Here is a 230,686-nt window from a genome sequence, read left to right as displayed (position 1 = left end):
ACCAAAAACTCATGAAAAACACTCTACATTCTAATTTTCCGTACACTTAACTATTCTATTTTCACAATAGTTAAGAACTATTATTACTTTATCGAAAAAATAATTACCAGGCAATAGGGTTCGACCTTTTGGGGCTTTTCTTATTGTTATTAAACATCACTATTTATATGAATAAGATCTCCTATAGGAGGATTTTCATGATGGCTATGCTGTCGTGTTCTTTCTCTGCGTATTCCCAGTTGGTTGGATCTGATGTCCAGCTTTGGGAAAAAACAAATTCCAGCTTGCGGGAGGCAACCCGGTGTCCGGATGAGAGCCTGTTAAATTTCCATTGCGGAATCAAGGACAGGCTTCTCAAAAAATATATTAAATACAGCAAAAACAAAAGCCATACGTTGAGCTTGGTTCATACTTCAAAGGAAGATGAGCTCATCTGGAATAATGCTGATAAAAAAGCCTCTTTAAGCAATAATGCTTATGTTAAAGATAAAAATGCAAAGGAACTTAGAAGACGTCCAAGCATTTTTTCTTTTCTGGGAAATGCAGATCAAAAAGAGAAAGTCGACAGTTTGAAGATCAAATTTGAAGATCAGAATCTTTATGAAATGATTTTTTTTACAAGGAAGGCAAAAGCAATGGATCTTAATAAAATCCATTCCTATTTATCCATCAAATATGGAATCTCTTTAGAAAGAGGAAAATATTACGGAAGTGATGCAAAAGTAATCTGGGATCCTGAAAAGCATAAAGATTATAAATACCGTCCCACAGGTCTTGGAAGAGATGACGGAAATGAACTTTATCAGAAGCAATCGACCAACCAGGCAGATTTGTTTCTAACTATAGGAATGAATACTATTGCGAGAACTAATTTCGAAAATTCTACCCAACTTGACAATAATAATTTTGCAATGTGGTCGGATGATAACAAAGGAATGTCTTTAAAAACAGACAGGGACTTAGACGTTTTGGAAAGAAATTGGGAGATCGATTTCATAGGAAATAAGATTCCGAAAACGGATTACATTGTAAGGATTTTAAAAGATGTCGTGAATCCGAAATCGCTTCCCATTGCTTACTGGATGTTACTTAAAAAAGATAATGGAAAGATCCAGCGAATCCCCGGTGTTGAAAATGAAAAATATGTCATATTCAATAAAGTAGATTTTCTTGACGCCTTTGATTCAGGAGAAAAAGCGTACTTTACTTTTGCGGTAGGTCCTAAAGAGCAGAAAGGTAAAGATCCGGATCCGCGATCCATCTCCAATTCCGGAAGTCCACGTGGAGATAAAGACTTGTCACTAGATTTTAGTACCATCAATCTTTATCCAAATCCGGTTAAAAAAGATCAGAATTTTACCATAGTTTTTCCTAAAATGGACAATTTGATTATTTCAATCTATGATGCAGGAGGCAAATTGATAAAGTTGGAAAAAGTGAGCAATTCTGTGGGATCATACAGCAGTCATCTTCCAGTTCAGAGTTCTTATTTGATCAATCTGACCCAAAACGGAAAAATTATAAAAACTTTTAAACTAATCGTAGACTAAGCCTAACCATGAAAATACATATTAACAAAGAGTCTTTTACTAAAAGATCCGTGCTCTTCGTATGCTTTTTTGCAACTATGTTCATATTTGCGAGCTTTACGAAGGAAGACCGGCAAAAAGTTCGGTCCTTCAAACTTCGGATGATGGATAAATACATCTATCACTCAAAACAGGACGATGCAGATTCAACAGAAAGTTCAGAATATAAAAGTCCTGAACATAAGAATCCTGATATTATAAAAGCAGAAAATATAGAAAATAAAGAAGTTGCCCCCACGGATACTTTTTCCAAAGTTTTATTTTCAGAAAATAAAGATGCAGACCATATTTTTAATTCTGAAGAAAGACAGGGAACTATCGGAGAGTTTTCAGATGAGGAATCTGACAATGCAGCCGACAACTTCTTTACGATCACTATTCCTGAAATAAAGCAACAGAATGCAACAGCGTACCTGGTGTATGATCTTTTCGGATTGGATTCTTACCATTCCGTTTCTAGATCGATCAATAAAAATATTGCCTTTGGAGGAAATGTTATTGTTGCCAGCAGCAAATGGAGTACTCAAAAAGAGGAGATTCCATTACATTCTTTAGAAAAAGGAAAAAATACTATATTATTTACTTCTTCTCTGAATGGAGTAAAATACAAAGTGAAAAATGTTAAAATTGTTTTTGAAGATAATTTTAAACCGGCAGATCATGTTTCATCTTTATTATCAGGAAATAGCCTTTATGTTAAAGGTGTTGAAAACGGGTCTGTGCATATTAATGACAAATCAATATCATCTGTAAAAGGAGAATATGAATCATTAATTGAATTGACAGAAGCAGATAAAGCAAAAGGATCTGTTCAAATTACCACTCCGGGCGGAGTAAGAGAATATAAGATTCCTGAGAGTAAAACTTCGTTCAAAACACTGAGTGAAGAAAAGTATGTTCCTGCTACCATCATGATTTCAAAAGATGCAGAACATATAGAGTCTTATGAAAATTCAACACTTTCTATTGAAAAGAATTCTGTAGAGACTAATGCTGAGGTTAAGATTTTAAAATTGAGAAAGAAAGACTTTCCTTCCATTTCCGGGGAAATTAAAAACATGACGGCCAATTCCGGCGCATACCGTTTGGAAAACCGCGTGGGAGAATTTACAAAAAAGATGGTTTTCTCTTTCCCTTATGATGAAAAGAAATTAGGAGCAAGATCTGCAAAAGAGTTAAAGGCTTTTTATTTTGATTATGCATCGAAAAAATGGAGAGTTGATCCTACCAGTAAAGTAGACAAAGAGAAAAAAGTTGTTACTGTTGAGACAAAAGGAGATACCGATTATATCAATGGGGTTATCTCTGTTCCTGAATCTTCAAAACTGGAAGCATTCGCTCCTACAAGCATAAGCGGCTTAAAAGCAGCCGACCCTACTGCCGGTCTGCAGCTGATGGGAGTTCCTACCGCAACACAGAAAGGTGATGCCAGTGCTAATTATCCGATCCGTGTTCCGGCAGGTATTGGAGGAATGCAGCCTTCGGTATCGATTGGTTATAGCAGTGGAGGAGGAAATGGTTGGATGGGAGACGGTTGGAATATCAATGGCTTGTCTGCTATCACAGTAGATACGAAATGGGGTGCTCCATTATTTGATGGAGGAAAGGAAACGGAGCTGTATTCTTTTGATGGAGAAATGCTTGTATATCCCAACGAATATCTTCCTCATAGACATAATGATATGAGTGAAAACAATGGAGCTATTACTACAGAAAAACAGGAAAGGTCTTCTTATACAAACAATGGCGTAAAACAGTTTTATTTAAGAAAGAATCATGATTTTACCCTTATTGAAAGAATAGGGACAAGCCCGGGTAATTATACATGGAAGATAACCTCAACGGATGGTACCAAAAGATATTACGGCGGTTCATCAGATTCTATGTTGTATGGATCGGGAGGTGTTGCTCATTGGGGGCTTCGGATGGTAGAAGATGCCCACGGTAACACGATGGAGTTCACTTATTATAATGAATCCGGAGGCGGAGGTACATTTTATCAGATTAAAAAGATCGCGTATGGAAGAAATAAGGATTATACAGTCAACTTCAACAAAGAAACGAGTATTACCAGACAGGATATTACGACCAATGCGAAACAAGGATTGGTACGATCAGAGCCTTATTTGTTAAAAAGTGTTGAGGTTAAATATAAAAATGAACTGGTGAGAACCTATAAAATGGATTATATCGCGGGTGAGTTCTTTAAAACCCTTTTAAAGAGAATTTATATCGTTCCGAATAATCCATGTTCAACAACTCTTCCTTTAGCCAAATCAGTTGCCGAAAATAAAGAGCCTACAGGTGAAAAGACCGCAAGCAATGGCTCCACAAGCAGAGACAGGGATATGGATGATGGAACTGGTGGCGGTGGCGGAGGTCCCGGGGGTATTGAGCCTACCTGTAATGAGATTTCAGACAGCTATACTTTTGAATATTATGATGATGTGAAAGATTCGCAGGGGAATGTAAGGATATTTGGTCCTGATACCGGAATCAGTCTTCAGAATGATAAAGAAGCGTATTCCGGATTGGTAAGAGCTTTAGTTACTCCTTCTAAAATTAATGGAAACATCAGTTCTGAAACGGGATTAAATGTTAGAATTGCAGCGGGGTTAAATTTCTATACACCTTCCAGTGATCCTTACGGACATCTGATGTTTGGTTTTCCGTTTGGAAGCTCCAGTGCAAAAGCAAGAAATGCCCAACAATTGGTAGATTTCAATGGTGATGGGATACAGGATATGATTTACAGGGTTCCAGATGAAGGATTATTCCTGAGAACCGGAAAGTTAGATGAGGCAGGTAATCTGACTTTCAATAAATCTGAACGAATCGGGAATTTTCCCGGAGGTGATTTTAATTACACAGAAACCAGTACCAGCAACAGTGGATGGGACATGGGAGCGATGGTTTACAGCAAATCTGAAATTGGTTCTTCTACTCAAGGTACTACAAAAACGTATTTGATTGATGCCAATTCGGATGGCTTGATGGATATTGTCAACAACGGGCAGGTATGGTTCAACAGGTTCAGTTCCGGGAAATCTGAAATGACCCAGCATTCTGAGTATACCGAGAATATGGTTGTAAAAGCGAAAGCAATCCAGAAGCCGGTAAGGGAATGTGGGGATCCGGGACAATACTCATATCCTTGTCCTGAGGAACCGGTAAAAAACTATATTGACATTAATGATGTTGTAAAAGTTTGGGTAGCACCCAGAGACGGATATATCAGATTTAACGATGCTGTTTCAATAGAATCAAGCCCATTTAGTAGGTCAGGTTCAATGTATTATAGTGTCGAGATAAAGAATCCTACTCCTTTGAGTAGTGGGGGAACAGATACTTTTACTAATACCAGAATATATTTAAAGGAAATTCTTGCAACATACGGTATTCAAGATATATTAATAAACAAATACAATGATTTTTATAATGATATGCAGTCAGTTGCTGCAGATCCTAATTTTCCTATTCCAAATGGTATAAATAACCCTAATCAGTTATTTGTAAAAAGTGGTGAGAAGATTTATGTGAGGGTGCATAAAAATATAGTTAAAGATATTCCTGTGTATTCAAATCCTAAAATTACCTATGTGGATCAATATGGTAATGATATTCCCAATACAATTGAATTGTCTCAGGATCAGTTTCAATTAAATAACGAAGATTATAACAGCAATTTTCTTCTTAATAATGTTTCCGCACCTATTCTTCTGGACGCTCCCGGAACTGTTGCTATTACTATACCATCCTTTACGTTTCCTTATTTATCAGATGATATAAAGTTCAGAGTGGTAGCCGAAAAGGTAAATTCAGGAACGATAACTGATTTAATTACTCCGGAGATTTATAATCAATTGAATCTGACAACACAGGCTCATACGTTAAATCTTACTGTAAATGCGGGTGAACCGGTTTATTTGAGATTTATTGTTGAATCTGATTCTTTTACCAATTTTAAAGATGCCAACTGGAATTCTCTAATTTCTGTAAATTATATCGCTTCAGTAAACTATGGTAGTGGCAGTGCAACTGTTATCTCGCAGGGAATTGCAGAATATCCGTCTTTTGTTGTTACTCAATTAGAACCTCAACTGGAGATTCATAATGTTCCACACAGTATTTTATTAGCAGGAAGCCATAATTTTGGAGTGCAGATTAATAAAAATGTTACAAATTTTTCCAGTTTAGGAACGGGATCATTCTATTATATAATAAAGAAAAGTGGCCGGGTTTTAGCTAAAAGAAGGGTTATTGTTTCTCATACAAACAATACTCTTATAGAAGAAGATATGATAGCCGGACAGCCTGTTACAGGAGTTGCTCCCATTAATTTTTATACAGGACTTGTTGATAATCCAACAGGTCGTAGGGAGGTGACCACTGTGGAGGTATATTGTAAAACAGGAGGAGATTATGCGTTATTTAATAAATATTCTGAATACTTTTCAGGAAGACCGTTCAATGTATATTATGATAATGTAAATCTTTACGGTAATACCACTGCAACAGCTGTAAATACTGCAATGTACAATTCAAAATCGTTCTTTTTTAACAATTGGGGACAATTTGTGTACAAAGCAGGAAGCCTTTCAGACTATCTGTATGGGTGGCCTATTAATTATGGAGATTTTGCTACACCAATTGCGAATCAGAATACGTATCCGGCATGCCAAAATCCAAATATTGCCAATAATCATGATGCATTGGTGAATTGTATTTTAAATGAAACACCAAACCCTAATGCCGGTAATAATGCAATATCATCCAATATATTGTTAATGAAGCCGGTGTTTACAAAGGTTGGCAAATTCAAAATGGGAGTTTGGGCAGGTTTAGCACCCAACCAATATTCGTCAGGAGGAGGTTTCAGTACTAACGATAATGTAAGTTATTTTACTGATCCGGTTCCTACTGTACCAGCGCCAATCCCTACAACATATGTTTCAGGTCAGCTTTCTGTAGATACTACCATGAGGGCTATCGACAAAGATCAAAGAAGCAGGGCAAGAAATAAAACCCAGGGTGGAAGTTTAGGCCCTGTAAGTGGAGGGAATTCTATCACAGATCTTGATTACAGTGTGGAAAATCAGACGTTTTCGGATATGAATGGAGATGGGTATCCTGATATAGTATATCCAAGATCCATGCAATTTACCAACGCTACAGGAAGTTTGGAAGATATCAAGGCTAATTCCTATGGAGAGCCGACTCAGTCTCTAAGTTACCAAAAAAATAATTCTGCCGGATTCTCTTATAATGCATTCTCAGTAACGGGAAGAATCGGAGCGCATGGCCGTAATGGAACGTCCACTCAGCCTGATACCGGAATTCCATGGTCCGGAAGTGCATCAGTAAGTGCCAACCTTAATCAGTATTATGACTCATACGATGCCGGAGGAAGTTTCTGGATGGATATTAACGGAGATGGACTTCCCGACAGAGTGACCGGAGGACATACACCTTATATGAGAGTGGCTTTGAATTTAGGTAAAAGCGTAGGTTCAGCTGCAGCTTATGAAAACATACTTACGTATCGCTCTCACCCAAAAGGGAGTACCAGTATCTCTTTAGGTGGAGGGCTTGGTTCTTCGGCCAACCTGGGAGCTCTTTCCAGTTTTGGATTTGGAATCAGTGCTGGAGTAAGCGCTTCTTCTTCAATAGGATCGGCAGATGTAGTATATGAAGATGTAAACGGAGACGGATTAATTGATCTGTTACAAGTTAATGATAATCTGGCAACTACTACAGTAAGATACAATCTTGGAAATAAATTTGACACAGGAGTACCTCTGCTAAAAAGCGGTGGAAATATTGATTTCTCTGACGAAACAAAATCATATAACGGATCATTCTCTTTCGGAGGAAGCTTTATGTTCAATATGGGGCCTATTACGCTGATACCTCCTGTTGTTATATTGATTCTCTGGATTAAAGCTGGGGGCGGAGCCAATGTGAATCTGGGAATGAACGTTAGTGAAACAAGAAAAACATTCAGAGATATGAATGGTGACGGATTTACAGACTTAGTTCAGGATACAAACAGTGGATTTATCGTCAACTATTCACAAATAGGAAGAACAAACAAATTAAAATCAATTACCAATAGTTTCTCAAAAGGAACCTATGTAATGGACTATCAGATCACAAGAGCGAATTATGATAATCCACATGCTAAGTTAATCGTAAAAGATATCAGTGTATGGGATCCGGATGCATTTTCAAAAAGTTATACAGAGGAGAGCGGAACTAAAATGGAAACCAGATATGAGTTCCGAAACAGAAAGTATGACAGAAGGGAGAGAGAAGATTTCGGTTTTGATACTGTTATTAAAAAGGAAATCAATAATGGTTCATCAGAAAGGGTTTCTACCGATTTATATTTTAACAATACGTATTTGTTAAATGGATTAATTAAGCAAAGTACGGTACAAAGCGGGAATGGGAGCTACTTATCTGATGTGAAGTATAATTATAAATTGAGAAAATTTATGTACAATACTACACTGATCAATCTGAATTCCGATTTACCTTTTGACTATGACAGCGGAGGTAGAGAAGGCAGAAAGATGGCGATTGCATTACTGGATGAAAAAGTAAAAACAGCTTATGAATCCGGAGGAAGTATTGTTACCAAAGATAAATTTACATATACCACAAAAGGTCTTGTTGAAAAATATCAGTATACCAGCCCGTCGACATCTTATAATACAAGAATAACATATCAGGCCGCTGACAATAATATTATTGGCATACCTACACTTGTTGAGGTATATGAAGGAACAACCAACTCACAATTGCTGAGAAGAAGAAGTGCAGAAAATATTAATCTGAGCAACGGAGATGTAGGAAGATACAACATGTTTGATGGATCTGTTGATACCCCTACGGATATTCAATACAATACTGCCGGAAACATTATAAAAGTTACTTATCCGGAAAATAGCAATGTAAACGGTCCACAGCGGTATTCAGTTAATTATACCTATGATGATGCGGTAACAGGTAAATATGTTGTGGAAGTAAAAGATGTTTTCACTATTAAATCCTCTGCAACATATAATCCTCTTTTCGATGTAGTAACGAGAAAAGTAGATACAGGAGGAAATGCTATGGTATTTACATATGACGGTTTCGGAAGAACAAGAACAATCATGGGGCCAAATGAAATTGCAAATGGTGCTACTGTTCCTACGGTGAAATACAAATACTGGTTTGATCATGCTGACATTGCGAATAGTGATTCTGCTATAAAACTGTACAGAGCTTCTACTTCCAACTACGACCCTCAATATGCCAGCTCAGGAAATACCATTATGACAGATACCTATTCCGACTTCTTGGGAAGAATTGTACAGACGAAAAAAGATTTTGAATGGTCTGGGTATGAATCAAGAGCAGTATCAGGAAGGATAGTATATGATGATCTTGGAAGAGCGGTTAAACAACACAATCCTGTAATGGAAGGGGTGACAAATCAGGCTTTAAACCCTGCAAGCAACAGTGCCTCTACTTCCAGTGATTATGATAGCCGGGATAGAATTATTTCCTTTACAGATCAAGATGGTGTGACAACAAAAACCAATTACAGTATTGATCATGAACTTTTCAAAACAACACAAGAGATTTCAAATCAAAAATCGGAAACCTATGCCAATGCAGAAGGAAAAGTAGTACAGAAAGATGATTATCTGGATAGTACCCCACTTTCAACATTCTTTGAATACAATACCATTGGTGAGTTGATGTCTGTAAGAGATCCTGAAGGAATTAAAACAAGATATTCTTATGATCTTGCCGGAAGACGGGTAAAACAAATACATCCTGATAAGGGAAGGATGGTGTACGAATATGATCCCTCCGGAAATCTGGTAACCTTAGAAACAGATAATTTGATCAATGATCCTAGTATCAGCACTCATGTTATTCAATATAAATACGATTATAACAGATTGGTAGGGATTGTATTGCCAGATTTGCCATCAGGAGATCCTAATCCAAACAATGTTTCTTACGAATATTATCCTTCAACACCGGGGAATAATGCAGGGAAACTTCGTATAAAAGATGAAGGATCGGGAAGCACAAAATATACCTATGGAAGAATGGGTGAGGTACTTTCAGAAGTAAGAGTAATCAGAGGATATCATATACCTGAAATGTATTTTAAAACCTCGTTTAACTATGACAGTTGGAACCGTATTACGAAAATCAAGTACCCGGATAATGAAGTTGTTTCCTATCACTATGATAAAGGAGGAATGCTTAAATCAGTGGATAATAATAATGGAGAAATCTATATAAACAATGCGAACTACGATTATTTCGATCAGCGTTTAGGAATTACTTACGGTAACGGAACTTCTCAGTCATATGGATACAACTCTACTGATAGAAGACTGGATTATTATAACTTAAACGCTCCATCATCTTCAATGTTGCAGAATAGATACAAATATGATGAGTATTCAAATATCATCAAAGTTACCAATATTGCAAACCCTCAGGGAAATGGAATGGGCGGAGCCTTTGATTTTGAATTCGGGTATGATACGTTGAACAGGTTGGTTGGAACAGGTACGAGGAAAATCATTTTAGATGGTGAAAATCAACCTATACCTACTTCTAATTTTGCCCAGTCAACCTATGAGCTTGAAATGCATTATAATGATGTAGGTGGTATTACAGGAAAAAGACAACACCATGAAAGAGATCAGGTGGTTGTATCGGAAAATACTTATGAAAATCGATATAAATATATTGATGGCACTCATAAGCTTCAGAGTGTAGATGATAGTTCAACCGGGAATAATGAAGTATTTGAATATGATTTCAATGGAAATGTAGTCGCACATAGTGATCAGAATGGAACAAGAAAAATGTTCTGGGATGAGCAGGATCGTATGAAAGCATTCTATAATGATAATACAGGAGTTTTCCAGTATTATACTTACGATGACGCAGGAGAAAGAGCCGTTAAATACGGATTGGAAGTTCCTGCACAACTGTACCAAAACGGATCGCCGGTACTTATTGATGACTTAAGACTGATTGATTATAAGTTGTATCCGAATCCATATATAACTGTGAGTTCTTCAGGTCAGTATACGAAGCATTATTTTGACGGCTCAAAAAGATTTGCAAGCAGATTAATGGATGACACCAGAAGATTTGAAGATCCATCTGTTTTATACACTAGCAGGACAGCTGAAGATAAACCTGAAAAGAAAACGAATGCAGAAGCAGATTTTAAAAAATATCTGGAAAAAACAGATTTAGGAGGAAACGTATCGGTTGAGCTTAGAGAAGTGTATCAACACACAGGTTTATACTATCTGCATGGAGATCATTTGGGAACAGCAAACTTTGTTACTAATTCTAATGGAGAGACAACGCAATTTTTCTTAAATTTACCTTTCGGAGAAACAATGTTAGAGCAGATGGACGGATCATATAACAATCCATACAAATTTAACGGAAAAGAATTAGATGAGGATACAGGACTGTATTATTATGGAGCAAGGTATTATAACCCGAGATTGAGTATTTGGTATGGGGTAGATCCGTTGGGAGAGAAGATGCCGAGTTGGTCACCATATGTTTATACATTTGATAATCCAGTGAAATATGTCGATCCAACTGGTATGATTGCTGAGAACGCCAGTAGACCTCCTGATTGGTACCAAAATAATAGTACGGGTAATTATGAATGGAAGGATACAACAAAGGAAATTAATGGCTACAGACATATAGGCAAAAGTGAAAGTATTGGAGCTCATGGAGATGGATCTGACAGAATGTATTATTTGCATGCGAATGGTTCTGCCACAGAAAGAACAGGAGATGGGAAAATTACACTTGATCATGCAGAAGGAGGAAGATCTATGAGAATGGTTTCGGGTGGTACGATTACAACTTCCCAAACAAGTGTAAGTGGTCTGGCAGCTCAGGTTTCATATACACATCAAATAGCGGGGCCTGTAGGAGTTACGGGAAGTCTTGGTTATGTAGCAGATTCTTATGGTGGAGTTTTTGGAGGAAGTTTCTATTACTCTTATGGCTTTTCTGTGTCAAACGGTAGTGGTCTTTCTGCTGATTTTAATACAATAAAATCTACGAATCCAGAAACTTTATTTAAGGTTAGTGACTTTAAAGGATTTGGAAATAGTTTTACTACTGGTTTTGGAGGTGGCTTTTCATGGGGAGGATCATCGTTGACTCAAAAAGCTAATGGCTTGGACATTTCACGTGGCCAGGAGTGGGGTGCATACCCTGGTGGGTATACTACTTTTGGATTTTCATACGGTTTATCCAAACCAGCATTTGGAGTTTCATTTTCGAGAACTCAGACTAGATTTGTTAAAGATGTTGTTAAAGACGCTAAAAGTATTTTGAAATAATGAGTAGAAACAAGAATTTATTAATAATGCTAATTGTTATTGTGATGGTATTTTTATACAATCTTATATTCCCATCAAAAAACAAAGGTAGTTTTCTAGATGAAGTGAGAGAAAAGGAAATAAAATCAATAGTTAGCAAAAAATACATTAATTATGATAATCACAATATAGCATTCGTAGTGTATGGAAATAAAGATAGTATTGTGGTTTATAGAGATTGGTGGGATAAGATTGTGGTTGGGGACTCAATAATAAAGCCAAAAGGTTCTTTAGAAGTAATTATAAAAAATTCTGATAAATTTGAAAAATTTAATTATGAAGATAAATTTGGTCTCGATAATCAATAGCTTTTGTGTAAATTTTTTTTAAAATTATCCACCTATACCACGCACGATCACATCGTGTGAAAGTAAAAAGCCACTGCAATTGCAGTGGCTTTTATCTTAAATTTACTCATTTTTATAAAAAACGTCTTTAATTTTTTTAGCAGCAAATGGTTTATGGATGATTTTAAAACCGCAAAGTGATCTCTTCAATTACAATCTCTATATATAATTATACAAATACAAAAGCCTACCCTGTGTATACAAGGTAGACAAATATTTTGCTAAACCGATATTCTTATTTTGGATACACTGTCCCGATAAACTGCTTATCTGTAGCCGATAAAACCGTATTATTTCCAACACTGAATCCGTTGGTGGTGAGATCTGAACTTATGCTATAATGCATAATTGACAATTTGTCGTAAGCACTGTACTGAGTTTGTGTTGTTGAGTACTTCGCAAAAAGATTGTTGTCAACCTGAGCCTGAGACCAATAATTAGGATAACCTGCGTAATAGGCATACACTTTTGGTTTATCCCATGGGATCGCAGCTAATGGATGTTGGTGCTCATGGATCATCCCTAGTGCATGCCCGAATTCATGGATCGTGGTTCTGCTGAATTCAGAATCACTGGTGTTGTCATTAAACCAGCCGAAGTTCATAGTTTCTTTATTAGAAGCAATACCAAGAGCATCTTTTCCTATATATGAATAAGAGCCGGCACCGGACGTAAACGTAACACGAATCTGTGCTGTTCCGCTGGTGACAAAATTAAAAGTAATATTGGCATACTGTGACCACTCCTTTGCATATTGCATTACTTTATTGCGCACTTTAGTAGTTCCACCAGAAAGTAGTACTGTAAGAACAGTTCCGTTCGGCCATTTTTTACTGGTAACAACAGCTCCTTTTGAGGCCGTTCCTGGAATATAGGATTCGCCGGGTAGATAAACATCCTTACACATTTGTGTATTTTCGAAACCTTTAGCAATATCTCCTGCTGGTACCGGTTGTAACGATTCGGTTTTTTGCTCCGGAGGGCTGATAGTATCATTGGTAGTATTACAAGATACCATACTGATTGAAATGAATGAGCCAAGTAAGATTTTTTTGTGTAATTCCATAAATTGTGGTGTTTTAATGTTATAATATAAATGTGTAATGTGTCTGAGGTGTTTTGATGCACTTGTTAGTGTTGATAGTTCACATTGCAAAAAATAGCATCAGGTTTTTTTAATATCACAAGATCATAACGAGAACATTTTCTAAACAGCAAGTTGAAAAGAGTAAAAATTAAGATCAGAAAACAAAATCGTTAATTTTTTTCATAATCTTAAAGTATTTCAGTTTAGTAATATTTTATGATCTTGTTAACAATCAAATGTATTATAAAAAGTTATTTTTTACTTTTATTTTTCTTGTAAATTAAATTATACTTGCATCTACTTACATACTACACCTTGTTGTATTTGCTTTATATAGGGCATTCCAAGGTGGTAAGATTTGAACTGTAATATTGATAATATATCAATTAATTGGGATTAACGTTAAATTATACGCGAATAATTTCGGTTAATTTTGTTAAAAATAGTAGTCTTTTTTGTAAAATGAACGAATTATAGTCGATTTGAAAAGTAAAAAAATATTTATAATTCATCATATTTTGATAAATTTTATTTGATTCAAAAAAGTCATTTGATTTGAATACCATTTTATGGGGCGTTTTTTTAAAACATATCATCGGTTTGTACCACAAAAGTTCAAATAATCAAAAGAAAGCCGTTCCGGCATTGGATAATTCAGGATATTAGCCTATTTTTAATCTCAATTGGCGTATAAATTGATATGATAATCTCTTTTGAATTTTGATGACTAATGACTAGATCGATTGCAATTTTAATTTTCATTTTTAGCACGTTTTTCTCTTTGCATGCACAGGAAAAAAAAGACTCGCTGTATTATAAAATAGAAGAATTTTCAGATAAAAGAAAGGTAACCAAATTCATTCATCGCCTCATATTCCGTAGGGAGGCGGATTCTACGTCTGTAAAGTCCAGGACTGAAAAGCTGGCCCAGGAGACCTATAACAAAAAATACATCAGAAAGATAAGGGTTGAAGCCATTGACCCTTTTGGTTATGGTTCCAAAGACAATAAAGAAAGGATTAAATGGTATGACTGGCTGACGGATCATCTTCATTCTACAACAAGAGTTTCTACGGTTGATAATTATTTGCTCTTTAAAGAAGGCGAAGAATATAATGCTCAGAAGCTATACGAATCAGAACGTCTGCTCAGAGCGATGCCATTTGTCAACAGAGTCAATATTGGCGTTGAAGAAAGTAGCTCTGACAAAGATTCTATCGACGTCGTAGTAAGAGTGCTTGATTCCTGGAGTTTAAAACCGAGGGTAAGTTACTCAGGAAGTAAAATTGGTTTGGGAGTTACCGAAGAAAATGTACTGGGGTTAGGTCACACTTTTGATTTCCTGTACCGAAATGACTCCAAAGAGAAGCAAAATTACCTTTTGGGAAGCTATACCGCTTACAATCTTTTTGGTTCTTACATCAATGCTCAGATTCTTGGGGAAAGAGATTTTTTTAGAAATGAAAGAATCAATTTCAATGTCAGAAGAGACTTCTTCTCACCGTTAACAAAATGGGCGGGAGGTTTTACATTTGAATACTTTATGCGGAATGTTTTACTTCCGATAGGAACGGACACCACTTACCCGGAAGTTCAGATTAAAGTGTACAACCAGGATTTGTGGGGTGGTTATCAGATTCCCATTTCATCAGATCCTACTGAAAAGGTCTCCAGCAATATTGCGATCATCGGAAGATTTCAGAATTATCAGTACAAAGACAGTCCAGGTATCGATCAATATCAATATTTTAAATCTTACAACAGTTTTCTGATGTCTGTCGGGTTTATCCGCAGAAACTTCTCGGTTCAGAGAAACATTTTTCAATATGATTTACCTGAAGATATTGCCTATGGTAACTCAGTAAATCTTACTGCCGGAGGCTTGTCCAGAAGCGGTGATGTGAAGCCGTATGTGGGCATTTCTGCATCTTACGGCGATTTTACAAGGCTTGGATATTTTACTGTGAAAGCCCAGTTTGGAAGGTTTTTTAACGAAGACGAACAAAACCGGGAGTCTTTCCGCCTGGATGGAACCTATTTTACCCCACTTATGGATTGGAAATTTGCAAAAGTAAGACACTTCTTTTCACCAACTCTGGCATTGGGAAATCCACAGCATAATTATTCTTATAAAGACAGAATTACGCTTACTTCGCCTGATGAATTTCCTGTATACAATTCAGATTATATCGGAACGAAAAAGCTGGTTTTAAGATACCAGCTCCAGATGTTCATCAATAAAACCTGGAAAAATTTCCATTTTAGCCCCTATTTAACTGCAGCTGTCGGCTGGTTAGGAATGCCGAATGATACCCTTCTGAAAACAAAAGTAAACACAAAAATAGGAATCGGGGTTTTGATTAATAATCCGTTTCTGGTTTTCAACAGAATTCAAATCTCTTTTATGTATTATCCTCGTGTTCCTTTTGATAATAATTCGGTTTTTGATTTCAACAGCAACCGTAATAACCTTTTACCGATAAATAATTTTGGAACCGATATTCCGCATTTTGTGAATTTTGGAAATTGATAGAAATACTCAAAATAAAATACCTCATTTTTTATAACATTGCTTTAAACTCACTGGGCCTCATATTGGTAAGCTGGAAAAAAGTATTGCTAAAGGCTGATATGTTTGAGTATCCCACTTCATAAGCCAGTTCTGTAACCGTAAGATGAGTGTCTTTCATGAGTTCCATGGCCCGGATCACACGAAGCATTTTTATATATTGAACAAAAGAGATATGCAGTTTCGTTTGAAATAGCCTTGTCAGACTCCGAACACTCATACCGAATTTACTGGCCGTATCCTCGAGAGTAAGAGGCTCACTGATTCTTTTTCGTAAATCGGCAGTAATGCTGTTCAGTCTTTCATCCTCTGTGGTGGGAAGCTGAATCGAGAATTTTTTCAGTTTTTCTTTTGATAGGAGCGTTTGTAAGGTGTGTAGAAATTCATATTCCCATTCTCCTTCAAAATAATTACCCTGCCATTTTTCACTGAAAACAAGCATCTCCGAAAGGAGTTTGCTTACCGGATATATTCCCAATTGAGTATAAAATTCGTCTCCGCTACCTTGCGGGAAATAGATATTAATAATGTGTAAATCCTGAGCATTATACAGCAGATTATGAGGATAATTTTGAGGAATCCATATATAATGATTGGAAGGAATGTAATAATCTCTTTCATGAGTTTGCAAGTACGCGATACCTCCAAATACTAAAAGCAGCTGTCCCTTCTTGTGCTGGTGTGCCGGCAGCCGTTGTTCCGTCTGCTGTCGCATTACCAAAATGGAATCATCATACTGATCCACAATCCTGTTAAGCTCCTGTAAGAAATTCATTTGGCTAAAATAGACAAAAATTAGGCTAATTATATAAAATGACACTACTGGCGATGAAATAATTTTGTATCAAAGTTTTATTAATACATCGCTTATGGAAAACAAGATATATAAAGATCCGGCAAACAATAGAACGGTTACCGGAAATTCAACGGAAGACAATATGCAGAAGATTGATTTTTTATTCCATTCTGCGTGTTCATTTCCATTTGTGCCTATGGTGGATTTGTCTTTTGCAGTGGATGAATTGATCACTCTCATAAAGACCTGGAAACAAAGAAAAAAGAATCATGAAAAACAAGAGCTTAGCCAACAGAAAAATGCAGCAGTATAAATTGATTACGTTCATAGGCATTGTCGTTTTTCTAATTTCTCCACAGAATAAAGCTCAAACTTCAGATAGTACTCAGGTATTGACACTGGAAAAAGTATGGAGCATTTCAGAACTTCATAACAGACAGTTAAAGTTGTCGGACTTGCATCGTAAAGAAAGCGAGTTAAGCATTATCGAAGCCAAAGATAAGCTTTTGCCGGACTTATCGGTGGCAGGAGATTTTAAATTCAATTCAAAATTTCTTATTTACAACAACGGATTGTTGGCCTCACCGCAAGATGTACCTGTTTCCAATTATGGATATGGCGTGGGATACAATTTTAACTTGAATCTCTACAGTGGCGGAAAGGAAAAAAGGAATATTAAAATGAAAGAAGAAGAGGAAATAATTCAGCAGTATGAATTTGATCTTCAAAAGAATAATACAAAATACAATGCTGCAGTTGCTTATTGTGATCTCTACAAATTCCTGCAGTTTAGGGAATTTATTTCCACTGAAATTTCTTCGGAGAAAAAACAACTTCAGATGATAGAAAACCTTAATAAAAATGGTGTTGTGATGAAAAGCGATGTCTTAAGAACATCTGTCAAATTATCCCAACTGGAATTAAGTTTATCTGATATTGAAAAGAAAATAGAAGTGACCCGGCAAAAGCTCAATATCTTAATGGGACGTGATGGAAACGAATATTTTGAAATCTCCTATCAGAATAGTTTTGAACCTAATACAATCAGAGAACCGGATTATAATGCTTATCTGGATCAGGCTTTAGACCAATCTCCGCAGTATAAGATAGCCTACAGCTACATCAAATTAAGTGAGATGAATATCCAACAGGTGCAATCCGCTGTACTTCCTAAAGTTTCTTTGTATTCCAACTACAATTATACCTTTCCGCAGGTGTCTTTCTATCCTTATTCCAATGATTTATGGGGTTTTGGGCAGACCGGAATCAGAGTACAGTTTTCTATTGATAATCTTTACAAAAACAGGCATTCTGTTGCACATGCCCGAAATCTATCCGATCAGCAGAAAGAAAAGGCGGGCATAAAAAAAGATGAGATCAGAATGCTGGTTAAGGATGCCTATTTACAACAGCAACAGGCAGTGGAAAGTGTAGAAATGGCAGAGAAAAACATTGCAAAGACCACTGAAACAGTTCGTGTAATCAGAAACAGTTATCTGAATCAGGAATCACTTTTAACGGATTTGCTGGATGCCGAGAATGTACTTCTTGAAGCAAAACTCAATCTGACTACAGCACAGGTTACTTTAAAACTCAGCCATATCAGATTACTGGCAATCATAGGAATACTTTAATGAATATAAAAAATGAATAAAAATAAAACAGACAAAATCATTGTGCTCGTCACTAAATGGTTGGGAATAATAGTATTAATGGCAATCATAATTTGGGGAGGGGTGTACTTCTGGAAAGGCTATCGGTATGAACAAACTAATGATGCACAAATAGATGCGTATTTATCTCCGGTTAATGTAAAAGTAGGAGGGTACATCAGCAAAATATACTTTAAAGACAATCAGCAGGTTAAAAAAGGAGACACTTTGGTCGTTATCGAACTTGATGAATATGGGCTTAAAAAAGATGCTGCGGTGGCTGAATTGATGAGTTCCCGAGCTAAATTGCCTATTCTCTCGGCTAATGAAGAAACACAAGGCAAAAGTATCGAGGTGATCAAAGCACAACTATCAGGCACAAAAGCAAAGCTGGATCAACAACAAAGAGAATATGAACGCTATAAAAATCTGCTGGCCGATGAGTCGACAACCCAACAAAAATTTGATAATGTAAGTACCTCTCTGGCCATCAACCAATCCGATTACGAACAAACGAAAGCTACTTTACGGGTTGCTGAATCCAGGTTGAATGATATTAAAGCACAACGCTTTGCGATAGCTGCAGAAATAAAGATCAAAGAAGCTTTATTGGGCAGACAAGAGCTGGAGATTAAATATACGGTGATCACGGCACCATTTAATGGGCAGATCGGGAAAAAGACCATTCAGGAAGGACAGCTGGTGCAACCCGGCCAGACATTAGCTTTCATGGTGAATGATTCCGAAGAAAAATGGGTAATCGCCAACTTCAAGGAGACGCAGATCAGCCATTTTAAAACAGGCCAGAAAGTGTCGGTAGAAGTGGATGCATTTCCTGACGAAAAGTTTGCCGGATCTATAGAGTCTCTTTCTCCAACGACTGGATCAAGATATTCCTTGCTTCCGCCTGATAATGCGACCGGGAACTTTGTAAAAATTACACAACGCATTCCGGTTCGGATAAAACTGACTGATGGACCCGGGAAACTGGCGCGTCTTTCTGCGGGAATGAATGCCAATGTTTATGTTATAAAATAATAAGGATGCAGGCACATAAAATTCCCGTTTTTAAACCATGGGTATCAGAATGGCTGGCAAGAGCAGTGATATTTTCCATATTGATGACTTGTCTGTATAGTTTTGCTTTATTTACCAGCCCGGTAACGATTATGGGGTTTTACGGAGTGGAGTCAACGGATATTCAATACGCAATGGTTGTTATTTATGGTTCTACAGTGGCTTTTTTGGCATTGGATTTCCGGATGGTTAAATATTTTGCTCCTCGCAAATACCTTTTAACGGCTCTAGCCATCAATGCTGGATGCTCGGTACTTTGTTTCCACACGAGAAACTGGACTCTTTTTATGATGTGTCAGTTTGTTCAGGGAATTACCTGTGCGCTGATGTCAGGAATCGTGTTGAATTTAATATTTCCCCGTTTAGAATCTACACGGGCAAGAGTTATCGGCTACACCATATTGTATGGGGGAATACAGACTTCAGTTCCTTTATATTCAATTTATTACAGCGCGGTACTTTACTTTTTTGATTTCAATTGGCTGTTTTATGGATTAAACATTTTACTGATCGCTCTGACGTGTATCGTTTTAATGACCATGAACGGAAAAGCAAGGTTTTATAAAAAAGTTCCCCTTTATCAGGTAGATTGGATAGGGTATCTGTTCTATATTTCTTTTATACTCATCTTAGGGTACATTCTCGTATATGGCCGGCAGCAAGGTTGGTTCGGTAGCTCCAAAATTGTTTTTTTAAGCATAGGCAATTTATTGATCCTGTTCCTTTTTATAAACAGAGAATTAAGATTAAAGCGTCCTTTGATCAACCTGCATATTTTTAAAACAAAGAATTTTGTTATTGGTCTGTTGCTGCTGTTTACATTTTATATTTTTAAAGGAAGTACGGGGCTTGCATATGGCTATCTGGAGGTCATTCTAGGAAACGATCCGCTGAGCACAATTCCTATATGGATTGCCGTCATTGCGGGAACCGTTCTCGGAATGTTTATTATTTCCAGGTTTGTTTTAATGGGCTATAATCTGATAAGAATAATCATTGCAGGTTTTGGAATCATGGGATTGTACTATGCCTATATGCTGATGTTTGTATCTGTTCAAGGCGAAACGATTGATTTTATTGCGCCTTTATTTATCTATGGTATCGCAACGGGGGTACTCTTTGTTCCTATTGTTTCCTTTACTACTTCTGCAGCACCGCCACAAATTGCCATCAACGCTTCACTGGTAGGAATTCTTGCGAGATTTACAGGATTTACATCAAGTTTAGCACTTAATAATGAACTTCAATTATACACCAAATCGGCAGTTCGGGAAAAAATGAGGGAAACATTGAATGAGACCAATCCACAATTTTCAGCTACCTTAGAAGATGTTTATCAAACCTACATGAATGCCGGCAGTGATTTGTATACTTCAAAAAGTGCTTCGGCAGGATATATAAATAATCTTGTAAAAGAGCAAATATTGGCACGCGCTACCAGAGATTATTATGATTTGATGCTTGTAGGAGTGGTTTGTGTTATAGTAATTCTTCTGTTGTTCCCACAAATTCAGAAGGTTGTGCTGAGATTAAGAAAAGGGCAGATCCCTTATTAAAATATCTGAACTGGATAGAATTGATCATAATTTTTTAATTTTGATAATACACAGAAAAATCTATTTAAAAATAAAATTAAAAACCAAAATCACATGGACTTAAAAATACATTCAATAGTCTGGGGGGTAAAAAACCTCGAAAAAGCAATTGCCTTCTGGTCTGAAGCCTTGAATTACCGGTTAAAAAGAGAACCCGATGTAGATTTTGCCATTTTGATTCCCGTTTCAGGAGAAGGTGTACAGCTATCACTGAAATTAACCTCCTCAGAAGAACCTAAACGACATCATATCGATCTGATTACTCACAATCAAAATCAAGAAGTTGAGCGATTGCTTTCTATCGGTGCCACAAAGATGAAAGGCTGGAATTATGGACCGGATGCTGACTACGTCGTGCTGGTAGATCCGGAAGGAAATTCTTTCTGTATTGTACAAGCCCCATAATAGCCTTATTTAAAGAAATCCGTAATTGCTATTACTCGTTTGTTCCCGTTGAGAAACGAAATCCAATACCGTGTATATTCTCAATCAGGATATGATGCTCATTGGCCAATATTTTTCGTAATCTTGAAATGAATACATCCAGGCTTCGTCCCATAAAATAGTCATCATCACCCCATATTGCTTTTAAAATATCCTGTCTTTTCAGAATGGTGTTTTTATTTCTGATAAAATAAAAAAGCAGCTCAGATTCCCTTTGGGTCAGGGTTAAAGAATGTTCATTATCCTTCAGAGTATAGTTTTTGGGATCGAAATCATATTTTCCAACTTTATATTGTGGAGTAATTGAATTTATCTTTTTGGATCTTTTAAGAAATACTTCGATTTTAAGAATAAGTTCTTCAATACTGAATGGCTTTACCAGATAATCATCTGCTCCGATTTTTAACCCTTTGATCCGATCTTCCTTTAACGCTTTGGCAGAAATAAATATAATCGGAATTTCCAGGTTGCTGGAGCGGATCTCTTGTGCCAGATCAAAACCATTAAGCCCGGGCATCATGATGTCAAGTAAACAGATATCAAAACTCTGACTATTGAACGCATCCAATGCTGATTTTCCATCCGCATAATGGTTGATTTCATAGTAGTTTTCCAAGCTGTCCTGTATCAGAAAGGCGATCGTTTCATCGTCTTCTGCATATAAAATTTTAGATTTATCCATTCCTAACCATTTACAATTTTAAAGAGGAATAAAAATAGTTGTTGTAATTCCCGGGTCTGTATTGTTTTCAACTGAAATTTTCCAGTTATGCTGCTGTACAATCTTTTTTACGTAAAACAATCCTAATCCAAATCCGTTAACTTCGTCACTTTTTTTTGTATTTATCCTATAAAACTTGTCAAATATATGAGGAATATTTTTAGTTGGAATACCCATGCCGCTATCTTTGAAGATGAGGTTGATTCCCTTTGCATTCTTATGCGCTGAAATAAGTATTTCAGGATGGGTTTCGCAGTATTTTATAGAATTATCCAGAAGGTTGTAAATGATATTGCTGAAGTGAAATTCATCTGCCATAATAGAAATGCCATTTTCAATATCCGTTTCAATCTTCACTTTTTCATTTTTCTGCTGTACCGATTCCACAATATTCTGAATAAAAGGCAACAGAACTATTTTTTGTGGTTTTAGAGAAAGTCCGGAAGCATCATTTTTCGCAATATTCAGTATTTTTTCAATATGATTATTAAGCTTAATACTTTGATTGGTGATAATAGAAGTGTAGGTTTTTAATTTGGGATTCTCCAGGATGAGTTCTTGCTTGCTTAATGATTCAGAGGCCAGGAGGATAGAGGATAAAGGGGTTTTGAACTCATGAGTCATATTGTTAATGAAATCCCTTTGCAGCTCTGAGAATTTCTTTTGCTGAATAATGGTATAAATAGAATAAACATACACAAACAAAATAATAATAATGGCGAAAGTAAGCAGATACCAAAAACGTAAAGAGCTTACCAGATAAGTATTTTTATCAGGAAACCGGATTGAAAAATAGTAAACCAGATTTTTATGCTTTGGAAATTTAATTGTTTTATTGTCAGAGTTTTTCTGATTGGAGGAGATGTATTTGCCATAGATCATTTTGTCGTTATGACAATTGTATAAAGCATACACATAATCTGAGTTCACCTGAAAGCGGTTGAATTCTGTCTTCAGATAATATTCAAGAACGGTGGGATGTATTTCTTTGTTAATACTAACGAGATAATAATCATTTGCGATATTCTGAACAGGATTTTCAGTAAAAGAGGTTTTGCCGTCAGATAATTTTTCAACCACTTCCATTAAAGCAATATTCACTTTCTGATCAAACTTTTTATCCTCAAGATTATAGGCCTGTTTTGTCCAGAGGAGTTGTGCTATTAAAATACCGATAATCGCAACAAACCCTAAAGATATAATAATATTGAGCTTTTTAATTTCCATTTTGCAAAAGCAATATTATCCAAAAAAAATAACTAATTCCTGATCATTAACAACTCATTAACAAATGTTAGATAGCGGTTAACAAATTCTGTCATCCATCAGCATTACATTTGTTACCATAAAGATAACACCTGTTACTTACGTTTAACAATTAAAATGTATACAATGAAAAATTTAAAAATCACCGCACTACTTGCCGTATTGGCATTTTCTCCTTTTTATGCTAATGTAATTTCTGATGGAGGTACCGCTGTCATAAACGTACTTGCCGATGCCATCAAATGGAATAAAGAATCTATAGATGTAGGTAATATTCCTCAGGGAAAACCAAAATTAATCAGATTTGAATTTACCAATACCAGTGCAAAACCGGTTATTATACAAAATGTTGCCCCTTCATGCGGATGTACAACTGCTGATTATACAAAAACACCAATTCAACCGGGTAAAAAAGGTTTTATTGAAGCGAGTTTTAATGCTGCCGCTGCCGGACCTTTCATGAAAACAGTGAATGTTACGACAAGTGAGAGTAAAACTCCTAAAACATTATCTTTTAAAGGAGTGGTTATTTAATAGTGAGCGTAATACTATAAAATAAATCAGGCTGTCTTTGTAAAGGCAGCCTGATTTGTTCATAAAGACAGGTCGTTGCATATTTTTAATCCAATTCAGACTTTTTACTTTCTGCTATTTTTTTCCATTTTGTGATCGTATTTCTGCTCATTTTAAAATAATTGGCAGTCTGGGAATTACTCAACCTGTTCTTCTTTTGAAATTCTAAAATTTCAGCCATAGCCGAATGATCATACGAACGTACTTTTTGATTAAAAATATTGGTTTCTTTATCTCTCCGGTTAAAAATAATCTCATCCAGCCTCATAATGTCTAAAACGGAAATATGATCCTGCATCAGAATAGATCGACATTCTTCTTTTTTATGCGGATATTTTTTAGAAAGAAGATCATTATAAATTCGTTTATAATCAGGCTGTGAATGGTCCATTGAATAATGTGTTAATTGGTTGGGTATCAAATGTTCTTTTTGTATTTGCTGATCCATTTGTACAGAGTTGTTTTTGGTATTTTATAGTCATCCATGATTTGTTGCTTTGTTTTCTCACCGGAATCAATCAGTTCCAAAATGAAAATGATAATCTCTCTATTGTAAATGTTTTTCCTGAACTGAGGCAGGGTAGGCGATTCATTTCTAACTTTTTCAAAAGAAGGATTGTGATTACTCCCGGCAGGAGCAAATAATATTAAATGTTGGCTGTAAAATCTGAAAAAATCATATTTCAGTAATTTGGAAAACCTCAACAGGACACCGGTATCAATAGTTTCACTTTCAAAGAACTTTTCAAGATCGTCTTCATCACATTCAACAAAATTGCATATTCTTTGTATTTCTGTGCCTGTTTCATGTACTCTTGTTTTTATTAAAGAGCCTAAATGTATTTTTTTAAAATTATCAAGTGTCATTTTCTGAAGATTTATAATATTATATTCCTTTAATTGGGAAAGTATTATTGGTGATGAACCAGGATAAAAATCTGCCAATAATCAATGATTTTTGAAATTGGCAGATCAATTAAGAAGATGCTTATTGGTTTTCTTCGGTTAGCTTGTTAATAGCCTAAGTATACAAACATGTTGACACTTAAACTTTTTGGGGTTGTATCGAGAGCCTGCTGATTTACACCACCGTTTATACTGTTGGTTGTAAATGAATGGCTGTGGCTTACCTGCGCTAAAACGCCTGTGTTTACCACCGCATTGTTACGTGTACCTGATCCGATAAATCCTGCAAGAAATGTATACGAATTTGTATCTGTTGCTGCCCGCCCTCCGTTATTAATGATATCATAACGGATATTTGGGGCAACACTGCTGGTGGTTCCGTTTAGTGTTGCATCTGGAAGCTGATTTCTGGAGATCGTTTTAGTATTGGCTCCGCTGATACTTCCAAGTGCTGTTCCATTTTGTACTAGATAGCTGTTGCTAGCATTTGGCAGGTTGGTTGAAAAGCCTAAAGAATTAGCCCTTGCCCGTTGAGATGCTGTAAGAGCAGCCACCCCACGTCCATCTAATTTGACCCACCCGTTATGATCCTGAGTTTGCAATCCGGATTTGATATCGCCATAGGTATTCCCACCCGAGGCTTTTTCCCAGACTGGGGCAGAAAAACTTCCGGTATTATAATAAATGCCTTCACCTGACGGAATCTGTGCGGTATTGGTGTTGGTGTTGTATACCATAAGTCCCTTTGTGGGAGAGGTAATAGTAGTTCCGTCATTTAATGAATTTAATGAAACTCTAGGAGGTAAAAACCCTTTATCTGTTGTCTGTAGGTCAAGAATTGCAGAGGCATTAGAGTAGGTTGTCCCTAAAGATACACGCCCTGCATCATCGATGATCATTTGGTTGCTGTCACTTGTACGAAAAACCATACTAGATGAATTGGTGGTTCCTGTTCCTCTGTAATAAGAAACGATTCCCGCTACGGGAAAGGATGCTCCTGCAATTTTAGCATTGAAAACAAAACGTCCCAGTTCATCATCTTTTGATAGATTGCCGGAAGCGTTGAGTCGGTCCACTACGATTCGGGGTGCAGTGTTGGCAGAAGACACTCTCAATTCATTACTTCCTGCCAATTTATTTTCCGAAATTTGAAGCGCACTCACCGGATTGGCAGTGCCAATTCCGACACGTCCATTATCTTGTACAACAAATTCTGATCCTGCATTTCTTGCTGCTCCTGTGGAAGTAGTTCCAAGTTGCACCCTTGAATTGGTGGGATCATCAATAAAAGCATCCGGAGTAGGATCACCTGTTGTTGAAGTGCTGCTTAAGGTGACCCATTTATTTAATGTTCCGTCAAAATAATAATACCCTGAGGAGGTTACATCCACTGTTTGTCCTGATGGTGAAGCATCTGCTGCTGTCACGTAAACAAATGCTCCCGTTTGAGCTGTCGTGTAGGTTTTGGCCTTAAGCTGAGTGCCTGTAATCCTTGGGGGGATTATTCCGTCCATTGCGGTAGTTGTAGAAGGTTTTCCTACAACATCCAAAGTAGCATTAGGAGTAGGAGTATTGATTCCTATTTGGGAAAAGGCAAATCCGAAATGAGCAACTAATCCCAGAAGTAAGATTTTTTTCATTGTGTTTGTATTTAATTTAATCGAAAAGAATTTTTTTTTAAAGAATTGAAGGCACCAACAATGCTTCATAGGTTTTTTAAAATCTTATGAGACAAGTTTTTGCCATAAAAAGCCAATGAATTGTCTGCTGTTAATTTTAAAAATGAAAAGCTAAATGACTGTTACTTGATTTGTTTTTCTCTCTGCTTTTATATCTTATCATTGTGTTTTTATGAACAGAACGATGAAAACGGGTAAATGCCGGTACAAATAGCTTTTCTTTAGACAGTGTTTTTTCATATTGTATCCATAAAGAATCTTTTTCTCAGATTTTACTTTTTCACAAATATGGTAACCGCCATATTGGCTCTTCCCCAGTTAAGATTGCTGCCGCTGGTTTGCCACATATTAAATCGGGTATTCTGATTGGTGCCTTCTGTGTAACCGTTCAAAGTGTAGGTTACCGTAACATCAGATGCCGTACTGTTTACGATTTGCTCTGTAAACTTACCTGATACACTTACCATATTAGATCCAGCGCCGGTATTAGGAACAGTGAATTTCCTTGATCCCGCCGGTTGTTCTGTTCCGTCTTTTAAAAACCGTACTCCAAAATACCCTGCTGGTGTTGCTGTTCCGGTAGTTCCCATAGGAACACTATAATCCACAATTATTTTTGCCGTTGAATTAGCTGGGATTACAACAGGCTGGGAAAGTCCCAAGTCGGTGTTATTGACTGTTCCTGCCGCCGGTTGATCTACAGGAGATGTAGCCACTACGGACAGTATATCACTGAGGACAAAGCTGCTTCTCTGAGGAGAGAGCTTGTCCCAGACCGGAGATGAAGAAGTTCCTGAATTATTATAAAGGCCTTCTCCATACTGCATTTGAGCCGTATTCGTATTGGTGTTATAAACAATTAAACCTTTCGCAGGAGAAGAGATCGTTGTCCCGTCATTCACAGACTGTAGACTGATTCTTGGCGGAAGAAATCCTTTATCTGTTGCCTGCAAATCAAGAATTGCAGAAGAGTTAGAATAAGTCGATCCCAAAGATACGCGTCCTGCGTCATCTATAATCATTTTGTTGCTGTCACTTGTACGAAAGACCATACTTGATGAATTGGTGGTTCCGGTTCCTCTGTAATAAGCAACTATTCCGGCTACGGGAAAAGATCCTCCGGCAATTTTAGCGTTAAAAACAAAACGTCCCAACTCATCATTACTCGAAAGGTTACCGGACGGATTCAGTCTGTCTACGACAATTCTGGAGGCATTATTGGCAGAAGAAACTCTTAATTCATTACTTCCGGCCAATGTATTTTCAGTAATCTGAAGTGCGCTTACCGGATTGGTGCTGCCAATTCCCACCCGTCCGTTGTCATAGATCACAAATTCAGATCCTGCTGCTCTGGTAGTCGTTCCGTTTGAATTAGTTCCCAGTTCTAATCTTGAATTGGTAGGATTGTTAATGAAAGCATCATCTGTTGAATCAAAGGATGTTATTCCTGAGGCAATCCTGACCCATACAGTTCCGTCAAAAAAATAATAGCCGGAAGAGCTAACGTTAATGGTTTGTCCTGAAGGAGAGGTATCTGCCGCTGTGACAAATATCAAGGTTCCTTTTTGAGCATTTGTATAATTTTTAGCCCGCAACTGTACACCTGTTAGTCTGGGTGCCAGGATGCCGTCTAATTTGGCCGTGTCATCCGGTACTCCGGTAACATCCAATGTAGTCTGCGGTGTTGATGTATTAATTCCAACTTGCGATGATACTGCGGTGGAAAAAAGAATAAATCCAGGTAATAAATAATTGATCATAAATTTTAGTTTCTCCAAAGCTATATCTATAGCGGTTAAAGTATGCAAATACGACCTACTAAACAGATACTAAACTTTTAAAAAATCCCTGTTAATAAGGTGTTTGAAGAGTGTTTAAAATGCCGGATATAAAAATTTCAATAAAAGAAATAGTAAAAATATGAAGGCGACAAGCCACGGAAATAAGCTAAATTCTCTTTTGTTTTGTTGAATGAATTGAATACATTGAAATCATAAAGAAGATTATCAATCATAAATCCTTTTATATACAATCGTCTTACTTTATGTTAGTTACATGACATCAGTACCTTTTTAGTATCTTGTTTTTAGATTATTTCTCAGACTTTTATTTTATTTGCCGACCATTTAGTAGGTAATCAGCCCTGAAAATGGATGTACTCAATAAGTCCTGTCTATATAAAAAACATAAAAGCAATTGAAATGAAAAAGCACAGCTCATCGTCCTGGTTACCGATAGTATTAAAAATAATACTGATACAATTTCCAATTTTTTATATCGTAAGAAATCATCGTTAGCTTAAAACGATGTTGGTATCCGGAATATCCAGGAAAAGGCACTTTAAAATTAAGTATAAGCCTTGATAATCCAATATTTTGCGAAATTCAAAATCAATTGTATGTTCAGTTGAATGCCATTGGTCCTAACGCTGATGATGTGAGCTATATCATTAATTTATTTTGAAGCAGTGAAAAAAATTAATCTTTTTCTTTGATTTACTTAATATGTATATTTACTATAACATTACCCATCTTGTCATGAGGCAGAAAATTGCATTTGTTCAACTTATTTTCTCGCTATTATTTGGTGTTAAAACATTTTCCCAGGAACTCTCTGTAAACAGTGTTTCTGATAAGCTTACGATCAATGAAATTGATAGACTTCTTTATCAGACGAGTGGAGCGGTAACCATAAAATTATCAAACGAAGAGGTCATTCGGTTGAATCAAAAAATAATACAAGTCGCTGAAAAAAAAGGATATTCTAAAGGAGAGGCATTAGGATATGTAAATATCGGCAATCACTTGTGGTTGATGGGGCAATATGAAAATGCTATAAAAGCTTTATCAAATGCAGAAAAAAAAGCAAAGGGACTTGATGATCCATTTCTTTTTGCAAAGATCAATCAGGAATATGCGCAGGTCTATTACAGAATAAAACTCTTTGATATCGCTTTGCAACGCAATGCAACAGCCATCAGCTATGCCAGACAAAATGGAGATAAAGGGTTTTTGAATTACGTATACGCTTCACGGGCAATATATTTTGAGAGTCTCGATAAAAAAGACTCGGTATTGGCTTACTATTATAAAGCCAACAATGCAGATCCAACACCTCTGGGATATACCAATATTGCAGAATATTATATCAATAACGGGAAAAATACCGATTCTGCAGAAGTCAACTTTCAGAAAGCTTTCAGGTTGCTGGAAACGAATAAATTTAAAGATAATATCTACGAAAAAGCGGCTACCTTTGATAATTATGCAGGGTTACTCACTTTAAAAAAAGATTATCAAAATGCTTTATTAAAGTATGACGCAGCTGAAAAACTGGCCAGACAGGCAGAAAAGCCCTTTATACTTTTGAATATTTACAGGTCAAAGGCCAATGTTTACCACAAATTAAACGATACCAAAGCCGAACAGGCCTACCTTTTGAGGTATACGGTGTTAAAAGACAGCATCGACAAAGAAACGGACAGAGGAGTTAACAGATCGGTTACCAACATAATTGAACAAAATGAAAAAGAAATATCCAATTCTAACCGAAAAGAATGGATTTTAATTGTTTCTCTCACTTTAGCAGGTGTCATTTTATCTCTTTTTATATTTTTTCATCAAAAAAGAAAGCAGCGAAGAAAGGAAATAGATATTGAAAAGAAGATTATCGAAAAGGATCATATTATTCATAAAAAAGATCTTGAAACGAATGAACTTAAGCTAAAGATCAATGAATCATTTGAACATGTCGTTCATTTGGCAAAAACCAATAGTCCCGAGTTTATCAAAAGATTTGAAGAAGTGTACCCTGAACATTACCATAAATTACAGAATATAGAACCCAAACTGCTGAATACCGAAATTAAATTCTGCGCGATGCTTTATCTCAATTTCTCTACCAAAGATATCGCCGAATATACCTATGTCACTATAAAAACGGTGCAACATAGAAAATTCAGGCTGCGAAAAAAACTGAGTATTCCTTCAGAAGCCGATATCAATGACTGGATTTTGAATTTACCTTGATAATTAAGTCGTTAAGGTGGGTTTAACAACCAAAAACAGCCGGTATTTTTAGTGATATAATCCGAATTTCTTACAATATAGCTCCACGTTGTGTACGGCAATAATTTAGATTTGCAGACATAATGATGGAGTTTTCTGTATTTAGAATCTTCTGATGATGAGTAAAATATATTTGATTAAAAACTAAAAGTATTCAAAAAACAAAAACACAAGTGATGAAAAAAATAACTGCAAAATATACTACCGAATGATGCTCGACCTTAAAAATATTCACGTGGGTTCGCTCGTGAAATTGTGTATCGAAGAGCGTAAAATAAATGAAGTACGTATCTGTAAGTTTTTAAAATGTTCTGGAAAAGAATTGGAATCTATATTCTTGCAAAAGTCTTTGGAAGCTGAGGTTCTATTAAAACTAAGCATACTTCTGGAATATGATTTTTTTAGAATTTATTCGCAATATTTAATTCTGTATGCTCCTCAGAAAGGTATGAAATATAATCATTCCGGAAATGAAAAAACGATTCTTCCTAAATACAGAAAAAATATCTATACAAAAGAAGTTGTTGATTTTATCCTGGAACAAATTGAAAGCGGCAAAAAAACAAAAGCTGAGGTTATAAAAGAGTATAGGATCCCTAAAACGACTTTGTATAAATGGCAAAACAAGTATGTACAATTAAAAAACTCCATGAAATAATTATTAAAAGACCAGAATATATTGTTATCGAATTATATCTATGCCATCTGCATGTTGTACAGTTTGAAAATATAGTACTTTTGAAACACAAAAAATGATTAAAAAAATTATGAAAAACGCACCTGATTATAAAAAAATATATAGCGATTTAATCAGTGTAAAATATCCTGAGAAAAAAGAAGTATGTACTCATCTACTATCTAAAAAAGATCTGTCAGTCCTTGATGTTATAGATATTAACCGGATTCTTTTCAGCAAAGACTCTAAAGAAAATACAGAATTTAACCAAAAACATCCGTCCTATAATAAACCCGCCATTGATCAGATATTAGAATATCAGAAAAAAAATCAACTGAATAACTCCCAACTTGCCCAGCATTTTAAATTAAGCAGAAATACCATTGCAAAATGGAAAAATCAGTTTTCAGTCGAATAAAAAGACTTTCAAAAAAACTTCCTTATCACTGTAATAACTCAATTTTTTACTAAAAATAAAACACATGAAAAAAAGAATACGTTTGATAATCCTTATAATAGGGATCCTATATTCTTGTGTCGATCTCATGAATGCACAAACTGGGATTGGCACTGCAAATCCACAGGGAATTTTGCACGTAGACGGGGCTAAAGACAATGCCACTACCGGAGTACCAACTGCCGCACAGGTAGCCAACGACGTTATTGTCAACAAAACTACAGGCTTTATCGGAGTCGGAGTTCTTAATCCACAGGTAAAGCTTGATATGAGATCCTCAGGTCCGGAAAATGCTCTGGGCTTAAGCACCACCACAATGACTGCTGCTGCTGCCGGTGCCGGTGCCGTGAGGTATGACGTGATCAATACACCTGTAGGTGCAAAAATTGAAGTATCGGATGGTTCTGTTTGGCATAAAGCATATATCGCCCCTCAAAAAGCTGTGGTGGTAGCACGTAAAATTACAAGTCAGTCTATTACACAAAGTTCTGCCACAAACATTACCAACTGGAATCTGGTTCGTGATATGAGCAATAGCTTTGATGCTTCGCTCGGTATTTTTACTGCTCCCCGTGATGGCACCTATACATTTTTATTGACATTTAATTTTAACGGAGCTGTTATTAATGATGGTTCAAGAGTAGAATCACAATTTTATGACACCACCGCCAATACGGTACTGGCAAGTGTTTATAAAACTTTCGGACAATCGATGACGGGAACTCCGGACGATGCAAATGCTACCCGTTCCACGCAAGCAGGAGGATCAAGTACGGTTACTCTTACCTTAACCGCCGGTACAAAGGTGGTGACCAGACTTTGGCACAACCTTATTTCAAGCGGATCTGTTGCTCTTAGGGTAACCACTAACTCCTCAGATCCTACGAATCCGGACGATGGATTTAATAATTTAACCATTATAGAACATTAAAAAATAGAGTATTATGAAAATAAAAATTAATATCACCTATACATTATTGGCTTGTATTCTATTTTTTTCTTCAGGTAAAATAAATGCTCAGGTAGGCTTTTTTACGGATAGTCCCGCTCAACCTTTGCAAATTGATGCAGCAAAAGATAATGGTAAATCACCGGATGCTTCAAAGTTGTCCAATGATGTAGTGGTAAGTTCAACAGGTAATCTTGGCCTGGGTCTTTTAAATCCAATAACTAAAGTAGATCTTCGTTCCCCGGATAATAAAGGTTTGATCGGGTTGGGTATTGGTACTCAAACCCCGGCCCAGGCTGGCCCTGGCGCAATACGATACAATGCAGGCGGCTTTATGGAATATTCCGATGGTGAACAATGGATTGCTTTACCGCTTACAGCTCCAACGAAAGCGCTTGTTAATGCAAGTAAAAGCTCTGCCCAAAGTATTGGCAGCAATACAACGACCTATATCTCCGGCTGGACCGAAACAGTAGACTTGGGTACAACGCCTAATGGTGATTTTGATCCTTCCAGCGGAACTTTTACTGCTCCCCGTGATGGATTTTATCTGGTGTCCTTCAACATTACTTTAGCGAATGGGAATATTCCCAAAAATACCTTTATAGAAACCGCAATAGAAAGTGACCGTAGTATTGAGAATATTCAGATATTCAAGACTGTGAATTCTTATCCGGCTTTTCAGGCTGGTGCAGTAAGCAATTACATCAGTGGAAATTGTAATGCTATTTTTAACCTTAAAACAGGCAATACCATTAAATTTAGTGTGAAGCATAATATAGGTTCTTCAAGAAATACCTTGAATGACGGGAAGTTAAATAATTTGAGTATTAGCGAGTTATAAAAAATAAAATAATGAGACAACAGCATATAGTAAAGAATCTAATAATTGCCTGTATTCCTCTGTTTTTTGGGGCAATTCAAATAAATGCCCAGATAGGATTGGGTGTTGATAATCCGGTAAACCCGGTTGAAATTAAAACTGATGCGGGTAAAGTTATTATAGACAATACCGGTAAGCTCGGAGTATTGGTTGCCAGTCCAAAGGTAGCAATCGATCTTCGCAGTGGAGCCAGTGGCGCGGTAGCTGTAGGAAATACAGATAAAACTGCTGTTCAGGCTGGCGCCGGAGCTTTGCGCTATGTCGCGAGTCCTGCTATCGGAGTAAAAGGATATCTGGAATTTTCTGACGGAACAACCTGGGTGAGCTTTTTTCCTAAAGGTAAGCCCCGGATTGTAGTTATGGCCAGTAAAACTACACAAGATACTTACGTATTTGAAAGTGCAACACCCTCAGAAATTGGTACGAAATCCGGAATAGTACAGCGCAGATCTTCTTATTTAACCAACTGGGAAGAAAAACTGGATTCGGATTCGGGAGTTCCTACCAGTAATTTCAATCCTGCGACGGGAGAATTTATTGCTCCACGAACAGGAGTGTATTTTGCTACTTTTACTTTTGCATTACAGTCCAGCCAGGTAAATACGGGCGAAAATAACCAGACCGAAGCCATTTGGGAAGTTAGAAATCCTGCCGGTACCATCACTCAGAGAGTTAAGACAAACAACGGCTATGCTTCTGACACCGGAGCCAGTCCCAATGCGGTTCCTGTAGGTTCGGCATGTACGGTGAGTGTTTACTTAAACAAAGGAGACAAATTAAGACCTTTTACCTGGATTACTGTAGGATTTGATGGTACAATCAGTCAATTTGATATTTCCGGAAGTGGAGTATATAACTCGTTGACCATCGTAGAACAATAAAGTCCTGATACAACTTTACTTAATATTGTAAAAATAAAGAAATAACAATACCTATTCATACACAAATGTCTTAATATATTGGTGCTGGGGAATACTTCTCAGCACCCTTCGATGAAGGGTATTTGAATGGAATGAAAGAAAGAGTTGTATAAAAAATAGTAAATGTCAAATAATTTAATATTCAAGAACAATTATTTTATCATTCAATTGGTAGATCAGAATATTGAAATCTATAAAGAAGCTTGATTTAAAATCACGGTTTAACGTATCAATTGTTTTACCATTATTCAAATCAAAAATGATGATATCTGAATTTCTTACAATACATAGAATAGAATCCGTCAAATAGTGCGTATGAAGTCGATGAAAGTTTAAAAAGCCATGATTTGTTTTATGAATTTTTAACGGGCTTATATTATTGTGAACAGAATATTCAAAAATGGAAAATGAATCATTTAAGTCATCATCATTTTCATAGAGTAGCACCGTAAACTTTTCTCCTGTGGCGTTAAAAGCCAGATTGTGAAAGGCTCCGTCATAATCCAGATCATCCATATCATACACCATATCCAGTTGCTGCGAATCGTTGATCCCGAAAACTTTTACACCCTGAACTCCATAGGTGGCATGCGTTGCAATAAAAGCTAATTGACCGGGTTGATTGGTACTTTTAAGGCATTCCATATATTCATAGCCAACCCAGTCTTTTTCTTCATTTTCGCATTGATCCAGCAAATTGACCTGTAAGATCTCTTGATGATTTTTAAAGATTTTGCAATTGGAATGGTAACTCGAGTGCTGATCAAAAAATAGTTGTTCTATTTTGTTTTGATCATTGAGTCTTAAAAGAATATCTTTTTTATCCTGAGAGAGGAGTTCCTGAGAAACCAGATTACCACTCCCATCAAATTTGAAATAATAGATATTCTCAGAATCGCAACCTGCCATTTCAAAAGAATGAACCTTCTCTAAGTACTTAAAAAAGGTTGTTTTCTCAATAAAATGAGCATTAAAATCTAGTTTGATTTCATCCGTTAATTTTATATCCTTATCAAAAACCGATATTGTCCGGTCTTCAAGAACATAAATTCTTTTGGATTCGTTGCTATAATCTATAAATGCCATTATGGTGTTCTAATTTCTTAGTGGTACAAAGTGCAATATATAGATTATATCTGAATATTAGTTAAGATCATAATTAGCAATGACCAAACTCAAAACGAAGTGAACATAATTTTGTTCAACATCTTTTCTGTTGATCAGTCTGTTTTTATATTCGTAAGAACTTAAATCTCTTATCAGTCTCTGATACGTTTCAAATTCATCACCTTTTATTTTTACTCTTGTATTCCCGTCTCTTCTTGCAACAAGCACATCATCTAAAGTTCTCACCTTAAATAAAGCTTCACATAATGTCGGGCGAGACCTCATTGATCCAATGTATCTTTCAACTATATTAATCTTGAACGAGTCAAATAAAATGGTATTAAAAACAATTTTAGAATTAGGCTCCTGAGTATTGAGCTCAAGCTTGTAGTTCATTAATTTAAATTTTGGTAAAGATAAGTTTAATTATCCCAAAAACCAGTACCATTTTAATAGATCGTTCACATTATAATAATTGAATTTTATAAGACTTATTAAAAATTAGATATTATGAATTACATTTTTACAGATAAAACATTGATATTTAAATAAGTTCTGTTGGTGCAGAACGAGAATAGCGAAAATTTATTTTTTTTAAATAAAAAAAGAATAATACTCCCAAATAATATAAATATCAGCTTATAAATGAACAGGAAGGGAAAAACAAGACATTTTTTCTCTTCTTTTATTTTTTTCCTCATGAGCATTTACGTAATTTTATTGTCTGTATAACAGAATTTATATTAATACAATGGAGAGATATAGTTACGGAATGGTTGGCCTTGGAGTAATGGGGCGGAATCTTCTTTATAATATTGCTGATAACGGCTTTTCAATCGCAGGCTTTGACCTTGACGAGCAGAAAATAAAAGAATTACAGGAAGGGGCAACTTCAGAAATGAAAGTAAAGGGAATCGGCTCTTTGGAGGATTTTGTATCAGCACTGGAAAGTCCCAGAAAAATTATTCTTATGGTTCCGGCCGGAAAACCCGTAGATGCTGTTCTGGAAAGTATTACCCCACTTTTAAGCAAAGGTGATATCGTAATTGATGCCGGTAATTCCTATTTTGAGGATACAAACAGACGCATTGCTGATCTGGCTTCAAAAGACCTTCACTTTATGGGAATGGGAGTTTCCGGAGGTGAAAAAGGTGCCAGAACAGGTCCGAGTATCATGCCCGGAGGAGACTTGGAAGCATTTCACCAGCTTAAACCTATGTTGGAGGCGATTGCTGCCAAGGTAGATAACGAAGCTTGTACCGCTTATATGGGGAAAGGCTCGGCCGGAAACTACGTAAAAATGGTACATAACGGAATAGAATATGCCATTATGCAGCTTATCAGTGAAGCGTACGACCTGCTGAAAAGAGGTACTAATCTTAATAACGATCAGCTATACGAAGTTTTCAAAGAATGGAATAATGGTGAAATGAATTCATTCCTGATTGAGATTACCAGAGATATTTTCCAGCAGAAAGATTCATTAACCGATCAATACCTTTTAGATCAGATTTTAGATAAAGCAGGTGCTAAAGGAACCGGAAAATGGACTTCAGAACAAGCTATGGAAATCGGGGTTTCTATCCCAACCATTGATATTGCGGTAACTTCAAGAATTTTATCCGCTTATAAGGACGAAAGGGTAAAGGCCTCTCAATTATATCCTAAAAAAGAAATTTCAAATCCTGAAAATATAGATTTATTCATCAAAGAAGTTGGAGACGCTCTGTTTTTAGCTAGTTTAATCAGCTATGCCCAAGGATTGGCCTTACTGGTAAAGGCATCTGAAGAATATCACTTTGAAATTCCGTTAAAAGATGTAGTTAAAATCTGGAGAGGCGGATGTATTATCCGCTCGGTTTTATTGGAGAAATTTTATACTGCGTATACCAAAGATCCTAATTTGTCTAATATTTTGCTCGATCAGGAAATTGCAGCTATCGTTAAAGAAAAAATGGATTCATTGAGAAAAACGGCCGCTTTTGCAGTTTCAAACGGAATTTCAAGCTTGGGACTTCAAACGGCGTTAGGCTATTTTGATGCGTATACTACAGAATATCTGCCTATCAATTTAATCCAGGCACAACGTGATTACTTTGGAGCACATACTTATCAGAGAATCGATAGAGAAGGAGTATTTCATACTTCATGGCAAAGTGCAAATAGTTAAAATTCGGAAAAATGAATGAAAATAGAAGTTTGCAGCCCACAACTATAATTATTTTTGGGGCTACAGGAGATTTGGCAAAAAGAAAACTTTTTCCGGCCTTTTACAATTTATATATCGATGGCAGAATGCCCAAAGGCTTTAATATTGTTGCCTTAGGAAGAGCAGAGAATACCAGCGAAAATTTTAGAAATTATATCAAAGAAAATCTGGAGAGCTTTTCCAGGAAAAAAGTAACATCTGAAGATTGGGCAGGCTTTCAGGCACATATCACTTACTTCCAACACCAATTGGATGAGGAAAGTTCCTATAAAGATCTCTATCAGAAATTACAGGATTTCGATGGTGTCTATGGGATGAGAGCGAACAGGTTGTTTTACCTATCCATTAGTCCCAACTTCATTACCACGATTTCCAATCATATCAAAAACACGTCATTAGCTTCTGATGCTAAAAAAGACCGTATCATTATTGAGAAACCTTTTGGACACAATAAACAATCTGCCATAGAACTGAACAGTCTTCTGGCACAAACCTTTGAAGAAGAGCAGATCTACCGTATCGACCATTATTTAGGAAAAGAAACCGTACAGAATATACTTGCATTCAGATTTGGAAATTCAATTTTTGAACCTTTATGGGACCATAAATATATAGAATCGGTACAGATTACGGTAGCTGAGGAAGTAGGAGTGGAAACCAGAGGTGCTTTCTATGAGCAGACAGGAGCATTAAAGGATATGATTCAAAATCACTTGTTGCAGATTCTGTGTATGGTAGCTATGGAACCACCTGCTTCATTGAAATCAGGAGAAATCAGAGATCGTAAAGTAGATGTTTTAAAGGCGATCCGCAGGATTTCCCCGGACCAGGTGGATCATTATGCTGTAAGAGGTCAGTATGGAAGAAGTATTGTTGCCGGAGTTGAAGTAAAAGGGTACCGCCAGGAGAGTGGTATTGCCCCTGATTCGAATACAGAAACATTTGCCGCGATAAAATTTTATCTGGACAATGAAAGATGGCAGGATGTACCGTTCTACGTTCGCACAGGGAAGAAAATGAAAGAAAAACATTCTTATATAACCATTCAGTTTAAGCCGCTTCCTCATTCAACATTTTCAGATACACCCTATCTGTTGTCTGCCAACAGGCTGATCATTAATATCCAGCCTATGATGGACATCAGACTTTTGTTTATGGCCAAAAAGCCAGGACTTAGCATGGATCTGAAACCGGTAGAAATGATCTTTGACAATTTTGCCTGCCAGGAAGATACACCGGAAGCTTATGAAACCCTGTTACAGGATGCTCTTTTAGGAGATCTTACCCTATTTATGCGTTCGGACCAGGTAGAAGAGGCCTGGGACGTAGTTACCACCATCCAGGAAGCTTGGGAAAATAGTAAAGATTCTTCATTTCCCAATTATAAGGCAGGAAGCTGGGGCCCGGAAGACAGCAATGCATTAGTTGAAAGACAAGGGCACAGCTGGGTATAACACAATAAAAATTTAAAAAGAAAAAAATGAATATTACAGTATTTGATGATTTAGAAAAACTGTATATAAAAGCAGCGGATACTTTTGTTGATCTTTCAAAACAATCGATTCAGAAGCATAACAGATTTGCAGTAGCTTTAAGCGGAGGTTCTTCTCCCAAAGCTATTTTTAAATTGCTTGCCACTGAAGAATATGCCGCTCAAATTGAATGGAATAAACTCTATTTCTTTTGGGTAGACGAAAGATGGGTGCCTTTGAATGATGATAAAAGCAATGCCAAAATGACCTTTGAAACATTATTGGATCAGGTTCCTGTTAACAAGGATCAGGTTTTTCCGATGTATCAGGACGGAATACTTCCGGAAGAGTATGCAAAAGAATATGAACAAAAGATTAAAAATGTCCTTGGAGACGAAGGTGTTTTTGATTTCATTCTTTTGGGAATGGGAGATGATGGGCATACTGCATCTTTATTTCCGGGTGAAGAGGTCTTGAATGAAAAGGAAAAGTGGGTTTCTGCCTACTATCTGAAGCCGCAGGAAATGTTCAGAATCACTTTAACGGCACCATTAATTAATAAGGCTGAAAATATACTGGCAGTAGCATTTGGAGAATCTAAAAAACATGCTTTGAATGAAGTTCTGAATGGAGCTTACAATCCTGAGCTGTATCCGATGCAACTTATTGAGAAAAAAGAAGGCTTCCGTTTTTTTACAGATGAAAAAGCGAGAGGATAAAATAGAATAAAAAATGAGGGTGTTTTCCCTTAAAATAAAGGCTTTCAAATTATTTTGAAAGCCTTTTCTCTTTATTTTTATTCTAAAACTGAACCATCAGAATACACAATTTTCTTCACATCAAAATCAAATAGTAAGTCTTCAAATTTGGCAGAAGCTATTTTCTTATCATCATTGGAAAACTGATTGTAGTCAAATGCTGCGTCCCCTTTAAAGGTTGAGTTACCTGCAATTCTGTCATCTGTAAAGTCCATGCTGTAGGAATCTCCGATTTGTTCGCCTAAAGAATTAAATATTTTAAAACTGATTTTTGCCGCTTTTATTTCCTTTGCCGACTTATTCTGTATCGCATATTTGAATAAGTTATAATCTTCAAGTCTTCCGGCATCAAAATTACTTGGAACATATTCTTTAGCAAAAATAGTGACGGTAAGCGCTTCCTTCATTTTCTGTTTTCTTGCTTCCATTTCTTTTTTGGCCTTTTCAGCCAATGCATCCTCTTCGGCTTTAAACTTTTTAGCATCATCCAAAATACTTTGATAGGTTTTACTTTCCAGCGATTCACCTTTTAATTTTGCCCGGATGACCCAACCGGCAAATAAACCGGCATCCTGTTCGTTCCATTTTTTACTTTCCGCTATTTCTTTCAGATCCTGAGGCATCGTGGCTTCATTGTATTTTTTGCCCGTAGGATTTGAACAGGCGGTTAAAAATACTAAACCACAGAGTATCAAAATTTTTTTCATGGTTTTGATTAGTTTAAAATTATTAGTTTTTACAATAATAACTAAAAATAATGAAACGACAGAATATATAATTACCTGCAATTCCCTCATAGAAAACTATAATGGCTGAAGCCAAAACAGCATCGCTAGATTTCTAACGATGCTGTAAACAAGTAGTGTTTTTTACCTTAATCACTTAACTGAATGTTCGAACCAACTGTCATTAAATAAGGGACATAACTCAATTGAATTATGTGTTTTTCTACTTATTAATAGTGTTTTAATATAAAAAGCGGTTATTAGTTTTTACAAATATATGAAATAAGACACTATAAAGTGTGCAAAATATTGAAAATTTTCTTAAACTTGTATCCTTGAACGTTTTACCATGGAAAGAAAATCAGCAGGAGGGAGCATTCGCAATAAGGAGCGAAGTAAGAAAAAATTTTTGGATGCAGTTGGAAAAATTCTGAAAACCAAAGGTTATCAAGCTTTAAAAGTTAATACGATAGCCGCTACCGCTGGTGTAGACAAAAAAATGATTTACACCTATTTTGGTGGGATTGATGGGCTTATAAATGCCTATATCCGCTCCAAGGATTACTGGAGCATGATCACGATTGAAGAAATTGAAAGAATAAAACCTAAAATAGATGATGGTGGAAAATCTTTTATGGAAGAGATGCTGTTATCTCAATTTGATTATGTTTATACCAACAAAGAGGCACAAAAATTATTATTGTGGCGTATATCTGAGCCCCGGAAATCGTTAAAAAAACTTACCGACACTCAGGAAGAAAATGGAGAGCATATTTTTAAATTGATGATGGATCCCCATTTTGGAGTACGTTCCAGAGATTTTCGGGCAATATTAGCCATTATCGTTTCAGGGTTATATTACCTTAATCTGTATGCTGCTGTTAACGGCAGTATTTTTTGTGGAATAGATATTCATACTCCTAAAGATCGAGAGAACATCAAAAAGGCAATATCTTATTTGTTGGAACAAAGCTATAAGCATCTTAAAAATTCTGATAAATAAAACCTATTTTCATGCCTATTGCATTGTAATAAGTTGTAAAATACAAAACAGCATCCTGAAGATGCTGTTTTGCGTGTCGTGTTTTTACCTTAGTGTTCGAAATTGTCTTAAACAGAGGGAACTTAATAATAACTGCTTTTGTTTTCGACCCGTGTTTTTATATATAGAAGGTTTTAGTTTGTACAAATATATAAAATAAGACACTATGAAGTGTCTAAACTGAATTATTTTTTTTGAAAATATTTGTAATTTACTGTTATTCAGGTGTTAATTTTTATTCTAAGTGATGAAAATCCTTTGAAATATATTACGACAAGTGTTTTCTGTAATATAAAAAAACAGCATCATTTAGATGATAAATGATGCTGCTTTCAGTAGTTTATTTTACCTTAATTATTAAATCTTCGAAACTAATTATCTTAATCAAGGGAAACGTAATGCTATCGAAATTGTTTAGTTTTCAATCTAAATAGTGTTTTAATATAAAAATGGTTATTAGTTTTGTGCAAATATATAAAATAAGACACTTCGAAGTGTCTAAATTAAATTAAATTTTATTAATATTTTGTAACGTGTTGATTTTAAGTATGTTTTTTTTATTTAAATATGAAAATCTCTTTTATTATCAAGATGAAAAATCTTATTTAAATAAAAAAAACAGCACCATTAAAAAACTCAACGATGCTGACAATGAGTAGTGTTCTACCTCAATTGCTTAGTCTTCAAAATTGGCTTAAACTAAGAGGATATTCGACAATCAAGGTTGTTTTTTATTGTAATCAGATTGTTCTTTTTAATTACAACTGATTTTTATTTTATGCAAATATACAAATTTAGACACTTTGTAGTGTCTAAAATAATAAAAAAATCCTTAAACTTGTATATTGAATTTTACCATGGAAAGAAAATCAGCAGCAGGCAGCATTAGAAATAAAGAACGCAGTAAAAAGAAATTTTTGGATGCAGTTGGAAAAATTCTGAAAACAAAAGGATATACAGGATTAAAGGTGAACGATATTGCTGCTACAGCCGGAGTAGATAAAAAAATGATCTATACTTATTTTGGAGGTATAGATGGTTTGATGGATGAGTATATCCGATCACAGGACTACTGGAGCAAGACGACCAGTGAAGAAATTGGAAAGATGAATCCGAGAACAGATGATGGAGGAAGATCATTTGCGGAAGAACTTTTGCTGGCTCAATACGAATACGTATATAATAATAAAGAAACCCAAAAGCTGTTATTATGGAGGTTGTCCGAATCGCGGAAAGAACTGAAAAAAATGACGGATACGCAGGAAGAAAACGGTAAGTTTCTTTTTGATACGATGGGTTCACAGTTTAAAGAAAATTCTGAGGTTTTTCGTTCTGTCATGGCCATCATGGTTTCGGGGTTGTATTACCTGAATATGTTTTCTTCTATGAATGGCAGTATTTTTTGTGGTATAGATGTTAATACTCCTGGAGGACGTACCCAAATTAAAGAGGCTCTTTCTTTTTTATTAGATCATACTTTTGAAGATCTGAAAGATGAGAATAAAGAATAGGCTCAGAAAGGCCAGTTCAACAATAAAAATGCCCCGTTAGATTTCTAATGGGGCTTTTTACAATAGTGTTTTTACCTTAATTACTTATTAACCAATTTTAATCAAGGAAGATCACATCATCGAAATTGTTTAGTTTTTCAACCTGAATAGTGCTTTTGTGTATATAGATGGTTTTAGTTTGTACAAATATACAAATAAGACACTATTAAGTGTCTAAAATAATTAAAAATTTTAATATTTTAATTTAAATAGCTGTAAATCAGTTTAATAATTTTCATTTTAAAATGATCTATATTTTGCTTGCTATCTGAAATCGTGATGTATTGTAGATAGATTCCTTTTATTTTGTTTTTTTTCAAATGGAAAAACAAGTATTCCCTGAGGTATTTTTAGCTTTTAATTTAGATCTTTTTATCCGTACAGACCGGTTTGTTTTAGATGTAAATATTAATTAAGACACTTTTGGGTGTTTAAAAATAGCAAAAAATTCCTTAAACTTGTACTGTTGAATGTTTAGTCATGGAAAGAAAATCAGCAGCAGGTAGTATCAGAAACAAAGAACGCAGCAAAAAGAAATTTTTGGATGCGGTTGGAAAAATTCTCACCACGAAGGGATATGCAGCATTAAAAATCAATGATATTGCTGCTATTGCAGGAGTAGATAAGAAAATGATCTACACTTATTTTGGCGGAATGGATGGTTTGATGGACGAATATCTTCGGACACAGGATTATTGGGTACGTGTCAACAGTAAGGAAGTTGAAAAAATACAGCCTAACTTAGAGGATGGGGGAAGGTCATTTATTGAAGCAATGTTGATTTCTCAATTTGACTATGTCTATAACAATAAGGAAGCCCAAAAATTACTATTGTGGAGTATTTCTGAACCCCGGAAATCATTGAAAAAAATGATTGATGAGCAGGAAGAAAACGGAGAATATATTTTTAAACTCATGATGACTCCGCATTTTAAAGAAAAAATGGGTGTTTATCGTTCAATTATGGCGATCATGGTGGCGGGTCTTTATTATATGAATATGTATTCTGCTTTAAACGGAAGTGTTTTTTGTGGGGTAGATATTAATAGTCCCGACGGACGTGAGCATGTGAAGAAAGCCATTTCTTTTTTAATAGATTCTACTTATAAACATCTGAAATCTGAACAGGATGAATAAGAAGATATAAATAATATTTTTACTAAAAATATATGAGAGGCTGCTTCTATAAAACGAAAGCAGTCTCTTTGCTTTTATTATTTTTAATAAGAACCTGTACAAAAAATATTCACTTGGTATGGAATTAATTTAATAAAAGCAGAATCTCGTTTTTGTCTTTTTCATGGTTTTATCGTAGGTATATTGGCTTTCTCGAAGAAAAAAGGTTGCATATACTCTTTAAAACAAAATCATATATTTGCAACCTCAAAAACTGGTAAAGAAATAACTATGAAAAAAATTTATAAATTATTGATTGGATCTACGATTGCTGTCGCATCATTCAATACTTTACAAGCCACAGTGCGGTATGTTAACCTATCAAATATTACAGGATCTGCACCCTATACATCATGGGCGACTGCCGGAAATGACCTCCAGACTGTCATTAACGAAAGTGTTGCAGGAGATGAAATCTGGATTGCTTCAGGTACTTATATACCGAATTCACTTCCTTTAGGGGCAATAGGAACAACTTTGGGTGGAGCTACAGTTTTAAACTCAAGAGATTATACTTTTTTTGTAAAAGATGGAGTTAAAATTTTTGGTGGATTTTCAGGAACTGAAACGCTGTTCAATCAACGTAATCCTATTGTTAACAAAACGATTCTCAGTGGTGATTTAGGGGCAATTGGCTCCAAAGATGATAACTGCTACCACGTTGTTATTGCTTCAGACGGTACTTTAGGGGTTACTATTGATGGCTTTTCAATCACAGGAGGGAATGCTGATAGTTCCTCAGGCGGTATGGAAGTAAATGGTAAGAGTATTTTTCGATGGTACGGAGGAGGAGTATATGCCTGCTATGGAAAAAGTATGATCAGTAATAATATTTTTTATGATAATACAGCAGGAAATAATGGTGGTGCAATTAATTCTTTAAATAACAGTAATATTGTAATTTCCTCAAATACATTTTACAATAACAATGCTATCGATGGTGGTGCTATTTATTCTTACACCAATACTTCCATCACGGTTTCAGATAACATTATTCGTAATAATACGGCAAGTACCGGAGGAGGATTTGCAACATATTACAGTACCAATACCATTAGCGGAAACAAGATTTATGAAAATATAGTCTGGGGTGAAGGTGGAGGAATATATGTGACAAGTGGTACAAGTATTATCAATAATAACATTATCAATAATAATAAAACGGACCATAACGGTGGCGGTGGGCTCTATCTTAATTACGGAAACAATACCATATTTAATAATGCTATTTATGAAAATACAGCGTTGGGTGTTGGTGGAGGAGTATTGTTAACCGGTAATAATACATTGACGAATAATATTATTTTTAAAAATAGATCGAGTAATTATGGAGGAGGAATCTACATGGGAACTGGAACTCATACCATAATTAATAATACAATATACAGTAACTCTATCAATACAAACAGAGAAGGAGGCGGGATTTTCACTACTGCAGGTTCCGGGACGTTTAAAAACAATATTTTTTGGGATAATAAAAAAGGGATATCAAATAATACTGTAAGCTCAGATTTTTATAATATAAATAACTCTGCGCAAGTCAGTTTTACAAATAACCTGTTACAGCTTCAAAGTTCCATGTATATGATTGCTAATTTTAATTTTTTAGGATCTAATGCTCAGGGAAATATATTTGGGCAAAACCCAGGTTTTGGTAATCCTGCCAATCCACTAGGAGCAGATGGAGTTCCACTTACTGACGATGATGGTCTCGCGTTAGTAAGCAACAGTATTTGCAGATCTTCAGGAACTACTTCCGGTGCACCTGCTACCGATTGTACAGGAGCAACCCGCACGGGAATTCCTAACCTTGGTGCCTATGAAGTGATTTTTCCTCTCGTACTTGGAGTAAGTGATGTTGCCAGAAAAAATAATACTGTGAAAATTTATCCGAATCCGGCAAAGGATTATATTTACTTTTCAGAAACAGTATCCGATATTATGATATATACCATGGATGGTCAATATACAGGAGTCTCTTCAACTCATGAAAAAGCGAACATTTCTCATTTACCTAAAGGATTGTATATGATTACAGGAAAGGATAGTAAAGGGAATATAATATCTCAAAGACTCATTAAAGAATAAAATAGAAAATTAGTTGGTATAGATTGATTTTTTATCTAAAAATAAAACCCTTGCTAAAACAGTAAGGGTTTGTTTTTTTTGTGTAGAATAAAATGTTTTCTAATTCAATAATTTTCTTCTTCAGACTAAAGTAAATTCCTACATTTGCTATTCATCTCAGATATTTCCCCAATACTTTAAAAACTAATAAAAAATTGAAGAAAATAGTAAGTGTGATGCTTATACTTTTATCAGGAATAAATGTATATGCACAGAATACATATGTCTTTTTCGGTTCATTTAACCGCGACAAAAATACAGAAGGAATTTATGTATATGAATTGGATATCATCAAAGGTAACTTATCAAAAGTAACATCAGTTAAGGGAATTTTAAACCCATCATTTCTAACGCTGGCTCCCAACGGTCAATATCTTTTTGCCTGTACGGAAAGCAAAACGAAAGACGCAGGAAGTGTAAGCAGCTTTAAATTTAATCCCGAAAAAAAATCTCTGACCTTTATCAACAGCCAAAGAACAGGAGGCGAGAATCCTGTTTATATTACCGCTCACAAAAACGGCAAATGGCTGATTAATGGTAATTATACCGAAGGAAGCGTTTCTGTGTATCCGGTTTCAGAGAACGGGCTTATAGAGCCAAGGGTACAAAATTTTCAGTATTCGGAGGGAAGTACAGATCCGGACAGACAAGAACGTTCTCATATTCATTCCACCGTTTTTTCTCCTGATTTTAACTATGTTTTTGCCCCCGATCTTGGAGCAGATAAAATCAGAGCATATCAATTTGAGAATAATAAAACGGAACCATTGACGGAAATCCCTTTTAAACAAGCACCTTTAGGAAGTGGGCCCAGGCATTTTACTTTTCATCCCAATGGTAAATTTGCTTATTGTGTAGAAGAAATGGGAGGAGCTGTAAGTGCCTATTCTTATGATAGCGGAAAACTGGAAAGTATTCAAAGAATCAATACCCATCCGGATCAGCTTAAAGATAATTTTGAAAACTCAGACATCCATATTTCTCCTGATGGACGTTATTTATATGCATCAAACAGAGGCTCTGAAAATAATATTGCCATCTTTTCAATCCAAAATGACGGTACCTTGAAAACAATAGGGTATCAGAAAACGGGAGGGAAGCATCCTAGAGTATTCACCCTTGACGAGACCGGAAAATTTTTAATAGCTACCAATTCCGTAAGCGGGGATGCATTTGTCTTTAAACGAAATGAAGAAACAGGACTTCTCAAAAAAGTAGGAAAGAAGATCAAAATATTTGGTGTTTCTTCAGTACAGATCAGGAAATATTAATCGGGCAGAATTAAGATTTAAAACAACAAGTAAAGAGAATATATAAAACCACGAATTTTTAATTAAGTCCGTGGTTTTATATAAATGTTTCAAAGGAGAAGTTTACTTGATTTTTACTGCAATCGCATCTATTTCAAATAGCATATCGGGTAATGCCAGTTGACTTACCGGAATGAGAGTACTCGTAGGTAAATCGGTTGTATCCCATACTTTCTTTGCCTCTTCAGTCCATATTTCAAGCTTTTCCTGGTTGTGGTCAACAATCAACAGAGTGATTTTAACAACATGATCAAATGTCATAGAATGGCTTTTTAATACTATTTTTAAATTTTTCAAAGCATCCTGAACCTGAGTTTTAAAGTCAGGGGCTAATGTATGATTTTCCCCAACACCACCGCTTTGGCCAGAGATAAAACACATCTGAAAAGGAGAATCTACTGAAATACTATGCGAAAAACCATAAGGAGTGGGGTTGAACAGTTCCGCAGGATTGATGAGTTGGGGTTGCTTATTATTTTCCATGATCTTCTTTTTTAATGGTATAAAAATATAGGATAATAACGGAGAAAACATATACATATGTTGAGAAGAAAGTTGTTTTAATGATGTATGATCCGAATCGTTAATATATATTCATGGAAAAAACGAATGCTGCTCCTGACGAACAGCATTTTTGAGTTATTTATTCAACAACAATACTCTCAATCCCTTTTTGCAATGCCGTTTCCTGAATGACTGGAACAGACATGCCCTCTGCACGTACCACAGAAATATCTGTCATGCCCATAAAGCCCAGGGTCTTTTTAAGATAAGGAACTACAAAGTCATAAGCCTGCTTTTCACCTTCGGAATAAATTCCGCCACTTGAAAAAGCGAGATATACTTTCTTATTTGTAATCAATCCTTCGGGGCCGTTTTCTGTATAACGGAAAGTGGAACCTGCTCTCGCAATGTGATCCAGCCAGGATTTCAGGGTTGAAGTGATGCTGAAATTATACAAAGGAGCTTCTATGACAATAATATCAGCTTCTTTCAGTTCGGCAATTACGGTATCAGAAAGAGCTACTGTTTCTAGTTGTTCCGTGGTGCGGCTCTCAGCTGGGGTAAAAAAGGCACTGATGTGTTTTTCTTCCAGATGTGGGAAAAGAGGATGGGTCAGGTCACGTTTTTTTAAAATGCTGTCGGGATATTTAGCAATGATTTTTTCAATAACTGCGCTACCCAGTTTTTTACTGATTGAAGATTCACGTCTTGGACTTGAAACGATATGAAGTACTTGTTTCATTTTTTAATTTTTTTAAAATTTTACATTTCAAAATTATTTATATTTACTAATAAAAAGATAGTAGTTACTCAAAGGTTAGTAGTAACATTTAGGTTAGTTACAAGAAAAATAAAGAGAATGGAAGAAGAAAAAATACTGTATTCACAACCTCAGTGCAGCACTCATCTGTCTGCTACGGAAGATGCATTATATGTTCTTGGAGGGCGATGGACCTTGCGGGTAATGATTGCTATTTTAGGAGGTCATAACCGTTTTAATGAGTTACAACGAACGGTAGAAGGTATTTCAGCAAGAGTATTGTCCAATGAATTAAAAAAGCTGGAAATGAATCATTTGTTGGAAAGAAGAGTTCTTGCAGATCAGACGCCTGTGTTGGTGGAGTACATTCCTACAGAATATAGTCAGTCATTGAGAGATGTTATTGCTGCCTTAGCAGATTGGGGGAGAAAACATAAAAAGAAAATTACAGCCTGAGATGGTGGAATAAGTACCAATTCAACTGGAATTTGATGAGTATGATCCTGAAAGGCTGTGATTTATAATAATATTTTTTTGAAATTAAAAAATCAATAAAAATGTATTATTTATAAATTAACATAACTTTAAGTTTTTTATGGATTAATAAGTTGCATCATTTCTACTACTTTAGTTATTTTTACTCAAATTAATAATGACAAGATGATTATATGCGAAGACTTACTTTTTTCTCATGGGGCTCAATTGGTAAAATATAATGCTTCGGATTATATTTTTCAGGAGGGAACGTCTGCTAAATTTTATTTGCAGATCAGAACCGGAACCGTAAAGTTGAATACGTTCCTGGAAGATGGAAAAGAGTTTGTTCACGGACTTCCTTTTGATGGGCATTGTGTGGGTGAAAGCTACCTGTTTACAGGGCATAACTACGCTGTTAATGCAATTGCCGTTACTGATTGTGAAGTGATTAAGATTCCAAAGACTAAATTTCTGCCTCTCCTGCTGGAGAATCCCGCATTAATGCTCAAACTGAATAATTATACAGCCGACAGATTGCATTTCAGGTACATGATTTCCAGTTTCCTGGCTATTTCTGACCCGATTGTAAAACTTAGAAAATTATTTGATCATCTTAAAAATTACTTTGGTTTTAATGAAATGTATTCATTTCCTGTTCCTTATACCAGACAACAAATTGCGACTTTAACCGGCCTCCGGGTAGAAACCGTCATCAGGTATGTGAAAAAAATGGAGGAGCAAAGATTAGTTAAGCTGGATAGTACTAAAATCTATTATTAGTCGAAAAGAATAATCAATGCTCCATGATAGGCGGAGATTATTTTAAGATCAGAACAGGCTGATTGGTATTTTGATAAATTCCTTCAGAAATACTTCTGCTGGCTAGATAATACAGGAAGCTATGTCTTCCCGGTAAAGCAATAATCAGATCTGTATCGTTGGAAGAAGCAAAATTCAAAATGCCGTTGATGATATTTTCGTCATAAGAATAATGAATACTGCTTGGGATGTCCGTCAGATGTTGTTGAATATAGGTTTCTAATTCTCTCTTTTTTTCCGGGCTGATATCAGTATCTTCTTTGGTATTGATATTCAAAAACAATAAATGCACATCTTTTTTCTGGATAACAGACTTGTGATGAAAGAGTCTTTCCAGCTTTTTAATCCCATTCAGATCGCAGGGAATAAAAATATTTTTGATGGTACTGTATCTATAGCTATTGGGAACGATCAGTGTTTTAACGGGGCTTGTTCTTGCAATGCTCACGATATTATCAGAAACAAAGCTTTCATTAGAAGACGTAGAATCATCACTTCCCAAGATAATCAGTTCAATTGAAGGCTGATTTTTCAATACCTCATTAATACTTCTTGTAAGTGCCCAATCACTTAATAGCCTTGAAACTTTTATTTCAGGAGATATTTCCGTTACGATAGTACTTAGCTGATCAAATAATAATTCAGTTCTTTCCAATAAATTGTTGATGCTTTCTTCATTGACAAAGGAATGTCCTTCAGCAATATGCAAGTAATCAAATTCAGATTCTCCGGCAATTTTCAATAGAATAATATGTTGGTATTCGTAGTGTTTTGCCCATTCTGCAGCAACTCTTACTGCATTTTCTGTCGTTGATGTAAAATCAATAGGTACAAGGATTGTTCTCATTTTATCGGTATTTTAAATCCTGATTATTCAAGGTTTGCGGTCATTTTCTTTACTAACAGAAGTGCTTTATTGATTTCATCTTCATCAAAATCACCTGCAGCTTTTCTATAAAGCTCCAATGCCCAGGGATAAACAATTTCTATTATTTTTTTCCCTTTTGAAGTCAGGAAAATCTGTTTATTTCTTCTGTCATTTTTATCAGCAACCCGTTCTACCAAATCCCGTTTGACAAGGCTATTGATAAGATAGGTAATGCTTGATTTATCTTTACTCACTTTATTGCCGATTTCCTGTTGATTAATCCCGTCATTGCGTGATAAAAGTCCAAGGATTTCAACCAGCTCAACAGAAAGATCCGGTTCATACTCATTAATACAAGCCTGAATCTTTTGACGTAAGCTGCTTTTCATTTCACTCATCGCCCAGCCCAGTTCTAAGGCCAGTTCTGAGATGTTATTTTGGTTTCCTGACATGCTTAATGGTATAATAATTCAACTCAAAGCGATAGACTTAATGAAATCTAATGGCATTGCTCTTCCTAACAAATGTACGTAAAATTAGTTTTAATTAAAACTAATTAATCATAAATTATTTAGGATGTCCACTCTCATAGCACTTCAAAAGATGACCGAGGCAAAGCAAAGAATAGAGGTTACATAAAATTCAAAAATAGATAACGTTAGATTCATTTTGGTGAAATGTCTAATTCATAGTTTAGTGAAAAATTTTTAAACTAAAAAGCACTTATGAATTACATGTATCGCTTCTTATCCCGGTTCTTACCGGTGTTTTGCCTTGCTCTTGTATCATGCACATCAGATCAGGATCTTTCCTCTGCCAATGAAAAAGAAAGTTATCCTCAACAAATGGCGAAAATAGCTCCTGGTGCGGGTATAAAAGTACTTACCTATAATACATTTTTATTAAGGGATATCAGTGTTTCTTCTACTACTCAATGGTCGCAGCAGGCCAGGGCAGAGAAGTTGGGAGAGGCCTCTTTTTTGAAGAATTATGATGTTCTTCTGCTTCAGGAATGTTTCGATAATGCTGCAGCCAATAAGCTTCGTCAAAAGCTTCTTCCTACTTTTCCGTATCAGACTCCGGTGTTGGGACAAACGAAAAATGGCTGGAATAATACTTTTGGAGACTGGCGTGAAATAAGTTCCGGTGGACTGGAAAATGGAGGCGTTATGATTGCGAGTAAATATCCCATAGAAAGAACGGATCAATATATATTTCCGGCTGGATGTGATTTTGATGCGCTTTCTTTAAAAGGTTTCGCCTATGTCAGAATCATTAAAGATGGAAAACGAATCCATTTGATCTCAGTTCACACACAGTCTACGCAGCCCGGATGTAAAGGAAAAGAAGTAGAAATCCGTGCGCAACAATTGGGTATTATGAAATCTTATATTGACAAACTTAATATTCCGGCTGATGAAATGGTGGTGTATGGAGGAGATTTCAACATTATCAAAGATAGCCCGGAATATCCTAAAATGCTGCAAACGCTTAATGTAAATGCTCCTGTTTACAAGGGTTTATCATCAACATGGGACACAAAAACGAATACAATGGCTTCTTACCATTATCCTTACCCGGCTAATCAACGAGAATATCTTGATTATATTTTTGTTTCCAAGGCTCATCTTGTGCCTGCTTTGTGGCAGAATGTAGCATTTGATCCTGTATCTTCAACGTTGATGAATTATACCAATTTGACCGGTGATCCCTATTATTGGGCAGATTATTCCGATCATTATCCGGTGGAAGGAAATATATATCCGGATCAGAACACTCCCACAAAAAGTTTAAAATTCAGAAAGCATGACCGTATTTCATTGAAATCTGTATCTACCGGAAAATACATCAATATGAACCTTTCTAAAACTGATGACTGGTTAACTGTTTCTTCCACTCAGCCGGATGAAAAAACCTGGTTTAATATCATCAATACGGGAGCTTCTGATAATTATTTTGATTTAAAAGAAGGCTTGGTAAGAGTGGAAAGCAGTGAACGGATTAATAATTTCTGGTACTGGGAATCTGTGAGCAGCGGAAGTTATTATTTCTTCCCAAAACAGGGTAAATCTTTAAAAACTCTTACTCTTCAAATAGTAAAGAAAAAAGCAGGAAATCAGTCTGCGAGTGTGGAGGATGGAGATATTGTTGCTTTCAAGGATAAAACGGCAGTGGGCAATACGTACTATCTTCAGGTATATAATAAATCAGGAACAGACTGGGTGTATCTTAATGGAACCAGCGTGAGCTCTGACGTACAATTTGAAGTAAAAATGAATAATACAAGTCCACAACCGTTCTAGAAGTAATACAAAATGGAATAATATACAAATGGCAGCTTATAAGAGTTGCCATTTTTTTAGACACTTTAATCTTGTAACAGGAACAAATTTTGCTTTGTATTAGTGTATTAAAAGTCTTCACAATGTCTGAAATTGCGTTAAAAAGAGTGTATGAAACTCCTTCTCCAAAAGATGGATGCCGTATTTTGGTAGACCGTTTATGGCCTCAGGGGCTGTCTAAAGAAGAGGCTCATCTCGATGAATGGAATAAAGATCTGGCACCCTCTTCAGATCTTAGAAAATGGTTTCATCACGAGCCTGAATTGTGGAAAGATTTCTCTGAAAAATATGTACAGGAACTTCATGAAAGTAACCTGGGAAAAGACTTTTTAGAACAACATAAAGATCAGGAAAAAATTACACTGCTGTATGCGGCAAAAGATGAAGAGCATTGCCATCCTATCATTTTGAAAAGATATCTGGAAAGTCTTTGATGATGTTGTAAGAGTCGTTTTGTTTCAATAAAGTGTTGTTTGTAGTATTGATTATTAAAAATTTTCAATGGGCATTTCTTCAAACACTTTATTAAGCCATGAAGAAATATTTTCAAAAAATTGTTTGTTGATGGTCTTATTCGGGACTTTATCCTGAATATCAGAATGTACGGCCAATTCTACATTTTTAAATCCATCATTTTTTAAAAATTCAACCGTAGATTGTAGTCTTTTATTAAGATTTTCGGCAGGATTGGTGTTGATAAAAAGAAAGGGAAATTGTCTGGAAATACTTCTTGTCCAACGCTTTTCAGTAGCAGTTTCTATCAATGAAAAAAGAGTGTAAAATACGTTGTTGGTAAAGGATGAATCACGTAATCTATTTCGTAAAGATACTTTCTGATCAGGTTGGTTGAAAGGATGATTTCCTGATTTATTTTTAAAATAACCATTGTTCAGCTTCCTGAATAGATTGTTGATCAATTGACTTCTGTGACGGGGAGCAATTACATCAAGAAAATAAAGAATGCCAGTGATAACGCTGGTACCTGCAGGTTTATTTTCTGTTCCTATAATAACCGCACCATTAAAATGGATGGATGATTGCCGGAGCAGGCATCTGGTAATAAAGGATCCCATAGAATGACCTATGATAAAGATAGGCGCATCGGGAAAAGAATTGTCCATCAATTCAGCCATTAATTTGGCATCATAAATCAGTTGTTCTTTTGCATTTTTTAGCATAAAAAAGCCTAGTTGTTCTTTGCTTTTTGCTGTTTTTCCATGCCCTAAATGATCATAGGTAAGCACTGCAAAACCTTGAGAAGCAAGATGTCTGGCAAATCCTGTGTAACGTCCGCTATGTTCCTGCAAGCCGTGAAGAATGATGATGCTTGCTTTTATAGGCATTTCAGGTTGAAATACAGTATAATATATTTCATGGGTGATGATATTCTCGATACTGTTGCTTTGTAGGTAAGCTGAATTTTCTTTAATCATATTTTAGTTTTTATCAATGCTTATTAATTAGCCGTCAATGAGAATAACCTTGAAATATTTGGATATTCTCATCGACAGACTAATGTCATAACAGTTTGAAAATCGTATGGTTATGAAGAATCTAAAAATTTGTAATCATTAAATAATTTGAATAAATAATATTCCATTATTTAAAGCAGAAGGTTCAATAGCTATGATTTCTGGGATTCTGAATTACCCAGTATGAGATCAAGCCATATTAAAATATCATCATAGACCTGATCTTTGATATTCTCATTTAAAATTTCATGCCGCATTCCCTGATAAAGGTTTATTTGTATATTCTTAAAGCCGTCGGTTTGTAATTTTTCAACAGTATCTTGTACCCCTTTACCAAAATCACCCACAGGATCATCCGCACCACTCACAAACATCAATGGAAAGTCTATGGAAATCGATTTTGACCAGTCTTTTGCCGTAGCAATTTCCATGAGTGAAAAAAGAGTATAGAATCCGTTGTTGGTAAAAGGAACTCCACACAGCTCGTCATTCATAAAGGTTTTTCTGTTTTGTTTATCCACACTTAGCCAGTTGATACCATCATAATCTTCACTTTTGAAACGGCTGTTGCTTACTTTACCGAATATGTCGGTGATAAGCTCACTTCGCGTATACGGGGATATTGAAGTGAGAAAAGACATTAATCCTTTTGCGGGTCTGATAAACTGATTTTGACCTCCGGTTCCTATAAGTACAGCACCTCTGAAACGGGATGACTGCTTTTTTAATAAGGCTCTGGTAATGAAGGATCCCATAGAATGGCCTATGATAAAATGAGGAACTTCCGGGTAGTTTTTTTCTAAAAGGGAAGCCATATTTTTAGCGGTGGTAATCAATTGTTTTTCCGGATTATTCAATGCGAAGAATCCCATTTCTTCTTTGGTTTTTGCTGTTTTTCCGTGTCCCAAATGGTCATAGGTAAGCACGGCGAAACCCTGATGAGCCAGATATTTTGCGAAATCTGCATAACGACCACTGTGCTCCTGCATCCCATGAAGAATGAGTATGGTTGCTTTTACAGTTGCTGTTTCAGGTTGATAGAGGGTGTAGTACAATTCATGAGGTTTGCTGTCTACACTTTTCTGTAAGTAATTTGAAGTTTCTTTCATCTTTTTAAATTTTATTTTTTTATGATATTTTAAAACCAAAATCCCGCTCCGGCGGAGAATCGGCCTCCTTCACTTCCGGTGAAATAAGTAGCTCTTATTGAAAGGGTTTCTAAAGCACTCATCCAGATTCCTCCTCCAACAGACTGATGCCATTTTCTTGAATCATCACCATCCATCCAGACACGTCCGTAATCATATCCGCCCAGTATTCCGAAGTCCACCGGAGCAACTCCATTCTTTATCCTTCCGAAATTCCAGCGGACTTCACTATTTTGAAATAATGACGAGCGCCCCAGAAACCTGTAATCTCTAAAAGATCTTAGCCCATTATTCCCTCCCAATTCGGCTCCCTGAAAAAATTCATAATGTTGATTGTTGATATACCTTCCCTGTACTTTTGTGGCAAATACAAAATGTCCCTTATTATCGATACGATGAGCCATATTCAGCAACCCTTCATAGGTCATGAAATTACGTTTGGTATCTTCCAGATTGGTTTTCCAGGCAGCAGAGAGAGAAAATCCAAATCCCATAGTAGGAAAAGAAGGAGAATCACTGTGGTCATAACTGAATGTATATTTGGCTCCCAAAAATTTCTGGCTATCAAATGTGCGGGAATCGATCTGGCCGGATTGTGTAATAAAACGTTCCGGAGTATACTTCGGTTTATAATCTTCATACTTCAGCTGTATCGATTGTACAAAACCCAAAAAGCTTTTTCTGGATAGAGAGGGGGTAAATTGAATCTGCTGCATTTTTACCCTGTTATAATCTTTGCCAAATTGATCCTGGTTGTTCACGGTTTCATTTCCAAAGCCAAAATAATTCTGTGCAAAATTGGAAGTGGTAAAACGTGCATTTAGATTAAATGCCCATTTGCCGATTGCATTGGGGAAGCTGCCATCATAGATGAATTCTGCTCCGCCTGTTGCAGTCAGGTAATTGGCTTGTAAAGTATGTCTGGCAGAGTAGGGATTTCTTTCGAAGCCGTTTTGAGTATATCCTACGTGAGCTCCGATTTTGGCTCCTTCATCCGGGTTGTAGCTTATACTGGGATATCCTGCAAAAAAATCATAGGTTGGCTTTGCATAATTATAGGTGTTGATTTCATAATCATCACTTATCTTTTTTGTGGTATGTCCTGCCAATTGATAAGTGTTCTTTTGGGATTTAAAATCATAAAGCTTAATATTTCTTCCATTGGCAATATTGTAAACATCATTATTTTCACCACCGATAATTCTTACTTTTATCCCTGAATTTTCCGTTCCTGATACATCAAAAGTATCATTGTCATCTAATCCGTACACCCAGATTTCTTTTGTCATATCTTTGGGATATTCCCGTTGAAAAACAAGCTCGTTACCCTCTTTTTTTACCCGGTATTGTGTGATGTTAATCTTATTTTTTTCTTTTTTAATCACAAACTGATCCTGATGATTGGTTCCGGTAAGGACGACTGTTTTTTGTAATGCTTTGTAATATTCTGTGGCATACTGCACCATTTTATCGCGTCTTATTTTAAGATTTTTCTGAATAAGCCTGATGGTTTCATCCTGTACCTCAGGAGGTAAATTGCGAAAACCTTCATCAATCACCTTGTCCGATAAATTTTGCTGAATATAGGCTGCTTCTCTTTTCCAGTCCTGCTCAGTAGCGTTCTTTAAAAATGCAAGATCCAGTGGATAAGGCTCTCTGTTCATCCATTTTACATTTCGTATATCCTGTTTGAATGTTTGCATATGGCGTAATGCCGGAGCCATCATAATAAACTTAAACACAACCCCATCATATTTGCTGAAGGCCTGATCACGGTCTTTGGGAATCGGTTTATAGACATAACGATCGTTTTCTTTATATTCAACCCAACGCCACTGTCCTTCATGTCTGTCCCAATCTCCCAAAAGCATATCGAAAATACGGGCGCGGATATAACTTTGCTGATCAACGGAATATTTTTCGGATTTATGCAGGTTTTCCATCATATCCATTGTGTTCATCGTTGCTTTGGCTCCGTTTAGCTGCTTCAGATCTTCCTTACTTCCTGATAATTTTCCTTCAATCTGATAAAGTTCATTGCCATATTCGGAGTTGAAACCACCAAGCTTATTTTGTTTAGGAATGTAATAGAGTTGAGAATTGGTGTGAAGAACGTTTATTTTTTCCGCCATATTTTCAATGGCAAAAGGAGTGTAGGGATGCCCTGTTGTATAAAAATCCAATAGAAATCTTTCTGCAGCTGTCCCTTCAAAATCTGCCCCCAGACTTGAATTTTTAAATGCAACAGCATTAAAGAATCGTATAGCACTTTTTTTTACTCCTCTCATTGCATATTCCTGTCCATTTTTGGCAACCAGTTGCAATGAGTTGGATTGATGTCCACCTCCGGCACGAACGGGAGTAACTCCGCCTTTTAAAGTGTCTAATGTTGCTACTTTAGCCTCTATGGGAATGCTGTAATATTTTCTATAATGTTCTCCCCACAGCCACGTGTAGAACCTGGATTTTTTTGTTAAAGATTCAGGATATACCGAAGTCATGATGGTTTTTGAAAATTTTTCGGAAGTGTTGTTTGTTGGAGTGGGGTGTTGAACTTTTTTTAATACCTGAATAGTCGTCAAAAGTCTTTCAGAATTATTTTGGGTACTGTAATAGGCTACATTAGCACTTCCGTCCTGATTGATATTTAAAACTGCATAACCGTTTCCACCATAGGAAAAGCCCTGAGAGTGGGCTATTTTGGCAGCTCCGTTTTCAGAGCCGGCACCACTGATGATTTGCCGTACATTTTTTTCTTCCAGATACTGAAGATTATGATCATGCCCGGATACAAAAATGACGTTGTCGTTATTTTGTACAATTGATTTCAGGCGGCTTGTCAGCGCAATGTAATGAGCATTATTCATATCTTGTGGACTGATTCCTGATGTAGAACGGAAGGCGTTGATCAACGTACCGATTCCTGGCAGAGGAACCTGATTTCCAAGAGGAAAAAGCTGGTCTTTCCAAGAAAAATAACCTGCATGGATTCCCTTGCTGATAAGTGGATGATGTAATGCGACTACGATAAGATTGTTCTGATTTTTATTAATCAAACCTTCAAATTCTTTGAAAAAATCTTCGCGGGACTTAATATCGCAATCAGCATTGATTTTTGAATCGTTTTCCCAATTTTCCAGAAACCATTGACTGTCAACAGTGATCAGGGTTATATTATTTTCGAGTTTTAATTTATCGATAGGGCAGCCATTTTTAGGGAGGAATGCTTTTTTTGTATTCAGGTATTGAGAAACTGCTTTTTCCTGATTTTTCATCCCTTTAAGTCCATACTGCCAGTCATGATTACCGGGAATAACAACGGTATTCCCTTTATAGTTTTTAGTGATTTTCAATTTATTTTCAACAATTGATTGCGCTTGTTTACTTTCTTTGTTGTTTTCCCCGGACATGCCTTGTGAATAGAGATTGTCACCCAGGAAAAGGAGAGTAGATTTAGCTGAAGCATTGTTTAATCTGTTTTGTAGTTTTTGTAACGTTTTTTGACTGCTATGACGGTCTGCGCCTCCTAAATTGCCAATAAGCAGGAATTGGTGCGCAATGTTAGCAGAGTCCTGAAGCGGAAGTTCGGCCAGCGATTTACTTTTTTGTACATCATAGGTTGCACAGGATTGAAGAATGATTCCAAGAAGAGAAATTTTAATGGAAACGGGGACTGTATTTTTAATATTGAACTGCATAATTTTACTTGTTTAAAGAGGTTGTGGTCTTCTTTTCGGACAGAATTATCTGTCTGACTGGCTGTAATTAACCTAAAAGAACAGTGGCAATAACGAAACTGAGGGCGGATATAACAATTCCAAACATGAACACGCTGTAAGAAATCCGCAAAAGTTTGTACTTCTTGCTTAAAACTATTCCCTGTGCATAAACATCTTTAGTTAATGTTTGATATAAATAATCATGATCTCCCATTACGATTTTCATTCCCTGGTAATAATTGTCAAAAGGCATCCGGTAATAGTTTCCAAAAAATATAAGATTTACCTTTTTTTCTTCCAGGTCTTTTTGACTGAACTTTCCCGGAGAAAGGTTGGGACGGGTGGCCAGAAGCGAAAAAAACATTGAAATAAGATTTATAGATAACAGGATGTAAATCGGGATATTTAAATAGGAGTGAACTTCCAGTTTTTTTAATAGCTGACTGAAAACAATGGACATAATAATAGAATTGACTGTGATCAAAATATGGGCTTTTTTATCTGCCATATCTGCCATTCTCTGATTGTTTCCCGAAGCGATCCGGAACATGGTTTCAATGCCTTTACTAGGCTTTTCAACCTTTTCTTTTTTTAAGGCTAAAGGATTTTCCTGTTTATTTTTATTTAATATCTCTTTGATAATGTTAATGTTGCTTTGTTTTCCATTGGTGTAGTTAGAATCTGCATAGGTTGTAAAATAAGAATGGGAGGACATAAAACTCAGGGTATCGGTCATCCATTCTTCCTGAGGAATATTTTTTTCCAATATTTTTTCTCTTTCCTTCCAAAGTCTGTTATTATATTCGAGAAAATCAGATAAGGAAAAGTGAGATAAATCGGCATCGCATACTATTTTTTCTTCCTCAGATTGTGGGTTTTGTGGAATTTTTGTGGACAGGATGCATCTTTTCACGTACTGTATATCATCATCGGGAGCATCATTCTTCTTTAAAAACTCCTCAGCGATTTCTGCGCTTATTATTTCATGGTTTTCACCTTTTGTTTTTAAATAACCTATATCATGAAACCAGGCTGCTGTCAACAGAAGCGCCTTTGATCTTTCTTCATATTGGTAATGAGTCGCCATTATTTCCGCAGCGGTTACCACAGAAATAGTATGCTGAAGATTATGATAGATAAGCTCAGGATGCAGATTGGATTCGAAAATTGTTATTACTTCAGTTTCGGCGAGAGTAGTAAGTTCTTTATAGTCTATCATTTTTTTGTTTTTATGCTGTTCACAGATGCATTTTGAATAGTTATCCTTATGGCCTTAAGCCCGGATACTCCCTGCATATCTTCGAGATCCAGATCCTCTATTGCCGGTTCCAGGATGTTGTTTTTCTGCAGGTATTCAATATGTTTCAGGTAATCTTCAATATCCTTTTTATTGTAGTACACAATGGCTATTTTTCGGGGTTGTGTAAGCCTTTCATTTGTGTTTTTGATGAGTGCCTTGTCAATTCTTTTTTTGATAATCTCATATCGTATATTATAAGCTCCTTCAACATCAAATCTTTTTTCATCATTACGAAAACTAATGGTAATGGTATTGGGCTGTACAAAAATCAGCTGGGTAGTCTGGATTTTTTTAGGAAGAAGGTTTTGACAGGATTCTGTGATAATAGCAGTATTAACCATTGATATCAACTGGCGTAATCTGACATTTCTAAGATACACTTCGTTAAAAGGTTTTTCAGGATCAATAGACTGCCCGATGTATATATTAAATTCTACACCATCCGTCCTGTAGCGGTCAAAATAGTAAGGGTAGGAGTTCTGAAGTTCTTCGTTCATTTTATCCAGCACTGAAATGATATGCGTATTCAGTATTAGGAATGTTTCTTCCAACGCGGCACTTTCTTTGTGAAAAACTCCGTCCTCAGGAAGTTCTTTCAGGTAAGGTGATGTGATACTCTGAACCTCATCATCATTAATACACATCTGTAAAATGAGTTCCAGGGATTCTACTGTCAGAAAGTAGGTGACCTCAGCGTCGTCATTAATGCTTAAACGATTGCTTTGTATTCTTTTAATAAAAACTTCAGCCTGATAAATGAGTTCTCCTAAAAGATCTACATTTCTTATTTGCTTAAGAGTCTGTAAAGTCTGTATTAAGGCATTCAGCTGAACAGTATAGTCCTCTGTTAAAGCTTTATTACGTTCAATAGTAGAATTCCGGAAATCGATGGCTCCATAGATCGGATATATATCATCAAACTGAATAGGAATAGGTTGAAGCTGTTCATTATCTTTTTTATTTTTTAAATAGGCAATTCCGGCATCATTAAATTTCCACTCCACAGCAGGCTGAATGGCTGTAAAATGATTTTTAATGGTTTTGCTGAGTTCTCCTAAATACCTGTTAATGCTGGAAATAAACAGATTCTGAAGAGGAAATGTAAATTCTTTAAAACTGGAAATAACAAGATCTGTTTGCAGTCCTGCATTTTCATACAAGATGATGGAAACACCCACGATTTTTTCCTGATAAAAAATTGGCAGCACAAAAAGTCCTGAAATAGAAGTGTTTTCAAAAGAATACCAGGTCTCTTCTTCACTTTTTTGGTATCTGATTTCAGGATTTTTTATATAATTTTCTAAAAAAGTAGTGAAGTCAGAAAATGAAGCTTTGTATTTGATAAGAATCCCCGAAAGTACAGGGCTAAAATCCTTCCATATTTCTGTATTCAGTTTCCCGTCTATTTCCAGAATAGGAAGAAACAGAAGATCCATATCACTTGAACCGATCAGGCTCTTCATTGTTTCCGTGGTCTGAAGTAGAAAATCACTTTTAATATCTTGTGAAATGAAAAGTTTACGAAGTTTGTCTTTCGTTACTTTATAGGTTACATCTTCAATTCTGATGATAGAAAATCCTTTAAAATTTACTTTTTCAAGAGGAAGATTTTTTTTCAGAAACTCCAGCACCGACTGTTTTGAAACCATCTCAGACTTTATCTTTTTAATGTCCGGAAAAACGCCGTCTATTTCAATGAAGTCATTATTGATATTAAACTGAAGATATCGTTCAGAACCATTTTCATTGATGCAGATGACCAGTTCCATTTCATCAAAAGGATTGATATCATATACATGCTTGACGATAAAATTGTAAGCCAGTGTTTCAAAAACTTCCTTTTCATCAAGTATTTTCTGCTCTTCCCAATGAATGATATTGGCTTTTTTTGTAGCCTGAAGTGATTTTAGCTGTTTTGCAATCGCCGGTGTTCCAAAGATGAAATCATGTGAGAAAGGCGCAGAAACTCCCCATGAAAACTCATTTTCATCCACAAGAGTTGAATTCATCAATTGATACACAAGAAAATAAAGATCTTCATATTGAGGAATATCCTCATAAGTAATAGCATACTGTAATTCCGGGAATTGCTTGTTGATTTTGTCTATTGAGCTTTTAATTACTTTTTTAAGGATGCTGTCCCGGTTGGCGCAATCCTTTAAATAATTTAAAAAAGGAGCAAAAGAAAATTCAACAGTATTTCCTTGAAGGCTATTATATGTAGACTTATTTAAAATCATTTCAGGTTAGGTATTGTATGCGGTTTGTTTGTATAGGTATTTTAGCAGAAAGACTTAATTACTCGGTAAAGTTGCGGCTGATATGATTATAGATGTCATATTGTGAACGAATACCGAGGCCATTAGACTGAACCGGTTTATTATCCAGTTTTATATTGATTTCTGTTGCTTTCACATTGTCACTCATTTGAATTTTTATGATTTCCAGTATTTCATATTTTAATTGGGGAGAGTACACAGGGCATAGTACCTCAATCCGATCATACATGCTGCGGTTCATGATATCTGATGATCCGATGAGGATATCATTTTTTCCTTCATTTTTAAAAATGAAAATCCGGCCATGTTCCAGATAACGATCTATAATTCTGGTTACTTTTATATTTTTACTTTGTCCCGGCATTTCAGGAATGAGGCAGCAAATGCTTCTTACGATAAGTTCAACCTTTACGCCTGCTTGTGATGCTTCATACAACTTGCTGATGATGATGATTTCCTCAAGATTATTTACTTTTATAATGATTCCTGCAGGTTTTCCCATTTTATGGTTCTGTATTTCCCGATCAATCATTTCCAAAAGAAAGGTCATCAGGTTAAATTGTCCTACCGCTAGGTGGTTAAAAGTCAATTCATCTGAACTTAAAGGTTTTCTCTTTTTTAATAAAAAACTTTAAAAATTGCTAAAGTAGCTTATAGTGTGTAGTTTATAAGAGTGGCAATCGCTGTAGGTAACGATTTAGTAATGGTGCTTATTACACTCCTTTTGATTAAATTTCCATTGTAATACTACAATGACAAAGATAATAAAATTAGTCAGATAGCAATGAAATCCATTGTTCAAAATCAATTATCACCCAAGGTATATCGTTGATTTAGCTAATAATGACGTTCATAAAACAAAAAATAACTTATGCAATTCTATTGCACGAATTTTTTTATTATCTTTGTCAGCAAATATGAAATGGAAGGCAACAATATTTTTGGTTTACATCATGGCACTTTTTCTAGTACCATGTAGTGATGCGAATAATAGTTGCGAAAGTTCTGTCGGAGTTACGAAAGTAACATCTCACGATCATGACCAGGACAAAGATGATTCCTGCACACCTTTTTGTCAGTGTGCCTGCTGTAGTGTTTCAGTAGCATCTTTCAATTTTGAACTGCCAGAATTTGGTATTCTTACACACATATTTACTTCTAAAAAAGTTGTTATCAGGGATTCTAGCTTTATATCCCACTACTCTGGTACAATCTGGCAACCGCCGAAATTTAACGTTTAATTTTATTGGGAATATTATGTCTATTGGCGTAATGTATATTCATATACATTGCCTCTAATGTTGTATTGATACTTAGCACTTCTAATTAGTGTAAATGTTTCTAGTTATCAATATTTCAACCTGATATTAATTTCCATTTTTTCCGCCTTTTCAGTTACAGGTGGATTTCACCTCTATTTCTATTAAATGTTAAATTAATAAAATACATTGTGTTAGACAATATCATAAAATTCAGTATTAAGAACAAGATCATTATTGGCTTAATGACGTTGTTACTTATCATCTGGGGAGCATGGAGTGCAACCAAACTGCCCATAGATGCCGTACCTGATATTACCAACAATCAGGTTCAAATATTCACTTCCTGCCCTACATTGGCTGGACAGGAGGTTGAACAGCTCGTTACATTCCCCATTGAACAGAGTATCGCAAATGTTCCCAAGATCGAAGAAATTCGAAGCATTTCCCGTTTCGGTTTATCGGTGATTACGGTCGTTTTTGATGAAGATGTAGACATCTACTTTGCGCGGCAGCTCATTAATGAAAGATTAAAGGAAGCTGTTGACCAAATCCCACAAGGGATAGGTACCCCCGAAATGGCACCGGTAAGTACGGGACTTGGAGAAGTTTATCAGTACATTATCCATCCCAAAAAAGGTAGTGAAGACAAATACAACGCAAAAGACCTGCGTACAATGCAGGATTGGATTGTGGCAAGGCAATTATACGGAACTCCCGGGATTGCTGAAGTAAACAGTTTTGGTGGCCAATTGAAACAATATGAGGTCGCGGTAAATCCAGATAAATTAAGAGCAATGGGAGTCAGCATTCCGGAAATTTTCACTGCTCTTGAAAAAAACAATCAGAATACGGGCGGAGCGTATATCGATAAAAAGCCCAATGCCTATTTCATTAGGGGTATAGGATTGGCAACCTCTATTATTTAAAAACAGAAAAATGATTATTGTTTCCAAACAACCTCCAATGTTTAGTTATGTTATTAAATCGAAAAATATCAATTTGGTACTTTGTAAATGAAATCAAGGCACAGATTATTCTGATCTGTGTCTTTGCTATATCCATTGGTTTACTGGATATGCTACCGACTTTCAAAAAAGTATCCCTGCCATTGAGTATCCCTGCATTGGTAGGAACTGCGGTTTCCGTACTCCTCGCTTTTAGAACAGCACAGTCCTATGAACGCTGGTGGGAAGCAAGAACTGTCTGGGGTGGCATTGTAAATGATTCAAGAAGCTTGCTGAGGCAGTTCATTCAGTTTGCACCCGAAAATCCAAAATACGAAATTAGGGAGTTTGCTGACAGACAGATCGTCTGGACCTACGCATTGGGCGAATCCCTACGAAATCAGCAATTTTCGCCCAATGTTCAGGCTTACCTGAACATCCATCAAATAAAAGCGCTAAATATACCGAACGCAATCCTGGATAAACACTCTGAGACTATCAAGCAGCTTGCTACTACAGGGGCAATTTCAGATATTCAACAGGTTCAGCTAAATGAAACAATCGCCAGGTTATGTGATAGCATGGGTAAGTGCGAACGTATTAAGAACACCGTTTTTCCAAGATCATACAGTCTGCTGGTGCATACGTTGATTTATGTTTTTGCTGCCATTTTACCCTTCGGGCTCGAAGATTCTCAGCTAACTGTCGAGATAGTAATGACTATCCTCATTCCTACGCTCTTTATTGCCATCGAAAAAACAGCCATCATTATGCAAGATCCTTTTGAGGATACGCCTGTGGATATACCAATGACTTCACTGGCGCAGACGATTGAGATAAACTTATTGGAGATGATCGGAGAAAAAGATATTCCGGCAAAGCCTAAAAGCGATTCTTATTATGCAATGTAGCGTATTTGTAAATAATATAAACCAAAAATATTATGGATATCAATTTTGAACTCTTACTCTCGGCCAAACTTTTGTTGGCTCTTCTGTTAGGAAGCATTGTAGGTATTGAACGGGAAAAAGAACAACAGAATATGGGCATCAGGACTTTTGCCTGTATCTGTGTTGCTTCATGCCTCTTTGTATCTGTTGCTGCCCATCTAACGGAAGACAGATCCGCAACCGCCAGAATGCTGGCAGCGATTGCTACCGGACTGGGCTTCATAGGTGCAGGCATAGGTTTTCGTAGCGAGAAAGGTATGCCAACAGGCTTAACTACGGCAGCTGGCCTATGGACAATTGCTGCCGTCGGAATAGCAATCGCACTGAATATGTTTGTACTGGCTGTATCAGCAACAGCTATTACCCTGCTGATTTTTGGCATGAATCAATTTGCATGGTACAAGAGATTTATTAAAAAATTATCTAACAACAAGAACAGCGATCATGAAACAGAATAATATTCAATTCAATCTGCATCTGCAAAAAATATCCACTTTATTAAAAGAGGCGCAAAAAGAAGAAAACCCTGGCCGTTATCTTTTTCAGAACGATCTGAGAACACCGTTATTCCAAGTTGAAGCATTGGCAAGGATATACCGTGTTACCGGTCCCAAAAAGAAACGGTTCGGTAAGATAGGGGAAAAATTCAAGCAGTTGGAAGACATGCTCGGGAGTATAGATTATTTTGAGGCCATTAGTAAAGAATACTCGGACAATAAGAAAATTCCCGAAGACGTCAGGTCTTACTTTTCCGGTCAAGAAGAAAAGGTTTTAAGAAAGTTCAATAAATTACTCAAAACCAAGAACTGGTTAGACGGGAAGCAATTAAAAAAGATCAGCCGTGACCTTGAAAAAATAAATTGGAAAGGAAAGGACGAGCAGCACAGCCGTCTTGTTAAATTCTACCGGTCGGAAATTGAAAAGATAATGGATTTTGCGAAGAATGGCAAGCAGGCTTTTAAAGATGTGGAGTCGGGAATCCATGAGTTTCGGAGAAAATTACGCTGGCTGAGCATTTACGCGCAGGCGCTACAGGGATGTATTGAACTTGTCGATATCGAACAAGAAAGGTTAGACCTGGAGAACTATCTTACTGACTCTGTTCTGAGTTCTCCTTACAATAAGCTGCCACTTGTGGAAGATAAAAAAATGCATCCCCTGGCCCTTTCTAAATTTTGCTTTTATGCAATCAGCTGGATGATCGAACAGTTGGGCATCCTGAAAGATCAGGGGCTTGGATTGCTCGCTCTAGCGGAAGCGGTGAAAGAAACTGAAGGTATAAAGATCGACAAGGCTATAATTCGGGCAAGTGAATATTTGGATAAGAATGAACCATCAATTGCAGACATATTAAGTGAAGCAAATGGGATTACTAAACAGTTTTTTAAAGATAAAATATTGATAAATCTTTTAAAATAGAATATATGAAATTCTACCATCAACATAGTGCACGTGTTAGAGACTTATGCTTACCGCAGATAAGAAAAGAACTTGAAGAGGCTGGTGAGAAAATATTGACATACAAGATAATGTTATTGACAATACTTCTTATGGCATTTTTGAATCCCGCGAAGGCTGAATCTCAAACAAGAGCTTCGAAATACTGTATGGATAATGTAAAACTCTATAGATCCTATTCGGAGTATAGTGAAGGAAAATTTATTGACAGCATCTGCCTTTCAGGTAAAAAGCACAAATTCAGTGTTTATTATAATAAGCTTACTTTAAAACATGGCCAACAGAAGCAAAAATACCCACACGGTAGTTTATGGGGATACGAAAGAGGTAAAGATGTATTCCGCTATTTTAATAAAGGAACAACCTTTGGCACCTATGGGTATCATAAAATTATTGTGAGTAGTGGATTGATTATCTATTCTAAATACGAACGAGGAGGCTACAGGTACGCAAGTCGCACCTATTATTTTTACAGCAAGGATATAAACGCTCCCCTTGAGAGGCTCAGTGTTAAAAACCTTGAAAAGGATTTTTCCAATCCGTGGTTCATAAAGGAAGTAAAAGCTTTGAAAAGTCTGACCGAATCAGATAACGACGGTAATTTATTAATTAGTGCCATTTACAATAAATACTATCAATAAGAGTAAATGATTGGTAAGCAATTTAATGAACAATAATGAAGTTTATGAATATAGATTAAAAAACGTCTCAAAAACAAAATATTATGGAACACAAGCACAAATACGACGCCCGGGGCAAACAGATTTGTTGTACACAGACCGAAAAGGTCTATACCAAAGCGGGCGCAAAAGAATTGGTGAAAGAAGAACACCAAAAAAATGACGGACACGATCATGGTCATAGCGATGATGATGGTCACGACCACAGTAGTGCCAGCGGGAGTCCATTTAAAATGTTTCTTCCATCCATCCTTTCCCTGTTACTCTTACTTATTGCCATAGCATTCGATAACTGGATGCCTCAGGAATGGTTTAAAGGAACAGTGAGGTTTGTTTGGTATCTGGTAGCCTATGGAATCGTAGGTTTCCCTGTTATTAAAGATGCTGTTAAAAGTATTTCGAAAGGTGAAGTATTCTCGGAGTTTTTTCTGATGAGCATTGCAACAATAGGTGCTTTTTTTATAGGGGAATATCCTGAAGGAGTAGCAGTAATGTTGTTCTATGCAGTTGGTGAAGTCTTTCAAACACTGGCGGTTTCAAGAGCACAAAGCAATATAAAAGCCTTACTGGATCAACGCCCGGATGAAGTAACCATTCTTGAAAACAATCAGACTAAAGTTATTAAAGCTGAAGAAGCACAGATCGGCATGACAATTCAATTAAGACCGGGAGAAAAGCTTGGACTTGATGGGGAACTACTCACGGATACTGCTTCTTTTAATACTGCCGCACTGACAGGTGAAAGTAAACCGGATACAAAAAATAAAGGGGAAACAGTACTTGCAGGCATGATCAACCTGAATACCGTTGCCCAGGTTAAAGTAACTACCGCTTATACGGATAGCAAGCTGAGTAAGATTTTGGAACTGGTCCAGAATGCAACGTCTCAGAAAGCACCTACAGAACTTTTTATCAGGAAGTTTGCGAAAGTATATACACCTATCGTTGTTTTTCTGGCAATAGGCATCTGTTTGCTTCCTTATTTCTTCGTAGACACCTATGTGTTCAATGACTGGCTGTACAGGGCTTTAGTCTTCCTTGTAATTTCATGCCCTTGCGCACTGGTAATTTCTATTCCTTTAGGCTATTTCGGTGGTATTGGTGCTGCCAGCCGTAATGGTATTTTATTTAAAGGCAGTAACTTCCTTGACGCCATGGCGGCCATACAGAATGTGGTGATGGATAAGACCGGGACGATGACCGAAGGCGTGTTTAAAGTACAGGAAGTAATCTTTAATCCTGAATTCGATAAAGATGAAATTCTAAAACTCGTAAATGCCATCGAAAGCCTTAGTACCCACCCTGTGGCAACAGCCATACACGAGTATGTGGGAGATATTGACAATTCCATAAAATTGGAAAATACGGAAGAGATTGCCGGTCACGGGTTGAAAGCCCGGATTAATGGAAAAGAGTTACTGGTCGGGAATTTTAAACTGATGGACAAGTTCAATATCAAATACGATGTGGACCCCTCATCAATCGTCTACACAACTATCGCAGTAGCCAACGATGGTAAATTTGTTGGCTACATTACCATTGCTGACAGTATAAAAGAAGACTCGCAACAGACGATTGATTTGCTGCATAAGCTCAATATCAAAGTAACAATGTTGAGCGGAGATAAAACTACGGTTGTCAAATTTGTTGCCGATAAGCTGGGAATCGATAATGCATTCGGGGACCTGTTACCTGAAGACAAAGTGAACCGGGTAAAAGAAATCAAAACTAAGAACGAAACGGTAGCATTTGTTGGAGATGGCGTAAATGACGCACCTGTAGTAGCCCTAAGTGATGTAGGTATTGCTATGGGGGGGCTAGGAAGCGATGCAACGATTGAAACCGCTGATGTAGTTATTCAAGATGACAGACCATCTAAAATTCCTATTGCAATCAATATCGGAAAGAAAACCAAGAAAATAGTGTGGCAGAATATAACACTGGCATTTGTAGTAAAAGGCATCGTTCTGGTCTTGGGTGCGGGCGGTCTGGCTACAATGTGGGAAGCTGTCTTTGCTGACGTGGGCGTATCATTGATTGCCATATTAAATGCCATCAGGATACAGCGAATGAAGTTTTAGCTTTCAATTCAACAATTGTCCTTCAGCATGGAAACGTGTGTTAAGGTTTAAAGATAAGAGGTTATGCAAAAAGACAAAGATATTTACATCTTAAAAGCTTCCGGTCAGCGCGTGGCTTTTGACAGTAATAAATTAAGACAGTCACTGTCCCGGTCTGGAGCGCCTCCGCAGCAGGTTGAGCTTGTTCTGCAAAAAGTGCAGGACAAGCTTATCGATGGAATGGCGACCCGAGATATCTACAAGACGGCTTTCAAATGGCTAAGAAAAATAGCAAAACCTGCTTCGGCCAGATATAACCTGAAAAAGGCGATCATGGCGCTGGGCCCTACTGGTTTTCCATTTGAAAAACTTACCTCAGCGATATTAGAATCTATGGGATATAGCACACGAACAGGAGTAATTGTTCCGGGGCATTGTGTAAAACACGAAATAGATGTGATAGCGACTAAAGATGATCATCATATTATGATAGAATGCAAGTTCCATAATCGGCAAGGATTTGTTAGTGATGTCAAAATTCCGTTGTACATCCAGTCAAGATTTCTCGATGTGGAAAAACAGTGGCAAGATAGCGGTTGTCACGGTCCCCAGTTTCATCAAAGCTGGATAGTGACCAATGGCCGCTTTTCTGAAGATGCAATTCAGTACGGTACATGTATGAAAATGTCTTTGGTCGGATGGGATTATCCAAGAGATAAAGGGCTGAAGGACCTCATAGACCGTTCCGGGCTGTATCCGGTAACCTGCCTGATCTCCTTAACAGAGAGGGATAAAAAGGTTCTGTTGGCTAATGATATAATTGTGTGCAGCACTTTATTACAACAACAGGAAATGTTAATCCAGATAGGTCTGACACCGGCAAAGATCCGGGAAGTGGTTAATGAGTGCCGTATGCTTTGTGAACAAACAAAATAGATAATAATGGACACCATCAACCATAAAGAAATCAAGACAAATTGGTACGTAATTACCGGGGGACCGTGTACAGGTAAAACCACTGTAATAGAACTGCTGGCAGAACGGGGATATGCGACTATTGCCGAACAGGCAAGACATTATATTGACACCCAAAAGATAAAGGGCCGTACGATAGAAGAAATAAAAAGCAACAAGGAGCAATTTCAAATGGATATTCTGAACATGCAGATTAGTGAGGAATCAACGCTGGACGTAAACCAAGTGGCTTTTTTGGATAGGGCGTTGCCGGACGCGATGGCATACTATGAATTTCTTGGTATTGAATATGACGCAAGACTTGTGACAATGTGTAAGAAGTTCTGTTATCAGAAAGTATTTATCCTTGACAGACTTCCGTTGATCAATGATTACGCTAGACTGGAAGATGAGGATGAGCAGATTCGAATTCATAACCTGATCATCGATGTTTATAACCGCTCCCCATGCCCAGTGATCCAGGTTCCGGTATTGCCACCCGATGAACGTGTTGATTTCATCCTTCGTAATCTTTAAAATTTTTATTAGTGACTATTATCAAATGATTTCAAGAATAATTTTAATTTTTTTTTTACTTACCACATCTAAACTAACCATAGCTCAGGATAATGTGATGACGACCGAACAGCCGGATTCGATTGTTAACGATTCGAATAATTATAAGTTAGGTTATCGTAAACTCATTCTTCCGGTGTCGTTAATCTCGGCTGGCGCAATCAGTTTCGCCATTCCGCCAATGAAAGAACTGGATCTCTCTGCCAAGATAGAGGTTGCCCATGACAGGCCTGGAAAGACAACGTTAGACAATTATACCCAATATTTTCCAGCGGTAATGGTGTATGGATTGAATTTGGCCGGGATAAAGGGTAAGCACGGTTTTAAAGACCGTACAATTATCTATGCAACTTCCCAACTGATATCGGCCGCTATCGTTACACCCGCGAAAAACCTAATTGCAGAAGAAAGACCAGATGGTTCCAATAGAAAATCATTTCCGTCTGGTCATGCAGCCACAGCGTTCTCAACTGCGCATTTTATGTACAGGGAATATAGGGATAACAATTTGCTGTTGAGTTTGTCGGGTTATCCGTTTGCTGCGTTTACGGGTGTATACAGAGTCTTGAACAACAAACATTGGATGACAGATGTGGTTGCGGGAGCTGGAGTCGGAATTCTTTCAACCGAACTCGCTTATTGGCTATATCCAAAGATGAATACCCTGATAAGCGGAAAGAAAAAGAATAACAAAAGTGTGGTCGTTCCATATTATCAGTCGAAAGGGCTTGGAATGTCTTATCTGTTGGTTTTTTAAAGGATTTAGAATGAAAAAAAACAAAAAAATACATAGAAGACGATCACCCGTCAAAAAGCGGAGGACTAATTCATACCAGAGTTCACAGAACCAAAAGTATAGAAAGAAGAAAAAATCCCCGTTTATGATTTTTTTGATCGTGATCATGTCCATCATCCTGATAATTGCAATAATTGTGCAGGGAAAGCATGTTTATCTTCACCTTTCAGGAAAGGGGCATCCAAAAGCTACTGTTCGGTAGGAGCTTTTTGAGTGCAACTTTAGAAATAATGTATTTTACTAAAATTGCACGCTTTTGATTATAATTTAATTCACCGATTTTCAAACAATAAATAATAAACTTAGTGATTGAATATTGCCAAAAACTTATTACCGAACTCGATGAAGAAACCAATTTTTATTCTTCTGAAATTGGAGACACCCTCCAATTGTCGGAAAAGCTCATAGAACTGACTTTAAAGAAGATTTCATTGTTAAAAAGGTTTATCGATGATAAAGGTTTTGAAAAAACTGAAGATGAAATCTACTTCTTTAAAGAATTGAAGCCTAAGATTGTTTCTAAGCTGATATATTACAATGCCATTTATAAGATTGAATCTAAGCGTCCTTACGGAGGAGAACGAAATATTAAAAAATACTTGAATAATGAGCTTTCCAAACTGAAAAGATTTTTTGATAATAATCTTGAATTTTATAAATATTACCGCACTAACAGTAATTATCTTGATCACAAATATTTTGTACGGGGGAATTTCGATATCAAACTTAATCTGGATACTTTCTTTTTCGAGTCAGATCATTCTTTTTCGACATCCCATGACTATAAAGTTTCAAAGATCATAGCTAATGACCTTATACAGGTTTATCTGGAGGACAAACTAATAAATACTCTAGGTCTACCACTAGTGAAAGAAAACAAGGAGCAGAAAATTAAATGGACGGCAAGTAAATCTGCACTGGTAGAACTTATATATGCACTAAATGCCTACGGAGCATTCAATGAAGGACGGTCAGACATTAAAGAGATATCCAGGACATTTGAAACTATGTTTGATGTTGAATTGGGGGATATCTACCATATCTATCTGGAACTGAGAAATAGGAAAATTAACAGAGTGAAATTCCTTGACAATTTAAAAACTGAATTGTTAAAACGAATGGAAGAATTGGATTAACAAAATTGTAAATAAAAACAGGAAACTATATGGCATCTTATTTGTTCTTTTTATATCCAGAAGGACGTAAACATATAGTATTCACTTTTAAATTAAATTGTTATGAACAACGAAGAGCAAAAAAAGGAATCACACAAACATCCTGAGCACCACGAACATCAGGAACACCATCCGCACAAGGAGCATCATGAGGGTAAGGAACACGCTGATGAGATGGAGCATCATAAAGAAAAAGAGCACCATCCAGAGGATGAGCATCATGATGAAAAAGAGCATCACGATAAGAATAAAGAAAAGTAGCACAACATAAAATTAGACTGAACCAAAAGATTCAGTCTAATTTTTTTATATATCTTAACCCCTTTTCCAATAGTAATAATTAAGGGGGTAGCACTAACGCTCTTTACCTGCAGAGAAAAATAGATTTAGAAGTTCCATATCAGATTTATAAAAAAGTTTCTGCCAATTCTAGGAATTCTGTTCCAATCCGCAAAAGTCGTATAGTTACGATCGAATAGGTTCTCCACCCCTGTTTTCAAAGTAAGTGCTTGTGGGCCATTGAATTTAAAGCGATTGGCGAGAGAAAGATTAAAGACAGCGTACGCAGGCAAACCTTTTTCACCAAACTCAGGGTTGTAACGTGTATGGCTGGAAGAGCCGTTGATTGACGCATCAGCGGAGAAGGATTTTCTGAAAAATGTTACACCCGAATTATAGGTAAATGGTTGCATCAATGGCAATAACAGGCCATTTTCGCCCGTACCTCTCCGATATCCCAATTGGCCGGTCCATAGAAATTCCTTTGTAACCTGGTACCCTAAGTCAATGGAAGTATTGAGGATGGTAGCGTATTTTAGCTGTTCGTATACTTTTATCCCATAGGCACCAATTGTCATTACGCTCAGGCCGTTTCTTGGTCTGCCTAAAATGTAATCATCTATATAGAAGTACGAACCACTAATTTTGGCCGTAAAGGCTGCTTTCTGATAGGCTAGACTTGCATTTACACTTGTGGATTTTTCATTACGCATATTAGGGTTGCCGATATAATCAAATCGGTCAAAACTGTTGAAAAGATAGAAGCCATAACCTTCTGAGACACTTGGAGCACGCTCTCCATAAGCCGCACCAAAAGTATAGCTCCAATTAGCGGCATCATGTCTAACGGAAGCTGAAAGCCTTTTCAGTAACCGGATTTTGCTGCCGGGCATCTCAGGATAAAATATCCTTAAGCTTTCCAGTCCAAATTGATTATCGATGTTATTATGATGTACCGCCAGTCCCGCACTAAATGTTGCATTCCATCTATCAGATAGCGCATACTTGTCTTCAATGAACAGGTCTCCGTAATAGGTCTGTACTCCCGGCCACGTCAGCATGAACATGTCTTTTTCGTTTGGCGTATTCGAAAACATGGTCATCTCAGCCAATGATTTGTTATAATGACCACTGAGGTTAGCTTTCCAGTCATGCCGGTTGGAAGTGCCCTGCAACATCGAATAAAAGCCAGCAGTCTTACTCCATCCTGGCATATCCATTCTAATGGGTACATTGGGCCGTTTAGTATCGTCCATGACATGTGTAACATCATTGTAATAAACCTTGGTCTGCCATTGATATATCAGCGGCGATATGTGATGACGGGTGTAGGAGACTGAACCAATAAGTGCTTTGGCAAGGGAAACATCCATGGGCAATGCGGGGTAACCTACATCTAATGCCTTGTCATAGATTAATGACGCCTCTATTTGTTGGTGTTCTTTTATTTTATAACCAGCCTGTGCTGAGATATTGTATTTGGTAAACTGTGAGTACTGTATCTCCTGACCGCCCCCTGCACGATAATTAACTGCGTCCCGAATGGTGAAGTCTACATCTGAGAAGAATTTAGGATGTGAGTAATTCAGAGATCCTCCTACTATTTTTTGTTTATTGTTAGTCTCAAATCCGGTAAAAGCCATGCCGTTCAATGCGCTCTGACCAAATGAACCCTTTTTTCTGACAAGATCCAGGGTCCCGGCGATGGTTGATCCACCCGTTGAACTGGCAGATCCGCTGTGGATGGTCGCTCTTGCCAGATTGGTAACCTCAACATAAGATGTAATAGGGTCCATCTTGTCAGTGCAAGCAGCGTAGATCCTCATACCATCAATGGTGATGACACTGCGTTCTGTAGCCATACCGTTCAGAAAAGGTTCCCAGGCATAGCTGCCCCGTCTGATCATATTGACCATACCAGACTTTTCAAGGTAATGGTCCAGTGTTGCCAGAGGCTTGGTTGTGTTATCTTTCAGGTTGCGTTGGGATATAACGATAACCTCCTGTAACTGTTCAGATCGGAGTGAATCTTGTCTCCGTGTTGTATCTGTCTGGGAAAAACCTTTCCCTGACCACAACACCATAGTTATAATAATTATGAATGATCGATACATGATAAAAAAATTAGGTACGATACCGGCAGAAAGCGAAGTCTCTGCCCGGATCGTTACGCACTTTTAGAGAATGTTAGAATTCCAACTCAAAATAAATACTGCTACCTTCGTTTGTTTCCGTTACTTTCTCCCCCTTTATCACTGTACCAATCGAATCAAGTAGCTGTAAATTGATTTTCCAGTACCCGGTCATTGTGAGGCTTAATTTGCCCTGATACATTTTGTCTGTCCCCTGTACCAGGTCTGTATTATTAGGCGAACTATGGTTGGCCATACCGGGCATTCTCGGGTCTATTACAATTTTGTAGTTGTCCACTACAGGAAAATTCATCATCCCATCCATACGGTACAACACGGCTTTCATATCATTAATGGCAACCTTAGGAGCCGTTGGCTCTACCATGGCCAATATATACCGTTTGCTGTCACTGCCCTGAAAAGATTCAACTACCCGTCTGTTTGCTTCAACTACCGATATTCTGTCTTTAATCGTATAATCCTTACCATTTATAGAATAGTTCAGGTTCAGGTCCCAATATTCGCTTTCACTTCCCGCCATCTGGAAGACAATAAAGCCCATGTAGGTAGATGTTGAATTTTTGGCTTTGCTTATCTCTGAATATGGACAGGAATGTTTCATGCTCATCATATTCATTTCCGGAATCCAGGATGCCGTGGCATTATCGATTGTCGTACCATCTGTATTTTTGATCTGAAAAAAGATATTATTGAAGCCTGTTTGTAATTTTCCATTGAGGGTATACAATTCCACCTTATGTGTTGTATTGGATAACGTTGTTACCAATTTCAGGCCATTAAGTTCATTCTCAATAATGGGATTATCATCTTTAGAACAGGAAATAAGGAAGCTGCCCGCAATTATAATAAGAAAGTATTTTAATATTTTTAGAGTATTCATTTTCTGAAAATTTTTATAGTTAACTACGTTTAGCTGGAATCGGATGTATTCCAACTGAAATTTATTTTACCGGGCATATCAAATCTAATAACCGCAAAAAGTTATCAGCTATCTGCACGCCGAAAAAGACAAGTCTGACTGCTGTTTAATCGTAATGCCGCATACCATTAGCATTCAGAACAAAGAAAGTTCTGGTATCTAAACAGCAACCACACCTAATACTATAGAATTATATGGATGTAAAATATTCCGGAGGTTTGTCATTCCTCATAGTGAACAGGAATGAATACAAACTTTGATTGCTCAAAGGATGTTTCCTTTTTACCTCTTCAAACTTTTCCGGTCTGGAAGGATAGGTAAATACAGGTTGGGGATAGTATAACACCTCTGTTTGCAGCTGTTTCAATACTTTTGCTGCCTCTTCTTCTTTCTGCTCTTTAAGCATTTTGGCAAGCTTACACTTCCCATTACACTTGAGTTGAGGTTTATTTTGGTTTTCACAAAACAGGCTGATGAAAAGAGCCGTATCGTACTCATAAATAACATACAACAGATTGTTCCTCATAATTCCAAAAAGCATTATGAAAGCCAAAAAGGGAGTTGCTATTTTAGAGAATTTTCTCAAATCTATCGCCGCATATTTATGGCCCAAAGGTAGCTTTTTTTAATCAATGGATGAAGTTAATAGCGACATTTCACGCCGCATCAAAGTATTCAAGAATAAGATCAACCGAGCATAAAATCCTAATGTCAGCTGCAAATATGTGCAGCAATTTTTCACAACTTGGGTTAAACTTGGGGAAATTGAAAATTAACCATTCAGTAGCAGTTCTATATGATTTAATTCAGCCGACCATTTTTACTACTTGTAAAAAAAAGATAGTAAGAACGGTTCATCGTAAATTAAGAGACAATGACTTTATGTTTGATAAAATCTTACACAAGTTGGGTTGAACTTGTGTGACGTTTGTATATGGAATACTCATCTTTGTAATTGGTAAATAACGCAATTGAGAATCAACTTAAATAAATTAATAGCTATGAAATACATTCTACAAAACGTTATTTTAGAGATTCACAAGAAAGAAGACCTGATTTCTTCGCAAAGTAAAAGATTGATTGATGAAGCTTATGAAATGACAATTTATCTCCAGGATCTGCTATTTTCAATCAAAAAATTTATAGTGGAAGAAGGATTTAAAGACGAAACAGAAGAGATGCATTTCTTCCGTACGATAAAGCCTCAGGTACTCGGTAAATTGATTTATTACAATAAGATTTATCGCATAGAAACGACCTGTCCTGTCAATAATGGAAAAATGGGGATGAGTTATTTTTCGATACAGTTGGCTAATCTTAAACGGGAATATATCGAACATGTCTGCAATTCGGATTTTTATCGGTATTATCGTTCAGGTCGCACAGACAGGGACGAAACTTATTTTAAGCGTGGACAGATCAACTATCACGATGGGTTGAACAGTATTGTGTTTGAGATAGATCCTTCTTTTTCTACTTTTTACGACTACAAGGTAGCTAGAATTATTTCCAACGAATTGTTATATACCTATCTCCTGACGAAAATAAGTCCCGATGAAAATCCAGATTCAATTTTGCAAAATTCGGAAAGTTCAAAAGATGTTTTCTGGACGGACAGTAAAAATGCCCTTATAGAGTTAGTCTATGCGCTTTATGCTTCAGGGGCAATATCGCACGGTAAAATTGGCATCAGAAAAATAAGCCTGATGTTCCAAATTATCTTCCGTATTCCGCTCGGCGATCTACACCATGCTTTTCACCGGATGAAAACAAGAGCAGGCTCACGAACTGCATTTTTAGACCAACTTAAAACCTCATTGGAAGAATATATGGATAGAGACCTTTAGCTAAAGGTTAAACAGTAAATCCAAAGCAGTACACAAAATGTACTGCTTTTTCTTTGCCCATACCTGCCAATTGGCAAGTGTTGGTAAAACTCCTTTGCAAAATATCTTAAATGCTCCAAAACCCTTATTAAACAAGGGTTTTCCCTATTTGTAAAAATTTTTAAAAACCCGCCAAACCAATGGGTAAGGCTTGGCAGACAAACACTGCCACCTTTAGGAATTTTGCATAGTGAATATTTAAAAACTATGCAATGAAAATAATAACTATCGAAGAAGATGCGTGGCAACAGCTCAACAGCCGCATAAACGCGATTGCCGATTACCTGAAAAGATTGGACAATACAAGTTATGATGACTTGTGGCTCAACAACCACGAGGTATGCCAATACCTGCACATCAGCGAAAAGACCTTATGGCGCATGCGGACCAAAGGCGAGATTACTTATTCAAAAATCTATGGGCAGTATTTCTATACCATTGGAGCAATAAAGGATATGCTTAAAGCCAATGCCATACAGAGCAGTGACGATTATGTGCAGCAGCTTATGGCAAAAGGCAAAAGTTATATCGAAAAAGGCAGAAAGCTAAAGACAGACAGAAAATAAGCATGAACCTTTAAAATTATATTCCTATGAATATTGACAGAATGGAATTTTTGGCGTGGATGGAACGCCTGATGGGTCGCCTGGATATGTTGGGCGATAATATAGATGAGCTGCAAAGGAAACGCAACAGTATAGACGGTGAGGAACTGCTGGACAATCAGGATTTGCTTCAGATGCTCAAAATTAGTAACCGCTCGCTGCAACGTTACCGATCCATCGGCAAGCTGCCGTATTATACCATAAGCGGAAAACTGTATTATAAACTATCTGACGTACATCAATTTATACGGGAAAGTTTTAATCCGCCGGCAACTAAGTTGAACGCCATTAAGTGACAAACACTGCCTTTGAGTGCCATATAACAAAATGCGCTCACGGCTTTATATAAATTCGGCTATGAACTTTAAAATTTTCGGAACATGAGCGAGGAAACCACACATAGGCAAGAAATGCCAGAACAATTCTCAGATATATTGTTGGTGCTGGATAAAGAGAAAAAGAAAATCCAGGCTGTAAAAAGCATTGACGAGAACGGCAATATGGAAACCGTTGATCCCACGAAGAAAAACAAAAATCAGTTTATGCGTGTGGATAAGCATGGAGATTTCTTTTCCAATTTCTTCTCCAATTTCTTCAGCCAGTTGAAGAACCCGACCAATTTCTCTTTTTTCAAGGTACCTGCACCTGTAGCTATTGATACTGCAGATGCAATGCAAAAGCAGGTTGATAAGCCTACTCCTGAAGGTGAGCAACTGATGAAGCAGCATGAAGTGAAGGCTGAAACGCAACAGGATAAAAAACAAGAAAATAAAAATGATATGGAAACAACACAAACAACAACGGACACAAGCGAATATCGCTTTAAGCCGGAACAGATTGATTGGGAAACAATGAACAATCTTGGATTGGGTAAAGATCGCCTTGAAAAACTGAATTTGTTAGACCCTTTGTTGAAAGGCTATAAAACCAATGAGCTTGTGCCCGTAAGTGTAAACCTCGGTGGTGCGATTGTACGCACCGATGCCCGTTTGTCTTTACAGTCTACAGAAGATGGACAAGTGGTGGCAGCAATACACGGTATCCGAAAAGAACCCAATCTGAATTTTGAGTTTTTTGGGCACAAATTCACGGATGAGGATAAAAAAAATCTACTCGAAACCGGCAATATGGGCAGAGTGGTTGATTTGAAAAACACTAAGACGGGAGAAATGATGCCCTCCATTGTCAGCGTGGATAGACTGACCAATGAACTTATTGCTCTTCGGACAGATTTCATAAAAATCCCCGATGAGATAAAAGGGGTAAAATTGGACGACGCACAAAAGCAAACCTTAATGGAGGGCAAACCGCTTCAGCTGGATGGTATGCTTTCCAAAAAAGGAACTGAATTTTCTGCAACGGTACAGTTCAATGCAGACAAACGTTATGTAGAATTTCTGTTTGACCGCAACAACACCAACAGACAAACGCAAAACAACGGACAGAATACGCAACAAAGCAATCAGAACGATCAACCGCAGGAAGCCCCGAAAACATTCAGGGGAAAAGAACTGACAGACGAACAATACAAGGATTTCAAAGCTGGGCAAACCGTTTACATTGATGGGTTGAAGGATAAGAAAGGACAACCGTACCAAGGTTATATTACTTTCAATGCCGAAACCGGAAAAACGAACTTCCAGTTTCCAAGCCAGGTTAAGGCACAGGCAAAACCTGTTGAAACCCATAAAACCCAAACAGCGGTTAATTCGGAAGGTAAAACTAATGAAGCGACCAAGAACATCAAAGAGCCTTTGAAGTCAGGACAGCAAGCCCCAAAAGACAAAAAGCAGCAGGAACAACAGGAAAAACCTCAAACACCCGCAAAATCTAAAGGCAGAAAAATGTAGTATAATATGAAAACAATCATCGCAGAAAAACCAAGCGTAGCAAGGGAAATAGCCGGACTAGTTGGGGCATCCGATAAACAGGATGGCTACCTGACAGGTAACGGCTATTTTGTTACGTGGGCATTCGGTCATTTAATTGGATTGGGAATGCCCGAAGATTACGGTATATCGGGATTTGACAAATCAGCTTTGCCCATAATCCCCAACCCTTTTTTACTGACTGTCCGGAAAATCAAAAAGGACAAAGGTTATACCGCAGATCCTGGAGCTTTAAAGCAGCTCAAAGTCATAGAACGGCTTTTTAACCAAAGCAACAGCATCATTGTGGCTACCGATGCAGGTCGTGAGGGCGAATTGATATTCCGCTATATTTACGAATACCTGAAATGCAACAAGCCCTTTGAACGCCTTTGGATTAGTTCGCTTACCGAAAAGGCCATTAAGCAAGGGTTTGATAACCTGAAAGACGGTGCTGCATTTGACGGACTGTACCAGGCGGCACGAGGCAGAAGCCGTGCCGATTGGCTTGTGGGTATCAATGCCACACAGGCCTTAAGTATTGCCGCGGGAAACGGCATTTATTCGCTTGGAAGGGTACAGACACCTACATTGGCTTTAATATGCAAACGCTATTTAGACAACAAGCATTTCTCGGTAACGAAATATTGGCAGATCCAGTTATTGCACAACAAAGAACTGATAGATTTTAAAAGCATTTCCAAAACAAAATGGGAGGATCAAAAACTTGCCGATGATACACTGAAGGCCATTCAGCGAAATGAAACGGCAACAGTTATATCGGTAGAAACCAAAAGCGTTACAGAGCAACCGCCTTTATTGTTCGACCTTACCGGATTACAAAAAGAAGCCAATAAAAAGTTGAACCTCTCAGCCGAAGAAACCCTCAACATTGCGCAAAGTCTGTATGAAAAAAAGTTCATTACGTATCCTCGTACGGGAAGTAAATACATTCCTGAAGATGTATGGGCAGAAATTCCCAATCTGGTGAGGGCTTTGCAAGATAGGGAAACCTGCAAGCAGGCCGTATCAAAAGTAAAATGGGGGCGTTTCAATAAACGGATCGTGAACGATCTGCGTGTTACCGACCACCACGGATTACTGATTACGGATAAAATCCCGTCAGCCCTGAACGCAAAAGAAAATGAGGTATATGATATGATTGCATTTCGATTGCTCGAAGCGCTTTCGCAAGCCTGTATCAAAGAAATAACCGATGTGGGTTTACAGGTGTTGCATTACGATTTTTCAGCAAAAGGCTGTAAGATTATGGAACCTGGCTGGCGTTCTATTAAAGGAAGTTTTACGGACGATGATACGGAACCTGTACAGGATTTGCCTGAACTGAAAAAAGGCAATGAACTCAAAATAAAAGAAGCCTCCGTTCTCGAAAAGAAAACCAAACCGCCTGTACTTTATACCGAGGCGGGGCTATTGTCGGCAATGGAAACCGCAGGAAAAGAAATCGAGAATGAAGACGAACGTAAAGCCCTTCAAAATATCGGTATAGGTACTCCGGCAACAAGGGCGGCAATCATCGAAACCCTGTTTGCACGCAATTACATCCAAAGGGAAAAGAAGTCCCTGATCCCTACAGAAAAGGGATTGCAAGTGTATGATTTGGTTAAGGATCGCAAAATTGCGGATGTGTCAATGACGGCCGAGTGGGAATTGGCTTTACAGAAAATAGAAAATAACGATGCGGATGTCGGGGCATTCCAAAAGGAAATGGAAACTTATGCGTCTACTATTACCAATGAATTGCTGCAAACTTCCATTGCCCATAACAACCTGCCTCAACTGGTTTGCCCTAAATGCAAAAGTCAGCAACTCATCATTCGTGATAAGATTGTCAAATGTCCTGATGAGGGTTGTAGCTGGGTGCAGTTCCGCAATGTGTGTGGCGTACAAATTTGCATAGCCGATATTGAAAGCCTTGTCAATAAAAAGAGTACTTCGCTTATCAAAGGAATGAAAAGCAAGGCAGGAAAGAAATTCGATGCGTATATCGTATTGGATGATTATTGCAAAACTACCTTTGAGTTTGAAAAGAAGAAAAAGAAATAGTTTATATAAGTTTATTATAACGGCGTTAATCGCCGTTATTTTTTATGGGAGCAATAAAAATATTTATGTAAATTTGTTTTCACGGCGATAATCACCGTCTAAATTAAAATTTATAAATATGGCGCTTAACACTGAACGACGTAAACTATTGGAGCGAATAATGCCTGAAAGTATGATTGTTACGCGAAAGTGGCTGACGGACCAGGCTGCTTTAGATACACATGCTATAGATAACCTGGTTAAGAGTGAACAACTGAAGCTGTTGTGGAAAGGACTTTATATACGGGGGAAGGTTCAGCTTTCGTGGCAAAGTATGCTGTACACGCTACAAACCGTGATGAAAACAGATCTTGTTGCAGGAGGAATGTCAGCACTGGAATTAAAAGGTTTTTCCCATTATCTGCCTACTTCGAAAAAAGAAACAATACAGCTTTATGGCAATGATAAATTACCTGTATGGGCCAATGAACTATCGGAAACGATAACATTTGTTCGCCATACCCGGAATAAACTGTTTTCCGGTATGGAAAGGCAAGTATCCGACAGCTACACTTCTACTGTTTTCTGGAAAGAGGGTTTGGACGAACTTAAAATATCCTGTCCGGAAAGAGCCTGCCTCGAAATGCTGGACGAAGTACCGGATAAAATCTCGTTAGAACACGCTGATCAGCTTATACAGGGTATGACCTCCTTATCGCCCCGCACTTTGCAAAAATTACTGGAAGCCTGTACCAATGTAAAGGTTAAACGGCTTTTCCTTTGGTTCGGTTCACGACACAACTATACCTGGTTTTCAAAATTGAATACCGATAGCATAGACCTCGGTTCCGGAAACCGGGTAATCGTCAAAGGCGGCGATCTCGATAAAACCTACAAAATAACCGTTCCTAAAAATTTCCAATCCTAAGATGAAAAAGGACAGCATATATTACAAACAGGTGCAGTTGTTGGTGCGTATCCTACCGCTACTGGATAGTGAAAAATGTTTTGCACTAAAAGGCGGCACGGCTATCAATCTTTTTTACAGGGAGCTGCCACGGCTTTCTGTAGATATAGATTTATTGTACCTGCCCTCCGAAGGCCGTGAGGAAGCATTGGTCAACATTCGTGCTGCATTAACCCGATTAAGTGAGTTGATTAAGAAAACCATTCCTGGCATTCACATACAAAACGCACACGAACAGGGCAATGCGCTTCGCTTACTTCTGCAAGTGGAAGATGTAAGGATTAAGGTGGAATTGTCGCCGGTGATCCGTGGAACGGTATTCTCCGAAGTACGAATGGAGGTAAGTGAACCAGTGGAGAGGGAGTTCGGATATGCCGAAATACAGGTAGCTTCGTTGCCCGATCTGTATGCCGGAAAGATTGCAGCCGCCCTGGACCGGCAACATCCCCGTGATTTATTTGACGTGAAATTCCTCCTCGAAAACGAAGGCTTTACTGAAGACCTGCGCAAAACGTTCCTTGTATTCCTAATCAGCCATCAACGGCCAATGGCAGAACTTTTGGCTCCTCACCGTAAAAATATAAGAGAAATATATGAAGCAGAATTTGCACAAATGGCCGAAGTGGATATTCCCGTTGAAGCACTGGAAGCCACAAGGGAACAACTCATTGAAATTATCAATACGGATATGACCACTAATGAGCGGAAATTTTTGTTATCGTTCAAAGAGCGAAACCCACAATGGGAACTACTGGGGTTGCCTAATATGGCAGAGGTTGCCCAACTACCATCCGTTCAATGGAAATTGTTCAATCTCTCAAAAATGGAAGAAAAAAAACATAGCCAGGCAGTAGAGAAACTGAAAGAAGTACTGAAGTTATAGAATTGGTTTGCCTTTTCGAAAGTATATACTGAATTGATCATCAATAACAACAAAGTTTACGATCAGAAAATTTTACCCAAGTTAAACCCAACTTTAGTTTTTTATTCAATTATATATTTGAAATTTGTATTTCTCATAATAAGCTCCAATGCTATTGTAAATGATTTCCAGTGAATTGGGAAAACCATTGGCCTATGAAGATACCATATACGTTGTATTCTAAAAATGAGCACGTAAAATCCAAGAATGAGCCTCATAACCTCTCCGAACCGAGCAGGTACCTACTGACCTTTGCCCAGAAAACACATCATTTCCAAATACCTGAAATGGATCTTTTCAGCCAACAACTGAATTACAAGCCTTTTTTTGTCGATCTGGTAGAGATTAATGTTAAAGAGCCAACCCATATTCCCTTTGATATCCATGACAGGCAACTGTTCATGTTCTTTATGCTCAAAGGCAGCCTGCTCTATACCACATCTTCAAAAATTCCTATAATTAAGATACAAGCCAATACATTCCTGATGTCGTACTATGACGAGGGATCATATTTAGCATACGCTGAAAGAGGACAACACATTGCCCTAGTGCTGAGCATACATCCCGATTGGATTGAAAGTATAGATCAGGAGTATTACAATGTGCAACAAATTCTGCAAAGGTTCTTGGATGGTAAAAAATCTTATGAAACAATGGGGCAATGCCGTATGGATAGGAAAATACATCGTTGGCTGTATAAGATTTATAGTTATTCGCAAAATAACAAAGGGGCACTTGATGGCAATCTGCGCAAATACGTAAGTTTGCTGCTGGAGTATTACGATAGCTTGTTGGAAGACCAGGATAAGGATGCGGCTTATCGGATCAAGGGGTTTATAGAAGAGCATTATTGTGATGTCTCCTTAAACGTAAGGCAGTTGGCAGCGCAATTCTTTGTTACCGAGAGAACTTTGCTGAATATATTTAAGCGTACCTATCATGTAAGCGTTCAGCAATTTATCACCGATCTGCGTATTGGCCATGCTTTACTTTTATTGGATCAGGGGATCGGGATCAAGGATGTGTATATGGAAGTGGGTTATGCTGATGAACGGTCCTTTCGCTCTGCCTTGGAGCGTTATCAGAAACGCAAAAAATAGGGATATTCCAAGATATTGTCAAAATCGGAAAATTCTCGACACAAACCTGCTCAATTTTTACCGATTTTGTCTTTCCCACGCTTAACGCTTTAGTGAACTTTGTATCAAAGGATGGTGAGAACCCTCACTAAGATACAAAGGCAATGGAAACAACGGCTATATATCCAAACCAACTCAAAAGAAAACGGATAACACTCAATATCGTTATTATTCTTTTGCTGCTTCTTTGGATACCTGTAAGCATTGACAAAATAACAAACTTTGCAGCATTTAAAAGCGGTATCCTCCGTCAACCCATTTCAGATAGTTTAGGGTACATCCTTATTTACATGCTCCCGGCATTGGAATTAATAACAGTACTGGCATTGATAATGGAAAAATATCGTAAAGCGGGTTTAATCCTCTCAACTGGATTAATGACTGCTTTTACGGCTTATATCGTTGTGGCTCTTATGGGCGCATGGGAAAAGCTACCATGCGAGTGCGGATCGGTGATAAGCGGCATGACTTGGTTGCAACATTTTTTCTTCAATCTCTTGTTCCTTTTTTTAAGCGGTTGGGGGCTTTACTTATGGTACAAATTACGAGGTAGCAACGCTGGAGGCGAAACTACTGAGGGCGGGTCGGCCAAAAGACAAATAAAAAAGTATTCTTTAACATCAAAATTTTAAAGCAATGAAAAAATTAAAAATGAACCTCTTTGCTGTAGTGGCATTAGCAATTGCAGCGGTTACTATGTCATTTAAAATGGCAAGTACAGCAAGCACCTATCATTATACAGATGCAGTAAATCCCGGTGTATTTGCTGACCCTGCCAATTGGCAACCCGGAACTTCAGAGGAATGTGGTTCAGGTGAAGAGTTACCTTGCCAAATAACGGCAGAAAATGAATTGGATTTACAAAGCAAACTGTCGGGGAAAACCAATCCCCAAGTTATGGCTATCGTTGACAGTAAGCGAGAATGATTTCTCAAAAACATTTTAAAAAGCAAAAAAGGGGCATCACAAGCCCCTTTTTATGTTTACTATAATTTATCTCGGATTTTGCTGGATGCCGCCTATTTCTATCACCGTTTCAGGAATAGCAATAGCGTAACGCAAGTCATTGGGTGGCAATGTTATGGTTTGACCGTTTACGGTTCGTGTCAATGTTATATTATATCCGTCCCTGTTCAATCTTTTGATATCTGACCATCTAAGCCCACGATATACCAATTCTTTTCTTCTTTCTATTAAAATCGTATTCAGTGCAGCATCTTTATTAGTAAATGAGTATGGTATAAATTGATTGACATCCCATCTCTTAATCAGTAATTTATTAAGAGTGTTTGCAGCTTCACTAATGTTATCTAATCGGGCATTACATTCTGCAATAATGAGAAGCAATTCACTTGTTGTAATTCCAGTGATTAATCCTGTATTGCCCGTATGTGTACCTTTAAATCTATACTCCCCAACAGCTACTCCACGAAAATAAATACTCTTTCGCAAATCCCCGGCATCATAAAGGTTATAGAGTGATGGTGAAATTCTTGCTACATTAAAGTTGTTAATGGCAGATGAAAACATCCGTGTTTGAAATACGATTTCTTTACTTATTTGATTTACTGACGGTATTGGATAATTTGCGTTTGGGTTCAATCCATTAAAATCAATCAACTCATTACTAATTTCAAATGCCCTTTCTGCATTTTCCAGTGCTTCGACATAATTTCCGATTATCAAATGTGTTCTTGCTAATAGTCCGTAAACTGCCGCCTTAGTGGGCAATGTAGGAGAAGTAATTGTTGCTGGTAACAATGGAAGTGCATCATTAAGGTCTTTTAATATCAAGTCATAGGTTTCCTGTACGGATGACCTAACAGAGGGAATATTTATATCAGGTTCTAACCTTAGCACCATACCCAAGTCCGTATTTGCTGTTGCTCTATTATAAACGGGCGACCATACCTGTACACCGTCCAAATAACGTGCTGCTCTGAAAACCAAAGCCTGCCCTTTGATATAACCTGCTTCTTGTCCAGTCAGGTTGTTCTCCTCAAGTCCTTGTAAAACAGAATTACAGATATATATTACCTTGTAACAATTATACCATTCATCACCATTTGAAGATAGTGGACGGGTTACATAATCCGCTTGCCATGTATATTGACGTTTATCACTTTCGTAATTTAATCCATTGTAATCTGCATCTTTCAAAAAGTGGTCATCACTGCTTGCTTCACCCATTGAGCAAAATACGTGATTAACATCAGAGGCATTATTCAGCAATGATTGCAGGTCACGCAGCGTTGTAGGGATGGCTAAACTTTTATCTGATTTTTCTTCAAGAAACTTTTCGCATCCCGAAATAAGCAATGTCAGGAATAATAGAAACGTTATTATTTGAGTGTTTTTTTTCATTGTAATAGCTTTTATAATTTGGCTTTAAGACCAAGTGAATAATTTGCAGGAGTTTTTAGATTGAAATAGCCTAAGCCAAAGTCAGGGTCAATGCCTGCTTTATTAGCTTTCCATAATAACCCAAGATTACTTGCGTTGAAAAACACCTGTAATCCTTTGATACCTTTTGTCTTGTTTGCTGGCATTATGAAGTCGTAAGCAAGATTGATATATTGGAGCCTGATATGGTCGCCTTTTTCTACCAAAACGCTTGAGCCGTTATAAAAAGCATCCCGGTTGGTATTTGTGGTATATAGATTTACAGGTACGTTGGTATTTACTTCATCACCCGGTTTTTGCCAGCGTAGTGCATAATCGGAATGTCCCCGCCAGTTATAAAACAGGTTGGTATAGTTAATAGAGTTACGTCTGAACCAATATCCAAATTTGAATGAAACGCCAACTTGTAAGCTGATATTCTTGTACGATACCGCATTGATTAACGAACCGAATTTAGTCGGAATAGAAGAACCAAAGTATTCAAGGTCTTCTACGTTAGTGCCTGTGCCTACAATACTGCTATAATCTTTACTTACTTCTCCATTGAGGTATCCCAGTGCTTCACCTGTATTGGGGTCAAGTCCCGCCCATTTATAAGCATAAATGGCATATACAGGATTTCCCTCAATCCCGGATATGGGCGGTGAGGAAACATTGACATATTCCTGTGCCAATGTCCTTTCTACTTGATAGCTAACAATTTTATCCTTGTATAAACTAAAATTCAGTATGGTACTCCACTTAAATGTACGGTCTACGTTTATACTTTTTAGCTGAATATCCCAACCATCCCCTTTCATACTGGCTACATTCCGTAACATATAGGGGTCAACTCCAGTTGTGTAATCCATTGGAGCCATCCCAAAGAGATTAATACCTTTTTTGTGATAATACTCTATTGAACCTGTTAAACGGTCGTTCCGCAGACGAAAATCTACCGCAAGGTTGAGCATTTTTGAGGTTTCCCATTTTAGTAGTGGATTGTAGTAATTATTAAACTGTGCGTATGCTGCACCTGTAAAAATATTCACATTGTTGGGATACCAAATTGTGTTGACTGCAACCATTGCGGGGTCAATATTGCCACTAAAGCCATACGTTGCCCGGAGATTGAGGTAAGGCAAGAAATCAACTTTATAAAAATTCTCGTTCGATAGTTTCCATGCAAACCCTGCCGACCAAAAGGGGTTCCATTGGTCATTCGTTTTTAGACCAAAAAGATTACTTGCATCCCGGCGGGCGCTTGCCGATACGACATACCTATTATCAAACGTGTAAGCAGCATTAGCGAAGTAAGATATAAACCTCGTGGTCGTTTCCCGCAGGTATTGACCTCTTTGAATTAAAGAGGCGCCCCCGCTAATAATTGTTGGATATGTTTTTGTATAATCCACGTTGCCCGTGGTTAAAGTGTTAGGGTCATAACCGTAGAAACGTGCCTGATTTGATTGCATGTTAGCGGAACGTGCTTCCCCACCAATCAGAGCTGTTATATTGTGCTTGCCGTAAGTGTTGTCAAAGTTTAGCTGACCTCGTACATTATTTGCATTTAATAAGTTATTTGATTTATCTAATATGCTACCATTGGGTACGATGTAAACTACATTTCCGTTCACAATTTGGGAAAAGAGATTGATGTAGTCCCTTGCCATATAACTGTTTTCATCGGCAAGGTTGGTATTTAATCCAATTTGTCTTTCGTACTGGTAATTTACGGTTGCATTCAACCCCTTTATGATTTGGTAATCGAGCGTAGCAGTTGCCAGTATATCGGAAACAGTGCCATTAGATGTTTGGTGTTGCCAATCTGTAAGCGGATAATAATTCCAGTCAAGCAATTTTCCATCACCGAGATTTTGGATATAGCTTTGATTGTAGTCCCTTGCAACGGGTAGCGCATTTCCATTCGCATCAGCCATTTGCATATACGGTGCAAAAGTCCCGCCTCTCATTGTTACATTATTATAACCTAAGCGACCCGATTTATTTCTGTTTTGCGTATAATAAAGCCCGGTTGAAAGTGAAAGCTGTCTTATTGGACGATAAGTGTTTTGGAAACGAAGGTTCATGCGCTGGTAAGTGCTTCCCAAATTATCCTTATTGTGGTCGTAACCCACCGAAGATGTCCAAGAAAACTTATCTGCCCCGCCCTGCGCACTTAAAAAATATTGCTGATTGACCAATGGTTTGTACATATATTGATTGAATTGCTTCCTTGCATCTATGGTTCTCAAAGCGGTTATTTGCTGCTGTGCCTGTTCTTGGGTTAATGCTCCACTACGAGCTTTTTCCAAAAGGTCAACTACCGGACTGATTATCGGGTGGCTTGTTGAATTAATATCGCTATTGTAGTAGCCTCTGTTGAACAATTCTTGCTCCACGTCAATATAATCACTGGACGACATCTGACGGATGTAGTCTAAATCGGGTTTTGCCCCGATAGTAAGATTGGAATTGAACGATAAAGTAATCGGTTGATTGAAACGTCCGTTCTTGGTGGTGATAACGATAACACCATTTGCCGCCCTTGCTCCCCAAATGCTGGAAGCCGATGCATCTTTGAGGATGGTTATATTTTCTACAATGTTGGGATTGATATTGGTAATATCACCGTCATAAGGAAAATTATCGACAACAATTAGCGGGTCTTTTTGTCCGCTTATTGTACTCAAACCCCGTATCATCATTTGTGGTGTGCCTTGCTTTCCGGCATCCATTACCATGCTATTAGCAATAGCTGGTAGCCTCGAAAGGATGTCTGTACCCACCTGTTGGTTAAACAGTTCATTGCTTACAGTGGCAAATGAACCTGTTGCCCGTTCTTTGGGTATTTTCTGATACCCTGTTGATACTACTTCTACTTCCTCCAACAAGCGAGTTGATGCTTGTAGAATGATGTTTAAAGTATCTTTATATGGCAGATTTACTGTTATTGTTGTTGGTTCAAAACCCACATGATTAACGACCAAAATAGCGGTACTTGCATTTGTCGCAGTTTGGATGGTAAAGTGTCCTTTACCATTGGTGCTTACTGTTCTGTTGGCTCCTTGCAGGGATACGCTGGCTCCCTCAATAGGTAAACTATCGTTGTGAGAAACAACTGTGCCTGTGATGGTTTGTTGTGCAAACATGCTAAAGGAAGCAATAAGCAATGTAATAATGAGTATAAAAGATTTCATTCATTAATTGAGTTAGATTGTAAAAAAATAGAAGCAGCTACTTGTCTTTTAAGACGAACATATTAAGGCTTCTTTTTGCGGGTACGAGGTCAAGGTTATACCTGTTGAGTTCTTTTTTTAAGCTGGTTAAGTCCTTAATACCTGAAACTTCTATATCAACATTATCTGTATAGCCAGTTTCATCTACTATCGGTAGCGTAATGACTTTTTCCTCACTAAGCATGTTAATCATCGAACCAAGTTTTTGATTAGTCAGGATAGATGGCGAAGCTGGAAAAGTGTTTTTAGGCTTTCCTCCTTTGCTTTTAATTTTGTCTATGGTAGAGGTTCTAATCAAAACAAGACAATCCACCATACGCTTTTCGATTGAGCCTATATAATCCGAATAACGGTTAAGGTCTGCCAACATATAATAGTACAAGCTGTCAGCCTTTTCTTCAGGAACTATAAGTTCGTAGTTGTATAGGTTATATCTTTCGCTTTTACCATCTTCGTTTTTTATAACGTCTAACAATGCTGGCTCTTTTACCTCTATTATCATACGCTTTGAACTAAATTGGTCGCCTTTCTTATCGAATAATTCATATAGTATCGGGTTGTAAATTCGCATCATGGTGGTATTGGTCATTTGCCTGCCATAAATTTCACCATCTTCGGTTTTCTTGAAATTATTTCCTGACGGTAGCCCCGGATAATACCCTTTAACAAAAATAGAATAGGATTTTAATTGCAAGTCGTTACTAAAATGTTCGGAAAGAAACAGGGGTCTATTTTTGTCAATATCGACTTTGGCAACCATCTGTGTTTTTTGATTATCCAAAATGGCTTGTATGTTGGCGGTGGTGATGTCCTCCGCTTGGGTGGTGTTCAGCACTTTACCGTTGGGATTAATCCATGCGATATGGGGTACACTTCGGTAAGGAAAGTATTTTGAAAGAACGCTGTCATTAATTACTGAATTGACGTAAGTGTGTTCTTTCCCTACGCCTGTTTTAAAAAACTTGGCTATTTTATCCGTGTCTTCTTTGGTTATTGCCAACACCTTTATTTTGTCGCCAAATTCATTCTGCAAAGCGTGAAGTTTAGGGAAGTTTTTGATACAATTGCCGCACCATGTAGCCCAAAAATCCAGTATTATCAGCTTGCTTTTATAGTCGGCAAGCGTAGCGGTCTGTTTACCCTGTGGATGGTTCACCACCTGCAAAGGAGTGTTCCAAAGTGCTTCGGGGATTTGGTCGCCGATGTTTAAAGCGGTGATGTTTTGGTTGTTTGCAGTCCCGGGTTCTCGGGACTGCGGACGGGCTACCTCGACACCAAACAACATGAAACAAATTATGGATAGAAAATACCTGCCGCCCGTTACCAGTTCCGGGTGATGGCAGGTTGTGAAAATAGAAATCTTGTTACGTATAGTTTTGCTCATCATCAATCGTAGTTAGGTTACACAATAGAATACTGCTCCGTTAGGAGGTTTTACATGTGCTAATCCGGGCGTTTAATAATAGAGCGAAGACTGAATTTGAGGCAGAAGAACAAAACAATGGCTTTTGCTTGTCCATTAGTGGACAAGCAACAATATTGCTTATACTTGTAGGTCAATCTTCCCATGTTTGTTCTTGTCAATACAAAGGAAATTGTTCAGTCAATTTTTTAGAAGAAAACAGCTTCCCGCATTGGACGAATTTGTACGAACTTGGAAGAATTTGTTCCATATTGGAAGTTTTACTATATTTGGAGAAACAATAAGCATTGAATATGAAAATTGGAAGTAACATCGGTCAGATAAGAACTGCTCAAAAGATTGAAAAAAGTTTTATTGCGCAAGAGCTTAATATCAGTGTGGAAGAATATGAAGCAATTGAAAGTGATGAGCGAGACATAACGCTTTCTATGCTTGACGCAATTGCACGCTTATTATCCCTCGATGTTGCCGATTTGATTACGCTCAATAAACCCGTTACAGGAATTAGGAATTTCTTTTTTAATCATAATGGAAATTCCGGTATCAATATTCATGTACAGGGAATTGACCAAGAAAAAATCCGGATGGCGTACAAAGAACTTTACCAAGAGGAATTGAACAGAATACCAAGATTGGAAAAACTTTTAAGGGATAATAATATCGAATTTAATTTTTGACAACCGGTTATGTGATATTGCAAGCACATCTTTAACGAACATTTTTTATGTAGTTATGAGAGTTGGAGATAACATAAGGGAAATACGGGAAGTTGAAAAAAACTTTAAGAGAAGCCATGTTGCTGAAAGGCTGGAAATTTCTACCCGTGCTTATGCGAACATAGAAAATAATGTTACGGATATTTCTGTGGATAGATTAGAGCAAATTGCAGAAATTTTTGGATGTAGCCCTGAGTATATCCTCCATTACAAAAGTTCAAAAAAGGAGTTCTTCAATTATTTTCATAATAACAATGGAAACAAAGGTGTAAATATCATGTATCAGGGCGGAGAACCAAATCTCGCTAATCAAGAATATCTAAGAACTAAAGAAGAACTTAGAAATAAGGAGAAGTTATACAAATTGCAGCAAGAGTTATTGGAAAGTGAACGTAAAAGAATTTCATTATTAGAGGCTTTGCTCAAAAATAATAGTATTGATTTTTAAACACATAATCAGCATATGAAAATCGGAGATAATATTCGTGAAATACGAGAAAAGGAAAAAAAGCTATCTAAAGAAAATGTAGCAAAAGCGTTAGGCATCACTCCCAAAGCGTATAGCAATATAGAGAACAATATTGCAGACGTTAGCGTTTCAAGACTATACGAATTGGCTGATATTTTTGGTGTTGCTCCGGAGTACATTCTCAATTATCAGGAGAAATCCTCCTTTACTAATCATTTCAACAATTACGAGGGTAATCAGGGCGTAAATATTATGTATCAGGGATGCTCAAATGACCAAATTAAGAATATAGAGGAACAAATTAGAAAGAGCAAACAGGAAGCCAGTCGTCTGCAGGCAAAGACAAGGAATAACTAAATTTCAATAGTCAGATTAAATGACAAACAAAGAGTTAAGCGTATCACAAGTTGCACAATTTGGTCCTCCGTTAAGTTAAGTTTACCCGTTATATCAAATTCATATTTACAACATGTGATTTACATCTTTTAATGTCGCACCTAATTTTGATTGAGCAACTGAACGAACTGATCAAAATTACCATTCATCTTCGGCGTCATCCAATTCATGAGCGTTTTAGCCTGATCTTCGTAAAAATGTTCCTTGGGATCATTTTCCAATGCCAAATACTCCTTAACGCTGATATGCAATATCTCAGCAACTTCTTCTGGTTCTATACCTAATGCTAAGCGTAATTTCAATAAAAAGGGTGCTGCCATAAAGTAAAGTTAAAATTTAAGTTATCTTAATACAAAATGTTCATCAAAATTATTACCACGTTGTGATCGCCTTAATGCCCAATGTTATAATCGCAATTGTGCGGTAATGCTCTTATAATAAACTTTCAGCGCATCACGCTCATCTTTGCCAACATAACTATTATGAGCAACTAAACATCGTATCTTGTACAGTTCATCCACCATGACATTCAACCAGTGTTCATTCTGTTTCGGGAAATACTTTCCGAAAATTGTCCAATTCCCAACAATTATTTTTCCCAACTCTATAAAATCGCAGTAAAAGAGATCACTGTTTCCACGTATGGGCAAATATTTACTTTCCTGCTCACTTTTCTTCAATTTGTCTACAGTATCCTGCACCTTTCTCGGTATGGTTACCGCTTCCGTCTTCATTATTTCCTCGATAAATATTCGCAGCGAATTTTCAATACAATACAGATAAAGGTAAACTTCCGACATTTCCCGTCCTTTTTGTTGTATATCTTGGGGCAAAAGGTTCAGATGACCAAAGTTTATATTTTGCTGTATTTCCTCTATACTGTCCAACAGGGAATTCTCATCAGAGATCAGCGGGTAGAAGAGTTGATTGATATATTTTCTCCTTTCGGCATAGCCTCCTTTGGCCTGCATCTCTCTCCTAAATTCCTGGAGAGTAACACATATTTTAAATTCTTTTGGCTCGTTGGCCTTAAACTTAGCAGATTGTTTCAGTTCGTTTTTTAGCCTTTTATATTCTGCTTCATTTTCACTGGTTATCGTAACATCTGTGGAGGCTCCTGTAAGCAGTATTTTTAAACGTTCAATGTTTTCTGTATAATTCATTTAGATTAATATTTTTGTAGGTTATTCTTCAGTCGTATGTATTTCCTCTTCTTCCTCTTCGAGCATAAATTCAAGGAACAGTAGTTCAGCCTTTGCAGCTTCATTTTCAAATTGCAGATCCCAACGTTCTTCCATAAATTCCAGCAGTTTGTTGCCTCTATCAAGGATAGCATCAGCATTCCAAACAGCATAGCCTGAAACTTCAATTTCAGAATGTGAACCATCAGCATAACCTTGTCTTATTTTCTCTTTCTTCTCGTTATACTTAGCGCTTTTCTTGTCATCAAAGCAATCATTTTGCAAACTAGAATTAATACTCTGTGAGAGTGGCAAGAGATTTCCTAATGTTCCTTGAAAAAAGGGTAGCTGTGATTTTTTATAGCCCTTAAAATTGGATTTCCAACCCGTATGTGTTGGCGTTTGAGGATAAATGTGCTCAATGGAAACTTTGTCTTTTTCGCTCCTTACAAAAAGCTTCCAATCTATTTTTTGACTTCCTCTTCGTCTTACCTTTTCCATTTCATATTCATACAAGAAGTAGCGAAGTCCATTCCAATAATAAAAGCCACCGCCGCTTTTAAATTTCTTGTCGATGAATTTTTGGAAGTAAGTATAGTCGAAATAAGTTTCACTGGAATTTTCTGGCGTATAAAAACAGTAATTCATTCTATCATTCAAACGCTGGATAATTTGCTCAATTGTCAATTCGCTATTTCGCAATTGTCTGGCCGCCCGATAAAACTCACTGTTTCTATACGTAGAGAAAGCCCGGCTAAGCCGGAATGTGATAAATATAAAGCGCTCGATTGCTTTAAATAATTGAACTCGCTTATCCGAATTAACATCCTTGTTCAAGAAAGCCACCGTTACAAGCGGGCGGAAATAGATAATGCCTATTCTGTTCAATCGGTCTATCCACAAGCTTTCCTGTGCAGTCAAGTCTGGATTGTTGACCGGATTATGGGTGTTGTACCAGTGAACGGCAGCAGCTTTTAAACTGTTTACATAGTCTTCAATTTCTTTAGGAGAGAGTTGCGAACGCAATACTGTTGTTTCTTCTTCTCCATTTGTCTCAACTTCTTCCTGATCGTTATCTTCATCTTCCCTGACTTCTTCAAAATCCTGTAAAGAACTAACCTTCACTTCTGTTTTTGCATAAATACTTTGCGGTGTAAATTTCTGCTCCAACAAAAACCTGATATAATCATCGCCTTTTTCTCTTGTGTATTGAAAATACATTATCCAATGGGCAACTAAAAAATCATCATCGTTGAGTGGATTTTGTTTATTCCGTCCCAGTTGATAATAGACTTCCTTCCAGGCATCATTAATTTTCTCACGCAAAGAAATCCGCTCATCATTTTTAAGTTCCTTCTCATCGTATAAGGTCGTTAAATAGATTAGGCGATTTTTAAGAAGCTCTAAATTTGATAGTTTTTTCCCGCGGTTATTCATGGTCTCAAATGCAACGAATACATCAAAGTCATCACTTATTTCATAGACGTTGAACATCAGGTTCTGCGTGACTTTCTTGAATAAGATCTCGATTTCACTTAACCCGTATTTGTCAAGGAAATTTTGCAGATTTTCTTTGAAAAAGCGTTTCGCATTTTCAAGGTTGAGCGTATAGAAGGTTTCTTGGATTGTTCCACTATTGGGTTCCAGAAAAATCCTGTGCCTTAGAAATTTGAAGCTTGGGTTATCAACCTCATAACCAAACTTGTAGGTTGTAATGATCAACTGCGGCGGTCTTTCTATGACCAAATACTCTTCCTTAATCGCCTTCAGGCTAAAAGAGCCCAGATAAATATCTTCATCTTTCTTATCCTTATTTTCCGGAACAAGTCTCAATTGTTCCGAAATAGCCTGAATAAATATGACAAACGTAGTTAGTCTTTGTTGTCCATCAACAATATGAAAAGGCTTGAAGGCTCTGTCTTCAATGAGCCACCGTTCATCATTCCAGTTAGACCAGGTATTCTTGTCCACTTTTTTTAATGAGAGTAGTCCTGTGTAGTGAAACCTATCGGCTGGGAGATTGACCAAATCCTCCCAAAAATCTTTGAGTTGGCGTGTAGTCCAGGCGTACCCACGCTGGTAATCGGGAATTTTAAATAATCTGTCTTTAAAAATGCTCTTCAGAGGTTCTAATTCATTCATTATCTAATATCTGTCGCTTAAAAATGTTTGGTTTGATAACTAACAAAAATACAAATTAAATCCCTCACTACTAAGTTTATTGCGTCAAATCCTGCCTCTAAACGCCAAACACTACCACCTCTTAGATGCCGGGGTCTTCCTGCTTTAATTTTAGACTTCAAGTAGCATTCTAAAATCAAATAATTGTATGGATACACAGCAAAAAGACCTTTCTTATTTCAGGATACGACTGAAGGAATTACTAAACAGTAGCTTTCCCGAAAAGGCAAACGATGAAAAGTTTATAACGCAACGATCATCGTGGGCTGCCAACGCGTATGACGGAGCTTTCCGTTCGGGAAACGCTATAGCGCAATGCGATGAAATTGCCAATTATATCCTTTTTGAAGGCTTATACTTCTCCAAATTCGATACGGTTTTTCAGATCGTATGCAATGAATTTGATACCATCATGGCCGATGAAGAGCTGCGGCCCTTCGCCCTGAAAATGCTTCCTGTTTGCGAGGCTGTTTTTGCAAGATATGAGCTAACCGATGATTTCGCTTATGGCCCGGAGTACGAGCTGCTCTATACCGAAATAACAGGGACCATCGCAATATGGATAGAGGAAAATGGGCTTCAGTAAAAAGCTACATCTCCAACAGAATATCTATGCCCTGCGAATTGCTTTTAAACTGGAAAAGGAGAAACGGCAAGCCTCCGTAGGGGAAAGACTGCCAATGATGCAATACAGCGGATTTGGCGGTCTTAAATTCGTACTGAACCCTATAGCCAGCGCATTAGACATTAATAATTGGAGAAAGACCGAACACGAGCTTTTCCCTGTTACGCAGGAACTTCTCCAGCTGCTCAAAGAAAATTCCGAAGACGACAAGCAATACCGCAGGTATGTGGATAGTATGAAAAGTTCTGTGCTCACGGCTTTTTATACACCTCCTGAGGTAATAGATGCAATTTCTGCCGCTTTTAGAGACAGCGGCCTGCACATCCGCAAATTCCTCGAACCTTCGGCGGGTATCGGTTCATTTATACAATCTTTTTCAGCGAATACAAAAGCAGATGTTACTGCTTACGAAAAGGATCTGCTCACCGGCAAGATTTTAAAGCAGCTATATCCCGAAAGCAATATTCGTATAGGAGGCTTTGAGGAAATTTCCGAAAGGGAACAAAACAACTATGATGTTATAGCCAGCAATATTCCTTTTGGCGACACCTCGGTATTCGACCTTACCTATTCCAGAAGCAAGGACAGTGCGAAGGTACAGGCAGCCCGAAGCATACACAATTACTTTTTTCTGAAAGGCGCTGATATGCTCCGTGAGGGCGGTTTGTTAGCTTACATCACTTCACAGGGTATTCTGAACAGCCCGAAGAACGAACCGATACGCAGGGCTTTGATGCAACAAAACAACCTGGTTTCAGTTGTTCGATTACCTAATAATCTGTTTACTGATTATGCCGGGACAGAGGTTGGCAGTGACCTGATTGTCCTGCAAAAGAATACGGCTAAACAAGGCCTTAACGAAAGGGAAGAACTATTTTGCCAAAGTAAGCAGACCGAATACAATACGCCTGGCAATGCACTGTTTTCAGACAATACACGGATTGTACATACAGACCGCAAACTGGATACAGACCCTTATGGACAGCCAGCGCTCATCTATTTCCATAGAGATGGCACCAGCGGAATTGCCAAGGACCTCAAACAGATGCTTAATGAAGATTTTGGAAAGCACCTTAACTTGAATTTGTACCTAGGCGAACGGAACGAAGAGCCGGTGATACAAATTCCTATTGAACCAAAGGTTACACCGCCGGTTATTGAACCCGTAATCATCCAAAAGGGAATACCATCTCTGTCTGCACAGGTAGCTCATCGTGAAAGTCCACCGGAACTTAAACAACTGAGCATTTTCGACCTTTTTGACACTACGGACGAACCGGTAGCAGTTCTTGCTCCGCCCAAACGGACCACATCAATCAAAAGGCAAAGCACCAACAAAAGAAGAGGTGCAATAGGTCGCCAGCCTGACCTTTTCAGTAGTGCAATGCAGCAACCATACACAACTTCCATTACCAATAAAGCAGTTAATGGAACGCCATCTAACGATGGCAAAAAGCAGGAAACTATCGGAGATTTGTTTTCAGGTGTAAACGGAAGCAGCCAGCCTGTTAAAGCAGCTATTCCCGAAGTTGCCCCGTATAGTGGCGAACTGCAATCGTTCCACCGTAATGATTGCCTTGCCATGGATAAAGGTTGGGTCGGTCACTTGCAAGAAGTGGATACCGCAGAAGGAAACGCCATATTTCATCCCTTGCAACTACCCAGCTTGCAAAGAGCAAGAGCTGAAGCATATATCGAAGTCCGTGATGTGTACCAGCACCTTTACACTAACGAGGCACAGTATCAGGTCGAACAAAAGGAAGAAAGGGAAAACCTGAACCGCCTTTATGATGCTTTTGTCAAAAGGTATGGCAACCTTAACAATGCAGATAATATTAAGCTCATTAAAACAGATAGTTCGGGTAAGGAAATGCCTTACCTGGAACGTGTAATCGGTGGCGTTGTACACAAAGCGGATATCTTTAGCCGACCTGTAAGCTTTTCGACAGTAACCATAGCAATTGACAATCCTGAAGAAGCCTTAGCAGCCACGCTCAATAAATATGGAAGTGTGGATTTGGCGTATATGTCCGAAATCAGCGGTATGAACGCTGACGCCCTGAAAGAAGCCTTACATGGCCGCATTTATTACAATCCTTTGCAAAAGGGATACGAAATAGCCGAACGCTGGACTGCGGGGAACGTTGTAGAGAAAGCTGAAGAGGTACGCAGCTATATCGAAAATAATCCGGAGGATACCGAAGCCAAAACAAGCCTCAACGTTCTGGAAGAGGCCCGACCAAGGCGGATCGAATTTGAAGAACTGGATTTTAACCTTGGCGAACGCTGGATACCCACAGGTATTTATGCCCGTTTTGCTTCCCACCTGTTCGATGCAGATGTTAACGTTTATTACTCGGAAAGCTCCGACGATTTTTCCGTAAAGTGTCACCAGGGCAATATGCACATTTGGGAAAAATATGCCGTTAAGTCCGAAAGCCGGACGTTTGACGGGATAGCCCTGCTCAAACATGCTTTGGTCAATACCACGCCAGACATTACCAAGAAAATGAGGGTTGGCGATCAGGAAGTAAAAGTGAGAGATATGGAAGCCATACAAATGGCTAACACGAAGATAGACGAAATACGCACCGCCTTTACCGATTGGCTACATGCGCAAAACGACCAATTTAAAAACAGGCTGACCGATCAATACAACGACACGTTCAACTGCTTCGTTCGGCCGAACTACGATGGCAACCATCAGGACTTTCCAGGCTTAGATCGTAAGGCTTTGGGTATTGAAGACCTGTATTCAAGCCAAAAGGATACGGTTTGGATGATAAAGCTGAACAACGGTGCTATCTGCGACCACGAAGTAGGTGCAGGCAAGACATTGGTGATGTGCACTGCCGCACAGGAAATGAAACGTTTGGGACTTGCCCACAAGCCAATGATTATTGGACTGAAAAGCAACGTTCACGAAATTGCCGAAGCCTATCGTACCGCTTATCCACACGCCAAGATCCTGTTTCCGGGCAAAGAAGATTTTACGCCCCAAAAGCGCCTGAGGATTTTTGGGGACATTAAAAACAATGATTGGGACTGTGTGATATTGACACACGACCAATTCGGGATGATACCGCAATCGCCCGAAATACAAAAGGAAATCCTTGAAATAGAGCTGGACAGCGTAGAGCGCAATTTAGATGCCTTGCAATCCCAAGGAAAGGAAGTGACCAGGGGAATGCTAGCAGGCGTAATCAAACGGAAAGAAAACCTGGAGGTGAAACTTAAAACCCTTGAACACGATATTGAAAACCGAAAAGATGACGTCGTAGATTTTAAAATGATGGGTATAGACCACTTGTTTGTGGATGAGAGCCACCAATTTAAAAACCTGATGTTCAATACCCGTCACACACGGGTAGCAGGATTGGGCAACATAGACGGCAGTCTAAAAGCCATGAACCTGCTCTTCGCCATCCGTACCATTCAGGACCGTACCAATGCGGACATGGGCGCAACCTTTCTTTCGGGTACTACCATTAGCAACTCCCTGACCGAACTATACTTGCTGTTCAAATACCTGCGGCCAAGGGCAATGGAAAAACAGGGTATCCATTCTTTTGATGCATGGGCGGCTATCTATGCTCGGAAAACTACCGATTATGAGTTTTCGGTGGCTAATAACATTGTGGCGAAAGAGCGTTTTCGCTATTTTATCAAAGTGCCGGAATTAGCCCAATTCTACTCAGAAATCACGGACTACCGCACAGCAAAAGATATTGGCATCGATCGCCCGGTTAAGAACGAAGTGCTGTATAACATACCGCCTACACCAGATCAGGAAGTCTTTATCAAAAAACTGATGGACTTTGCTAAAACAGGTAATGCGGAACTTCTTGGGAGAGCACCTCTATCACAAAGCGAAGAAAAAGCAAAGATGCTTATAGCTACGGATTATGCCCGCAAGATGTCGCTCGATATGCGGATGGTAAGCGGTAGGTATGACGACCATCCCGATAATAAGGCATCGCACTGTGCGGCAAACATCGCTAAATATTATAACCAGTATAATACCCAAAAAGGAACACAGTTCGTTTTCTCTGATCTCGGTACTTACAAGCCTGGCGAATGGAACGTGTATTCGGAAATCAAACGCAAGCTGGTAGAGGATCATGGCATACCTGCACATGAAGTCCGGTTTATACAGGAAGCTAAAAGTGATAAGCAGCGCAAAGAACTGATTAAAGGAATGAATGAGGGAAAGATCCGTGTGTTGTTCGGTTCTACAAGTATGTTGGGTACGGGCGTTAATGCCCAGAAAAGAGCCGTTGCCATACATCATCTCGATACACCGTGGCGACCGAGCGATCTTGCACAACGTGATGGGCGAGCCATCCGTAAAGGCAATGAAATAGCTAAATTCTTTGCCGATAACCAGGTAGATGTGATTATCTACGCTGTCGAAAAGTCTTTGGATAGCTACAAATTCAACCTGCTGTACAACAAGCAGCTTTTTATCGATCAGTTAAAGACCAACAATCTCGGCAAGCGAACTATTGATGAAGGCAGTATGGACGAAAAATCAGGAATGAACTTTTCTGAATATGTGGCTATCCTGTCGGGAAATACAGACCTGCTGGATAAAGCCAAACTGGAAAAACAGATTGCCGGACTGGAAAGTGAAAAACAGGCATTTAACCGTTCCAAATTCAGTGCGAAATATAAACTGCAGGACTATACGGAAATGCTGGAAAGTACGCAATCCCGACTGCATCGAATGAGCCTTGATTGGGATAATTTACAAGGGCGCTTACAAAAACGTGAGGATGGCACTGTTGCAAACCCTGTTTTACTGGAAGGACTACCGCCGAATGCCGATATGAAGCAAATCGGCACCAAGCTTAATCAACTTGCAGACAATGCCCGCACCGGAGGGCAGTATGAAGAAATCGGTACGTTGTACGGATTTACACTATTGGTCAAAACTGAAATGTCTGAAAAGGAGGGCGTGGACATTCGGGTAAACCGATTTTTGGTACAGGGCGAGGGCAATATCAAATATACTTACAACAACGGCATAATGGCCAAAGAACCGGAAACTGCATCCATGAATTTTTTAAGGGCACTGGAAAAACTACCAGGCTATGTAAAGCAGGAACAGGAGAAAATTGCCGAAATAAAAAAGGATTTGCCTATTCTTCAGGAAGTAGTAGATGGTACATGGTCCAAGGAAAACAGATTAGGCGAACTTAAAACGGAACTGGCTGCTGTGGAAAGAAAAATCCAGCTATCTATCATGCCTGAGCCTAAGGAAGAACCCGTGGAAGCGCAAGAGGAAAAGCAAAAGGAAGCTTCATCTGTTTCAGAGGATATTTTAAGAACAAAAGGTGTCCATTTGCCAAAAGGTGTACTATAAGATAGATTGTTAAATTCTTTCCTAATAATCTTTAAAAAAAATAACCGTTAACATAAAATGTCACAGTAATTTTTTATTAAATAATTTAAATGCTTATGTTTGATAATGAGAGCGTTAATGAACGGGGATTAAATCAGGTTTGATTTTTCCCCGTTATTTTCACTCGGATATGTAAATGTCTCCAGCAAAATGGTATATGTCAATAGCAACAATGTATAACTATTGTTTAACCCAGTCTAACTGCAAATGCTTAATATCGAAAGTCTTTCCCAATTTAAAACTATCCCCATAGAGGAAATTAAAACCGGTGATTTTGTTATCAATTTAGGTGAAGTTGTAGAAATTGATAAATTTCCTAATCATATTGATCTCATAATTCTTAGGTTAAATGAGAAATACGTTATAAAATTCAGCCTTGAAACATTAATTGTAATAAAATGATTTTTAATGGCGATAGTCAAACTAACTAGCTTGAGTTTTAGCAATGAACAAAATGAACAGATGATGCTACAAAAATTATCCCTCCTGTACCAAATGCTGCAAATCAGGATCATTCTTTATCCGTTCTATTTCACTCACAACAATATGCAGGATGTCTGACTTTATACGTTTGTAATTGCTTTCAATTTCCTCTTTCATTTGATCTTTTCCCTGCTCATTTACAAAAGAAAGGATTTGTGGTATCTGCTGGTAAGCTTTGGTTTCAGCGGCTACCCTTTCATTGTCCACTACAATTTCTGCATGAAAAATCTTTTGCTCGATACGTTCATCAAAGTTGTCTGATACAGAACCCACAAACATACCTTGTGTCAAGGTTGATATTTTGGATGCAGGTATCAGGCTATCTAATTGTGTGGAGATAGATGTTGATTTATCATTTCTATTGATGGTCATACTCTGACGTTTCTGTAATACTTTTCCAAAGCGTTCCGAAAGGCTCTTTGCGGTCTCTCCTACAACCTGACCACTGAATACATTACCAACGGTATTCTGAATTACCTTACTTTCCTTGTCGCCGTAGTCCCTTGTTAATTGCGAAAAATCTTGAAATCCTAAACATACTGCTACTTTGTTTGATCTGGCAGTTGCGATCAGGTTGTCCAGTCCTCTGAAATAAATCGTAGGCAGCTCATCTATGATAACAGAACTCTTTAGCTGTCCTTTTTTGTTAATCAGTTTGACGATCCGTGAATTGTACAAACCTAATGCGGCAGAGTAAATATTTTGACGGTCAGGATTATTGCCAACGCATAAAATTTTTGGTTCTTTGGGGTTATTAATGTCCAGCGTAAAATCATCACCTGTCATCACCCAATAGAGTTGCGGACTGATCATTCTCGATAAAGGAATTTTTGCCGATGCAATCTGACCTTGCAGTTGATCTTGTGCACCACCTTGCCACGCGTCCATAAATGGCGATAGGTAGTTTTCCAAATCGGGGTACGAGGTAAGAATCGTGAATACATCCGAATACTTTTTATTCAGTAATTCGATGGCGTGTGGGAATGTACAGTACTTTCCATTCTCATAAATTTTCAAATACCAGATTATCGCAGCCAAAAGAATAATTGGGCTTTCCACGAAAAAATCGCCCTGCTTCTGTATCCACGACCTGTTTAGGTTCAGCATTATCGTGTAGGCCGCTTCGTAAGCATCTGAAATGTCCGTCATAAAGTCGGGATTGAGTGGGTTGCACCGATGGCTTCTGCGAGGGTCGTCGAAATTGATGACGTAGAATTTGGGCTGCACTTTGTACTTGTCCCGGTGTTTCAGTAAGTGATTGTAGGCGATGGTAGAAAGGTCGTCGAATTTGAAATCGTATATATACATACTAAAGCCCTTTTCTATCTGTTGCTTGATGTAATTATTTACGATAGCATATGATTTTCCGGAACCTGGAGTACCGAGTACAATAGATGCCCTGAAAGGATTTACAATGTTTATCCAACCGTTGTTCCATTTGCCTTTGTAGTAAAACTTGGTGGGCAGATTGACGGAATACTCGTTTTCCATCAGCTTGGTTTCCTGTTGAAAGCTTTCGTTTTCATTATTGAAAACATCGTCCATAAGATTGGTGCGGAGCAAGCGGCTCATCCATACCCCAGCCATAAGCAAGGCGATATAACCTAACGAAATAGTAAGGATATACAGAAATGTACCTGTTGCGGGAGATAGTATTAACAATGGTGTGTTCAGGAAAAACAGCACAAAACCAACGCCTAAAGCCGCGTAAATTTTTGACCATGTTATTTTTTCATTCTTTACGCCCTTTGTACCTAAACAACTCAAAGCTAACAACACCAGAGCAAATGCTTTGGTATAAAGGGTATGTGAAAACAAACCAGCAGTTCTGTCAAAATTCCCTAATATTTTGTTGATTACTTCCAACGTCCAGCCACGCTCTAAAAAGAAACCGTAGCAGAACCAATAAAGGTGCATCAGTACCAAAAGAATACTCACTGCCCGCATAAAAGCCATTATCTTGGCTAACCCTCTTAAATCATCTTCCCCTTGCATTATTTTAGTTTTAATGTTCGGGCGTGAATTTAAACGCTATAAGGGGTGGCTATAGGAATGTGGCAGCCAGTGGCATCGAGTGGCAGTATTTGGCGGGAAGACTATAATTTTCAGATTGATTTTAGGAATTACCTTCAGCTCCTCTCACCAGAAGTTTGTCGCAGACTTTGCTGCTCAGCATCTCATTTTGTCTTTTATCATAGGAAACCGACATTGTTCCATCGAATGGTTCTATGGACTCAATAAACAAAACAGTACCCAGTACAAGTTCCTTGCTGTTCAGGAATTTCAGCAAATCTTCGGAAGAATGGGAAACTGCCATAAATTCGACCTTATCTCCTTTCTTATGGTCGCTTAACCTCAGATAGTGTTCGGTTGTGATCTTTCCGTTTATGTCCGGTATCGGTGATCCGTGAGGGTCAACATTCGGATGCCCAAGTAATTCATCCATTTTCTCGAAAAATGCCGTTGACCGGATATGTTCGATCTGTTCGGCAATAAGATGAACCTCTTCCCATCCAAAGCCCATCTTTTCCACTAGGAACATTTCGGTAAGCCGGTGCTTCCTGATTATCAGGGCGGCTTCCTTTTTTCCTTTCGCAGAAAGCTTGACTGGCTTGTAGCTTTCATAAATGACCAGCTCTTTCTCGGCAAGGCGTTTCATCATGCTATTAGCTGTAGGTATCTTAACTTCCAATTGCTTACTCAGCTCCGATATATTCACTTCACCTTTGTCAATGGATAAGACAAATAAAGCTTTCAAGTAGTTTTCTTCAGTTTCCGAAATCATATAACAAATCTACAAATTATTAGACCGCTCTAACATTTTAAACAAACTTTATTTGTTAGTATAGTCTAGCTTATTATTTTTGTAAGACTAATTTATATTTTAAATTAGTCTGTGAATATTTTTTAGTATTATCTTATAGAGTATTCCTGTTATTTAATGAGCCAAATTGAAAAGTAATGAATAAAAAAAGTAGCAAATGAGAAAATCACAAATTATCATCGGGGGAATTATAGCCCTGATAGTCGGGATACAGGCCTGCGAAAAGTTTGAGCCCGGATTGCCCTTGGAAGACAGCTTGCTGGACGGTCCGATTGAGGGGCTTAGTCTTTCGGAAATGCAACGCTTCAATGATGGCGACAGAACCTTTAATGATGAAGTATTTACCGTTGAAAAGGGGCTAGGTCCTTTGTTTGTTTCCAACAGTTGCGTGAGCTGCCATGCAGGAGACGGTAAGGGAAATCCGTTCAGCACATTGACACGTTTTGGCCAGGTAGACGAAACGGGTAACCAGTTTTTGCATCTGGGCGGTCCACAGTTACAGAACAGAGCTATCCCAGGCTATCAACCGGAAGTTTTACCTCCGGGAGCGGCCTTTTCAAGGTTTACGCCCCCCGCAGTTACAGGACTGGGGCTTCTTGAATTTGTTCCTGATGATGTACTGCTCCAAATGGCTGATCCAAATGATCTGGATGGGGACGGCATCTCCGGCAGGGTAAACTGGATAAATATCCCATCCTATATCAATCCCCGTAGCGGAAGCGTTTCTCACAATGGCAGGTATATCGGGCGGTTCGGTAAGAAGGCTAGTGTTTATGATCTTCTTCAGCAGACGGTAGACGCACTCGCACAGGATATGGGGATATCTACGCTCTACCATCCCATAGATGTGTATTCCGGGCAGAAAGTAGATCCAGAAATTTCCACCCAGCGAGTGAACAACCTAGGTTTTTATTTACAAACCTTGAAGGCACCCATCCCCCGTAATCAGACCGATGCGGATGTAATAAAGGGGAAAGCCCTTTTTACGCAAGTGAATTGCAGCAGTTGCCACAAACCCAAACTAACTACAGGCAATGCCCCGATTTCGGCACTTGCATTCAAGGATTTTTATCCATACACCGATCTGTTGCTACATGATATGGGTTCGGGCCTGGATGATGGATACACCGAAGGTACTGCAAAGACCAATGAATGGAGGACACCGCCATTATGGGGGCTGGGTCTTTCACCTAATTCACAGGGCGGAAAGTATTTCCTGATGCACGATGGCATGGCAACCAGCATTGAACAGGCAATAGAACTGCACGGAGGAGAAGCGGTAGCTTCCCGTCAGCAGTACAACAACCTGTCTCCAACAGATAAAGCCGCGATTATCAAATTCCTCAAATCATTATAATATGGACAGAAAGCAATTTATCAAACAATGTGGCTTTGCCTGCCTCGGTACAGGTCTGGCACCTGTACTGTTGGAAGGATGTGCTACGGGGAAGTCCATATCAGGTAAGATTATGGGCTCCGATCTTTCCGTTCCGTTGAGCAGTTTCCTTTCTGGTAAGGGCGGAAAGGAAATCTATAGAAAATACATTATTGTGGAACACGGCCAACTGAGGTACCCCATATATGTATTCCGTTTTTCAGAAAGCGAATACAGTGCGGTGCTTATGCAATGCACTCATCAGGGCGCTGAATTACAGGCTTTCGGCGATATACTGCAATGTCCTGCACATGGCAGTGAGTTCAACAACAAAGGGCAGGTACAAAATGGGCCAGCCCGGGAGAGCTTGCGCTCTTTTTCTGTAAATATCGTTAACGACCAACTCAACATATCACTTAAACATGCATAAAAAATACTACGTCACACTTTTAATCAGTGTTAGTCTGTTTGTACCGGCGCTGGTTCATGCTCAGATTGATTCTACCCTGTTCAGGAGAGCGGAAAACAGGGATTCACTGAACAATACAATGAATATGGATGCGATATATAATAGACCAATGCTTTCAGCAGGCAAACTGCCCATATCTGTGGGTGGATATATGGAGGCCAACTGGCAACATATTGGCCAGGACGGGGTAAGCCAAGGAAACCAGTTCCAATTCAGGAGGTTCACCATTTTTATGGCATCCACGATCAGCAAGCGCATCAAGTTCATGAGCGAGCTTGAATTTGAGAATGGTACCAAGGAGATCAACATCGAATTTGCGGCATTGGACATGGAGTTTCATCCTTTGCTGAACTTGCGTGGGGGGATTATCCTTAGTCCGATCGGTGCATTCAATCAAAACCATGACGGGCCTAAGTGGGAGTTTACAGACCGTCCAATTTCAGCGACACAGCTTTTGCCTTCCACCTGGAGCAACGCCGGATTCGGATTGTATGGTAAACATTACGATGACGACTGGATGTTCGGTTATGAAGCTTATGTTTCGGGAGGATTTGATCAATCCATCATTAACAATGAACAGGGCAAAACGTACCTGGCTGCGACAAAATCCAACACCGACCGTTTCGAGTTAAGTCTCACCGGGCAACCACTCTTTTCAGGAAAACTGGCAGCAAGAAATAACAGGATAGGTGAAATTGGCATTTCTTACATGGGTGGTATTTACAACAGGTACGTTGACAATGGCAACGTTATCGACGAAAAACGGACATTGAGTGTATATGCAGTTGATTTTAACACGAAGATTCCGCACATAAAGACTTTTATTACCGGTGAATGGGCATGGATTAAACTAATGGTTCCGGAAAGTTATACTCAACAATATGGTGAGCGGCAACAAGGCGGATTTGTCGATATCGTCCAACCTGTTTTACAACGAAAAATATTGGGATGGCCAAAAGCATCCCTAAGCCTTGCCTGCCGTTTGGAATATGTGGATTGGAATGTGGGGAAGCTTAGGGAAACTGGCGATAATATTGGTGAAGATCTGTGGAGTGTGGTGGGAGGATTGAGCTTCCGTCCAAATTCTGAAACCGTATTGCGATTGAACTACAGGCACCAGCGTAGCCGTGACTTCTTTGCGAATCCGCCTGTATTGCTCGGTGGTTTTAGTTTTGGTATCTCAACCTATTTTTAATTCAGCATCCGTCTTAATATACCAGTGTATTTAATTTGCTTATCCAGAATTTCTGCGGTGTTTTCTTTTCTTTTTCATTTGGTTAGCAAAATCCTGTTCCTCGTAATCTTCGCCTTGAGCTTCGGGAAGCAATCCGCCCAACGCTTCGATCAAACCATCTTCATGTTTGTCAGTATTTAAGAAATTGAACAGATGGTGTGGGGCTTCCTCGGGAAGATCTGCATCATCTGATGTGGGTGTTTTTGACTGTCGTATGCCTGATTCTTTTTTCTCCGATTGACGACTACTATTCCAATAATCGTTAAAAGCGTTGGCAGAAAGTTCTGTTGCCAAACGTGAACCATTCCATACAGCTTTTGAGTTGTGGTCTATAAATGTCATTCCGTATATTCGGCCCGTATCATTTCTTCTTACCACGACATTAATACCTTGTTCTGCCAAATGCTTTTTAAAGCTCAATTCATCAGTTGTAGATTGCAGGGCAATGCTAACGGCGGATTTTAAGGTCTGTTTGGTGGGGCTGGTTTTCAAAGCCGTTTTGCATTTCGCAAAATGCAGTTCCAAAGCCGAAAGCCCTGCGCTCTTCCCGAATAATGAAGCCTTAAACGGATGCCCGGCTCTATCACCATTTTCATTCAATGGAATGTACAATAAGCCCTGCTGCATTTTCCCTTGCAATTCGCCCTCTATTTTCTCGGCGGTAATATTGAACAGGGAAAGCAGGGCATTATATTCTCCCAATGTTTGATATTGGTAATAGTTTGGCAGGTGACGAACGACTGAAGCGATTTGGCTCTTAACATCGCCTGCCCGATAATCAACCGGACGGAAAACCTTATCAGTCTGATTACGCTCTTTGTCGGTGGCGGGTATCAACCCGTGTTGTTTTTCCAGTTCACGGCATACATTCATCGACCGCATTTTCTCGAATTTGTCCGAGATCTTTTTTCCCTGCTCATTCACGCAAACTGATACAATGTGTATATGGCTGCGGCTGGTATCGGTATGTTTGAACACCACAAAAGGCTGTTCGCCGTAACCCATTTCCCGCATATACTGTTCTGCCATTTCCCGATATTTTTCATTGCTTACCTTATCATTCGGGTCGGGATTGAGCGAAATATGCAGCGTATGTTTCTCGGTATTGCGGTTGGCTATTAGGTAAGGCGCAAAAGATTGGGCTAATTGTGCTACGGAATAATGCCCGTTAGCGGTTTCAATCATCTTACTGGCAAACAAAATTTGTCCGTTTTCATGCTCCACTTTGAGTTGATTGTATGCCAATGCCCCATATAAATTTCCGCTTCTACCGATTTTTGCTATCATTTCTAAGCTTGTTTTTTCAGGTGTTTTGCTTCAAATTCTTCGGTAAGTTGAATGATTTTTTGGCATAGCATCGCCATTTCAACCGTCTGTTTTTCCAGTTTGTACAGGAATGCAGCCGCTTTTTTCTCGGTAAAATGCTTATACAGCAGCTTTACAATCTGGTTATAGTTCACACCAACGGAGCGAAATTGGCTATGAAACGAAGTCAATCGCATATAAAAATCAACCGTTCCTTTGTCAATTTTTACTGATTTCATTTCCTTACCGAACAACAAGCCGATGATAAATTTTGCTTTATTGGTCATTCCCGATGCATCAAAAAGCGATAAAAGTTTCGTGTTTTCTTCGTCTGTAAGACGGAAAACGTGGCGGTGGATGCTTGGGTCTGTTTTGGGTGTCCGTCCACCCTTATTCTGTTTTTTGTTTCTGTTCTCGTTCATCACAAATCCATTTTAAAATTCATACAAAACCCTGACTTCGGAAGGTGTTTTCTGCCCCCTGCAAAGGGCAAGTTGTTTTGAGGCACTAACTCGGTTTCGAGTGCCTCAAAACACAACTTGCCGTGTTCCGGTGAACACAAAAATCCGCCCTGCGGGACGGATTGAATGTAACAGGGAAAAACGGCTCGATGCCGTTGCTGTTACCCTCCGATTTGTCAAAAGTCTTTTGCATAAATCCGTTAATAAAAATCATTTTACAAAGTAAGCAACTGTATGTAAGAGTATTGCAATGCAATACCCGGACAAACACTGCCTTTGAACGCCAAACACTGCCATATATCGTACAGCAGGTAAATTATCCGTTTTATTTGCCTTACAGTTTTAATGCAGGCAGTAAAAAATGTATTTAAACAGGAAAGAAAATCGGGTTTGCAAACAGGCAGTTTGCCATAAAAGCATAAGGTTTTAAAAGCATAAAACTATAAAAACGTAAAAGCATAAAAGCGGTAAAGCATTTTGTTTTCTGCAAGGTTTACAACCTGCCAAATCATACTCCTTACAAGGTTGTAGGGAAAGCGTAAAACGGCACAGGAACATTCCAAAATGCCAATGCAGGAATACAGTGAAAAAGGAATATTCCAATAGACAAATATTTAAACCTGTAAAACAAGCAAGGCGTGTAACAATAAATTTTTAAATAATGGAAACAAAGAAGAAAACCTTAAAAATCAGCTTTTCTACCCAAAAAGGCGGCGTGGGAAAATCAACAATGACCACCTTGCTAGCAAGTGTGCTTCATTACCGTTTAGGATATAATGTGTTAGTAATGGACTGCGACTTTCCACAGCACAGCCTGACCAATATGCGTGAACGGGATAAGAAAACCTTGATGCAGAATGACTACCACAAAAAAGCGGCAATGAAGCAATTCCAGACCATCAACAAGAAGGCATATCCGATTATCAAAAGCAAGGCTGAAAATGCTTTGGACAAAGCGTCGGAATATGTAAGCCAGTCGGCAGTTGCGCCCGATGTTATTTTCTTCGACTTGCCTGGAACTGCCAATACTAAAGGTGTATTGACAACCTTAAAAATAATGGACTTTATCTTTTCACCCATTACAGCCGACCGCTTAGTAGTGGAAAGCACATTGGGCTTTACCAAAGCCTTTCTTGAACTGCCCAAAACTATTGAGGGCAATGAGCAACAAGAGCTGTGGCTGTTCTGGAACCAAGTGGACGGTAGGGAAAAAACAGGTTTGTACGAGGCATATCAAAGTGTCATTAAAACACTCAACCTGCCCATAATGGAAACAAGGATAATGGACAGTAAGCGTTTCCGAAAGGAAACGGACGATACCGAAAATTATGTGTTCCGTTCAAGCCTGCTACCCGCAGAACCTCAATTGATGAAGGCAACCAAAATGGATTTGTTTGTCGAAGAATTTTTAAAAATCATACATCTATAAAGTCATTCAGCTATGAGTTCAGATAACAAAAACGAAGATTTTAAAAAGCCAAATGTTGATGAAGATTATTTGATGAACATCATCAGCGGTGATGAGCCAGTTGCTCCACCTCAAAATAATCAGCAACAGGAAGAACCAAACGAAATCAAGCCCAAAACCAGGGAAAAATCCCGAAGCAATTCGTCAAAGAAAGCGGACTATGACGAAACATTTTTGGTCAACCGCTTTCCGTCAGGTCGAAGCGGCAAAGTGGTTTACATACGTCCTGAATATCACGAAAGGCTGCTCCGCATTGTGCAGTTAACGAGGGAAGAAAAAACAACACTCTACTCATACATTGACAATATCCTTGAACACCACTTTAGGGAGTTCGGGGACGATATTACAGATTATTTCAACGAACGCTTTAAACCCATTTTATAATGAAGAATGCAAATAAAAAGAGGAACGCTATTGTTGCAGACAATACTTCCGCCATCACAAAAAACGAAGTACAAACAAGCTATGAGCAAACATTTCTGCAAATGGATACAGTGCAGGCACGAGGTAACAAGAGCATCTACCTAAGCCCGGAGCATCACGAACGATTGACTCGTATTGTACAAATAATTGGCGATGACAAAATACCGTTGTTCGCCTATCTGAACAATATACTTGACCATCACTTTGAAGCGTTTGAAGATGCAATTTCAAAGGAGTATAAAGAAAAATACAAAGCGCTGTTTTAAAATTCTCGATTTATGGAAATAGTAATTGTGATATGCCTGCTAATCGTGATTGTACTGCTTTTGCAGGATAAGATTGTCATTCATAAGAGGTTGGAGCAAAAGCCCAAACAGGAAAAAGTTAACCTGAACCTGCCCGGTATTATGGGACAACCCAAGCCAATAAGAAGCCTTTCACTGCCAAACACTGCCGATGAAAGCCAAATAGCAGAACCGGAAATAAACCCAGCTAATTTAGACATTGATTACGACGAGAACGAAGATGTAAGTATTCAGGTTCCGCAGGAAGAGCTGGACGATGTTTTCAGAAATATGCCTGATTTGGAGGAAGAGGAAGAAGAATGGAACAGGTATGGAGTATCCGGTGGCGATAGCAGTCTTGCCCAAGGGGTTACCTATGAAGAACTAAGCTCCGTAGGTGCATTGCTCCAAAAAGAAAGTTTGGAACAAGCTCAAAAGGAAACAGCGGTAGCCATAGTTCAAAGATTACAAGGGACTGAATTATTCGCCCTGCTGGAAAATTCCATTGAGGGTGCATCCCGAAAGATTGCCGAACTTTTGGACAGCACAATCACTTCTGAAACGGAAGTCCGCTCTTCCTTAATGCGGAAAAATAATCTCGAGGATTTTGATATCGGGGAGTTTGTCTGAAAGGCAATTCCCCTTTATTGTTTATGAACAAATAACAACATACGATCATGAAAAGAGAATTGCCAATCATCAATATTCATGGTACTGATTTCTTTATTGATGTAGAAAGTCTAAGCTTGAAAGAAAGAGCAAATGAAAACAACTTTATTCCTTTTGGTTATATGGCCGATGTACCTGGGGGATATGAATTTGAGTATGGGCTGGATAGCAGGAACATCCATACCATCTGGACAGACGAACAAAGTGTAAGGATAAAAATACCTGAGTTGGTAGAACTTGATCCCTTTGGTATGTCGCAAAGGTATCAAGTACCAATGGAACAGCTAAAAGGGAAAACGGATTTTGAAATTATGGTAGACCAACAGGCCTTTGATCTCAGAGTAAATAAAGGTGTTCTTCCGACCATAGATATTGCAGGAGATTTATTTTATGTGGTGCTCGACAAAGATCGGCTTATTCCGAAGGACGATCCACAGTCCGTGGGAATACCTATACCGTCTTTCACACAGTATGACCAGGTACTCGGAGAGAATGTATTTGCCTACGACCCCAAAAAACGGGAAATAAAAGAACTCGATTATTTGAAGATAACGGAAATTCCAAAAAACCTTATAGCAGTCAGACTACCGTACAGTTTCTCGCTAGATCCTGTAGGCTGGAATTGGCAGAATAATCGGGACGCAAAAACTGCTTTGAAAACATCAAACCTCAGGATGCACTTCAGCTCCCCCAAAATACCCTGGGAAAAAACAGATCTGCCCGATATTATCAAAGAAAATCTGGAAGAATTGAGACAAAGAAAAGTAGAAAAGATAAAATCTGGTCTAACGAAACCTTTAGTCAATAAGCGTAATCGTGGTCGCAGAATGTAATCATTGCAATAATTTAAGTATAGAATTATGATTAAAAAAGATGATCCCGATTATATTCTGGAAGAATATAGAGGGCATATAATAGCAAGTCACAAGAACAATGTACCGGAAAAGTCTACAGACAATCTTATCATCACCTACCGAAAAGAGGACTTTCCTGAATATGGGTATATCGTTGGACTGGACGACAGCAAAATGTCAGGAAGTAGGAAGACATTTCCTCATAATATTGACGACGCAAAGGGCTATATTGATTGGCTGGAAGGGAAGCCGGAAATCGAAATTGACGGAACTAAATATCTTTTCGATATAAACCAACTAGCATTAGTCGAGAAATACCGACCTGAAGAAAGGAAACTGTTTTTTGACGAGATGAAAGACTATGGTACACATTATGAGTTTGTGTACAACAGAAACTCCAAACGCCTTGATGCAGACAGAACAGAAAATGGAATAGATGCCTACATTACCGGAAAACACAGCTTTGCTATTATTACCGTACCAAGAATGGGCGATATTGACCCGACGGGTATGAGCAGTAAGTACAATTGCTCCCTTGACTATATTCGTCAAAATAGCGATTTGGATATAATGATTAAGGAAGCTTATGACATGCGGGTAAACAAGGGGATGTTACCTACGATTGAAATTGAGGAGCACACATTCTATGTGGATTTGCGAATGGATAAACTTAGGCCCAAAGATGATTTTTTATCCAATGGTATTGGGTTCTCCCAAATTGAAGACTATTTCAATGATACAACTGAAAAATATGTCATACCCTATAATCGTCAAAAAAAAGAATTGGGTGAGATAGACTATGAAACCATTACCAAAATTCCTAAAGATCTGGTAGTAGTGGAAATACCAAGCGAGATTAAAATGGACCCGATAGGTTGGAACAGACTGCACGGATTCGATCTTAAAGACGGGTTGAGGGAAACAGGATTACAAATGAATTTTACCGCGAAACAAGCCAAATGGGAAGACATCTATGTTCCTCAAAAAATCAAAGAAAATTTAGCGCAACTAAAAAGAGAAAAGCAGCAGAACAAACCCATTAAAACCTCACAGAACCAACAAAGTAAAAAAGGGCGGAAAATGTAGAATACCTCCCTGGTCAACCAACGTCAAACCGTAAAAAGTTTGGCGTTTTTTTATGGCTAAGCATCTGCTGTAATGCCACTCGCGGCCAAATACTTCCTCTGACTGCCACTTTAGGGCAATGCCTCTTTTTCCATTAGACATTTGTTCCGAAAGCTCGCAAGGTGCGGGATAAACAGTAACAAATTAATGTGTTTCAATTATGGAAAAACAGAGAAAAAAAGTTTTGCTGGCAGCAGTGGCAACGTTGTCAGCAATGGGTGCTCTTGCACAGGGAAATGGTTCTGCAGGTATCAACGAAGCTACCCAAATGGTAACAAGCTATTTCGACCCCGCAACCAAATTAATATACGCCATCGGCGCGGTGGTTGGGCTCATCGGAGGCGTTAAGGTGTACAACAAGTTTAGCTCCGGCGACCCCGACACTTCTAAAACTGCCGCAAGCTGGTTTGGTGCGTGTATCTTCTTGATTGTTGCAGCTACTATCCTGCGCTCATTCTTCCTTTAATCCTGTGCCTTATGAATTATCATATCAATAAAGGCATCGGAAGAACGGTGGAATTTAGGGGCCTCAAAGCGCAATACCTTTTCATTTTCGCCGGCGGACTGCTCGGTACGCTGATCTTCGTGATGGTACTGTATATGGCGGGTGTAAATTCCTACATCTGCTTGTTCCTTGGCGCAGGTGGAGCTTCGCTCATTGTATGGCAGACTTTTTCGCTAAACAGGAAGTACGGCGAACACGGCTTGATGAAAATTGCAGCAAACAAAAGGCACCCCCGCTATATCATTTGCCGCAAGCCTGTACACCGCTATTTAAAATTCACACCTAAACAGAACACCGTATGAGAAACGTAGCAAAAACCACTACACTGGAAAACAAATTTCCTTTGTTGGCAGTAGAGAACAATTGCATTCTTTCCAAAGATGCAGACATTACCACTTGTTTTGAAGTGCGTTTGCCGGAACTGTTCACAGTAGCTTCTGTTGAGTATGAAGTGATACATTCCGCCTGGCACAAGGCGATTAAAACCTTGCCTGATTTTACGGTCATTCACAAACAGGATTGGTACATCAAAGAAAGCTATTCGCCGGATTTGGCAATGGAAGACCAGAGTTTTTTATCAAAATCCTACCAACGCCATTTCAATGAGCGGCCGTTTCTAAACCATTACTGCTACCTATTCCTGACCAAGACTACTAAGGATAGGATGCGGATGCAAAGTAACTTCAGTTCGCTTTGTAAAGGCACACTGATACCAAAGGAAATCAGGAACAAGGAAACGATACACCACTTCATGGAGGCGGTGGCCCAGTTTGAGCGTATCGTGAACGATAGCGGGTTTATAACCCTGAAACGCCTTACAGAAGAGGAGATTATCGGAACGGAGGACACACAGGGATTGTTAGAGCAGTATCTCACTTTATCAAGGGAAGCAGGAACACCGATGCAGGACATCGCGCTCGGTACAGAAGAAGTACGCATCGGAAACAAGAGGCTAAGCCTGCACACGCTTTCTGACACAGACGATCTACCCGGAACTGTATCGGCAGATACCCGTTTTGAAAAGCTCTCTACCGACCGGAGTGATTGCCGTTTGTCATTCGCCGCACCTGTAGGTCTGCTCCTTAGCTGTAACCATATCTATAACCAGTATTTATTTTTAGATAACAGCGAAGACAATTTACAAAAGTTTGAAAAGTCCGCAAGGAATATGCACTCACTGGCAAGGTACAGCCGTGCCAACCAGATCAACAAAGAGTGGATAGAGAAGTACCTGAACGAAGCCCACAGCTTCGGGCTGTCTTCTATCCGTGCGCACTTTAACATTATGGCTTGGTCAGAAGACCCTTCGGAACTGAAACAGCTAAAGAACGATTGCGGTAGTGCGTTGGCGCTGATGGAATGTAAGCCACGCCACAATACCACGGATGTAGCCACTTTGTACTGGGCAGGTATGCCCGGCAATGCAGGCGACTTTCCGAGTGAAGAAAGTTTTTACACATTTATTGAGCCTGCACTGTGTTTCTTTACGGAAGAAACCAACTACCACAATTCGCCCTCGCCGTTCGGTATCAAGATGGCCGACAGGCTTACTGGAAAACCTATCCATTTGGATATTTCTGACCTGCCAATGAAGCGGGGTATCATCACCAACCGGAATAAGTTTATACTTGGTCCGTCTGGTTCGGGTAAATCATTTTTCACAAACCATATGGTACGGCAGTATTACGAACAGGGCGCACACGTACTGTTGGTAGATACGGGTAACTCTTATCAGGGCTTATGCGAACTCATTAAAGGGAAGACCAAAGGCGAAGACGGTGTTTACTTCACTTATACCGAAGATAATCCCATTGCCTTTAACCCATTCTATACCGATGATGGCGTGTTCGACATTGAGAAGCGGGAAAGTATCAAGACTTTGATACTGACCTTATGGAAACGTGACGATGAGCCGCCAACCCGTTCAGAAGAAGTTGCGCTTTCCAATGCAGTAAGCGGGTATATCGAACGCATCAGAGCGGAGAATGTGTATCCGTCCTTCAATGGCTTTTATGAATATGTAAAAGGTGATTACCGCAAGGTATTGGAGGAAAAACAGGTAAGGGAAAAAGACTTTGACATTGCCAATTTCCTGAATGTACTCGAACCTTACTACAAAGGTGGTGAATATGATTACCTGTTAAACTCCAATAAGCAATTAGACTTACTTTCCAAACGCTTCATCGTGTTTGAAATTGATGCCATCAAGGATCACAAAATTTTATTCCCGATAGTGACCATCATTATCATGGAGGTCTTCATCAACAAAATGAGAAGGCTAAAAGGTATCCGTAAGCTCATCTTAATCGAAGAAGCCTGGAAGGCGATTGCGAAGGAAGGAATGGCGGAATATATAAAATATCTCTTCAAAACGGTTAGGAAGTTTTTCGGTGAAGCAATTGTCGTAACGCAAGAGGTCGATGACATTATCCAGTCGCCTATTGTGAAAGAAAGTATCATCAACAATTCCGACTGCAAGATACTCCTAGACCAACGCAAGTATATGAACAAGTTCGATGATATACAGGCAATGCTAGGACTTACCGATAAGGAGAAAGGTCAGGTGCTTTCCATTAATATGAACAACGATGCCAGCCGACTGTACAAGGAGGTTTGGATTGGCTTAGGTGGTACGCACTCGGCAGTCTATGCCACCGAAGTTAGTTTGGAGGAATACCTCGTGCGCCCATAAGGGCATATAGTGAATGTGGTTTGGCAACCACTGGGCAAGTGTTTATAACGCCCATCAACAGCCGACTTATCCGAACGGGAAACCCGACGGGGAGTGTAGCATGTCGGAAAAGCCATAAGTCAACTAATTGTCGTGTTGCGACTGAATGGCGAGTTGAAAAGTTAGATATAAGGATGAAGTCTTGATTGATTGAACGACAGTCCGAACGGTCAGTTCTTAGGCAGTGACGGAAGACAGTTACCAACGTCACTTTGTGGTAATATCCTAATGACAGGTAGTAGTGATAGCATAAACAGACCACAACGTAACTGCAATAAGCAGAAAAGGGCGAACATCGCATCCGACAATCTAACGTGCCAATAGTTGCTGTATGTCTAAATGGGGATTGCCTAAGTCGGAATGCCACAGGCGTGGCTATGGAAAAAGCTCCTGAATATCCGATACGGCAACGGAGTCTCCGTAGTAGTCCGAGCAGGGGAAAGCCCTGTACATGGCGAAGGGAGACAGTCAATTTAGTTTAATACGATTAACGGAAAATGTGAGAGACATTATGAGAAATCCAGAAAAAGTATTGAACAGTCTAATAAGGCACAGCGGAAACACGGACTATAAGTTCGAAAGGCTGTACAAGGTTCTGTTCAATGAAGAGATGTACTTTATCGCCTATCAGAAAATCTACAGTAAAGTAGGCAATATGACGGCAGGAGTTGATGGAAAGACCATCGACGGAATGAGTATATCCCGCATTGAAAGGCTGATTGCATCGTTGCGAAACGAGACCTATCAGCCAAACCCATCCAAGAGGACATACATTCCGAAAAAGAACGGGAAGAAACGTCCGCTTGGTATACCATCTTTTGATGACAAATTAGTGCAGGAGGTTATCAGAATGATATTGGAAGCAATTTATGAGGGTAGCTTTGAGCATACTTCACATGGGTTCCGACCCAATAGAAGCTGTCACACAGCCCTATTAAGCGTCCAACAGTCATTCACTGCTGTACGGTGGTTCATCGAGGGCGATATAAAAGGCTTCTTCGACAATATCAATCACGAAATATTGATTGGTATCCTAAAGGAGCGTATCGTTGACGGCAGGTTCATTCGGTTGATACGAAAGTTCCTCAATGCAGGGTATATTGAAGATTGGGTGTACCACAAAACATACAGTGGCACACCGCAAGGTGGGATTGTAAGCCCCATCCTTGCCAACATTTACCTTGATAAACTCGATAAATATGTCAAGGATTATATCAAGGACTTCGATAAGGGTAAAAGAACTACGGCAACACGCCAGTACAGGCTACACGAACAGAGACGATACCGCTTGGCCAAGGAACTCAAATGTGAGACAGACGAAACTGTCAGAGAGCAGATGATTAAGTACATCAAAGAGTCGAGACAGGAAAGAGACAAATATCCAGCTTATGACAAGATGGATGGCAGTTTCAGAAAGTTAAAATACGTTAGGTATGCGGACGATTTTCTTATCGGGGTCATAGGTAGCAAAGAAGACTGCAAAAAGATAAAGGAAGACATCAAGGTTTACCTTGATGAAAAACTGAAACTTGAACTGTCTGATGAAAAAACTTTGGTGACTAATGCTAAGAAACCAGCCAAATTCTTAGGCTTTGATGTCTCCGTGCGAAACTCCGATGAATCCAAGAGAGATAAGCACGGTAGAACCGTAAGATGTTTCGGAGATAAGGTTGTACTCCGTGTCACAGCAGACGTGATGAAGAAAAAGCTACTGAGATATAATGCCATGAAACTGGTAAATGAAAAAGGCACAGAAGTTTGGAAACCACGCTCACGCTATTACATGAAAGACTTGGATGACTTAGAAATCATCAGTCAGTACAACGCTGAAATACGGGGCTTTTACAATTATTACTCAATTGCCAACAACAGCTCGTTTGTCCAGTCATTATCTTACATCTTGGAGTACAGTATGTACAAAACGTATGCACTTAAATACCAAACTTCAATCAGTCAGGAAAAGACTAAAAGATGTATCAACGGAGTGTTTTCCATTCCCTACAAAGACAGGAAAGGAGATATAATGTACAGACGCTTTTACAAAGAGGGTTTCAAACGCCAAAAAGCTGCCCGTGGTGCTTACGTGGATAGTTTACCCGTCACGGTTACCATTACAGGGGGAAGAAACAGCCTTATAACAAGGTCGCAAAACCAGAAATGCGAATTATGCGGTGCCAACGAGAAATTGGAAATGCACCATATACGCAAATTGAAAGACCTGAAAGGTAAGCAAGACTGGGAAAAACGAATGAGTGCAAGGAGAAGAAAAACCTTGGCAGTATGCTCAAAATGCCACGATAAGATACACGCAGGCAAGTTAGACTGAATAAATTGATGGAGAGCCGTATACCTGGAGACAGGTACGTACGGTTCGGGGGAGAGTTCTTGGAAACCTACCATAGTCAATATGGCAAGGCGCCGGGTCCTTATCCTACGCCTACACGACTGAAGAAACCGAAAAAATAGAAGTGATGCAGCTTGCTGCTGAACTCGACGGCAATGTAGAACTCGCCATTAAGCATATCGCAATGCAAAGGCGTGACAAAGCAAATCAATAGTCATTAACATTTAAAATTTCAAGAACAATGAAAAAAGTATTGTATCTGGTGTGTACGGCCTTAATGCTTGCCGCAGCACCGTCAGCAAATGCCCAATGGGTCGTAACAGATCCGGCTAATCTGGCTTCGGGTATCATCAACTCTGCAAACGAAATCATACAGACTTCTTCGACTGTGAGCAATGTTGTAAAAAACTTCAACGAAGTGAAGAGAGTGTATGAACAGGGCAAGGAGTATTACGACAAGTTGAAAGCCATCAACAACCTGGTGAAAGATGCACGCAAAGTGCAACAAACGGTATTGTTGGTAGGTGATGTGTCGGAAATGTATGTGAACAACTTCGGGAAAATGATGAACGATCCAAATTTCAAACCGCAGGAATTGGTAGCTATCGGCAATGGCTATTCGGCACTGCTCAATGAAAGTGCCGAACTACTAAAAGAGTTAAAGCAGATTGTAACCTCTTCAAGCCTTTCGCTGAACGACAAAGAACGTATGGATATCATAGACAGGGTTTACAAAGAAGTAAAGGAATATCACAGTTTGGTACGCTACTACACCAATAAGAACATTTCTGTGAGCTACTTGAGAGCGAAAAAGAAAAACGATGCCAAAAGAGTGCTTGAACTCTACGGAACTGCTAACCAAAAATACTGGTAAAAATGGAATGGGATAATCTTCACGAACTCCTGCGGTCGCTTTATGACGATATGATGCCGCTTGCAGGCGATATGGCGGCTGTTGCTAAGGGTTTGGCAGGATTGGGTGCGTTGTTTTATGTGGCATTAAAGGTTTGGCAGGCCTTAAGCCGTGCCGAACCTATCGATATGTTTCCATTATTACGCCCGTTCGCTTTAGGATTGTGTATTATGTTTTTCCCGACCATCGTATTGGGAACCATTAATGCGGTGCTAAGACCGGTTGTAACCGGAACCCATGCCATACTGCAAGACCAGGTACTTGACCTGAATAAACTTCAACAGCAAAAAGACCAATTGGAATACGAAGCAATGGTCAGAAACCCCGAAACTGCCTATATGGTATCAGACGAAGAGTTTGATAAAAAACTGGATGAATTGGGTTGGTCGCCATCCGATATTGGTACAATGGCGGGTATGTATATGGACAGGCAAGCCTACAAGATAGAGAAAGCTATAAAAGATTGGTTTCGTAATCTACTGGAAATACTCTTTCAGGCGGCGGCTTTGGTCATTGATACCATACGAACGTTTTTCCTGATAGTCCTCTCCATACTTGGACCAATAGCCTTTGCTATTTCCGTATGGGACGGCTTTCAGTCCACGCTTACGCAATGGCTCACCAGGTACGTCAGCGTTTACCTGTGGCTTCCTGTTTCGGATTTGTTCAGCTCAATGCTCGCAAGAATACAATCCCTCATTTTAGAAAGGGATATAGCGATGCTTGCCGACCCAACCTATATACCTGATACGAGCAATACCGTGTACATCATTTTTATGATAATCGGCATCATCGGGTACTTCACTATACCGACAGTAACAGGTTGGGTAATCCAAGCCGGAGGCGCAGGAAACTTTACCCGCAATGTAAATACAACTGCAATGAAAGCCGGAAACATCGCCGGAGCAGGCGCAGGCTCAACAGTTGGAAACATCGGCGGTAAACTGATGAATAAATAATCATTAATCATTCTAAAAAATGGAATTTAAAACGTTAAGAAATATCGAAAACAGCTTTAGGCAGATAAGATTATATGCCATTGTGTTTGCTGTTCTCTGTACCAGTGTGGTAGGATACGCCGTATGGCGTTCCTATCGCTTTGCAGAAGAACAACGTCAAAAAATATATGTACTGGATAATGGTAAATCCATGATGCTTGCCTTGTCGCAGGATGCGGCCATCAACCGGCCCGTTGAAGCAAGAGAACACGTCAGGAGATTTCACGAACTTTTCTTTACGCTTGCCCCCGATAAGAACGCTATTGAAAGCAATATGAAACGGGCATTTAACCTTGCCGATAAAAGTGCTTTCGATTACTACAAAGACTTGTCGGAAAAAGGCTATTACAGCCGCATCATTTCGGGGAACGTGCAGCAGCGTATAGAGGTAGATAGTGTGGTGTGCAATTTCGACAACTACCCGTATGCAGTGCGTACCTATGCCAAACAGTTCATCATCCGGTCAAGCAATGTAACCAGGCGAAACCTGATTACTTCCTGCTATCTCGTCAACTCCGTTCGTTCCGACAATAATCCGCAGGGCTTCAATATTGAAAAATTTGCAGTCGTGGAAAATAAGGATATAGAGGTTATCGAACGCTAAAAAACAATCTTATGGAAGCATTATCAGATTTAAGCACGTTCGCAAAAATCCTTAGCAACAAAGGATACAACGGGTATTTCCATACGCAGGGTGCGTATGCCGGAAAGCTGAAAGACAGCATCCGCGACTACCTCGAAAGCTGCCAAAAAGGTGCAGACAGTTTGCCTAAACAGGACTTGTTGCTGACAGGCTACCTGCAATGGTCGGGCGATGACAAACCCCATGTAGAGTGTAATATGTGGATAAAGTACCTGAATGGCAAATTCTCACTGAGCCGAATGGAAATAGCCAAGAAGGACGGCTTTGGGCAACTGCTCAAAAAAGCGGAACTGGCAAACCTGTCCGTAATATCTGCACCTAAATTAACGGAAGCGGTCGCATTGGTCAACGATGCGCCGAAGCAACAGGCCGGGAAAAGTCCTAAACGTTTCAAGCTCTAACATAGAAATAGTAAAGCTATGAAAAAATTAAGAGCAAATATGGACAGGTACTTTGACAAGTTGGATGACCGTTGGCGGGCATTGCCAGTACGCAAACAGCACCAATATACGCTGTACTTCTTTGTGGGTTATCTGCTGCTTACCGTAGCGGTCATCGGCAAAGTGATGTACGATACCTCAAAGTCTGGCAACGATATGGTCATAGAGCATATCGAAAACCCTGTCCTAAAAAGTAAAAATCCTGCAAGGTTGCAGGATAGTGTATCAACAATTTTAAAAAATAGGATTTATGAAAGAAAATGAGAACAAAAAATCGGTTGTTCGGGTAACCGAGGGAAATCCGGCTGCAACTGCTGATGTGCTACAAAATGGCGCACAGAATAACAAGGAAAAGCTGAAAAAGCCTTTAATCTTTGGCTTAATGGCGATTGTCTTCGTGGGTTGTATGTACCTCATATTTAAGCCCTCCGAAGATAATAAGACCACTGAGAATATCGGACTGAACGATGCCGTTCCACAGGCAACGGGAGCAGGAATGCCTGACGATAAAGGCAAGGCTTATGAACAGGAAATGTTGGAACGTAAAGACCAGGAAAAACGTAATGCTCTGGCAACGCTATCAGACTACTGGAATTCGGAAGAAAAAGAAGAGCCTACAGAGGAGCTATTTACTAATGAGGAGGAGAATTCTGGCTTTGGCAGTAATAGCAGAAAACCTGGAAGAAACGGAAATCCCACATTGAACAGCTACCGCAATATGCAAAGTACATTGGGTTCATTCTATCAGGACGATAATTCGGAAACAATGCAACTCCGAAGACAAGTAGATGAACTGAAAGAAAAATTATCAGAAAGAGATGTGCCGCCTGTAGCAACAGTAGATGATCAATTAAAATTAATGGAGAAGTCCTACGAAATGGCCGCAAAGTATTTGCCACAAAATGCCAATACCGGGAGCGCTGCCCCCACTGGCGGTACAACTCCCGCTGCTGCGGGTATAAACCAAAAAGAGCATTTTGTAGCGTTTACACCGGCACGGAAAAATACTGTTTCAGCCCTTTATCGAGAACCGACGGACAGTGCTTTCTTAGAAGACTGGAGCCAATCCAAAAATCGGGGTTTCTACAGCGCAGGTGCTACCGGACAGGTAGTACAGCCCAAAAATAGTATTAGAGCCTCCGTACACGAAGCGCAAACGGTTATAGGCGAAACTGGAGTGCGTTTGCGTTTATTGGAGCCAGCCCAAACGCCACAACGTACCATCCCTAAAGGAACAATTGTGACCGCAAATGCCAAATTTCAGGGCGGGCGTTTACAGTTAAAAGTAATGTCTGTAGAACTGGAAGGTAATATCATTCCGGTAGATATTACGATTTACGACATAGATGGACAACAGGGCTTATACGTTCCGTACTCGCCGGAAATGAACGCGCTGACAGAAATGGCGGGCAATATGAGCCAAACTTCGGGGACTAGCCTCATGTTAAGCCGCTCGGCAGGGCAACAGATCGCTGCTGACATGAGCCGTGGCGTAATACAGGGAATTTCTGGCTACTTCTCCAAAAAAGTAAGAACACCGAAAGTTACACTCAAAGCTGGTCATCAAGTCTTCCTTGTATCAAAAAAATAATGTTCAACTCAACTAAATAAGAAATTGAAACCTGCTCCGCACAACGGAATATGCTTCATTACCATTAAAAATTAAATATTAACGACAATGAAAAATCATTTAAAAACCTTTTGGGCTTTTGCCCTTATACTCGGCTTTGCCGTACAGTCTTATGCTCAGGATAGTACCAGAACGCCACTTGCATTAGGTAAGATAGAACCCTACCGTTTGGAAGTCACTTACGACAAAACTTCTCACCTGATTTTTCCGACCGCTATCCGTTATGTGGATTTAGGCAGCGAATACCTGATTGCAGGTAAAGCAGAAGATGCCGAAAATGTTTTGCGTGTAAAAGCATCGGTAAGGGATTTTGAGCCGGAAACCAATTTTTCTGTGATTACCAATGACGGACGTTTTTATAGCTTCAATGTGCATTACAGTTCCTACCCGGAGGCAATGAGCTATGACCTGCTCACGATGCAAAAGGCAGTGGATAAAGCTAACGGTAATGATGTGCTTTTTGAGGAACTGGGTAACAATTCCCCCTCATTGGCCGGATTACTACTGGAAACCATTTACAAGAAAGACAAGCGCATTGTAAAGCATATCGGGGCTAAGAGTTTCGGCATTCTGTTTATTCTCAAAGGCATTTACATCCACAACGGCAAATACTATTTCCACACGGAATTGAGAAACCGTACCAATGTGCCTTACGAGATTGATTTTATCAATTTCAAAGTGGTGGATAAAAAGGTAGCTAAACGCACCGTAGTTCAGGAACGCCCACTAACTCCTTTGAGAACTTACACGCCATTGAATGGCATTGCCGGAAAATCGACCGAGCAAAACGTGTTCCTGTTAGACCAGTTTACCATTGCCGATGACAAGGCGCTGCTGATTGAGATTTTCGAGAAAAACGGCGGCAGGCATCAAACATTGCAGGTCGAAAATTCGGATCTGATCAAAGCCCGTTTGATAAACGACATGTACCTGAAATTTTAATAACCCTTTAAAACAAGAATATGAAAAAGTATATCTATAGTGTGCTGCTTGTTATGATAGGCATCACGGCTGCACAGGCGCAAAGGATGCTGCCAAAGCAGAAAGGATTGGAAATAAGTGCAGGCGTATTATCCAATGATAAAATCGGCAATGATTATTACATCAGTGCTGCAATGACCGTAAACGGAAAGAACGGTAACTACCAGCTCTGGGCGTTTGAATATTCCCATCAATACCACAATTATAAAGATGTGCGTATACCACAAGAAACGTACTCCGCTGAAGGCGGCTATAGTTTCTTTTTGTTGGGCGATGCCCGAAAGAACATCACGCTGAATTTAGGGATAACGGGCGTGGTCGGTTACGAAACCATTAACCGGGGAAAAGCAATGTTGTATGATGGTGCGAAAATATTGAGCGAGGACAATTTCATTTATGGTGCAGGTGGTCGTCTCACCTTTGAAACGTACCTGTCAGACCGTTTTGTATTAGTCCTGCAAGGACGCACAAAAGTCTTATGGGGTACGGATTTACAGCAGTTTCGCCCCTCTGCAGGTGTGGGATTAAGGTTTAACTTTTAAAACGTGAAACAATGATAGCAATATTCAATAAATTCAGAACAGGGCTAATGCCATTATATATACTGTTGGCAATCCTCACAGCCTCGGTAACATTGGTATCTTGCAGCAAAGATGACGAACTCGAAATACAGAACGATTTCCCTTTTGAGGTAAATGTGATGCCTGTGCCAAAAGACGTTCCCAATGGACAGACGGTAGAAATACGTATGACCATAAAACGTACTGGCAATTATAGCAACACGCAATATTACCTACGTTATTTCCAGTTTGATGGTCAGGGAATGTTACAATACTACGATGAACCGCCTTATCTGCCCAATGACCTTTACCAATTACCAAAGGAGCAGTTTCGGTTATATTACACTTCAACATCTGCCGTATCACAGTCCTTTGATGTTTGGATTTCAGACAGTTTTGGGAATGAAAAACAGATAAATTTTCAGTTTAATAGTAGTGATTGACAACCAAACAAATGAAGATGAAAACCGGCTTTTAAAGTCGGTTTTTGCTTTTTAGTTTTCGGCGGGAAAAACTTTCAATTTTGCAACGCGCCCTCTAAACAATACTGTGTTAGCCGTTTGTTATTACTTACATTATGCCAGCGTTTGCTCCTGACATAGTCGCTATAAAATAGTTTACAGAATATATGCCAAGCATTACGAGTAGCATTTCCTCTGGTTTATTTTGATATTCAACGTTATACGAGATGTCATGAGTGTATTGAAACGCTCTCCAATTGAATTTTGACTTAATTTCAATGAGCTTTTCTTTGTCTTTGTTTTCAATGGTGTATTTGTCGGAAAAAATATCGTTCAGTTTTAAGACAAATTCTTGTCCGTCTTGAAATGTAATGATAATCTTCCCATTCCAGCTTAATGACAAACTTGCAATCGGTGTTTCGTTTTGGGTTACAGAAATACTTGTTCCAAAAAATCCAACAGGTGCTACTTTATATTTTTCGGTATTTACAAGATTGATTTCTGCTTTAAGAAAGAATAGATTTTCGTAACTTATTTCTCCTAAACGCTGACCGTTTTCAGTCAGTTGAAAGGTTTTTTTGTCAGTTGAATGTGCATTCATAGCTATATTATGTTGAGTTATTTGAAATCGGTATCTTCTAATTGAAAAATTTCTTCTACCGGTGTCCCAAATGCATGGGCCAATTTTAAAGCTAAAAGAGTGGAGGGAACGAACTTGCTGGTTTCAATCGAGTTCATCGCTTGTCTTGATATGCCAATTTTTTCTGCTAAATCTGCTTGTGTCCAATTTTTCTTTGCTCGCTCAACTTTTATCGTATTTTTCATCTGTATTTGCGTTTTGAAATGAAAAAGCCAATGAAATAGAAAAAGAAGAACAAAGGAAATATGTACAAGTAACTTATGTTATCTAATCCCAAGTTTTTAACTAATCCTACCATTCCTAAAATCATTACCAAAAGCAACGACATAAAAAATGCAACAGATACGGCTTCCAATTGAATTCTGATTTGTACTTCATCCAAAGAGCTTATGCTTCGTATACTTTTGAAGGTATATACCCCGAACAAAAGCGAATTAAACACAATAATTAGCAGTGCTAGCGGTATTGGTAACGAATATTTGGACAGGCAATACACACCAACTGCGAAGCTAACAGAAAAAATCAAGGCCCAAAATATACTTTTAATATGCATTCCATTTTTCATACTAGGTCTTATAAAATTATCATAAAGATAATAAATCGTTACTAAATGTAAACTATATACGACATTTTTTTTTAATTTTCCTATTTTCAGTTATAGGTAAATCGATATGTAACCAATCGTACGATTTGTACCTATTACAAAAGGATTAGCCATCTCTAGCACACTTAAACGACTGCTGTGACAAACATTGAGATTTAGATTTCAGACAGCTTTGGGAATGAAAAACATATGAATTTTCAGTTTAATAGTAATGATTAGTGAATAGAAGAAGTCCTGCCCAAAAGCAGGATTTCTTTTTTAAGGCACCTCGAAGCTATAATTTTTGTAAATTTAAAAGATAGATTTAAAGTGTTTTTGTTATGGTCGCATCATTGGTTATTGGTATCATATTTTTGGTTGCAGGCTTGGGACTTCGCTATTGGATTAACCGGAGAAAATTTTACAGGCGTGGGCCGATGGGCGCAGAAGGCTTTTCCTCTTACGAAAGTTCGGTTTTCATTAAATTGATTGAACGGGTTGGTAAATGGGTAGCTTATGCTTTGATTGTCTTTGGATTATTGTCGTTATGGGTTTATTCTCGTGAGAAAAAAGATAAGGAAAAACAGCAGCCGCAAGTGAAAACGGAACAATTACGATAAGCAATCCAGTAGCTTTAAAAACTACCAACCACAGGATAATGAAATATAGAGAATTAAAACCTACCATAGCATTAGAACCGTATATCCATTCTTTTTGGGAATTAAAGGGCGACGAAACCGATAGCCAATGGGAACGGAATTTCCCCGACGGATGTCCGGGGTTGGTCATCAATTTAGGAAATGAATGTATCACCGACAACGGGGTGCTTCGTATGGATTTCGGTAAAACGTATGCTGTGGGAACGATGACTTCCTTCAAAGACAGTTTTATTGAAGAAGGTACCCATTTGTTTGGGGTATGCCTTAAACCTGCGTCTTTCTCAAATTTCTACAGCTTTGCGGCACTAAACGAACTGACTGGCAAGACGGTTCAGTTTGAAAAGTCAAATTCATTTAGCATTGAAAAACTTATTAGAAATCCAGCCGATTATCTTAACAGTTTTTTTGTCAACAGGCTACAAACCACCCATAATGGCTTACTTCAGTCGGTGATTGCGGATATTCATAGATCAAACGGTCAATTGAGTATAGACCATCTTGCTAAAAGAAACTTCGTAACGGTAAGATGGTTAGAACGGAATTTTAAAACATATATTGGAATTACCCCGAAAGCGTATTCAAATATCGTACGTTTTCAAAATGCCTTTGCCCTGATTAAAAGTTCTTCCAATGAGCAAAGTTTATTGGATATTGCCTTTGAGTGTGGCTTTTATGACCATTCGCACCTTGCCAATGAAATAAAAAGAAACACCGGTGTTTTCCCTTCCCAACTTTAATTTTGTCGCATTTTTCCAAAGTATGAGTATAGACCAATTTCTAATTTTGCTAAAAATAGTTTGATATGAAAAAAGTGATCTTAAATTTAGCAGTTAGCTTAGATGGGTTTATAGAAGGAGCAAACGGCGAAATTGATTGGTGCATTATGGATGATGACATGAATTTTAATGCCTTTATAGAAAGCATAGACACGATGTTTTATGGCAGGGTTAGTTATGATGCCTGGGGCAATTATCAGCCTGATGAAAGTATAAGTCCAGCGGAAAAAACAATGTGGAATGGAATACATTCAAAAAATAAATTTGTTTTCTCGCACCACGATAGAAGAGATCAGAATGCTACTTTCGTCACTTCAGGCATAGCAGATAAAGTAGCTGAGCTTAAACAGCAGGGCGGTAAAGATATTTGGCTTTACGAAGGAGCAAATCTCATAAAGACGTTTATTAATCTGGGACTTATTGATATCTACAAAATATCGGTACATCCGGTTGTTTTGGGAAGTGGGAAACCATTGTTTGAAGATTTGAAAGGCCGCATCGGATTGAAACTAATCAATACCAACATTTTTAAATCGGGAGTTGTTGAACTTACTTACGAACCTGAATAAACAAGGAGCCATTAATAGTCATTTTTGAAATAATAAACACAGCCCTGATTTTTGGGGCTTTTTCGTCTCAATAGTACCAACAGTTCAACTATTGTTCGAGTTTACAGGTTCATTAAAATAGAAAGGAGTGTTTCGATTTTTTTAACTTTGTCAATCTCTGTTAGTGGCGTTCCAGTTGAACCCTGGCTAGAATTGTTAAGCGCAACGGGGCAAAATACTTTTTTATTTCAGAACTTGGACTTTAAATGATTAAAAGAGAAACGCTTGAAGAAAAACAAATCGGCATATATTTTATCACGCTAATAATTAGTGTTTTTGTCGGGCTATATTGGAAGGAGACTAACATACTTGAAAAAGCCATTGAACCAGTAATTGGGATTTTGCTATACAGTATGTTTTGCCAAATTCCGTTTTTACAGTTGAAGCAAGCGCTAAAAGACCGTTCTTTTTTTAAGGCTATATTGTTTGGAAACTTCTTGCTGATCCCTTTATTGGTTTGGATTTTAATAAGGATTTTTCCAACAACGTCAATAATAACGCTTGGAATACTCTTAGTGCTGCTAACTCCCTGCATCGATTATGTCATTGTCTTTTCGCATTTGGGAAAAGGAAATTCTAAAGCTGTTTTGGCTTCCACTCCGTTGCTGTTTATTCTTCAAATGTTATTATTACCTCTTTACTTATGGATATTTCTTGGTAAAGAGACAATAGGGATCATTGAAATAACCCCGTTTGTAAAAGCATTTCTTCACTTAATTGTCATTCCATTTCTGCTTTCTATCATAACACAAGTATTATCGAAGTCAAACAGCAAATCCGGAAAAGCAATTTTGGATTTTTCAGGCTGGTTGCCTGTTCCTTTGATGGCTTTGACCTTTTTTGTGGTTATTGCTTCTCAAATCGGCGTATTGTATAACAACCCCGAACCAATTTTAAAAGTTGTTCCGATTTATGTAGCATTTGCGATAATTGCCCCATTTATCGGGAAATTATCAGCCAAAATATTCAGGGTTAATTTTTATGGATCTAGAGCTATTTCATTTTCAACAAGTACACGAAATTCATTGGTAGTATTGCCGTTGGCACTAGCTTTACCTGCTCCCGAAAATCAATTGGTTGCCGTGGTTATTGTAACGCAGACAATTGTTGAAATTTTCTTTGAACTGCTTTATATAAAAGCAATTCCTCTCTTAACAAAAGCAAAAGACAATTAGCTTTTAAAACGTACTAAATAACAATTCCGTAAGTGGGCCCTCGGTGGAACCTAATCTGATTATCAAACGCCAAACACTGCCTCTCAACGCCAAACCCTGCAACATTCCCCAATGCAGCACTAAGCCTTTATAAATTCGACTTCCACAGCAAAAATGAGCAAACTATGGAAGTTATCGCAATACAAAAATCCACACTGGAGGGAATGAAAAATGAGCTGAAGGCACTTTTGGAACTGACCAAAAATGCCACGAAAAGATACACACCAATTTTCGCAGAAGAACAATGGCTCGATCACCAGGAAGTATGCCTGATGATGAACATTACCAAACGGACTTTGCAGACGTATAAAAACAAGGGCTTATTGCCTTATTCCAGACTGAACCGTAAGAATTATTATAAACGCTCGGATGTGCAGGCTTTGCTTGAAGCCGGGCAGCCGTACAATACCGCCGATAATGGATTTATTGACGAATGACAAAGAAGAAATCGTTGCCTATCAGGAAATGATAATACAGCTAAAAAACCATATCGAAAGTATATTGAAAAATTACCGTCCGGTAATGAACGGGGAAATATACCTTTCGGGCGAAGACATGTGCAAGCTGTTACATATTAGCAAACGTACGTTACAGCAGTATCGTGATGATAATATCCTACCATTTATACAGATTGGAGGCAAGATTATCTATAAGGAAACCGATATTCTACACATACTGGAGCAAAATTATATTTCCACTAAAACCGATCGACAATAACCATTATTGTCCCAAATAACCTTCCATTTAGGAACGATTTTTGTATCTTTGCGGCAACATTTAGAAAAATCTTAAAGTGTTTTTGCTTTAAGTCCCACATTGAAAACTGGTAATTTTTAGACAACGGGACGATAAGGAAGAACGCTCATGCTATAGGCGTGGGCGCTCGCTTATTCGTTGTCGGGTATACCAGTACCTCAATGTGCGTTAAGTGTGGTTGCCTGCGCCTCTTTTTGTGCCATGCTCTACACACAAAACATTGAGATTATGGACAAAAAGGATATTTTTTACCCCGATTTTAATTATGCTGCCCCACAGTTATCAGCATTTAGCCTCTGCATCGATATTTTTATCATTTCTCTCCAAAATGGCGACATTATCCGCTTTAAGCCTCCTGATATTACCAATTTTGGTGATTGGTTAATAGCTAACGGTGTAAGAGATATCGCAGTTGATGACGGGATTACCAGCAAACAACAACCTGAACCACATGTATCTTTAAAATCCAAAAGGAAGACAAAATGAGTATAGTACAAATCATCAGGGTCGCTCTAATCGACGATCATGATCTGCTTAGGGGTGAACTTTGTAAGTGTCTTGAAAGCTTTGGTTTCCAGACCATATTTGAAGCCGAAAATGGAAAAGTAGCTTTAGCAAAAATGGAAAAATGTGATATAATGCCGGATGTATGTATCCTTGATGTGAATATGCCGGTGATGAATGGTATCGAAACCGCTAAGTTTATCAAGGAAAAGTATCCAATGATAAAAATATTAGGTTTTAGTATTAATGATGATGAGAGTGATGTTTCAAGGATGTTGCAATCAGGTATTGATGGATATATTTTAAAAGGTGCAGATCCTGATGAATTGAGAGCAGCTCTTCAAGTACTTTATAGTGGTGGTAGATACTTTAGTCCGGGAGTAAAGGAAATGGCAGAGCAGTATTTTAGGGATGTTCATTGAAGTGATCAGGCAGTAGTGATTTAGGTATTTCCGATATATTTATTGTAAATATTATTAGCTCTTAAGGCAGCCACTCGTTGTATCATCAGGTACACTAGTTTTTGAAGCCTTATCCAATTACATCCATCAATACCACCAAAGGAACCTCTAATTGCACCGATGGAATATCATTTTAGATGTTTTCGATCTTTCTTACTACTCGCATAACGACAGAAATGTGACACCTTTTTGTCTACTTTAATTGTTTCAAAAGCTCACAAAATTTCAAATCCTCGTAATTTGATGGAACAGGAATATTGAATTGATGAAGTCTTGCAATTAAGTTTCGCTTCAGTGAAAAGCTAAAAGCCTTTTGAATTCTTTGAAGCTTATAGCTAGGTTTGTAATAAATAAAACTACTTGATTTGCAGTAACAAATATCAACATCCTCACTACATAAAATGTAAAATTCTTCCCTTTCTTCCAGTATTTTAAAAGCCCTTATAACACTTTTTTTAGATTTTTGAACTAAGAGAAATTGTTTTTTTTCCCATTCTATAATCTTATTAGGAAAGGCATCTTTTGGTAAAACACCTTGTCTGTATAGATTATTTGTAAGAGATTTATTTTTATGCGGTATATGGTACTTATAAACTCCTGGTATTTGAGCTTGCAAAAACATTGGAGAAATAAACAAGATTATAAGTGCCAAAATATATTTAACCATCTTTTTTTGATATGTGAAATTCATTTTTTTGGAAAGTGCGTTCTGTATTTTGTGTTGAATTCACTAATTGCAGTTTGTTTTATCGAGCTACTTTTGTTTTTTGATAAATCCTCAACAGTTGCTTTAACATCAGCAATAAAATCTGCATTCTGTATATCCTTTGCAAGATTACTAATGGTTAGCTCTTTTATTGGAGATTCTAAGTCTTTACTATATTGGTAGTGAATTTTGTATGTTCCCCTAATGCCATAGTTATAACCTTCCCGAAAGATATAAATGAACAATCCATCTGAATCAACTAATTCGGAGTAACCATATACAATTTTAAAAGTTTTGCCGTCGTCAGAATATCTATATAAAGTCTCTCCTATTTGATATCCCCATAAACTGCCATGGCTATATTTTTTCTTTTCTTTTTCTTTTTTGAGTACTATTCTCCCCCAATATTTTTCAAGTTCATTTCCTTGTTTTGATAGACACGCACTATCAAGAACTTTTCCTTTTGAATAGTCTTCATACGATTTGTAAAGCTTAATATTATTTACACAATCAATTTCTTTTACATGTCCTTGAGCAAAAATAAATGCAGGACTCAGTACTAATAAAAATCTAAATAATAATGACATAAAATATTTATTTATAAAAGCATAAGTCAATTAATCGAATTGACATGTGCAAATAATTAACACTTTTTTCTCTGGAAAATACCGCTGCTATTTAACTGACCAATGCTTTACCAACAGCTCCTAGCAAGTTCTAATAATATTAAGGGAGTCACCTAGTTATACTAAGCTCAAGCAAGATGCATGAAATTAATGTTTGTAAAATTTGTTGTAGATATCGTTAATCTTCAGGTTAGAGTCGGCCTGTGTAACCGAAAGCTTTTTCAATTTTTTCAATTCGGCAATAAACTCAGGATTAGGAAAGTCGGCTTCCAAATTCTTTATCGTTAACTTTTTTAAAGGCGAATTCAAATCCTTACTGTAGAAATACAGTTTATACGTTGAAGACATCCGGTAACCACCTGATTCCTTTTTGGAATATATGATGAGCCCTGCTGTATCTATAATTTTGTGATACCCGTACGTACCAAAAGTGGTAGTTTTGTCGAAATAACGAAATAAATCATTGCCTTTTTGATATCCCCATAAACTTCCATGTGCATATTTACGTTTATTTTGTCCATCTTTCAATACCAATTTATTATAGAAAATGCTGAACTTTTTAGATTTACCCGAAAGACAGATGCTATCGTTAGCTTGGTTATTTTCATAGTTCTTAAAGCTTGTGTAAAGCTTGATACTCTCAATGCAATTTCCACCAGCCTTTGTTTGAGAGAATAATAGCAAAGGGTTTAACAGAAGCACAAACAAAATTCTCGATAACATATTTTCAATATATTTGAACAGTAAGGCAATTTTTAACAACTGCCTTACTTAAGTTAGCTTTTTAAGATTTAAATTCAACAGTTATTATTTGATAAAAATCGCTGCTATTGAAGATCCGAGCCCACCACCGATAGCTCCCAGTAATGCCCCTATGCCTACACCAGCCAAGCCGCCACCTATTCCGCCGATAGCACCACCAATTGCTCCGCTTATTGCTCCTTCAGCATCTTTTTTCCAGGGCCAGCTAAACTTTCTTGCAGTTTTGATCTCTTTCCATTTTGAGTTAGAACTCGTTTCCTGTAGTTCACCATATTGGGCACTGTATTTTGCAACAGCTGCATAAAGAAGAGGATAGGATTGTTGTTCGACACTCATCTTACTCGATAGAATATCATTTTCAATGCTGTCGATCTTACTTACTACTTCGCTTAACGATAGATCGTCTGATAAATCATTAATGGAGTTTATAAAATCTATCCCTTCTTTTGTAATTAAATCTTTTTGCTGTAACCAGTCGATCATACCGGACAACTGCAATTTTTCAGTTCTGTTAATTGATTCCGAGATGAATGCGTTCCAATTTACGTATGCCTCAGAACTGGAATTGTCTGACAATTTTTGAACATACGATGCGCAAGACTGAACAATCTGTTCTATGGTGGAAGACGGATTAATATTGCCGATAACAAATTGCATTCCGTCGTTGTGCATTTGCCCAACTTGATTGTAGGGATTGCTTAAAATTGAGGTTGTAGCCATAATACTTAAATTTTAGAAATTAAATAATCATAATTATTCATCATTGTAGCTACCGAATGATCTATTTCAAAATTAGCGCACCCTGAAATCCTGTACAATAGGTAAAATAACTATTTATTCGAGGCAATTGATTTTAAATCAATGATGTTATGGTGGACGCAGTATAATATGGCAGACATGATATTTTCGAAATTGTATTTATGCTGAATGTTTTGTTTGTGTGCGTTTACCGTCTTAGTACTAATGAATAAAGTTTCAGCAATTTCCTTAGCTTTCATTCCCTGAGCAGTTAATAAGATAATTTCAAGTTCACGATCAGTGAATTGAACATTTTGTTCATAGATCTTACTATCGGGATTTGCAAGTATTTCATTTATTACCGAAGTGAGGCTCTTTTCAAAATAGAATCCATTGTCTTCCAATTTCCAAATAACATCTTCCAGCTCTTTGGGCGGGGTATTTTTTGTAAAATATCCTTGTACTCCCATGTTTACAACGTTTCGAATAGTATCGATCTCATTCATAAGAGTAAGTACCAAAATTTTGATGCTGGGATACAATTGCTTCACTTTTCTACACGTTTCAAAACCATCCATTTCTGGCATTTGCAGATCCAGGAGTATGATATCGACAGGCTTACTGTTAAGTTTATCGAGTAGCTCTACGCCGTTCGAAGCTTCGATAACCACAACCATTTCAGAAAAACTATTAATTAAGAGAGCCAAACTTTTCCTAAAAAGTGTATGATCATCCACTATTGCAATTTGTAGCATTATTTTTCGTTTTCTATATGAATTTGTAATTTGTTGCCTGTATCTGTATCCAGCTGAGTCAGATTTGCACCGATATGCCTCATCCTTGAAGTTATGTTTTTAAGACCCATTCCATTTGGTTCTTTTACACTTTTATAAAAATCAAAAGCAGTACCATTATCGGAAATTTCAAAAACGATCCATTTATCAGCCCTATTGACGGTAAAATCAATTCTGCTGGACTTCCCATGCCTGATCATATTATTAATGAGTTCTTGAATTATACGATATAGTTCATAGGCTTTCGAAGAAGGGACGTACACATTTTCTACAACACATTCTTCATAAATTGTTACATTATTCCATTTTCTTATTCTTGAAAAGTAGCTTCTTAGTGTAGAAATAAGGCCTAAAGATTCCAACATCGGAGGCATTAGGTTATAGCTTATATCCTGAACATTTTCTAATACATTTCCTAAGGCTGTCTCAATCTCCAGGAATATTGATTTTTTAAAAGTGTCCTTTTCCTTATTATGAAGTATGGTTATGTAATTCTGGATCGCACTTAGATCCCCACTGATACTGTCGTGCAGATCTGAAGCAATTCGTTTTCGTTCTCTTTTTTCCGACTCCAGAGAGCTGCGCAACAGGCTTTCGGATTCTCTACGATTCACATAATTGATCTTGCTTCTGTATGCAACGATAAGGAGTATAACAGCTAATACAGATAGTGCCATTACTGCGGTTCCTATATAAAAAAGTATTTTCAATTCGGTTTCATTTTCCATACACCAACAGTTAAACAGATTCTTAAAATTATCGTTGCTATAATATTGATCACCCAAAAATCATAGAAGTAATCACTGCTATTTGCTATATAGTAGCCAAACAGGAAAAGTAAAAATGTTATTGAGTAGTACATTGATAGCCCTGTTATAAAATAAAAAGTAGAGGAGTTTTGAGGCGCATCAATAGCCATTTCCCCAAAAAGATCCTTCACCCACATAAATGAAAAGCCAAGTACGAATACTGTAATCGGTAGTTTATTGATAGCCTTTGCCAGCAGACTATTGGTCGAAGTCCAAAAAAAGGCAGAGACGCAGTAAGTAACAACCAAAACGACAAAAGAAAGAATGAAGAGGCTTTTATATTTTCTTTGGAATGTCTTATTATAGAAATAATAAATTGTACACAATTCGAAAAGAGAATAAGCTTGTGACCAATACGAACTATTTACATTCAATAAAAGTGAGCAGAAAAACTCATAAGCCGTTGCAGTAGCTGTGAGGTAGATAAATGGCATAATATGCCCTTTTACTAAAACGGACTTGTATCTAATGACAAGTATTGATAACGGCAATACTCCAGATAATAGCGCTATGTATGTAAGAGCATCATACAAAATCAGGATCAATTAACGGGCTTAGTTTTGAGCAATGGGGAGGACAGGGAAACAAATCTTCCAAAATAATTCCTTCCGAAATATCTTCCCCTTTTTTATCGACACCAACTAAAACAAGATTATTTTTGTCTAACGTTTCATTGTACCCGTTGTATACCCGTATGCCAATACAGTTTTCTTGTTGCAGGATCATGTTAACTTTTTCTGATCCAATAAAGAATGCTTTAATGGAATCTGGGTTGTTTTTTTGAAATGTTGCCGTGTATGACATTGCTTCTTCTAAAGAAATTACCCTACCTGTATTTTCATTTATCGTCATTTTCCTATATTTTAAATAACAAAGTTCTTTTTAAGTAGAGTAAAAAACAATAGGTAAATTACCTATATTATCCAAGCTTTTAGAATCCTGTATGTTCGCTTTTTTAGCTGTAGAAGGTCGCTGTATTTGATAATTTGCAGTCCTTATATATTTTTATGGGAGTCGGTTAACTCATTTTACTTGCGGCATTTTATCATATAAAATGGGTATTTTTCGTTTACTTCCGCTATTTCAAATAGACCGAAATTCCCGAATTCTTCTTCTACAGTTTCTCGATCGTAAAAAAACATTTTAAGATCACCAAACATTTCGAAGCGATCTTTACCAATTTCCTTTCCTTGTCCGTAAGTTATTGCCTCCTTTGTGATGGCTGTAAAAACCATATAGCCGTTTTTAGCTAATTGTTTATAGCAATCAGCAATAAGCTTTGATCTTTCCTTACCATCAAGCAAATGAATTAAGGCATAGCAAAATATTCCGTCATATTCGTTGGTATCAAAAGGCATATCTGTTACAGAGCCATGATGAATGGTCATTTTCGTCCCATAATGTTTTCTCGCAAGTTCAATGGCCGCTTTAGAGATTTCGATGCCTGTTACATCCATTCCGCTGCTTACGAATACCTGTGCGTTTCTTCCGTAACCAATGCCAGGAATAAGAATATTCCTCAAGCCATTTGCTAGAAAGAAGTCTTTTGAGCGTATAGCTGAGTCAGCAGGCTGAAAGCCCCATATAGCCTGTTTTTCGATGAAATTTTCTTCCCAAAATTCTTTCATATTGTTGCCTTATAAAAATCATAATAACAAAGTGTAAACTTGTATCTTTAAGAAACATGTTTCTAAAGTTTCAGCCATATTACTGCCTACATTTTTGCATCTGATATAAGCAGGAAGTAGTCAAGCAATTTAGCGTTGTGGATTTTTGCCAAAATGATATTGCTTCGAAAACTCTATTTTAGGTAAATGTAAGAAAGATTTCAATTGTTGCGACACCATTGCAATAATTTAATGCGATTTATTTGCATTAAATTTGCTATTGAAAATATCAGAAATGAATCGTAGAAATACACCCTCAAAACATGCCGTACTTGATTTATTGGTTAGTGCCGGAAAAGCCCTGAGTCGTGAAGCAATTGAGCAGAAAATAGATGTCGAAATAGACCGGGCTACAATTTACAGGGTCCTTAACCGCTTTTGCGAAGACGGCTTAGCACACAGAATTGTAGCCGAAGACGGAAAGCAATATTTTGCTGCACGTATGAAATTCGATGAGAATAAGTTTACAGATAATCATTTTCATTTCCAATGCTCAAAATGCCAGACTATAGAGTGCCTGGCTATGCCAGTCAATCTACCTTTAGATGCTGGCTACCGTATAGAAAGTGTGAACTGCATACTTATGGGAACATGTAAAGATTGTTCTTTGTAGCAAAGCGTTAATAAAGTTGCTTTCATTGAAGATTGATGTCTTACTGCTTCTGTATGTTTATAAACCAGTACATTTTATAATTAAGCCCATCGTTACACAGATAGTATGGCAAAAATGACCCCTAATCAGGCGGCGTTCTTTTGCTTCTTTTCTTTGGTCGCCGTGTAGAAAGAAAAGAAGTCTGCTAAAACAATGAAGGGATAATAAATATCCCATTAAAGACGTAACAACCTATTTGCTAAAATGCAAAGAAAGGAATATGCGGAGTGGTACATTTTGGCAAAGTGGTTGCACCGCTTAGATGCAAAAAGGCTGCCCCGACCATCGGGAGGGAGTGTCTTTTTGCCGCCCGACTTTTCGGGTCAGGCGACTTTTAGGGGTTGGGTATGAAAATTCTTCAGATTAAGAAAGAACCCCCTGTTTTCGGTCATTCCATAACGGAACATAGACCAAAGTAATGAGCAACCCATTTGAGCCAATGTCGCATTGATATACAAATCCTGCTTTTCTAATGCTTCTGCTAAACTGCAACTTGGCGTATCGTCCGACTGTTCGGATGTCTTGAGCAACTCGCCAAATTCATCCGTAACCATTGGCAGGCTTGCCACGGTTTCGTATTTCTCGGAGTTGGGTTGTTTAATCTCTCCGATAGTGGATAGGATGACTTGTCCTGTCTGTTGGCTGTTACCAAAGTCTAACCAATACTTAGGCTCATCACGGTTGGTTCTGCGTTTGCTCATAGCTTTGAGCATTTCGGCAATGTCAAATCTTGCCTGTACATTATCTACACAAGTAATGTATATCGTTGCCTTTGCATTTTCGGGCAATCTACCCAACACATTATGTTCAAACTTTTGGGTTTCGGCTTTCCAATTTGTTCCCATAAACCGATTGACACGGTTTATCAAGGCTACTGATTTGTACAATCCTGTTTCACTTGGGGCAAATCGCTGTCTTCCCAAATTGGCTTCCGTAATAATATCATCGTCCCATAAACGCACCTGTAAACCTGCGTGTCCCAATTCCGTTAGGCTATGGCCCATTTCCATTAAGGCGGTCAGCACCTTTGAGCCTGTGCCACCTGCACCAATCAAATTGACTTCTATCGGGTTGGTAGGACTTATCAAATAGTTGTCCGTAAAATGGACTGCTGTTTTTACTGTTTCCATTATAATAGATTTTTGAGGGTTTTGTTATTTGTTTTCAATACTTCTTTTGGAAAATTTTTATCTGTGTTAATAAGGTCTTTCCAAAGGTCTACGCAATTTCCTTTTATCGGATTGTGGTTACCTAATAAATGGCTGAAATAGGAATTGAAAAAATAGTATTCCCAAGCCTGTATAAATTCTTCCACCGAAGCGGATTTTTTAATATCTACACTTACCGTTCCCATACAGACTTTACCGTCTTCGTATATATTGAAATATGGTGTATGATACAGCGTTGTTTTTTCTGTTGGTCTTCGATCGCTTGCAAGGGCAAACACACTCAAACTGTTTTTACTCGCTTTCCAAAGCATTGGCGGTACTTGTGCTTTTCCGCTTGGAATGTGCAGACTATCCACAAAATACAATTGCCGTTGCTGTGCTTTGCTGTACCAAATTACCGCTCCCTTATTTGCATTGGGATTGATGTGCAGAATGTTGGTAGGCAATATTCCGTTTGATTTCAGAAAGGCTCTGTTCTTTTCCTGTTCGGTGTTGAGTGCCTTTGCCAATACACTAGCTTCCCTTACTGTCAATGGGTGGGCGTTGATAGGATTGCCGTTTTTATCCATATCAAAATGCTCTACATATACATCGGTATTGTTTCCTTTGGTTTCGTAGAATACCAAAGCGGATTTTGGATGGTACAATGTGCCAAAATCCTTTGTTATATCATTTACCGTTTCCATAATTCCAATTTTAAAAGGTGTGTAAAATATCACTTAGCTTGTGCAGTAGTTCAAACAATCGGTTTTCAAAACAAAGGTTATTGGTAGTTATATCCCTGCCGTCAAACTGTTTTTGGATAATGGGTTCTTCCATTTGTCCATATTCCTGTATTTCGTTGTTAACCGATTCTATGAGCGTTTCATTTAGCCAACCTTTGTGGTCTGCGTAGAAGGATATGTATTTTTCCATTCCGATAATGTTTTCCATATCTTCCTCTGATGCTTCTCCGTTAGGTTTGGCATTGCGGAATACGTTTTCATTCGGGTAGGTCTGATAGAGGGCAAAGGCTTCTTTTGCTACGCTCAAACATTCTCCGTCAATATCATCTTTAACTTTAAACCCATTTATACGCTGTTCAAATACGGTCAGATTAATGCGGTTATAAATCCGCTGTTCCATATAATCCCCGATGTATTCGGCTTGTTTGATTTCCGAAAGATAAACCTCCGTTTCGTCAGTATAGTCGTCCTGTTCAACCCAATCGTTCATCATTTCATACATCCAATACAGATAGCTTGCTTCCTGTCTATAATAAGGAATATCGGCTATATGATAGAGATAGGCACAAACGGACAATAGTAAGTGAGCGTTTGTTTTTCGTTTGGGATTGTGCAACATTCGGTATAGGGAAGCAACGGGAATATAAAATAGTGTTGCTCCCGTATTGTAGCGTTCTTCACTTACAAAATAGGTTTTCTTACTGTCCTGTACTAAACGGATTTCTTCCCAATCCAATACCTTTTGTTTTAGTTTTTCTTCCATATCCGACATTGCCAATGCCATATTGTAGGGATATGAAAATTGTTTACTGTGCATAGGTTCAATTTGGTAATGCTCGGCAAGTTTGGAAAGGGACTGAAAAAAATCCCTTTCCGTTTTATCCGATTTCCTGCAAGCCTGTACGGTTTTTGTTTCTTTCAGTTTAGGTAGAAACGTGCAGTTTAGAAAACCATTGGCAACATTGCTGTCGGTACTGATTTGCGTTTGTCTTTCCGTACTTCGCTTGCATCTTTTGGCTTTTGCATCCAATTGGCGAACTCGTTTAACTGACGGTGCAATTGCCGTTGTCGTTGCTGTTCGGGTATTGTGATAGTTCCCGATAGGATATGTTTGTGCATAGTTCATTGCTTTAAATATTTGGTTCAACCTTTCGTTCCCATTACGCTCTCAAATTTGTATTCTACCGCATCATCTTTTATCTGTGGTGCAGATGCTTTTGCGGTTGTGAGTATCGGGTACATATTGGCGTAAAAATTCATTACGGCTTCCACGCTCCAACGTGGTTCGGGGTCGGTCAGTCTGATGTCCTGTCCTTTATCTTTGAGTATAAAAACTCGTTCTAATTGCGTTGCTAATAACATGACTTTTCGATTTTGGGATTTACACTTTATTCTTCGTCTGTTTCATCTATAGGATAATCGGCTATAACTTCTGCCACCTGTGGCGGTTCGGGTGTTGCTTCTTCCATTGCTCCGAAAAGGTTTGGTGTGGCAAACTTGTCGGACAATGATGTTTTACGTTTGCGTATCTCGTCTGCTTTTTCGGGAAACTCCGCTATATCGGGAACTTTCATCCACGCTTCACGGAATTTGCCCTCTTTCTCCAATTCGTCAGCCTTTGCCATTCCGTCTTTAAACTTCTTGTCTTTGGCTTCCTTTTCCTTTTTCGCCTTCTCGGTTTTTTCTTTTTCCATTGCCGATTGCTGCTTTACTATTTCCATTTGTTTAAGGAATTTATCCATATCGACCATTACACCCGAAATGGTTTGGATAGGTGCTGATATCTGCTGAAAAAATCCCTCGTCAAACTCCTGGGGCGTGGCGTTAAATGTCAATGGGGGAATTAGGTTTTTGGCGTTATCTCCGCACTGCTCGTTGTTGAGCAGAACCGATACGATAAGGTTGTTTTCTGCTCCTTTGGAAATGTTCAGTTGCAATACTCCTGTAAAGTCCAACTGCTGTATCTGATTGAAAAAATTGCTGTTCATCGTTCTGAAATTTTAATTGTTTGCTATTCGTTTTTTTATTGCTGTCAATTTCTCGTGTATGTCCGTCCAATAGGCTTTTTGCCTTTTATCGAACTCTGAGAAACTTTTGTCCACGTGACTGTAGCCTGTGTTCCTTTTAGCTGTCTTGATAGCTTCCCTTAGGTCGGTTACTTCAATTTCGCAACCGTGTAAATCTGTTATTTTCATTACTGGTCTGATTGTTATTTACTGATTTCTGCTATCTGGTCAATCCTGCCGTAAACAATGCTTCTAAGGCTCGTTTTATCGGGAGCATTGTATTCTGCCCAATTGCCGAACTGTTTTACCACATAGGTTTTTAGCACATCTTCAAACCCGAACCGATAACCTTGCAAGGGAATGGCTCTTTTAAAAAAAGCATTTCTGTTTACGGCTTCGGCAAGCCAATTCTTTTCGGCTCTGTTCATCTTTTCGCCTTTATTTAATTTTTCCCTCAATAGATAGACTTTTGCATTTTGCAGGGATTTCAATTCGGGAACATCGTGGCGAACAAACTTTGTAGCTATTACTTTAGTTTCCATTGCATTTGCTTTAAGGTTATGACTGTGATTTCTCAGCGGTATAAGTTCCATTTTCATAGTAACCTATCAGCTGTTCCCATAGCCGTATAAGGCTGTCGGTATCTATATAGAAATACTTGGTTCTGTTGCAATAGATGATGTATATCGCTTCAGCTTTGTATTGCTTTTCAAGGCTCTTGCCTTTGGCCAAACTTTTGGCTTCCTCTATCGTCTTTGCTTTCATTTCATCCTGTATTGTATTTTTATCAATCTGCACTATATCTGCAATGGCACATTCGGGGCAACCCTCTGCGGTTTTTATCTGCTGTATAGCTCCCTGTTTTCCACTTAGTGATACCACTGTCAGCGTTACCGTGCCTGTGTCGTGTTTCAGCGTTGCTTTATAGGTTTCCTTTGTCATAGCTGTTGTTTATAGTAGGCTACCACCGATTAAGGCGGTAGCCTGTGGTTACTTAGTTAAGATTTAGGATTTCCGCACCGTTCAAAGCAAATGCGGTGCACAATTCAAATGCTTTCTGTGATTTGAGTTGAGCAGTACCACCCAATACAATACTCTGTAGCTTGGCTTCATCGTTCTTGTAGTTTCTTACGTTCTGATAGTAGCCTGTCACAGCGTTGTACGCTCCGAACAATGTACCTTTGGTCGTGTCCATTTGTTGTGTGTCGCTTATCATCGCATAGCTAAAAGCATCATCAACCACATTTTTAAATACGGTCGATACTTCATCCTCTGCACCTTTTTTGAGTAGGTCAAGTGTTTCCTTGTTGGGGCAAAGTGCCAATTGGATTAGCTTTTTTACTTCTCGGTCTGATACTTTTACTTTTGTCCACTCGTTGAAAATGCCCTCTAATTGGTTGCTCAACGTGTTGGCAAGTCCCATAATCTTGTGAGCGTTCTCAATACGTTGTTTTGCTCCCGAAGTATGTTTTATACGGACTACGTTGGTCATACTACGTAAGGAGGCATTCAGCGTATTTTGGCATACAATCCTGATAGGAGTAAATGCGGCTGTAATACTTCCGCTACCATCGTGCGAAGTGGTTAGGAAAATGTACTTTTCCGTTACATCATCGCCATTGCCTACACGGATATAGTCGGGCAGTTTGGCTGTGATAAAAATGCGTTCTCCGTTGCCTAACGCTCCTGCGGTTTCGTATAAAATTCCCTCGCCACCGCCTACAATGGCATCAAAGAAATTAAAGGCTTCACGGTTCTGTACGATATGGTAATCTTTACCCACTACGCCCAATACTGCATTGTTATCTGCGCGTATGTTGGCGAAATAGTTAGGTACTTCCAATTCGCTACTGCCTATCTCGATACCGCCCGAAGTTTCGATAATACCCGAACCTTTGGTAAACAGTGGGGATTTTACGACTTCATAATCTAACCCTGCATACTTGATAGCTTCCTCGCTTGTTGGGTATTGTTCTACAATTTGCCCCAAACCGTGCCACGCTTTTTGTTGTACGCTAAAGAATGAATAACGTCCTGTTCTCTCGTTGAAATTGATATTATGTGCCATGATGCTTAAAATTTTGATGTTAAAAAATGATTGAATACTTGTTGTTAAAATGGGAGATCATCCTCTGTGCCTTGTCCCGCTGTACTGTTACCTGCCGTTTGTGCAGTAGCTTGTACGGTTTCTGATTTCTTGCTACCTCCGTGCAGTTTGATGTTTGAGGTATGGAAATTCAGTCCTGCGTGTGCTTCGCCGTCATTGCCTGTCCACGCTCTTGCACTTACCCTGCCTGTGAGTTCCACCAAAGTGCCTTTGGTTAGTATCTTGGCTACTTTCGGGCTTATCCAATAGGAGCAGTCGAAATAGGTCGTTTGCTCTATGCGCTCGCCCTGTTTGTTTCGGTAGCTGTCGTTTGTCGCTATCGAAAAGTTTACTACTTGTCTGTCCTGTGACGTTGTGCGTACATCCGCATCCTTTGTCAGTCTTCCTGTGATGTTCATGATTTCTACTTTTTTGCGTTATGAAATTTGTTCTGATTTGTTTTTTTTAGATTTATTCGGTAATGAGAGGAGGTGCTGAAGTTTCGTTTCACTCTGTTACCATTTCCAATGCTGTATTTTTCCATTACTGACATTTTTTTTATTCGTCTAAAGAGCCGGAGTATGCTTTGTTTCGTTTCACGAGCATAAAAGGTTAGTGTTTAGCAGAAACAAGGTTTTGTCAAACAAATACAACCCGCATGGGTGGAGATTTTTTGTCAAACCCAAGGGCCATGACCTTGTTTCTGGGTTAAGAACACGATCATACCTTTGCTCTTGAAATGGGACAAAACCAGCATACCGGTTCTTGAATAAAAAGCACTGTGGAAGCCTATGGAAAAGGCATTGGGAAATGGTCTAAGTGATTACAAAATCTGCATTTTTAGGTAACAGAATTTTTTAAAGACCTTTTGCTGTTTAGAAGTATTTTGGTCTAGGAAGCTACCTAAACGGTAATGGAAAATGTTGTTGGGGATAGAAGTAAAGATTTTTTTGATTGATCGATACGTTCTTTCAAAGCTTCTTCATGGCAATAGGAGTGTTCCGTAGAAGTGAATGTGCTTTAAGTAATAAGTATGTTCATAAAAAAAGACGGATCAGAACTGTCCGCCTTTAAATGTTATGATTGTGCTACTTAGGCTAACCGAAACAAGTAGCGGGATATTATTTCTACCTGCCCATTAGCTTGAAGCTGGGAATAAGCATCTATAATCTGCTTAAGATACTCTATATCATTACTTACGACATATTTTTTAGCCTGATGGAACATTGCTAAATCCTTATTAAGATAGAATGCAATATTCTGAACACGTTTTGTCTGCGAATCATTGCAAATAAATGTTTCGCTGCTACTAAGTGGTAATATGAAATTGCCAAAATCTTCAAGATTATTAGTGTCGCTTTCTATCAATGGGGCATCGCCAAGAATTGATTTGATGTTGGGATTGGTATTTACATAACTATTGCGGTGTACCTGCAGTAATTTTTCTTTACTGATGTTAAGGTTGTCATAGAAAGGAAGAAAGGGAAAGATCAATTTTTTTGTTTGTTTAAATAATTCTGAGTTCATTAGATATTCCAATGCTTCCTTGTGGTCGGAACCATCCTCCCTTTTGATTACAATGTTGATAGGGAGTTTATCATAAGGGTATTCTTTATGTTTGGCATCAAAGAGATCATCATTTGATGGTAATCGCCATTTCATGGATGATGCCATGACCAATATGGATGTTAACGCCTCTTCAGTAATAATGCCTGTACGTGATATTTCTACTATATCTTTTGAAAATTTCTCATCAAGTTCGGCATAGAGTTTTTCCATGTTGTCATTAGGCGTTCCTTCAAAGTACCAGGTATTTCTGTTCATTTCGAAAAAGACAGATTTGGGACTTCTTTTTTCTTTTGCAAAAGCCTGTTTCTCCTTGTCGTAGAGATAAAGCATATTGTCTTTGTCAGCAAATCGCTTTATGAGGAATTGCGGGATATAGTGATGTCTCTTGGAAATACCCATACTAGCTATTAGTCTGTTTTAGATTTTCCAACTCCTGAAGATACAGGCCATACAGGTTCAGCTCATTAAGAGCCAGCCTGAATGCTATACCATTAATTGGCGGCGGCGTGAACTTTTCAAAATTATCACAATCAGGATCTCTATCAGGAAAGGTGTACTTAGCCTTTTGGTATGCCGGTCTTGATGCAATACGGTTTGTTCGCAGGCTTTCAAAAATTTCGTAAGTAGCCAATATCAACACAGTTGCTTCACCAAAGGTCGTAAGCTTATCGATGAAAAAAAACTGCTTGTCTTTAAGTATAAGAGGCGGCGTAAAGAGGTTTATTATCCTCGAAAGTTCCAGAAGGAATTTCTGTTTGTATTTGATCGTGTTTTCGTCCGAAACAAAGAATGGTCTGACAAAGAAAAAGAAATCATTTTCCTTTACTTTCTGCGCCACGTAAAATTTATCGTAATAATATTTTAATGCCTGTGATATATGGATGCGTCCTTGCTGGGATGTTAGGTCAGCAAAATACTTTATGTTATTGAGTACGTCGTTGTACTGCAGTGTTTCCGAGAAATTAGATAGTAAATATGTCTCTGGGTTTTCCTGAAATGGCTCATAACCACCATCTCTTAATTTTTCCAATATTTCGATAAGGACTACCGGGGGATTTGATGAGTTCAGGGCAAAGTATGCAATAAGAATTTTTTCAAATGCTGAAGGTCTTTTCATTCCATAAAATGAAAGGATTTCGTTAAAAAAGCAATATGGATAAAAAGGCCTTTGACTGAGCATACTCGGATTTATATCCGATAGGTCATTTTCAAAAAGGTATTCATCGATTGCGGAACTTAAAAATTCGTCAATAGCACCAAATGTCAGGTTAAAGCTATGTATATTGATAAGACCTGTAGTATGTATGGTAATAAAGTGTCTTTCCCCCGTATGTTGCACTCCACCTACAATAACTTCCATTGACCGGTGAGTCTTTTCTATGGATGCAATCCCGAATTTTTTATTCGTTGCGTTATTTGTATCCTCTACAACTTTATAATCAATATCATCTTCGGAAAATGTTGCAACTGCATCGTTCCAATAATCTACCATGTTCTTACAGCTTTGAAAAGTGTTTGTGTTGATGGGATACGCATTGATTCCTTCGGTGGCCGTTAAAATGGTTGATGCACGAAACCTGTCGCAAAAATTCAGGCAAAACTGACGAATGCCAGGCAATGTAGCTATGTTGGTAAGGTAATGATAATATTCGTGAATGAATATGGATTGATGTTGACCAATTTGCAGGTCGGTTAGGAAATCCGTTAGATTTTCAATATCAAAACCGTCTAAACAGATATAAAATCTATCAGGATAATATTTGATTTTTGTGAGGTCGATTTCTTCCATTATCTCGTTGTTTTATATCTTCTTTAGAAGCTGGTTTATATTTGCTTTAGCTATGTAAATTTAAAAATATCAGTCGAACTTAATGCAGTATTACATCATGAAATGGCAAATAAAAAAGCAGGACTTAATCCTGCTTCAATTTATACCAAAACAATGGCTCTAAACAAGAACATCACTTTCCATGTCAATAAAGGCAGCTTCCATTCCAGCAAATTTATGAGATACCAAATCCATATCCTTACTGATTTTCTGGCTTGTAATCTTTGCATAGATTTGTGTGGTCGAAATATTTTTATGACCCATCATTTTGCTAAGGCTTTCAAGGGGTACACCTTCAGTTAGAAACATTGTAGCGAATGTATGACGTGCGGTATGGAAGGTAACTTTCTGCTCAGTAACAATCTCAGCCTCCTTAATAAGTTTAGCAACATGGCTATTGCAGGTTGCGTTTGAGGGCATAGGAAATACATAATCATTCCTGGTTAACCCCCGGTATTTTTCTATAATACGTTTGGGGATTTCCAGAAGTCTGACATTTGAAGAAACGTCAGATTTCTTCCTCCTGCTAATGATCCATTGATGGCCATCAAAGAAAGATTGGATGTTACTCCATTTCAGCTTCTTAATGTCAATGTATGAAAGGCCAGTAAAACAACTGAAAATAAAAAGGTCTTTTACAAGTTCGTATTTAGGTTTAGAAAGCTTCAATAACATGAGCTTTTCTACATTTTCCTTTAGGAGATAGCTACGATCAATTTCTTGCATACTGATTTCATAATCTTCAAAAGGATTTTGTTTTATTAGGCCTTTTTTAATTGCTAGATCAGCCAAGGCAATAACAGGCATCGTATAAACCCAAACCGTATTGTGTGTACATTCCTTATCAATGCGAAGAAAAAAATCAAATTCACGAATAAAATCACCTGTTAACTCCCTAAAGGCCATATCATCTCTATGGTATCGCTCTTTGATAAATTCGGAAAGGTGATTGAATACTGTCTTGTATTTATTGTAAGTGTTCTGTGATCGCTTTCCTTTTGAAACCATTTTTTCAAAATCTTCATTTTGCTCTTTAAATACCCTTAAGATAGCGTCTTCCATAACACCCACACCAAGGAAAGACAGCTTTACTTTTTGTGAGGTCGCAAAGCCATCATCTTTCATCATGTCTTCATAGATTTTGTTGATGCGAACGCGTATTTTATCGAGTTTCTGGTTGATGTCGGTTGCCAGATTGCTCTTTCCCAAAACACGACCGTGTTTTAAGTCCCACGTCTCAGGATTGATTTCTAATTTGGTTCCAAATGTTTTCGGAGTTCCATCAATGGTAATACGGCCCATAACAGGGACATTTCCGTTTTTCTTAGGTTCGTTCTTTTTCAAGTAGAACAATAACTTGAAAGTGGATCTTTTCTCACGCTCCATAACTCAAAGATTTAATGTTTAAAATTAATTTTTTATGAGTTACAAGGGAATATGAAAAGAGGTGCAAAAGACTGAAATATAATCACTTATATTTACGTCTATTAATTTAAAACAGGTAATGATTTAGTAACCTAACCCTGCCTATTTAAGCCCCAAACCTATCAGACACCGACTTCCAAACAAAGACTGCTATTTTATAAACTACTGTTTAGTAACAGTTTTAACCGTTTTGCTTACTTTTACTTTTATCTAAAGTTTTTTATTAAAAAATTAAAAAAAGTATCCACTTCATCGGAAATTCCAGGATGAGCTGTGAACAGAACATGATCCGTATAACAGCTGGCTGTAGATTCATTGAAATTTCCAGTTGAAATGAGAGCATATTTTTTTTGGTTGCATTTAATCAAAGCCAGTTTGGCATGTACTTTAAGTTTGGGGATGCTGGTGATAACATGTACCCCGGCATTTTTCATTTTTCTGAGCCATTTAAGATTATTTTCTTCATCAAATCTGGCTTTAAGTTCCACAAAGACAGTTACCTTTTTACCCAGTTTTGCAGCAATCATCAGAGCTTCAATGATCGCAGAATTTTTAGCTGTCCTATAGATTGTAATATAGATTTCCGTTACTTTTTCATCCGTTGCAGCCTCCATAAAAAAATCAATGACTTTATCATAAGATTCATAAGGAGTATGGATCATAAAGTCTTCTTTATCAATCAGATTAAATACAGAAGTCTCATTCTGATGCCTTTCAATTGTGATCATAGGAGGGTAAACAGCCTCATTATTGTCTGTAGAAATCATATTCAGATCTTTGAGATGGTGATAGGCACTGCCGGCCACTGCATCCCGGGATGGAATATTTAATAAACTCAGTAGTTTCTGAAGCTTTTTAACTGGCATATCTTTCTCATACAGAAATCTCGTCGTTTTTCCCTTTTCCCTGTTTTCAAGGTATGTTTCCAAATTTTCAAGAAGGTTGTCCTCTTTTTCAAAATTGATATTGGCATCACGGGTGACTTTAAAATTCCATATGCTCACTGCTGTGTTTGAAAAATAAATTTCGGGTAAAAATTTCTTTAAAATATCATCAATAAAAACCAGGTACCTGCAATTTCGCCGCTCTGCTTCATAGAATCTGGAGAATTTGTTATTTGGGATTTTAAGAATAAAAACATCTTCGTTACCCATTCCGGAATCCATAAAAACCGCTTGATATAAAGAGTTACTTTTTATAAGGAAATCATCCTTAAGAGGCAGCTGATACAATTCTATGGCCGGAGCCAGCATATTGGTGAAATATTGAATTAATCTTCCCTCCATAAATGTGGGAATTGGTTGATTATAAATAAGTTCAATATTATTCTTTTGCAATTGCGGAAGGATTTTAGTAATTAAGATCTTTCCAAAAAACTCTTGCTGTCTCAGGATCTCCTTATGAATGTCTTTTAACAGTGTTTTGTTTTTTCTTACCAAAAGTTTCGGTATTCTGACCTTATAAAATTCATCCAGATTGGAGGAGAAAATAGAAAGAAAATTAAGCCGTTCCATCACGGGAACTGTATCGTCGTCTGCTTCAGAAAGTACTCTGGCATTAAAAGATAACCAGCTAAGGTCTCTATCTATGAATAAAGGCGTAATAGTTTTCATGTATCCGGTATTTAATCAGATATTAATACAAAGTGGAGATTAGCGTAAAATTGATATTCTTAGATATTTTGTAAAAGTGACCATCAGGGATAAAAATTCCCTCATCACTTTAAATCTGTTTCTGGTATTGAACGTATTCAAATAGCTGTAATTGGGTGTCATAGGATTAATTATTTGGATTTGGATTAATTTTTAGAATGTATAGTAACAGAACCTGTTGTACATCTTCCAGGTGAAAAAGGAACGGATATTTATATGGGTGTCAGATGCAAAAATTCCGTTATTAAGATGAGCCGGATAGAGTTATGAAATATTGCTAAACTTAAATGGAAGATGCACAACGGGCTTATATTGACGCTTTACCAAAACCATCTGTCAATATAGGGTTCTGTAGTATTTTCAGGTTACTGAATTATTGATATTGTAGAAAAAGATAAAGGTTTTTACATTAATTATTTTTGATTTTAAATATTACAGAGCCGGTTGCACATTTTTATAAATTATGAAAAAAAAGCACGGGTATTTTTTTATTATGTCCATATGTATAAATTCCCGGTGTCTAAATAGAGATGAGTTTGGATTGATATCTATTATTACTAAACTGAAAGAAAATGTACAACAAGTTATCTATTGATACGGCTCTGCAATATTTTTTTGAATTAAGCCTTACGGGGCAATTTCAAAAGGTTATTTATAGTGAATACAAGATTTAGTTAGCTATTCCCAGATGGGTTGAGACGATTTTAACGGCTCTAATACATATTTGTATTTTCCAGGTGTTCTGGTCATTTCAACCTGTTCTGAAACTCCTTTATAGAATCCCATCGGTGTTTGTTCTTCTATAAAATCGGGTAGGATATATGCATGTTCATTATCTGAATTGGCTTTGTCATAAGCATATTTCTGATCGAAAATACCTAAAGCCAATTGCCAGGCAACCGTTCTGCTCAGAGAAACGCTTACTTTATAAGAACCACCTTCTGTAGCACGACGCTTCAATGCCTGTAAAACACCTACTTCGCCCAACCATGCTGCTATATAATCATTAATAACACCAATTTGTGGAGTAGGGTGAGGCACATCGGTTTTCTTATAAGTCCCTCCCAGACTTTCTAGCCAGTAAGAACCTCCGAAAGTTCCGGCAGAAACATCAAACCCGGTTCTATCGCTCCATGCACCGTCCTCAGCTCCAAAATAGACTGTTGCTGTAATAAGACCAGGATGTTTTTTACATAATTCATCTACATTTAATCCTTTATTGTTTAAGAAACCATTTCTTCTGTTAGAGAAAAAGACATCCGCTGTAGATAGAAGCTCCATAAATTTCTTCTCATCATCTTCGTTTTTATCAAAATCAAGGCAGGTTGACCGCATTCCGACATTGGATGTAAAATGGAAAATAGAGTGCTCATAGTCGCCGCTTCGCCAAACATTCAGAACATCTGCGCCGTGTAGGGCCAAAGCTCTGCCTATACCGCTTCCCGCGATGACATGTCCCATTCCTAATGCTTTGATTCCGCTTAAAACATCTCCTCCTGCAGCAAATGGAACAGGGGCGGAATCTGCAATTTTTTCAATCTTGATCAGCGGTAGATTTTCAAGAACATCCTTAAACAGTTCAGTTTGCATAAACTCAATCGGCGACCTCATCATATAGATCGGAAGATGTGCTTTTGCCCCTGCGTTTTCAAGATCAATGGCGTTCCATTCTTTGGTTGCTTTTGCCACACTTTCCTGATCAGGAGGGCAATTTAATATGCTTAAAGCTTTACCTCTGATAACCGGATAAGGACAGCTAAATTGTACCCACTTTCCATCTTTTGTTTCATAAAAATGATCCGGTGTTACTCCTGAACCTGCTTCAGAACTGATATTTCCCGGTTTGCCGTTAACCTGTTCAAGTGTTCCTTCAAAAAAGCTGGCAAATCTTCTTAATGACTTTCTAAGGTCAATATGAATATCCTGAATTTCACCGGTTTTAAGTCTCCATATATCGGCAATTTGAGCTGATTTTGCTGCCAGTGCAATGGCAGATTGGGCACCATAGCGAATTACACTTGGCACAATAGGATCTTTACCATAAAAGGTAAGTTTTCCTCCAAAATCCTTTAATGAAGCGCCAACAAGATTTAAAATACTTTCGGTTTCTGCATGAAGATCAAAATCATCCGTTTTTAATCTATTATCGTAATTGTGCTGAATTGTTTTTTGTAAATCCATCTTATTTTTAGTTTAAATATTAATTATTGTATTGGTGAAACGAAAGGATCTTATTTCATTTTGGAGAATGTATTCATCAAGGCAATTTGATACTCATCACGTTCTTCGGACAATTGGGCAATGGTTTTATTACCGTAATGTTCTTTTACCTGTTGATCTAAAAGCTGAGTTGTTTTTTCATCATAAGAAACCGGTTTGGAAATTTCATCTTTCCAGATACCTTCCATACCAGGACCTAAATGATGCAGGAAGAATGGGAAACCACCATCACCGCCACCCAAATGGAATGATACGAATGGTCCTCCAACTGCCCATCGAATTCCTAATGATGCCGTCATAATATCATCCAGTTCTTTTACATTCACAACACCAGCTGAAACTAAGGATACACATTCTCTGAAAATCGCGGCCTGTAATCTGTTGGCTACAAAACCGGGAGTTTCTTTATGCAGTAAAACAGGAACTTTGCCCAAAGAATGATAGAAATCCATAGCAGCATCAATAAGTTTCTGTGAATCTGCTGTTTCCTTGCCAATTAATATTTCAACCAGAGGAATCAAATGAGGAGGGTTGAATGGGTGTCCGATCAATAAACGGGAAGGGTTCTTCATTTTTGTGGCCTGTTGAGAAACCGTTATTCCTGAACTGGAAGATAAGAATAGTGCATGTTCCGGGGCATTGGCTTCAATCAGTTGCCATAAGTCTTGTTTGAAGGCTGCGTTTTCCGGCCCGTTTTCCTGGATATAATCAGCTCCTTTTACAGCTGTTGCGGTATCAGTTTCAAAACTTAAATGACTTTTATAATTCGGATCAATTTTATATCCAAGCTTTTTCAGATCTGCAATATTGCTATCGAGTTTACCATAAAAATATTCCTGAATATCCGGTTTTGGGTCGCTAATTGCAACGTTCATTCCTTGTGTTAGAAATAGCGAAGCCCATGAAGCCCCGATTAAGCCACCTCCGATTACGGTGATTTTTTTACCTTTTAAATTCAATTTTTGAGGTTGTTTTTTCATTTTTTTGTATTTAGATTGTTAATGAAATAGTATCTGTTATTTAGAAGATGATCTCAATGATGATCACCTGAAATACTGAGAGAGAAAAATGATATAATGCTTTGTTTATCAGTGTTTATACAAATTTATGTTGGATTGGAAAATTTCTTATTATCTTAATTTCTCATTTTATTGTTCCATCTTCTCTTTTTGGTGAATTAATGATTGTTTTTTAATTGAAATTAGTCCAGAATATTTTTGAGACCTAGTTTGTACCTGTATTGTAACGGAGAAATCCCTACCTGTCTTTTAAAAAACTTACTAAAAGATTGCAAATCGGCGAAAGGGAAGGAGTTTGCGATTTCACTGATAGACAATTTATTCTTTTTGAGCTGTACTTTTGCAATAGAAGCAATGGCATCATTGATAAAGTGGCCTGGAGCTTTTCCTGTTGTTGTTTTAATAATTTTGATAAGATGTTTCGGGGAAACAAAAAGAGAATCCGCATAAAACTGGAGATTTTTCTCTCTCAGACAATTTTCGAAAACCATTTTTTTGAAGTTTTCTGTAAAAACGACACTGCGTGTATGAACCTGAAGCGCGTCAATCCTTAATTCTTTATAAAAAATAATGGCAGATTCAAAAACATAAGAAATAATCAGGTTTCTGATGACTTCAATATGCAAATTAGAATTTACTCTATCCCGTCTGGTTAAAAGTGAAGTATAGAGATCCATGATTTTATCCATATCTTCCTCATTCAGGGTAACATAATTTTGGAAATGAATGGAAAAGTGATTGAATGATTCTAAAAAAAAATAATTATTTGAGCTGTTGACCAAAAAGTCTTTAGTAAATAAAATTGTTCTTGTTTTACAATCCTCACTTTGTGCTACTCTTTGAAGAACATGATCAGGCCCTACGGCCAGAAAGATATTTTTATCAATTCTGACGATTTCATCATTTACCCTGATATCCATCCATCCGTCAGTTCCTAAAATCAATGCATAAAAGTCTGGTCTGAATATGGTTTTATCTATGGGATCATATGTTACATTGTCAGAAGAAATATAATAGTCTTCAAAACTCCAGTTATAATCATCAATATCTTTTACCATCTCAGATAATTTAAATATCGGAATTTGTTTGTTTCGTTCCATGTATTTGGAAATATTGATCATACGTGTTGAATTTGTTTCGTGGTCAGTTTTAACCTGATTGATATCGGGTATATGAAATAGTATCGTTATAAAAAGAAGCAGTATTTCAAAATCTGACTACTGTATTTTTGAGAGTATCTGAGGAATGATGATTAAAAAAATAGCTGTATTGTATTCATTGACAGTTTTTTATAACTTAAACTGTATTATCAATGAAATCAGATTATTAATTGAAAGCTCATTCCTGATTGCTTAATTCTTTTCCTACCTTTAGTCAATTGAATTGCTGATTAGGTAGGGATTGAAATATATAAAACATTATATTTCAACCTGAGTTATTATCTCCCGGAAAATCGAATGATTAAAATCTAATCATGCAGACATAAAATATTCAACATATTGAAATAGGTATATTGATGGCAGAGGCTTTTAATAAGCTTCGTTTTGTGATTGTAGGCCGTCAAAAAATAGAGGTAGGATGTATGTCATACCTCCTTTATTCCGATAGGTGCAAAAGTAAAGAGTATTCTATAATCTTTAGGTTCTTAGAGGTAATAATATTAGGATAAAAAAGCATGTAGTATATGTGTAGGGGTATTTTGGCATTCATTTGTATAGAATGTGAAGTCCACTAAAGAATAAAGTTGTTATATTTTATACTCATTCAGACTTAAATATTAGTAATTTTTTTTACCAAAATTTCTTTTTACTGAATCCATATACTAAATAAATAAAAGAAGGCATTATAAAAATACTCCCTAAAAGAAGTGCTGCCCCCAGATAATTTACAGATTGATCATTATTATTTGTTAACAATGATAATCCTTTACTTCCTTTGATTCTTACTAAGGTCGGATACAAGCTGTATGTAATTGCGGTAAATAATAATGTGATTTGGCTGCCTGCAATAATTCTTAAAAAATAAGTGTCTTTTTTCAACAGCAGATACCACATCCAGATGAAAGATAATGAACAGAGCATAATACATGTTAAGCTTACAGGGTTACCCAAAAGCCATTCCGCAAGTGGAATGTTATTTCTGTAAGCTGCAATGTACGTACAGACAGCCAATACCACACATACAATACTCATTTGTTTTGCTTTAAAGATTGCATAGTTTTTCTCTTCTTTATTATTTCCTGTCTCTTTTATAATAAAAATTGAAGCAATAAACCCAAATATAGCAATGGTATAAACACCCGTTAGAATAGGAAAGAGCCCTAACCATGAATATACATAGGCGTCCATAAAATTATTGGTTTGGGTATCAATCTTTCCTGATACAATAGATCCGGCAATGATTCCTAAAAATAAAGGAGCTATAAGACAGGAATATACATACACTTTCGTATATAATTTTTGCATATTATCCTGTATGGCATCATAATGTCTGAAACCAAACGCAGTACCTCTTGCAACGATTCCCAATAACAAAATAATTAATGGGATGTAGAGATAAGTAGCAGCAGTGGTGTATATATCCGGAAACCCTACAAATAAGATCACTATAATAAGGATCAGCCACATATGATTGGCCTCCCAGATGGGTCCCATTGCATGATACATAATTTTGCCGACGCGGCCTTTAGCTCTTTTTCTGGAGAAAAACTCCACGATTCCCGCGCCGAAGTCTGCTCCTCCCATAATTACGTATAAAAGGGTGCTAATCCATAGAAATGCTAATACTATATAGAACATGTGTTTTTTAGTTTAAAAGTTTAATAAATGAATTTTTGTCAGTGGGCGTCTACTTCTGCACTCCCAATATCATAAAGCTTGTCTACCATTTTTACCTGACGATACAGTAAATAGGCCACGGTAATTCCTAAGAGAATATAGATCCCGGAAAATAGGTAGAAGGAATAAACGAGTCCCGGAATAGGATTCACGGCGTCTTTTGTTTTCATAATTCCGTACATAATCCATGGTTGTCTCCCAACTTCTGTGACTGTCCAGCCCGCTTCCAAAGCGATAAATCCTGCAGGGATTGCAATGACAAATAGGCGTAACAGCCATTTTTTTGTTAACCATATCTTTTTCCACCAATTGGCAAATAAATAGAGAACTGCAATAAACATCATAAATGTTCCTAACCCCACCATGATCTGAAATGCAAAATGGGTCACTATAACCGGAGGGCGTTCATCTTTGGGAAAAGCGTCTAAGCCTGTCACTTTAGCATTAAAATCTGAAAAGGCAAGAAAGCTGAGTCCGTTAGGAATTTTAATCGCATATTTTACGGTTTCAGTTTTTTCATCCGGAATCCCCCCAACAATTAAAGGGACATTAGTTTCTGTTTTAAAATGAGCTTCCATTGCAGCTAGTTTAGCAGGTTGTCGTCTGGCAACATCTTTTGCAGACAAATCACCACTTAAAGGTTGTAATAATGCGGCAATTGAAGCAAAGATGGCTGCAATACGGAATGCTTTTGTATGAAATTCTATGTTTTTCCTTTTTAAAATCATCAAGGCATGTACTCCTGCTACGGCAAACCCGGTGGAACAAACGGCAGCAAGTACCATATGTAAAGCTTGAAGAGGCCATGCTTTGTTGAACATTGCAGCTACAGGATCTATATTCAGATATTGACCATTGATATAATCAAAACCTTCAGGACTATTCATCCAGGCATTGGCGGCGACTACAAGAACTCCCGAGGCCACGCCACTTACCCCAACGACTACACCTGTGAACCAATGGAACCATTTATTGAAAACTTTTTCTCCATATAAATAAAACCCGAGAGCAATAGCTTCTATAAAGAAAAAGGTACCTTCCATCGAAAACGGCATTCCGAAAATAGGACCGGCGTGCTTCATGAACTTTGGCCACAACAATCCTAATTCAAAAGACAGCACGGTCCCGGATACAGCACCGGTGATGAACAAAATGGCAACGCCTCTTGCCCACGCCCGTGTAATATTTTTATAAATGACATTTCCTGTTTTTAAATATCTGAAATGAGATATTGCCATAAAGAAAGGCATTACCATTGCGATACAAGAAAAAATTATATGAAATCCCAGCGTAAATGCCATCTGCGAGCGGGCAGCCATTAAATCATCCATAAGCCTTAGAAGTATTTAGTGATTAATAAATCGGGTGTTATTTTTTACGTTTTCCAAAAACATATCCTACATTCGCATAGGTCATTATTGGATTCAGGGTTACATCAATCTTATATCTATCGTCCTGGTTGGTGCTTTGATTCTGGGTGACAAGAGTAGCTTTAACTTTTAACGGTATTACTGAAAAATTTCCTCCCACAAACCAATGATTGGTGATAGCATAGGTCACTCCGCCGGTAAATACTGGTCTGAAAGCTCCATTGATTTTTAAACTCGTAGGACCTCCCAACATTTGATTGAGTTGATCGTTCGTAATCTTGCTATCTGTAAACCAGCAGTAGGTGGCACCGGCAGAAAGTGAAGCATTTAATTTGGGGAGAATAGGTTGGCGATACTTTACCTGTAATATGGGAGTCCATGCTGTAGTTCTGGCAATGTTTCCCAGAGGTGCAAGAACATCCCATCCTTTTATATCGAATTTTGGCGGGATCCCGGCCGTAAATTCTACAGCCCAATGATCGGTGAAAAAATAACCTCCGGAAAATCCTACTGTATTGGATTTACCAAGCCTGACTGCAGTATGTGGAACTTCAGCATCCATGGGAGTTGACCCCATTTCTACCATACGCAATGTTGAACTTTTAGATTGAGGCGCGAGGTACAACCATCCGGTAGTGACATAAAATTCTTTTGCCTTTTGTGCATGGATGTTGAAAGCCCATAAAGTAATTAATGATAATATTAATCTCCTTATGAAACGATAATCTTTCATATTGGTGTTTTTTTATTGTGTTTAAAATGATCAAAGGTTATTAAAGTACGGCTCTGTTTACCTGTAGTAATTTTTTTGGATATATTATATATTTGAAGTGTGTTTTTAAGGTGTAAAATGAAAATGTAAAAAGAAGCCGTACTATAAGTATTGATCTATTGATTTTTTACGAGAGTAATACCTGTCAGCAACAGTTCTTTACCTCCTTCAAAAATCATTTTCTGTTTTCCTGTTTTAACATCGAATTGTCTTATGTGACCTCCTAAGTCACCGGTAAATACGGACTGATGATCTGGTGCCAAAGCTAATCCAATGGCTTCCTGGTGGCCTGCACCAATAATTTCGATTTTACTTTTACCGATATTTTCCAGTTTTGCACGGTTTAAAGTGTTTCCTCCTAAAGATTCCAATCCTCTGTCTGTCCAGTATAAATATCCGTTTACCTGGTCCAGCTCCAGATCGATACACTCAGGAAGATGTTCGTAAAGTAATTCGATATCACTGCGGTTATCAGCAGATTCACCGGCAGGCATTTCGATTTTTGCTCTGTAGATACGTCCGTTTCCTCCTTTTGCAGGTCCTTTTTGTGTCCAGTAAAAATATCCGGCATCAGGATCAACTGCTATTCCTACGCAATGCCTGTTTTCATCTTTCATTTGTTCTTCTCCTTTTCCTCTTTCTACAAGAGTTTTGATATCACTGCCATCTAATTTGGCACTCATCACCCGCATACCTTCACGGTCACACCAGTAAATGCGGTCATTTTTACGGTCAAGCGTAAGTTGTTTAGGTGTAACGGTACTTCCAACAGGGATGATTATAGTATGATTAGAACCGTCCAGATCTATCCGCTCAATTGAGCCGTCATTATTGCGAAGAGTTTCTCCTCCTGTAGGAATTCCCATATTGGTAACATAAATATGTCCACGGACATTGTCAACAACGATACCATCAGGAGATTTTCCAGGAGTTTTAATAAGTAATTCTGAAGAACCGGTTTCCGGATTAATTGTTAGAATTTTCTGACCCATTGCAGCTAAAGCGAGGATCGAATAATTAGTGTTTTTCATTGTGTATTTTTTATGATAAGTATTAAAAAGTAAGGTTGGGTTATGATGGGTTAGCATCTTTTTTTTCGGTACCCAAAATAAGTCTTAACGTAGGATCGTTGGTCATAAAACTTACGATCCAGTTGCTGGCCAGTTTAAATTTATTACGTGATCCTGAAATGGGGATGAGGTGAATAAAAAGCCAGGTAAGCCATGCCATAAATCCTTTCATAAATCCTCCTTTGGGAAAGTCTACCACAGATTTGAATTTGGCGATAGCTGCCATACTTCCTTTGTTATGATAGGAGAAAGGTTTAAGTGGTTTTTGCTCTTCCAGTCTGACGAGATTACCAGCCAGCAATACACCTTGTTGTATGGCAATCTGAGCCAGCTGAGGATGTCCGTTAGGATAGTTTTTGTCGGATATTTGGAGGCATTGGTCACCAATAGCAAAAATATTGTCTGTATCAAGAACTTTATTAAATTCATCCACCATAATGCGGCGTCCTCTGGTAATTGAAGATTCCGGAAGGCCCGGTGCTTGTCTTGCGATAACCCCGGATGCCCAAACTAAAGTAGCGGTAGGTATTTTTTGATTATCTCCCAACGTAACAACCTCATCGTTGTAATCACTTACCAGAGTATTTAAAATAATATGTACACCTCTGGCTTTTAAAACCTTAAGGGCCTCTTGTTGAGATTTCTGACTCATAGGACCCAGCAAAGCATTAGAACCGTCTATAAGATATATTTTACCGACTCCTTCTACAAGGTTGGGATAGTCTTTTGAAATAATATTACGGGACATATCTGAAAGCATTCCTGCTACTTCCACTCCTGTAGCCCCTCCACCGGCGATGACGATATTTCTTAATTTTTTTTCTTCTTCTGCATCGTTGGTGGTGGTTGCTTTTTCCATACTCAGCAAGATATGATTACGTAATGCTATGGCGTCATTGATGTTTTTCATGGGAAAAGCTTTCTCTTCGATATTTTTGTTTCCAAAAAAATTGGTTTCTGTTCCCATGGCTAATACCAGGTAATCATATTTTAAATATCCTTTATCTGTTTCAACGATATTTGCCTGTTGATGAATCATGACAAGGGAACCTAAGTGGAACTCAACGTTTTCTTTTCCCTGAAACATCTTGCGGAAAGGATAGCTGATGTTCGATGGTTCTATGAATGCCGTAGCTACCTGATAAATCAATGGAGGAAAGAAATTATAATTGTTAATATCTACCAGAATAATATCAAAATCCGGATTTTTTGCTAATTTATTGGCAAGATTAGTACCTGCGAATCCACCTCCTATGATGATAATTTTTTTCATATTTCATGTGTTAATTTAATGTTAGAGTTTATTCATTTAATTTGTGTGTAGACCTTAGAATTGTCCTTCAATTCAACAAATTTATTTGGGAATTAATGATAGTCTGTTATCTGGAATTCTCTTTTAGTGGTCAGGCTTTCTCTGTATAATATGCAGAACGGATTGTAGCGTTGAAATAAAAATCCCCGTGATATACTATTGCTGAATCTACTACCAAATGAAACGGACAAAATATTCACGGGTGATATAAGCACTACAAAAATTATTTGAAAACTTGTGTTTATTTATGAGAACACTTTTTTTATTTAAATAATTAATTTATCCTTTCAATAAAACAAAGTTATTAATGAATAATCTATAATGTATTATCTAAAATTCTCATTTAGTAGTTTCTAATTCTCTTTTAAATGAATTATTTTTTAATTGTTTCGTTTATGAAGCAAAACGAAAGTCTTTATATTCAGAAAGAAAAACCGTGATTTATTGCTGAATGAACAGGCAATATAATCACGGGCGCTATAAGTTTCACAAAACCATAAAAATGAGCTTCGAAACTTATAAAATATATAAAACTACTTCTGTTCTTTTTTGTACAGTCTTCATTTGTTGTGATAAGATTTTACCTTGAAATTTTTAGTCGGTAATTAACAAGGACGGCAATAATAAAATAAAAAATGGCTGTTATCCACATCTGCCCCCAAAGTGTTTTAATGTCTCCGAGCTGAGACTGAAACTGGCTGATGGCTAAAAATCCTCTGGCTCCCAACGTAGAAGGGAAAGCATAGGATAATACATTTACCCAGGCCGGAAAAGCAACGGATGGCCATGAAATCCCACTCAGAAAAACTGCAGGGGTAGATAAAAAGGTGATTGACATCGCTGCATCTTCTCTTCTTTTAAAAATTCCCATCAGGGAAAATCCCAGAAATATAACGGCTAAAAAAAAGGGAATTAAAAATACTATGACATCCCAATATGAAGCTCTGAATGGCAATTTGAAGATTAAAAAAGCTGTTCCGCATATAGCTGAAAATAAGAGGATGGATAATAATAAATAGGCCAATGCCCGCCCTAATAATATGGGAATTATTTTAATTGGAACTGATTCATAAAATTTGTAACGGGTGAAATATTTCCCCTGTTCCCTGAAAGTTCCTCCTAAAACCCCTATGGAAGTAAGAAGCAGTGCTTGTAATACAACCAGCAAAACGACTGGTATTAAAAAAGTGGCATAACCTCCGTAAGGATTGAAAATCATTCTGCTGACCGGAATAACCGCCCTGCGGGAATGGGTACTGTTGTCATAATTTAATCCGCTGTGCAGGGTTTTATTTATTTCTAATTGGGCATTGAATGCTCCCGTTACAGACGAAGCAGCTCCTGAGATTGCTTTATTATGCAACATGTTGGAGGCATCGCTGTACAGTGATAAAGAAGATTGCTGCCCGATTGATATTTTTTGTTCAAAATCCTCAGGAATAACCAAAATTCCGAAGACTTTACCTTGTTTAAACTGTTTTTTCGCCTCACTCATATCATTAGATACAGCTAATACATCGACTTGTTGGGTAGCGTCCAGCATTCTGATAAGGTTTCTACTCATACTACCTTTACTGAGATCTACAATGGTAATAGGAACATCTTCAATAATTTCATGGCTGTATACAGTGCTATTTAAAAAAATAACGATAAAACCAGAGGTCAGAAGAGTTCCCCGCAAGGCATCATCTCTGAAAAAGTGAAGCAGTTCCACCTGACAGGCATGGAATATTATTTTAATAAACTTGTATAATAAATTATCATTCATACGATCCTTTTTGCAATTGGTAACTGAATTTTTTTAACGAAAGAAGGCCAATTAAAGCAAATAGAGCAAAGCCTATCATATAAGGCAGAGATTCAATAAGCGGCATGCCTTTAATAGCAGTATTGGTAAGCATTCTTACATATGAACTGAACGGAAATATGGAATCAAGAATTTTAATAGGTACCGGCATTCCTTCCTGTGGATATGAATAGCCGCTAAAGGTATATGCTAAAGAAGAATATCCTCCACCTGTAGCACATAATGACCTGAAATCTTTACAGATTGTTACAAAAAAGACTGCCATCAACTGGTATATCACGATTAAAACAATTGTTAAAAGATAAATATTGAGCACAGGGGTATTGGTTGGAATACCGAGATAGCTAAAAAGGAAAGTCACCATTAAAACCGACAACAAAGAAAAAATAAAAGTGTACGGCAATATTTTACCGAAAAAAGCAAACACTACATTTTCCCCACTCAGCTGATATAAACCTTTACCTTCATTATATTTCAAAATACTACCCAGCAGATAGAGTGTGGTCATCATGACGGTTAGCTGCAATGCCATCGGAAAAAGAGAGAGACAAAGGTAATAGGCATAATTGGAAAAGGGGTTAAATAAAGTGTGATTTCTCATGACAACCGGCTGTACGGCTTCCTTAGCCTGCAATGCTGAATTATTTTTTTTCATCAGAACATTAACCTTTGCCGAAGTTGAAAAGTTGCCGACAACAGCATTAAATCCTTTATTGATGACTCCTGCTGGAGTTAAAAAGTTATTGTTGACATATAAAACAACGTGAGAAGGTTTTCCTTTGCTGATATCTCTTTCAAAATTACCGGGAATAATAACCATACCGTATACTTTACTGGTACGGATAAGTTTAATTCCTTCATTCTCATTATTTACCTTTTGAGCAAGATTCAGTGTAGAATTGGTTTCCAGCTGCCTGGTTAATTCTCGGGACACTAAGGTCTTATCTTCATCTAAAATAGCCAAAGGAAGTTTCCGGAGTACTCCATCTCTGAAAATGGAAGCATAAAGAATAAAGATCATCAGAGGAATACCCAATGTCCAGATAGCGATGGAGGGTTTGTTTATAATTGTTTTACATTCATTGAGAAACACTTTCCAAAAGCCATTTTCCATTGTATTCATGGTGATAGATTTATAAAGTTACAGAAGGAACCAGTACGCTCATTCCGGGACGGAATCCTTCAATTTTTTGAGCAGAGTAGGCTTTGATTTTGAATGTTCTCATATCAAATCCGCCTTTCGTTTTAGTGGCAGTCCAGGTGGCAAAGTCTCCAAGAGGAGCAATGTATTTTACCTGAAGCTGAATTTTTTTATTGTTTAAAGCAGGTACAACTCCTTCAAATTTGTCGTTCATTTTAAACTTTCCCATCTGATCTTCTTTGATATTAAAAACTACCCAGATGTCATTCAAATCGATAAGGTTAATGATCGGATATCCTGCATTCACAAGCTCTCCTAAGTTGGGAAAATACTGGTTGACTTCTCCATCTGCCGGAGCTATAATATTGATCTCACCCCTGTAAGAGGAAACTTCCTGCACAGCACCTTCTGCCTGTCTCATGGTTGCCGCAGAAGCATCTTTATCTTCTGTTCTGGCTCCATTTTTTGCCATGAGATAATTGCTGTATGCTGCCTTTTCCTGCTCTCTTGAGGCATTTCTCTGAGCTTTTGCTTCATCTCTTTTTTGCGCAGGGATTACTTTTTCATTATATAGGTTTTCCATCCGTTTATAGGTAGTTTCTGACAGATCGGCGGACGCTTTTGCCTGCTGCCACGTATTGTATGTTCCCTGGATCTGCTCATAACGACTTCCGTTTAAGGCTTTGTTATATTGAGCTGTAGCTGCATCTTTTGCGGATTGTGCCTGGATAAGTTTGGCATCAAGTTCAGGGCTTGAAAGAGTGGCTAGTAGTTGTCCTTTTTTCACAGTTTGACCTTCTATCACCAATTTACTTTCCAACCTTCCGGTCACTTTAGGAGCTACATGAATTTCAGTAGCTTCCACCTGCCCCTGAAGATAATCATGGGTGGGACTGGTAAGAAAATAAATGGATACGGCAGCTATAGCTCCTAATATCAGGATATTGATAAGTATATTGATGAACGTAACTGTTTTTTTCTGGTTCGTGGCCATTGTCATAAATTTTAATTAGAAAATTCTTAAATCTTATTTTGCATTTTGAACATAATCATCGCTCATGTCACATACCTCAAAAAGTTTGGCAAGGTTTGTATCGTAGCTGGCATAGGCTTTTAGCTGTTCAATTTTTTTTCCTGAGAGATCCAGCTCTGCATCGATAACATCCGTAGATGTAGACATGCCTTCTGCATAGGAAGCTTTTCGTATTCTTACAAGTTCTTCTGCAAGTTTTATAGAAGCGCTTAAGGAAACAATTTGTTCACTTGATTTCTTAAGTTCATTGTACAACTTTTCAACATAGGTTCTGATATCGATCTGCAGTTTTTCTCTGGACAATTCAATGCTTTCTTTTTCGCTTTTTGCCGCAAGAATTTTATTTTTTCTAGCAAATCCATTGAAAATATCATAGGTCACTGCAATACCGACAGTCAAGGGGTTTTTAACCATAGGATAATTGTGGGAAGCAATGATTTTTTGACCTGTTATCATAACATTAGGAAGATGATTGGCCTTTTCAGCATTGATATTTTCCTCTGCCATTTTTTCAAAGAGCTTTAATTTCTGGATCTGAGAATAATTTGCGACCGCCCTTTCCTTATATTGCTGTAGTGAATCTATATCCTCTTTCAGAAAGAAGGATGAGGTAAGTGAAAACTCTTCTTCTTGTTCTAATGTAGCTGATAAAGCTGTTCTGGCGAGCTGTAGATCTTTTTTGGATGCAAGCAGTTGTCTTTCGGCTTCTACAACGGCGACTTTAGCCTGTAAAACTTCTACACCGGCAATAATACCGTTCCTTTCAAGTTTTAAAGAATTGGCTAAATGGATATTCATAACCGTTACAACATCCTCTTTCACTCCGAGGGCTTCTTCAGCCAGTTTTGTATTAAAATAACGCTCTGCCAGCTCTGAAATTAAACTTTGTTCGGAATCGCTTTTATCTGCTTTTGCCAGTTCTGCTTTTATTTTTTCAATTTTGATTGCCGATTTTATTTTCCCTCCTGTATACACTGGCCAGTTCATTGAAAATCCACCAAATTCCATATCTTTTTTTTGAAGGGTAAAATCCCAATTTCCCAGTATAGTAGGGGAAGGTAGGTTTAATAATGTAGCAAGACCGTCTCTTTTGTCATTCAGATTTACCTTTGAATCTTTATCGGAATACGTAGCATTACCAAAAGCTTTAAATTGAGGATACATCATCCCTTCTGCAGATTTGATTTTATACTGGGAAGTTTCTATCTTTTTGTCATTTATTTTTACCTGGATATTCCTGTTCATCATCATATCCCGGGCTTCAGAAAAACTGAGAGCTGTTTGCGCCCTCAAACCATTTATCCCTGAGAATATTATGATAAGCCTGATCAATAGTTTCATTAGATTTATTTTATAATTAATCAATAATTCAATTTTTTTGATATTGATACCTATAAAAACCAGATCGTATATTTGAATCTCAATCACGAAAATAGATTGTACAGCAACTTATAATTCTCTGATAAGGGATATTAAAAAAGTGCTTATTTCTGCAAAATCAGTGTTTTGATAGTGCAAAGAGATTACCTATGAAGTTGAAAATATATAAGTTGCCGTCTGCTGATTTCTTTTTTTAACTCTTGGAAATCGTTGTATATAAAATCTGTGTTTTTACAGTCATCATTGTACAATGAATCATTGATGCTAAATTATCATTGATTTAGCGACAGAGGCTTATTTGAAAGTAGTTAAATGTAGTTCGAAAGTATCATCCTGATCAGAAACCTTTCATTGATGATAAAAAAGAAGAGAAGACATTCCTTTTTGGAATAAAAAAAAGCAGAGATTAATTCTCTGCTTTTTCTTTTTTTACGGCCTGATGCATAATGAGTATAATCCCGAGAAGGATGATGGCTATCATTAAATACCGCCATGCCAGTCCTTTTTGTTCCGTCACCGTTCCTGTTACAGAAATAATGAAACTTGTTACAGAAGTGATAACATATACCAATCCACCCATTAATCCGCCGGCTGTACCTGCATTTTTAGGAAAATACAACATACTTGTGGTGAAAAATGAGGTAAATAAAATCCCTGAACAGATGTGGATGAAAAAGGCAAAAGGAATCATAATGAAAAGATCTTCAGCAAAGAAACTGGTAGTAATCAGGCCTGCAATCAGGATCAGCTGTAGTAAAATAGGCTGTAAAATCCTTGGCCCGAAGTCTAACGAAAGTCTTCGCTTCCCTATAAAACCACCTATCATCCAGGAAAAACCTAAAATCAGAGTACAATAACCAATGACTACAGGAGTAAAGTGAAAAGTATTTTCAATAATAAACGGTCCTGTAATATTGAATAGCATGACAATAGAATAGCTTAAGCCTAAAATAAAGATTCCCAGCATGAAAATTTTATTTTTAAGCATCATTTTGTACAAGCTGATATTTTCTGAAAGGTCAAGTTTCTTTTTCTGTGGAAGACTTTCTTCACTGAAAAACCATTCGAACAAAAATAGAAATCCTGCATAAAAAGCCAGAAAATAGAAATTGGCATGCCAGTTAAATAATTTCTCCAGATAACCTCCAAGGAAAGGAGCTAGAATAGGCCCGCAGGACCAGACAATGGTAAAATAGCTCAGATAATGTTTTACCCGTTCAGAATCATAAATGTCAACAAAAATAGCTCGCGTAGCCACTACAAGCACTGAAACCGCCGCTCCCTGAAGAATACGAAGCAGGCAGATCAGCAGAATGCTATTGGTCATGGTAATCAGAATACTACTGATGATCAATAGAAATAAAGCGACTAACTTGGGACGATAACGTCCGATACTATCCAGAATTCCGCCTACAAATAACTGTGAAATTCCATAGCTTAAAAGATAAGACGTTAAAGTAATCTGAATATCCTTTTCAGAAACCGACAACTCTCTGGCCATAGATGGAAACGAAGGCAAATAAATATCTGTGACAAACCCGGAAAGTGGGATAGACACAAATGCCATAATGGTTATTAATCTGATGCGCTGCTCAGATGCTTCTCTCAACATATTCATTCATTTTTTTACCTTACAAAAGTACTTCAAGAATATCCAAAACGGATTTTAAAAGACAAAGTAAAAATTACAAAATTCAAAGATTTATAAGGCGTTTTTAAATTTCAAAGGGGATACATCAGCATGTTTTTTAAAGAAGTTATTGAAGTGGGAAGGCTGATCAAATCCCAGTGTATATCCAATTTCAGCAATATCCCAGTTGGTATATTTCAGTAGGTTTTTAGACTCTTCAAACATTCTTTCTTTAATGATTTGTGTTGTCGTCAGATTCGTAACGGATTTTACCGATGAATTCAAATGATTAACATGTACACTGAGGTGTTCTGCGAAATCAGCCGGAGTTTTTAAAGCTAAAGGATACGCCGGTGAATCAAGAGGGAATTGCTTATTGAGAAGCTCGTCAAATAGCCTATATAAACGGATGTTGGCAGGGAGTTCGTTGGGGTTGATGTCGTCTACGCGGTTTTCCAGCGCGAGATGAAACACCGATGCAAGATGACTTTTAATACTGCTGCAACGGAAGGGATACGTTGAATTATTCATTTTGTACATCTGTTCAAAATACAGGGTTGCCAGTTGGGTTTGTTCTTCCGTTAAAAAAACGATGGGTTTACTCCATTCTTTAAATAGGGAAGTTTTTTTAAACAAATTAAATTCAGAATTTCCATAAAAAAACTCCTGATTGAAAAGACAAAAATATCCTTCCTGAAAATCACCGTCACACTCCCATGAATAGGGAATACTTGGTGAGGGGAAAAATAAGGCCGGCCGGTCAATGTACAGTTCATGAGATCCATACTGAATGGTGCCTTTTCCTATGATAAAGCTGATTTTATAATAATCCCGTCGATTGTAAGGACTCTTAAAGCTGCAATATTTCCGCATTGAAATGTTGAAATGGGATTTTCCTGTTTCAAAATCATCAGAATCAAACATTTTAATCTGATCCTGACGAATGCGTTTATAATAATCCTGTATCGTTTCCAGTTGATCACTCATGATGCAAAGTTATAAAAATCAAAGATAATGAAATAACTTTATTCTGAATTGATCATGCAACTGTTGTTAACTTTTATTAATCTCCAATGTTAAAATATGCGATGGAAGTTGAAAAGGTCCGGCCTGACTATCAATAGCCACTGTAAAACCGGATTCTTTAAAAAAGTCAAAAAGTGGGTCATGGGCTAGCATATTAATCCAGATTATATCGGTAAAACTCGCGGCGGATCTGGATTTTTTCCAAAGGGACTGTCTGATTTCCTGGGTATCGAATTCGGGAAGAATAACAAAACTTATTTCTGTTGCTCTTTTTCCATCAGGTAGTCCGGAATAAATGGATCCACTTCTTAAAATGCTGTACCCTACAGGACGTTGATCTGCATAGGTCATAATAAGTTGGTTAGAAAGATCATTCAGATCATTGATCATCTTTCTGGGGTCTATTTCGTTTTTAATATAATTTTGAATCTTGTCTTCAGAAACAAAATCCTTGTGAAGGCTATACGTTGAAGAATCAATAATGGTTATAAGATCAGAAATTCCCTCTTCAGAACCTACTGTAAACTTTGAAATGATATCCATGAGTCTTTTTTTATTCAAAATTATAAGATTAATCCATTCAGAAGGGGTACAGTTTGTAAAAAATTGATCGGTACAGTTCTGTATTTTGTAAATTTGTTCGGTACAGTTTATTGTGTTACCATGAAATCATATAAATACGAAGTCTTTACGACGGTTATTGAAGAGCAAATCTGTAAAGGTATTTTACAGGCTAAAGATCGATTGCCATCAGTGAGAGAAATTAAAAAAAGATACCAGCTGAGCACAAGCTCTGTGCAGAGCGGTTTTGAATATCTGATGATTAAGGGATTGATTGAAAGCAGCCCGCGTTCCGGTTATTTTGTACTTGAAAGAGAAGACGAGAGTATTCCTGAGACGAAGACTCTACTTCCGGCCGTAATGAGAGATGAGGTATTTATAAACAATATTAAGCTGACTTCCAAAAGATCTTCGGAACCCAGTTCTTTTAATACAGCAATACCAGGTGACTTACTGATGCCTCAAAAGCTGATACTCCGGACTATGCAGGAGGTTATTCGTGAGAAAGGAGCTTCGCTTCTCCGGTATTATCCTTCTAATGGCCTGGAACCATTGAGAAAGCTTATTGCAAAACAGATGAGAATGAATGGTTGTGCTTTCAATCCTGATGAGCTGATTATTACAGATGGTGCTTTGCAGGCATTGACCATTGCATTGCAGTCTGTAACGAAAGCAGGAGATGTGGTCGCTGTAGAAAGCCCATGTGTATTTTCAGTGTTGGAAGTTCTTGTCAATCTGAATCTCAGAGTAGTTGAAATTCCTGTGCATTACCGAAGTGGTTTTGATCTTGAATATTTTCGTGAAGTATGTGCTGAAAATGGTATCCGGGCACTTGTGGTTACTCCAAATTTTCATAATCCTACCGGCATTGTGATGAGCGATGAAGTCAAAAAAGAATTATTGAAGATTGCCGGGATGTATCAATTGTGTATTATCGAGAATGATATGTATTCTGATCTTTATTTTAATGAGAAAAGACCGCGTTGTATCAAAAGTTTTGATAAAAAAGGATTGGTGATCACCTACTCGTCATTTTCGAAGACACTAGCACCTGGTATTCGTTTAGGATGGTTGCATGCAGGTAATTTTTATTCCAAGGCGGAAAAGTCGAAATTTATTTTAGGGCGATCCGTTTCACCCATCTACCAGGAACTTATCCTTAAGCTGTTAGAAGGAAACAGTTATGAAAGACATCTTCGTTCCTTCCGGAAAAAATTGAATCAACAGGCCTTTCAACTTTTAGATCACTTAAGGAAATGCTTCCCGGAAGGGGCTTATTTTCATAGGCCGCAAGGTGGATACAGCATCTGGGGACAACTTCCGGAAAATATCGATATGAAAGAATTTTATGAGTATTGCGAAAATAGGGGAGTTCTATTTACTCCGGGAGATACATTTTCATTCACAAACCGATATAATCATCATTTCCGGATTGTTTTTGCTGAAAGAATTACTCCTGAAAGTTTACGCTTATTGGAAAAAGCCGGAAGAAAAGCTTATGAACTTCTGCTTTAACGATGATGAATCTTCATTTTAATCCGTTTTACCCAAGATTTTGATGTTAAAACTCGTTTTAGGCTATTTTATTTTGGGAATAGATGTAGAGTAGAAAAATAATCATGGAAATAAGAAAATGTCTGAACATTTGTCATACGAATTTGGCCTGAAGTTAAGTGGAAATAAAATCTATAGTTCTAATATACTTGTTGTTACGTATTTTTTGTTGCTGGAATGTTGATCTATGCAGGGTTTATGGTATAATCTCAATTTTATTTTTCATTTTAAATTAAATCCATTATTTGTGAGTTATTTTCAATTAATTATCATTTTTTTTCTGGCACAATTAGGCTGGAATCGCCATAAAACCTATATTTGCAGCCTAAATTTTTAAATAAATGAAAGAACTAATTGAAAAAATCAACGCAGAATTCGAAGCGTTCACAACTGAGGCAAACCAACAAGCGGAAAAAGGGAACAAAGCAGCTGGTACAAGAGCTCGTAAATCAGCTTTAGAACTTAGCAAACTGTTCAAAGAATTCAGAAAAGTTTCTGTAGAAGAAGCTAAAAAATAATTCACCTTTAACCGGCTTTTGAAGCCGGTTTTTTTATCCCTGTGTTTTCGTTACGATTCTTCTTACAGGTACTGATCTTCCATTTATCAATTCCGGGTTATATTGGTATTACTCACTTTATAGTCTTTTGCCTTTTATCTATATATTAAATTTTTCTTTCCGAATAGCAGTAATAATCTGTATAATGTGTATTTTAGAAATATAAATGATATACAGGATGATGAAATATTATTATTTGTTATTAGTCTTACTTTTTGATTTTTTTTCGGCTCAAAAAATTAGAGTTGTGGATTCAGAAAATGGGAACCCGATTTTCAATGCACGAATTCTTTTGATGAATAAGATCGTCTATACCAACGAAGATGGATGGGCGCCATTAGATCAAAATGCTATTAATTTTAAAGTTTCAGCATCAGGTTTTCAACAATCAAAAATTGATGAATTTCATTCTGCTGTAAAATTAAAAAGGATCTATAAAAGCATTGATGAAGTAAAATTAACCAAAGTAAATATTAGCGATATTTTTGAGGATGTAAGCAAAAACTATAGAAAAAGGTATTATGCTGAACCTTCTCTTTATGATGTTATTTATAAAGAAAAAAGAAGTGATAACAATAAACTTTATTTCCTGGTTATTGCAGAAACTAAATTATGGAGCAAAAGCAATTATTACAACCACAACAAAAGCTATGATAAGAATCTTCAGATGCAGCTTAATACTTTAAAGTACTTGAAAAATAAAAAATCAGACAGTATTTTTACTGCAGGAACAAAAGAATTTTCTGATGAATCTATGGGAAATTATTTTTTCAATTTTGAATTGGAGCGGGTACTAAGCCACGTGAGAAATAAAGAATCAAAGAATTCAGGATGGATGATTTTTGAAGAAGGAAATGAGCAATTGGTTACGTTTACAATTAAATCCGGATTGGGAATTGAAATGGAAGGTGAATTTAAATACAATAAAGTAGATAAAGTTATTACCTACTTTGAAGTCCATTATTTACAGGATCAATATCCATTAATGAAAAGAAAAACCGGAGAAGGTGAAGAATATGACTATCAACTTGGAAATGCTATACTTGTTTTTGATTTTTACAAAAATGGAGAGGTGTATGTTCCGGCATTAAGCAGACTTGAAGGAAATAAATATATCGCTTATTACAAAGGGGTAAAGCATGAGCGTAAAATCAGCCGGGAGCTTATCTATAATACCTTTAAAAAATCAGATGAAAAAGGACTCAATCCCAAAGTTGATTTTACTAAAAATATCTGGGATAATATTCCGGTTAATGAAAGTAAAAATACAACTATTTTACTTTCCGCGGAAGAGCAAACCTTTATCAACAGGAGATTACCGGATTTCGGATCCAAATAAAATGCAGTTTTTTATAATCTGTGTTGTAAATAATGAGGTTCTCGGTTGGTAATGCATTAATGTTTTAATAAAATACGTTCATTATTTGAATTAAAAGTCTTAAAATACCAGTGTTTAAAGACTTTTTTACCTTTATTCCTTTACCATCTCCACAATTTCCTTTATCTTTAAACCAATCAATATATACTATGAAGATAAATAGATTTTTTGCAGTACCGGCTGTAGTGTTGGCCGCCCAGTTTTCATGGGCTCAGGTAAAAGTGGATCAAACAGAAAAACTGGATCCTATCGTAAAAAGTTTTGTAGATGAAATCAACAGCAATTCCCAACTTGAAAACATGGCTTACGAGTTATTGGATGGGATAGGGCCACGTTTGGTGGGAACTCCGGAAATGTTGGCTGCCAACGAATGGAGTGCCGGCAAACTTCGCTCATGGGGTGTAGATGCCAACCTTCAGCAATTCGGAACCTGGAAAGGATGGCAAAGAGGAACAACCCATGTAGATATGGTATCTCCTCGTACAAAATCATTATCAGCAACACAGCTGGCATGGAGCCCTACTACCAAAAAAGCAATTGAGGCAGAGGTAATTATTCTTCCTAAAGTGGCAACAAAAGCCGAATTTGAGGCCTGGCTTCCTTCTGTAAAAGGAAAAATAGTGTTGATGGCACAATATCAAAAGATTGGCCGTTCGGATGAGCAGATCAAAGAATTCGCAACTCCTGAATTATATGAGAAGCTTAAATCCGAAAAAGAGCAGGCTACCAAAGACTTTGCTGCTTATATAAAGAATATCGGTTATGACAACAATACCCTTCCGGAAGCTTTAGAAAAAGCAGGAGCGGCAGGAATTGCCATCTCAAACTGGACAGGAATAATGGGAGCCAACAGAATATTTGGAGCGAAAACATCAAAAATTCCAATGATTGATATTGATGTTGAAGATTATGGAATGCTATACAGAATGGCAGAAAAAGGAGCTCATCCTAAAATTAAAATTGACGCCCAATCTAAAATACTTCCGGAAGCGAAAAACTTTAACACGATCGGAATGATCAAAGGAAAAGAAAAACCTGATGAATATGTGATTCTTTCTGCTCACCTTGATTCATGGGACGGAGCTCAGGGAGCTACGGATAACGGAACAGGAACTTTAACTATGCTTGAAGCGATGAGGCTTCTGAAAAAATATTATCCTAATAACAAAAGAACAATCGTTATCGGACTTTGGGGAAGTGAAGAGCAAGGCTTGAATGGTTCCCGAGGTTTTGTGGCAGACAATCCCCAAATTATTAAAGGAGTGCAGGCTGCTTTTAACCAGGATAATGGAACAGGACGTGTTGTGAATATCAGCGGACAAGGTTTTGTGAAAGCCTATGATTATGTCGGAAGATGGTTGGAAGGTGTTCCGAAAAACGTACGAGGACACATTAAAACCGATTTCCCGGGAATGCCCGGTGGAGGAGGATCTGACCATGCTTCGTTTGTAGCAGCAGGAGTTCCCGGAATTTCTTTAGGCTCTTTGAACTGGGGATATTTTGGTTATACATGGCACACGACCAAGGATACTTATGATAAAATCGTTTTTGATGAGGTAAAAAATAATGTGGTTTTAACAGCAGCATTGGCTTACATGGCATCGGAAGATCCTGAGTTTGTAAGCAGAGAAAAACGCGTAATGCCAAAAGATGAAAAAGGAGCCACGGTACAATGGCCGGAAGCAAAAGAGCCGAGAAGAAGCTCGAAAGATTATAAATAAAAGATTAAACTTAATAATAAAACTATAGTAAAGGTTGCCGGATAGGGCGACCTTTTTTAATTTATTAAAAAAAATACGTCAAGTTCTGGCGTTATCAGCCAGTACATTTGTTTTAAGAAATTCTTGCAAGAATATATATAACCTTTAATTTTTTAAAACGATGAGCAATACACTTAATTTGTTGGAAACAGGTGATTTTCCAACCTCTAATATTAATGTTAATCAAGTAGAAATGGTAACTCTGATTGACAAGTACACCAAAGAAATAGTTAATTTTAAAAAAGCTTCTTCAGGACCTTCGGTTATAGATGGAATTATGTATCTCAAGAAAGATGGGGTATTGTTTGAAAGAATATATAACGGAGTAATCAATGCTGAATGGTTTGGTCCCGGAAAAACAAATATTGAACTTCAGGCTGCTATTAATGCTGCTATTAAGAGCGATACGATTCTTATAAAAGGAAAATACAGATGTTCTGATCAAATTAAAATTAATAAAGATATAATGCTTTTAGGGCAGAATTATATCAACGGAAATGATGTTGGAGATAATGAGGGATCACGAATTATTTTTAACGATTTTACCAATCAGATTGCCAATTCCTGTATCGAAGCGGTAGCGAGCTTGTGTATCAAGAACCTTGCTGTTGTTGGAAGTGAGATCCCGGGAAAGATAGGGATCAACTTGATTGGAGTGCCGAATGGCACCACTGATCCAATTGGCAGTCTTACATTAGATTCTGCTATAGTACAAGATTTTGAGGTTGGAGTAAAGGTTACAGAAGGGTATTATAACAGGTTTGTTAATTCTTATATCGGATACTGTACGACCTGTCTGGTATTGGATAAATGTTATAATTCATTTGCAAGTTCATTATCAATAAGAGCAGGGTATTATAGTAAAAAAAATATAGATAATGGCGACCTGAATGATGGAATTGTTTTATATAATAAAGCCAATCTGACAATGTTTGGGGGAAGTGTGGAAAGCTTTTCTAATGCCGGTATTACTTTATATTCATCCAGAGTTTCGTGTTTTGGTGTTTATTTTGAAGGTGAGAAAGCAAATGATAAAACCTCATGTATCAGAATGATGAATAATAATTGTAGATCAACTACTATCGGCTGTCATACTTATTTGGTGTTGAAACGTACAAGTTCATTTATTCATGTTTTACCCACGGTAACCTCTGCACATGTCTATTCTAAAAATAATCATTTTGATTATGAGAATAATTGGTATACTTCGGTATACAAATTTGAAGCAACCGATTTTGAAGGATATAATATCGATATTTCTGGGGATAATTATCAAAATGGTCTTAATGCAGGGTCTTCTTATATCTCAATTACTTCTTCCTTACTTAAGAAAGGAAAAGGAATGATTCAAATTATTTATCCTTCAGGACATGAACTGGCCGGACTTAAGTTAACCAATTTGAATACAACATCTCCGTATCAGTACAATACTGTTACGGGTCAAGAAAACGGTATGATTACAACATTTGCTAATTCCGGCTATCCAGGTGATGATCCGGCAGGGCTTTATGGACAAATTGGCTACACGCCTTATACGGCTGTCTTTGAAAATGGCTCGTGGAAAAAAATTCCTAAATTATAAATTGATAAAACTTATAAGTTTAATAAATAAAAGGGTTGTCTCAACAGACAACCCTTCTATATTTTATTTTCGAAATTAAATGTAAAATTTTATATCCGGAAATGTTGAAACCGAAGGTTCATATTGACTTTCACTTAATTTTCCAAAACCGTATTGACAGAAAATAAAAGCTAGCTCATTCGTGCTGGCAGAGTCATGATCTGTCTGTGTGTCGCCAATGTACACAGATTCTTCCACGGATAGGTGATTCCTTTCCATGACTAGCTGTATATTTTCGGACTTTGCTTTTCTTGTACGGCCATGGGATTCAAAATCTTTGAAAAGATGATTGAACTGGTAGTATTCTAAAAAAGATTCAATATATCCGTCCTGGCAGTTGCTTACAATAAAGAGATTGTGAGTACTGGCAAGACTTTTTAGTGTTTCTTCTACACCATCATATAAAATACCACCCTGAATGCGCAATACCTTATTTTCCTGTGCTACAATTTCAGAAAGAATTTCCTCAACTTCCAGGTCCGTAATTCCGGGTACAATAGCCGGTACAATATCTTTAGCTAATAAACCCATATACTGATCCATGTCTTCGGGTTTCAAGTCTTTTTGAATCAGTTGATGTCTTTGCAAAACATCATTCCATATTTTAATAATGGTTAATCTGGGATCCCATAAGGTTCCATCCAGATCGAAAATTAAATTCTTATACTTCAAAGTCTTTCTTGTCTAATTTTGTGAATAATAACTTTTTTGATTTTTAACAAGCAATTATTTAACTATTAAGATACGTTCAGAGATTAAGGCTAATTATGGTAAAATCAAAGATTTATAATAAAGTAAAGCTTGACTTACTATTCTAAAAACCTTAGGATATCTTAATGATTAAATAAAGTATACTTATAAAATCATACTCAATTGCACTCTTTTTCTCGCCTCATCAACTTCCGTTACCTTTACTCTTACATGTTGATGAAGTTTTACCACTTCATTCACATCAGAGACAAAGCCTTCTTTCAATTGAGAAATATGAACCAACCCGCTTTCTTTGATTCCGAGATCTACAAAACATCCGAAGGCGGTAATATTGTTGACAATTCCCGGGAGAATCATTCCGGTTTTAAGATCTTTGATGCTTTTCACATGAGGGTCAAACTCAAATACTTTAGCTGCTTTTCTCGGATCTAATCCCGGTTTTTCAAGTTCTTTTAAAATATCCTTGATTCCCAGTATTCCGATTTCTCCGGTTATGTAGTTTTCCGGTTTTACTAAAGCTATTTTTTCTTTATTGGCTATTAGTTCATCGGTTTTAATTCCAAGATCTTTGGCCATCTTTTCTACAATTCCGTACGCTTCCGGATGTACGGCAGAATTATCAAGCGGGTTTTTTGCATTTGAAATCCTTACAAAAGCAGCCGCTTGTTGGAACGCCTTATCACCAAGCCTTGGAACCTTCTTCAATTGTTTTCTGTCCTCAAAACCTCCGTTTTCAGCGCGGTAATTGACAATATTTTCTGCCATTTTCTCACCGATTCCCGATACATAACTTAAAAGAGATTTGCTTGCGGTATTTAAATTAATTCCCACTGAATTTACACATTTCATCACAGTAGAATCCAGTTCATTTTTTAATTGACTTTGGTCTACGTCATGCTGATATTGTCCGACACCGATAGACTTCGGATCTATTTTTACCAATTCCGCCAGAGGATCAGAAAGCCTTCTTCCGATAGAAACAGCCCCACGAACGGTAACATCATAGCTAGGGAATTCATCTCTTGCGATTTTGCTGGCAGAGTAAACCGATGCTCCGGCTTCCGATACTACAAAAACCTGTAAAGGCTTGTCAAATGCGATTTTTTTAATGAAAAACTCCGTTTCACGGCTTGCAGTACCATTTCCGATAGAAATAGCTTCAATATTATAAGCATTTACCATGGATCTGATTTTCTTCATTGCCATTCCGGTCTCATTTTGCGGAGCGTGAGGGTAGAGGGTTTCATTATGAAGCAAATCTCCTTTTTCGTCAAGGCAAACGACCTTGCATCCGCTTTTGTAACCAGGATCAATCGCCAGAATTCTTTTTTCTCCCAAAGGCGGAGCCAATAATAACTGACTCAGATTTTCAGAAAATATCTGAATCGCTTTTTGATCTGCTTTTTCTTTGGCTTCCTGAAGGGCTTCATTTGAAATAGCAGGCTCTAAAAGTCTTTTGTAGCTATCCTTGATTGCCAGAGAAATTTGTTCAGAACTTTCATTATTAGATTTGATAATTGCTTTCTCGATGAAATCGATCGCTTCTTCCTTGTCAATTCCTACATTGGTTTTCACAAAACCTTCAGATTCTGCCCTTAACATTGCGAGAAGCCTGTGAGAAGGAGTTCTGCTAAGATTTTCTTCCCACTCAAAATATTGCGAGAATTTCTGGGCATCTTCCTCATCTTTTTTAGCCTTTACCACTTTAGAAGTAACCATGGCCTTACGTTGAAAAATCCGGCGAAGGTTTTTACGGACATACATATTTTCATTGATCCATTCCGCCATAATATCTCTTGCGCCCTGAAGAGCTTCTTCTTCAGAGGAAACGTCCTTATTAAGGTATTTTGAAGCCAGAAATAATACCTCATTATTCTTTTGGCTCATAATAATTTTGGCTAAAGGTTCCAGTCCTTTTTCCTTGGCCGCATCAGCTTTGGTTTTTTTACGTTTTTTGAAAGGCAGATATAAATCTTCTATTTCCTGTATATCAAAGCTTTCTTCAATTCTTTGTTGAAGCTCAGGCGTTAAAGCATTTTGCTCTTCTATTGATTTTAAAATGGATTCTTTCCTTTTAACAATTTCTTCGAACTGTTTGCTGATCTTTGAAATCTGCTCAATCTGTATCTCGTCCAGGTTACCGGTTCTGTCTTTTCGGTAACGCGAAATAAAAGGAATCGTGCAGTCTTCTGCCAGTAATTGTAAAGTATTGTTGATGCTCTTCTCAGAAATATTGAGTTGCTTCTGTATAAATTCTACGGTCGTCATTGTTCTGTTTTCGGAAAGCTAAAATAAGGTTTTGGAATGAGAAAAATGAAAAGAAACTACTTTCCTTCAAATAAAAAATCCCTGTAATAATACAGGGAATGCAATTCACAACTTATATAATAATTATTATAAAAAGTTTTAATAAAGAAAGCTAAACCTTTAGAAAAGGTCAGGAATAACTTTTGGACGGTGATTCCAGTTTACTTCCGGAAGTAAATTTTGCTTTCCATTGTAAATTTAATTTTATTTATTATATAAACAACCATTTTTATTCATATTTTTGAAAAACAGTATTTTAAATGTGAAAATTATGAAATAATAGTAAAAAAAATCCCACGGAGTACGCAGGACTAAAGATATTCTTCGGCTTATAGCCTTATTGTGAATTGCTTTGTTCAAAGATAAAAAATAATTTCATTGGAAGAATATGGGAACCCGTAATTGCTAAAAAATATTTATTCTTATTTTTAGAATTTGATAACCAATAGATACAAGATGAAAACATTAGGAATCGACCTTGGAACCAACAGTGTAGGTTGGGCCATTAGAAATACGGAATTACAGGATAATCAAATCGAAGATTGTGGCGTGATTACTTTTGAAAAAGGAGTAGCTTCAGAAAAAGGTATAGAATTTCCAAAGGTTCAGAAACGGACAGAGAGCAGGGGCAAAAGAAGAAATTATCAAGCTGAAAAATATAGAAAATATGCTCTGTTAGATTTTTTAATAGAGAAAAAAATGTGTCCTTTAACAATAGCAGAGCTTGATCGCTGGAGAAAGTATGAAAAAGGAAAACATAGAGAATATCCACAGTCTAAAGAGTTTATTGACTGGTTGAGATTTGATTTTGATGGAGATGGAAAGCCTGATTTTCATTTGTTTGATAAAGATAAAAATGAAAGTTATTATGTTTTCCGGGCGTTTTCTATTGAAGAAAATTATATACATGTTTTCAAAAGTAATCCTCAAATCTTAGGACGTGTCTTATATCAATTGGTTCAAAGGAGAGGATTTAAGGGAAGGGATGAAGAGGAGGCTAAAATAATACTTAACGGAAGTGAGAAAAGTGGTACAAAAGGAAGAGATGAAATAGAAAGTTTTATTGATTCTTATAGTACGTTGGGGGCCGCATTGTACTATTATCAAAAAGAAAATGGAGGAAGGATCAGGCAGCGTTATAATCTTAGGAAAGATTATGAAGCAGAGCTGAGACAAATTTGTAAAGTTCAGAGTATTTCTACTTCAGATTATGAGAAACTTTGGAAAGCTATTGTCTGGCAAAGACCTTTAAGAACTCAAAAAGGATTAGTAGGTAACTGTATTTATGAGAAAAATAAGAGAAGAGTAGCAGTAAGTCATCCACTGTATGAAGAATACAGAACATGGGTGTTCATCAATAATCTAAATATTGTACCCCCTCCGGATACAGAATTGTCAGATTATCTTCATGAAAGAATTTATCCATTGTTTTATAAATCAACGCCAGATTTTGAACTTAACGTGATTGATAAACAACTTGCAAAAGATGAGGCTAAAAGATTATCCGGGCATGTAGGTAAAACAAAAGTTATATCCGTAAAACTATTGAAGAGTTTTCATGATGTTTTCGGTGAAGGTTGGAGGGGGAAATTAAAATGGGATATTAATGGAGATAGAGCTGTACAACCCCTAAAAAAGGATCATAAAGATTACACTTTCGACGATTTATGGCATATACTTTTAACTTTTGATGGGCAGGAAAATCTTAAAAAGCTGGCTGTAGAGAAGTTGAAATTAGACGAAGAGAAAGCTATAAAATTTTCCAAAATAAAATTACAGCAAGGGTATGCAACATTAAGCTTATCTGCTGTGAAGAAAATTTTACCATATCTTCAGAAAGGGTTTCTGTATAGTCATGCTGTCTATCTGGCGAATTTGTATAAGGTTTTGGGTGAAAATGTGATATCAGGAACTTTAATTAATCATTTTGCAGAAGAAGTGAGCCTATTTTTACAAAAAGATTCTTTGAACAGAAAAGTTGCAGCTATTGTTAACGGTCTTATTTCTGAGATGCTCAATAGTAACGAAAGATACTATATTTCTGATAATAGAGATCTGGATAAGGATGAAAAAGAAGCAATATTGAATAAGATTATAGATAACTACGGTTTATTAAGTTGGGAAAGAATGAATGAAACAGAAAAATCAGAGGTAATTGAGAAGGTTTCAGTTCAGTATCTGGATTTTTTAAAAAAGCCAATAACATTAAAAAGTAATCTATTCATAAAACCAATAAGAATTCATGATCAGATTTTAAAATTCTTACAAGATACCTATCATGTGTCTGAGGATAGGAAGAAATATCTTTGGCATCCTTCAGAGCAGGAAAATTATTCTGAAGCTGAGGATTATTTTGAGTATTCTATTGGTAAGAAAATGTATTATTTAAGAGAAAATGAAGTTCCTAAATTTCTTTATAAAAATCCTGATGCTGAATTTGAAGGCAGGCAGATTAAGCTCTTGGGGAATCTAGAACCTTTAAGCAGAGGTTTTAAAAATCCAATGGCATTAAAATCATTATATAAACTTAAAAGCCTTATTAATTATTTTTTACAGCAAGATAAAATTGATGAAGAAACCAGAGTAGTAATAGAAATAGCCAGAGAACTGAATGATAAAAATAAAAGAAAGGCTATTGAAATCTGGCAGAAAGAAAGGGAAAGAGAAAATGAATCATATAGAAAAGAAATTCAAGAATATAGAGAGCAGTTTCCTCATATTGCTTTAATAGATGAAAGTACCATTATACGTAAATTAAGACTATGGCATGAGCAGAATAAGATCTGTGTTTATACCGGAAAGCTTATTTCTATAACAGATTTACTATCTAACAATAAATTTGATTTTGAACATACTATTCCGGCAAGTATAAGCTTTGATAACGAACTTAAAAATCTGACCATCACAGACGCAACTTATAACCGATTGTATAAAAGTAACAAATTTCCTACACAATTGTTGAATTATGAATCTGAGTCGGCTATCAATGGAGAGACTGTTAGCCCTATTATCAGAAATATTGAATTCCTTTTTGGAGAAAGGACTATTGAGCATAAAGAGATAAAAGGAAAGACCGAGACAATTATAAAATGGAAAAAAATAACTGAGCTTGAAAAGCAATATGATGATTGGAAGAAAAAAGCATCTTATGCAAGCTCAAAGGAAATAAAAGATAACTGCATTATTAAGTATCATACCATTAAGATGGATTTAGATTATTGGAGGGCTAAACTAACATCCTTTACCATTACTGAATATAAAGCGGGTTGGAGAAATAATCAACTTAGAGATGCTCAGATTATTACTAAATATGCTCTTCCATACTTTAAGACCATATTTAAAAACGTTTCAGTAGAAAAAGGAAGTATAACTGATATTTTTAAAAAAGTTTATAAAGTACAATCAACTAAAGACAAAAAAGATAGAAGCAAGCATAGTCATCATGCTCAAGATGCAGCTATTCTTACTTTAATTCCGAATGTTTTTCATAGAGAAAGAATTATTAAGCTGTATGAGGCAGAAATTGATAAGAGAACAGGTAATATTTATCACGAAAAACCTTTGGGTTGGGAAAGTTTCTCTGAAAAATATATACAGGAAATTCAAAATAAAATTCTAATTAATAACCTTGTGGATAATAGGACTGTGACTCAAACTTATAAAGTTCCAAGAAGAAGGGGTAAAATAGATCATATCAAGGCTCAAGATGAACAAGGGAATTATAATTATAAACTTGATAGCGAAGGACAAAAGATACCTAAAGTAGCAAAAGGCGATACGATCAGAGGGCAGTTACATGGCGAAACTTTCTATGGAGCAATAAAACAACCTGTAAGAAATGATGAAGATCAGATTCTGTTTGATGAAAATAAAAAAATGATCTTAAAGGATGATATTTTTGTTGTAGTGAGAAAGCCGTTGCTGTATAAAAATGATGCTAATTCTCCAGGTTTCAAAACAATAGAGGAAATAGAGAAGATCATTGTAGATAAAGCCTTATTTAAAATGATAAAGAAGCAAGTTGATAACTCGGATCTTAAAACAGCTCTTACAGATGGGGTTTATATGTTAAATGCTGAAGGAAATGAAACTGGCCAAAAGATAAGAAGGATCCGATGCTTTGAAAAACAATTGAAATATAAAACTGCAGTAAAAATCCATAAACATCAGTTTGAGTCTAAAAAAGATTATAAAAAGGCAACCCTGGCTGTTAACGGAGAAAATCCATACTGTCTTTTCTACAAAAGTGATGAGGGGAGAGCAATGAAAGTATTGTCAATTATTGAACTCTCAGAATTAAAACTTAAAAATCTGAAAGATCTCTATAATGAGCCTGAATTTTTATCATCTGAAACTGGAAAAGGGAAAAATAAATCTGCTATTCCGTTATATTCAATTTTGAAAAAAGAAGATAAGGTCATTTTTTATAAAAATTCTATTAATGAATTAAAAGATTTGGATACTGAAGAATTATCCCGAAGAATGTTTAAAGTTTACCAATTTGAAGGAGACTCAAATAGAATGAAATTTAGACATCATTTAGCTGCAGGGATAGACACCGAATTAAAAAAAGAAAATAAAGAATATTCAGCGGTTGATTTTGAAGAAAAGCAGATGTTTTTAAGATTGAGCCAAGGACAATGGAATTTTGCCATTGAACACAAAGATTTTGAACTGACACTCAGCGGAAAAATAAAATGGAATTTATAAAATGATCACTCGTTCTATATATATTGGCAATCCTGCTTATCTCAAACTTAAAGATGAGCAAATGTATATTCTGGATCCTTCTACTAAGGATTTGAAAGGTAAAGTTCCGGTAGAAGATTTAGGAGTGCTGATGCTGGATCATTTTCAGATCACAATTTCACATCAGTTGATTCAGAAAATGATGGGAAATAATGTAGTTGTCATAAGTTGTGATGCTCATCATTTACCTCATGGAATAATGCTGCCAATGTATGGACATACAGAGCATTCAGATAGGGTGAAAGATCAACTGGAAGCCAGTGAACCACTGAAAAAGCAGCTTTGGAAGCAAACTGTTGAATGTAAAATTGAGAATCAAAAAGAAGTGCTCAGAAGATTAGGGAATTATTATGGACCTATGGTTGAGTACCAGAGAAATGTAAAAAGTGGTGATATTACTAATATGGAGGGAATTGCCGCACAACATTACTGGAAACATCTGATTAGTCTTGATTTTTTGAGAGCCCGTTTTGGAGATTCACCCAATCAGTTTTTCAATTTTGGGTATTCAGTTCTTAGAAGTATTGTAGCAAGAGCCATTATTGAAACAGGATTATTACCGGTTCTCGGAATCTTTCATAAAAATAAATACAATCCTTATTGCCTTGCAGATGATTTGATGGAGCCATTTCGCCCATTTATAGATCTTTTAGTAATGCAATGGCTTGAAAAGTGGCCGGAAACAGAAGAGCTCGATAAAGAATTTAAGGCCCATATTCTTAAAGTAGCAACTGTAGATGTTGGAATTGATGGAAAAACCAGACCATTGCTGATTGCTGTAAAAATAACGGCTTTTTCACTTTATAAATGCTACACAGGGGAAAAACGTTTGATCTCTTATCCTGAACTATTATGAACGCCGAAAGGTTTAACGCCTATCGTATTATGTGGGTATTGGTTTTATATGATTTACCGACTGAGACCAAAGCAAATATGCGGGATGCAAATTTGTTCAGAAAACACTTACTGGATGATGGGTTTACCCTGTTTCAGTTTTCAATGTATGTAAGACATTGCCCAAGTCGTGAAAATGCTGAAGTTCATATTAAAAGAGTAAAAGGCATGCTTCCTAAAGCTGGAAAAGTGGCCATTATGTGTATTACGGATAAGCAGTTCAGTGATATTGAGATCTTTTTTGCCAGAAATAAAGAAGAACCACCACCAACCTTCCAGCAACTAGAATTATTCTAATTTTTAAATCCTAAATAAACAATAAATCCGTTGAATTTCAACGGATTATATTTTGAGGTTGTTGTTAATCACAAAGTTAGTGATTTATGAAAGCAATTCACAACTACGTTGCCCCGTTTGATAAAATTCCAGTTGTTGTTAATCACAAAGTTAGTGATTTATGAAAGCAATTCACAACCAGCTCACGAATGTACCATTTCAAAAATAAGTTGTTGTTAATCAGAAAGTTAGTTGTTTGTGAAAGCAATTCACAACTAATCTTCATAAGAGGTACTATAAGTCATAGTTGTTGTTAATCAAAAAGTTAGTGATTTATGAAAGTAATTCACTTGTGGATTTTGTGAAATTTTAGTTTTTCTGGTTATTATTTTATATACAAAATATAAAAAGTTTTTGAGCAAAAAATAACCCCTGTTAATGCAGGGGTTTTATTTTGATAAAATAATTAAAGCATTGTTTAAGCAATGAATATGATATTCTTTGCTCATAGGATGAGTAAACTCACTTCATACCCGTATGTTATTAAATGCCTCAAACGTTACTCTGTTCGAGCCTCTTTTTTTTAAATTGAACTCTTATAATCTTTGGTATCTCTCTTTCTATTTCTTCCATGCTTTTCACGGAGAAAGATGAGATTAAATTGGTTATTCTTCATTTTTTGGTTTAAAATTTTTCCCTGCTCCTTGTCGGAGAAAGGTAACTTTGCCTTGCACTTTCTTTGCTTTTTCAAGAATTTCTAAGGCCTTTGTTCGCTCGCTAACCTTACCTGCGTGTGTTATATTGTCCTGAAGATCACTTTTTTTCATATGTTAATATAGTGATTTTATTTGACAAAAACAAATCATTTTAAAGTAATATCAAATTGTACTTTGAAAATGTTCTTCATGTTCTGACTTACTTTTATATTTTTTCGTGGGTTTTCGTATCTGCTTTATGATAAAGTTTTTTTTGTATTTCTAAAAATCTTTCAGCTATTCTCTATTCTTAACCAGTACCCAGCCATTATATCTGACTGAAGTTTTACTTTTATTATTTTCATCCCATGAGATGGTGTACCAGTACGTGGCGGTAGGTAGTTTTTTTCCGAAGGCGGTGCCGTCCCATTTGAAGTTTCGTACTTTATCTGCACTGTAGAGTTTGTTTCCGTATCGGTCATATACTTCAAATACCAGATTTTTTTTGTAGGCTAAGGCAGAATAATCAATACTGTCGTTTTTACCATCATCATTTGGAGTGATAATATTGATTAAATTAGAAACCGTCACTTCTACAGATACCGGAATACAATTGTATTTATCTTTTACATAGAAAGTATGCTGTCCTCTTTTAAGATTATTAAAAATATTAGAATCCTGCCAGTTACCCGTTTGATCAACAGCATATTGATAGGGCGGAGTACCTCCTGTAACATTGATGGTAGCAGTGTTGTTGGTAATATCGATAGATTTGATAACTGGGTTAGGTGATGGGTATACTTTTACAATTTGTTTCGTAACACATTCTCCGTTTTTTAAATTAACCCAATAAGTTCCAACGCTTACATTGGTAATTTGCTGGGTGGTTGCTCCGGTGCTCCATTCATATGAAGTAAATCCCGGGCCGGCATCAAGCGTTGTTTTATCCTCGATACATATAACCTTATCGACCAGTACAGAAGAGATCTTAGGAGGAATCACTTCCAGAGTAATTTTTGCTACTGCAAAACAACCGTTGCTATTAGTAACTCTTACGTAAGTTACCCCATTGGGAGCAATGTAGGTTGCGGGATTGCTGATCTCATTAGTCGCATTGGTAGCATCAGTTAAAGAGGGATAATACTTCTTAGTCATCCCTGTTTGAGTAGTAACATTGGCATTGGTAAGATTAAAAGAAGCAGTAGAAGGATTGGACAAAATATAACACGATTTAATATTGGTGTCATTAACAATAGGAATACTGCCGATAGTGACCACTGCATTCTGACTTACCGCATTACATTGGGAATTGAGAGAAGAGCCTTGTGGTCCCACTTTAAATCTTACCCAATAATTTCCCGGTGGCTTACCATTAGAATTAAAAGTGTAATTAGGATTAGTGGTAGGTGTTCCCTGATCAATCCATGTAGCTCCGGAATCTGAACTGTATTGCCACAAGTATTCAGCAGGGTTGTATGAGCTTCCGGTTAATGTGGCTGTAAAATTAACGGTAGAATTCTGATTTGGGCACAAAGTTGTGCTTGCTCCGGGTAAAGCCTGAATCGTTGATGGAATACAAGGAGAAACGGTGATATCATCAATAGCCAGATCATTACCGCAACCATTACCTACTGAATTGTTTATAAATTGAAGTTTTACAGAAGAACTTGAACCATTATTAAATACAATAGAGTATTCTGTCCACGTTGAGCCTACGGGAACATTTCCTGTAGCTGATGTGCCGAGTACAACGCCAGTGACAGGATCAACAGCTTTTAGTGTCATATTAGGAAATTGATAATTAGGAGCGCAATCGCTTGGAGTATTGGAATTGTTTACATTAAGGATCCAAAGCGATAGTTTTAATGTAGTATTTGAACAGAGATTGTTCATAACATATTCGAGAAAAATAGTAGAAGCGGTTGATGGAGCATTAATCAATAACATGAGCCCGTTGGGATTTCCTGTATGATCCGGAACATCTATAAATCCATTTCCTCCGGTAGTAGGAGTTTTTACCAATCCAGAGTAATCATCAGATAAAGCACCTCCTCCAGGTGGGCCGGCTGTTCCTACAAATTTTGTTGAAGTAGTAGCGCCTGGAGCGTAAGTAGCCAAAGGCCCATACCATTTATCTGTAGCATTTCCCTGTCCGAAAGTTTGATTAACAATTGGTGGTCCCCAGGTTCCTGCACATGTTTGAGCAGTATATAAAGAAAAATTAAAAATCGAAAATAAGCAAACCAATACAGAAAAGGCTTTCTTGTGTAGAAGTAGTGTTTTTTTCATATCGAAAAAGTGTTTTTTTAATGGATGATTTTATATCCGGGCTGTGTTTTAAAATTTTTTAGTCTTATTTAAAATTGTAATTTTCAGGCTTAATTAAAAGTTATAGTAAATTTTAAGAAAAGCTGTGGATTTTGATTTAAAATTTATATTAATTGTGTTAAAATTGATTAATTATTTATGTTTTTAATTGTATTTTACTATTTTTATTGTTTAATTTATACAAAATTAGCAATAGTTTTCAATTGTAGTTATTTTTATATATAAATTTTTGAATTTTTACAATGTCATGGTAATAATCGTCCTAAATAAAGATGTTTAGGACGATAGTCTGAAGATAAATTTATGATTGGAAAAGATGAAAGACACGAGAAATGTTCATTTCTTGATATATGATAAGATGGTGGCAAAAATGTTTTTATATTTTTGAAACCTCAAAAGACATAAACTTTTTAAACAGTTCAATAATATGAAAAAACTTAGTGTAATCGCATTAGTAGGAGTAGGATTGCTTGTAGCATCATGTAATAGTAAAGAAAAAACAGATACAGCATTAGCTACTGAGCAAGCCGTTGCAGAAAGCAAAGGAGAAATATTGGCAGTAGATACTACAACTTCTGTGGTGAATTGGAAAGCTTTCCATAAAGGTGGCTTTGCTCCGCGTTGGGGAACATTGAATGTAAAATCAGGAGACTTAAGCATTGAAGCAGGACAGGTTGTAGCTGGAAACTTCAATATTGATATGACTTCCATTAAAGTTGACCCGGCTTCAGTTACTGAAAAAGATAAAAAACCAGCTGACTTAGAAGCTCACCTGAAAAACCCTGACTTCTTTAATGTAGAAAAAAATCCTGTTTCAGACTTTAAAATTACAAGCGTAACAGATTTAAAAGAAGCACCTAAAGATGCTGTTGCAGGAGCAAACAAAACCGTAAGCGGAAACCTTACTTTATTAGGAAAAACAATGAACGTTACGTTCCCTGCTAAAGTAGATGTAGTAGATAACTCAGCGACTGTTCAGGCTAAATTTACAGTAAACAGAACCGATTGGGGAATCAAATTCGGTACTTCAGAAGCAGATCCTGCAGAATGGATGATCAGCAAAGACATCGAAATTGCTATCGACGTTAAAGCAAAAAAATAATTGAATACAATTTCAATAATCATTAAGCTGCCTTTTTTAAGGCAGCTTTTTTGTGGTATATATTTAACTTTTTTTAATATTCTGTAACCCACAGTCGGCATTATATTTTCTCTTATTCTGATTAAACACCTAAAATCATAATATCATGTCAAAAAAAATTGCAATTCTGGCCACCCACGGTTTTGAAGAAAGTGAACTCCAATCTCCAAAAGAATATCTTGAACAGCAGGGCTGGACAACAAATATCATAAGCCCCGAACCGGGAACCATTAAAGCCTGGGCTGAAAAGGACTGGGGAAAGGATTATTCCGTAGATAAAACCTTGGATGAAGTGACAGCTTCCGACTATGATGCATTGGTTCTGCCGGGTGGGGTGATTAATCCCGATCAGTTAAGAACAAATGAAAAGGCATTATCTTTTGTGAAAGATTTCTTTATTCAGAATAAGCCTGTTGCTGCTATTTGCCATGGGCCACAAATTCTGATCAATGCTGAGGCAGTTAATGGTAAGAACATGACGTCAGTACATTCTATCAGCAAAGACCTCATGAATGCCGGAGCTCATTGGGAAGATCAGGAAGTTGTTGTAGATAATGGGCTGGTAACAAGCAGAACCCCTAAAGATTTACCTGCCTTTAATGCTAAAATGGTTGAGGAAATTAGAGAAGGAAAACATGTAGAGCAAGGGTTATAACTTTTGGTACAGGTTTAATTAAGGCCCGCAATTTGAAATTGCGGGCCTTAATTATTTCATAGTGATAACATATGTTTTGTCAGTTGCTGAAAAGTGAAATCAATTCAAAATCCATGAATTCTGAATACGTGTACAGTATTCACTCCCAAGATATAAAGGATTACCATGTTTTTCAGACCAAAATCCATCCAGAATATCCTTGCTCAGACAACGATATACAGCAACTCCTTTATAAATTTGATGATCATCGCCTTCATAGTTGAAGTTGAGAACTAAAATCCGGTCTTTATAAAATCCCGTACCATTTTGAAGATGATCGCCAATAATCCATTGGGCGATAATACGGCTGTTTTCGTCAATAGATAATAGTAATGTACCCTGATAAGAAGCCTCGTCTGATTCTTCCTGATTGCTTCCTTTAATAGAATAGGTTCCTGCCAGATCGTGAACTGTCATAGATTTGTTTTTATGGATTGCAAATTTAAAAAATACCTGCCATGATACCGTTAGAAATATTTGGAGGATTTCCCATGTATAAATTAAACATTATTTTTGTGACAAAATTAATTTAGAATGATTCCTTTTCTGCTGATCGCTAACGTGATTACTTTCGGAGTTTTTGGATTTGATAAACTGCAGGCCAAAAAACATCAATGGCGAATTTCTGAGAACGTTCTTTTAGGACTTTCACTGGTAGGCATTGTAGGTGCAGCTTCGGGAATGCTTATCTTTAATCATAAAGTTTCCAAAAAATCTTTTCTGGTGAAATTTTTCCTGATCGTTTTAATCGATGTTGTATTGTTATATCGGTTCATCAGACATTGATTAAAAAATCATCATATTTCTTTTAATTCATTATTAATGAGGTTTTGGTTAAAAAAAACGCCAGTTTTTAGTGTGCTTTTAAGATATTTATTCTGCTATTTTTAAATTAATATTTAAAATTTTCTTTAAAAGCTTAAATATTGGTAAAATAATAATAATTGTTATTACTTTTTTACTATTTTTATAACTGAGAATCAAAACAATAACAACATGAAAAAACTCAAAAAAGTTTCCCGAGCTGAAATGAAGTCAGTTCAGGGAGGAATTGCTAAAGGAATGGTACGATGTAAAGATGCAGATACGTGTGTCGTAAGATGGGGATGGGGTACCGGATTTTCCAGTAACTGCGGTGAATTTGACATTATTTGTGGTGAACCGCCTGCAGTAGATCCGTGTGAAATATCATTATGTCTATAACGATCAGAGAGTGTTTTTAGAGCACTCTTTTTTTATTCGTCTATAAACGAGTATTTTAAACAGAATGTTAATTATTGACATAACGAAATTGTTTTTCATTTAAAATCACTATTTTTGCACCCGTAAAAATCTTTTATGCAAAACATTAGAAATATTGCGATTATCGCACACGTTGACCACGGGAAGACTACTTTGGTTGACAAAATCATTCACGCTACCAACATTTTCAGAGAAAATCAGGAAAGTGGAGAGTTAATTATGGATAACAATGATCTTGAAAGAGAAAGAGGGATCACCATCTTATCCAAGAATATTTCTGTTACTTATAAAGACACAAAAATTAACGTAATTGATACTCCTGGTCACGCCGATTTTGGTGGAGAAGTAGAAAGAGTATTGAAAATGGCTGATGGGGTTATTTTGTTGGTGGATGCGTTCGAAGGGCCAATGCCACAAACAAGATTCGTACTTCAGAAAGCGTTGGAACTAGGATTGAGACCATTAGTTGTTATCAATAAAGTTGATAAACCAAACTGTCGTCCGGACGAAGTTCACGATCAGGTATTTGATTTATTCTTCAACCTTGAAGCTACTGAAGAACAATTAGATTTCCCAACATTCTACGGATCTTCTAAACAAGGTTGGTTCAACACTTCGTTGGAGCAAACTGAAGATATTTTACCATTATTAGATGGAATTTTACAATATGTTCCAGAACCGAAAGTAACTGAGGGGAACCTTCAGATGCAGATTACTTCTTTAGATTTCTCTTCTTTCCTAGGAAGAATTGCGATCGGAAAAGTAACAAGAGGTGAAATTAAAGAATCTCAATGGATCGGTCTTGCTCAGGCAGATGGTAAAGTGGTAAAAGGAAAAGTAAAAGAACTTTATGTTTTCGAAGGACTAGGAAAGAAAAAAGTAACTGAAGTACAAGCTGGAGATATCTGTGCTGTAGTAGGTTTTGATGCATTCCAGATCGGAGATTCATTCGTAGATCTTGAAAATCCTGAACCATTGGAAAGAACTGCAATTGATGAGCCTACGTTGAACATGACGTTCTCTATCAACAATTCACCTTTCTTCGGTAAAGATGGTAAATATGTAACATCTAACCACTTGAAAGAGAGATTGACAAAAGAATTAGAGAAAAACTTAGCATTAAGAGTTCAGCAGACTGATGATGCGAACACTTTCTTGGTATTCGGTAGAGGTATTCTTCACTTATCTGTTTTGATCGAAACAATGAGAAGAGAAGGATATGAAATGACAATTGGTCAGCCGCAGGTTATCTTAAGAGAAATCGACGGGGTAAACTGTGAGCCTTATGAATCATTAGTTGTTGACGTTCCTGAAGAATTTGCTTCAAGAGTTATCGACCTTGCGACTCAGAGAAAAGGTGACCTTCACATTATGGAAACTAAAGGTGAAATGCAGCACATGGAATTCGAAATTCCTTCAAGAGGCTTGATCGGATTACGTTCTCAAATGTTGACAGCTACTGCAGGGGAAGCTATTATGGCACACCGTTTCACAGAATACAAGCCTTTCAAAGGTGCTATTCCTGGAAGAAACAATGGGGTGTTAATCAGCAAAACTACAGGTCCGGCTACAGAATATTCTATCGCTAAACTACAGGACAGAGGTAAGTTCTTTGTTGATCCGGGTGAGGAAATCTACACAGGAATGATTATCGGTGAGCAAAACAAGCCGGGAGATTTGGTTGTAAACATCGTAGAAGCAAAACAGTTGAACAACATGAGAGCTTCAGGAAAAGATAAAGATACAGGTGTTGCTCCAAAAATCTTATTCTCATTAGAAGAATGTATGGAATACATCCAAAGTGATGAAGCGATTGAGGTAACTCCAAACTTCATCAGAATGAGAAAGAAAATCCTTTCTGAAGAAGAAAGAAAAAGAGTAGAAAGATCTGCGAAAGCATAATTGAAACTCTTATATATAAAATCAAAGCCTCGATTTTTCGAGGCTTTTTTCTTTTACTTCAGAAAAATTGTTTATTTTTTCAATGAAATAATACAAATTGTAAAATATAATTTAAAGTAGTTTTGCAGCTATGAGAATGAATAAATTAAAACTTATCGTTTTATTAGGAGTTTTTGCGTCTTACAGTACTTCATGTTCCGTTCAGAACAATGCAACAAAGACTTCTCCCGTTAAAAATACAACAAAGCCCAACAATACAACACAACCGCAGCCTCCTGTGGCTACAACAAAGCCGAATCCCGGCACTCCTCCAAAAGCAGCAGACGAGGCCTTCAGAACTAATCTTCCAGAGATTAAAAGAGAATTCCGTGGCGCATGGATTGCCAGTGTAGCCAATATCAACTGGCCGTCAAGAAATGACCTTACTGTAGAACAACAAAAAGCAGAAGCTATCAATATGCTTGATATGCTGAAAAATAATAATTTCAACGCTGCTATTTTTCAGATCAGACCTTCTGCAGATGCTTTATATACAAGTAACATCGAACCGTGGTCTTACTTTTTAACAGGAGAAACGGGAACTCCACCTTATCCCAACTATGACCCGCTTCAGTTTTGGATCGATGAAGCCCATAAAAGAGGTTTGGAATTGCATGTATGGCTAAACCCTTACCGCGCTCACCATACCAACGGAGGGACGGTCAATAAGCTTTCAATGGCTAATAAACTTTCCGATATTGTCGTACGATTAAAAAACGGAATGTACTGGTTTGATCCGGCAGATCCGAGAACACAGGGACATGTTTCCAATGTGGTAAAAGATATTGTACAGAGATATGATATTGATGCTATCCATTTTGACGATTATTTCTATCCTTATGCAACCTATAACAAAGGAGCCGACTTTCCTGATAATGCTACCTGGAGTGCCTACGTAAGCAGCGGAGGAACCTTATCAAGGGCAGATTGGAGAAGAGATAACGTGAATAAATTTGTTGAACGTATCTACAAAGAAATTCATGCTGAAAAAAGCTATGTGAAATTCGGGATCAGCCCGTTTGGAATCTGGAAACCCGGATATCCGGCAGGAATTGTAGGGTCTTCACAATTTGATGAGCTGTATGCAGATGCTAAATTATGGTTAAACAAAGGTTGGGTAGATTATTTTTCGCCCCAATTATACTGGCCGATTGATTCAAAAGGACAAGGTTTTGAAGCATTGTTAAGCTGGTGGCAGTCTGAAAATACAATGAACCGTCACCTGTGGCCTGGGTTGAATACCGTTGAGATCAGAGTTTCTGACCGCCCGACGGAAATCAAAAACCAGATTGAAATTTCAAGAAATATTCTGAAGAAAGATGCCGGAGAAATTCACTGGAGTATTGCCGGACTGACGAAAAATGCAAGCATGCTTCCAACGTTGAAAAACGGACCATACAGTGAAAAAGCATTAATCCCGAAGACGCCTTGGATCAAAGCTGTTCCATTGCAAACTCCTACATTATTTATTGCAGATAACGGAAGTTTTGCACAAACAAGCTGGAGTTCTAAAAATATAGGTAATGTTTTCCAATGGGTTCTTTTCAAGCAATACAATGATAGCTGGGAAACCGAAATTTTGACTCTGGATACCCTTTCAAAGGATATTCCAAAGTTTAAAGACGGGAAAAAGCTCAACGCAGTAGCCATTAAAGCTGTTGACAGACTGGGAAATGAAAGCGATTATATGGCAAAGAAAGTGAAATAGCAGAATGTCATTGCGAACCGTAAGGTGAAGCAATCTCAAGTCTATGGGCTGTTTTTAACTACAACAAATAGGGTACCCGGTTCTCAAAAAGAGCCGGGTATTATTTTAGAATAACTATAAATTATCAATTTAAAATAATGATAATCAGTTTTATATAAACCTTAATCCTGTATTTTTGTTTAAAATAAAAACTTTATCGGAACCATTTTTGTATTATCAGTGGCATAATCACCAAAATGTAAAATTATGAATACTAAAAGACTTTCCGCCAATATGGAAAAAGCACTTAGTGACCAAATGAATAAGGAGATTCATGCGTCACACGTTTTTTTATCTTATGGAATTTGGGCTGATGACAAAGGATATCAGGGTATTGCCAACTTTTTGTACAGACATGCTCAGGAAGAAAGAAATCATTCGATCAAATTCATGGAATATGTTTTAAACAGAGGCGGAAAACCAAAAGTCAATGCTATTCCGGCCCCCCCGGCAGATCCAAAAAATCTTACTGCCTGCTTTGACGGCGTTTTTAAACATGAAGTAGACAACACTACAGCTATTTACAAAATCGTAGATCTTTCTATGGAGGAAAAAGACTGGGCAACCTGGAATTTTATGCAGTGGTTTGTGCAGGAGCAGATTGAAGAAGAAACACTGGCTCAGAATTTAATTGATAAATTGAAAATTGCCGGTGGTGACCGTGCAACCGACGAATCTTTATTTACTTTAGATAAAACTTTACAAGAAGCACCGGGCGACGTACCGTTGGCGCAAAATGCTACAGGAAATAATCCGTAGAGCTAATAAGCCAAGCATAAACTATTTGAAATCTGTCAGAATGCTGGCAGATTTTTTTTGTGATTTACTTTTGGTATTTTTGGAAAAAAACTATAATGAAATATAATATAATTTTTAATGAACCAACAAATTTTGCAGCTTATAATAATGAAAGTAATATATTAAATAAACTTGAGAATGCTTCGAAAATTAACATTTTTATAGGCGCAAATAATAGTGGGAAAAGTAGGTTTATTAGATTGCTTTTAGAAAATGATTTCATTTTTTATAAAATAGAGGAAATATCAATTTTTATTGATCAATTTTACTCTATTACAAAAGATGAATATATTTATAATAGAGCGAATTATAGTAGCGTAAATAACTTTGATTTAACTCAATTCGAAGATTATGAAAAAAATATCATTTTTAAACAATTTAGTAAAATTGATTCTCCAAATGATATTTTGAATAAAATTCACTACAATAAAAAAATAATAGAATTATTTCAAATATTAAATGAAGATCAAAATTCATATAATAGCTATTTTAAATTTACTTTTATAGATAATCAAAAGTTGTTGTTCTTAGGAGAAATTTTAGAAAAGATTAGTATGACATTATATCATAAGTTTTCTTCAAAAATCTTTATTCCAACATTAAGAACAGCACATTCCATTTTTCAAAAGAAGGAAAATGAAATATACTCGAAGATTTCAAATGATATTTTTAAAGAAACAATAGTTAAAAGTTACCAGCTAAATAATAAGAAAAATGAAGTTTTTACTGGAATGGACTTATATTATCAAATTGTAAATATTAGAAATGATGTAAAAGAAAAAAGGGAATCTTTTGAAAAATTTGAAGAATTTCTTTCAAGTAATTTTTTCCAAAGAAAAAAATTAGAAATTGTCGCTAAATTCAATATTTATGATAAGCATAAAGGTAAAGACGACACTGAAGTAATCGATGTTTATATTGATGGTGAAAGCAGGGATTTACATGAGCTAGGAGATGGAATTCAAGCTTTATTTATTTTAATGTATAAAATTTATACTTGTGAAAATGATAGTGCTATTTTTATCGATGAGCCAGAAATTAATTTGCATCCCGGAATGCAAAGATTATTTTTAGAACAGATTACAACTAATGAATTTCTTAAAGAAAAAAGACTGATCTATTTTATTTCGACACATTCAAATCATTTCTTAGACTTAACAATTGAAAAAGAGGATATTTCTATTTTCTTATTTAATAAAGTAAATAAAGACAAATTTATTCTAAAAAATGTTAACCATGGGGATAATTCTGCTCTTCAATATCTTGGTGTAACAAATTCTTCTGTATTTTTAGCTAATTGTTCTATTTGGGTAGAAGGAATCTCAGACAGGAATTATTTAAAGGCATTCCTAAAGGCTTATTGTAGAGATGTTCAAAATAAAACATATCCTAAGGAAGATATTGAATTTGCCTTTATTGAGTATGCTGGAAGTAATATCAATCATTATAATTTTGATGAAGCTGAGGTAAAAGAAAAGATAAATGCGTTTTCAGTTAATAATAGAATATTTTTGATTTCGGATTATGATGGACCATATAAAGATGAAAAACATGCTGTCTATGAAGAAATAACAAAGGAAAATCATAATTTTAAATATCAAACAACTAAAGATTATAGAGAAATTGAAAACTTATTACCCTTCAATGTGTGGGATAAAATTTTAATAAATTATTGTGATAAAAGAACTGTGAAAACTGAAGAAGATATTAATCGAGTTCAAAACAATATTTCAAACTCTTTAAGAAGGAAAAATGAAGATACCTATAAAAAAGACTATATCGGAAAGCTATTGAAAAATATTAGAGACAACGTTCCAGAATTGAATAAAATTTGGGATAAGACAGCAGGAACTTTAATAAATAAAGCTGAAGTTAGTTACAAAGTTTTAGAACTAACAGAAAAAGAAATAATAACTTGGAATGACTTTAAAGCTAATTCAAAGATTATCTCTATAGTAGAAAGCTTATACAATTTTATCCAAAAATCTAATTATAGATAAATCATTTTTAAATACCATTAAACTTCACTATCTTTGCACGCTGAAAGTTAAAGTCTCGATCATTTTAGATAAAAAGGAATTAAAAACTTTGGATTCTAAACATTGAACTTTACACCTCTAAACCTTAAACTTTGAATTTTACAATATGAAATGTGGAATCGTAGGCCTGCCGAATGTAGGTAAATCAACACTTTTTAACTGTTTGAGCAATGCAAAAGCTCAATCAGCAAACTATCCTTTCTGTACAATTGAACCTAATCTTGGAACAGTTTCTGTGCCGGATCAAAGATTGTTTGAACTGGAAAAAATCGTAAAACCTGAAAGAGTTTTACCCGCTGTAGTTGAAATCGTTGATATTGCAGGTCTTGTAAAAGGAGCCAGCAAAGGAGAAGGGCTTGGGAACCAGTTCCTGGCAAATATCCGTGAGTGTGAGGCGATCATCCACGTTTTAAGATGTTTTGATAATGGAAATATCATTCACGTTGAAGGTTCTGTAGATCCGTTAAGAGATAAAGAAATTATTGATATCGAGCTGCAACTGAAAGACCTTGAAACCGTAGGAAAGGCAGTTGAAAAAGCTAAAAAATTCATTAAGTCAGGGAAAAAAGAAGATATTCTTACTTATGAGACTCTTCAAAACCTGCAAAAATTCCTTGAAGACGGGAAAAATGCAAGAGAGTTTGCAACAGATGACTTTGCGAAATCTATTATCGGAGAAGTACAGTTGTTGACCAATAAGCCGGTGCTTTACGTTTGTAATGTAGATGAAAATTCTATTAAAAACGGGAATGATTGGATCGCTAAGATCGAGGAAATGGCTAAAAATGAAGGTGCTGAAGTGGTTGTTTTAGCAGCTCAGATTGAAGCGGATATCAACGAACTTGAAACTTTTGAAGAAAGAGAAATTTTCCTTGATGAGCTTGGTCTTACTGAGCCTGGCGTAAACCGTTTGATCAGAAAAGCTTATGATTTGCTAAAACTTCAGACGTATTTTACAGCAGGAGTTAAAGAAGTAAGAGCCTGGACTATCGGTCAGGGATGGACAGCTCCGCAGGCTGCAGGAGTTATTCACACAGACTTTGAAAAAGGATTTATCCGTGCTGAAGTAATCAAATATGATGATTATATGACGTACGGATCTGAAGTAAAAATAAAAGAAGCCGGAAAACTATCTGTTGAAGGTAAAGAATATATCGTTCAGGATGGTGACATCATGCACTTTAGATTCAACGTATAAAGAAAAAATATTAAAGTTAGTTATCGTTAAAAAACGTTTCCATGAATTTGGGAGCGTTTTTTGCATTCTAGTGCAAAACTGTAACCTAATGAAATTCTTTTATTTTACCCTTTTTATTTCTTTATTGTCCTGTTCAAAATCTGTTGAAGACAAATGTTTCGTTGAGAAAATGAATAATACGGATGTCATCTTTGTTGATGATTTAAAAGAGAAACCCTATACAGTCAAACAGATTCTTGATCAAAAACCAAAGTATCTTGATATTATAAACCTCAAAAAATTTAGAACCTTCAAGAAAGATAGCGCCGATTCTCATTTTTATACCAGTTCTGATTCTGAAAATATGATAAGGAAACAGTATGTTGAGTTTAAAGAATTTAAAAGTAAATTTTCAGATCAATTTGTATTTTATGCCAAAGAACAGGTAGGAAATGTGCAGTATGGTTTGGGAAAGAATAATCTTGGGTATTGGTTGTTGAAAATTGAAAATAATAAGGCAGATGCTTACTTTTTAGGATTAAGTTTTAGTCATTATTACATAAATAAGATCCAGGAAAACCCTTTCATAGAAAATGGGTTTCTTCAATTACAAGGAAGCTTAGTGAAAATTATAAAGGTTGCTGGGCTGCCAGGTTATGATGATTACTCCGCTATGGAAGATGGGAAATTATTTAAAATAAAGATTAATGATTTGACTAAAGATTCTGATAATGATGGTTACAATGATATTTTTGAGAATAGCTTTGGCTTAAATCCCAATAATAAGGATACTGACGGAGATGGAGTTAATGATTTTGAAGACATGAACCCGATGTTCAAATCCGGAAAGAATAAGTTTACGGAACTCTATGAATTGCTGCTCCCTAACTATGGGACAACAGATATGAAAAAAATGTATTATGTTTTTCAGGTATATGAAAGTGATTGTGATTATTTTCATCAGATCCGCCCTGATGTTAGAGTGTTATTTATTCCTGAAAATAAAGATAAACAAACGTATTACACAAAAATAACTGATATTACAGATGAATATATTTCAAAAATAAAGAAAGATAAAGAAGATCCGAATAGATTTTATATTCAAAAATTTGGAAACAGTTATGGTAACAATTACTCAGCAGATTACGAAAAAGGAAAATGGATTCTCAAGCTTGGGGGAGGTTATATTATTTAAAGAGTTCATATCAACTTAGATCTATCCAAATAACAAATCGCTTCCCATGAGGAAGCGATTGTATTTATTGGATTGGAGGTTCCAAATCTGGCCAGCATGGCGGCTCTACGCAACTAAAGGATTTCTTTGTACATGTATTGGAGGTAGGCATACATACTTCACTTGCTCCCGGGCGACATTGTTTTTCATAGCATGTGGGATGAATTTGGGCACATCGACCACTGTGAGTGCATATCATTACTCCACCTGATATGGTTTTCAACTGCTTTTTAGTCAGTTTTTTCCCCTGATTTAAATTTTGTTTTTTCATTGTTTATTGATTTTAATGGTTTAGTTTTTACCGTTGATTCAAAAAAGTTTTGAGTTTCTATTACAAAAAAAAGTACTCCCAAATGAATGGAAGTACTCTGTTTATTTCATATTGACATTATTCAATCTCAATGGTAGGCTGACATTGCGGCTCTGCGCAACTAATTGAAAACTTACTGCATCCCAGTCCATGAACCCAGCACATTTCTTTTCCACCGGTAATGACTCTTAACTCTTTTTTATTTAACTTTTTTCCGTTGTTTACATTCTGTTTTTTCATAAGATTTGATATTTTTAAGTTAGTCTTTTGATCAATTTAGAAGTATTAATGGATAGTTATAGCTCCAATATGGGTCTGCACTGTGGTTCAGCGCATCCAAGTCCAAAGACACGACATTGATTGGTCGCAGGATCAATGCACTGTCTTAGGCCGCCGGTAATACTTCTTAACTCTTTTTTGTTAAGCTTTTTCCCTTTTTCTAAATTCTGGTTTTGCATGATATAGCGCTTTATTTATTACAGTTGTGGTCTGCATTCTTTTTGTGCACAGGCCTTAGAGATGATTGTGCATCCATTTGGATCAGACGATGGCTCACATGGCTGATCTGGGCATAGTACAGGTTGAACACAATTTAGTAACCCCCCTGTGATTGATTTTAATTCTTTTTTGTTAAGTTTTTTCCCGTTGTTTAAATTCTGATTTTTCATAGTACTTGATTTTACTTTGTTAGTATATTAGTTTAGATAATAATTAAGGTCTGCAGATTTTTTGTCCGCAGAATGGAGAAATCATGGTGCATCCATTAGCATCAGCATGTGATTCACAAGATCCCGGATAAGGTTCACATGGTTCAGCAGCCATACAATCATACATCCCTCCCGTAATAACTTTGAGTTCTTTTTTGTTAAGCTTTTTGCCGATTTGTGAAATTTGATTTTTCATAGTTTTGATTTTTAACGAGTTAGTTGTGACGAATGTAAGAAAAATAATTAATTGTATATCACTTTTTGTAGAAAAAAATAAAATAAATAATTGATTTTAATTTATTTTCAACGTTGTATATTTGAATTTTACAAATGATCCATTATGGAAAAAATAGCCCATACTTCATTGGAAGATTTTTACAGAGAAATGGCTGCCAAGCTCGGGAAGGATCCTGAAAGTATTTTTCCTAAAGGTCTTCATAAGGATATAGGCCATTTCAATGTTTTCGACATTGCCCAGACTATAGAAAGAGCAAAAGCAACTTCTGAAATGCCCTATAACAGGAGAAAATATTATAAAATAAGCTTTATCAAAGGAAAAAACAGGGCCGAATATGCAGATAAAATAATTTCTATCAAAAAAAACGCGTTATTGTTTGCTACGCCAAAGGTTCCGTATCACTGGATTCCGGAAGATCCTTTGCAACAGGGAAGTTTCTGTGTTTTTACAGAAGATTTTTTTATTAAAGATAAATCATACAATACCCTGGAAGATCTTCCTATTTTTCAGCCCGGCGGAGTACCTGTATTTGAAATTGATGATGAACTGGCCGATGAAATTGAAGCCTTGTTTAAAAAGATAAAAAAAGAGATTGATTCTGATTATATTTTTAAATATGATCTGATCAGGAACTATGTGCTGGAACTCATTCATTATGGGCAGAAATTACAGCCCGCAACGAAAATTTCTACCTCAAATGATGCTTCCATGCGGGTAGTTTCTCTCTTTATAGAATTGCTGGAAAGGCAATTTCCCATTGAATCTTCAGAACAAAGACTGGAGTTGAAAACAGCAAAAGATTTTGCAGAAAGACTGGCCGTTCATGTTAATTATTTAAATAAAAGATTAAAAGAAAATACAGGAAGGACGACTACTGAAATTATTGCCGACCGTGTTATTCAGGAAGCTAAAATCCTTTTAAAACAAACCCGCTGGAACGTGTCTGAAATTTCTTATGCCCTGGGATTTGAAGAAATAGCCCATTTTTCTAATTTCTTTAAAAGGAAAACTTCATTTACTCCTTTAGAATTTCGTTCATGATTTGAATTTTGCAAATTTCAGATTGATTTAGGCAAACAATTCATCCCGAAAATCCCTCAACTTTGTATCATCAAAATAATCATACAAATGGAAACAAAAACAAAAATTGCACTGGTAACCGGAGGAAGCCGCGGATTGGGGAAAAATGCAGCACTTAAAATCGCTCAAAAAGGCCTGGACGTTATCATTACCTACAGAAGTAATAAAGACGAGGCTGAAGCTGTAATCAGTGAAATCAATGCAATGGGTAGAAAAGCAGCTGCCTTTCAGTTGGATACAAAAGATACCAAAAGCTTCGATGCCTTTGTACAGGAAGTTACAAGCCATCTAAAGGAAAATACAGGAAGTCCCGCTATTGATTACCTGATCAACAATGCAGGAACCGCATTATATTCACCCATTACTGAAGTGACAGAAGAACAGCTGGATGATGTGGTGGATATTCACTTTAAAGGAGTATTCTTTCTGACTCAAAAGTTACTGCCGTTTATCAATGATGGAGGCGGAATTATTAATATTTCTTCAGGATTGGCAAGATTTGCAACACCGGGTTCATCAGTATACGGATCCATAAAGGCAGGAGTGGAGATGTTGACCAAATACATGGCTAAAGAATTAGGCCCGAGAAAAATCAAAGCGAATGTGATTGCTCCGGGAGCTATTGAAACAGACTTTGGAGGAGGAAGAGTAAGGGATAATCAGGAAATTAATTCCGTAGTAGCCGGTGCTACAGCTTTAGGAAGAGTAGGGCTTCCGGATGATATTGGTGGAGTGGTAGCTTTCTTATGTACCGAAGATGCAAGATGGATCAACGGACAAAGAATTGAAGCTTCAGGAGGAATGTTTTTATAGTAGACACCATTTCAAGTAGTACACAGCTTAGTCTTTTTTAAATAAAAAACCAACCGCACGCGGTTGGTTTTTCGTATGTTATACTTGTTGTTATTCAACAATTTCAGAGGGATCTACAGGTATGGGAAGTTGACACTCGGGTTCTGCACATCCGGGTCCAATGTATTGACAATGTCCGGGAGAATCATGCATCTTACTTTCCTAAAGCCACCGTTAATCAATATGAGCTCTTTTTTGGTGAGTTGTATCCCCTTTTTTATTTTTAGATTTCTCATAACCTCGTTTGTAATTGGTGAATTTGAAAAATTATGGTCTGCAGGCAACTTGTCCGCAACGTGGGGAGATAATTGTACAATAAGCTCTTGGGTCGTCTGATACAATTGGCGGATCACAAAGAGGGCCTTCACAAGGAACTCCAGGTCCCATACAATTCAACATACCTCCGGCGATTGTTTTTAATTCTTTTTTGCTTAGTTTTTTTCCTTTTGAGAAGAGTTTCTTTTCCATGGTTTTAATTTTATAAGTTTAGTTTTCACTAAGATATATAAAAAAAATTAAATTATCTACTTCTGTATATAAAATTAGAAAAGAGGGTTTTTTAATGTTTCAAAAAAACAAAGAGCCAACCGATCGGATGGCTCTTGAATAATATTTTTTTAAACAAATTAAATTCTTGATAAGTTTTCAATTGCTCTCTCCAATGTTTCCTGTTTCTTGGCAAAACATAATCTTATGATATTTTCGTTGAGTTTATTTTTATAGAATGATGAGAAGGGTACGGTGGCCACCTTATGATTGATCGTAAGTTCAGTAGCAAAATCAAAGTCATTTTTGTCTGAAATCTGATCGTATTTTACAGCCTGGAAGTAGGTTCCTTCACAGTCCAGCAGTTCAAATGATGTACCGGCAAGTCCTTTCCTTAAAAAATCTCTTTTTTCCTGAAAGAACTGATTAAGGTGGGTGTAATGTTCTTCATTTTTCATAAACGCTGCCAAAGCAAGCTGAATAGGAGTGTTTACACAAAAGACATTGAATTGATGAACTTTCCTGAATTCATCGGTTAAATTTTTAGGAGCGGCACAATATCCTACTTTCCAACCGGTCACATGGAAAAGCTTTCCAAAAGAGGCTACCAGAAGGCTTCTTTCTTTTAGTTCCGGGTATTTGCAAATGCTTAAGTGTTGCTTTCCGTCAAAAACAATATTTTCATACACTTCATCACTTAAAATAAGAATGGAAGTGCCTTCCACCAGCTGAATCAATTCCCTGATATCTTCCTCATTCAATATCTTTCCCGAAGGATTGTTTGGATTGTTGAGGATGATCATTTTCGTTTTTTCATTGACAAGATTTTTTACTGCGCTCCAATCAATTTTATAATCGGGAGCTTTCATTTCAAACCGCTTGACAATGCCTCCGAAAAGCTCTACAGTAGGTTCATAACAATCGTATGCCGGTTCAAAAATAATGACTTCATCATCTTTCTTTATAAAAGCGGCAATGGCTGTAAATATAGCCTGAGTACCACCTGCCGTCACTGTTATTTCGGAATCCGGATGGTAGGTAGCTTGGTGGCTGTTCTCGATTTTTCGTGCAATTTCTTCCTTTAAACCAATCATTCCACCAAGAGGAGCATATTGATTGAATCCTTTTTTAATAAAATAATCCACCTGGTCCAGTAACCCGGAATCCGGCATGAAATCAGGAAATCCCTGAGATAGATTGATCGCCTCATTTTCATTGGCCAGTTGAGTCATTTGACTGAAAATAGTGGTTCCCACATTAGAAAGTTTTGACAAAGGAAGTTGTATCATAAAATCAGATTTAATGGAATCGAATTTAATGAATTATTTAAAACAGTTTGAGTGTAAAAGTGAAAAAATAAAAACTTTGGTAGGGAAGCTGAAACAGAAACTTTGTTTAAGTATATATTGAATTGATTTTGAAACAAAACACTTCAGGAAGCTCAGAGATAGGGTAGTTGTTCTTCAATACTTCTCTTGTGTTCGTTTTGAGATAAATGTTGATAAAAAATGAATTCGAAAATTCGGATAATTTTAGACAATTTCGTACTTTTGTATGTTTGCTGAAATCATATATGTCACAAGAAATAAATCCAACCTACTCAGAAGATAATATCAGAACCCTCGATTGGCAGGAACATATCCGTCTGCGCCCCGGTATGTACATCGGAAAGCTTGGTGACGGTTCCTCCGCTGATGACGGTATTTATATTTTATTGAAAGAAATCCTGGATAACTCTATCGATGAGTTCAGGATGAAATCAGGTAAAAGAATCGAAATAAAAGTGGACGACGGTAAAGTTACCATCCGTGACTTCGGTCGTGGAATTCCTTTAGGAAAGGTAGTAGATGCCGTTTCCAAAATGAATACCGGAGGAAAGTACGATAGTAAAGCGTTCAAAAAATCCGTGGGATTGAACGGGGTCGGTACCAAAGCTGTTAATGCACTTTCCGATTACTTCAGAGTACGTTCTTTCCGTGACGGAAAAATGAAAGTAGCGGAGTTCTCCCGTGGAATCATCACAGAAAGTTTTGATGAAAAAGAAACCTCAGACAGAAACGGAACTGAAATTTCTTTTATTCCTGACGGTGATATTTTCCTGCACTTTAAGTATAGAAAAGAGTATATCGAAAGAATGCTCCGCAATTACGCGTATCTGAATCCGGGATTGAAAATTCTTTTTAACGGAGAAACCTATTTTTCGGAAAACGGGTTGAAAGATCTCCTGGAAGAAGAGCTGGAAAGCGATATTCTTTATCCGATTGTCCACTTGAAAGAGGAAGATATTGAAGTGGCTATTACCCATTCTGATAAGTCTCAGACGGAAACTTATTTCTCATTCGTAAACGGACAGAATACGACTCAGGGAGGTACTCACCTTAATGCTTTTCGTGAAGCTTATGTAAAGACCATCCGTGAGTTTTTCAATAAAAATTTTGATGCTTCTGACATCCGAAAATCGATTATCGCCGCGATTTCCATCAATGTGGAAGAACCGGTTTTTGAATCTCAGACCAAAACAAAACTGGGATCTAACGATATGGGACCAAACGGCCCAACGGTGAGAACTTTTATTATAGATTTCCTTAAGAGTAAGCTTGATAATTTCTTGCATAAAAATCCGGAAATTGCAGAGGCGATCCAAAGAAAGATTCTAATTTCAGAAAGAGAAAGAAAGGAGCTTTCGGGAATCCAGAAACTGGCAAGAGAAAGAGCTAAAAAAGTATCTCTTCACAATAAAAAGCTTCGTGACTGCAGACAGCATTATAATGACCAGAAAGCGGAAAGAAAAGGGGAAACTCAGATCTTTATTACCGAGGGAGATTCTGCATCAGGATCGATCACCAAATCAAGAGATGTGGAAACACAAGCCGTATTCTCGTTGAAAGGGAAGCCTCTGAATTGCTACGGTCTTACGAAGAAAGTAGTCTATGAAAATGAAGAATTTAACCTTCTTCAGGCAGCCTTGAATATTGAAGAAAGTCTGGAAGATCTAAGATATAACCAGGTAGTTATTGCTACTGATGCCGATGTCGACGGAATGCACATTCGTCTGTTGATGATTACATTCTTCCTGCAGTTTTTCCCTGATCTGATAAAAAATGGCCACCTTTATATTCTTCAGACTCCGTTATTCAGAGTTAGAAATAAAAAGGAAACCAGATATTGCTATAGTGAAGCAGAAAGGGTAAAGGCGTTAAATGATTTAGGTAAAAACCCTGAAATTACCCGATTTAAAGGTCTTGGAGAGATTTCTCCTGATGAATTCAAGCACTTTATCGGTAAGGATATACGATTAGAACCTGTTGTGGTAGGAAAAGATCAGACCATTGAGCAGCTTCTTGAGTTTTATATGGGAAAAAATACACCGGACAGACAGGTATTTATTCTTGAAAACCTTGTTGTAGAAGATGATACCAGTATTGATAAAAAAGAAATACTCAATGAAGTAGAAAATTAGAGGACTGAGAAACCTCGTCGTTGAATACGACTCAAATATTGATAAAAACACATTTTGGATGAAAGTAGGATTTAGAAAACTTACAACCCAAAAAAATGAGACTTAGTAACCGTAATAAAGCATCTGTTTACAATTCTGTAAGTACATTGCTTTTGATGACAGTAATGTTTGGAATAGTTGGATTTTTGGCCAACCAATACAGATTCAATGCATTAGGAAAAGAAAGCTACTTATTGATTATCATCCCCGTTCTCTTGTTGATAATCTTTCATGTTAGCGGACGACAGATTTTCGAATATGACAGTGATGGAGAAGCATTAAATTTTAAAAACAGAAATATCATTCCTTTTTTAAGCAAGCCTCTTCATGATGAATTTCCAAAATATAAACTGATCAAATATGATGTGGTCAATATTTTCTTTATCAAAAGATTATATGTCACTGTTTCAAGTAAGAATAATGGATCTACCATGTTGAAGTACCAGATTTCTTATTTAACCCAAAAAGAAGTAAACGATTTAAAACTCTCTCTGAACAAAGTAGTGAAAGCTAATGCAGAGAAAAAAGATAAAAAAACAAATGACGACAGAAGAACATTCGCATGAAGGTGAAAGCCTGAAGAAAGTTTCAGGTCTCTATAAAGACTGGTTTCTGGATTATGCTTCCTATGTAATTTTGGATAGAGCAATTCCTTCGGTGTTTGACGGATTAAAGCCGGTACAGCGAAGAATCATGCACTCCATGAGGGAACTGGAAGACGGCCGTTATAATAAGGTCGCCAATATCGTAGGAAATACAATGAAATATCACCCTCACGGTGATGCTTCCATTACGGATGCCATGGTGCAGATCGGGCAGAAAGAATTATTGATAGATACTCAGGGAAACTGGGGAAATATCTATACAGGAGATTCGGCGGCGGCTGCAAGGTATATTGAAGCGAGACTGACTCCTTTCGCTTTGGAAGTAGTCTTTAACCCAAAAACTACGGAGTGGACAAAATCCTATGATGGAAGAAATAATGAACCGGTTGACCTTCCGGTAAAGTTTCCGCTGCTTCTTGCTCAGGGCGTTGAAGGAATTGGAGTAGGACTTTCTACAAAAATCCTTCCGCACAACTTTAATGAACTGATCAATGCTTCCGTAGCCCATTTAAAAGGGAAAAAATTCGAGTTGTATCCGGATTTCTTAACGGCAGGTTATCTCGACGTTTCAGAATATAATGATGGCCACAGAGGTGGAAAAGTAAGAGCCAGAGCCAAAATTACCCAAACGGATAAACATACGTTGGTTATTTCCGAGCTTCCTTACTCCAAGACGACAAGTGATTTGATCGATTCTATCCTGAAAGCTAATGAGAAAGGAAAGATCAAGATCAAAAAGATTGAAGATAATACTTCAGATAAAGTAGAAATCCTGATTCATATTCACAATGACGTATCTCCGGATAAGACTATTGACGCTTTGTATGCATTTACAGACTGCCAGGTAACTATTTCCCCGAATGCATGCGTAATCGTTGGAGATAAGCCGATGTTTATGAATGTGTCTGATATTCTGAAAATGAATACAGACCACACGGTTTCTCTTCTTAAAAAAGAACTTGAAATTGAGCTTCATGAACTTCAGGAAAGCTGGCATTTTTCTTCATTGGAAAGAATCTTTATTGAAAACAGGATCTACCACGATATTGAAGAGGTGAAAACCTGGGATGATGTCCTGAAAACTATTGATAAAGGATTAAAACCCCACACCAAACACTTGCTGAGAGCGGTAACTGAAGAAGATATTCTGAAACTTACTGAAATCAGAATTAAAAGGATTTCAAGATTTGATTTAGATAAATTTAAAGAAAATATTGCGGCGCTGGAAGGCAAAATAGAGCAGGTAAAATATCACCTTGCTAATCTGATCGCTTATGCAATCGATTATTATTTAAATATCCAGAAGAAATACGGAAAAGACAAGCAAAGAAAAACAGAACTTCGTATTTTCGATACTATTGATGCTACAAAAGTAGCAGTTGCCAATGAAAAATTCTATGCAAATTTTGAAGAAGGTTTCATCGGAACTTCTTTGAGAAAAGATCAGTATCTGTTTGACTGTTCTGATATAGACGATATCATCATTTTCCGAAAGGATGGAAGCATGAAAGTCGTAAAAGTAGAAGCGAAAACGTTTGTCGGGAAAGATATTCTTCATGTTGCCATTTGGAAGAAAAACGATAAGAGAACAGTCTACAACATGATTTATCGTGAAGGCAGAGAAGGTCCTTATTATATGAAGCGATTCTCTGTAACAGGGGTAACAAGAAATACGGATTATCCGTTGGCATCAGACAAAAAAGGATCAGAAACACTTTATTTTTCGGCAAATCCAAACGGAGAAGCAGAAACGGTGTCTGTACTTTTAAAACCGAATCCAAGAATCAGAAAGAATAAAATGGAAATTAATTTCTCTGATCTTGCCATTAAAGGACGTGATTCCAAAGGAAATCTGGTGACCAAGTATGCGGTGAAGAAAGTAGACATGAAAGAAGAAGGCGTTTCTACACTGGCTCCAAGAAAAATCTGGTTTGATGATACCGTAAGAAGACTGAATGCAGATGCAAGAGGTACGTTACTGGGAAGTTTTAAAGGAGATGATAAAATCCTTACCATCAATACCAACGGAGAGGTGAAGTTGGTTTCTTTTGATCTTGGTAACCGTTTTGATGACGAATACTTAGTGCTTGAAAAATGGAGACCTGCACAACCGATTACCTGTATTTATTACGATGGTGAAAAAGATATCTATTTTATCAAAAGATTCTTACTTGAAAATACAATTAATGTTCAGACTTTCATGCCATCGGAGCATCCAAAGTCATTTATTGAAAACATTATTGTAGCCAATGAGGTAACGGCAGAAATTATTTTTGCTAAAGATAAAGGCAAAGAACGTGAGTCTGAAGTTATAAATATTGATGAATTTATTACAGTAAAAGGAATAAAAGCCATCGGTAATCAGTTTACGAAATTCAAGGTAAAATCGATTAATATAACAATTCCTGAACCTGTAGAGGAAGAGCCTGAAGTATATGAAGATCCTGAACCAACCGGAGATATAGATGAAGAAGGAGGAATGATTGGAGACCTTTTCCAGAGTGATGAACCTGAAAATTAAAAAATATGAATATTATAATATTATGTATCGCAATAACATCTATTATCAGCTTCATCGCTTTTAATAATTTTGCTATTACCGAAAAATATAAATTCAATGTAGGAGCTATTATCTATAAGAAAGAATATATCCGTCTGCTTTCATCTGGCTTTCTGCATGCTGATATCATGCACCTTGTGTTTAATATGCTGACCTTGTATTTCTTTGCACCCATAGTGATGCAGGGCTTTGGAAACATAGGTTTTATTATTGTTTATTTGGGAGCAATATTGTTGGGGAATTTTCTGTCATTGTATATTTACCAAAAGCAGTCGTGGTATTCCGCAGTTGGAGCGAGTGGAGGAGTTTCGGGAGTTCTTTTTGCATCCATCGCATTAATGCCTGATATCGGAATTTATATGTTTTTCATTCCGATTGCGATCCCTGGATATATTTTTGGGTTGGGATATTTCGGATATTCTGTGTATATGATGCTTAATCCAAAACCTCATGATAATATAGGACACGCTGCTCATTTGGGAGGTGCTTTTCTGGGGTTGGTATACGCTGTAGCCAATGCACCGGAACAAGCAATGCACAATGGAATTTATATCGGAATCATGTCACTTCCTTTAATTTATTTAGCATATGAAATATTTGTAAGGAAACGAATAGGATAAAAGATTATTTTTACTTAAAATATCAAAACCAATGAACACATCAGAATTAAACAGTTTCATCGTGATACTTATCTATGGTTCATTGGTTTTCTTGTCTCTATTGACATTGGCCAATCCTTTAAAAGTAAACAAAAAAGCCAATTTCTGGTTTGGGCTGTTTCTCTTTTTATGGTCCAGTTTCTGGCTGGATGAGGTTTTGTTCTTAATCACTGGATCACCTGTGGAAGTTCATTCTATCCTGTTGGTTAAGTTTATCCAATATCTGACTCCGATCTTTTTTTATTTCAGTGTATTATTCTTTACCAATCCATCCTTTACTTTCAAAATCACGGATGTCAAATTTCTACTGTTTCCCGCAGCATTTCTGGGTTGTCTTTGGGGAGTCGCCTTAGGTTACAACAACCCATTTGAATATTTGAGTATTAGCCTTATTCTTTTTCAGGCAGTATTTTATACATTGCTTTCCTATATCACGATCAGGAAACATCAGAAAAAAATTCAACAGTTTTCTTCCAATACGGAAGGAATTAATTTGAATTGGCTGGAATACATTATCCTGGTCCTTCTTATTGTAAACATCATCTATGTCATTTACAACCTGTTTTATGATCCCAAAGCTTTAAATTTCTTTATTAATGCCGTTTTTCTGCTGGTTATTTATTGTGTAGGATACTATTCATTAAAGCAAAAAGAAATTTATCCTTTAGAAGAAAAACAACGTAATGAATTGATTTCCATTAATGAAGATGTTGATTCAGACGAGGTGAAAAGAAAACTGATCTCTGATGATGAACTTACAAGAATCAAAACACAGCTTGACGAGGTGATGGAGCTTCAGAAACCATATCTTGACAGCGAATTAAATCTGATCAAACTTGCAGAAATGCTGTCTGTTTCCACCCATCATTTGTCTTATGTGATCAATACTGGCTTTGGGAAGAACTTTTTCCAATATGTGAATGAATTCAGGGTAAACTATGCAAAAAGATTACTAAAGCAAACTGACAGTAAACTTTCCATTCTCGGAATAGCTTATGAGTCCGGCTTCAATTCCAAGACTTCCTTTAATACTACTTTTAAAAAAGTGACCGGACAAACTCCTTCTGAGTTTAAAAAATAAGTTCCGATTTATAAAGTATTACTTTTATTTGTTTTTAAAATATTGATAATCAGAATTTTGATTTGATGTTACGTTTTTCTGAAAATGAGTTCACTCTGATAATCCAGAACATTAAAAGGCCTTCCGAATGATAGCTTTGTATCGTAAAATTTAATCTTATGGATACCAAAGAATCATATGCAGTCGTTACAGGAGCCAGTCAGGGGTTGGGAAAAGCATTTGCAGAAAACCTGGCAAAGAAACATATCAATGTAATCCTGGTAAGCCTTCCGGATCAGAACCTGGAAGAGCTTTCAAAAGAACTTGAAGACACCTATGCCATCAAGTCTCATTATTATGAAGTCGACCTGTCTGTTAAGGAGAATGTAATGAAGCTTACAGAATGGATCAATGCTTCTTTCAATATTCACATGTTAATCAATAATGCAGGTATTGGTGGAACAAAGAAGTTTACAGAGGCGACGCCGGACTATATTAATACCATATTGCAGGTAAATGTAACAGCAACGTCACTTATTACTCATCAACTGCTCCCGAATCTTTTAAGGCAGCCCAAAGCGTTTATTTTAAATGTTTCAAGCATGGCGGCTTTTTCTCCGATTGGCTTTAAAACGGTCTATCCGGCATCCAAAACTTTTATCCATTCATTTTCGAGAGGCTTACATGAAGAATTAAAAGATACCAACGTTTTTGTAAGTGTTGTGAATCCTGGTGCGATGAAAACCAATACCGATGTCTGCAAACGGATTGAAAAGCAGGGATTCATGGGAAGACTGACACTTTTAGATCCCGATAATGTGGCATCCTATTGTATTCGTCAGTTATTTAAAAAAGATTCCGTAATTATGGTGAATCCAATAAGCTGGCTGGTGATGAAAATTTTACCGATCTGGATAAAACTTCCATTAATGACCCAGGCCATCAAAAGAGAGATTGAAGCATAAAACCATACTATGAATTATAAGTGGTTTTAGAAAAAAGAAGTATATGAAAAAAGTTTTTGTTACCGGAGCCAGTGGGCTTCTGGGAGCTAATGTTATTATTAAATTATTAAAAGATGGTTATTCTGTTATTGCTCTGGTGCGCAAGAAAAGCAGCTATTTGGGTAAAAAGGACGAGAATTTAGAACTGGTTGAAGGAGATTTGTCTGCTGATATCTCCTTATTTTTATATCAGGTCGATTGTTTCATTCATATTGCTGCAGAAACTCGTCAGGACCTGCTAAGTTATAAGGAGTATCAGAAAGTGAATTGTGATAGTGTGGCTGATTTGTTTACTCAGGCAGAAGCTTGCGGGGTAAGAAAATTTCTTTTCATCAGTTCAGCCAATACGATGGGCTATGGAAGTGATGATAAACCCGGAAATGAAAGGAAGCCTCAGGCCTATCCTTTCACCCGATCGTTGTATGCCCAAAGTAAACTGGAGGCTGAAAATTATCTTTTGAAACAACATAAAAATACAGAAGTAGTTATTCTCAATCCAACCTTTATGATCGGTCCTTACGACAACAAGCCCAGTTCGGGAAAGCTCATCTTCTGGGCATGGAAAAAGAGGGTTGTATTTTATCCGAAGGGTGGGAAAAATTTTGTTCATGTTGAAGATGCTGCAGATGGAGTCGTAAAAGCCATTGAAAAAGGGAAAAATGGTGAAAAATACCTTTTGGCGGGTGAGAATCTCAGTTTTAAAGATTTTTTCAAAAAAATAAATATAATCACCAATCAAACTCCTGTTATGATCCCGATTCCTGATTCCATCCTGAATTTCTTTGGCCGGATAGGAGATGGCTTAAGAATGCTGAATATAAAGACGAACCTGTGTACTTCCAATATGAAAGCACTCCAGGTTCGTAATTATTACTCCAATCAGAAGTCGGTAGAAGAATTGAATATGCATTATCAATCTACTGATCGAGCCATTGAAGATGCTATTGATTATTTTAAAAGTAAAAAACCATTAATATAATTTAAAACTATCTGGGAAATAGCTTTTGAGTTACATTCTTATTAGAAATAACACAAGCCTTACTACAATTATTTGCACTTGAAATATTGACCTGTATTAATGCCGGTAATGATCTGTAACTCTCACTATTGTAAGGAGCTTCAGTACCATTTCTTCCGCCACCTTTAATGTCATACATTATTTGGGCGGTTCCAATAAATCCATTGGCAGGTTTGAAAGACAATTTTCCCGTCGATGGAGAATAAGTCCATGTTCCTTCATTATTGGTATACACTCCACCTACGATATTTGGAATGACATTTCCGTTGATATCCAGAAACCGGAACGAATTGAAATCAATATTATCATAGGAAGCAGTCGGTGGATTTTGACCGTTTATTGAAGAGTAGGCTGCATCATTTAATAAAGGAGAATACGTAGATTTTATATTCGGACATCCTGCAAATAAATCGTCGGTTACTTCAGCTGCATAAGGTCTGGTAACCCCTAAATTTTTTAAAAGGTGAATGTTTTTGGCATCGCCTGTTGACGCTGCAAATCCAATTCTGAAAGTAGCAGGAGGTGATGTATCCAATGTTCTTACCTGATTATTTTGTACCGCATTTTCCGTATATTTTAAAGAAGTAGGATAATAATAATTATCAACGATTTTCTCTTTTACATTGCCATGCTGAATCTCCAGCGTGATATTATAACCACCTGCTGGATTAGGAACCAATGTGACATAGGCTTTACGGAATCTTGCATCAGTTTCATTTTGAGGAATTGAGTTTCCGCCACTTTCCATGTTGAATTGGCTAAAGTTGGGGCTTTTAATACCAACATGCTTCCCGGTCTGAACATCCAGGTACACAGAACGGTTGTTGCTTGAAGGCGCCGTATTGGTTGCCGTGCTGTAAAGTAACGGATAACCATTGTAGCCGGCAGGTTCAGAAGATGAAAGATATTGGTTTCCACGCTTACCTCTCAAGGTGATGTTACTTCGCCAACCGGCTATTGATACATCAGTAAGCCCGTTTCTTGTTCTGTCACCCTGACGGAATCTGGTTTTAAAATTTCCAAACTCATCCAGTCCGATACCTAAATAAGCACCTCTTAATCCTTCTAAATTTCCTCCTTGTCTTGGGTTTCTCAGGACAAAGGTATAGCCAAGTCCTCCTCCGAAATATCCGATATTGAGCTGTTGCTTAGGAATTGATCCGTCTACAAGAAATATAGAAATTCCGTCTCCACCATTGGAGTTTCCTCCGTAGATTACATATTCAAATTCAAATTTAATCCCCTGATCACTTTTAAATATCCTGTCAGCCAATATAACCCCTCCGGATGTATTGTTCACATTTCTGGTTAATCGTAAGCCTTCTGTAGTAAATGTGGCATCGTTCTGAACACCGGTTGTCGTTACTTTGTAAGCCTCCTGAGGTTGTAATCCCTCTGTAAAACTTACAAAATAGGGATAACCCGTTCCTTGTTCATTCTGAGCTAAAAGATGTTGAGAAAAGATGAACAGTAAGCTTGCAAACAAGAACTTTTTCCGATATAATATGAGATTGTTCTTTATCATAGCAAAGTTATTTAACAACGAAAACAATATTGATGAATGAACAATCCGTCGCAGCTGCTTTTACATTATAAGTCATCACTCCCGAATCAGAAATTGAAATATTGCTGAAGACATTAGGATCAGCATCCGTTACATAATAGTATAAATCTTTACTGGAAGGGAAAAAAGGGATTGAAGCCGGTGCACTTGTACTTTTAGCCTTAGGCGAGCCAAACTGATTTTTATAAAGAGTATATAAATCTTTGGTCTGTCCGGTGGCATTTTGTGAAGTATCAAAGGAAACACTTGGCATATAAAACATTCTGACAGCGCTTCCACTGATGCATAACCAATCGGGAGTGGTTGGAGTACCTATATTCTGGCTCAGGCACTTTTTGTCTGTATCATAGATGATAAGAGAAGTCGCCGGATTAGGAATAGCATCCCTTTTGGCAGTGGTAAGACGGGGTACCAGCATTCCTTTGTTTTGACTGTAGATGTCAAGTGCTGCACTTCCGTCTGGTGTAGGGGTATTAATCCCAACTTGGGCATACGAAAACGCACTTACCAATAAAAATGCGGTTTTTAGAAAGATGTTTTTCATCGTAGTGTAGTGTATTTATTGTTAATAATAGTTGCCTATATTACTTATTAAAAGCATAATCATACTTTTAATTTTTTAAAAGATGCTCTCATTGGATTTCCGGATTATGTAGTTTTTTGAAAACAGATATCCAAAGCAATCAACCGGGTTGAATGCAGGGTATCGGTATAGTATACCTATTTTTCAAAATAAGGCTGAGACCAGGTAATATACATGGTTTCAAAATTTGAAAAATAATATTGTCCTTTGTGGATTGTGCTATCAGAGTTGAAAAATAGCAGGCAATTTTACTACTTTGGAGTAGTAGTATTATCAGTAATATTCATAAAGTGTGTTTTTTTTAATTTTTTCAAAAGTACAAATAATTTATTTTATTTCTCCATTTTATTGTAATAAAATTTTGTTTTATTTGATTTGTTAATATTATTTTATTTTAATGTGTCTAATATTAGTTATTTTGTATATTAAATAGTTTAAATTTAATAAGCTATGCATATTAAAATTTTTTAATTAATAATATATACAAAGAATAAAAGCCTTTCTCTCCCTTATTCATCTCTTTTCTATTGCTTTACAGGTATTATTTTGAGAAGTTTTCCAGAGCTTCTTCCAGCATCGCAACGAAATTGATATGTTTTGTTTTATTGCTTTCAAAGATAAAATCCTTCAGACTTTTACTTTCATATTTGCTAAAATCTCCGACAATAGCCAGCGCAATGCGATAATTTGAAAACTTCTGTAGAATGTCACCGGCCATCTTTGTTTTCAGATCAAAAAAATCCGGAGTAATATTTTTTTCATAAATAATTACTTTATCAAACCCTTGATAATAGACGTCTCCCATAAGATCCAGTCCGTCCTGTGCAGAATGAATCAATAGACCTTCAGAGATAACTTCTGCAATTTTGATATCGTTGATATGATGTGATTTGATGAGCATGGTGATTGAGTTTAATAGTATTTTAGAAAAAATTCTGTATAGCAATTTGAAAATATCAATTTACTTATTTTCTTCCATAAATGAATCTGTCGTTTTCCGATAAGTCCTTCAATAGTTGAGCGTCAGTCAGAGAATGGTATAATTCCAGTGTTTCAGGTCCTAATTTCTGATTGATTTCTAAAAATAAAAGACCTTCCTCATTGAGATACTTTTGAGCATCTTCTGCAATTTTCCGATAAAAGATCAATGCATCTGAGGTAGGAGAGAAGAGTGCCATTGTAGGTTCAAAACCTTTCACTGAATTTTCAATTTCAACTTCTTCCTCAATGCCGATGTATGGAGGATTTGAAATAATAATGTCATAGCTTTCAGTCAGTTCAAAATTCAGGTAATCCGCATGAATAAACTGAACGTCAAGATTATGATATTCAGCATTGCGTTGAGCAGTTTGTAACGCTTTCCCGGAAAAATCAATAGAAAAAACTTTGGCTTCAGGAAAATGCTTTTTTAACACCAAAGGAATTACGCCGCTTCCGGTTCCGATATCCAGAATTCTCAATCCTTGTTCTTTATTCTTTAAATTTCGGATTTCCCGAATAGCTATCTCAAGCAGTTCTTCAGTTTCAGGGCGCGGAATTAATACATTTTCATCTACAAAGAATTTCATCCCGTAAAATTCAGTCTCACCCAAAATCTGCTGATAAGGCCTTCCTGTTTTTAATGCTGAAACCAGACCAATAAGCTGCTTTTCATCATCAATCAAAATGTCCTGCTCAGAAAATCTTCTTTGCTCGAAGTTATCAAAACCAACAATTTTATGTAAGAATGTGGAAGATAAAAAAGTACTTTCCGACTCAGTATAAAGGTCGGAAAGCTCACTTTTGAAATATTTTTTAAATGCTGAAATCGTCATCTATCTTGTAAAAACCAGTTTTGTATCTGTTGACTTTTCTTCATCAATTCTGTATCCTTCATAGTTGAATGCTTTTACATCTTCCAATGTTTTAGCCTGAGTTTCCGCACAGAATCGTACCATAAGTCCTCTCGCATGTTTGGTGTATACTACGATGGTTTTCAGTTTCCCTTCTTTTAATTCATAAAAATCAAAATCAACAACAGGATGATTTAATTTTTTTCTGTCGATTACTTTTCCATATTCGTTGCTGGCTAGGTGAAGAAGAATTTCTCCTTTTTTCATTTCAGAATTCAGTTGCTCTGTGATTTTTTCTCTCCAGAACTCGTACAGGTTTTTATACTGGTCAAATACAAAAGGACGGCCCATTTCAAGCCTGTAAAGCATTACTTTATCAGATGGTTTCAACAAGCCATATAGCCCGGAAAGCATCCGGTAATTCTTTTGCAGGTAATCTACGGCATCTTTCTCCAGTGTTTTGGCATCCAAACCTCTGTAAACCTCTCCTGTAAAGGCATACATAGCAGGAGCAGACTCCTTTGCGGTAGGTTTTGATTTCCATTTTTGATTTCTTTCCCAGTTTTCATCCGCCAGTTTGGGGGATATTTCCATCAATTCTGACAGATATTTGGGTGATTTTTCTTTTAAATAAGATTGTATAAATGCTGCATCTTCAATGAATTTAGGAGTAGAAGATTTCAACAGATCGGTTGAGTTTTCTACGTTCATTAATTTTGCAGGTGATGTTACAATTTTCATAATGTTAAAATACAGATAAGTGTTTAAAATCAATAAAGTTCATGATCATCAGCGAGACAAAGTCAATCATAAAATGACAGATGATCAGAATTTTAATATTTGAATATTTTTTATAAAACAGGGCGAAAACAATTCCAATAAAGGAGGTGATTACCACCTGTCCGATAGTTCCATAGGTACTGTGAAGGATTCCGAATAAAACAGCTGAAATAACGATGCCTGCAATAGAACTGTTATATATTTTCTCTATTCTGGGCTGCATATATCCTCTCATCAGCAATTCTTCCATAACGCCAGCCGTAAGGCATGTAAAAATAATTAAAAAATAATCATTTTTAAAAAGATAGGAGATCGCAACCAGTTTGTCGCTGGTGTTTTCATGCGTTACCAGGTGAACTAATATATTGAGAAAAGCACTGCCAAAAACGGAAGCCAGATATAATCCAATGACAGCTTTAGCATAAAATGAGACAGCATATTTTTTCTCTTCCTGGAGTAAAAAGGATCCTCTTTCAACAAAAAGAGTGTAGAGAAATATAATGATTAAGACTACCCACAATACAATTCTGCTGATATAAAAGCTGCCTGCCGTATTACTTTTTATTCCTGTAAAAAAACTAATAGCAGGAAAAGCGTATAGCATCACTGAGGCTAAAAGCACAAAAGTGAGCAGAATTCCCACAGAATATTTTCTGTTAAGACTTAAATCCTTCAAAATATATCCCTTACCTTAAATAATTCCTTTCCCCTGACGGATAACTTCCGGTTCTCCCGAAGTAAGGTCTACAATAGTTGAGGCTACATTATCTCCATATCCTGAATCGATGACAATATCCACGAGGTGATCATATTTTTCAGCAATAAGCTCAGGATCTGTAGAGTATTCAATAATTTCATCGTCATCATGGATAGACGTTGACGCAATAGGATGACCTAATTTCTCAACGATAAGCTGTGGAATCGGGTGGGCCGGAACACGGATACCAATTGTTTTATGTCCTTTATAAGCCAGCGGCAAACTTTTGTTGGCATCCAGAATAAAGGTAAAAGGCCCCGGAAGATGATTTTTCAGAAACCTGAAAACTGACGTATCAATAGGCCTTGTAAAGTCAGAAAGATGGCTCAGATCATTACATATAATCGAGAATTTTGACTTTTCAAGCTTCATTTTTTTCAATTGAGCCAGTTTTTCCATGGCTTTAATGTCAAAAATGTTGCAGCCCAGGGCATAGATTGTATCAGAAGGATAGATAATTAATCCACCATTTTTTAACGTTTTAATAACCTCATTCACAAGATTTTCCTGTGGGTTATCGGGGTAAATTTTCAAGATTTTTGCCATAAAACAAAGATACAAATAATAAAATAGTTTTCATAAAAGTCCTTTATTTAAAAGAAAAATTAGGATTTTTAAAAAAAAGTCGTACATTTGCAATCCAATATCGCGGGATGGAGCAGTAGGTAGCTCGTCGGGCTCATAACCCGAAGGTCATCGGTTCGAGTCCGGTTCCCGCTACTAAGTAAGTGTTTTCGGTAAACACTCTAAAAATACACCGCGGGATGGAGCAGTAGGTAGCTCGTCGGGCTCATAACCCGAAGGTCATCGGTTCGAGTCCGGTTCCCGCTACTAAGTTAAGTGCTTTCGGTAAGCACTCTAAAAATACACCGCGGGATGGAGCAGTAGGTAGCTCGTCGGGCTCATAACCCGAAGGTCATCGGTTCGAGTCCGGTTCCCGCTACTAAGCAAGTGTTTTCGGTAAACACTCTAAAAATACACCGCGGGATGGAGCAGTAGGTAGCTCGTCGGGCTCATAACCCGAAGGTCATCGGTTCGAGTCCGGTTCCCGCTACTAAGCAAGTGCTTTCGGTAAGCACTCTAAAAATACACCGCGGGATGGAGCAGTAGGTAGCTCGTCGGGCTCATAACCCGAAGGTCATCGGTTCGAGTCCGGTTCCCGCTACTAAAGAAGAGAAGCATTAATTGCTTCTCTTTTTTTTATTCCTGAAATGGAGTGTCAAAATTGGGGGTCAGGCAAAAGTTTGGTTATTTTGAAGATAAAGTGTTTTGTTTTTAGTTGAATTCTTTATGTAAGATTTAAGAATTACACAGGCTTACATACTCTGGTTGTCTTTTCACTTTTCATATTGTTCCCGTCTTTTTCCATTTTGTATATTCTTCTCTTATACAGTGACCACAAGGACGATAACCATTTTGTGTGGCTTCTTTTTCGTTTTTAAAGAAAGCTCTGTTTTCTCTTTTCATCCTTTTTCCGGATGTACAGCGAAGTAATCCGTAAATCTTTAATTTTCTGTTTCCACCAAAACGAATTTCCCGGCTATGGATTTTTTTCCATACTTCAGAGTCTGAGAGTTGTAAGTGCAATAACATATTCTAATTTAAAATATTCAAAATTGATGCGTATAAACATAAAGTCAGTTCTAATAGTAGGATAAAAAACACCCATCTAGCTTGTAGCATCATGAAAAATAATTCCCAAAGCGTATCGACTTCCTTCTTTTACTTCACTTACCCCGTGCTTCATATTGACCCTGTAATATCCTTTGTTTCCTTTTTCGGGTTTAAAATTGGTTGTGAAAATAAGAATATCTCCTTTCTTAGGCTGTAAAACAATCGCCTTTGACTGAGCCCTTGGAACCTGCTGGGTAAGCACAAACTCACCACCTGTAAAATCTTTTTCAGGGTCACTTAACATCAATACGATTTGGATTGGAAAATAAATATCTCCGTATAAATCCTGATGTAAAGTATTGAAACCTCCCTTTTCATATTTTAGAATCAAAGGAGTTGCCTTTTGCTGCTGATTGGAATGGCATTGTTTTAAAAATTCTTCATGCTGTAACGGATACTGAATATTAATATGCAAAGCCTTGAACCAGGAATTAGCAATGGGAGCGAGATAAGGATATATTTGAGTTCGTACGGTCTGAATGAGATCAGGAAGTGGATAATTGAAATATTTGTATTCTCCTAATCCGAAACGATGTCTTGCCATCACGACCGTTTTACGATATAGATCCGGCTGATTATAGGCTGATCGTAATGAATCACAATCTTCCTCAGATAATAGATTGGAAATGACGGAATATCCTTTTTGATGCATTTCTTCAGTAATAAGAGGCCAATCGGTATTTTTAATTTTCTGTATAATATTGATCATTTCTTTTGTTTTATCCATACAAAGTTCTGAAGTTCAACTCACGTATAAAATCCGAAACATGCGATATTGACGGAGGTAGATTTAAAAAAATGCTGGACTATTGATATAGCTTCAATCTGGATCATAAAAGCAGTCCTCATTACAGATATTTTTGTGCTGTTAATTAAAAATAAAAATAACGATGAATTACAGCATTAAAAAAGCAAGTCTTGAAGATCTTGATGAGACGGCAGAATTATTCAATCTTTACAGAGTTTTTTACAGACAGGAATCGGATTTGGAAAAAGGAAAGGCTTTTCTTAAAGAAAGATTTTTAAACAGTGAGTCTGATATTTTTTTGGCCATAGCCGATGGAAAGGCTGTAGGCTTTGTTCAGCTCTACAAGCTGTTTCATTATACAAAACTACAGAAGCAATGGCTGCTGAGTGACTTGTTTGTACATCCTGATTACAGAGGAAAGGGGCTTTCTGTTGCTCTGATTGATCGTAGTAAGCAATGGTGCGAAGAGACAGGAGCCTGTGGTCTTATGCTTGAAACGGAAAAAGCCAACGATATCGGAAATACATTATATCCACGTTGTGGGTTCGAATATGATGGCCTGCACAATTATTATCATTGGTGGAAATAAATAGAAATGCTAAAAATTGAATGAAGTAGGATAAGCTATTCCTTTTTCAGGTCTCAGCTTTCTTATATTAGTTTAGGTAGTATTACTTCTACAGTTTCTGTTATTTAATTCTACAGGTATTCCTTTTAAAGGTATACCGCATAATTCTATTTTTGTACCGCTCTACAGGTCATGGGTAGGACAGTTGATCTGTAGAGTGTATGCAAAAAAATCTCCGCCACATTTTCTACTTTTTCCCCAAAGTTTTATGATTAGTACCACAAAACTGCTTTTTCTGGTGGAGATTTTTTGCTCTAATAAAAAAGAGAACTGCATCTGCAGTTCTCTTTTTGTATTTTAAACAGGTGGTTATTTTATTGAGCCAACTGAGCGTAAGGAGTCAGTTTATTGTCATCAGACATCGTTTGTCCCAAGAACTCTCTTTTCTGATCTGCCTTCATTCTTCCTGCAGCATCACTGGCATTGGAATAAGCTTCACTTAGCTTTGTAGTGATATCAGCAGGCTTAAACTCAAATTTTGTATCACCTTCTACTCCTAAATAGCCGTTCTTTCTTGTAAGGTTTGAAATATAATTGTTGTAATTGATGAATGTATTTCTTAAATACTGAGTATGGTAGTCCATACATTTTTTAGCTTTTTTCGAAGAATTATTTAAGATACAGTTCTTCATATTATTTCTGTATAAATACCATTCTGATTCCAGAACACCATATTCTTTACCCACAGCGATTTTCCCGTTCGTCACAATGTTGTTGTCGCCCTCTTTAGTGGCGATGGCCTGAAGATGCTTAATAACTAATGGAACGGTAGCTTCGATTTTTGATTTTGTATCCTTTAATATGCTAAGATCTGCAGCCGGAGAATTCTTCTTTTGCGCTGTAGTAACGTTGAAAATAAGCAGTAATAGTACAATCAATAAATTATATCTTTTCATGAGAAATTTTTAAAGCACTAAAATAAATATAATTTCCCGGTTAAAACAAATTCAATTTAATTTTATTTAATAAAAATTAACAAGTTTTAAGAATTTAAAGCAGAAACTATTATTTTCCTGCCAAATAGCTAGGTGATGATTTCACTCTATTACTAATTTAATATATTTTAAATAAATTTATTTAATTGATAATCAGTCGATTATATTTAAATCAGGTTTTATCACTAAAAAAATAGTTGTTGGATTCGATTTTATTTCTACATTTGTATAACTAATTTCTTAGTGATATGAAATTTTGATCGTTTTGTATCATCATAATAAATGAAAGAATATGAAAATTCAGACTTTGACAAAAGCAGAAGAGCAGGTGATGCAGTATTTATGGAAAATTGAAAAAGGATTTCTTAAAGATGTTCTTGATCTTTTTCCGGAACCGAAACCGCATACCAATACTGTTTCTACCATTTTAAAAGTATTGAAAGATAAAGAATTCGTAGACTTCAATGTGTATGGAAGACAACATGAGTATTTCCCATTGGTTTCAAAAGAACAATATTCCGGGAAGACAATGAAAAGTCTAGTGAAAAATTATTTTAAAGGTTCTTATAAAAGTGCTGTTTCTTTCCTTGTAGAAAAGAATGAAATGACCGTAGAAGATCTTGAGATGCTATTGGACGAACTCAAAAAGAAAAACTAATGACTATGGAAGCAATACTTCTGTACTTTGTAAAAGTAACTATATGTTCTGGTGTAACGTTTTTGTATTATCAGTTGTCTTTAAAAGACAAGACGTTCCATCATTATAACAGATTTTATCTGTTGTCTGCTATGCTGATATCGCTGCTATTGCCGCTTATCAAGGTAGATGATTTTACCATAGAGGTGAATCATGAGATGTATATGCTTCTTGATAAAATTCAAAACTTTAATACCGAAAAAAACGTAAACAATGGTAACCTTTATTTTAACCTTATTTTTTCAGCTCTGGGACTGGTTTCTCTCTATCTTTTAGG

At 37.2% G+C, this 230,686-nt stretch carries 207 protein-coding genes, 5 tRNA genes and 1 pseudogene (1 of these 213 only partly in view); 121 read left to right on the top strand and 92 right to left on the bottom strand.

The window, feature by feature from the left end; all coding sequences use genetic code 11:
• Positions 1 to 167: 167 nt before the first annotated feature.
• The 3 genes from EG342_RS20580 to EG342_RS20570 all read left to right on the top strand — a co-directional run bounded on the left by EG342_RS20580 (position 168) and on the right by EG342_RS20570 (position 12,342).
• Positions 168 to 1,550 (top strand): T9SS type A sorting domain-containing protein, encoded by a 1,383-nt coding sequence (locus tag EG342_RS20580; protein ID WP_103292830.1) that lies wholly within the window; start codon positions 168 to 170, stop codon positions 1,548 to 1,550.
• Positions 1,551 to 1,693: 143 nt separating this feature from the next.
• Entirely contained in the window at positions 1,694 to 11,995 is a 10,302-nt protein-coding gene (locus tag EG342_RS20575; RefSeq protein WP_164465210.1) for an RHS repeat-associated core domain-containing protein, read from the top strand.
• On the top strand, positions 11,995 to 12,342 hold the full coding sequence (locus EG342_RS20570; protein WP_103292828.1) for a hypothetical protein: 348 nt from the start codon (positions 11,995 to 11,997) through the stop codon (positions 12,340 to 12,342). The genes EG342_RS20575 and EG342_RS20570 overlap by 1 nt, the downstream gene beginning before the upstream one ends.
• Before the next feature lie 274 nt (positions 12,343 to 12,616).
• Here the strand turns inward: EG342_RS20570 and EG342_RS20565 are convergent, their stop codons facing one another.
• A complete protein-coding gene (locus EG342_RS20565) occupies positions 12,617 to 13,447 on the bottom strand; it encodes a M12 family metallopeptidase (protein WP_103292827.1) in 831 nt (276 codons plus the stop codon).
• 751 nt (positions 13,448 to 14,198) lie between these two features.
• Here EG342_RS20565 and EG342_RS20560 point away from each other — a divergent pair.
• Entirely contained in the window at positions 14,199 to 15,998 is a 1,800-nt protein-coding gene (locus tag EG342_RS20560; protein WP_103292825.1) for a BamA/TamA family outer membrane protein, read from the top strand.
• A gap of 31 nt (positions 15,999 to 16,029) precedes the next feature.
• Here EG342_RS20560 and EG342_RS20555 read toward each other — a convergent pair whose 3' ends face one another.
• Positions 16,030 to 16,812: a helix-turn-helix transcriptional regulator gene (locus tag EG342_RS20555; RefSeq protein WP_103292824.1), complete on the bottom strand. Its 783-nt coding sequence runs from the start codon at positions 16,810 to 16,812 to the stop codon at positions 16,030 to 16,032.
• A 94-nt stretch (positions 16,813 to 16,906) separates the two neighbouring features.
• Here EG342_RS20555 and EG342_RS20550 point away from each other — a divergent pair, with 94 nt between their 5' ends.
• From EG342_RS20550 to EG342_RS20530, 5 genes are all read left to right on the top strand, one after another.
• Positions 16,907 to 17,146 carry a hypothetical protein gene (locus tag EG342_RS20550; protein WP_103292823.1) on the top strand — a complete coding sequence of 80 codons (240 nt, stop codon included), beginning with the start codon at positions 16,907 to 16,909 and terminating at the stop codon, positions 17,144 to 17,146.
• Positions 17,103 to 18,467, top strand: coding sequence for a TolC family protein (locus EG342_RS20545; protein ID WP_246008669.1), 1,365 nt, complete (start codon positions 17,103 to 17,105; stop codon positions 18,465 to 18,467). Before EG342_RS20550 ends, EG342_RS20545 begins: the two co-directional genes overlap by 44 nt.
• A 78-nt stretch (positions 18,468 to 18,545) precedes the next feature.
• The gene (locus EG342_RS20540) at positions 18,546 to 19,523 is read left to right on the top strand and encodes an HlyD family secretion protein (RefSeq protein WP_246008668.1); all 978 of its coding nucleotides are present in this window, start codon (positions 18,546 to 18,548) and stop codon (positions 19,521 to 19,523) included.
• Between the two features lie 5 nt (positions 19,524 to 19,528).
• The gene (locus tag EG342_RS20535; RefSeq protein WP_103292820.1) at positions 19,529 to 21,118 is read left to right on the top strand and encodes an MFS transporter; all 1,590 of its coding nucleotides are present in this window, start codon (positions 19,529 to 19,531) and stop codon (positions 21,116 to 21,118) included.
• A gap of 93 nt (positions 21,119 to 21,211) precedes the next feature.
• A complete protein-coding gene (locus EG342_RS20530) occupies positions 21,212 to 21,562 on the top strand; it encodes a VOC family protein (protein WP_103292819.1) in 351 nt (116 codons plus the stop codon).
• A 31-nt stretch (positions 21,563 to 21,593) separates the two neighbouring features.
• On the opposite strand, the gene EG342_RS20525 is transcribed toward EG342_RS20530, so the two are convergent.
• Both EG342_RS20525 and EG342_RS20520 read right to left on the bottom strand, forming a co-directional pair.
• Positions 21,594 to 22,283, bottom strand: coding sequence for a response regulator transcription factor (locus EG342_RS20525; RefSeq protein ID WP_103292818.1), 690 nt, complete (start codon positions 22,281 to 22,283; stop codon positions 21,594 to 21,596).
• Positions 22,284 to 22,301: 18 nt separating this feature from the next.
• On the bottom strand, positions 22,302 to 23,549 hold the full coding sequence (locus tag EG342_RS20520; RefSeq protein ID WP_103292817.1) for a sensor histidine kinase: 1,248 nt from the start codon (positions 23,547 to 23,549) through the stop codon (positions 22,302 to 22,304).
• Positions 23,550 to 23,714: 165 nt separating this feature from the next.
• Here EG342_RS20520 and EG342_RS20515 point away from each other — a divergent pair, with 165 nt between their 5' ends.
• Entirely contained in the window at positions 23,715 to 24,122 is a 408-nt protein-coding gene (locus EG342_RS20515) for a DUF1573 domain-containing protein (protein ID WP_103292816.1), read from the top strand.
• 85 nt (positions 24,123 to 24,207) lie between these two features.
• Here EG342_RS20515 and EG342_RS20510 read toward each other — a convergent pair whose 3' ends face one another.
• The 4 genes from EG342_RS20510 to EG342_RS20495 all read right to left on the bottom strand — a co-directional run bounded on the left by EG342_RS20510 (position 24,208) and on the right by EG342_RS20495 (position 28,506).
• Positions 24,208 to 24,552: a transposase gene (locus EG342_RS20510; RefSeq protein ID WP_103292815.1), complete on the bottom strand. Its 345-nt coding sequence runs from the start codon at positions 24,550 to 24,552 to the stop codon at positions 24,208 to 24,210.
• Between the two features lie 26 nt (positions 24,553 to 24,578).
• On the bottom strand, positions 24,579 to 25,028 hold the full coding sequence (locus EG342_RS20505; protein ID WP_103292862.1) for a transposase: 450 nt from the start codon (positions 25,026 to 25,028) through the stop codon (positions 24,579 to 24,581).
• Between the two features lie 146 nt (positions 25,029 to 25,174).
• The gene (locus EG342_RS20500; RefSeq protein ID WP_103292814.1) at positions 25,175 to 26,707 is read right to left on the bottom strand and encodes a hypothetical protein; all 1,533 of its coding nucleotides are present in this window, start codon (positions 26,705 to 26,707) and stop codon (positions 25,175 to 25,177) included.
• Between the two features lie 311 nt (positions 26,708 to 27,018).
• Positions 27,019 to 28,506 (bottom strand): hypothetical protein, encoded by a 1,488-nt coding sequence (locus EG342_RS20495; RefSeq protein ID WP_103292813.1) that lies wholly within the window; start codon positions 28,504 to 28,506, stop codon positions 27,019 to 27,021.
• 777 nt (positions 28,507 to 29,283) lie between these two features.
• On the opposite strand from EG342_RS20495, the gene EG342_RS20490 reads away from it, so the two are divergent.
• From EG342_RS20490 to EG342_RS20465, 6 genes are all read left to right on the top strand, one after another.
• Positions 29,284 to 30,774 carry a hypothetical protein gene (locus EG342_RS20490; RefSeq protein WP_123868145.1) on the top strand — a complete coding sequence of 497 codons (1,491 nt, stop codon included), beginning with the start codon at positions 29,284 to 29,286 and terminating at the stop codon, positions 30,772 to 30,774.
• Between the two features lie 247 nt (positions 30,775 to 31,021).
• A complete protein-coding gene (locus EG342_RS20485) occupies positions 31,022 to 31,471 on the top strand; it encodes a S1 domain-containing protein (RefSeq protein WP_317126831.1) in 450 nt (149 codons plus the stop codon).
• A gap of 109 nt (positions 31,472 to 31,580) precedes the next feature.
• A complete protein-coding gene (locus tag EG342_RS20480) occupies positions 31,581 to 31,907 on the top strand; it encodes a helix-turn-helix domain-containing protein (protein WP_164465209.1) in 327 nt (108 codons plus the stop codon).
• A gap of 64 nt (positions 31,908 to 31,971) precedes the next feature.
• Entirely contained in the window at positions 31,972 to 32,877 is a 906-nt protein-coding gene (locus tag EG342_RS20475) for a hypothetical protein (RefSeq protein WP_103292809.1), read from the top strand.
• Between the two features lie 13 nt (positions 32,878 to 32,890).
• Entirely contained in the window at positions 32,891 to 33,739 is an 849-nt protein-coding gene (locus EG342_RS20470) for a complement C1q domain-containing protein (protein WP_103292808.1), read from the top strand.
• 11 nt (positions 33,740 to 33,750) lie between these two features.
• Positions 33,751 to 34,659 carry a hypothetical protein gene (locus tag EG342_RS20465; RefSeq protein WP_246008667.1) on the top strand — a complete coding sequence of 303 codons (909 nt, stop codon included), beginning with the start codon at positions 33,751 to 33,753 and terminating at the stop codon, positions 34,657 to 34,659.
• A gap of 174 nt (positions 34,660 to 34,833) precedes the next feature.
• Here the strand turns inward: EG342_RS20465 and EG342_RS20460 are convergent, their stop codons facing one another.
• Together EG342_RS20460 and EG342_RS20455 are read right to left on the bottom strand one after the other, a co-directional pair.
• Positions 34,834 to 35,784 (bottom strand): hypothetical protein, encoded by a 951-nt coding sequence (locus EG342_RS20460; RefSeq protein WP_103292806.1) that lies wholly within the window; start codon positions 35,782 to 35,784, stop codon positions 34,834 to 34,836.
• Positions 35,785 to 35,841: 57 nt separating this feature from the next.
• Entirely contained in the window at positions 35,842 to 36,201 is a 360-nt protein-coding gene (locus EG342_RS20455; RefSeq protein WP_103292805.1) for a prevent-host-death protein, read from the bottom strand.
• A 355-nt stretch (positions 36,202 to 36,556) separates the two neighbouring features.
• Between EG342_RS20455 and gndA the strand changes: the two genes are divergently transcribed.
• The 3 genes from gndA to pgl are packed head-to-tail and all read left to right on the top strand — an operon-like array spanning position 36,557 to position 40,205.
• Complete coding sequence (gndA, locus tag EG342_RS20450) at positions 36,557 to 37,975, top strand: NADP-dependent phosphogluconate dehydrogenase (RefSeq protein ID WP_103292804.1); 1,419 nt, start codon at positions 36,557 to 36,559, stop codon at positions 37,973 to 37,975.
• Positions 37,976 to 37,986: 11 nt separating this feature from the next.
• On the top strand, positions 37,987 to 39,468 hold the full coding sequence (gene zwf / locus EG342_RS20445) for a glucose-6-phosphate dehydrogenase (protein WP_103292803.1): 1,482 nt from the start codon (positions 37,987 to 37,989) through the stop codon (positions 39,466 to 39,468).
• Between the two features lie 26 nt (positions 39,469 to 39,494).
• On the top strand, positions 39,495 to 40,205 hold the full coding sequence (gene pgl / locus EG342_RS20440; RefSeq protein ID WP_103292802.1) for a 6-phosphogluconolactonase: 711 nt from the start codon (positions 39,495 to 39,497) through the stop codon (positions 40,203 to 40,205).
• 77 nt (positions 40,206 to 40,282) lie between these two features.
• Here the strand turns inward: pgl and EG342_RS20435 are convergent, their stop codons facing one another.
• Entirely contained in the window at positions 40,283 to 40,951 is a 669-nt protein-coding gene (locus tag EG342_RS20435) for a hypothetical protein (RefSeq protein WP_123868144.1), read from the bottom strand.
• A 367-nt stretch (positions 40,952 to 41,318) separates the two neighbouring features.
• Between EG342_RS20435 and EG342_RS20430 the strand changes: the two genes are divergently transcribed.
• The 5 genes from EG342_RS20430 (at position 41,319) to EG342_RS20410 (ending at position 48,135) form a co-directional block, all read left to right on the top strand.
• On the top strand, positions 41,319 to 41,972 hold the full coding sequence (locus EG342_RS20430) for a TetR/AcrR family transcriptional regulator (RefSeq protein WP_103292800.1): 654 nt from the start codon (positions 41,319 to 41,321) through the stop codon (positions 41,970 to 41,972).
• An 896-nt stretch (positions 41,973 to 42,868) separates the two neighbouring features.
• A complete protein-coding gene (locus tag EG342_RS20425; RefSeq protein WP_103292799.1) occupies positions 42,869 to 43,522 on the top strand; it encodes a TetR/AcrR family transcriptional regulator in 654 nt (217 codons plus the stop codon).
• Positions 43,523 to 44,041: 519 nt separating this feature from the next.
• Entirely contained in the window at positions 44,042 to 44,698 is a 657-nt protein-coding gene (locus EG342_RS20420; RefSeq protein WP_103292798.1) for a TetR/AcrR family transcriptional regulator, read from the top strand.
• Between the two features lie 270 nt (positions 44,699 to 44,968).
• Complete coding sequence (locus EG342_RS20415; RefSeq protein ID WP_103292797.1) at positions 44,969 to 46,825, top strand: right-handed parallel beta-helix repeat-containing protein; 1,857 nt, start codon at positions 44,969 to 44,971, stop codon at positions 46,823 to 46,825.
• Positions 46,826 to 47,019: 194 nt separating this feature from the next.
• Entirely contained in the window at positions 47,020 to 48,135 is a 1,116-nt protein-coding gene (locus tag EG342_RS20410) for a lactonase family protein (RefSeq protein ID WP_317126829.1), read from the top strand.
• A gap of 102 nt (positions 48,136 to 48,237) precedes the next feature.
• On the opposite strand, the gene EG342_RS20405 is transcribed toward EG342_RS20410, so the two are convergent.
• Positions 48,238 to 48,657 (bottom strand): RidA family protein, encoded by a 420-nt coding sequence (locus tag EG342_RS20405; protein ID WP_103292795.1) that lies wholly within the window; start codon positions 48,655 to 48,657, stop codon positions 48,238 to 48,240.
• A gap of 160 nt (positions 48,658 to 48,817) precedes the next feature.
• Positions 48,818 to 49,420 carry an FMN-dependent NADH-azoreductase gene (locus EG342_RS20400; protein ID WP_103292794.1) on the bottom strand — a complete coding sequence of 201 codons (603 nt, stop codon included), beginning with the start codon at positions 49,418 to 49,420 and terminating at the stop codon, positions 48,818 to 48,820.
• A 117-nt stretch (positions 49,421 to 49,537) separates the two neighbouring features.
• Here EG342_RS20400 and EG342_RS20395 point away from each other — a divergent pair, with 117 nt between their 5' ends.
• Both EG342_RS20395 and EG342_RS20390 read left to right on the top strand, forming a co-directional pair.
• Entirely contained in the window at positions 49,538 to 49,894 is a 357-nt protein-coding gene (locus EG342_RS20395) for a winged helix-turn-helix transcriptional regulator (RefSeq protein ID WP_103292793.1), read from the top strand.
• Between the two features lie 204 nt (positions 49,895 to 50,098).
• Positions 50,099 to 50,695 carry a Crp/Fnr family transcriptional regulator gene (locus EG342_RS20390; protein WP_103292792.1) on the top strand — a complete coding sequence of 199 codons (597 nt, stop codon included), beginning with the start codon at positions 50,099 to 50,101 and terminating at the stop codon, positions 50,693 to 50,695.
• Positions 50,696 to 50,732: 37 nt separating this feature from the next.
• On the opposite strand, the gene EG342_RS20385 is transcribed toward EG342_RS20390, so the two are convergent.
• Both EG342_RS20385 and EG342_RS20380 read right to left on the bottom strand, forming a co-directional pair.
• Positions 50,733 to 51,581, bottom strand: coding sequence for a universal stress protein (locus EG342_RS20385; protein ID WP_103292791.1), 849 nt, complete (start codon positions 51,579 to 51,581; stop codon positions 50,733 to 50,735).
• Between the two features lie 23 nt (positions 51,582 to 51,604).
• The gene (locus EG342_RS20380) at positions 51,605 to 52,054 is read right to left on the bottom strand and encodes a MarR family winged helix-turn-helix transcriptional regulator (protein ID WP_103292790.1); all 450 of its coding nucleotides are present in this window, start codon (positions 52,052 to 52,054) and stop codon (positions 51,605 to 51,607) included.
• Positions 52,055 to 52,327: 273 nt separating this feature from the next.
• Here EG342_RS20380 and sph point away from each other — a divergent pair, with 273 nt between their 5' ends.
• Positions 52,328 to 53,905, top strand: a complete 1,578-nt coding sequence (gene sph, locus EG342_RS20375) for a sphingomyelin phosphodiesterase (protein ID WP_103292789.1) — start codon at positions 52,328 to 52,330, stop codon at positions 53,903 to 53,905.
• Between the two features lie 122 nt (positions 53,906 to 54,027).
• Positions 54,028 to 54,378: a DUF488 domain-containing protein gene (locus tag EG342_RS20370; protein ID WP_103292788.1), complete on the top strand. Its 351-nt coding sequence runs from the start codon at positions 54,028 to 54,030 to the stop codon at positions 54,376 to 54,378.
• Positions 54,379 to 54,432: 54 nt separating this feature from the next.
• Here EG342_RS20370 and EG342_RS20365 read toward each other — a convergent pair whose 3' ends face one another.
• The 6 genes from EG342_RS20365 to EG342_RS20340 all read right to left on the bottom strand — a co-directional run bounded on the left by EG342_RS20365 (position 54,433) and on the right by EG342_RS20340 (position 64,451).
• Positions 54,433 to 55,377 carry an alpha/beta hydrolase gene (locus EG342_RS20365; RefSeq protein WP_103292787.1) on the bottom strand — a complete coding sequence of 315 codons (945 nt, stop codon included), beginning with the start codon at positions 55,375 to 55,377 and terminating at the stop codon, positions 54,433 to 54,435.
• A gap of 191 nt (positions 55,378 to 55,568) precedes the next feature.
• Entirely contained in the window at positions 55,569 to 56,525 is a 957-nt protein-coding gene (locus EG342_RS20360) for an alpha/beta fold hydrolase (protein ID WP_103292786.1), read from the bottom strand.
• A 29-nt stretch (positions 56,526 to 56,554) separates the two neighbouring features.
• The gene (locus EG342_RS20355) at positions 56,555 to 60,262 is read right to left on the bottom strand and encodes a metallophosphoesterase (protein ID WP_103292785.1); all 3,708 of its coding nucleotides are present in this window, start codon (positions 60,260 to 60,262) and stop codon (positions 56,555 to 56,557) included.
• A gap of 67 nt (positions 60,263 to 60,329) precedes the next feature.
• Positions 60,330 to 61,502 carry a Pycsar system effector family protein gene (locus tag EG342_RS20350; protein ID WP_103292784.1) on the bottom strand — a complete coding sequence of 391 codons (1,173 nt, stop codon included), beginning with the start codon at positions 61,500 to 61,502 and terminating at the stop codon, positions 60,330 to 60,332.
• The gene (locus EG342_RS20345) at positions 61,499 to 63,823 is read right to left on the bottom strand and encodes a hypothetical protein (protein WP_103292783.1); all 2,325 of its coding nucleotides are present in this window, start codon (positions 63,821 to 63,823) and stop codon (positions 61,499 to 61,501) included. Before EG342_RS20345 ends, EG342_RS20350 begins: the two co-directional genes overlap by 4 nt.
• 58 nt (positions 63,824 to 63,881) lie before the next feature.
• Positions 63,882 to 64,451 (bottom strand): polyphosphate kinase, encoded by a 570-nt coding sequence (locus tag EG342_RS20340; RefSeq protein ID WP_123868143.1) that lies wholly within the window; start codon positions 64,449 to 64,451, stop codon positions 63,882 to 63,884.
• A gap of 328 nt (positions 64,452 to 64,779) precedes the next feature.
• Here EG342_RS20340 and EG342_RS25755 point away from each other — a divergent pair, with 328 nt between their 5' ends.
• From EG342_RS25755 to EG342_RS20285, 12 genes and pseudogenes are all read left to right on the top strand, one after another.
• Positions 64,780 to 65,103: a DUF6660 family protein gene (locus EG342_RS25755; RefSeq protein ID WP_103292781.1), complete on the top strand. Its 324-nt coding sequence runs from the start codon at positions 64,780 to 64,782 to the stop codon at positions 65,101 to 65,103.
• 209 nt (positions 65,104 to 65,312) lie between these two features.
• A pseudogene (locus tag EG342_RS20335) lies at positions 65,313 to 66,044 on the top strand (efflux RND transporter permease subunit); the annotation flags it as partial.
• 53 nt (positions 66,045 to 66,097) lie between these two features.
• Complete coding sequence (locus EG342_RS20330) at positions 66,098 to 66,979, top strand: bestrophin family protein (RefSeq protein WP_028068961.1); 882 nt, start codon at positions 66,098 to 66,100, stop codon at positions 66,977 to 66,979.
• A gap of 32 nt (positions 66,980 to 67,011) precedes the next feature.
• Positions 67,012 to 67,476: an MgtC/SapB family protein gene (locus EG342_RS20325; RefSeq protein WP_028068962.1), complete on the top strand. Its 465-nt coding sequence runs from the start codon at positions 67,012 to 67,014 to the stop codon at positions 67,474 to 67,476.
• The gene (locus EG342_RS20320; RefSeq protein ID WP_028068963.1) at positions 67,463 to 68,437 is read left to right on the top strand and encodes a hypothetical protein; all 975 of its coding nucleotides are present in this window, start codon (positions 67,463 to 67,465) and stop codon (positions 68,435 to 68,437) included. Before EG342_RS20325 ends, EG342_RS20320 begins: the two co-directional genes overlap by 14 nt.
• Before the next feature lie 5 nt (positions 68,438 to 68,442).
• On the top strand, positions 68,443 to 69,117 hold the full coding sequence (locus EG342_RS20315; protein WP_103292780.1) for a hypothetical protein: 675 nt from the start codon (positions 68,443 to 68,445) through the stop codon (positions 69,115 to 69,117).
• Positions 69,118 to 69,200: 83 nt separating this feature from the next.
• On the top strand, positions 69,201 to 71,237 hold the full coding sequence (locus EG342_RS20310; RefSeq protein ID WP_028068965.1) for a heavy metal translocating P-type ATPase: 2,037 nt from the start codon (positions 69,201 to 69,203) through the stop codon (positions 71,235 to 71,237).
• Positions 71,238 to 71,300: 63 nt separating this feature from the next.
• Positions 71,301 to 72,152, top strand: coding sequence for a restriction endonuclease (locus tag EG342_RS20305; RefSeq protein ID WP_028068966.1), 852 nt, complete (start codon positions 71,301 to 71,303; stop codon positions 72,150 to 72,152).
• Between the two features lie 6 nt (positions 72,153 to 72,158).
• Positions 72,159 to 72,707 carry an AAA family ATPase gene (locus EG342_RS20300; protein WP_037532479.1) on the top strand — a complete coding sequence of 183 codons (549 nt, stop codon included), beginning with the start codon at positions 72,159 to 72,161 and terminating at the stop codon, positions 72,705 to 72,707.
• 25 nt (positions 72,708 to 72,732) lie between these two features.
• Complete coding sequence (locus tag EG342_RS20295; RefSeq protein WP_028068968.1) at positions 72,733 to 73,503, top strand: phosphatase PAP2 family protein; 771 nt, start codon at positions 72,733 to 72,735, stop codon at positions 73,501 to 73,503.
• Positions 73,504 to 73,847: 344 nt separating this feature from the next.
• The gene (locus EG342_RS20290) at positions 73,848 to 74,678 is read left to right on the top strand and encodes an RteC domain-containing protein (protein WP_028068970.1); all 831 of its coding nucleotides are present in this window, start codon (positions 73,848 to 73,850) and stop codon (positions 74,676 to 74,678) included.
• 102 nt (positions 74,679 to 74,780) lie between these two features.
• Positions 74,781 to 74,978 carry a hypothetical protein gene (locus EG342_RS20285; protein WP_028068971.1) on the top strand — a complete coding sequence of 66 codons (198 nt, stop codon included), beginning with the start codon at positions 74,781 to 74,783 and terminating at the stop codon, positions 74,976 to 74,978.
• A 125-nt stretch (positions 74,979 to 75,103) separates the two neighbouring features.
• On the opposite strand, the gene EG342_RS25750 is transcribed toward EG342_RS20285, so the two are convergent.
• From EG342_RS25750 to EG342_RS20270, 3 genes are all read right to left on the bottom strand, one after another.
• The gene (locus tag EG342_RS25750) at positions 75,104 to 77,080 is read right to left on the bottom strand and encodes a TonB-dependent receptor plug domain-containing protein (protein WP_103292779.1); all 1,977 of its coding nucleotides are present in this window, start codon (positions 77,078 to 77,080) and stop codon (positions 75,104 to 75,106) included.
• A gap of 103 nt (positions 77,081 to 77,183) precedes the next feature.
• Complete coding sequence (locus EG342_RS20275; protein ID WP_037532483.1) at positions 77,184 to 78,029, bottom strand: hypothetical protein; 846 nt, start codon at positions 78,027 to 78,029, stop codon at positions 77,184 to 77,186.
• Between the two features lie 229 nt (positions 78,030 to 78,258).
• Positions 78,259 to 78,681, bottom strand: coding sequence for a hypothetical protein (locus EG342_RS20270; protein ID WP_123868141.1), 423 nt, complete (start codon positions 78,679 to 78,681; stop codon positions 78,259 to 78,261).
• A gap of 388 nt (positions 78,682 to 79,069) precedes the next feature.
• On the opposite strand from EG342_RS20270, the gene EG342_RS20265 reads away from it, so the two are divergent.
• From EG342_RS20265 to EG342_RS25395, 10 genes are all read left to right on the top strand, one after another.
• The gene (locus EG342_RS20265; RefSeq protein ID WP_028068975.1) at positions 79,070 to 79,915 is read left to right on the top strand and encodes an RteC domain-containing protein; all 846 of its coding nucleotides are present in this window, start codon (positions 79,070 to 79,072) and stop codon (positions 79,913 to 79,915) included.
• A 251-nt stretch (positions 79,916 to 80,166) separates the two neighbouring features.
• Entirely contained in the window at positions 80,167 to 80,520 is a 354-nt protein-coding gene (locus EG342_RS20260; RefSeq protein ID WP_028068976.1) for a helix-turn-helix domain-containing protein, read from the top strand.
• Between the two features lie 26 nt (positions 80,521 to 80,546).
• A complete protein-coding gene (locus EG342_RS20255) occupies positions 80,547 to 80,855 on the top strand; it encodes a helix-turn-helix domain-containing protein (RefSeq protein WP_028068977.1) in 309 nt (102 codons plus the stop codon).
• Positions 80,856 to 80,939: 84 nt separating this feature from the next.
• The gene (locus EG342_RS20250) at positions 80,940 to 82,409 is read left to right on the top strand and encodes a DUF3945 domain-containing protein (RefSeq protein WP_103292778.1); all 1,470 of its coding nucleotides are present in this window, start codon (positions 80,940 to 80,942) and stop codon (positions 82,407 to 82,409) included.
• 6 nt (positions 82,410 to 82,415) lie between these two features.
• Positions 82,416 to 84,494, top strand: a complete 2,079-nt coding sequence (locus tag EG342_RS20245; RefSeq protein ID WP_028068979.1) for a type IA DNA topoisomerase — start codon at positions 82,416 to 82,418, stop codon at positions 84,492 to 84,494.
• Positions 84,495 to 84,612: 118 nt separating this feature from the next.
• A complete protein-coding gene (locus EG342_RS20240) occupies positions 84,613 to 85,401 on the top strand; it encodes a type IV toxin-antitoxin system AbiEi family antitoxin (protein WP_028068980.1) in 789 nt (262 codons plus the stop codon).
• A gap of 1 nt (position 85,402) precedes the next feature.
• Positions 85,403 to 86,323 carry a nucleotidyl transferase AbiEii/AbiGii toxin family protein gene (locus tag EG342_RS20235; RefSeq protein ID WP_028068981.1) on the top strand — a complete coding sequence of 307 codons (921 nt, stop codon included), beginning with the start codon at positions 85,403 to 85,405 and terminating at the stop codon, positions 86,321 to 86,323.
• Positions 86,324 to 86,517: 194 nt separating this feature from the next.
• Positions 86,518 to 87,462, top strand: coding sequence for a helix-turn-helix domain-containing protein (locus tag EG342_RS20230; RefSeq protein WP_028068982.1), 945 nt, complete (start codon positions 86,518 to 86,520; stop codon positions 87,460 to 87,462).
• 143 nt (positions 87,463 to 87,605) lie between these two features.
• On the top strand, positions 87,606 to 88,133 hold the full coding sequence (locus EG342_RS20225) for a MauE/DoxX family redox-associated membrane protein (protein ID WP_028068983.1): 528 nt from the start codon (positions 87,606 to 87,608) through the stop codon (positions 88,131 to 88,133).
• Between the two features lie 4 nt (positions 88,134 to 88,137).
• Entirely contained in the window at positions 88,138 to 88,428 is a 291-nt protein-coding gene (locus EG342_RS25395) for a hypothetical protein (protein WP_028068984.1), read from the top strand.
• Between the two features lie 66 nt (positions 88,429 to 88,494).
• Here the strand turns inward: EG342_RS25395 and EG342_RS20215 are convergent, their stop codons facing one another.
• The 3 genes from EG342_RS20215 to EG342_RS20205 are packed head-to-tail and all read right to left on the bottom strand — an operon-like array spanning position 88,495 to position 94,509.
• Positions 88,495 to 89,865 (bottom strand): RagB/SusD family nutrient uptake outer membrane protein, encoded by a 1,371-nt coding sequence (locus tag EG342_RS20215; RefSeq protein ID WP_028068985.1) that lies wholly within the window; start codon positions 89,863 to 89,865, stop codon positions 88,495 to 88,497.
• An 11-nt stretch (positions 89,866 to 89,876) separates the two neighbouring features.
• Positions 89,877 to 93,083, bottom strand: a complete 3,207-nt coding sequence (locus tag EG342_RS20210; protein ID WP_037532488.1) for a SusC/RagA family TonB-linked outer membrane protein — start codon at positions 93,081 to 93,083, stop codon at positions 89,877 to 89,879.
• A 37-nt stretch (positions 93,084 to 93,120) separates the two neighbouring features.
• Positions 93,121 to 94,509, bottom strand: a complete 1,389-nt coding sequence (locus tag EG342_RS20205; RefSeq protein WP_081817804.1) for a TlpA family protein disulfide reductase — start codon at positions 94,507 to 94,509, stop codon at positions 93,121 to 93,123.
• Between the two features lie 329 nt (positions 94,510 to 94,838).
• Between EG342_RS20205 and EG342_RS20200 the strand changes: the two genes are divergently transcribed.
• From EG342_RS20200 to EG342_RS20190, 3 genes are read left to right on the top strand one after another with little or no spacing between them, the layout of a single operon-like run.
• Positions 94,839 to 95,222, top strand: coding sequence for a helix-turn-helix domain-containing protein (locus EG342_RS20200; RefSeq protein WP_028068986.1), 384 nt, complete (start codon positions 94,839 to 94,841; stop codon positions 95,220 to 95,222).
• A 55-nt stretch (positions 95,223 to 95,277) separates the two neighbouring features.
• Positions 95,278 to 95,709, top strand: coding sequence for a helix-turn-helix domain-containing protein (locus EG342_RS20195; RefSeq protein WP_037532491.1), 432 nt, complete (start codon positions 95,278 to 95,280; stop codon positions 95,707 to 95,709).
• 15 nt (positions 95,710 to 95,724) lie between these two features.
• A complete protein-coding gene (locus EG342_RS20190; RefSeq protein WP_051606599.1) occupies positions 95,725 to 96,087 on the top strand; it encodes a helix-turn-helix domain-containing protein in 363 nt (120 codons plus the stop codon).
• A gap of 140 nt (positions 96,088 to 96,227) precedes the next feature.
• Here the strand turns inward: EG342_RS20190 and EG342_RS20185 are convergent, their stop codons facing one another.
• The 3 genes from EG342_RS20185 to EG342_RS20175 all read right to left on the bottom strand — a co-directional run bounded on the left by EG342_RS20185 (position 96,228) and on the right by EG342_RS20175 (position 99,449).
• Positions 96,228 to 96,446 (bottom strand): helix-turn-helix domain-containing protein, encoded by a 219-nt coding sequence (locus EG342_RS20185; RefSeq protein ID WP_028068987.1) that lies wholly within the window; start codon positions 96,444 to 96,446, stop codon positions 96,228 to 96,230.
• A gap of 84 nt (positions 96,447 to 96,530) precedes the next feature.
• Positions 96,531 to 97,289, bottom strand: coding sequence for a Swt1 family HEPN domain-containing protein (locus EG342_RS20180; RefSeq protein WP_037532493.1), 759 nt, complete (start codon positions 97,287 to 97,289; stop codon positions 96,531 to 96,533).
• 21 nt (positions 97,290 to 97,310) lie between these two features.
• Positions 97,311 to 99,449: a DUF262 domain-containing protein gene (locus EG342_RS20175; protein ID WP_028068988.1), complete on the bottom strand. Its 2,139-nt coding sequence runs from the start codon at positions 99,447 to 99,449 to the stop codon at positions 97,311 to 97,313.
• A 187-nt stretch (positions 99,450 to 99,636) separates the two neighbouring features.
• Here EG342_RS20175 and EG342_RS20170 point away from each other — a divergent pair, with 187 nt between their 5' ends.
• Together EG342_RS20170 and EG342_RS20165 are read left to right on the top strand one after the other, a co-directional pair.
• The gene (locus tag EG342_RS20170; RefSeq protein WP_028068989.1) at positions 99,637 to 100,074 is read left to right on the top strand and encodes a DUF1896 domain-containing protein; all 438 of its coding nucleotides are present in this window, start codon (positions 99,637 to 99,639) and stop codon (positions 100,072 to 100,074) included.
• Positions 100,061 to 105,478, top strand: coding sequence for an N-6 DNA methylase (locus EG342_RS20165; protein ID WP_028068990.1), 5,418 nt, complete (start codon positions 100,061 to 100,063; stop codon positions 105,476 to 105,478). Before EG342_RS20170 ends, EG342_RS20165 begins: the two co-directional genes overlap by 14 nt.
• 516 nt (positions 105,479 to 105,994) lie before the next feature.
• Here the strand turns inward: EG342_RS20165 and mobC are convergent.
• Together mobC and EG342_RS20155 are read right to left on the bottom strand one after the other, a co-directional pair.
• The gene (gene mobC, locus EG342_RS20160) at positions 105,995 to 107,995 is read right to left on the bottom strand and encodes a conjugal transfer protein MobC (RefSeq protein WP_028068992.1); all 2,001 of its coding nucleotides are present in this window, start codon (positions 107,993 to 107,995) and stop codon (positions 105,995 to 105,997) included.
• Between the two features lie 121 nt (positions 107,996 to 108,116).
• Positions 108,117 to 108,785, bottom strand: a complete 669-nt coding sequence (locus tag EG342_RS20155; protein WP_028068993.1) for a metal-dependent transcriptional regulator — start codon at positions 108,783 to 108,785, stop codon at positions 108,117 to 108,119.
• 196 nt (positions 108,786 to 108,981) lie between these two features.
• Between EG342_RS20155 and EG342_RS20150 the strand changes: the two genes are divergently transcribed.
• Genes EG342_RS20150 through EG342_RS20140 form a run of 3 tightly spaced genes read left to right on the top strand, consistent with a single transcriptional unit; the run spans position 108,982 to position 111,863 of the window.
• Entirely contained in the window at positions 108,982 to 110,181 is a 1,200-nt protein-coding gene (locus tag EG342_RS20150; protein ID WP_028068994.1) for a di-heme oxidoredictase family protein, read from the top strand.
• Position 110,182: 1 nt separating this feature from the next.
• Positions 110,183 to 110,629 carry a QcrA and Rieske domain-containing protein gene (locus EG342_RS20145; protein WP_028068995.1) on the top strand — a complete coding sequence of 149 codons (447 nt, stop codon included), beginning with the start codon at positions 110,183 to 110,185 and terminating at the stop codon, positions 110,627 to 110,629.
• Complete coding sequence (locus tag EG342_RS20140; protein ID WP_028068996.1) at positions 110,622 to 111,863, top strand: hypothetical protein; 1,242 nt, start codon at positions 110,622 to 110,624, stop codon at positions 111,861 to 111,863. Before EG342_RS20145 ends, EG342_RS20140 begins: the two co-directional genes overlap by 8 nt.
• Positions 111,864 to 111,902: 39 nt before the next feature.
• Here the strand turns inward: EG342_RS20140 and mobB are convergent, their stop codons facing one another.
• Both mobB and mobA read right to left on the bottom strand, forming a co-directional pair.
• The gene (gene mobB, locus EG342_RS20135) at positions 111,903 to 113,189 is read right to left on the bottom strand and encodes a conjugal transfer protein MobB (RefSeq protein WP_028068997.1); all 1,287 of its coding nucleotides are present in this window, start codon (positions 113,187 to 113,189) and stop codon (positions 111,903 to 111,905) included.
• Between the two features lie 2 nt (positions 113,190 to 113,191).
• The gene (gene mobA, locus EG342_RS20130; RefSeq protein ID WP_028068998.1) at positions 113,192 to 113,629 is read right to left on the bottom strand and encodes a conjugal transfer protein MobA; all 438 of its coding nucleotides are present in this window, start codon (positions 113,627 to 113,629) and stop codon (positions 113,192 to 113,194) included.
• A 700-nt stretch (positions 113,630 to 114,329) separates the two neighbouring features.
• Here mobA and EG342_RS20125 point away from each other — a divergent pair.
• From EG342_RS20125 to EG342_RS20025, 19 genes are all read left to right on the top strand, one after another.
• Positions 114,330 to 115,097 (top strand): ParA family protein, encoded by a 768-nt coding sequence (locus EG342_RS20125; protein ID WP_028069000.1) that lies wholly within the window; start codon positions 114,330 to 114,332, stop codon positions 115,095 to 115,097.
• Positions 115,098 to 115,109: 12 nt separating this feature from the next.
• Positions 115,110 to 115,520, top strand: a complete 411-nt coding sequence (locus EG342_RS20120; protein ID WP_103292777.1) for a DUF3408 domain-containing protein — start codon at positions 115,110 to 115,112, stop codon at positions 115,518 to 115,520.
• Positions 115,520 to 115,825 (top strand): DUF3408 domain-containing protein, encoded by a 306-nt coding sequence (locus tag EG342_RS20115; protein ID WP_028069002.1) that lies wholly within the window; start codon positions 115,520 to 115,522, stop codon positions 115,823 to 115,825. Before EG342_RS20120 ends, EG342_RS20115 begins: the two co-directional genes overlap by 1 nt.
• Before the next feature lie 12 nt (positions 115,826 to 115,837).
• A complete protein-coding gene (locus EG342_RS20110; protein ID WP_028069003.1) occupies positions 115,838 to 116,473 on the top strand; it encodes a hypothetical protein in 636 nt (211 codons plus the stop codon).
• 47 nt (positions 116,474 to 116,520) lie between these two features.
• Positions 116,521 to 117,345: a hypothetical protein gene (locus EG342_RS20105; RefSeq protein ID WP_028069004.1), complete on the top strand. Its 825-nt coding sequence runs from the start codon at positions 116,521 to 116,523 to the stop codon at positions 117,343 to 117,345.
• Positions 117,346 to 117,372: 27 nt separating this feature from the next.
• The gene (locus EG342_RS20100; protein WP_051606601.1) at positions 117,373 to 118,452 is read left to right on the top strand and encodes a hypothetical protein; all 1,080 of its coding nucleotides are present in this window, start codon (positions 117,373 to 117,375) and stop codon (positions 118,450 to 118,452) included.
• A 199-nt stretch (positions 118,453 to 118,651) separates the two neighbouring features.
• A complete protein-coding gene (locus tag EG342_RS20095; RefSeq protein ID WP_028069006.1) occupies positions 118,652 to 118,957 on the top strand; it encodes a DUF4134 domain-containing protein in 306 nt (101 codons plus the stop codon).
• Between the two features lie 11 nt (positions 118,958 to 118,968).
• Positions 118,969 to 119,298 (top strand): DUF4133 domain-containing protein, encoded by a 330-nt coding sequence (locus EG342_RS20090; RefSeq protein WP_028069007.1) that lies wholly within the window; start codon positions 118,969 to 118,971, stop codon positions 119,296 to 119,298.
• Positions 119,295 to 121,688 carry a TraG family conjugative transposon ATPase gene (locus EG342_RS20085; protein WP_028069008.1) on the top strand — a complete coding sequence of 798 codons (2,394 nt, stop codon included), beginning with the start codon at positions 119,295 to 119,297 and terminating at the stop codon, positions 121,686 to 121,688. The genes EG342_RS20090 and EG342_RS20085 overlap by 4 nt, the downstream gene beginning before the upstream one ends.
• A gap of 550 nt (positions 121,689 to 122,238) precedes the next feature.
• Complete coding sequence (locus EG342_RS20075) at positions 122,239 to 124,053, top strand: reverse transcriptase domain-containing protein (protein WP_028069009.1); 1,815 nt, start codon at positions 122,239 to 122,241, stop codon at positions 124,051 to 124,053.
• Positions 124,054 to 124,312: 259 nt separating this feature from the next.
• Entirely contained in the window at positions 124,313 to 124,945 is a 633-nt protein-coding gene (locus tag EG342_RS20065; protein WP_028069010.1) for a DUF4141 domain-containing protein, read from the top strand.
• Positions 124,946 to 124,947: 2 nt separating this feature from the next.
• Positions 124,948 to 125,943 (top strand): conjugative transposon protein TraJ, encoded by a 996-nt coding sequence (gene traJ, locus EG342_RS20060; protein ID WP_028069011.1) that lies wholly within the window; start codon positions 124,948 to 124,950, stop codon positions 125,941 to 125,943.
• Between the two features lie 19 nt (positions 125,944 to 125,962).
• Positions 125,963 to 126,586 carry a conjugative transposon protein TraK gene (gene traK / locus EG342_RS20055; protein ID WP_028069012.1) on the top strand — a complete coding sequence of 208 codons (624 nt, stop codon included), beginning with the start codon at positions 125,963 to 125,965 and terminating at the stop codon, positions 126,584 to 126,586.
• An 11-nt stretch (positions 126,587 to 126,597) separates the two neighbouring features.
• Positions 126,598 to 127,026 (top strand): hypothetical protein, encoded by a 429-nt coding sequence (locus tag EG342_RS20050; protein ID WP_028069013.1) that lies wholly within the window; start codon positions 126,598 to 126,600, stop codon positions 127,024 to 127,026.
• An 18-nt stretch (positions 127,027 to 127,044) separates the two neighbouring features.
• Positions 127,045 to 127,329 (top strand): nitrogen regulatory IIA protein, encoded by a 285-nt coding sequence (locus EG342_RS20045; RefSeq protein ID WP_028069014.1) that lies wholly within the window; start codon positions 127,045 to 127,047, stop codon positions 127,327 to 127,329.
• A complete protein-coding gene (traM, locus tag EG342_RS20040; RefSeq protein ID WP_028069015.1) occupies positions 127,316 to 128,656 on the top strand; it encodes a conjugative transposon protein TraM in 1,341 nt (446 codons plus the stop codon). The genes EG342_RS20045 and traM overlap by 14 nt, the downstream gene beginning before the upstream one ends.
• Before the next feature lie 87 nt (positions 128,657 to 128,743).
• Positions 128,744 to 129,637, top strand: coding sequence for a conjugative transposon protein TraN (traN, locus tag EG342_RS20035; RefSeq protein ID WP_028069016.1), 894 nt, complete (start codon positions 128,744 to 128,746; stop codon positions 129,635 to 129,637).
• A 20-nt stretch (positions 129,638 to 129,657) separates the two neighbouring features.
• Positions 129,658 to 130,218, top strand: coding sequence for a conjugal transfer protein TraO (locus EG342_RS20030; RefSeq protein WP_028069017.1), 561 nt, complete (start codon positions 129,658 to 129,660; stop codon positions 130,216 to 130,218).
• An 11-nt stretch (positions 130,219 to 130,229) separates the two neighbouring features.
• Entirely contained in the window at positions 130,230 to 130,679 is a 450-nt protein-coding gene (locus tag EG342_RS20025; protein WP_103292775.1) for a DUF3872 domain-containing protein, read from the top strand.
• 127 nt (positions 130,680 to 130,806) lie between these two features.
• On the opposite strand, the gene EG342_RS20020 is transcribed toward EG342_RS20025, so the two are convergent.
• Together EG342_RS20020 and EG342_RS20015 are read right to left on the bottom strand one after the other, a co-directional pair.
• Positions 130,807 to 131,298, bottom strand: coding sequence for a hypothetical protein (locus EG342_RS20020; protein ID WP_028069019.1), 492 nt, complete (start codon positions 131,296 to 131,298; stop codon positions 130,807 to 130,809).
• Positions 131,299 to 131,315: 17 nt separating this feature from the next.
• Positions 131,316 to 131,522: a helix-turn-helix transcriptional regulator gene (locus EG342_RS20015; RefSeq protein ID WP_028069020.1), complete on the bottom strand. Its 207-nt coding sequence runs from the start codon at positions 131,520 to 131,522 to the stop codon at positions 131,316 to 131,318.
• A gap of 739 nt (positions 131,523 to 132,261) precedes the next feature.
• On the opposite strand from EG342_RS20015, the gene EG342_RS20010 reads away from it, so the two are divergent.
• The 8 genes from EG342_RS20010 (at position 132,262) to EG342_RS19975 (ending at position 136,859) form a co-directional block, all read left to right on the top strand.
• Entirely contained in the window at positions 132,262 to 132,540 is a 279-nt protein-coding gene (locus tag EG342_RS20010) for a hypothetical protein (RefSeq protein WP_028069022.1), read from the top strand.
• Positions 132,541 to 132,578: 38 nt separating this feature from the next.
• Positions 132,579 to 133,316 carry a helix-turn-helix transcriptional regulator gene (locus EG342_RS20005; RefSeq protein ID WP_028069023.1) on the top strand — a complete coding sequence of 246 codons (738 nt, stop codon included), beginning with the start codon at positions 132,579 to 132,581 and terminating at the stop codon, positions 133,314 to 133,316.
• Between the two features lie 65 nt (positions 133,317 to 133,381).
• Entirely contained in the window at positions 133,382 to 133,924 is a 543-nt protein-coding gene (locus tag EG342_RS20000) for a dihydrofolate reductase family protein (RefSeq protein WP_103292774.1), read from the top strand.
• A 245-nt stretch (positions 133,925 to 134,169) separates the two neighbouring features.
• Positions 134,170 to 135,138 carry an arsenic resistance protein gene (locus EG342_RS19995; protein ID WP_028069025.1) on the top strand — a complete coding sequence of 323 codons (969 nt, stop codon included), beginning with the start codon at positions 134,170 to 134,172 and terminating at the stop codon, positions 135,136 to 135,138.
• Positions 135,139 to 135,302: 164 nt separating this feature from the next.
• On the top strand, positions 135,303 to 135,614 hold the full coding sequence (locus tag EG342_RS19990; protein ID WP_028069026.1) for a helix-turn-helix domain-containing protein: 312 nt from the start codon (positions 135,303 to 135,305) through the stop codon (positions 135,612 to 135,614).
• The gene (locus tag EG342_RS19985; protein WP_028069027.1) at positions 135,595 to 135,894 is read left to right on the top strand and encodes a helix-turn-helix domain-containing protein; all 300 of its coding nucleotides are present in this window, start codon (positions 135,595 to 135,597) and stop codon (positions 135,892 to 135,894) included. The genes EG342_RS19990 and EG342_RS19985 overlap by 20 nt, the downstream gene beginning before the upstream one ends.
• A 267-nt stretch (positions 135,895 to 136,161) precedes the next feature.
• Positions 136,162 to 136,419 (top strand): hypothetical protein, encoded by a 258-nt coding sequence (locus tag EG342_RS19980; RefSeq protein WP_103292773.1) that lies wholly within the window; start codon positions 136,162 to 136,164, stop codon positions 136,417 to 136,419.
• A complete protein-coding gene (locus EG342_RS19975; RefSeq protein WP_051606603.1) occupies positions 136,416 to 136,859 on the top strand; it encodes a response regulator in 444 nt (147 codons plus the stop codon). Before EG342_RS19980 ends, EG342_RS19975 begins: the two co-directional genes overlap by 4 nt.
• 232 nt (positions 136,860 to 137,091) lie before the next feature.
• Here the strand turns inward: EG342_RS19975 and EG342_RS19970 are convergent, their stop codons facing one another.
• The 9 genes from EG342_RS19970 to EG342_RS19930 form a co-directional block, all read right to left on the bottom strand.
• A complete protein-coding gene (locus EG342_RS19970) occupies positions 137,092 to 137,589 on the bottom strand; it encodes a hypothetical protein (protein WP_028069029.1) in 498 nt (165 codons plus the stop codon).
• Positions 137,586 to 138,191, bottom strand: a complete 606-nt coding sequence (locus tag EG342_RS19965) for a hypothetical protein (RefSeq protein ID WP_123868140.1) — start codon at positions 138,189 to 138,191, stop codon at positions 137,586 to 137,588. Before EG342_RS19965 ends, EG342_RS19970 begins: the two co-directional genes overlap by 4 nt.
• Before the next feature lie 186 nt (positions 138,192 to 138,377).
• Positions 138,378 to 138,953, bottom strand: coding sequence for a hypothetical protein (locus EG342_RS19960; protein ID WP_103292772.1), 576 nt, complete (start codon positions 138,951 to 138,953; stop codon positions 138,378 to 138,380).
• Positions 138,954 to 139,037: 84 nt separating this feature from the next.
• Positions 139,038 to 139,712 (bottom strand): hypothetical protein, encoded by a 675-nt coding sequence (locus EG342_RS19955; protein WP_037532502.1) that lies wholly within the window; start codon positions 139,710 to 139,712, stop codon positions 139,038 to 139,040.
• A gap of 110 nt (positions 139,713 to 139,822) precedes the next feature.
• Positions 139,823 to 140,485: a response regulator transcription factor gene (locus EG342_RS19950; protein ID WP_028069032.1), complete on the bottom strand. Its 663-nt coding sequence runs from the start codon at positions 140,483 to 140,485 to the stop codon at positions 139,823 to 139,825.
• Positions 140,485 to 141,252 carry a sensor histidine kinase gene (locus tag EG342_RS19945; protein ID WP_103292771.1) on the bottom strand — a complete coding sequence of 256 codons (768 nt, stop codon included), beginning with the start codon at positions 141,250 to 141,252 and terminating at the stop codon, positions 140,485 to 140,487. The genes EG342_RS19950 and EG342_RS19945 overlap by 1 nt, the downstream gene beginning before the upstream one ends.
• Positions 141,231 to 141,767 (bottom strand): hypothetical protein, encoded by a 537-nt coding sequence (locus EG342_RS19940; RefSeq protein ID WP_103292770.1) that lies wholly within the window; start codon positions 141,765 to 141,767, stop codon positions 141,231 to 141,233. Before EG342_RS19940 ends, EG342_RS19945 begins: the two co-directional genes overlap by 22 nt.
• Positions 141,768 to 141,858: 91 nt before the next feature.
• Positions 141,859 to 142,185: a hypothetical protein gene (locus EG342_RS19935; RefSeq protein WP_028069035.1), complete on the bottom strand. Its 327-nt coding sequence runs from the start codon at positions 142,183 to 142,185 to the stop codon at positions 141,859 to 141,861.
• A 176-nt stretch (positions 142,186 to 142,361) separates the two neighbouring features.
• A complete protein-coding gene (locus tag EG342_RS19930) occupies positions 142,362 to 142,961 on the bottom strand; it encodes a class I SAM-dependent methyltransferase (RefSeq protein WP_028069036.1) in 600 nt (199 codons plus the stop codon).
• Between the two features lie 274 nt (positions 142,962 to 143,235).
• Between EG342_RS19930 and EG342_RS19925 the strand changes: the two genes are divergently transcribed.
• Entirely contained in the window at positions 143,236 to 143,613 is a 378-nt protein-coding gene (locus tag EG342_RS19925) for a Fur family transcriptional regulator (protein ID WP_028069037.1), read from the top strand.
• A 362-nt stretch (positions 143,614 to 143,975) separates the two neighbouring features.
• Here EG342_RS19925 and EG342_RS19920 read toward each other — a convergent pair whose 3' ends face one another.
• From EG342_RS19920 to EG342_RS19780, 28 genes are all read right to left on the bottom strand, one after another.
• A complete protein-coding gene (locus tag EG342_RS19920) occupies positions 143,976 to 144,782 on the bottom strand; it encodes a PRTRC system ThiF family protein (RefSeq protein ID WP_028069038.1) in 807 nt (268 codons plus the stop codon).
• Positions 144,782 to 145,507 carry a PRTRC system protein B gene (locus EG342_RS19915; RefSeq protein WP_028069039.1) on the bottom strand — a complete coding sequence of 242 codons (726 nt, stop codon included), beginning with the start codon at positions 145,505 to 145,507 and terminating at the stop codon, positions 144,782 to 144,784. The genes EG342_RS19920 and EG342_RS19915 overlap by 1 nt, the downstream gene beginning before the upstream one ends.
• Before the next feature lie 10 nt (positions 145,508 to 145,517).
• Positions 145,518 to 146,672, bottom strand: coding sequence for a hypothetical protein (locus EG342_RS19910; RefSeq protein ID WP_028069040.1), 1,155 nt, complete (start codon positions 146,670 to 146,672; stop codon positions 145,518 to 145,520).
• Between the two features lie 17 nt (positions 146,673 to 146,689).
• Positions 146,690 to 146,908, bottom strand: a complete 219-nt coding sequence (locus EG342_RS19905; RefSeq protein ID WP_002978317.1) for a PRTRC system protein C — start codon at positions 146,906 to 146,908, stop codon at positions 146,690 to 146,692.
• A gap of 26 nt (positions 146,909 to 146,934) precedes the next feature.
• Positions 146,935 to 147,534 (bottom strand): PRTRC system protein E, encoded by a 600-nt coding sequence (locus EG342_RS19900; RefSeq protein ID WP_028069041.1) that lies wholly within the window; start codon positions 147,532 to 147,534, stop codon positions 146,935 to 146,937.
• A gap of 221 nt (positions 147,535 to 147,755) precedes the next feature.
• Positions 147,756 to 148,094 (bottom strand): hypothetical protein, encoded by a 339-nt coding sequence (locus EG342_RS19890; RefSeq protein ID WP_028069043.1) that lies wholly within the window; start codon positions 148,092 to 148,094, stop codon positions 147,756 to 147,758.
• A 16-nt stretch (positions 148,095 to 148,110) separates the two neighbouring features.
• Complete coding sequence (locus tag EG342_RS25525) at positions 148,111 to 148,494, bottom strand: hypothetical protein (RefSeq protein ID WP_232048717.1); 384 nt, start codon at positions 148,492 to 148,494, stop codon at positions 148,111 to 148,113.
• A gap of 52 nt (positions 148,495 to 148,546) precedes the next feature.
• Positions 148,547 to 149,620 (bottom strand): DUF932 domain-containing protein, encoded by a 1,074-nt coding sequence (locus tag EG342_RS19880; protein ID WP_028069045.1) that lies wholly within the window; start codon positions 149,618 to 149,620, stop codon positions 148,547 to 148,549.
• Between the two features lie 44 nt (positions 149,621 to 149,664).
• Complete coding sequence (locus EG342_RS19875) at positions 149,665 to 150,057, bottom strand: single-stranded DNA-binding protein (protein WP_028069046.1); 393 nt, start codon at positions 150,055 to 150,057, stop codon at positions 149,665 to 149,667.
• A gap of 673 nt (positions 150,058 to 150,730) precedes the next feature.
• The gene (locus EG342_RS19870) at positions 150,731 to 151,606 is read right to left on the bottom strand and encodes a DUF4238 domain-containing protein (RefSeq protein ID WP_028069047.1); all 876 of its coding nucleotides are present in this window, start codon (positions 151,604 to 151,606) and stop codon (positions 150,731 to 150,733) included.
• 1 nt (position 151,607) lies between these two features.
• Entirely contained in the window at positions 151,608 to 152,996 is a 1,389-nt protein-coding gene (locus EG342_RS19865; protein ID WP_028069048.1) for a hypothetical protein, read from the bottom strand.
• A gap of 159 nt (positions 152,997 to 153,155) precedes the next feature.
• Positions 153,156 to 154,421: a site-specific integrase gene (locus tag EG342_RS19860; RefSeq protein WP_028069049.1), complete on the bottom strand. Its 1,266-nt coding sequence runs from the start codon at positions 154,419 to 154,421 to the stop codon at positions 153,156 to 153,158.
• 245 nt (positions 154,422 to 154,666) lie between these two features.
• Complete coding sequence (locus tag EG342_RS19855; protein ID WP_103292769.1) at positions 154,667 to 156,073, bottom strand: phospholipase D-like domain-containing protein; 1,407 nt, start codon at positions 156,071 to 156,073, stop codon at positions 154,667 to 154,669.
• A gap of 717 nt (positions 156,074 to 156,790) precedes the next feature.
• A complete protein-coding gene (locus EG342_RS19850; protein ID WP_103292768.1) occupies positions 156,791 to 158,293 on the bottom strand; it encodes a CoA transferase in 1,503 nt (500 codons plus the stop codon).
• A gap of 50 nt (positions 158,294 to 158,343) precedes the next feature.
• A complete protein-coding gene (locus tag EG342_RS19845) occupies positions 158,344 to 159,312 on the bottom strand; it encodes a 3-hydroxyacyl-CoA dehydrogenase NAD-binding domain-containing protein (protein ID WP_103292767.1) in 969 nt (322 codons plus the stop codon).
• Between the two features lie 221 nt (positions 159,313 to 159,533).
• Positions 159,534 to 160,451: a helix-turn-helix domain-containing protein gene (locus EG342_RS19840; RefSeq protein WP_164465207.1), complete on the bottom strand. Its 918-nt coding sequence runs from the start codon at positions 160,449 to 160,451 to the stop codon at positions 159,534 to 159,536.
• A gap of 690 nt (positions 160,452 to 161,141) precedes the next feature.
• The gene (locus EG342_RS19835) at positions 161,142 to 162,149 is read right to left on the bottom strand and encodes a cytochrome d ubiquinol oxidase subunit II (RefSeq protein WP_103292765.1); all 1,008 of its coding nucleotides are present in this window, start codon (positions 162,147 to 162,149) and stop codon (positions 161,142 to 161,144) included.
• Positions 162,150 to 162,187: 38 nt separating this feature from the next.
• Positions 162,188 to 163,519, bottom strand: a complete 1,332-nt coding sequence (locus EG342_RS19830; protein ID WP_103292764.1) for a cytochrome ubiquinol oxidase subunit I — start codon at positions 163,517 to 163,519, stop codon at positions 162,188 to 162,190.
• A 37-nt stretch (positions 163,520 to 163,556) separates the two neighbouring features.
• A complete protein-coding gene (locus EG342_RS19825; protein ID WP_103292763.1) occupies positions 163,557 to 164,291 on the bottom strand; it encodes an OmpW/AlkL family protein in 735 nt (244 codons plus the stop codon).
• Positions 164,292 to 164,446: 155 nt separating this feature from the next.
• Positions 164,447 to 165,361 (bottom strand): SMP-30/gluconolactonase/LRE family protein, encoded by a 915-nt coding sequence (locus EG342_RS19820; RefSeq protein ID WP_103292762.1) that lies wholly within the window; start codon positions 165,359 to 165,361, stop codon positions 164,447 to 164,449.
• Between the two features lie 40 nt (positions 165,362 to 165,401).
• The gene (locus tag EG342_RS19815; protein ID WP_103292761.1) at positions 165,402 to 166,673 is read right to left on the bottom strand and encodes an NAD(P)/FAD-dependent oxidoreductase; all 1,272 of its coding nucleotides are present in this window, start codon (positions 166,671 to 166,673) and stop codon (positions 165,402 to 165,404) included.
• A 619-nt stretch (positions 166,674 to 167,292) separates the two neighbouring features.
• Entirely contained in the window at positions 167,293 to 168,480 is a 1,188-nt protein-coding gene (locus EG342_RS19810; RefSeq protein ID WP_103292760.1) for an ABC transporter permease, read from the bottom strand.
• Positions 168,473 to 169,642 (bottom strand): ABC transporter permease, encoded by a 1,170-nt coding sequence (locus EG342_RS19805; RefSeq protein WP_103292759.1) that lies wholly within the window; start codon positions 169,640 to 169,642, stop codon positions 168,473 to 168,475. The genes EG342_RS19810 and EG342_RS19805 overlap by 8 nt, the downstream gene beginning before the upstream one ends.
• A 10-nt stretch (positions 169,643 to 169,652) precedes the next feature.
• On the bottom strand, positions 169,653 to 170,654 hold the full coding sequence (locus EG342_RS19800) for an HlyD family secretion protein (protein WP_103292758.1): 1,002 nt from the start codon (positions 170,652 to 170,654) through the stop codon (positions 169,653 to 169,655).
• A gap of 33 nt (positions 170,655 to 170,687) precedes the next feature.
• Entirely contained in the window at positions 170,688 to 172,034 is a 1,347-nt protein-coding gene (locus EG342_RS19795) for a TolC family protein (RefSeq protein WP_123868139.1), read from the bottom strand.
• A gap of 445 nt (positions 172,035 to 172,479) precedes the next feature.
• The gene (locus tag EG342_RS19790; RefSeq protein WP_103292756.1) at positions 172,480 to 173,685 is read right to left on the bottom strand and encodes an MFS transporter; all 1,206 of its coding nucleotides are present in this window, start codon (positions 173,683 to 173,685) and stop codon (positions 172,480 to 172,482) included.
• Between the two features lie 90 nt (positions 173,686 to 173,775).
• Complete coding sequence (locus tag EG342_RS19785) at positions 173,776 to 174,690, bottom strand: helix-turn-helix domain-containing protein (protein ID WP_103292755.1); 915 nt, start codon at positions 174,688 to 174,690, stop codon at positions 173,776 to 173,778.
• Positions 174,691 to 174,756: 66 nt separating this feature from the next.
• A complete protein-coding gene (locus EG342_RS19780; RefSeq protein WP_103292754.1) occupies positions 174,757 to 175,272 on the bottom strand; it encodes a hypothetical protein in 516 nt (171 codons plus the stop codon).
• 120 nt (positions 175,273 to 175,392) lie between these two features.
• Here EG342_RS19780 and EG342_RS19775 point away from each other — a divergent pair, with 120 nt between their 5' ends.
• The 5 genes from EG342_RS19775 to EG342_RS19755 all read left to right on the top strand — a co-directional run bounded on the left by EG342_RS19775 (position 175,393) and on the right by EG342_RS19755 (position 182,121).
• Positions 175,393 to 176,805, top strand: a complete 1,413-nt coding sequence (locus tag EG342_RS19775) for an aminotransferase-like domain-containing protein (protein ID WP_103292753.1) — start codon at positions 175,393 to 175,395, stop codon at positions 176,803 to 176,805.
• 380 nt (positions 176,806 to 177,185) lie between these two features.
• Positions 177,186 to 177,362, top strand: coding sequence for a histone H1 (locus EG342_RS19770; protein ID WP_027373301.1), 177 nt, complete (start codon positions 177,186 to 177,188; stop codon positions 177,360 to 177,362).
• 286 nt (positions 177,363 to 177,648) lie between these two features.
• Complete coding sequence (locus tag EG342_RS19765; RefSeq protein WP_123868138.1) at positions 177,649 to 178,740, top strand: peptidase associated/transthyretin-like domain-containing protein; 1,092 nt, start codon at positions 177,649 to 177,651, stop codon at positions 178,738 to 178,740.
• Between the two features lie 188 nt (positions 178,741 to 178,928).
• Complete coding sequence (locus EG342_RS19760) at positions 178,929 to 180,500, top strand: M20/M25/M40 family metallo-hydrolase (protein WP_103292751.1); 1,572 nt, start codon at positions 178,929 to 178,931, stop codon at positions 180,498 to 180,500.
• 160 nt (positions 180,501 to 180,660) lie between these two features.
• Positions 180,661 to 182,121: a hypothetical protein gene (locus EG342_RS19755; RefSeq protein WP_103292750.1), complete on the top strand. Its 1,461-nt coding sequence runs from the start codon at positions 180,661 to 180,663 to the stop codon at positions 182,119 to 182,121.
• Positions 182,122 to 182,196: 75 nt separating this feature from the next.
• On the opposite strand, the gene EG342_RS19750 is transcribed toward EG342_RS19755, so the two are convergent.
• Together EG342_RS19750 and EG342_RS19745 are read right to left on the bottom strand one after the other, a co-directional pair.
• A complete protein-coding gene (locus EG342_RS19750; protein ID WP_103292749.1) occupies positions 182,197 to 182,832 on the bottom strand; it encodes an HAD family hydrolase in 636 nt (211 codons plus the stop codon).
• 183 nt (positions 182,833 to 183,015) lie between these two features.
• Positions 183,016 to 185,139, bottom strand: coding sequence for a Tex family protein (locus EG342_RS19745; protein WP_103292748.1), 2,124 nt, complete (start codon positions 185,137 to 185,139; stop codon positions 183,016 to 183,018).
• Positions 185,140 to 185,634: 495 nt separating this feature from the next.
• On the opposite strand from EG342_RS19745, the gene cas9 reads away from it, so the two are divergent.
• From cas9 to cas2, 3 genes are read left to right on the top strand one after another with little or no spacing between them, the layout of a single operon-like run.
• Positions 185,635 to 189,888, top strand: a complete 4,254-nt coding sequence (cas9, locus tag EG342_RS19740) for a type II CRISPR RNA-guided endonuclease Cas9 (RefSeq protein WP_103292747.1) — start codon at positions 185,635 to 185,637, stop codon at positions 189,886 to 189,888.
• A 1-nt stretch (position 189,889) separates the two neighbouring features.
• On the top strand, positions 189,890 to 190,783 hold the full coding sequence (cas1, locus tag EG342_RS19735) for a type II CRISPR-associated endonuclease Cas1 (protein ID WP_103292746.1): 894 nt from the start codon (positions 189,890 to 189,892) through the stop codon (positions 190,781 to 190,783).
• Positions 190,780 to 191,118, top strand: a complete 339-nt coding sequence (gene cas2, locus EG342_RS19730; RefSeq protein ID WP_103292745.1) for a CRISPR-associated endonuclease Cas2 — start codon at positions 190,780 to 190,782, stop codon at positions 191,116 to 191,118. Before cas1 ends, cas2 begins: the two co-directional genes overlap by 4 nt.
• Positions 191,119 to 191,762: 644 nt before the next feature.
• Here cas2 and EG342_RS25235 read toward each other — a convergent pair.
• Positions 191,763 to 191,924 (bottom strand): hypothetical protein, encoded by a 162-nt coding sequence (locus EG342_RS25235; protein WP_164465206.1) that lies wholly within the window; start codon positions 191,922 to 191,924, stop codon positions 191,763 to 191,765.
• Between the two features lie 165 nt (positions 191,925 to 192,089).
• Positions 192,090 to 194,081 carry a T9SS type B sorting domain-containing protein gene (locus EG342_RS19725; RefSeq protein ID WP_103292744.1) on the bottom strand — a complete coding sequence of 664 codons (1,992 nt, stop codon included), beginning with the start codon at positions 194,079 to 194,081 and terminating at the stop codon, positions 192,090 to 192,092.
• A gap of 466 nt (positions 194,082 to 194,547) precedes the next feature.
• Here EG342_RS19725 and EG342_RS19720 point away from each other — a divergent pair, with 466 nt between their 5' ends.
• Together EG342_RS19720 and EG342_RS19715 are read left to right on the top strand one after the other, a co-directional pair.
• Entirely contained in the window at positions 194,548 to 195,222 is a 675-nt protein-coding gene (locus tag EG342_RS19720; RefSeq protein WP_103292743.1) for a YceI family protein, read from the top strand.
• A 145-nt stretch (positions 195,223 to 195,367) separates the two neighbouring features.
• A complete protein-coding gene (locus EG342_RS19715) occupies positions 195,368 to 195,916 on the top strand; it encodes a type 1 glutamine amidotransferase domain-containing protein (protein ID WP_103292742.1) in 549 nt (182 codons plus the stop codon).
• Between the two features lie 99 nt (positions 195,917 to 196,015).
• Here the strand turns inward: EG342_RS19715 and EG342_RS19710 are convergent, their stop codons facing one another.
• On the bottom strand, positions 196,016 to 196,372 hold the full coding sequence (locus EG342_RS19710) for a hypothetical protein (protein WP_103292741.1): 357 nt from the start codon (positions 196,370 to 196,372) through the stop codon (positions 196,016 to 196,018).
• A gap of 117 nt (positions 196,373 to 196,489) precedes the next feature.
• On the opposite strand from EG342_RS19710, the gene EG342_RS19705 reads away from it, so the two are divergent.
• The 8 genes from EG342_RS19705 to EG342_RS19670 all read left to right on the top strand — a co-directional run bounded on the left by EG342_RS19705 (position 196,490) and on the right by EG342_RS19670 (position 206,094).
• Positions 196,490 to 196,741 (top strand): DUF1294 domain-containing protein, encoded by a 252-nt coding sequence (locus EG342_RS19705; protein WP_103292740.1) that lies wholly within the window; start codon positions 196,490 to 196,492, stop codon positions 196,739 to 196,741.
• Positions 196,742 to 196,951: 210 nt separating this feature from the next.
• Positions 196,952 to 197,158: a bacteriocin-like protein gene (locus EG342_RS19700; RefSeq protein WP_103292739.1), complete on the top strand. Its 207-nt coding sequence runs from the start codon at positions 196,952 to 196,954 to the stop codon at positions 197,156 to 197,158.
• 135 nt (positions 197,159 to 197,293) lie between these two features.
• Positions 197,294 to 199,099, top strand: coding sequence for a translational GTPase TypA (typA, locus tag EG342_RS19695; RefSeq protein WP_103292738.1), 1,806 nt, complete (start codon positions 197,294 to 197,296; stop codon positions 199,097 to 199,099).
• A gap of 130 nt (positions 199,100 to 199,229) precedes the next feature.
• A complete protein-coding gene (locus tag EG342_RS19690) occupies positions 199,230 to 200,846 on the top strand; it encodes a glycoside hydrolase family 10 protein (RefSeq protein WP_103292737.1) in 1,617 nt (538 codons plus the stop codon).
• A 246-nt stretch (positions 200,847 to 201,092) separates the two neighbouring features.
• Complete coding sequence (locus tag EG342_RS19685; protein ID WP_103292736.1) at positions 201,093 to 201,644, top strand: ferritin; 552 nt, start codon at positions 201,093 to 201,095, stop codon at positions 201,642 to 201,644.
• Between the two features lie 95 nt (positions 201,645 to 201,739).
• A complete protein-coding gene (locus tag EG342_RS19680; RefSeq protein WP_103292735.1) occupies positions 201,740 to 203,683 on the top strand; it encodes an AAA family ATPase in 1,944 nt (647 codons plus the stop codon).
• Positions 203,684 to 203,828: 145 nt separating this feature from the next.
• Positions 203,829 to 204,920: a redox-regulated ATPase YchF gene (gene ychF, locus EG342_RS19675; RefSeq protein WP_103292734.1), complete on the top strand. Its 1,092-nt coding sequence runs from the start codon at positions 203,829 to 203,831 to the stop codon at positions 204,918 to 204,920.
• Between the two features lie 88 nt (positions 204,921 to 205,008).
• On the top strand, positions 205,009 to 206,094 hold the full coding sequence (locus EG342_RS19670; protein WP_103292733.1) for a hypothetical protein: 1,086 nt from the start codon (positions 205,009 to 205,011) through the stop codon (positions 206,092 to 206,094).
• Between the two features lie 427 nt (positions 206,095 to 206,521).
• Here EG342_RS19670 and EG342_RS25230 read toward each other — a convergent pair whose 3' ends face one another.
• Positions 206,522 to 206,683 (bottom strand): hypothetical protein, encoded by a 162-nt coding sequence (locus EG342_RS25230; RefSeq protein ID WP_164465205.1) that lies wholly within the window; start codon positions 206,681 to 206,683, stop codon positions 206,522 to 206,524.
• Positions 206,684 to 207,154: 471 nt separating this feature from the next.
• On the bottom strand, positions 207,155 to 207,346 hold the full coding sequence (locus EG342_RS19650) for a bacteriocin (protein WP_103292731.1): 192 nt from the start codon (positions 207,344 to 207,346) through the stop codon (positions 207,155 to 207,157).
• Positions 207,347 to 207,490: 144 nt separating this feature from the next.
• On the opposite strand from EG342_RS19650, the gene EG342_RS19645 reads away from it, so the two are divergent.
• Both EG342_RS19645 and EG342_RS19640 read left to right on the top strand, forming a co-directional pair.
• Complete coding sequence (locus tag EG342_RS19645; RefSeq protein WP_103292730.1) at positions 207,491 to 208,429, top strand: helix-turn-helix domain-containing protein; 939 nt, start codon at positions 207,491 to 207,493, stop codon at positions 208,427 to 208,429.
• Positions 208,430 to 208,516: 87 nt separating this feature from the next.
• Positions 208,517 to 209,281, top strand: coding sequence for an SDR family NAD(P)-dependent oxidoreductase (locus EG342_RS19640; protein ID WP_103292729.1), 765 nt, complete (start codon positions 208,517 to 208,519; stop codon positions 209,279 to 209,281).
• Between the two features lie 306 nt (positions 209,282 to 209,587).
• Here EG342_RS19640 and EG342_RS19635 read toward each other — a convergent pair whose 3' ends face one another.
• Complete coding sequence (locus EG342_RS19635) at positions 209,588 to 209,788, bottom strand: bacteriocin (protein WP_123868135.1); 201 nt, start codon at positions 209,786 to 209,788, stop codon at positions 209,588 to 209,590.
• A 158-nt stretch (positions 209,789 to 209,946) separates the two neighbouring features.
• On the bottom strand, positions 209,947 to 211,095 hold the full coding sequence (locus EG342_RS19630; RefSeq protein ID WP_103292727.1) for a methionine aminotransferase: 1,149 nt from the start codon (positions 211,093 to 211,095) through the stop codon (positions 209,947 to 209,949).
• Between the two features lie 284 nt (positions 211,096 to 211,379).
• Between EG342_RS19630 and EG342_RS19625 the strand changes: the two genes are divergently transcribed.
• The 7 genes from EG342_RS19625 (at position 211,380) to EG342_RS19595 (ending at position 220,172) form a co-directional block, all read left to right on the top strand.
• Positions 211,380 to 213,266, top strand: coding sequence for a DNA topoisomerase IV subunit B (locus EG342_RS19625; protein WP_103292726.1), 1,887 nt, complete (start codon positions 211,380 to 211,382; stop codon positions 213,264 to 213,266).
• Positions 213,267 to 213,361: 95 nt separating this feature from the next.
• Positions 213,362 to 213,871 (top strand): hypothetical protein, encoded by a 510-nt coding sequence (locus EG342_RS19620; protein ID WP_103292725.1) that lies wholly within the window; start codon positions 213,362 to 213,364, stop codon positions 213,869 to 213,871.
• Positions 213,846 to 216,431 (top strand): DNA gyrase/topoisomerase IV subunit A, encoded by a 2,586-nt coding sequence (locus tag EG342_RS19615; RefSeq protein WP_103292861.1) that lies wholly within the window; start codon positions 213,846 to 213,848, stop codon positions 216,429 to 216,431. Before EG342_RS19620 ends, EG342_RS19615 begins: the two co-directional genes overlap by 26 nt.
• A gap of 5 nt (positions 216,432 to 216,436) precedes the next feature.
• Complete coding sequence (locus EG342_RS19610) at positions 216,437 to 217,090, top strand: rhomboid family intramembrane serine protease (RefSeq protein WP_103292724.1); 654 nt, start codon at positions 216,437 to 216,439, stop codon at positions 217,088 to 217,090.
• A 31-nt stretch (positions 217,091 to 217,121) separates the two neighbouring features.
• Positions 217,122 to 218,210, top strand: coding sequence for a helix-turn-helix domain-containing protein (locus tag EG342_RS19605; RefSeq protein ID WP_103292723.1), 1,089 nt, complete (start codon positions 217,122 to 217,124; stop codon positions 218,208 to 218,210).
• A gap of 158 nt (positions 218,211 to 218,368) precedes the next feature.
• On the top strand, positions 218,369 to 219,154 hold the full coding sequence (locus EG342_RS19600) for an SDR family NAD(P)-dependent oxidoreductase (protein ID WP_103292722.1): 786 nt from the start codon (positions 218,369 to 218,371) through the stop codon (positions 219,152 to 219,154).
• A gap of 43 nt (positions 219,155 to 219,197) precedes the next feature.
• The gene (locus EG342_RS19595; protein ID WP_103292721.1) at positions 219,198 to 220,172 is read left to right on the top strand and encodes an NAD-dependent epimerase/dehydratase family protein; all 975 of its coding nucleotides are present in this window, start codon (positions 219,198 to 219,200) and stop codon (positions 220,170 to 220,172) included.
• A 7-nt stretch (positions 220,173 to 220,179) separates the two neighbouring features.
• Here EG342_RS19595 and EG342_RS19590 read toward each other — a convergent pair whose 3' ends face one another.
• The 7 genes from EG342_RS19590 to EG342_RS19560 all read right to left on the bottom strand — a co-directional run bounded on the left by EG342_RS19590 (position 220,180) and on the right by EG342_RS19560 (position 226,273).
• Complete coding sequence (locus tag EG342_RS19590; protein ID WP_103292720.1) at positions 220,180 to 221,736, bottom strand: lectin-like domain-containing protein; 1,557 nt, start codon at positions 221,734 to 221,736, stop codon at positions 220,180 to 220,182.
• 7 nt (positions 221,737 to 221,743) lie between these two features.
• Positions 221,744 to 222,319: a hypothetical protein gene (locus EG342_RS19585; protein ID WP_103292719.1), complete on the bottom strand. Its 576-nt coding sequence runs from the start codon at positions 222,317 to 222,319 to the stop codon at positions 221,744 to 221,746.
• 580 nt (positions 222,320 to 222,899) lie between these two features.
• Positions 222,900 to 223,259, bottom strand: a complete 360-nt coding sequence (locus EG342_RS19580; protein WP_103292718.1) for a DUF4180 domain-containing protein — start codon at positions 223,257 to 223,259, stop codon at positions 222,900 to 222,902.
• Between the two features lie 64 nt (positions 223,260 to 223,323).
• Positions 223,324 to 224,172, bottom strand: a complete 849-nt coding sequence (gene prmC / locus EG342_RS19575) for a peptide chain release factor N(5)-glutamine methyltransferase (RefSeq protein WP_103292717.1) — start codon at positions 224,170 to 224,172, stop codon at positions 223,324 to 223,326.
• On the bottom strand, positions 224,173 to 224,931 hold the full coding sequence (yaaA, locus tag EG342_RS19570; RefSeq protein ID WP_103292860.1) for a peroxide stress protein YaaA: 759 nt from the start codon (positions 224,929 to 224,931) through the stop codon (positions 224,173 to 224,175).
• A gap of 4 nt (positions 224,932 to 224,935) precedes the next feature.
• The gene (locus EG342_RS19565) at positions 224,936 to 225,646 is read right to left on the bottom strand and encodes a CPBP family intramembrane glutamic endopeptidase (RefSeq protein WP_123868134.1); all 711 of its coding nucleotides are present in this window, start codon (positions 225,644 to 225,646) and stop codon (positions 224,936 to 224,938) included.
• A 15-nt stretch (positions 225,647 to 225,661) separates the two neighbouring features.
• Positions 225,662 to 226,273, bottom strand: a complete 612-nt coding sequence (locus tag EG342_RS19560; RefSeq protein ID WP_103292715.1) for an L-threonylcarbamoyladenylate synthase — start codon at positions 226,271 to 226,273, stop codon at positions 225,662 to 225,664.
• Positions 226,274 to 226,374: 101 nt separating this feature from the next.
• Between EG342_RS19560 and EG342_RS19555 the strand changes: the two genes are divergently transcribed.
• The 5 genes from EG342_RS19555 (at position 226,375) to EG342_RS19535 (ending at position 226,892) form a co-directional block, all read left to right on the top strand.
• A tRNA-Met gene (locus EG342_RS19555) sits at positions 226,375 to 226,447 on the top strand.
• Positions 226,448 to 226,485: 38 nt separating this feature from the next.
• Positions 226,486 to 226,558, top strand: a tRNA-Met gene (locus tag EG342_RS19550).
• A 39-nt stretch (positions 226,559 to 226,597) separates the two neighbouring features.
• Positions 226,598 to 226,670, top strand: a tRNA-Met gene (locus EG342_RS19545).
• Between the two features lie 38 nt (positions 226,671 to 226,708).
• Positions 226,709 to 226,781, top strand: a tRNA-Met gene (locus EG342_RS19540).
• Positions 226,782 to 226,819: 38 nt separating this feature from the next.
• Positions 226,820 to 226,892 (top strand) — tRNA-Met (locus EG342_RS19535).
• 179 nt (positions 226,893 to 227,071) lie between these two features.
• On the opposite strand, the gene EG342_RS19530 is transcribed toward EG342_RS19535, so the two are convergent.
• Entirely contained in the window at positions 227,072 to 227,320 is a 249-nt protein-coding gene (locus tag EG342_RS19530) for an Ada metal-binding domain-containing protein (RefSeq protein ID WP_103292714.1), read from the bottom strand.
• A 76-nt stretch (positions 227,321 to 227,396) separates the two neighbouring features.
• Positions 227,397 to 228,110, bottom strand: coding sequence for a 2OG-Fe(II) oxygenase (locus tag EG342_RS19525; protein ID WP_103292859.1), 714 nt, complete (start codon positions 228,108 to 228,110; stop codon positions 227,397 to 227,399).
• A 181-nt stretch (positions 228,111 to 228,291) separates the two neighbouring features.
• On the opposite strand from EG342_RS19525, the gene EG342_RS19520 reads away from it, so the two are divergent.
• The gene (locus tag EG342_RS19520; protein WP_103292713.1) at positions 228,292 to 228,738 is read left to right on the top strand and encodes a GNAT family N-acetyltransferase; all 447 of its coding nucleotides are present in this window, start codon (positions 228,292 to 228,294) and stop codon (positions 228,736 to 228,738) included.
• Positions 228,739 to 229,091: 353 nt separating this feature from the next.
• Here the strand turns inward: EG342_RS19520 and EG342_RS19515 are convergent, their stop codons facing one another.
• On the bottom strand, positions 229,092 to 229,673 hold the full coding sequence (locus EG342_RS19515) for a hypothetical protein (RefSeq protein WP_103292712.1): 582 nt from the start codon (positions 229,671 to 229,673) through the stop codon (positions 229,092 to 229,094).
• Between the two features lie 331 nt (positions 229,674 to 230,004).
• Here EG342_RS19515 and EG342_RS19510 point away from each other — a divergent pair, with 331 nt between their 5' ends.
• The gene (locus EG342_RS19510) at positions 230,005 to 230,370 is read left to right on the top strand and encodes a BlaI/MecI/CopY family transcriptional regulator (RefSeq protein ID WP_103292711.1); all 366 of its coding nucleotides are present in this window, start codon (positions 230,005 to 230,007) and stop codon (positions 230,368 to 230,370) included.
• Between the two features lie 5 nt (positions 230,371 to 230,375).
• Positions 230,376 to 230,686, top strand: partial view of a M56 family metallopeptidase gene (locus EG342_RS19505; RefSeq protein WP_103292858.1) — the start only. The gene runs 1,585 nt beyond the window's last position; only the first 311 of its 1,896 coding nucleotides appear in the window; the start codon lies at positions 230,376 to 230,378; its stop codon lies beyond the right edge, outside the window.

The organism is Chryseobacterium lactis (assembly GCF_003815875.1).
Taxonomy (GTDB): Bacteria; Bacteroidota; Bacteroidia; order Flavobacteriales; family Weeksellaceae; genus Chryseobacterium; species Chryseobacterium lactis.
Note: the sequence above shows the minus strand (reverse complement) of the source record. Positions and strands in the feature narration are given on the sequence as shown.

What these genes read in the sequence shown, in the direction of transcription:
- EG342_RS20580 (WP_103292830.1), top strand. Translation starts at nt 168, where the DNA reads ATGAATAAGATCTCCTATAGGAGGATTTTCATGATGGCTATGCTGTCG.
- EG342_RS20575 (WP_164465210.1), top strand. Translation starts at nt 1,694, where the DNA reads ATGGATAAATACATCTATCACTCAAAACAGGACGATGCAGATTCAACA.
- EG342_RS20570 (WP_103292828.1), top strand. Translation starts at nt 11,995, where the DNA reads ATGAGTAGAAACAAGAATTTATTAATAATGCTAATTGTTATTGTGATG.
- EG342_RS20565 (WP_103292827.1), bottom strand. Translation starts at nt 13,447, where the DNA reads ATGGAATTACACAAAAAAATCTTACTTGGCTCATTCATTTCAATCAGT.
- EG342_RS20560 (WP_103292825.1), top strand. Translation starts at nt 14,199, where the DNA reads ATGACTAGATCGATTGCAATTTTAATTTTCATTTTTAGCACGTTTTTC.
- EG342_RS20555 (WP_103292824.1), bottom strand. Translation starts at nt 16,812, where the DNA reads ATGAATTTCTTACAGGAGCTTAACAGGATTGTGGATCAGTATGATGAT.
- EG342_RS20550 (WP_103292823.1), top strand. Translation starts at nt 16,907, where the DNA reads ATGGAAAACAAGATATATAAAGATCCGGCAAACAATAGAACGGTTACC.
- EG342_RS20545 (WP_246008669.1), top strand. Translation starts at nt 17,103, where the DNA reads ATGAAAAACAAGAGCTTAGCCAACAGAAAAATGCAGCAGTATAAATTG.
- EG342_RS20540 (WP_246008668.1), top strand. Translation starts at nt 18,546, where the DNA reads ATGGCAATCATAATTTGGGGAGGGGTGTACTTCTGGAAAGGCTATCGG.
- EG342_RS20535 (WP_103292820.1), top strand. Translation starts at nt 19,529, where the DNA reads ATGCAGGCACATAAAATTCCCGTTTTTAAACCATGGGTATCAGAATGG.
- EG342_RS20530 (WP_103292819.1), top strand. Translation starts at nt 21,212, where the DNA reads ATGGACTTAAAAATACATTCAATAGTCTGGGGGGTAAAAAACCTCGAA.
- EG342_RS20525 (WP_103292818.1), bottom strand. Translation starts at nt 22,283, where the DNA reads ATGGATAAATCTAAAATTTTATATGCAGAAGACGATGAAACGATCGCC.
- EG342_RS20520 (WP_103292817.1), bottom strand. Translation starts at nt 23,549, where the DNA reads ATGGAAATTAAAAAGCTCAATATTATTATATCTTTAGGGTTTGTTGCG.
- EG342_RS20515 (WP_103292816.1), top strand. Translation starts at nt 23,715, where the DNA reads ATGAAAAATTTAAAAATCACCGCACTACTTGCCGTATTGGCATTTTCT.
- EG342_RS20510 (WP_103292815.1), bottom strand. Translation starts at nt 24,552, where the DNA reads ATGGACCATTCACAGCCTGATTATAAACGAATTTATAATGATCTTCTT.
- EG342_RS20505 (WP_103292862.1), bottom strand. Translation starts at nt 25,028, where the DNA reads ATGACACTTGATAATTTTAAAAAAATACATTTAGGCTCTTTAATAAAA.
- EG342_RS20500 (WP_103292814.1), bottom strand. Translation starts at nt 26,707, where the DNA reads ATGAAAAAAATCTTACTTCTGGGATTAGTTGCTCATTTCGGATTTGCC.
- EG342_RS20495 (WP_103292813.1), bottom strand. Translation starts at nt 28,506, where the DNA reads ATGATCAATTATTTATTACCTGGATTTATTCTTTTTTCCACCGCAGTA.
- EG342_RS20490 (WP_123868145.1), top strand. Translation starts at nt 29,284, where the DNA reads ATGAGGCAGAAAATTGCATTTGTTCAACTTATTTTCTCGCTATTATTT.
- EG342_RS20485 (WP_317126831.1), top strand. Translation starts at nt 31,022, where the DNA reads ATGATGCTCGACCTTAAAAATATTCACGTGGGTTCGCTCGTGAAATTG.
- EG342_RS20480 (WP_164465209.1), top strand. Translation starts at nt 31,581, where the DNA reads ATGAAAAACGCACCTGATTATAAAAAAATATATAGCGATTTAATCAGT.
- EG342_RS20475 (WP_103292809.1), top strand. Translation starts at nt 31,972, where the DNA reads ATGAAAAAAAGAATACGTTTGATAATCCTTATAATAGGGATCCTATAT.
- EG342_RS20470 (WP_103292808.1), top strand. Translation starts at nt 32,891, where the DNA reads ATGAAAATAAAAATTAATATCACCTATACATTATTGGCTTGTATTCTA.
- EG342_RS20465 (WP_246008667.1), top strand. Translation starts at nt 33,751, where the DNA reads ATGAGACAACAGCATATAGTAAAGAATCTAATAATTGCCTGTATTCCT.
- EG342_RS20460 (WP_103292806.1), bottom strand. Translation starts at nt 35,784, where the DNA reads ATGGCATTTATAGATTATAGCAACGAATCCAAAAGAATTTATGTTCTT.
- EG342_RS20455 (WP_103292805.1), bottom strand. Translation starts at nt 36,201, where the DNA reads ATGAACTACAAGCTTGAGCTCAATACTCAGGAGCCTAATTCTAAAATT.
- gndA (WP_103292804.1), top strand. Translation starts at nt 36,557, where the DNA reads ATGGAGAGATATAGTTACGGAATGGTTGGCCTTGGAGTAATGGGGCGG.
- zwf (WP_103292803.1), top strand. Translation starts at nt 37,987, where the DNA reads ATGAATGAAAATAGAAGTTTGCAGCCCACAACTATAATTATTTTTGGG.
- pgl (WP_103292802.1), top strand. Translation starts at nt 39,495, where the DNA reads ATGAATATTACAGTATTTGATGATTTAGAAAAACTGTATATAAAAGCA.
- EG342_RS20435 (WP_123868144.1), bottom strand. Translation starts at nt 40,951, where the DNA reads ATGAAAAAAATTTTGATACTCTGTGGTTTAGTATTTTTAACCGCCTGT.
- EG342_RS20430 (WP_103292800.1), top strand. Translation starts at nt 41,319, where the DNA reads ATGGAAAGAAAATCAGCAGGAGGGAGCATTCGCAATAAGGAGCGAAGT.
- EG342_RS20425 (WP_103292799.1), top strand. Translation starts at nt 42,869, where the DNA reads ATGGAAAGAAAATCAGCAGCAGGCAGCATTAGAAATAAAGAACGCAGT.
- EG342_RS20420 (WP_103292798.1), top strand. Translation starts at nt 44,042, where the DNA reads ATGGAAAGAAAATCAGCAGCAGGTAGTATCAGAAACAAAGAACGCAGC.
- EG342_RS20415 (WP_103292797.1), top strand. Translation starts at nt 44,969, where the DNA reads ATGAAAAAAATTTATAAATTATTGATTGGATCTACGATTGCTGTCGCA.
- EG342_RS20405 (WP_103292795.1), bottom strand. Translation starts at nt 48,657, where the DNA reads ATGGAAAATAATAAGCAACCCCAACTCATCAATCCTGCGGAACTGTTC.
- EG342_RS20400 (WP_103292794.1), bottom strand. Translation starts at nt 49,420, where the DNA reads ATGAAACAAGTACTTCATATCGTTTCAAGTCCAAGACGTGAATCTTCA.
- EG342_RS20395 (WP_103292793.1), top strand. Translation starts at nt 49,538, where the DNA reads ATGGAAGAAGAAAAAATACTGTATTCACAACCTCAGTGCAGCACTCAT.
- EG342_RS20390 (WP_103292792.1), top strand. Translation starts at nt 50,099, where the DNA reads ATGATTATATGCGAAGACTTACTTTTTTCTCATGGGGCTCAATTGGTA.
- EG342_RS20385 (WP_103292791.1), bottom strand. Translation starts at nt 51,581, where the DNA reads ATGAGAACAATCCTTGTACCTATTGATTTTACATCAACGACAGAAAAT.
- EG342_RS20380 (WP_103292790.1), bottom strand. Translation starts at nt 52,054, where the DNA reads ATGTCAGGAAACCAAAATAACATCTCAGAACTGGCCTTAGAACTGGGC.
- sph (WP_103292789.1), top strand. Translation starts at nt 52,328, where the DNA reads ATGAATTACATGTATCGCTTCTTATCCCGGTTCTTACCGGTGTTTTGC.
- EG342_RS20370 (WP_103292788.1), top strand. Translation starts at nt 54,028, where the DNA reads ATGTCTGAAATTGCGTTAAAAAGAGTGTATGAAACTCCTTCTCCAAAA.
- EG342_RS20365 (WP_103292787.1), bottom strand. Translation starts at nt 55,377, where the DNA reads ATGATTAAAGAAAATTCAGCTTACCTACAAAGCAACAGTATCGAGAAT.
- EG342_RS20360 (WP_103292786.1), bottom strand. Translation starts at nt 56,525, where the DNA reads ATGAAAGAAACTTCAAATTACTTACAGAAAAGTGTAGACAGCAAACCT.
- EG342_RS20355 (WP_103292785.1), bottom strand. Translation starts at nt 60,262, where the DNA reads ATGCAGTTCAATATTAAAAATACAGTCCCCGTTTCCATTAAAATTTCT.
- EG342_RS20350 (WP_103292784.1), bottom strand. Translation starts at nt 61,502, where the DNA reads ATGATAGACTATAAAGAACTTACTACTCTCGCCGAAACTGAAGTAATA.
- EG342_RS20345 (WP_103292783.1), bottom strand. Translation starts at nt 63,823, where the DNA reads ATGATTTTAAATAAGTCTACATATAATAGCCTTCAAGGAAATACTGTT.
- EG342_RS25755 (WP_103292781.1), top strand. Translation starts at nt 64,780, where the DNA reads ATGAAATGGAAGGCAACAATATTTTTGGTTTACATCATGGCACTTTTT.
- EG342_RS20330 (WP_028068961.1), top strand. Translation starts at nt 66,098, where the DNA reads ATGTTATTAAATCGAAAAATATCAATTTGGTACTTTGTAAATGAAATC.
- EG342_RS20325 (WP_028068962.1), top strand. Translation starts at nt 67,012, where the DNA reads ATGGATATCAATTTTGAACTCTTACTCTCGGCCAAACTTTTGTTGGCT.
- EG342_RS20320 (WP_028068963.1), top strand. Translation starts at nt 67,463, where the DNA reads ATGAAACAGAATAATATTCAATTCAATCTGCATCTGCAAAAAATATCC.
- EG342_RS20315 (WP_103292780.1), top strand. Translation starts at nt 68,443, where the DNA reads ATGAAATTCTACCATCAACATAGTGCACGTGTTAGAGACTTATGCTTA.
- EG342_RS20310 (WP_028068965.1), top strand. Translation starts at nt 69,201, where the DNA reads ATGGAACACAAGCACAAATACGACGCCCGGGGCAAACAGATTTGTTGT.
- EG342_RS20305 (WP_028068966.1), top strand. Translation starts at nt 71,301, where the DNA reads ATGCAAAAAGACAAAGATATTTACATCTTAAAAGCTTCCGGTCAGCGC.
- EG342_RS20300 (WP_037532479.1), top strand. Translation starts at nt 72,159, where the DNA reads ATGGACACCATCAACCATAAAGAAATCAAGACAAATTGGTACGTAATT.
- EG342_RS20295 (WP_028068968.1), top strand. Translation starts at nt 72,733, where the DNA reads ATGATTTCAAGAATAATTTTAATTTTTTTTTTACTTACCACATCTAAA.
- EG342_RS20285 (WP_028068971.1), top strand. Translation starts at nt 74,781, where the DNA reads ATGAACAACGAAGAGCAAAAAAAGGAATCACACAAACATCCTGAGCAC.
- EG342_RS25750 (WP_103292779.1), bottom strand. Translation starts at nt 77,080, where the DNA reads ATGGTGTTGTGGTCAGGGAAAGGTTTTTCCCAGACAGATACAACACGG.
- EG342_RS20275 (WP_037532483.1), bottom strand. Translation starts at nt 78,029, where the DNA reads ATGAATACTCTAAAAATATTAAAATACTTTCTTATTATAATTGCGGGC.
- EG342_RS20265 (WP_028068975.1), top strand. Translation starts at nt 79,070, where the DNA reads ATGAAATACATTCTACAAAACGTTATTTTAGAGATTCACAAGAAAGAA.
- EG342_RS20260 (WP_028068976.1), top strand. Translation starts at nt 80,167, where the DNA reads ATGAAAATAATAACTATCGAAGAAGATGCGTGGCAACAGCTCAACAGC.
- EG342_RS20255 (WP_028068977.1), top strand. Translation starts at nt 80,547, where the DNA reads ATGAATATTGACAGAATGGAATTTTTGGCGTGGATGGAACGCCTGATG.
- EG342_RS20250 (WP_103292778.1), top strand. Translation starts at nt 80,940, where the DNA reads ATGAGCGAGGAAACCACACATAGGCAAGAAATGCCAGAACAATTCTCA.
- EG342_RS20245 (WP_028068979.1), top strand. Translation starts at nt 82,416, where the DNA reads ATGAAAACAATCATCGCAGAAAAACCAAGCGTAGCAAGGGAAATAGCC.
- EG342_RS20240 (WP_028068980.1), top strand. Translation starts at nt 84,613, where the DNA reads ATGGCGCTTAACACTGAACGACGTAAACTATTGGAGCGAATAATGCCT.
- EG342_RS20235 (WP_028068981.1), top strand. Translation starts at nt 85,403, where the DNA reads ATGAAAAAGGACAGCATATATTACAAACAGGTGCAGTTGTTGGTGCGT.
- EG342_RS20230 (WP_028068982.1), top strand. Translation starts at nt 86,518, where the DNA reads ATGAAGATACCATATACGTTGTATTCTAAAAATGAGCACGTAAAATCC.
- EG342_RS20225 (WP_028068983.1), top strand. Translation starts at nt 87,606, where the DNA reads ATGGAAACAACGGCTATATATCCAAACCAACTCAAAAGAAAACGGATA.
- EG342_RS25395 (WP_028068984.1), top strand. Translation starts at nt 88,138, where the DNA reads ATGAAAAAATTAAAAATGAACCTCTTTGCTGTAGTGGCATTAGCAATT.
- EG342_RS20215 (WP_028068985.1), bottom strand. Translation starts at nt 89,865, where the DNA reads ATGAAAAAAAACACTCAAATAATAACGTTTCTATTATTCCTGACATTG.
- EG342_RS20210 (WP_037532488.1), bottom strand. Translation starts at nt 93,083, where the DNA reads ATGAAATCTTTTATACTCATTATTACATTGCTTATTGCTTCCTTTAGC.
- EG342_RS20205 (WP_081817804.1), bottom strand. Translation starts at nt 94,509, where the DNA reads ATGATGAGCAAAACTATACGTAACAAGATTTCTATTTTCACAACCTGC.
- EG342_RS20200 (WP_028068986.1), top strand. Translation starts at nt 94,839, where the DNA reads ATGAAAATTGGAAGTAACATCGGTCAGATAAGAACTGCTCAAAAGATT.
- EG342_RS20195 (WP_037532491.1), top strand. Translation starts at nt 95,278, where the DNA reads ATGAGAGTTGGAGATAACATAAGGGAAATACGGGAAGTTGAAAAAAAC.
- EG342_RS20190 (WP_051606599.1), top strand. Translation starts at nt 95,725, where the DNA reads ATGAAAATCGGAGATAATATTCGTGAAATACGAGAAAAGGAAAAAAAG.
- EG342_RS20185 (WP_028068987.1), bottom strand. Translation starts at nt 96,446, where the DNA reads ATGGCAGCACCCTTTTTATTGAAATTACGCTTAGCATTAGGTATAGAA.
- EG342_RS20180 (WP_037532493.1), bottom strand. Translation starts at nt 97,289, where the DNA reads ATGAATTATACAGAAAACATTGAACGTTTAAAAATACTGCTTACAGGA.
- EG342_RS20175 (WP_028068988.1), bottom strand. Translation starts at nt 99,449, where the DNA reads ATGAATGAATTAGAACCTCTGAAGAGCATTTTTAAAGACAGATTATTT.
- EG342_RS20170 (WP_028068989.1), top strand. Translation starts at nt 99,637, where the DNA reads ATGGATACACAGCAAAAAGACCTTTCTTATTTCAGGATACGACTGAAG.
- EG342_RS20165 (WP_028068990.1), top strand. Translation starts at nt 100,061, where the DNA reads ATGGGCTTCAGTAAAAAGCTACATCTCCAACAGAATATCTATGCCCTG.
- mobC (WP_028068992.1), bottom strand. Translation starts at nt 107,995, where the DNA reads ATGCAAGGGGAAGATGATTTAAGAGGGTTAGCCAAGATAATGGCTTTT.
- EG342_RS20155 (WP_028068993.1), bottom strand. Translation starts at nt 108,785, where the DNA reads ATGATTTCGGAAACTGAAGAAAACTACTTGAAAGCTTTATTTGTCTTA.
- EG342_RS20150 (WP_028068994.1), top strand. Translation starts at nt 108,982, where the DNA reads ATGAGAAAATCACAAATTATCATCGGGGGAATTATAGCCCTGATAGTC.
- EG342_RS20145 (WP_028068995.1), top strand. Translation starts at nt 110,183, where the DNA reads ATGGACAGAAAGCAATTTATCAAACAATGTGGCTTTGCCTGCCTCGGT.
- EG342_RS20140 (WP_028068996.1), top strand. Translation starts at nt 110,622, where the DNA reads ATGCATAAAAAATACTACGTCACACTTTTAATCAGTGTTAGTCTGTTT.
- mobB (WP_028068997.1), bottom strand. Translation starts at nt 113,189, where the DNA reads ATGATAGCAAAAATCGGTAGAAGCGGAAATTTATATGGGGCATTGGCA.
- mobA (WP_028068998.1), bottom strand. Translation starts at nt 113,629, where the DNA reads ATGAACGAGAACAGAAACAAAAAACAGAATAAGGGTGGACGGACACCC.
- EG342_RS20125 (WP_028069000.1), top strand. Translation starts at nt 114,330, where the DNA reads ATGGAAACAAAGAAGAAAACCTTAAAAATCAGCTTTTCTACCCAAAAA.
- EG342_RS20120 (WP_103292777.1), top strand. Translation starts at nt 115,110, where the DNA reads ATGAGTTCAGATAACAAAAACGAAGATTTTAAAAAGCCAAATGTTGAT.
- EG342_RS20115 (WP_028069002.1), top strand. Translation starts at nt 115,520, where the DNA reads ATGAAGAATGCAAATAAAAAGAGGAACGCTATTGTTGCAGACAATACT.
- EG342_RS20110 (WP_028069003.1), top strand. Translation starts at nt 115,838, where the DNA reads ATGGAAATAGTAATTGTGATATGCCTGCTAATCGTGATTGTACTGCTT.
- EG342_RS20105 (WP_028069004.1), top strand. Translation starts at nt 116,521, where the DNA reads ATGAAAAGAGAATTGCCAATCATCAATATTCATGGTACTGATTTCTTT.
- EG342_RS20100 (WP_051606601.1), top strand. Translation starts at nt 117,373, where the DNA reads ATGATTAAAAAAGATGATCCCGATTATATTCTGGAAGAATATAGAGGG.
- EG342_RS20095 (WP_028069006.1), top strand. Translation starts at nt 118,652, where the DNA reads ATGGAAAAACAGAGAAAAAAAGTTTTGCTGGCAGCAGTGGCAACGTTG.
- EG342_RS20090 (WP_028069007.1), top strand. Translation starts at nt 118,969, where the DNA reads ATGAATTATCATATCAATAAAGGCATCGGAAGAACGGTGGAATTTAGG.
- EG342_RS20085 (WP_028069008.1), top strand. Translation starts at nt 119,295, where the DNA reads ATGAGAAACGTAGCAAAAACCACTACACTGGAAAACAAATTTCCTTTG.
- EG342_RS20075 (WP_028069009.1), top strand. Translation starts at nt 122,239, where the DNA reads ATGAGAAATCCAGAAAAAGTATTGAACAGTCTAATAAGGCACAGCGGA.
- EG342_RS20065 (WP_028069010.1), top strand. Translation starts at nt 124,313, where the DNA reads ATGAAAAAAGTATTGTATCTGGTGTGTACGGCCTTAATGCTTGCCGCA.
- traJ (WP_028069011.1), top strand. Translation starts at nt 124,948, where the DNA reads ATGGAATGGGATAATCTTCACGAACTCCTGCGGTCGCTTTATGACGAT.
- traK (WP_028069012.1), top strand. Translation starts at nt 125,963, where the DNA reads ATGGAATTTAAAACGTTAAGAAATATCGAAAACAGCTTTAGGCAGATA.
- EG342_RS20050 (WP_028069013.1), top strand. Translation starts at nt 126,598, where the DNA reads ATGGAAGCATTATCAGATTTAAGCACGTTCGCAAAAATCCTTAGCAAC.
- EG342_RS20045 (WP_028069014.1), top strand. Translation starts at nt 127,045, where the DNA reads ATGAAAAAATTAAGAGCAAATATGGACAGGTACTTTGACAAGTTGGAT.
- traM (WP_028069015.1), top strand. Translation starts at nt 127,316, where the DNA reads ATGAAAGAAAATGAGAACAAAAAATCGGTTGTTCGGGTAACCGAGGGA.
- traN (WP_028069016.1), top strand. Translation starts at nt 128,744, where the DNA reads ATGAAAAATCATTTAAAAACCTTTTGGGCTTTTGCCCTTATACTCGGC.
- EG342_RS20030 (WP_028069017.1), top strand. Translation starts at nt 129,658, where the DNA reads ATGAAAAAGTATATCTATAGTGTGCTGCTTGTTATGATAGGCATCACG.
- EG342_RS20025 (WP_103292775.1), top strand. Translation starts at nt 130,230, where the DNA reads ATGATAGCAATATTCAATAAATTCAGAACAGGGCTAATGCCATTATAT.
- EG342_RS20020 (WP_028069019.1), bottom strand. Translation starts at nt 131,298, where the DNA reads ATGAATGCACATTCAACTGACAAAAAAACCTTTCAACTGACTGAAAAC.
- EG342_RS20015 (WP_028069020.1), bottom strand. Translation starts at nt 131,522, where the DNA reads ATGAAAAATACGATAAAAGTTGAGCGAGCAAAGAAAAATTGGACACAA.
- EG342_RS20010 (WP_028069022.1), top strand. Translation starts at nt 132,262, where the DNA reads ATGGTCGCATCATTGGTTATTGGTATCATATTTTTGGTTGCAGGCTTG.
- EG342_RS20005 (WP_028069023.1), top strand. Translation starts at nt 132,579, where the DNA reads ATGAAATATAGAGAATTAAAACCTACCATAGCATTAGAACCGTATATC.
- EG342_RS20000 (WP_103292774.1), top strand. Translation starts at nt 133,382, where the DNA reads ATGAAAAAAGTGATCTTAAATTTAGCAGTTAGCTTAGATGGGTTTATA.
- EG342_RS19995 (WP_028069025.1), top strand. Translation starts at nt 134,170, where the DNA reads ATGATTAAAAGAGAAACGCTTGAAGAAAAACAAATCGGCATATATTTT.
- EG342_RS19990 (WP_028069026.1), top strand. Translation starts at nt 135,303, where the DNA reads ATGGAAGTTATCGCAATACAAAAATCCACACTGGAGGGAATGAAAAAT.
- EG342_RS19985 (WP_028069027.1), top strand. Translation starts at nt 135,595, where the DNA reads ATGGATTTATTGACGAATGACAAAGAAGAAATCGTTGCCTATCAGGAA.
- EG342_RS19980 (WP_103292773.1), top strand. Translation starts at nt 136,162, where the DNA reads ATGGACAAAAAGGATATTTTTTACCCCGATTTTAATTATGCTGCCCCA.
- EG342_RS19975 (WP_051606603.1), top strand. Translation starts at nt 136,416, where the DNA reads ATGAGTATAGTACAAATCATCAGGGTCGCTCTAATCGACGATCATGAT.
- EG342_RS19970 (WP_028069029.1), bottom strand. Translation starts at nt 137,589, where the DNA reads ATGAATTTCACATATCAAAAAAAGATGGTTAAATATATTTTGGCACTT.
- EG342_RS19965 (WP_123868140.1), bottom strand. Translation starts at nt 138,191, where the DNA reads ATGTCATTATTATTTAGATTTTTATTAGTACTGAGTCCTGCATTTATT.
- EG342_RS19960 (WP_103292772.1), bottom strand. Translation starts at nt 138,953, where the DNA reads ATGTTATCGAGAATTTTGTTTGTGCTTCTGTTAAACCCTTTGCTATTA.
- EG342_RS19955 (WP_037532502.1), bottom strand. Translation starts at nt 139,712, where the DNA reads ATGGCTACAACCTCAATTTTAAGCAATCCCTACAATCAAGTTGGGCAA.
- EG342_RS19950 (WP_028069032.1), bottom strand. Translation starts at nt 140,485, where the DNA reads ATGCTACAAATTGCAATAGTGGATGATCATACACTTTTTAGGAAAAGT.
- EG342_RS19945 (WP_103292771.1), bottom strand. Translation starts at nt 141,252, where the DNA reads ATGGAAAATGAAACCGAATTGAAAATACTTTTTTATATAGGAACCGCA.
- EG342_RS19940 (WP_103292770.1), bottom strand. Translation starts at nt 141,767, where the DNA reads ATGCCATTTATCTACCTCACAGCTACTGCAACGGCTTATGAGTTTTTC.
- EG342_RS19935 (WP_028069035.1), bottom strand. Translation starts at nt 142,185, where the DNA reads ATGACGATAAATGAAAATACAGGTAGGGTAATTTCTTTAGAAGAAGCA.
- EG342_RS19930 (WP_028069036.1), bottom strand. Translation starts at nt 142,961, where the DNA reads ATGAAAGAATTTTGGGAAGAAAATTTCATCGAAAAACAGGCTATATGG.
- EG342_RS19925 (WP_028069037.1), top strand. Translation starts at nt 143,236, where the DNA reads ATGAATCGTAGAAATACACCCTCAAAACATGCCGTACTTGATTTATTG.
- EG342_RS19920 (WP_028069038.1), bottom strand. Translation starts at nt 144,782, where the DNA reads ATGGAAACAGTAAAAACAGCAGTCCATTTTACGGACAACTATTTGATA.
- EG342_RS19915 (WP_028069039.1), bottom strand. Translation starts at nt 145,507, where the DNA reads ATGGAAACGGTAAATGATATAACAAAGGATTTTGGCACATTGTACCAT.
- EG342_RS19910 (WP_028069040.1), bottom strand. Translation starts at nt 146,672, where the DNA reads ATGAACTATGCACAAACATATCCTATCGGGAACTATCACAATACCCGA.
- EG342_RS19905 (WP_002978317.1), bottom strand. Translation starts at nt 146,908, where the DNA reads ATGTTATTAGCAACGCAATTAGAACGAGTTTTTATACTCAAAGATAAA.
- EG342_RS19900 (WP_028069041.1), bottom strand. Translation starts at nt 147,534, where the DNA reads ATGAACAGCAATTTTTTCAATCAGATACAGCAGTTGGACTTTACAGGA.
- EG342_RS19890 (WP_028069043.1), bottom strand. Translation starts at nt 148,094, where the DNA reads ATGGAAACTAAAGTAATAGCTACAAAGTTTGTTCGCCACGATGTTCCC.
- EG342_RS25525 (WP_232048717.1), bottom strand. Translation starts at nt 148,494, where the DNA reads ATGACAAAGGAAACCTATAAAGCAACGCTGAAACACGACACAGGCACG.
- EG342_RS19880 (WP_028069045.1), bottom strand. Translation starts at nt 149,620, where the DNA reads ATGGCACATAATATCAATTTCAACGAGAGAACAGGACGTTATTCATTC.
- EG342_RS19875 (WP_028069046.1), bottom strand. Translation starts at nt 150,057, where the DNA reads ATGAACATCACAGGAAGACTGACAAAGGATGCGGATGTACGCACAACG.
- EG342_RS19870 (WP_028069047.1), bottom strand. Translation starts at nt 151,606, where the DNA reads ATGGGTATTTCCAAGAGACATCACTATATCCCGCAATTCCTCATAAAG.
- EG342_RS19865 (WP_028069048.1), bottom strand. Translation starts at nt 152,996, where the DNA reads ATGGAAGAAATCGACCTCACAAAAATCAAATATTATCCTGATAGATTT.
- EG342_RS19860 (WP_028069049.1), bottom strand. Translation starts at nt 154,421, where the DNA reads ATGGAGCGTGAGAAAAGATCCACTTTCAAGTTATTGTTCTACTTGAAA.
- EG342_RS19855 (WP_103292769.1), bottom strand. Translation starts at nt 156,073, where the DNA reads ATGAAAACTATTACGCCTTTATTCATAGATAGAGACCTTAGCTGGTTA.
- EG342_RS19850 (WP_103292768.1), bottom strand. Translation starts at nt 158,293, where the DNA reads ATGGATTTACAAAAAACAATTCAGCACAATTACGATAATAGATTAAAA.
- EG342_RS19845 (WP_103292767.1), bottom strand. Translation starts at nt 159,312, where the DNA reads ATGAAAAAACAACCTCAAAAATTGAATTTAAAAGGTAAAAAAATCACC.
- EG342_RS19840 (WP_164465207.1), bottom strand. Translation starts at nt 160,451, where the DNA reads ATGGAACGAAACAAACAAATTCCGATATTTAAATTATCTGAGATGGTA.
- EG342_RS19835 (WP_103292765.1), bottom strand. Translation starts at nt 162,149, where the DNA reads ATGTTCTATATAGTATTAGCATTTCTATGGATTAGCACCCTTTTATAC.
- EG342_RS19830 (WP_103292764.1), bottom strand. Translation starts at nt 163,519, where the DNA reads ATGGATGATTTAATGGCTGCCCGCTCGCAGATGGCATTTACGCTGGGA.
- EG342_RS19825 (WP_103292763.1), bottom strand. Translation starts at nt 164,291, where the DNA reads ATGAAAGATTATCGTTTCATAAGGAGATTAATATTATCATTAATTACT.
- EG342_RS19820 (WP_103292762.1), bottom strand. Translation starts at nt 165,361, where the DNA reads ATGAAAAACACTAATTATTCGATCCTCGCTTTAGCTGCAATGGGTCAG.
- EG342_RS19815 (WP_103292761.1), bottom strand. Translation starts at nt 166,673, where the DNA reads ATGAAAAAAATTATCATCATAGGAGGTGGATTCGCAGGTACTAATCTT.
- EG342_RS19810 (WP_103292760.1), bottom strand. Translation starts at nt 168,480, where the DNA reads ATGAATGATAATTTATTATACAAGTTTATTAAAATAATATTCCATGCC.
- EG342_RS19805 (WP_103292759.1), bottom strand. Translation starts at nt 169,642, where the DNA reads ATGAATACAATGGAAAATGGCTTTTGGAAAGTGTTTCTCAATGAATGT.
- EG342_RS19800 (WP_103292758.1), bottom strand. Translation starts at nt 170,654, where the DNA reads ATGGCCACGAACCAGAAAAAAACAGTTACGTTCATCAATATACTTATC.
- EG342_RS19795 (WP_123868139.1), bottom strand. Translation starts at nt 172,034, where the DNA reads ATGAAACTATTGATCAGGCTTATCATAATATTCTCAGGGATAAATGGT.
- EG342_RS19790 (WP_103292756.1), bottom strand. Translation starts at nt 173,685, where the DNA reads ATGTTGAGAGAAGCATCTGAGCAGCGCATCAGATTAATAACCATTATG.
- EG342_RS19785 (WP_103292755.1), bottom strand. Translation starts at nt 174,690, where the DNA reads ATGAGTGATCAACTGGAAACGATACAGGATTATTATAAACGCATTCGT.
- EG342_RS19780 (WP_103292754.1), bottom strand. Translation starts at nt 175,272, where the DNA reads ATGGATATCATTTCAAAGTTTACAGTAGGTTCTGAAGAGGGAATTTCT.
- EG342_RS19775 (WP_103292753.1), top strand. Translation starts at nt 175,393, where the DNA reads ATGAAATCATATAAATACGAAGTCTTTACGACGGTTATTGAAGAGCAA.
- EG342_RS19770 (WP_027373301.1), top strand. Translation starts at nt 177,186, where the DNA reads ATGAAAGAACTAATTGAAAAAATCAACGCAGAATTCGAAGCGTTCACA.
- EG342_RS19760 (WP_103292751.1), top strand. Translation starts at nt 178,929, where the DNA reads ATGAAGATAAATAGATTTTTTGCAGTACCGGCTGTAGTGTTGGCCGCC.
- EG342_RS19755 (WP_103292750.1), top strand. Translation starts at nt 180,661, where the DNA reads ATGAGCAATACACTTAATTTGTTGGAAACAGGTGATTTTCCAACCTCT.
- EG342_RS19745 (WP_103292748.1), bottom strand. Translation starts at nt 185,139, where the DNA reads ATGACGACCGTAGAATTTATACAGAAGCAACTCAATATTTCTGAGAAG.
- cas9 (WP_103292747.1), top strand. Translation starts at nt 185,635, where the DNA reads ATGAAAACATTAGGAATCGACCTTGGAACCAACAGTGTAGGTTGGGCC.
- cas1 (WP_103292746.1), top strand. Translation starts at nt 189,890, where the DNA reads ATGATCACTCGTTCTATATATATTGGCAATCCTGCTTATCTCAAACTT.
- cas2 (WP_103292745.1), top strand. Translation starts at nt 190,780, where the DNA reads ATGAACGCCGAAAGGTTTAACGCCTATCGTATTATGTGGGTATTGGTT.
- EG342_RS25235 (WP_164465206.1), bottom strand. Translation starts at nt 191,924, where the DNA reads ATGAAAAAAAGTGATCTTCAGGACAATATAACACACGCAGGTAAGGTT.
- EG342_RS19725 (WP_103292744.1), bottom strand. Translation starts at nt 194,081, where the DNA reads ATGAAAAAAACACTACTTCTACACAAGAAAGCCTTTTCTGTATTGGTT.
- EG342_RS19720 (WP_103292743.1), top strand. Translation starts at nt 194,548, where the DNA reads ATGAAAAAACTTAGTGTAATCGCATTAGTAGGAGTAGGATTGCTTGTA.
- EG342_RS19715 (WP_103292742.1), top strand. Translation starts at nt 195,368, where the DNA reads ATGTCAAAAAAAATTGCAATTCTGGCCACCCACGGTTTTGAAGAAAGT.
- EG342_RS19710 (WP_103292741.1), bottom strand. Translation starts at nt 196,372, where the DNA reads ATGACAGTTCACGATCTGGCAGGAACCTATTCTATTAAAGGAAGCAAT.
- EG342_RS19705 (WP_103292740.1), top strand. Translation starts at nt 196,490, where the DNA reads ATGATTCCTTTTCTGCTGATCGCTAACGTGATTACTTTCGGAGTTTTT.
- EG342_RS19700 (WP_103292739.1), top strand. Translation starts at nt 196,952, where the DNA reads ATGAAAAAACTCAAAAAAGTTTCCCGAGCTGAAATGAAGTCAGTTCAG.
- typA (WP_103292738.1), top strand. Translation starts at nt 197,294, where the DNA reads ATGCAAAACATTAGAAATATTGCGATTATCGCACACGTTGACCACGGG.
- EG342_RS19690 (WP_103292737.1), top strand. Translation starts at nt 199,230, where the DNA reads ATGAGAATGAATAAATTAAAACTTATCGTTTTATTAGGAGTTTTTGCG.
- EG342_RS19685 (WP_103292736.1), top strand. Translation starts at nt 201,093, where the DNA reads ATGAATACTAAAAGACTTTCCGCCAATATGGAAAAAGCACTTAGTGAC.
- EG342_RS19680 (WP_103292735.1), top strand. Translation starts at nt 201,740, where the DNA reads ATGAAATATAATATAATTTTTAATGAACCAACAAATTTTGCAGCTTAT.
- ychF (WP_103292734.1), top strand. Translation starts at nt 203,829, where the DNA reads ATGAAATGTGGAATCGTAGGCCTGCCGAATGTAGGTAAATCAACACTT.
- EG342_RS19670 (WP_103292733.1), top strand. Translation starts at nt 205,009, where the DNA reads ATGAAATTCTTTTATTTTACCCTTTTTATTTCTTTATTGTCCTGTTCA.
- EG342_RS25230 (WP_164465205.1), bottom strand. Translation starts at nt 206,683, where the DNA reads ATGAAAAAACAGAATGTAAACAACGGAAAAAAGTTAAATAAAAAAGAG.
- EG342_RS19650 (WP_103292731.1), bottom strand. Translation starts at nt 207,346, where the DNA reads ATGAAAAATCAAATTTCACAAATCGGCAAAAAGCTTAACAAAAAAGAA.
- EG342_RS19645 (WP_103292730.1), top strand. Translation starts at nt 207,491, where the DNA reads ATGGAAAAAATAGCCCATACTTCATTGGAAGATTTTTACAGAGAAATG.
- EG342_RS19640 (WP_103292729.1), top strand. Translation starts at nt 208,517, where the DNA reads ATGGAAACAAAAACAAAAATTGCACTGGTAACCGGAGGAAGCCGCGGA.
- EG342_RS19635 (WP_123868135.1), bottom strand. Translation starts at nt 209,788, where the DNA reads ATGGAAAAGAAACTCTTCTCAAAAGGAAAAAAACTAAGCAAAAAAGAA.
- EG342_RS19630 (WP_103292727.1), bottom strand. Translation starts at nt 211,095, where the DNA reads ATGATACAACTTCCTTTGTCAAAACTTTCTAATGTGGGAACCACTATT.
- EG342_RS19625 (WP_103292726.1), top strand. Translation starts at nt 211,380, where the DNA reads ATGTCACAAGAAATAAATCCAACCTACTCAGAAGATAATATCAGAACC.
- EG342_RS19620 (WP_103292725.1), top strand. Translation starts at nt 213,362, where the DNA reads ATGAGACTTAGTAACCGTAATAAAGCATCTGTTTACAATTCTGTAAGT.
- EG342_RS19615 (WP_103292861.1), top strand. Translation starts at nt 213,846, where the DNA reads ATGACGACAGAAGAACATTCGCATGAAGGTGAAAGCCTGAAGAAAGTT.
- EG342_RS19610 (WP_103292724.1), top strand. Translation starts at nt 216,437, where the DNA reads ATGAATATTATAATATTATGTATCGCAATAACATCTATTATCAGCTTC.
- EG342_RS19605 (WP_103292723.1), top strand. Translation starts at nt 217,122, where the DNA reads ATGAACACATCAGAATTAAACAGTTTCATCGTGATACTTATCTATGGT.
- EG342_RS19600 (WP_103292722.1), top strand. Translation starts at nt 218,369, where the DNA reads ATGGATACCAAAGAATCATATGCAGTCGTTACAGGAGCCAGTCAGGGG.
- EG342_RS19595 (WP_103292721.1), top strand. Translation starts at nt 219,198, where the DNA reads ATGAAAAAAGTTTTTGTTACCGGAGCCAGTGGGCTTCTGGGAGCTAAT.
- EG342_RS19590 (WP_103292720.1), bottom strand. Translation starts at nt 221,736, where the DNA reads ATGATAAAGAACAATCTCATATTATATCGGAAAAAGTTCTTGTTTGCA.
- EG342_RS19585 (WP_103292719.1), bottom strand. Translation starts at nt 222,319, where the DNA reads ATGAAAAACATCTTTCTAAAAACCGCATTTTTATTGGTAAGTGCGTTT.
- EG342_RS19580 (WP_103292718.1), bottom strand. Translation starts at nt 223,259, where the DNA reads ATGCTCATCAAATCACATCATATCAACGATATCAAAATTGCAGAAGTT.
- prmC (WP_103292717.1), bottom strand. Translation starts at nt 224,172, where the DNA reads ATGACGATTTCAGCATTTAAAAAATATTTCAAAAGTGAGCTTTCCGAC.
- yaaA (WP_103292860.1), bottom strand. Translation starts at nt 224,931, where the DNA reads ATGAAAATTGTAACATCACCTGCAAAATTAATGAACGTAGAAAACTCA.
- EG342_RS19560 (WP_103292715.1), bottom strand. Translation starts at nt 226,273, where the DNA reads ATGGCAAAAATCTTGAAAATTTACCCCGATAACCCACAGGAAAATCTT.
- EG342_RS19530 (WP_103292714.1), bottom strand. Translation starts at nt 227,320, where the DNA reads ATGTTATTGCACTTACAACTCTCAGACTCTGAAGTATGGAAAAAAATC.
- EG342_RS19525 (WP_103292859.1), bottom strand. Translation starts at nt 228,110, where the DNA reads ATGATCAATATTATACAGAAAATTAAAAATACCGATTGGCCTCTTATT.
- EG342_RS19520 (WP_103292713.1), top strand. Translation starts at nt 228,292, where the DNA reads ATGAATTACAGCATTAAAAAAGCAAGTCTTGAAGATCTTGATGAGACG.
- EG342_RS19515 (WP_103292712.1), bottom strand. Translation starts at nt 229,673, where the DNA reads ATGAAAAGATATAATTTATTGATTGTACTATTACTGCTTATTTTCAAC.
- EG342_RS19510 (WP_103292711.1), top strand. Translation starts at nt 230,005, where the DNA reads ATGAAAATTCAGACTTTGACAAAAGCAGAAGAGCAGGTGATGCAGTAT.